The sequence below is a fragment of the Massilia sp. Leaf139 genome (genome assembly GCF_001424165.1).
Taxonomy (GTDB): Bacteria; Pseudomonadota; Gammaproteobacteria; order Burkholderiales; family Burkholderiaceae_D; genus Telluria.
In genome coordinates this window covers 57,672-283,223 of record NZ_LMOJ01000022.1, presented here as the reverse complement: position 1 = coordinate 283,223, position 225,552 = coordinate 57,672, and the positions used below count along the sequence as shown (strand labels likewise).

General features: G+C 65.7%; 213 protein-coding genes, 2 tRNA genes, 1 other RNA gene and 1 riboswitch (2 of these 217 running past the window's edge). Of the genes, 112 read left to right on the top strand and 104 right to left on the bottom strand.

All coding sequences use genetic code 11. The annotated features are described in order from the left end of the window. A protein-coding gene (rpoD, locus tag ASF77_RS12720; protein WP_200934170.1) for an RNA polymerase sigma factor RpoD crosses the window boundary here: on the bottom strand, window positions 1-854 show its 5' end (the start). 1,855 nt of this gene lie to the left of the window's left edge; the window shows 854 of its 2,709 coding nt (coding positions 1-854); the start codon lies at window positions 852-854; its stop codon lies off the left edge, out of view. 761 nt (window positions 855-1,615) lie between these two features. Between rpoD and ASF77_RS12715 the strand changes: the two genes are divergently transcribed. The 4 genes from ASF77_RS12715 (at window position 1,616) to ASF77_RS12700 (ending at window position 4,787) form a co-directional block, all read left to right on the top strand. Next, window positions 1,616-2,044, top strand: a complete 429-nt coding sequence (locus ASF77_RS12715; protein ID WP_056340393.1) for a ProQ/FINO family protein — start codon at window positions 1,616-1,618, stop codon at window positions 2,042-2,044. 2 nt (window positions 2,045-2,046) lie between these two features. Continuing rightward, entirely contained in the window at window positions 2,047-2,685 is a 639-nt protein-coding gene (locus ASF77_RS12710; RefSeq protein ID WP_229445417.1) for a 3'-5' exonuclease, read from the top strand. A 123-nt stretch (window positions 2,686-2,808) separates the two neighbouring features. Continuing rightward, window positions 2,809-3,522 carry a c-type cytochrome gene (locus ASF77_RS12705; protein WP_056339657.1) on the top strand — a complete coding sequence of 238 codons (714 nt, stop codon included), beginning with the start codon at window positions 2,809-2,811 and terminating at the stop codon, window positions 3,520-3,522. Then, entirely contained in the window at window positions 3,519-4,787 is a 1,269-nt protein-coding gene (locus ASF77_RS12700) for a cytochrome c (RefSeq protein WP_056339654.1), read from the top strand. Before ASF77_RS12705 ends, ASF77_RS12700 begins: the two co-directional genes overlap by 4 nt. A gap of 15 nt (window positions 4,788-4,802) precedes the next feature. On the opposite strand, the gene ASF77_RS12695 is transcribed toward ASF77_RS12700, so the two are convergent. The 5 genes from ASF77_RS12695 to ASF77_RS12675 all read right to left on the bottom strand — a co-directional run bounded on the left by ASF77_RS12695 (window position 4,803) and on the right by ASF77_RS12675 (window position 8,315). Beyond that, window positions 4,803-5,342 carry a hypothetical protein gene (locus tag ASF77_RS12695; RefSeq protein WP_056339651.1) on the bottom strand — a complete coding sequence of 180 codons (540 nt, stop codon included), beginning with the start codon at window positions 5,340-5,342 and terminating at the stop codon, window positions 4,803-4,805. Window positions 5,343-5,380: 38 nt separating this feature from the next. Further along, complete coding sequence (locus tag ASF77_RS12690; protein WP_056339649.1) at window positions 5,381-5,893, bottom strand: hypothetical protein; 513 nt, start codon at window positions 5,891-5,893, stop codon at window positions 5,381-5,383. A 124-nt stretch (window positions 5,894-6,017) separates the two neighbouring features. After that, window positions 6,018-6,545 (bottom strand): hypothetical protein, encoded by a 528-nt coding sequence (locus ASF77_RS12685; protein WP_056339646.1) that lies wholly within the window; start codon window positions 6,543-6,545, stop codon window positions 6,018-6,020. Window positions 6,546-6,622: 77 nt separating this feature from the next. Continuing rightward, window positions 6,623-7,744, bottom strand: coding sequence for a type IV pilus twitching motility protein PilT (locus ASF77_RS12680; protein WP_056339644.1), 1,122 nt, complete (start codon window positions 7,742-7,744; stop codon window positions 6,623-6,625). 97 nt (window positions 7,745-7,841) lie between these two features. Then, on the bottom strand, window positions 7,842-8,315 hold the full coding sequence (locus ASF77_RS12675) for a DMT family transporter (protein WP_056339641.1): 474 nt from the start codon (window positions 8,313-8,315) through the stop codon (window positions 7,842-7,844). Between the two features lie 124 nt (window positions 8,316-8,439). On the opposite strand from ASF77_RS12675, the gene ASF77_RS12670 reads away from it, so the two are divergent. Together ASF77_RS12670 and ASF77_RS12665 are read left to right on the top strand one after the other, a co-directional pair. Beyond that, a complete protein-coding gene (locus ASF77_RS12670; protein ID WP_056339638.1) occupies window positions 8,440-9,009 on the top strand; it encodes an RNA 2'-phosphotransferase in 570 nt (189 codons plus the stop codon). A 116-nt stretch (window positions 9,010-9,125) separates the two neighbouring features. Beyond that, window positions 9,126-9,908: a head GIN domain-containing protein gene (locus ASF77_RS12665; protein WP_056340388.1), complete on the top strand. Its 783-nt coding sequence runs from the start codon at window positions 9,126-9,128 to the stop codon at window positions 9,906-9,908. A 161-nt stretch (window positions 9,909-10,069) separates the two neighbouring features. Here the strand turns inward: ASF77_RS12665 and ASF77_RS12660 are convergent, their stop codons facing one another. The 3 genes from ASF77_RS12660 to purU are packed head-to-tail and all read right to left on the bottom strand — an operon-like array spanning window position 10,070 to window position 11,995. Beyond that, window positions 10,070-10,528, bottom strand: coding sequence for a copper chaperone PCu(A)C (locus ASF77_RS12660; protein WP_056339635.1), 459 nt, complete (start codon window positions 10,526-10,528; stop codon window positions 10,070-10,072). A 27-nt stretch (window positions 10,529-10,555) separates the two neighbouring features. Continuing rightward, window positions 10,556-11,098, bottom strand: coding sequence for a YaeQ family protein (locus ASF77_RS12655; RefSeq protein WP_056339624.1), 543 nt, complete (start codon window positions 11,096-11,098; stop codon window positions 10,556-10,558). 27 nt (window positions 11,099-11,125) lie between these two features. Continuing rightward, on the bottom strand, window positions 11,126-11,995 hold the full coding sequence (gene purU, locus ASF77_RS12650) for a formyltetrahydrofolate deformylase (protein WP_056339621.1): 870 nt from the start codon (window positions 11,993-11,995) through the stop codon (window positions 11,126-11,128). Window positions 11,996-12,152: 157 nt separating this feature from the next. On the opposite strand from purU, the gene ASF77_RS12645 reads away from it, so the two are divergent. The 5 genes from ASF77_RS12645 to ASF77_RS12625 all read left to right on the top strand — a co-directional run bounded on the left by ASF77_RS12645 (window position 12,153) and on the right by ASF77_RS12625 (window position 15,366). Beyond that, window positions 12,153-13,178, top strand: coding sequence for an NADP-dependent oxidoreductase (locus ASF77_RS12645; protein WP_056339618.1), 1,026 nt, complete (start codon window positions 12,153-12,155; stop codon window positions 13,176-13,178). A gap of 101 nt (window positions 13,179-13,279) precedes the next feature. Next, complete coding sequence (locus tag ASF77_RS12640; RefSeq protein WP_056339615.1) at window positions 13,280-13,690, top strand: phasin family protein; 411 nt, start codon at window positions 13,280-13,282, stop codon at window positions 13,688-13,690. A gap of 20 nt (window positions 13,691-13,710) precedes the next feature. Continuing rightward, window positions 13,711-14,271 (top strand): hemerythrin domain-containing protein, encoded by a 561-nt coding sequence (locus ASF77_RS12635; protein ID WP_056339612.1) that lies wholly within the window; start codon window positions 13,711-13,713, stop codon window positions 14,269-14,271. A 128-nt stretch (window positions 14,272-14,399) separates the two neighbouring features. Next, window positions 14,400-14,759 carry a KGG domain-containing protein gene (locus ASF77_RS12630; RefSeq protein WP_082493742.1) on the top strand — a complete coding sequence of 120 codons (360 nt, stop codon included), beginning with the start codon at window positions 14,400-14,402 and terminating at the stop codon, window positions 14,757-14,759. A gap of 91 nt (window positions 14,760-14,850) precedes the next feature. After that, a complete protein-coding gene (locus tag ASF77_RS12625) occupies window positions 14,851-15,366 on the top strand; it encodes a YgjP-like metallopeptidase domain-containing protein (RefSeq protein ID WP_056339609.1) in 516 nt (171 codons plus the stop codon). Window positions 15,367-15,384: 18 nt separating this feature from the next. On the opposite strand, the gene ASF77_RS23665 is transcribed toward ASF77_RS12625, so the two are convergent. Next, window positions 15,385-15,507, bottom strand: coding sequence for a PEP-CTERM sorting domain-containing protein (locus ASF77_RS23665; protein ID WP_082493741.1), 123 nt, complete (start codon window positions 15,505-15,507; stop codon window positions 15,385-15,387). Window positions 15,508-15,599: 92 nt separating this feature from the next. On the opposite strand from ASF77_RS23665, the gene ASF77_RS24295 reads away from it, so the two are divergent. From ASF77_RS24295 to ASF77_RS12590, 8 genes are all read left to right on the top strand, one after another. Next, window positions 15,600-16,247 carry a hypothetical protein gene (locus tag ASF77_RS24295; RefSeq protein WP_156648872.1) on the top strand — a complete coding sequence of 216 codons (648 nt, stop codon included), beginning with the start codon at window positions 15,600-15,602 and terminating at the stop codon, window positions 16,245-16,247. 24 nt (window positions 16,248-16,271) lie between these two features. Next, window positions 16,272-16,613 (top strand): helix-turn-helix transcriptional regulator, encoded by a 342-nt coding sequence (locus ASF77_RS12620; RefSeq protein ID WP_056339605.1) that lies wholly within the window; start codon window positions 16,272-16,274, stop codon window positions 16,611-16,613. Between the two features lie 13 nt (window positions 16,614-16,626). Further along, window positions 16,627-17,106, top strand: coding sequence for an arsenate reductase ArsC (locus ASF77_RS12615; RefSeq protein WP_056339602.1), 480 nt, complete (start codon window positions 16,627-16,629; stop codon window positions 17,104-17,106). Window positions 17,107-17,128: 22 nt separating this feature from the next. After that, the gene (locus tag ASF77_RS12610) at window positions 17,129-18,409 is read left to right on the top strand and encodes an arsenic transporter (RefSeq protein ID WP_056339598.1); all 1,281 of its coding nucleotides are present in this window, start codon (window positions 17,129-17,131) and stop codon (window positions 18,407-18,409) included. Between the two features lie 11 nt (window positions 18,410-18,420). Continuing rightward, window positions 18,421-19,146, top strand: coding sequence for an arsenical resistance protein ArsH (gene arsH, locus ASF77_RS12605; RefSeq protein WP_056339595.1), 726 nt, complete (start codon window positions 18,421-18,423; stop codon window positions 19,144-19,146). 241 nt (window positions 19,147-19,387) lie between these two features. Next, on the top strand, window positions 19,388-20,638 hold the full coding sequence (locus ASF77_RS12600; protein ID WP_056339592.1) for a hypothetical protein: 1,251 nt from the start codon (window positions 19,388-19,390) through the stop codon (window positions 20,636-20,638). Window positions 20,639-20,647: 9 nt separating this feature from the next. Continuing rightward, on the top strand, window positions 20,648-21,079 hold the full coding sequence (locus tag ASF77_RS12595; RefSeq protein ID WP_056339589.1) for a hypothetical protein: 432 nt from the start codon (window positions 20,648-20,650) through the stop codon (window positions 21,077-21,079). A gap of 10 nt (window positions 21,080-21,089) precedes the next feature. After that, a complete protein-coding gene (locus ASF77_RS12590) occupies window positions 21,090-23,804 on the top strand; it encodes an EAL domain-containing protein (protein WP_156648871.1) in 2,715 nt (904 codons plus the stop codon). 101 nt (window positions 23,805-23,905) lie between these two features. Here the strand turns inward: ASF77_RS12590 and ASF77_RS12585 are convergent, their stop codons facing one another. The 6 genes from ASF77_RS12585 to ASF77_RS12560 form a co-directional block, all read right to left on the bottom strand. Continuing rightward, a complete protein-coding gene (locus ASF77_RS12585; RefSeq protein ID WP_056339585.1) occupies window positions 23,906-24,451 on the bottom strand; it encodes a TIGR00730 family Rossman fold protein in 546 nt (181 codons plus the stop codon). A gap of 22 nt (window positions 24,452-24,473) precedes the next feature. After that, complete coding sequence (locus tag ASF77_RS12580; RefSeq protein WP_056339579.1) at window positions 24,474-25,163, bottom strand: TetR/AcrR family transcriptional regulator; 690 nt, start codon at window positions 25,161-25,163, stop codon at window positions 24,474-24,476. Between the two features lie 89 nt (window positions 25,164-25,252). Beyond that, window positions 25,253-25,753 (bottom strand): phasin family protein, encoded by a 501-nt coding sequence (locus ASF77_RS12575; protein ID WP_056339570.1) that lies wholly within the window; start codon window positions 25,751-25,753, stop codon window positions 25,253-25,255. A 52-nt stretch (window positions 25,754-25,805) separates the two neighbouring features. Continuing rightward, window positions 25,806-27,143: an alpha/beta fold hydrolase gene (locus tag ASF77_RS12570; protein ID WP_229445447.1), complete on the bottom strand. Its 1,338-nt coding sequence runs from the start codon at window positions 27,141-27,143 to the stop codon at window positions 25,806-25,808. Window positions 27,144-27,148: 5 nt separating this feature from the next. Beyond that, window positions 27,149-28,801, bottom strand: coding sequence for a GMC family oxidoreductase (locus tag ASF77_RS12565; RefSeq protein WP_056339566.1), 1,653 nt, complete (start codon window positions 28,799-28,801; stop codon window positions 27,149-27,151). Window positions 28,802-28,803: 2 nt separating this feature from the next. Beyond that, window positions 28,804-29,325, bottom strand: a complete 522-nt coding sequence (locus tag ASF77_RS12560; protein ID WP_056339564.1) for a hypothetical protein — start codon at window positions 29,323-29,325, stop codon at window positions 28,804-28,806. A 277-nt stretch (window positions 29,326-29,602) separates the two neighbouring features. On the opposite strand from ASF77_RS12560, the gene ASF77_RS12555 reads away from it, so the two are divergent. Both ASF77_RS12555 and ASF77_RS12550 read left to right on the top strand, forming a co-directional pair. Beyond that, on the top strand, window positions 29,603-30,070 hold the full coding sequence (locus ASF77_RS12555; RefSeq protein WP_056339561.1) for a hypothetical protein: 468 nt from the start codon (window positions 29,603-29,605) through the stop codon (window positions 30,068-30,070). Further along, entirely contained in the window at window positions 30,070-30,975 is a 906-nt protein-coding gene (locus ASF77_RS12550) for a DUF2145 domain-containing protein (protein ID WP_056339557.1), read from the top strand. The genes ASF77_RS12555 and ASF77_RS12550 overlap by 1 nt, the downstream gene beginning before the upstream one ends. Window positions 30,976-31,119: 144 nt before the next feature. On the opposite strand, the gene ASF77_RS12545 is transcribed toward ASF77_RS12550, so the two are convergent. Continuing rightward, window positions 31,120-31,893 (bottom strand): RNA methyltransferase, encoded by a 774-nt coding sequence (locus ASF77_RS12545; RefSeq protein ID WP_056339554.1) that lies wholly within the window; start codon window positions 31,891-31,893, stop codon window positions 31,120-31,122. Between the two features lie 187 nt (window positions 31,894-32,080). On the opposite strand from ASF77_RS12545, the gene ASF77_RS12540 reads away from it, so the two are divergent. From ASF77_RS12540 to ASF77_RS12510, 7 genes are all read left to right on the top strand, one after another. Beyond that, window positions 32,081-32,860 (top strand): inositol monophosphatase family protein, encoded by a 780-nt coding sequence (locus tag ASF77_RS12540; protein ID WP_056340384.1) that lies wholly within the window; start codon window positions 32,081-32,083, stop codon window positions 32,858-32,860. A 197-nt stretch (window positions 32,861-33,057) separates the two neighbouring features. After that, window positions 33,058-34,464 carry a DEAD/DEAH box helicase gene (locus tag ASF77_RS12535; protein ID WP_056339551.1) on the top strand — a complete coding sequence of 469 codons (1,407 nt, stop codon included), beginning with the start codon at window positions 33,058-33,060 and terminating at the stop codon, window positions 34,462-34,464. A gap of 134 nt (window positions 34,465-34,598) precedes the next feature. Continuing rightward, window positions 34,599-35,399 carry a hydroxypyruvate isomerase gene (gene hyi / locus ASF77_RS12530; protein WP_056339548.1) on the top strand — a complete coding sequence of 267 codons (801 nt, stop codon included), beginning with the start codon at window positions 34,599-34,601 and terminating at the stop codon, window positions 35,397-35,399. Window positions 35,400-35,452: 53 nt separating this feature from the next. Next, window positions 35,453-35,818, top strand: coding sequence for a VOC family protein (locus ASF77_RS12525; RefSeq protein ID WP_056339545.1), 366 nt, complete (start codon window positions 35,453-35,455; stop codon window positions 35,816-35,818). A gap of 98 nt (window positions 35,819-35,916) precedes the next feature. Then, window positions 35,917-36,777, top strand: coding sequence for a hypothetical protein (locus ASF77_RS12520; RefSeq protein ID WP_056339543.1), 861 nt, complete (start codon window positions 35,917-35,919; stop codon window positions 36,775-36,777). Window positions 36,778-36,793: 16 nt separating this feature from the next. After that, window positions 36,794-37,390 (top strand): hypothetical protein, encoded by a 597-nt coding sequence (locus ASF77_RS12515; RefSeq protein ID WP_229445415.1) that lies wholly within the window; start codon window positions 36,794-36,796, stop codon window positions 37,388-37,390. Between the two features lie 160 nt (window positions 37,391-37,550). Further along, entirely contained in the window at window positions 37,551-37,913 is a 363-nt protein-coding gene (locus ASF77_RS12510; protein ID WP_056339541.1) for a TraR/DksA family transcriptional regulator, read from the top strand. A 16-nt stretch (window positions 37,914-37,929) separates the two neighbouring features. Here ASF77_RS12510 and phbB read toward each other — a convergent pair whose 3' ends face one another. From phbB to ASF77_RS12485, 5 genes are all read right to left on the bottom strand, one after another. After that, window positions 37,930-38,676 (bottom strand): acetoacetyl-CoA reductase, encoded by a 747-nt coding sequence (phbB, locus tag ASF77_RS12505; protein ID WP_056339539.1) that lies wholly within the window; start codon window positions 38,674-38,676, stop codon window positions 37,930-37,932. 270 nt (window positions 38,677-38,946) lie between these two features. Continuing rightward, complete coding sequence (locus tag ASF77_RS12500) at window positions 38,947-39,501, bottom strand: glycine zipper domain-containing protein (RefSeq protein WP_056340379.1); 555 nt, start codon at window positions 39,499-39,501, stop codon at window positions 38,947-38,949. Window positions 39,502-39,577: 76 nt separating this feature from the next. After that, complete coding sequence (locus tag ASF77_RS12495) at window positions 39,578-40,447, bottom strand: zinc-dependent peptidase (protein ID WP_056339536.1); 870 nt, start codon at window positions 40,445-40,447, stop codon at window positions 39,578-39,580. Between the two features lie 28 nt (window positions 40,448-40,475). Beyond that, window positions 40,476-41,225: a glutathione peroxidase gene (locus ASF77_RS12490; RefSeq protein WP_056339533.1), complete on the bottom strand. Its 750-nt coding sequence runs from the start codon at window positions 41,223-41,225 to the stop codon at window positions 40,476-40,478. 245 nt (window positions 41,226-41,470) lie between these two features. Further along, the gene (locus ASF77_RS12485; protein WP_056339530.1) at window positions 41,471-42,076 is read right to left on the bottom strand and encodes a winged helix-turn-helix domain-containing protein; all 606 of its coding nucleotides are present in this window, start codon (window positions 42,074-42,076) and stop codon (window positions 41,471-41,473) included. Window positions 42,077-42,545: 469 nt separating this feature from the next. On the opposite strand from ASF77_RS12485, the gene ASF77_RS12480 reads away from it, so the two are divergent. Both ASF77_RS12480 and ASF77_RS12475 read left to right on the top strand, forming a co-directional pair. Beyond that, on the top strand, window positions 42,546-43,574 hold the full coding sequence (locus tag ASF77_RS12480) for an OmpA family protein (RefSeq protein WP_082493740.1): 1,029 nt from the start codon (window positions 42,546-42,548) through the stop codon (window positions 43,572-43,574). Window positions 43,575-43,732: 158 nt separating this feature from the next. Then, a complete protein-coding gene (locus ASF77_RS12475) occupies window positions 43,733-44,647 on the top strand; it encodes a YihY/virulence factor BrkB family protein (protein WP_056339525.1) in 915 nt (304 codons plus the stop codon). Between the two features lie 126 nt (window positions 44,648-44,773). Here ASF77_RS12475 and ASF77_RS12470 read toward each other — a convergent pair whose 3' ends face one another. From ASF77_RS12470 to ASF77_RS12460, 3 genes are read right to left on the bottom strand one after another with little or no spacing between them, the layout of a single operon-like run. Then, window positions 44,774-46,033 (bottom strand): AI-2E family transporter, encoded by a 1,260-nt coding sequence (locus ASF77_RS12470; protein ID WP_082493739.1) that lies wholly within the window; start codon window positions 46,031-46,033, stop codon window positions 44,774-44,776. Between the two features lie 46 nt (window positions 46,034-46,079). Then, window positions 46,080-46,394 carry a BON domain-containing protein gene (locus ASF77_RS12465; protein WP_056339522.1) on the bottom strand — a complete coding sequence of 105 codons (315 nt, stop codon included), beginning with the start codon at window positions 46,392-46,394 and terminating at the stop codon, window positions 46,080-46,082. Window positions 46,395-46,454: 60 nt separating this feature from the next. After that, the gene (locus ASF77_RS12460; protein ID WP_229445413.1) at window positions 46,455-47,081 is read right to left on the bottom strand and encodes a hypothetical protein; all 627 of its coding nucleotides are present in this window, start codon (window positions 47,079-47,081) and stop codon (window positions 46,455-46,457) included. A gap of 187 nt (window positions 47,082-47,268) precedes the next feature. Here ASF77_RS12460 and ASF77_RS12455 point away from each other — a divergent pair, with 187 nt between their 5' ends. Together ASF77_RS12455 and ASF77_RS12450 are read left to right on the top strand one after the other, a co-directional pair. After that, the gene (locus tag ASF77_RS12455) at window positions 47,269-47,730 is read left to right on the top strand and encodes a glycine zipper 2TM domain-containing protein (protein WP_056339514.1); all 462 of its coding nucleotides are present in this window, start codon (window positions 47,269-47,271) and stop codon (window positions 47,728-47,730) included. 164 nt (window positions 47,731-47,894) lie between these two features. Further along, window positions 47,895-48,287 carry a hypothetical protein gene (locus ASF77_RS12450; protein ID WP_056339511.1) on the top strand — a complete coding sequence of 131 codons (393 nt, stop codon included), beginning with the start codon at window positions 47,895-47,897 and terminating at the stop codon, window positions 48,285-48,287. Between the two features lie 287 nt (window positions 48,288-48,574). Here the strand turns inward: ASF77_RS12450 and ASF77_RS12445 are convergent, their stop codons facing one another. The 6 genes from ASF77_RS12445 to ASF77_RS12420 form a co-directional block, all read right to left on the bottom strand. Further along, window positions 48,575-48,976: a hypothetical protein gene (locus tag ASF77_RS12445; RefSeq protein ID WP_056339508.1), complete on the bottom strand. Its 402-nt coding sequence runs from the start codon at window positions 48,974-48,976 to the stop codon at window positions 48,575-48,577. Window positions 48,977-49,068: 92 nt separating this feature from the next. Then, entirely contained in the window at window positions 49,069-49,455 is a 387-nt protein-coding gene (locus ASF77_RS12440) for a phage holin family protein (RefSeq protein ID WP_056339505.1), read from the bottom strand. Window positions 49,456-49,475: 20 nt separating this feature from the next. Then, window positions 49,476-49,808 carry a YqjD family protein gene (locus ASF77_RS12435; RefSeq protein ID WP_056339502.1) on the bottom strand — a complete coding sequence of 111 codons (333 nt, stop codon included), beginning with the start codon at window positions 49,806-49,808 and terminating at the stop codon, window positions 49,476-49,478. A gap of 44 nt (window positions 49,809-49,852) precedes the next feature. Then, the gene (locus ASF77_RS12430) at window positions 49,853-50,392 is read right to left on the bottom strand and encodes a bacterioferritin (RefSeq protein ID WP_056339500.1); all 540 of its coding nucleotides are present in this window, start codon (window positions 50,390-50,392) and stop codon (window positions 49,853-49,855) included. A 34-nt stretch (window positions 50,393-50,426) separates the two neighbouring features. After that, window positions 50,427-51,350 (bottom strand): OmpA family protein, encoded by a 924-nt coding sequence (locus ASF77_RS12425; protein WP_056339497.1) that lies wholly within the window; start codon window positions 51,348-51,350, stop codon window positions 50,427-50,429. Between the two features lie 80 nt (window positions 51,351-51,430). After that, window positions 51,431-51,817, bottom strand: a complete 387-nt coding sequence (locus ASF77_RS12420; protein ID WP_056339495.1) for a DUF4398 domain-containing protein — start codon at window positions 51,815-51,817, stop codon at window positions 51,431-51,433. Window positions 51,818-52,039: 222 nt separating this feature from the next. On the opposite strand from ASF77_RS12420, the gene ASF77_RS12415 reads away from it, so the two are divergent. From ASF77_RS12415 to ASF77_RS12405, 3 genes are all read left to right on the top strand, one after another. Beyond that, window positions 52,040-54,103, top strand: a complete 2,064-nt coding sequence (locus ASF77_RS12415; RefSeq protein ID WP_056339492.1) for an AsmA family protein — start codon at window positions 52,040-52,042, stop codon at window positions 54,101-54,103. Window positions 54,104-54,217: 114 nt separating this feature from the next. Beyond that, window positions 54,218-54,532 carry a BON domain-containing protein gene (locus tag ASF77_RS12410; protein ID WP_056339490.1) on the top strand — a complete coding sequence of 105 codons (315 nt, stop codon included), beginning with the start codon at window positions 54,218-54,220 and terminating at the stop codon, window positions 54,530-54,532. A gap of 25 nt (window positions 54,533-54,557) precedes the next feature. Then, on the top strand, window positions 54,558-54,779 hold the full coding sequence (locus tag ASF77_RS12405) for a glycine zipper 2TM domain-containing protein (RefSeq protein ID WP_056339488.1): 222 nt from the start codon (window positions 54,558-54,560) through the stop codon (window positions 54,777-54,779). A 411-nt stretch (window positions 54,780-55,190) separates the two neighbouring features. Here ASF77_RS12405 and ASF77_RS12400 read toward each other — a convergent pair whose 3' ends face one another. Beyond that, on the bottom strand, window positions 55,191-55,922 hold the full coding sequence (locus tag ASF77_RS12400; protein ID WP_056339486.1) for a Crp/Fnr family transcriptional regulator: 732 nt from the start codon (window positions 55,920-55,922) through the stop codon (window positions 55,191-55,193). A 230-nt stretch (window positions 55,923-56,152) separates the two neighbouring features. Here ASF77_RS12400 and ASF77_RS12395 point away from each other — a divergent pair, with 230 nt between their 5' ends. The 9 genes from ASF77_RS12395 to cls all read left to right on the top strand — a co-directional run bounded on the left by ASF77_RS12395 (window position 56,153) and on the right by cls (window position 63,460). Beyond that, window positions 56,153-56,923, top strand: coding sequence for a glycine zipper 2TM domain-containing protein (locus ASF77_RS12395; RefSeq protein ID WP_056339484.1), 771 nt, complete (start codon window positions 56,153-56,155; stop codon window positions 56,921-56,923). Window positions 56,924-57,120: 197 nt separating this feature from the next. Then, window positions 57,121-57,363 (top strand): hypothetical protein, encoded by a 243-nt coding sequence (locus ASF77_RS12390; protein WP_056339482.1) that lies wholly within the window; start codon window positions 57,121-57,123, stop codon window positions 57,361-57,363. A 90-nt stretch (window positions 57,364-57,453) separates the two neighbouring features. Continuing rightward, the gene (locus ASF77_RS24290; RefSeq protein WP_136223041.1) at window positions 57,454-57,600 is read left to right on the top strand and encodes a lmo0937 family membrane protein; all 147 of its coding nucleotides are present in this window, start codon (window positions 57,454-57,456) and stop codon (window positions 57,598-57,600) included. A 166-nt stretch (window positions 57,601-57,766) separates the two neighbouring features. Continuing rightward, window positions 57,767-58,435, top strand: coding sequence for an OmpA family protein (locus ASF77_RS12385; RefSeq protein WP_082493738.1), 669 nt, complete (start codon window positions 57,767-57,769; stop codon window positions 58,433-58,435). Window positions 58,436-58,608: 173 nt separating this feature from the next. After that, window positions 58,609-58,860 carry a hypothetical protein gene (locus ASF77_RS25280; protein WP_373961875.1) on the top strand — a complete coding sequence of 84 codons (252 nt, stop codon included), beginning with the start codon at window positions 58,609-58,611 and terminating at the stop codon, window positions 58,858-58,860. Next, entirely contained in the window at window positions 58,857-59,204 is a 348-nt protein-coding gene (locus ASF77_RS25275; protein WP_373961873.1) for a hypothetical protein, read from the top strand. Before ASF77_RS25280 ends, ASF77_RS25275 begins: the two co-directional genes overlap by 4 nt. 99 nt (window positions 59,205-59,303) lie before the next feature. After that, on the top strand, window positions 59,304-59,753 hold the full coding sequence (locus ASF77_RS12375) for a hypothetical protein (protein ID WP_056339480.1): 450 nt from the start codon (window positions 59,304-59,306) through the stop codon (window positions 59,751-59,753). Window positions 59,754-59,932: 179 nt separating this feature from the next. Further along, window positions 59,933-62,071: a site-specific recombinase gene (locus tag ASF77_RS12370; RefSeq protein ID WP_056339478.1), complete on the top strand. Its 2,139-nt coding sequence runs from the start codon at window positions 59,933-59,935 to the stop codon at window positions 62,069-62,071. Continuing rightward, the gene (cls, locus tag ASF77_RS12365) at window positions 62,072-63,460 is read left to right on the top strand and encodes a cardiolipin synthase (RefSeq protein WP_056339477.1); all 1,389 of its coding nucleotides are present in this window, start codon (window positions 62,072-62,074) and stop codon (window positions 63,458-63,460) included. A 41-nt stretch (window positions 63,461-63,501) separates the two neighbouring features. On the opposite strand, the gene ASF77_RS12360 is transcribed toward cls, so the two are convergent. After that, window positions 63,502-64,338, bottom strand: coding sequence for a metallophosphoesterase (locus tag ASF77_RS12360; protein ID WP_056339475.1), 837 nt, complete (start codon window positions 64,336-64,338; stop codon window positions 63,502-63,504). A 15-nt stretch (window positions 64,339-64,353) separates the two neighbouring features. After that, entirely contained in the window at window positions 64,354-65,082 is a 729-nt protein-coding gene (locus ASF77_RS12355; protein WP_307180998.1) for a phosphatase PAP2 family protein, read from the bottom strand. 147 nt (window positions 65,083-65,229) lie between these two features. Here ASF77_RS12355 and ASF77_RS12350 point away from each other — a divergent pair, with 147 nt between their 5' ends. From ASF77_RS12350 to ASF77_RS12340, 3 genes are all read left to right on the top strand, one after another. Next, window positions 65,230-65,442, top strand: a complete 213-nt coding sequence (locus tag ASF77_RS12350; protein WP_056339471.1) for a hypothetical protein — start codon at window positions 65,230-65,232, stop codon at window positions 65,440-65,442. Window positions 65,443-65,594: 152 nt separating this feature from the next. Further along, window positions 65,595-66,614, top strand: coding sequence for a sulfate ABC transporter substrate-binding protein (locus ASF77_RS12345; RefSeq protein ID WP_056339469.1), 1,020 nt, complete (start codon window positions 65,595-65,597; stop codon window positions 66,612-66,614). A 123-nt stretch (window positions 66,615-66,737) separates the two neighbouring features. Further along, entirely contained in the window at window positions 66,738-67,784 is a 1,047-nt protein-coding gene (locus ASF77_RS12340; RefSeq protein WP_056339467.1) for an SDR family oxidoreductase, read from the top strand. Window positions 67,785-67,892: 108 nt separating this feature from the next. On the opposite strand, the gene ASF77_RS12335 is transcribed toward ASF77_RS12340, so the two are convergent. From ASF77_RS12335 to ASF77_RS12325, 3 genes are all read right to left on the bottom strand, one after another. Next, a complete protein-coding gene (locus tag ASF77_RS12335) occupies window positions 67,893-68,330 on the bottom strand; it encodes a hypothetical protein (protein ID WP_056339465.1) in 438 nt (145 codons plus the stop codon). A 100-nt stretch (window positions 68,331-68,430) separates the two neighbouring features. Further along, window positions 68,431-69,474: a porin gene (locus ASF77_RS12330; protein ID WP_082493737.1), complete on the bottom strand. Its 1,044-nt coding sequence runs from the start codon at window positions 69,472-69,474 to the stop codon at window positions 68,431-68,433. Window positions 69,475-69,602: 128 nt separating this feature from the next. Continuing rightward, the gene (locus ASF77_RS12325; RefSeq protein WP_056339463.1) at window positions 69,603-71,312 is read right to left on the bottom strand and encodes a sensor domain-containing diguanylate cyclase; all 1,710 of its coding nucleotides are present in this window, start codon (window positions 71,310-71,312) and stop codon (window positions 69,603-69,605) included. Between the two features lie 240 nt (window positions 71,313-71,552). Between ASF77_RS12325 and ASF77_RS12320 the strand changes: the two genes are divergently transcribed. Further along, entirely contained in the window at window positions 71,553-73,277 is a 1,725-nt protein-coding gene (locus tag ASF77_RS12320; RefSeq protein WP_056339462.1) for a methyltransferase domain-containing protein, read from the top strand. Here the strand turns inward: ASF77_RS12320 and ASF77_RS12315 are convergent. Then, the gene (locus tag ASF77_RS12315; RefSeq protein ID WP_056339460.1) at window positions 73,274-73,909 is read right to left on the bottom strand and encodes a hypothetical protein; all 636 of its coding nucleotides are present in this window, start codon (window positions 73,907-73,909) and stop codon (window positions 73,274-73,276) included. The genes ASF77_RS12320 and ASF77_RS12315 overlap by 4 nt on opposite strands. Before the next feature lie 122 nt (window positions 73,910-74,031). Here ASF77_RS12315 and ASF77_RS12310 point away from each other — a divergent pair. Next, window positions 74,032-74,121 (top strand) — tRNA-Ser (locus tag ASF77_RS12310). A gap of 180 nt (window positions 74,122-74,301) precedes the next feature. On the opposite strand, the gene ASF77_RS12305 is transcribed toward ASF77_RS12310, so the two are convergent. Continuing rightward, a complete protein-coding gene (locus ASF77_RS12305) occupies window positions 74,302-76,362 on the bottom strand; it encodes a bifunctional diguanylate cyclase/phosphodiesterase (protein WP_056339458.1) in 2,061 nt (686 codons plus the stop codon). Next, on the bottom strand, window positions 76,355-77,521 hold the full coding sequence (locus ASF77_RS12300; protein WP_056339456.1) for an HDOD domain-containing protein: 1,167 nt from the start codon (window positions 77,519-77,521) through the stop codon (window positions 76,355-76,357). The genes ASF77_RS12305 and ASF77_RS12300 overlap by 8 nt, the downstream gene beginning before the upstream one ends. A 255-nt stretch (window positions 77,522-77,776) precedes the next feature. Here ASF77_RS12300 and ASF77_RS12295 point away from each other — a divergent pair, with 255 nt between their 5' ends. The 4 genes from ASF77_RS12295 (at window position 77,777) to ASF77_RS12280 (ending at window position 85,344) form a co-directional block, all read left to right on the top strand. Continuing rightward, window positions 77,777-79,843, top strand: coding sequence for a carbon starvation CstA family protein (locus tag ASF77_RS12295; protein ID WP_056339454.1), 2,067 nt, complete (start codon window positions 77,777-77,779; stop codon window positions 79,841-79,843). After that, window positions 79,843-80,040 (top strand): YbdD/YjiX family protein, encoded by a 198-nt coding sequence (locus tag ASF77_RS12290; protein ID WP_056339452.1) that lies wholly within the window; start codon window positions 79,843-79,845, stop codon window positions 80,038-80,040. The genes ASF77_RS12295 and ASF77_RS12290 overlap by 1 nt, the downstream gene beginning before the upstream one ends. Before the next feature lie 299 nt (window positions 80,041-80,339). After that, complete coding sequence (locus ASF77_RS12285; RefSeq protein WP_056340368.1) at window positions 80,340-83,165, top strand: hybrid sensor histidine kinase/response regulator; 2,826 nt, start codon at window positions 80,340-80,342, stop codon at window positions 83,163-83,165. A gap of 10 nt (window positions 83,166-83,175) precedes the next feature. Then, window positions 83,176-85,344 carry a bifunctional diguanylate cyclase/phosphodiesterase gene (locus ASF77_RS12280; protein WP_056339450.1) on the top strand — a complete coding sequence of 723 codons (2,169 nt, stop codon included), beginning with the start codon at window positions 83,176-83,178 and terminating at the stop codon, window positions 85,342-85,344. Window positions 85,345-85,351: 7 nt separating this feature from the next. Here the strand turns inward: ASF77_RS12280 and ASF77_RS12275 are convergent, their stop codons facing one another. Further along, window positions 85,352-87,769 carry a penicillin acylase family protein gene (locus ASF77_RS12275; protein ID WP_056339448.1) on the bottom strand — a complete coding sequence of 806 codons (2,418 nt, stop codon included), beginning with the start codon at window positions 87,767-87,769 and terminating at the stop codon, window positions 85,352-85,354. Window positions 87,770-87,950: 181 nt separating this feature from the next. On the opposite strand from ASF77_RS12275, the gene ASF77_RS12270 reads away from it, so the two are divergent. Beyond that, a complete protein-coding gene (locus ASF77_RS12270) occupies window positions 87,951-88,229 on the top strand; it encodes a hypothetical protein (protein ID WP_056339446.1) in 279 nt (92 codons plus the stop codon). A 228-nt stretch (window positions 88,230-88,457) separates the two neighbouring features. Here ASF77_RS12270 and ASF77_RS12265 read toward each other — a convergent pair whose 3' ends face one another. From ASF77_RS12265 to ubiD, 9 genes are all read right to left on the bottom strand, one after another. Further along, the gene (locus tag ASF77_RS12265) at window positions 88,458-89,285 is read right to left on the bottom strand and encodes a DUF2334 domain-containing protein (RefSeq protein WP_229445411.1); all 828 of its coding nucleotides are present in this window, start codon (window positions 89,283-89,285) and stop codon (window positions 88,458-88,460) included. Next, window positions 89,272-90,408, bottom strand: coding sequence for a glycosyltransferase family 1 protein (locus tag ASF77_RS12260; protein ID WP_056339442.1), 1,137 nt, complete (start codon window positions 90,406-90,408; stop codon window positions 89,272-89,274). Before ASF77_RS12260 ends, ASF77_RS12265 begins: the two co-directional genes overlap by 14 nt. 219 nt (window positions 90,409-90,627) lie before the next feature. Beyond that, complete coding sequence (gene recR / locus ASF77_RS12255) at window positions 90,628-91,218, bottom strand: recombination mediator RecR (protein WP_056339441.1); 591 nt, start codon at window positions 91,216-91,218, stop codon at window positions 90,628-90,630. A 2-nt stretch (window positions 91,219-91,220) separates the two neighbouring features. Next, window positions 91,221-91,511, bottom strand: coding sequence for a YciI family protein (locus ASF77_RS12250; RefSeq protein WP_056339439.1), 291 nt, complete (start codon window positions 91,509-91,511; stop codon window positions 91,221-91,223). A gap of 13 nt (window positions 91,512-91,524) precedes the next feature. Next, the gene (locus ASF77_RS12245) at window positions 91,525-91,854 is read right to left on the bottom strand and encodes a YbaB/EbfC family nucleoid-associated protein (protein ID WP_056339437.1); all 330 of its coding nucleotides are present in this window, start codon (window positions 91,852-91,854) and stop codon (window positions 91,525-91,527) included. Window positions 91,855-91,886: 32 nt separating this feature from the next. After that, complete coding sequence (locus ASF77_RS12240; RefSeq protein ID WP_056339435.1) at window positions 91,887-94,061, bottom strand: DNA polymerase III subunit gamma/tau; 2,175 nt, start codon at window positions 94,059-94,061, stop codon at window positions 91,887-91,889. A gap of 100 nt (window positions 94,062-94,161) precedes the next feature. Beyond that, window positions 94,162-95,628, bottom strand: coding sequence for a methyl-accepting chemotaxis protein (locus ASF77_RS12235; RefSeq protein ID WP_156648870.1), 1,467 nt, complete (start codon window positions 95,626-95,628; stop codon window positions 94,162-94,164). Between the two features lie 228 nt (window positions 95,629-95,856). Then, window positions 95,857-95,955: signal recognition particle sRNA small type (gene ffs, locus ASF77_RS23660), an RNA gene on the bottom strand. An 83-nt stretch (window positions 95,956-96,038) separates the two neighbouring features. Continuing rightward, a complete protein-coding gene (gene ubiD, locus ASF77_RS12230; RefSeq protein WP_056340361.1) occupies window positions 96,039-97,523 on the bottom strand; it encodes a 4-hydroxy-3-polyprenylbenzoate decarboxylase in 1,485 nt (494 codons plus the stop codon). Between the two features lie 580 nt (window positions 97,524-98,103). Between ubiD and ASF77_RS12225 the strand changes: the two genes are divergently transcribed. Next, window positions 98,104-98,925: a transglycosylase SLT domain-containing protein gene (locus ASF77_RS12225; RefSeq protein ID WP_229445409.1), complete on the top strand. Its 822-nt coding sequence runs from the start codon at window positions 98,104-98,106 to the stop codon at window positions 98,923-98,925. A 219-nt stretch (window positions 98,926-99,144) separates the two neighbouring features. Here the strand turns inward: ASF77_RS12225 and nusB are convergent, their stop codons facing one another. The 3 genes from nusB to ribBA form a co-directional block, all read right to left on the bottom strand. Beyond that, complete coding sequence (gene nusB / locus ASF77_RS12220; protein WP_056339430.1) at window positions 99,145-99,615, bottom strand: transcription antitermination factor NusB; 471 nt, start codon at window positions 99,613-99,615, stop codon at window positions 99,145-99,147. Window positions 99,616-99,638: 23 nt separating this feature from the next. Further along, complete coding sequence (gene ribH, locus ASF77_RS12215; protein WP_056339428.1) at window positions 99,639-100,124, bottom strand: 6,7-dimethyl-8-ribityllumazine synthase; 486 nt, start codon at window positions 100,122-100,124, stop codon at window positions 99,639-99,641. A 168-nt stretch (window positions 100,125-100,292) separates the two neighbouring features. Further along, window positions 100,293-101,405, bottom strand: coding sequence for a bifunctional 3,4-dihydroxy-2-butanone-4-phosphate synthase/GTP cyclohydrolase II (gene ribBA, locus ASF77_RS12210; RefSeq protein WP_056339425.1), 1,113 nt, complete (start codon window positions 101,403-101,405; stop codon window positions 100,293-100,295). Between the two features lie 363 nt (window positions 101,406-101,768). Here ribBA and ASF77_RS12205 point away from each other — a divergent pair, with 363 nt between their 5' ends. Both ASF77_RS12205 and ASF77_RS12200 read left to right on the top strand, forming a co-directional pair. Next, window positions 101,769-104,501, top strand: coding sequence for an EAL domain-containing protein (locus ASF77_RS12205; RefSeq protein ID WP_056339424.1), 2,733 nt, complete (start codon window positions 101,769-101,771; stop codon window positions 104,499-104,501). A 162-nt stretch (window positions 104,502-104,663) separates the two neighbouring features. Further along, the gene (locus ASF77_RS12200; RefSeq protein WP_056339422.1) at window positions 104,664-107,570 is read left to right on the top strand and encodes a pitrilysin family protein; all 2,907 of its coding nucleotides are present in this window, start codon (window positions 104,664-104,666) and stop codon (window positions 107,568-107,570) included. 57 nt (window positions 107,571-107,627) lie between these two features. Here ASF77_RS12200 and ASF77_RS24650 read toward each other — a convergent pair whose 3' ends face one another. After that, window positions 107,628-108,851 carry a S9 family peptidase gene (locus ASF77_RS24650; RefSeq protein WP_200934168.1) on the bottom strand — a complete coding sequence of 408 codons (1,224 nt, stop codon included), beginning with the start codon at window positions 108,849-108,851 and terminating at the stop codon, window positions 107,628-107,630. A 126-nt stretch (window positions 108,852-108,977) separates the two neighbouring features. Next, a complete protein-coding gene (locus ASF77_RS24645; RefSeq protein WP_200934167.1) occupies window positions 108,978-109,571 on the bottom strand; it encodes a PD40 domain-containing protein in 594 nt (197 codons plus the stop codon). A gap of 198 nt (window positions 109,572-109,769) precedes the next feature. Between ASF77_RS24645 and ASF77_RS12190 the strand changes: the two genes are divergently transcribed. Beyond that, window positions 109,770-110,588 carry a nuclease-related domain-containing protein gene (locus tag ASF77_RS12190; protein WP_056339420.1) on the top strand — a complete coding sequence of 273 codons (819 nt, stop codon included), beginning with the start codon at window positions 109,770-109,772 and terminating at the stop codon, window positions 110,586-110,588. Here ASF77_RS12190 and ASF77_RS12185 read toward each other — a convergent pair. The 9 genes from ASF77_RS12185 to glyA form a co-directional block, all read right to left on the bottom strand. After that, window positions 110,552-111,181 carry a riboflavin synthase gene (locus tag ASF77_RS12185; RefSeq protein ID WP_056339418.1) on the bottom strand — a complete coding sequence of 210 codons (630 nt, stop codon included), beginning with the start codon at window positions 111,179-111,181 and terminating at the stop codon, window positions 110,552-110,554. The two genes, ASF77_RS12190 and ASF77_RS12185, sit on opposite strands and share 37 nt — an antisense overlap. 5 nt (window positions 111,182-111,186) lie before the next feature. After that, window positions 111,187-112,305 carry a bifunctional diaminohydroxyphosphoribosylaminopyrimidine deaminase/5-amino-6-(5-phosphoribosylamino)uracil reductase RibD gene (gene ribD / locus ASF77_RS12180; protein WP_056339416.1) on the bottom strand — a complete coding sequence of 373 codons (1,119 nt, stop codon included), beginning with the start codon at window positions 112,303-112,305 and terminating at the stop codon, window positions 111,187-111,189. A gap of 29 nt (window positions 112,306-112,334) precedes the next feature. Continuing rightward, the gene (locus ASF77_RS12175; protein WP_056339414.1) at window positions 112,335-112,904 is read right to left on the bottom strand and encodes a GspH/FimT family pseudopilin; all 570 of its coding nucleotides are present in this window, start codon (window positions 112,902-112,904) and stop codon (window positions 112,335-112,337) included. Then, a complete protein-coding gene (locus ASF77_RS12170; RefSeq protein ID WP_056339413.1) occupies window positions 112,901-113,341 on the bottom strand; it encodes a type IV pilin protein in 441 nt (146 codons plus the stop codon). Before ASF77_RS12170 ends, ASF77_RS12175 begins: the two co-directional genes overlap by 4 nt. A 32-nt stretch (window positions 113,342-113,373) precedes the next feature. Next, window positions 113,374-113,997, bottom strand: coding sequence for a PilX N-terminal domain-containing pilus assembly protein (locus ASF77_RS12165; protein WP_056339411.1), 624 nt, complete (start codon window positions 113,995-113,997; stop codon window positions 113,374-113,376). 6 nt (window positions 113,998-114,003) lie between these two features. Next, entirely contained in the window at window positions 114,004-114,921 is a 918-nt protein-coding gene (locus tag ASF77_RS12160; protein WP_056339409.1) for a PilW family protein, read from the bottom strand. Continuing rightward, window positions 114,918-115,457 (bottom strand): type IV pilus modification protein PilV, encoded by a 540-nt coding sequence (pilV, locus tag ASF77_RS12155; RefSeq protein WP_229445405.1) that lies wholly within the window; start codon window positions 115,455-115,457, stop codon window positions 114,918-114,920. The genes ASF77_RS12160 and pilV overlap by 4 nt, the downstream gene beginning before the upstream one ends. A gap of 115 nt (window positions 115,458-115,572) precedes the next feature. Then, complete coding sequence (gene nrdR / locus ASF77_RS12150) at window positions 115,573-116,031, bottom strand: transcriptional regulator NrdR (RefSeq protein WP_056339405.1); 459 nt, start codon at window positions 116,029-116,031, stop codon at window positions 115,573-115,575. Window positions 116,032-116,140: 109 nt separating this feature from the next. Beyond that, on the bottom strand, window positions 116,141-117,388 hold the full coding sequence (glyA, locus tag ASF77_RS12145) for a serine hydroxymethyltransferase (RefSeq protein WP_056339404.1): 1,248 nt from the start codon (window positions 117,386-117,388) through the stop codon (window positions 116,141-116,143). A gap of 97 nt (window positions 117,389-117,485) precedes the next feature. Beyond that, window positions 117,486-117,591, bottom strand: a riboswitch (ZMP/ZTP riboswitch). 140 nt (window positions 117,592-117,731) lie between these two features. On the opposite strand from glyA, the gene ASF77_RS12140 reads away from it, so the two are divergent. The 9 genes from ASF77_RS12140 (at window position 117,732) to ASF77_RS12100 (ending at window position 124,276) form a co-directional block, all read left to right on the top strand. Further along, entirely contained in the window at window positions 117,732-118,478 is a 747-nt protein-coding gene (locus ASF77_RS12140; protein WP_056339402.1) for an SDR family oxidoreductase, read from the top strand. A 356-nt stretch (window positions 118,479-118,834) separates the two neighbouring features. After that, a complete protein-coding gene (gene ybgC, locus ASF77_RS12135; RefSeq protein ID WP_056339401.1) occupies window positions 118,835-119,239 on the top strand; it encodes a tol-pal system-associated acyl-CoA thioesterase in 405 nt (134 codons plus the stop codon). 35 nt (window positions 119,240-119,274) lie between these two features. Next, on the top strand, window positions 119,275-119,958 hold the full coding sequence (gene tolQ / locus ASF77_RS12130) for a protein TolQ (protein WP_056339399.1): 684 nt from the start codon (window positions 119,275-119,277) through the stop codon (window positions 119,956-119,958). 15 nt (window positions 119,959-119,973) lie between these two features. Then, window positions 119,974-120,405, top strand: a complete 432-nt coding sequence (locus ASF77_RS12125) for a biopolymer transporter ExbD (RefSeq protein WP_056339397.1) — start codon at window positions 119,974-119,976, stop codon at window positions 120,403-120,405. Window positions 120,406-120,423: 18 nt separating this feature from the next. Beyond that, entirely contained in the window at window positions 120,424-121,404 is a 981-nt protein-coding gene (gene tolA / locus ASF77_RS12120; RefSeq protein ID WP_056339395.1) for a cell envelope integrity protein TolA, read from the top strand. A gap of 34 nt (window positions 121,405-121,438) precedes the next feature. Then, a complete protein-coding gene (gene tolB, locus ASF77_RS12115; RefSeq protein WP_056339393.1) occupies window positions 121,439-122,704 on the top strand; it encodes a Tol-Pal system beta propeller repeat protein TolB in 1,266 nt (421 codons plus the stop codon). Between the two features lie 50 nt (window positions 122,705-122,754). After that, entirely contained in the window at window positions 122,755-123,276 is a 522-nt protein-coding gene (gene pal / locus ASF77_RS12110; RefSeq protein WP_056339390.1) for a peptidoglycan-associated lipoprotein Pal, read from the top strand. A gap of 95 nt (window positions 123,277-123,371) precedes the next feature. Beyond that, window positions 123,372-124,127, top strand: a complete 756-nt coding sequence (gene ybgF, locus ASF77_RS12105) for a tol-pal system protein YbgF (protein ID WP_056339388.1) — start codon at window positions 123,372-123,374, stop codon at window positions 124,125-124,127. Window positions 124,128-124,200: 73 nt separating this feature from the next. Beyond that, window positions 124,201-124,276, top strand: a tRNA-Lys gene (locus ASF77_RS12100). Window positions 124,277-124,335: 59 nt separating this feature from the next. Here the strand turns inward: ASF77_RS12100 and ASF77_RS24285 are convergent. From ASF77_RS24285 to ASF77_RS12095, 4 genes are all read right to left on the bottom strand, one after another. Then, window positions 124,336-124,494 carry a hypothetical protein gene (locus ASF77_RS24285; RefSeq protein ID WP_156648869.1) on the bottom strand — a complete coding sequence of 53 codons (159 nt, stop codon included), beginning with the start codon at window positions 124,492-124,494 and terminating at the stop codon, window positions 124,336-124,338. A 388-nt stretch (window positions 124,495-124,882) separates the two neighbouring features. Continuing rightward, the gene (locus ASF77_RS25270) at window positions 124,883-125,179 is read right to left on the bottom strand and encodes a type II CAAX prenyl endopeptidase Rce1 family protein (RefSeq protein ID WP_082493736.1); all 297 of its coding nucleotides are present in this window, start codon (window positions 125,177-125,179) and stop codon (window positions 124,883-124,885) included. Window positions 125,180-125,193: 14 nt separating this feature from the next. Next, on the bottom strand, window positions 125,194-125,619 hold the full coding sequence (locus tag ASF77_RS24280; RefSeq protein ID WP_156648868.1) for a hypothetical protein: 426 nt from the start codon (window positions 125,617-125,619) through the stop codon (window positions 125,194-125,196). Between the two features lie 107 nt (window positions 125,620-125,726). Then, on the bottom strand, window positions 125,727-125,906 hold the full coding sequence (locus tag ASF77_RS12095) for a hypothetical protein (protein ID WP_056339386.1): 180 nt from the start codon (window positions 125,904-125,906) through the stop codon (window positions 125,727-125,729). Window positions 125,907-126,564: 658 nt separating this feature from the next. On the opposite strand from ASF77_RS12095, the gene ASF77_RS12090 reads away from it, so the two are divergent. Continuing rightward, window positions 126,565-126,921 carry a hypothetical protein gene (locus ASF77_RS12090; RefSeq protein WP_056339384.1) on the top strand — a complete coding sequence of 119 codons (357 nt, stop codon included), beginning with the start codon at window positions 126,565-126,567 and terminating at the stop codon, window positions 126,919-126,921. Between the two features lie 10 nt (window positions 126,922-126,931). On the opposite strand, the gene ASF77_RS12085 is transcribed toward ASF77_RS12090, so the two are convergent. Beyond that, entirely contained in the window at window positions 126,932-128,659 is a 1,728-nt protein-coding gene (locus ASF77_RS12085) for a methyl-accepting chemotaxis protein (RefSeq protein ID WP_056339382.1), read from the bottom strand. Between the two features lie 264 nt (window positions 128,660-128,923). Here ASF77_RS12085 and ASF77_RS12080 point away from each other — a divergent pair, with 264 nt between their 5' ends. The 5 genes from ASF77_RS12080 (at window position 128,924) to ASF77_RS12060 (ending at window position 133,868) form a co-directional block, all read left to right on the top strand. Beyond that, window positions 128,924-130,324, top strand: a complete 1,401-nt coding sequence (locus ASF77_RS12080) for an L-cystine transporter (protein ID WP_056339380.1) — start codon at window positions 128,924-128,926, stop codon at window positions 130,322-130,324. Window positions 130,325-130,434: 110 nt separating this feature from the next. Beyond that, window positions 130,435-131,199, top strand: a complete 765-nt coding sequence (locus tag ASF77_RS12075; protein WP_056339377.1) for a histidine phosphatase family protein — start codon at window positions 130,435-130,437, stop codon at window positions 131,197-131,199. A gap of 10 nt (window positions 131,200-131,209) precedes the next feature. Beyond that, on the top strand, window positions 131,210-132,154 hold the full coding sequence (locus tag ASF77_RS12070) for an NAD(P)H-hydrate dehydratase (protein WP_056339375.1): 945 nt from the start codon (window positions 131,210-131,212) through the stop codon (window positions 132,152-132,154). A 362-nt stretch (window positions 132,155-132,516) separates the two neighbouring features. Then, window positions 132,517-132,984: a hypothetical protein gene (locus ASF77_RS12065; protein WP_056339372.1), complete on the top strand. Its 468-nt coding sequence runs from the start codon at window positions 132,517-132,519 to the stop codon at window positions 132,982-132,984. A gap of 401 nt (window positions 132,985-133,385) precedes the next feature. Then, a complete protein-coding gene (locus ASF77_RS12060) occupies window positions 133,386-133,868 on the top strand; it encodes a hypothetical protein (RefSeq protein ID WP_056339370.1) in 483 nt (160 codons plus the stop codon). Between the two features lie 82 nt (window positions 133,869-133,950). Here the strand turns inward: ASF77_RS12060 and ASF77_RS12055 are convergent, their stop codons facing one another. The 3 genes from ASF77_RS12055 to ASF77_RS12045 form a co-directional block, all read right to left on the bottom strand. Beyond that, window positions 133,951-137,205 (bottom strand): efflux RND transporter permease subunit, encoded by a 3,255-nt coding sequence (locus ASF77_RS12055; RefSeq protein WP_082493735.1) that lies wholly within the window; start codon window positions 137,203-137,205, stop codon window positions 133,951-133,953. Window positions 137,206-137,208: 3 nt separating this feature from the next. Continuing rightward, a complete protein-coding gene (locus ASF77_RS12050) occupies window positions 137,209-138,357 on the bottom strand; it encodes an efflux RND transporter periplasmic adaptor subunit (protein WP_056339368.1) in 1,149 nt (382 codons plus the stop codon). A 262-nt stretch (window positions 138,358-138,619) separates the two neighbouring features. Next, a complete protein-coding gene (locus tag ASF77_RS12045; RefSeq protein WP_056339367.1) occupies window positions 138,620-139,039 on the bottom strand; it encodes a divergent PAP2 family protein in 420 nt (139 codons plus the stop codon). A gap of 285 nt (window positions 139,040-139,324) precedes the next feature. Here ASF77_RS12045 and ASF77_RS12040 point away from each other — a divergent pair, with 285 nt between their 5' ends. Next, window positions 139,325-140,383: a DUF475 domain-containing protein gene (locus tag ASF77_RS12040; RefSeq protein WP_056339365.1), complete on the top strand. Its 1,059-nt coding sequence runs from the start codon at window positions 139,325-139,327 to the stop codon at window positions 140,381-140,383. 153 nt (window positions 140,384-140,536) lie between these two features. Beyond that, window positions 140,537-140,956, top strand: a complete 420-nt coding sequence (locus tag ASF77_RS12035; RefSeq protein WP_056339363.1) for a hypothetical protein — start codon at window positions 140,537-140,539, stop codon at window positions 140,954-140,956. Window positions 140,957-141,069: 113 nt separating this feature from the next. Here the strand turns inward: ASF77_RS12035 and ASF77_RS12030 are convergent, their stop codons facing one another. Together ASF77_RS12030 and ASF77_RS12025 are read right to left on the bottom strand one after the other, a co-directional pair. Continuing rightward, a complete protein-coding gene (locus tag ASF77_RS12030; protein ID WP_056339361.1) occupies window positions 141,070-143,391 on the bottom strand; it encodes a hypothetical protein in 2,322 nt (773 codons plus the stop codon). Window positions 143,392-143,569: 178 nt separating this feature from the next. Further along, a complete protein-coding gene (locus tag ASF77_RS12025; protein WP_056339359.1) occupies window positions 143,570-144,580 on the bottom strand; it encodes a serine/threonine protein kinase in 1,011 nt (336 codons plus the stop codon). A 104-nt stretch (window positions 144,581-144,684) separates the two neighbouring features. Between ASF77_RS12025 and ASF77_RS12020 the strand changes: the two genes are divergently transcribed. Together ASF77_RS12020 and ASF77_RS12015 are read left to right on the top strand one after the other, a co-directional pair. Continuing rightward, window positions 144,685-145,377: a UPF0149 family protein gene (locus tag ASF77_RS12020; RefSeq protein ID WP_056339357.1), complete on the top strand. Its 693-nt coding sequence runs from the start codon at window positions 144,685-144,687 to the stop codon at window positions 145,375-145,377. Between the two features lie 186 nt (window positions 145,378-145,563). Next, a complete protein-coding gene (locus tag ASF77_RS12015) occupies window positions 145,564-146,736 on the top strand; it encodes an esterase family protein (protein WP_056339355.1) in 1,173 nt (390 codons plus the stop codon). 11 nt (window positions 146,737-146,747) lie between these two features. On the opposite strand, the gene ASF77_RS12010 is transcribed toward ASF77_RS12015, so the two are convergent. Together ASF77_RS12010 and ASF77_RS12005 are read right to left on the bottom strand one after the other, a co-directional pair. Then, entirely contained in the window at window positions 146,748-147,005 is a 258-nt protein-coding gene (locus ASF77_RS12010; protein WP_056339353.1) for a hypothetical protein, read from the bottom strand. Between the two features lie 55 nt (window positions 147,006-147,060). Beyond that, complete coding sequence (locus ASF77_RS12005; RefSeq protein WP_056339351.1) at window positions 147,061-148,686, bottom strand: methyl-accepting chemotaxis protein; 1,626 nt, start codon at window positions 148,684-148,686, stop codon at window positions 147,061-147,063. Window positions 148,687-149,050: 364 nt separating this feature from the next. On the opposite strand from ASF77_RS12005, the gene ASF77_RS24915 reads away from it, so the two are divergent. Next, entirely contained in the window at window positions 149,051-149,848 is a 798-nt protein-coding gene (locus ASF77_RS24915) for a PEP-CTERM sorting domain-containing protein (protein WP_056339349.1), read from the top strand. 61 nt (window positions 149,849-149,909) lie between these two features. Continuing rightward, window positions 149,910-150,557: a PEP-CTERM sorting domain-containing protein gene (locus ASF77_RS11995; protein WP_056339347.1), complete on the top strand. Its 648-nt coding sequence runs from the start codon at window positions 149,910-149,912 to the stop codon at window positions 150,555-150,557. 57 nt (window positions 150,558-150,614) lie between these two features. Here the strand turns inward: ASF77_RS11995 and ASF77_RS11990 are convergent, their stop codons facing one another. Both ASF77_RS11990 and ASF77_RS11985 read right to left on the bottom strand, forming a co-directional pair. Further along, complete coding sequence (locus tag ASF77_RS11990) at window positions 150,615-152,465, bottom strand: ABC transporter ATP-binding protein/permease (protein ID WP_082493734.1); 1,851 nt, start codon at window positions 152,463-152,465, stop codon at window positions 150,615-150,617. Window positions 152,466-152,561: 96 nt separating this feature from the next. Continuing rightward, window positions 152,562-153,689, bottom strand: coding sequence for an HPP family protein (locus tag ASF77_RS11985; protein WP_056339346.1), 1,128 nt, complete (start codon window positions 153,687-153,689; stop codon window positions 152,562-152,564). 217 nt (window positions 153,690-153,906) lie between these two features. Here ASF77_RS11985 and ASF77_RS11980 point away from each other — a divergent pair, with 217 nt between their 5' ends. Together ASF77_RS11980 and ASF77_RS11975 are read left to right on the top strand one after the other, a co-directional pair. Continuing rightward, the gene (locus tag ASF77_RS11980) at window positions 153,907-154,935 is read left to right on the top strand and encodes an alpha/beta hydrolase (protein WP_200934166.1); all 1,029 of its coding nucleotides are present in this window, start codon (window positions 153,907-153,909) and stop codon (window positions 154,933-154,935) included. 135 nt (window positions 154,936-155,070) lie between these two features. Further along, the gene (locus ASF77_RS11975; RefSeq protein ID WP_056339344.1) at window positions 155,071-156,012 is read left to right on the top strand and encodes an MBL fold metallo-hydrolase; all 942 of its coding nucleotides are present in this window, start codon (window positions 155,071-155,073) and stop codon (window positions 156,010-156,012) included. Between the two features lie 12 nt (window positions 156,013-156,024). Here the strand turns inward: ASF77_RS11975 and ASF77_RS11970 are convergent, their stop codons facing one another. Next, window positions 156,025-158,508 carry an ATP-binding protein gene (locus ASF77_RS11970; protein WP_056340349.1) on the bottom strand — a complete coding sequence of 828 codons (2,484 nt, stop codon included), beginning with the start codon at window positions 158,506-158,508 and terminating at the stop codon, window positions 156,025-156,027. A 99-nt stretch (window positions 158,509-158,607) separates the two neighbouring features. Further along, window positions 158,608-159,138: an oligoribonuclease gene (gene orn / locus ASF77_RS11965; RefSeq protein ID WP_056339343.1), complete on the bottom strand. Its 531-nt coding sequence runs from the start codon at window positions 159,136-159,138 to the stop codon at window positions 158,608-158,610. A gap of 113 nt (window positions 159,139-159,251) precedes the next feature. On the opposite strand from orn, the gene ASF77_RS11960 reads away from it, so the two are divergent. From ASF77_RS11960 to ASF77_RS11930, 7 genes are all read left to right on the top strand, one after another. Then, entirely contained in the window at window positions 159,252-160,514 is a 1,263-nt protein-coding gene (locus ASF77_RS11960; RefSeq protein WP_056339340.1) for a M48 family metallopeptidase, read from the top strand. Then, window positions 160,511-160,843: a 4a-hydroxytetrahydrobiopterin dehydratase gene (locus tag ASF77_RS11955; protein WP_056339338.1), complete on the top strand. Its 333-nt coding sequence runs from the start codon at window positions 160,511-160,513 to the stop codon at window positions 160,841-160,843. The genes ASF77_RS11960 and ASF77_RS11955 overlap by 4 nt, the downstream gene beginning before the upstream one ends. Beyond that, window positions 160,840-161,748: a ribosome small subunit-dependent GTPase A gene (gene rsgA, locus ASF77_RS11950; RefSeq protein ID WP_056339336.1), complete on the top strand. Its 909-nt coding sequence runs from the start codon at window positions 160,840-160,842 to the stop codon at window positions 161,746-161,748. The genes ASF77_RS11955 and rsgA overlap by 4 nt, the downstream gene beginning before the upstream one ends. A 122-nt stretch (window positions 161,749-161,870) precedes the next feature. Beyond that, window positions 161,871-162,800, top strand: a complete 930-nt coding sequence (argF, locus tag ASF77_RS11945) for an ornithine carbamoyltransferase (protein WP_056339334.1) — start codon at window positions 161,871-161,873, stop codon at window positions 162,798-162,800. A 10-nt stretch (window positions 162,801-162,810) separates the two neighbouring features. Beyond that, the gene (locus ASF77_RS11940; protein ID WP_056339333.1) at window positions 162,811-163,209 is read left to right on the top strand and encodes a VOC family protein; all 399 of its coding nucleotides are present in this window, start codon (window positions 162,811-162,813) and stop codon (window positions 163,207-163,209) included. Window positions 163,210-163,346: 137 nt separating this feature from the next. Further along, window positions 163,347-164,579: an argininosuccinate synthase gene (locus ASF77_RS11935; RefSeq protein ID WP_056339331.1), complete on the top strand. Its 1,233-nt coding sequence runs from the start codon at window positions 163,347-163,349 to the stop codon at window positions 164,577-164,579. A gap of 223 nt (window positions 164,580-164,802) precedes the next feature. Then, window positions 164,803-165,051, top strand: a complete 249-nt coding sequence (locus tag ASF77_RS11930) for a hypothetical protein (protein WP_056339329.1) — start codon at window positions 164,803-164,805, stop codon at window positions 165,049-165,051. Between the two features lie 10 nt (window positions 165,052-165,061). Here ASF77_RS11930 and ASF77_RS11925 read toward each other — a convergent pair whose 3' ends face one another. After that, window positions 165,062-165,787, bottom strand: a complete 726-nt coding sequence (locus tag ASF77_RS11925; protein WP_056339327.1) for an SDR family oxidoreductase — start codon at window positions 165,785-165,787, stop codon at window positions 165,062-165,064. 149 nt (window positions 165,788-165,936) lie between these two features. On the opposite strand from ASF77_RS11925, the gene ASF77_RS11920 reads away from it, so the two are divergent. Next, window positions 165,937-166,926 carry a diguanylate cyclase domain-containing protein gene (locus ASF77_RS11920; protein ID WP_056339326.1) on the top strand — a complete coding sequence of 330 codons (990 nt, stop codon included), beginning with the start codon at window positions 165,937-165,939 and terminating at the stop codon, window positions 166,924-166,926. Window positions 166,927-166,984: 58 nt separating this feature from the next. On the opposite strand, the gene murB is transcribed toward ASF77_RS11920, so the two are convergent. Beyond that, a complete protein-coding gene (gene murB / locus ASF77_RS11915) occupies window positions 166,985-168,013 on the bottom strand; it encodes a UDP-N-acetylmuramate dehydrogenase (protein WP_056339324.1) in 1,029 nt (342 codons plus the stop codon). 150 nt (window positions 168,014-168,163) lie between these two features. Here murB and ASF77_RS11910 point away from each other — a divergent pair, with 150 nt between their 5' ends. The 3 genes from ASF77_RS11910 (at window position 168,164) to ASF77_RS11900 (ending at window position 172,620) form a co-directional block, all read left to right on the top strand. Beyond that, on the top strand, window positions 168,164-168,649 hold the full coding sequence (locus ASF77_RS11910) for a YajQ family cyclic di-GMP-binding protein (RefSeq protein ID WP_056339322.1): 486 nt from the start codon (window positions 168,164-168,166) through the stop codon (window positions 168,647-168,649). Window positions 168,650-168,816: 167 nt separating this feature from the next. Next, window positions 168,817-170,082, top strand: a complete 1,266-nt coding sequence (locus tag ASF77_RS11905) for a nitronate monooxygenase (protein WP_056339320.1) — start codon at window positions 168,817-168,819, stop codon at window positions 170,080-170,082. Window positions 170,083-170,214: 132 nt separating this feature from the next. Beyond that, complete coding sequence (locus tag ASF77_RS11900; RefSeq protein WP_056339318.1) at window positions 170,215-172,620, top strand: EAL domain-containing protein; 2,406 nt, start codon at window positions 170,215-170,217, stop codon at window positions 172,618-172,620. 175 nt (window positions 172,621-172,795) lie between these two features. Here the strand turns inward: ASF77_RS11900 and ASF77_RS11895 are convergent, their stop codons facing one another. Further along, on the bottom strand, window positions 172,796-173,734 hold the full coding sequence (locus ASF77_RS11895) for a hypothetical protein (RefSeq protein ID WP_056339316.1): 939 nt from the start codon (window positions 173,732-173,734) through the stop codon (window positions 172,796-172,798). Window positions 173,735-174,055: 321 nt separating this feature from the next. Between ASF77_RS11895 and ASF77_RS11890 the strand changes: the two genes are divergently transcribed. The 4 genes from ASF77_RS11890 to ASF77_RS11875 all read left to right on the top strand — a co-directional run bounded on the left by ASF77_RS11890 (window position 174,056) and on the right by ASF77_RS11875 (window position 178,660). After that, window positions 174,056-175,300: a sensor histidine kinase gene (locus tag ASF77_RS11890; protein WP_056339314.1), complete on the top strand. Its 1,245-nt coding sequence runs from the start codon at window positions 174,056-174,058 to the stop codon at window positions 175,298-175,300. Between the two features lie 87 nt (window positions 175,301-175,387). Further along, a complete protein-coding gene (locus tag ASF77_RS11885; RefSeq protein WP_056339313.1) occupies window positions 175,388-176,149 on the top strand; it encodes a LytTR family DNA-binding domain-containing protein in 762 nt (253 codons plus the stop codon). Between the two features lie 196 nt (window positions 176,150-176,345). Continuing rightward, a complete protein-coding gene (locus ASF77_RS11880) occupies window positions 176,346-177,503 on the top strand; it encodes a PAS domain-containing sensor histidine kinase (protein WP_056339311.1) in 1,158 nt (385 codons plus the stop codon). Window positions 177,504-177,643: 140 nt separating this feature from the next. Continuing rightward, entirely contained in the window at window positions 177,644-178,660 is a 1,017-nt protein-coding gene (locus tag ASF77_RS11875) for a porin (protein ID WP_056339309.1), read from the top strand. 215 nt (window positions 178,661-178,875) lie between these two features. Here the strand turns inward: ASF77_RS11875 and ASF77_RS11870 are convergent, their stop codons facing one another. Continuing rightward, a complete protein-coding gene (locus ASF77_RS11870; protein ID WP_056339307.1) occupies window positions 178,876-179,526 on the bottom strand; it encodes a class I SAM-dependent methyltransferase in 651 nt (216 codons plus the stop codon). 24 nt (window positions 179,527-179,550) lie between these two features. Further along, window positions 179,551-180,489, bottom strand: coding sequence for a CysB family HTH-type transcriptional regulator (locus tag ASF77_RS11865; RefSeq protein WP_056339304.1), 939 nt, complete (start codon window positions 180,487-180,489; stop codon window positions 179,551-179,553). 168 nt (window positions 180,490-180,657) lie between these two features. On the opposite strand from ASF77_RS11865, the gene ASF77_RS11860 reads away from it, so the two are divergent. From ASF77_RS11860 to cobA, 6 genes are read left to right on the top strand one after another with little or no spacing between them, the layout of a single operon-like run. After that, on the top strand, window positions 180,658-182,343 hold the full coding sequence (locus tag ASF77_RS11860) for a nitrite/sulfite reductase (protein ID WP_056339303.1): 1,686 nt from the start codon (window positions 180,658-180,660) through the stop codon (window positions 182,341-182,343). Further along, entirely contained in the window at window positions 182,336-182,893 is a 558-nt protein-coding gene (locus ASF77_RS11855) for a DUF934 domain-containing protein (RefSeq protein ID WP_056339302.1), read from the top strand. Before ASF77_RS11860 ends, ASF77_RS11855 begins: the two co-directional genes overlap by 8 nt. A 31-nt stretch (window positions 182,894-182,924) precedes the next feature. Then, window positions 182,925-183,641: a phosphoadenylyl-sulfate reductase gene (locus tag ASF77_RS11850; protein ID WP_056339300.1), complete on the top strand. Its 717-nt coding sequence runs from the start codon at window positions 182,925-182,927 to the stop codon at window positions 183,639-183,641. Window positions 183,642-183,664: 23 nt separating this feature from the next. Beyond that, on the top strand, window positions 183,665-184,603 hold the full coding sequence (cysD, locus tag ASF77_RS11845; RefSeq protein WP_056340346.1) for a sulfate adenylyltransferase subunit CysD: 939 nt from the start codon (window positions 183,665-183,667) through the stop codon (window positions 184,601-184,603). After that, complete coding sequence (locus ASF77_RS11840; RefSeq protein ID WP_056339297.1) at window positions 184,603-185,934, top strand: sulfate adenylyltransferase subunit 1; 1,332 nt, start codon at window positions 184,603-184,605, stop codon at window positions 185,932-185,934. The genes cysD and ASF77_RS11840 overlap by 1 nt, the downstream gene beginning before the upstream one ends. Window positions 185,935-185,959: 25 nt before the next feature. Continuing rightward, entirely contained in the window at window positions 185,960-186,739 is a 780-nt protein-coding gene (gene cobA / locus ASF77_RS11835; protein ID WP_056339293.1) for a uroporphyrinogen-III C-methyltransferase, read from the top strand. A gap of 17 nt (window positions 186,740-186,756) precedes the next feature. Here cobA and ASF77_RS11830 read toward each other — a convergent pair whose 3' ends face one another. After that, a complete protein-coding gene (locus tag ASF77_RS11830; protein WP_156648867.1) occupies window positions 186,757-187,197 on the bottom strand; it encodes a hypothetical protein in 441 nt (146 codons plus the stop codon). Window positions 187,198-187,565: 368 nt separating this feature from the next. Between ASF77_RS11830 and yghU the strand changes: the two genes are divergently transcribed. Beyond that, window positions 187,566-188,408 carry a glutathione-dependent disulfide-bond oxidoreductase gene (gene yghU, locus ASF77_RS11825; RefSeq protein WP_056339288.1) on the top strand — a complete coding sequence of 281 codons (843 nt, stop codon included), beginning with the start codon at window positions 187,566-187,568 and terminating at the stop codon, window positions 188,406-188,408. Between the two features lie 237 nt (window positions 188,409-188,645). Here yghU and ASF77_RS11820 read toward each other — a convergent pair whose 3' ends face one another. The 3 genes from ASF77_RS11820 to lptF are packed head-to-tail and all read right to left on the bottom strand — an operon-like array spanning window position 188,646 to window position 191,381. After that, entirely contained in the window at window positions 188,646-189,023 is a 378-nt protein-coding gene (locus ASF77_RS11820) for a sirohydrochlorin chelatase (protein ID WP_056339286.1), read from the bottom strand. Next, on the bottom strand, window positions 189,023-190,216 hold the full coding sequence (gene lptG, locus ASF77_RS11815) for an LPS export ABC transporter permease LptG (protein ID WP_056339284.1): 1,194 nt from the start codon (window positions 190,214-190,216) through the stop codon (window positions 189,023-189,025). The genes ASF77_RS11820 and lptG overlap by 1 nt, the downstream gene beginning before the upstream one ends. Window positions 190,217-190,226: 10 nt before the next feature. Then, window positions 190,227-191,381 (bottom strand): LPS export ABC transporter permease LptF, encoded by a 1,155-nt coding sequence (gene lptF, locus ASF77_RS11810; RefSeq protein WP_056339281.1) that lies wholly within the window; start codon window positions 191,379-191,381, stop codon window positions 190,227-190,229. Between the two features lie 68 nt (window positions 191,382-191,449). Here lptF and ASF77_RS11805 point away from each other — a divergent pair, with 68 nt between their 5' ends. Next, window positions 191,450-192,946 (top strand): leucyl aminopeptidase, encoded by a 1,497-nt coding sequence (locus ASF77_RS11805; RefSeq protein ID WP_056339279.1) that lies wholly within the window; start codon window positions 191,450-191,452, stop codon window positions 192,944-192,946. Between the two features lie 270 nt (window positions 192,947-193,216). Here the strand turns inward: ASF77_RS11805 and ASF77_RS11800 are convergent, their stop codons facing one another. Next, the gene (locus ASF77_RS11800; protein ID WP_056340342.1) at window positions 193,217-193,405 is read right to left on the bottom strand and encodes a DUF1653 domain-containing protein; all 189 of its coding nucleotides are present in this window, start codon (window positions 193,403-193,405) and stop codon (window positions 193,217-193,219) included. A gap of 13 nt (window positions 193,406-193,418) precedes the next feature. After that, window positions 193,419-193,763, bottom strand: a complete 345-nt coding sequence (locus ASF77_RS11795; protein WP_056339277.1) for a hypothetical protein — start codon at window positions 193,761-193,763, stop codon at window positions 193,419-193,421. Between the two features lie 461 nt (window positions 193,764-194,224). Here ASF77_RS11795 and xth point away from each other — a divergent pair, with 461 nt between their 5' ends. Beyond that, on the top strand, window positions 194,225-194,989 hold the full coding sequence (gene xth / locus ASF77_RS11790; RefSeq protein WP_056340339.1) for an exodeoxyribonuclease III: 765 nt from the start codon (window positions 194,225-194,227) through the stop codon (window positions 194,987-194,989). A gap of 112 nt (window positions 194,990-195,101) precedes the next feature. Here the strand turns inward: xth and ASF77_RS11785 are convergent, their stop codons facing one another. The 5 genes from ASF77_RS11785 to prpB form a co-directional block, all read right to left on the bottom strand. After that, the gene (locus ASF77_RS11785) at window positions 195,102-198,005 is read right to left on the bottom strand and encodes an EAL domain-containing protein (RefSeq protein WP_156648866.1); all 2,904 of its coding nucleotides are present in this window, start codon (window positions 198,003-198,005) and stop codon (window positions 195,102-195,104) included. Between the two features lie 149 nt (window positions 198,006-198,154). Then, window positions 198,155-199,345: a 2-methylaconitate cis-trans isomerase PrpF gene (gene prpF, locus ASF77_RS11780; RefSeq protein WP_056339273.1), complete on the bottom strand. Its 1,191-nt coding sequence runs from the start codon at window positions 199,343-199,345 to the stop codon at window positions 198,155-198,157. Window positions 199,346-199,435: 90 nt separating this feature from the next. Then, complete coding sequence (gene acnD / locus ASF77_RS11775) at window positions 199,436-202,036, bottom strand: Fe/S-dependent 2-methylisocitrate dehydratase AcnD (RefSeq protein WP_056339271.1); 2,601 nt, start codon at window positions 202,034-202,036, stop codon at window positions 199,436-199,438. A 27-nt stretch (window positions 202,037-202,063) separates the two neighbouring features. Next, a complete protein-coding gene (gene prpC / locus ASF77_RS11770; protein WP_056339269.1) occupies window positions 202,064-203,215 on the bottom strand; it encodes a 2-methylcitrate synthase in 1,152 nt (383 codons plus the stop codon). Between the two features lie 37 nt (window positions 203,216-203,252). Then, window positions 203,253-204,140 (bottom strand): methylisocitrate lyase, encoded by an 888-nt coding sequence (prpB, locus tag ASF77_RS11765; RefSeq protein ID WP_056339268.1) that lies wholly within the window; start codon window positions 204,138-204,140, stop codon window positions 203,253-203,255. 200 nt (window positions 204,141-204,340) lie between these two features. Between prpB and prpR the strand changes: the two genes are divergently transcribed. Beyond that, window positions 204,341-205,966, top strand: a complete 1,626-nt coding sequence (gene prpR / locus ASF77_RS11760) for a propionate catabolism operon regulatory protein PrpR (protein WP_056339265.1) — start codon at window positions 204,341-204,343, stop codon at window positions 205,964-205,966. A 95-nt stretch (window positions 205,967-206,061) separates the two neighbouring features. Here prpR and ASF77_RS11755 read toward each other — a convergent pair whose 3' ends face one another. Then, entirely contained in the window at window positions 206,062-206,772 is a 711-nt protein-coding gene (locus ASF77_RS11755) for a DUF1566 domain-containing protein (protein ID WP_056339263.1), read from the bottom strand. A 393-nt stretch (window positions 206,773-207,165) separates the two neighbouring features. On the opposite strand from ASF77_RS11755, the gene ASF77_RS11750 reads away from it, so the two are divergent. After that, a complete protein-coding gene (locus ASF77_RS11750; RefSeq protein WP_056339261.1) occupies window positions 207,166-208,542 on the top strand; it encodes a cystathionine beta-synthase in 1,377 nt (458 codons plus the stop codon). Beyond that, window positions 208,539-209,717: a PLP-dependent aspartate aminotransferase family protein gene (locus ASF77_RS11745; protein ID WP_056339258.1), complete on the top strand. Its 1,179-nt coding sequence runs from the start codon at window positions 208,539-208,541 to the stop codon at window positions 209,715-209,717. The genes ASF77_RS11750 and ASF77_RS11745 overlap by 4 nt, the downstream gene beginning before the upstream one ends. Before the next feature lie 7 nt (window positions 209,718-209,724). Here the strand turns inward: ASF77_RS11745 and ASF77_RS11740 are convergent, their stop codons facing one another. The 4 genes from ASF77_RS11740 to clpS form a co-directional block, all read right to left on the bottom strand. Then, on the bottom strand, window positions 209,725-211,305 hold the full coding sequence (locus ASF77_RS11740) for a methyl-accepting chemotaxis protein (protein WP_056340335.1): 1,581 nt from the start codon (window positions 211,303-211,305) through the stop codon (window positions 209,725-209,727). 172 nt (window positions 211,306-211,477) lie between these two features. Beyond that, window positions 211,478-214,834, bottom strand: coding sequence for a S41 family peptidase (locus ASF77_RS11735; protein WP_056339256.1), 3,357 nt, complete (start codon window positions 214,832-214,834; stop codon window positions 211,478-211,480). Between the two features lie 144 nt (window positions 214,835-214,978). Continuing rightward, window positions 214,979-217,279 carry an ATP-dependent Clp protease ATP-binding subunit ClpA gene (gene clpA, locus ASF77_RS11730; protein WP_056339254.1) on the bottom strand — a complete coding sequence of 767 codons (2,301 nt, stop codon included), beginning with the start codon at window positions 217,277-217,279 and terminating at the stop codon, window positions 214,979-214,981. Further along, window positions 217,276-217,578, bottom strand: coding sequence for an ATP-dependent Clp protease adapter ClpS (gene clpS, locus ASF77_RS11725; RefSeq protein ID WP_056339252.1), 303 nt, complete (start codon window positions 217,576-217,578; stop codon window positions 217,276-217,278). The genes clpA and clpS overlap by 4 nt, the downstream gene beginning before the upstream one ends. Before the next feature lie 384 nt (window positions 217,579-217,962). Between clpS and ASF77_RS11720 the strand changes: the two genes are divergently transcribed. Beyond that, on the top strand, window positions 217,963-218,166 hold the full coding sequence (locus tag ASF77_RS11720; protein ID WP_020653506.1) for a cold-shock protein: 204 nt from the start codon (window positions 217,963-217,965) through the stop codon (window positions 218,164-218,166). Window positions 218,167-218,341: 175 nt separating this feature from the next. Here ASF77_RS11720 and icd read toward each other — a convergent pair whose 3' ends face one another. Then, window positions 218,342-219,598 carry an NADP-dependent isocitrate dehydrogenase gene (gene icd / locus ASF77_RS11715; RefSeq protein ID WP_056339250.1) on the bottom strand — a complete coding sequence of 419 codons (1,257 nt, stop codon included), beginning with the start codon at window positions 219,596-219,598 and terminating at the stop codon, window positions 218,342-218,344. A gap of 202 nt (window positions 219,599-219,800) precedes the next feature. Here icd and ASF77_RS11710 point away from each other — a divergent pair, with 202 nt between their 5' ends. After that, window positions 219,801-220,361: a pseudouridine synthase gene (locus tag ASF77_RS11710; protein ID WP_056339248.1), complete on the top strand. Its 561-nt coding sequence runs from the start codon at window positions 219,801-219,803 to the stop codon at window positions 220,359-220,361. A 171-nt stretch (window positions 220,362-220,532) separates the two neighbouring features. On the opposite strand, the gene ASF77_RS11705 is transcribed toward ASF77_RS11710, so the two are convergent. Beyond that, window positions 220,533-222,767: an NADP-dependent isocitrate dehydrogenase gene (locus ASF77_RS11705; protein ID WP_056339246.1), complete on the bottom strand. Its 2,235-nt coding sequence runs from the start codon at window positions 222,765-222,767 to the stop codon at window positions 220,533-220,535. 392 nt (window positions 222,768-223,159) lie between these two features. Between ASF77_RS11705 and ASF77_RS11700 the strand changes: the two genes are divergently transcribed. Next, window positions 223,160-223,954, top strand: a complete 795-nt coding sequence (locus ASF77_RS11700) for a DUF2243 domain-containing protein (RefSeq protein WP_056339245.1) — start codon at window positions 223,160-223,162, stop codon at window positions 223,952-223,954. A gap of 306 nt (window positions 223,955-224,260) precedes the next feature. On the opposite strand, the gene rpsT is transcribed toward ASF77_RS11700, so the two are convergent. Beyond that, on the bottom strand, window positions 224,261-224,527 hold the full coding sequence (rpsT, locus tag ASF77_RS11695) for a 30S ribosomal protein S20 (protein ID WP_056339242.1): 267 nt from the start codon (window positions 224,525-224,527) through the stop codon (window positions 224,261-224,263). A gap of 220 nt (window positions 224,528-224,747) precedes the next feature. On the opposite strand from rpsT, the gene murJ reads away from it, so the two are divergent. Then, window positions 224,748-225,552, top strand: partial view of a murein biosynthesis integral membrane protein MurJ gene (murJ, locus tag ASF77_RS11690; RefSeq protein WP_056339240.1) — the 5' portion only. Its footprint extends 746 nt past the window's final position; the window shows 805 of its 1,551 coding nt (coding positions 1-805); it begins with the start codon at window positions 224,748-224,750; its stop codon lies beyond the right edge, outside the window.

Here is a 225,552-nt window from a genome sequence, read left to right as displayed (position 1 = left end):
CGGCGCTTTTCCAGTTCCGCTTCCGAGAAGCCCTGTTCGGTGCCCAGCGACGGCATGCCCTTGGCCTTGCGCTCGCGCGCCTTGGAGACGGCCTTCAGTTCGGCGCGCTCGACGGCGTTCAGCGCCGCCACTTCGTCGTTCTCGGGCGTGAATTCGCTCGGCTTGCGGCCGCGGCGGCCCGGCACTTTCACTTGCGGCAGCAGGTAGCCGGTGGTGTCGATCGCGGCCAGCGCGGCCGCGTCGGTGGTCTTGCTGACGGCGCTGCCGGCGGTCTGGATCACGGTCGAAGGGTTGACGACAGGCTCGACGCGGCGGGCGACGCGGGTCTTGGCAGCCTTCGGTGCATCCTGCGGTTCTTCGGCATCGGCGGCGGCGGCTGGCACAGCGGCGGCGGCGACCGGCACGGCGGTTTCGGCGTTGTCGGCCGACTTCAGGGCGGCAAGCTTCGAACCGCGCTTGCGCACGATGACGGGCGCGGGCGCAGGGGCGCTCGGCGCGGCTTGCACATAGTCGGGTTCAGCTTCAGCTTCGGCGGCCACCGGTGCGGCGGCGGCTTCGACCGGCTCGGCCGCGGCGACGTCGGCGACAGCGGCTTGCACCGGTTCGGCGGCGACGGTCTCAGGCGCTTGCGGCGCTTCGGCAGGGGCCAGTGCGGCGCCGGCTGCGAGGATCTCGTCGGCCTGGGCCTTCAGGGTCGCCAGGCGCGAGCGGGTCTTGACCACCGTCACCTTGGCCGCCGCTTCCGTTTCGAGGAAGTAGGAGGTCGCGGTTTTAGGCACCGCCAGCTGCGCCGCGGCATTCTTGGCCGGCGCTTTCTTCGCTGTCAGTGTCAGGGTCTTGGCGGTGTTCTTCATAAAGCAACTCTCCTGTCGAGGCGGGTGCGCGCCTGCGAGGTCAATGGTCACCATGGCCTGGTTCGGCCCTGGTTAAAGGATCGGGAAGGGCCCTAGCTAAGGGCGGACAAGCCGCAAATCAAGCGCCTCGCCTGCAGCCGCATGCGGCCAGGCCGGATGCGCGGTGAACAGGAATACGAGAGGCAGTGGTTGGAATCGCGGTGTGCATGTCAAAACGAAAAAAAGCCCGTCGGCTGGTAACGGGCTTGCATCTATCTCGGTCGGATTGAAGAGACGGGACAGGCAACATTATGCCTTAAGGCAAGAATTGGTGATAATTGATATATCGGATAAGCGATATAAGCAAACCACATATTGTTGTTTTTCAGTCCACGAACAAGCCTCAAGTCCGTCTGCGCCGACGCAAGCCGTGCGCAAGGCAAGAGGCGGATCATACACGATTTCGCGATATCGAGCGCCCGCGTGCACGCCGCGGCACGCTTCCTGTTCGGCATCACATTCAGTCATCCTCTTCTGCCCAGCAGAAGTCACACGATTGGCAGCGCACTAGTGCGGGCCAGCATGCTATCCTTCGGATTCCTGTTATTACCATGAAGTCAATGAATACCATCAGTTCCGCCGCCGAGTCCGTCGACGCCACCACCCCTTCCCCAGCCAAGACCCCGAACACGGAGGCACCCAGCCAGCAGACCGCGCAGGAAAGCAGCGCATCGGAGACCTCGGCCACCGACAGCAATGCCGCCGCACAAAGCGACGCAGCCGTGTCGGCTGCGCCAGCCGCCCCGGGCGCCGCCGCTCCGTCGGCCCGCGCCCTGCTCAAGCAGCTGCAGCAGCAATTCCCGGCCTTCCGCGATTGCCTGCCTCTGGCGATCGGCATCGACAAGCAGCTGCTCGCGCGCGTCCCGAACCTGGATCGCAAGACCATGCGCGCCGCGCTCGGCATCCACACCGGCTCGATGCGCTACCTGCGCTCGATGGAAAAAGCCACCGTGCGCTACGACCTCGACGGCGTGGCCGGCGCGGAAGTGACCGACACCCACCGCCTGCACGCCAAGGAACAGCTGCAGCAGCGTTTCAAGAAGGAAGCCGATCGCAAGAAGGCCGAGAAAGCCGCCGCCGCCGAAGCCGAAGCGGCGCGCCTGCGCCAGGAAAAGCTGCAGCAGCTCGCCTCGAAGTTCTCGCGCGGCTGAATGTGAGCGGCTCTGAAGTGCACGGCCATCACGTGCGCGGCCCCATCGGCGACAAGCCCGACGAAGAAGAACTGCCGCCCTATGCCGGCATCGAACTGGGCGACGTCGTCCTCGTGAAGTCCGACGCCGAGGCGGCCGCCGCCCTGGCCGCCCTCACGTGCGCCGACGTCGTCGGTTTCGACACCGAATCGAAGCCGACCTTCGCCAAGGGCGAGGCATCGACCGGCCCGCACCTGGTGCAGCTGGCCACCGACAGCACCGCCTACCTGTTCCAGATCGGCGCGCGGCCCGATCCGGGCAGCGTGGACGTGCTGCGCGCTGTGCTGGAAGCGCCCGCCATCCTGAAGGTGGGCTTCGGCCTGGGCGACGACCTGCGCCGCCTGCGCAGCAAGCTCGGCATCGAGACGCAGAACGTGGTCGACCTGTCGACCACCCTGCGCCGCCGCGGCGAACGCAATACGCTGGGCGCGAAGACCGCCGTCGCACGCTTCTTCGGCCAGCGTCTGCAAAAGTCGAAACGCATCACCACCACCAACTGGGCGCTGCCGCGCCTGTCGGAACAGCAGATCCGGTATGCGGCGGACGATGCGCATGTGGCCTTGAAGCTGTACCGCCACTGGCGCGCGAATCCACCGGCGTAATAGAGCAACTAATAGCGCGGTCAATGGAGCCCTCAGGGCAAGGCGCAGCGTCGAAAACGCTGCCATGAGGGCTCCATTGGCCGCGCTGGGTTATCATTCTGGCATTGATGACCTGGACGCCGTATGCCGCTCTCTGCCTCGCTACGTTTTTCAGCACTACTCCTGGGCGCCCTGCCCGCCTTCGCCGGCGCGCAAAGAGCCGCGGTCGTGCCCGACACGCTCGAGCAGCGCATCGCCGCCTGCATCGCCTGCCATGCGCCCAAGGATAGCGGGGGCACCAGCATCAACGGCGTCTACTTCCCGCGCATCGCCGGCAAGCCGGGCGGCTACCTGTACAACCAGCTCGTGAACTTTCGCGACGGGCGCCGCCAGTATCCGATGATGACCTGGATGGTGACCCACCTGCCCGATCCCTACCTGCGCGAAATCGCCGACTATTTCTCCAACCAGCATCCAGCCGTGCCGGCGCCTGCCGCGCCCACCGCCTCCGCCGCCGTGCTCGCGCGCGGCGAGCAGCTGGTGCGACGCGGCGACGCGGCCCTGAAGGTTCCGGCCTGTATCGCCTGCCACGGCGAGGGGCTGGCCGGCGTGGCGCCCGGCATTCCGGGCCTGCTGAACCTGCCGCGCGACTACGTCAACGCCCAGTTCGGCGCCTGGCGCAACAAGGTGCGCCGCGCCCACGCGCCCGACTGCATGGCGACCATCGCCGAGCGCCTGGGGCCGGGCGACGTGGCCTCGCTCTCGGCCTGGCTGGCCGCGCAGCCGACGCCGCCGGGCGCGCGGCCAGCCGCGCGCCTGGGCGCACCGCTGCCGATGCCCTGCGGGAGCGCGCCATGAAGCGGCGTTTGCTCTTCGCTCTGGCCGTGCTGCTGGCCGGCGCGGCTGCCGCCATCGCGCTGGCCTGGCCGCGCGAGGAATACATCGCCTCGCGCTCCCCGGCCGACCATGCGGCCACCGAGGCCAACCTCGCGCGCGGCGCCTACCTGGCCCGCGCCGGCGATTGCATGGCCTGCCACACCGCGCGCGGCGGCGTGCCGTATGCCGGCGGCCGCGCGCTCGACACGCCCTTCGGCCGCCTGGTCGCGCCCAACATCACGCCCGAACCGACGACCGGCATCGGCAACTGGAGCGCCGACGATTTCTGGCGCGCCCTCCACAACGGCAAGTCGAAGGACGGCCGCCTGCTGTATCCGGCCTTCCCTTACACGAACTATACGAAGGTGACGCGCCCGGATGCGGACGCGCTGTTCGCCTACTTGCGCAGCCTGCCCCCGGTGCGCCAGCAGAACGCGCCGCACGCGCTGCGCTTCCCCTACAACCAGCAGCTCACGCTGGCCGGCTGGCGCCTGTTCTACTTCAAACCCGGCGTGCAGCAGCTCGACGCGTCGCGCGACGCCCGCTGGAACCGCGGCGCCTACCTGGTCGAAGGACTCGGCCACTGCGCCGCCTGCCACAGCACGCGCAACCGTTTCGGCGCCGCCGACAGCACGCTTGGCGGCGGCCTGATTCCGACGCTCGGCTGGTACGCGCCCTCGCTCACTTCAAGCGGCGAAGCGGGACTCGGCAAATGGAGCGAAGCGCACATCGTGCAGCTGCTCGGCAGCGGCGTGGCGCCGGGCGCCAGCGTGACCGGGCCGATGGCCGAAGTGGTGCTGCAAAGCTTGCAGTACCTGACGCCCGACGACCTGGGCGCGATGGCCGCGTATCTGAAATCCCTGCCGGCGGCGTCCGCGTCGCCGCCCCCGGCCGCACCGCCACCGCCGGCGCAGACCATGCGCGAGGGAGAGAAACTGTACGGCCGGCACTGCGCCGCCTGCCATGGCGAAAAAGGCGAAGGCAAGGGGCCGTATCCGGCACTGGGCGGCAACCGCGCCCTCACCCTGGCCGAGCCCGTCAACGCGATCCGTGTCGTGCTCAACGGCGGCTTCGCGCCCGGCACCCAGGGCAACCCGCGCCCCTACGGCATGCCTCCTTTCGGCCACGTGTTGGGCGACGCCGAGACGGCCACCCTGGTGACCTACCTGCGCGCCAGCTGGGGCAATGCGGCGGGGCCGGTGTCGGCGCCGGAAGTCAACCGCTACCGCAGCGTGCCGCTGGACTAGACGCCCTGGCGGGCCTCAGCGCTGTTCCTTGTTGATCTGCTGGAGCAGCTTGAAGGCCTCACGCTCGATCGCCGGTTCCGCGGCCGCGAGCTCCTTGCTTGCCAGGACATAGGCGGCGCGCTTGCGCTCTTTCGTCTCTTCCGGCGCGACAGACGGACGCGCGCCCGGCATCATCACCTGCGCGCCGCTGTTGTACTTCCTGTGGATGAGCTTCTTGCCGTAGGGCGTGCCGTAGAAGCGCGTCATCTCGGCCGCGGTGTCGGGGGACACGACGCCTGCCAGCGGCGGCGCCAGGCGCCGCGCCACTTCCGCGGGCGAAGTCTTGTCGAGCTTGGCGAACACGGCCTTGCGCTGCGCCTCGCTCGGATAGCGGCTGCGCGCGGCGACGCCGCGCAGGACGTTTTCGACCTGCATGGCCCCCAGCAGATCCTGCACGGCCTTCACGTGGGCGGGGCTGGCGGCGCCGGCCTGCGGCGCGGGCGCGGCGGTGGCGGCGAATGCGGAGGCGCTTGCGGCAAGCGACAGGCCGAGTACGGCGTGGACGAACGACTTCATGTGATTCCTTTTCAACGGGATGGAGTAGACGACGTCAGCTAGCGCGCAGCAGCGCGCAGATGCCGCGCCTCTTCTCGTCCGCTCAGCGGCTGGACGTCGTCGGGGATGTGGTTGGTGCGCAGGATCTGTCCCGCGCGTGCGTAGACGAGGTAGACCTCGCCCACGCCGTTCTCTTTCGGCAGGCTGTTGCGGAATGCGCGCGGGCCGCAGCCGACATACACGAGGTTGTCGAGCGTGAGCGCGAGCGGCTGGCCTTTGGCGTACCGGCCTTTGATGTCGTCGACGAAGTCGAAGTCGGACTGGTAGGTTTTCTTGACCAGGTGCTGGTTCGGGCCCTGCTTGACCGTTTCCCGCTCGAGCGTCAGCTGCGTCAGTTTGCCGATGAAAACCAGGTCGGCTTCCTCGTGCAGCGCGAGGGCTTCCGCCTTGCTGGTGTCGATGCGGGCTTGCTGCCTGCGCGCTCCCTCTTCCGGCGTCACGATCGCGCAGGCCATGCCGGGGGCCGCATGGAAGGCGCACAGCAGGAACAGGCCGGCGCACGACCGTGTCAATCCACTCTTCATCATCGATCCACCTGGCATGAACGAAATTTGCATGATGCCAGATAGCTTGGCAGGAAAATGCGCGGATTGTCACGGCGGCATAATCAACGCCGCCGCACGCAGCCCCGCTGCATCAGGTATGCGGCCGGTGGTTGGTGAAATGCGTGTCCGTCTTGCCGCAGGCGACGGCGCGCAGCGGCGCGGCGGCACTGTCCGCAGCGCCCTCGACCGCATACACCACGACCGTCGGAAAGCGCATCGAGCCCATGATCGTCGGCACCGGCAAGTAGCCGGGCCTGAGCTTGAATTCCCCTTCGGCCTTGCCGAGAAAGCCGCCGGCCAGGCTGACCGGCTGCTTATCGAACGACCAGATGTCGCTGCGGCCCGAGGGCCCTTCGTACTTGCCATCGATCCTGGGCGCCTGCGCCAGCGCTTCCGGCTCGCATCCCGCGGACTCGAAGAAACGGATCTGGTAGACGGCATCGCTCTTTGGGCTCTTCAGCGACACCTTCATGTTGTACACCGGGTCGCTGTCCTGGTACCCGATCACGGCAGTGCCCTGCACCTGGCTCTCGCCGATGGGCAGCAGGGTCGCCCGGGTCGTGTTCTGGTAGCCGCGCTGGTAGCCGCAGCCGCCCAGCAGTGCAAACAGTGCAAGCACGGCGAGGCAACTTGCGGAGGTCAGTGTCGTACGTGATCGCATGGCGTTACCTCTCTTGTCTCAATCCGAACCCGTCTTCAGACCAGGTCGGCGAACCCGACGCGGTCGGTGGTCGCGGCGCGTGCATCCTCGACGCCGATCTTGTGGCTCGAGAGCAGGCGTTCGAGCGAGGCGTTCATCGTATGGCAGCCCGGATCGCGCCCGCTGTTCATGTATTCGCGCAGGGCGCCGAGGTCGCCTTCTTCGATCAGGCGCGCCACGGCCGGGCTCGGGGTCAGGCATTCGGTGGCCAGGTGGTAGCGGTTGCCCTCGATCGAGGGCAGCAGCGCCTGGCACAGCACGCCGCGCAGGGCGTGGGCCAGGGCCTGGGCTTGGGCGTCGGAGTTGCCGAGCAGGCGCAGCATCTTCTGCAGGCCCATCTCGGTCGAGCGCGCATGCAGGGTCGCGAGCACCAGCGGGCCAGATTCGGCCAGGGCCAGCGCCTCCTGCGCCGTCTGGGCGTCGCGGATCTCGCCGATGACGATCACGTCCGGCCGCTCGCGCAGCGCGTCGAGGGCGCCGAGGTAGTAGCTTTCGACGTCGCCGTCGATGCCCACTTCGCGCTGGGTGATGATGCATTTGCGCTGCGGGATCAGGGTTTCGACCGGGTCTTCGATGGTGATGATGTGGCCCGAGCGGCGCTTGTTGATCTCGTCGAGCATCGAGGCGATCGTGGTCGACTTGCCCTGGCAGGTGTCGCCGATGATGAGCACCAGGCCACTGGTCGCGCGCGCGAATTCCTGGGCATCTTGGTCGAGCCCCAGTTCGGCCAGCGGCATCGGCTCCTTCGGGAAGCGGCGGATCACGCAGCCCAGGCGCTTCTTGCCCTGGAAGGTGAAGCAGTTGGCGCGGATGCGCGCCGTGTGCAGGTCGATCGAGCGGTCGAAGGCGCGGTCGGCGATGCGCTCGGCCCAGTTCGGCTCGATGACTTCGAAGAATTCTTCCAGTTCCTCGCGCGTGATTGGCGAGTCGGTGACCGCCACCAGGCCCTTCGGCTGGCGCAGCATCAGCGGGCTGTTCTGGTGGATGATGATGTCGGAAAACACCAGGCGCGAGTTCAGCAGGTGCAGGATCTGCTCGACCAGGGTGCCGAAGACCGGGTGGTCTTCGTTTTCGACATACGACAGCGTGGGGATTTGCGAGGACTGGTGGAATTCCATCGGGCGGTATTCTTTGATAATCGAAGTGTCGTTCAGACAATGTCGATCATTATAGAACCATGCCCGCTAGAAATTGCAGCTACTGTATAGAAATTATTTAGCGTCCCAATGCCGCAACAATCCGGTCGCCGAACAGGGTCAGCGCCACGCCGGCGATCACCACCAGGGCGCCGGCCATGCGGATCGGCGACACGTTGCGCACGGCCATCTGCACCAAGCCGAAATGGTCGATCGCCATCGACATGATGAGCTGCCCGGCAATGACCAGCACCACCAGGTTCAGCAGGCCGATGCGCGGCGCCAGGAACACGGTGCCGAACACGAAGGCAGCGCCGAGCATGCCGCCGGTCAGCTTCCACAGCGGCTGGCTGGAGAGCAGCGCCAGCGATTCGCCCACGCCGCCGCGGGCGAAGGCGGCGATGCCGAGCACCACCGTGCCGACCGAAAACGAGATCAGGGCCGCGACCACCGAGTTCGCGTGCAGGGCATGGGCGAGCTGGCTGTTGACGGCCGCCTGCACCGAAATGAAGATGCCGACACAAAAGGCCAGCGCGAATAAGACCGCGTTCATGCTTACTTCCTTACCGGTGAAGCCGGAAACAAAAAGGGCAAGATTGTAGTGGAAGTGGAGCGCGGCTGCATGGCGCGCACCTCCCGCGGGCGCGGCCGCCCCCGCTTCCCGGCTATCATGCGGCATGAACAAACGCATCGTCGAGACCAGCAAGTTCCTCAGCTTCGTGCTGCGGCACCAGCCGCAGGCCATCGGCATCGATCTCGACCGCGAAGGCTGGACGGACATCGCCGCGCTGCTCGTAGCCGCGAACGAGGATGGACGCCGCCTCGACCGGGCCCTGATCGACGAAGTGGTGCAGACCAACGACAAGGGCCGCTTCGCCATCTCCGGCGACGGCCTGCGCATCCGCGCGCTGCAGGGCCACTCGAGCGCCGGCGTGCAGCTGACGCACCGCGCCCTGGCGCCGCCCCCCGTCCTGTACCACGGCACCGCGACGCGCTTCGTGGCGGCCATCGAACGCCAGGGCCTGCGTGCCGGGTCGCGCCACCATGTCCACCTGTCGCAGGAGCAGGCCACGGCGGCCAGCGTCGGCGCGCGCTACGGCATGCCGGTCGTGCTGCGCATCGATGCGGCGGCCATGGCGGCGGACGGATTCGTCTTTTACCTGGCCGACAACGGCGTCTGGCTGACGGAGGCCGTCCCGCCGCGCTACCTCTCCCGCAGCACAGGCGCAGGTGTCGGCGCAACTTAGGATCGTCGTGCAAGCGTGCAGTCTGGTTGCGCTTCCGCGCAGCCTGTCGCATTCCGGGTGCGGCACGACAGACGCGCCGCTACATTCTCACCATCGACAACCGTGAGGACAAGATCATGAACAAGACGCTCTCCACCATCGCCCGCCGCACCCTGCTCGCCGCCTGCATCGCCGCCAGCCTGGCCGCCACCGTCCAGGTGGCCGCCGCGCCCTGGAACTGGGGCGGCGAACAGGTGCAGGGCAGCGGGCGCATCGTCAAGCAGGTGCGCCAGGTCAGCAATTTCAACGGCCTGTCGCTGGGACTGCCGGGCCAGGTCGAACTGCGCATCGGGAACAGCGAAGGCCTCACCATCGAAGCCGACGACAACCTGCTGCCGCTGGTCGAAACCGTGGTCGAAGGCGGCATCCTGAAGATCCGTCCGGCCAAGCGCAACCTGAACCTGCAGGCCTCGTCGAAATCGATCCGGATCGTGGTGACCGCGCGTTCGATCGAGCGCCTGGCCCTGGGCGGCTCGGGCAGCATCGACGCCGATGCCCTGCGCGCGCGCAAGCTCGACATCGACCTGGGCGGTTCGGGCTCGATCAAGCTGAAGGGCGTGGAAAGCGACACGCTGGCCGTGTCGGTCGGCGGCAGCGGCGACCTGCAGGCCGCGCACGGCAACGTCGGCAAGCTGGCGGTCTCGATCGGCGGCTCCGGCGACGTCGACCTGGGGCGGGTGCAGACGAACAGCGCCAGCGTGACGATCGCCGGCTCGGGCGAGGCGACGGTCTGGCCGCGCAGCGAACTGAGCGCCACGATCGCCGGCTCGGGCGACGTCAATTATTACGGCGACCCGCAGATCAGCAAGTCGACGATAGGCTCGGGCGGTGTGCGGCGCATGGGGGCATCACCGCAATAATCGGGCTATCCGCGTGGACGGAGAATCCGTCCACCCTACGTTCGATGCCGGGGTGGTTCAACCGCCGGCGCCATGCAGTAGGGTGGACGGGTCTCCCGTCAACGCGTTCGGCTTGCGGATACCTTGCAACGCGTGGACGGAGAATCCGTCCACCCTACGGCTCAGTGACCGTGGCCAGCCTTCGGCGCCACATAGGTCAGCGGCTTCACCTGCACCTCCACCGTCACGCTGCTGCTCTTCTTCGCCGCATCCTCGACCACCAGCGTGACCGGCACGGTCTCGCCTTCCTTCAGCTGGCGCTTCAGGTCGAACAGCATCACGTGGTAGCCGCCCGAGGCCAGGTGCACCGGCTTGCCGGCCGGGAGGTCGATGGCGTCGACATGGCGCATGCGCATGGTGTTGTTCTCCATCGCCATCTCGTGCAGCTCGGCGCGGCCGGCAGCCGGGGTGCTGACGCCGACCAGGCGCGCGGCCTGGGCCGACTGCACCCGCATGAAGGCGCCGGAGGCTTTCTGGTTCGGCACGGTGGCGCGCACCCAGGGTTCGGTGATGGTCACCTGGGCCAGGGCCGAGGTGGAGAACAGGCCGGCGGCCAGCAGGGCAAACAGCGTACGGGTCATGGTGGACTCAAATGAAAAGTGAGGGGTTCAGGCCGCGGCCTTGATGATCTCGCGCTCGACCAGCACCGTATCGATGCTGTCGGTCAGCCACAATTGGCCGTCCTGGATCGTGCATTGCAGCTGCATCGAGCGCTTGGCCAGCTTTTCCAGCGCAACGCTGGTCTCGGCCGGGATGTTGATGACGGTGAGATTGCGGGTACGGTCGAGCTTGTTGGCAATGCCCTTCCACCAGATGTGGCTGGTCGCACTGTAGCTGTACACGTAGACGTGTTCGGCGCGGCCGCAGGCTTTCAAAAGGCGCTTCTCGTCCGGCTGGCCGACCTCGATCCAGGTGTCGATCGCGCCGGTCAGGTCCTTCTGCCACAGGTCGGGCTCGTCGGTGTCGAACAGGCCCTTGGTAAAGGCCAGCGATTCGCTTGCGTGCAGGGCGAAGGCGAGCACGCGGATCATCACGCGCTCGTCGGTTTCCGACGGATGGCGGGCGATGGTCAGCCCGTGCTCCGCGTAATAGTTGCGGTCCATATCGGCAATCTGGAGGTCTGCCTTGTAGATCGTTGCTTTGAGAGCCATTGCTGCTTCTTTATTCCGTGACTGTGATTATTTGAAGACCACCGTGCGGTGGCCGTTCTGCAAAATGCGGTGTTCCACGAACCATTTCACGGCGCGCGCCAGCACCACGCACTCGACGTCGCGGCCGATCGCGGTCAGCTCCTCGATCGTCATCGCGTGGTCGACCCGCTCGACGTCCTGCTCGATGATCGGGCCTTCGTCGAGTTCGCCCGTGACGAAGTGGGAGGTGGCGCCGATCAGCTTCACGCCGCGCGTATGGGCCTGCGCATACGGACGCGCGCCCTTGAAGCTCGGCAGGAACGAGTGGTGGATGTTGATCGCCCTGCCCTTCAAGGCTTCGCACAGTCCCGGCGACAGGATCTGCATGTAGCGCGCCAGTACCACCAGGTCGATGCGGTGCATGTCGAGCAGCTCGATGATGCGCGCTTCCTGCGCCAGCTTGGCCTCTTCCGGCGCGCCGGTCGCCAGCGGCAGGTGGTGAAACGGGATATTGTAACTTGCCGCGAGCTGGTAGAACTCCATGTGGTTCGAGACGATCGCCGGAATCTCGACCGGCAGCAGCCCGCTGCGGTAGCGGAACAGCAGGTCGTTCAGGCAGTGGCCGATCTTCGAGACCATGATCAGCACGCGCGGCTTGGCGTGGGCGTCGTGCAGCTGGCCGCGCATGCCGTTGGCTTCGCACAGGGCGGCAAAGGCGCCGCGCAGGTCGGCGTCGAGTACATTCGCGTCTTCGAGCGCGAAGTGCACGCGCATGAAGAAGAGCTGCGATTCCGGATCGCCGAACTGGGCCGAATCGATGATGTTGCAGCCGTGCTCGGCCAGGAAGCCGGCCACACGCAGCACGATGCCGCGCTGGTCATGGCAGGACAGGGTCAGGATGTATTCCGGATGCGTCATGGTAGGCGGTCTGGTCGACGAGGTTGATTGAAGGGGGCTCTGGCATTGTCGCACGGCTTGCCAAAACAGCCATGCAAAAAAGCGAAGCCAAAAAAACGCACGACCGTTTGTTTTTAGGTATAGTTGACGGTTCAACCAACACCACGGAGACACTCCCATGACGCAAGCCACCAACGACCAATTCCTCTTGGCCGCACGCCCCGTCGGCCTGCCCAAGGACAGCGACTGGCAGCGCGCCACCCCGCCCCTGGCCGAGCTTGCCGAGGACGAAGTGCGCGTCAAGATCCTCTACATCTCGCTCGATCCGGCCATGCGCGGCTGGATGAACGACGCCCGTTCCTACGTGCGTCCGGTGGCGATCGGCGAGGTCATGCGCGCGGGCGGCGTCGGTGTCGTCACCGAGTCGAAGTCGCCCAAGTTCGCCGTCGGCGACCACGTGATGGGCGTGACCGGCGTGCAGCGCTACTGGACCGGGCCGGCGGACGACAAGGGCGCCATGCTGGCCAAGGTCGACCCGAACATGGCGCCGCTGCCGGCCTGGCTCAACGCCCTCGGCATGCCCGGCATGACGGCCTATTTCGGCCTGCTGGAAGTGGGCCAGCCGAAGGCCGGCGAGACGGTCGTGGTGTCGGGCGCGGCCGGCGCGGTCGGCATGACGGTCGGCCAGGTCGCCAAGCACCTGGGCTGCCGCGTGGTCGGCATCGCCGGCGGCGCGGACAAGTGCCGCTTCGTGGTCGAGGAACTCGGTTTCGACGCCTGCATCGACTACAAGGCCGGCCCCGTGCATGCCGGCCTCAAGCAGCACTGCCCGCAGGGCGTGGACGTTTACTTCGACAACGTCGGCGGCGAGATCCTGGACGCCGTGCTTACCCGCATCAACATGAAGGCGCGCATCATCATCTGCGGCGCGATCTCGCAGTACAACGCGACCGAAGCGGTCAAGGGCCCGGCCAACTACCTGGCCCTGCTGGTGAACCGCGCGCGCATGGAAGGCATGCTCGTCACCGACTACGCCGCCCGCTATCCGGAAGGCGTGGCCACCATTGCGCGCTGGATGAAGGAAGGCAGCTTCAAGAACCGCGAACACATCGTCGAGGGCTTCGACACCTTCCCGTCCACGCTGAACATGCTGTTCAAGGGCGAGAACCTCGGCAAGCTGGTGCTGAAGGTGGCCGACGCCTGATTTTTTTGGAGTCCGCTTGCGCCAGTCGTTGGCGTGGGCGGTTTCGGTGAACTCCAGCGATCCTGCGGCGTCTACAGAGACATCTTTTCGCCGAGGATCCCATGCCCGCATTTTCTTCATCCCTCCCCGACCTGCGCACCCAGCTGGCGACGCAGGTCGACTTCCTCGACCAGGTCTCGCGCCACACGGTCGACACCCTCAAACAGCTCAGCGAGCTGAACGTACACATGGCGCGCGACCTGCTCGACGACGGCATCCGCCTCGGCCGCGCGCTGGCCGGCTGCAAGGATCCGCTCCAGATGGGCTCGACCGCAATGCGCGAGATCCCCACCGTGGCCGAGCACTGGCGCCATTGGCACAACGCCCTGCTGGGCGTACTCACCGCGAGTGGCGCCGCCCTCGCCCACGACGCCAACGACGGCAGCTGGCAGGCCGCGCGCAGTGCCGGCCGCACCGTCGACGCCGCGCGCGCCGGCGCCGATGACATGGGCGCCGCCCACAACCCCACCTGACCATTCACCGAGGAGGAGCCATGGCATCGACCGGCAAGAACGAGGATGGGCCGGCGGACGCGCTCGCACTGCTGCGCACCGACCACGAACAGGTGCGCCTGCTGTTCGCCCAGTACGAGGGCCTGCGCGGGCTCGAGGACGCGGAGGAGATGATGGCCGAACTGGTCGACGACCTCTGCGACGCGCTCGTCATCCACACGATGATCGAGGAAGAACTGTTTTACCCGGCGCTGCGCGCGGCAACCGGCGACGACGAGCTGTTCGACGACGCCGAGCTCGAACACGCGGGCGCGCGCGAACTGGTCAGCCAGCTCGAAGTCATGTACCCGGGCGACGAGCATTTCGACGCCACCCTCGCCGTGCTGGCCGAGGAGATGGCGCACCACATGGCGCAGGAAGAAGGCGAGGTGTTCGAGCTGGCGCGCGCCTGCGGCCTCGACCTGGCTGCGCTCGGACAGCGCCTGGCGCTGCGCCGCGCCCAGCTCGACGAGGATCTGAGCGCGCCGCCCGCCTTCGATGCGGCCATCGACACGGCGGCGCCGCACGAGGGCCGGCGCACGCCGCCGCGCGCGCCCGATTGAGACGATTGAGACGGAGGCAGGCACGAGAGCGGAACTAACACAGGAGCGGGGTCTCTAACCGGACGAGCGCGGCAATGTGCGTTCACCACTTCATTTCCACTTCACTGCAGGGCAACCAGGAGAGCGACATGGCGACAAGCAAGGAGAGCGGCAAGAGCGCGGGCAGCTCGGGCGGCAACGCGCAAAAGAGCGGTGGTGGCAGCGGCAACGGTCCGGCCAAGCGCGGTTTCGCCGCGATGGATCAGAACCAGCAGCGCGAGATCGCCAGCAAGGGCGGCCAGGCGGCCCACCAGAAAGGCACGGCGCACGAATTCGACTCCGAGGAAGCGCGCCGCGCGGGGCAGAAAGGCGGGGAGGCGGTCAGCCGCAACCGTGCACACATGGCCGACATCGGCCGCAAGGGCGGCGAGAGCCGGCAATCGGCCAGCCGGGCGGCGAACGCCGCCAACAAAGCCGGCGGCAACCGCCAGGGCGGCAAGGAAGGCTGACCTGGCGGAACCTGAACGTGGCGCGCAGGCGCCACGTTCAGGTAGAACCGACCGCTGCAGCCGCGCCACCCTTGTGGTACATTCCCGCCCCATGTCCGAACTCCGCTACCTCACTGCCTATTCCGACGGGTTGCGCCAGCAAGCCGGCAGCCTGCTGCAGGAAGGCCGCCTCGGCACCCTGCTGCGATCGCGCTATCCCGATGCGCACGGCCTGCGCACCGACCGCGCCCTGTACGACTACGTGCAGGAGCTGAAGGCTGACTACCTGCGCAACGCCGAGCCGGTCGCCAAGGTCGCCTACGACAGCAAGATCCACGTGGTGCAGCACGCCCTCGGCCTGCACACGGCCATTTCGCGCGTCCAGGGCAGCAAGCTCAAGGCCAAGCACGAGATCCGCATCGCCAGCGTCTTCCGCGACGCGCCGCTGGAATTCCTGCGCATGATCGCCGTGCACGAACTGGCCCACCTGAAGGAAAAGCAGCACGACAAGGCCTTCTATAAACTGTGCTGCTGGATGGAGCCGCAGTACCACCAGTTCGAGCTCGATCTGCGCCTCTACCTCACGCACATGGAGAAGACGGGCGAGCGGCTCTGGTCGGACGCCTGAGCCGCCGGGAAGCTCCGCTCAAGCCTTGCGGCGGCGTCCCGCCACTGCGAGGCCCGCCAGGCCGAGGCCGAACAAGGCGATCGACACCGGTTCCGGAACGGCGGCGATATTGTCCTTGTAGAGCAGGTAATTGATAGCCACTGCTCATAATCGCGGACGCCGCCGGCAGCAGCGAATTCGACCAGTCCACTGCCGCCCATGCTGTTCAGGTAGGCGTAGTAATCCCAGCTGGTTTGATACGACTTGCCCAGCTTGGTGTCTGCCCAACCGGGGATGGTGCCACAGAGCTTGCCGTAAGTAACCGCCCCGTCGCACGCTGTCGAGCTGACGCCCAGGGACGCGGCGATGAACTGATCCGACACCTTGGCGGTGGCAAGCGACCAGCCGGCCCAGGCGCCGTTCGGGGCGATCACGGCCAGGGTCTGCGCGTAGCTCAGGTTGAAAGCATCGAAACGGCTGTAGCCGCGGTTGAGTTTGGTATCGATGGTGATGCCGGTTTGGCTATCGGTGCTCAGGTTGCCGACCGTGATGACAGCGGCGCTGGAAGGGATGGCGCAGAACAGGGTGGCGCCACAGGCTGCGGCAGCGATCAGGTGTTGAAAGGTTGGGATATGAGTCCTAGGAAATGGAAATTTACTAAGAGCAATTTCCGTGCCAGATGTGAAACTCTTTTAGGATTATTTGTCAATTCAATGAGTTGGCGTAAGACGACCCTGCCTCAGCATGCTTTTCCTTTCCTAACTGTAAGTTTTTTCGACAGATGTCTTGGTAGAGTCGGCCTTGCCTGCGCCATCACGAACCCAGAAAGTGCACAGAAATCCATTCTGCTCCAGTTATATTTCGATATTTCTGGAAATGTCGAAAACATTGCGCTAACATGACCACATCATCGAAGCGGAGACGCAATGAACACCACCACAGCATTGACAGCCCTCGCCGCCCTGGCGCAGGAAAGCCGGCTGGCCGTCTTCCGCCTGCTGGTGCAAGCAGGCCCCGAGGGCATGGCGGCCAGCCGCATCGCCGCAGGGCTCGACATCGCGCCCTCCTCGCTTTCCTTCCACCTGAAAGAGCTGACCCATGCCGGCCTGCTGGCGGCCAGGCAGGAGGGACGCTTCGTGATTTATTCCGCCAACGTGGACGCGATGAACGGCCTGATCGGCTACCTGACCGAGAACTGCTGCGGCGGCGCTCCCTGCGGCGTCGATGCAAGCGGCACCTGCGCGCCGTCCGTCCAATGCTCCAACTGACTTTTAACATCTCATGAACATCCTGTTTCTCTGCACAGGCAACTCCTGCCGCTCCGTCCTCAGCGAAGGCACCTTTAACCACCTCGCGCCGGAAGGGATGAAGGCGATCAGTGCCGGCAGCCAGCCGACGGGCTGGCTGCATCCGCGCGCCGTCGCGCTCCTGCACCGCAAGGGGATCTCTACCGCGGGTTATTACAGCAAATCGTGGGACGCTTTGCCGGTCACGCCGGACATCGTCGTCACGGTCTGCAGCAGCGCCGCCGGCGAAACCTGCCCGGCCTATCTCGGCCCGGTGCTGCGTACTCACTGGGGGCTGGAAGATCCGAGCCACGTCGCCCGCACCGACGAGGAAATCGAGGCCGCCTTCGAGCGCACCTACGCGATCATCCTGGCCCGCATGCGAGCCTTCCTGGCGCTGCCGCTGGCCGAACTGAAAGCGGACAAGGCCAGGTTCAAGGCCGAGCTCGACCGCATCGGCACCCTGCTGCCGTGATCACAAGTCTTCAAAGATCGCCGTGCTGATTGCCCTGCTCATTTTCGTCCTCACCCTGGTCTTCGTCATCTGGCAGCCGCGCGGCCTCGGCATCGGCTGGAGCGCCTCCGCGGGCGCTGTCGTCGCCCTGCTCACCGGCGTCGTCCAGGTTTCCGACATCCCCGTGGTCTGGAACATCGTCTGGAATGCGACGGGCGCCTTTGTCGCCGTCATCATCATCAGCCTGCTGCTCGACAAGGCGGGCTTCTTCGAATGGGCGGCGCTGCACGTGGCGCGCTGGGGCAAAGGCAACGGTCGCTGCCTCTTTATCCTGCTGGTGCTGCTGGGCGCGGCCGTCGCCGCCCTGTTCGCCAACGACGGCGCCGCGCTGATCCTGACGCCCATCGTGATCGCCATGCTGGCCGCGCTACGCTTTTCTCCGCAAGCCACGCTCGCCTTTGTCATGGCGGCGGGCTTCATCGCCGATACCGCCAGCCTGCCGCTGGTCGTCTCGAACCTGGTGAACATCGTCTCGGCCGACTACTTCGACATCGGCTTCACGCGCTACGCCGCCGTCATGGTGCCGGTCAACCTGGTGTCGGTGGCCGCGACGCTGGCCGCGCTGGTCTGGTTCTTCCGGGAGGACATTCCGGCGAATTACGACCTGGCGCAGTTGAAGCGCCCCGAAGAGGCCATCCACGACCGCGCCACCTTCGTCACCGGCTGGTGGGTGCTGGCGCTGCTGCTGGCCGGCTTCTTCTGGCTCGACGACATCGGGGTGCCGATCAGCGCGGTGGCCGCCGTCGGTGCGGCGCTGCTGCTGGCCGTGGCCGCACGCGGGCACCGCATCTCGACGCGCGAGGTGCTGCGCGGCGCGCCCTGGCAGGTGGTCGTGTTCTCGCTGGGGATGTACCTGGTGGTGTACGGCCTGCAGAACGCCGGCCTGACCGGCTACCTGACGAACGTGCTGGATACGTGCGCGCAATACGGCGTGTGGGGCGCGGCGCTCGGCACCGGCTTCGTCACCGCCATCCTGTCCTCGATCATGAACAACATGCCGACCGTGCTGGTGGGGGCGCTGGCGATCGACGCCACCGCCACCACCGGCGTGGTGCGCGAGGCGATGGTGTTTGCGAACGTCATCGGCGCCGACCTCGGCCCGAAGATCACGCCCATCGGCAGCCTCGCCACCCTGCTCTGGCTGCACGTGCTCGATGCGAAGAACATCCATATCGCGTGGGGCTATTATTTCCGCGTCGGGATCGTGCTGACGCTGCCGATCTTGTTCGTTACCTTGTGCGCGCTGGCCCTGCGCCTGAGCTGAGAAAGGAAGACATGACCATCCCGCATCGCATCCCGACCTTGCCCAACCTGCAGCCCGAACTGCTGGACATCCCGAGCGCCGCCAAACTCGAACCGGTAGGCGACATGAGCCACCCGCCGCGCATCCTGCTGCTCTACGGCTCGCTGCGCGAACGTTCGTTCAGCCGCTTCCTCATCTTCGAGGCGGCGCGCATCCTCGAGCACTTCGGCGCCGAGGTGCGCATTTTCGATCCGATGGAACTGCCGATGGTCGGCAGCGTGCCGGACACGCATCCGAAGGTCGCCGAGCTGCGCGAGCTGTGCCTGTGGTCGGAGGGGCAGGTCTGGTGCAGTCCCGAGCGCCATGGCGCGGTGACGGCGGTGATGAAGAACCAGATCGACTGGATCCCGCTCGAGATGGGCGCGATCCGCCCGAGCCAGGGACGCACCCTGGCCGTGATGCAGGTGTGCGGCGGCTCGCAGTCCTTCAATGTGGTCAACACGCTGCGCCTCCTGGGGCGCTGGATGCGCATGTTCACGATCCCGAACCAGTCCTCGGTGCCGATGGCCTACAAGGAGTTCGACGAGGAGGGGCGCATGAAGCCGTCGGCCTATTACGACCGGGTCGTCGACGTGATGGAGGAACTCGTGAAATTCACCCTGCTCGTGCGCGGACGCACCGATTACCTCACCGACCGCTACAGCGAACGCAGCGAGCGTGCGCGCCAGGCAATCAACCGCCAATTGAAGCAAATCTGAACATGCCCCGGCCCCGACCGGAGAACCCGTGCTACTGATGCAAGTTTCGTTGCCCACTCACAACGGTCAGGCTGCTTCGTTTCGTTTCCATACGTAAATATATCGACGCGGCCGGGGTCGCTCCGCTACAGTTCGAATCATCGCGTGCGCCATGCATGCAGCCGGCCCCGCGGGCTGGCGAACCAGACTATCCCGCAGTGCCGCCGCTACCGTGCACGTCGAACCCGAACGAAAGCGATCCATGTTTTTCCCATCCACTGCCGCCCTTTCCTGTTCCGCCTGCGCGGGCGCCGTCCTGTTCGCCCTGAGCGGCAGCGCCTGCGCCGAGACGGTTTCGCCGGGCTGGAAATTCTCCGGCTTCGGCACCGTCGGCGTCGCCCATAGCGACGAGTCCCAGGCCGACTTCGTCGCCTCGATCATGAAAGGCGGCGGCGCCGGCCGTACCGGACACTGGAGCCGCCACGTCGACACCAAGCTCGGCGGCCAGGCCGACCTGCAGTTCGATGCGCGCTGGTCGGCCGTGGTGCAGGTGGTGACCGAGCAGCGCCTCGATTACAGCTACCAGCCGCGCATCGAATGGGCCAACGTCAAATACCAGGTGACCCCGGAACTGGCGCTGCGCCTCGGGCGGATCGCCCTGCCGATGTTCATCGCCGCCGACTACCGCAAGGTGGGCTATGCCTATCCGTGGATCCGCACGCCGATCGAGGTGTATGGCGTCCTGCCGCTCAGCAGCAGCGACGGCGCGGATCTCAGCTGGCAGTGGAACGGCGAATCGATGCACAGCACCACCCAGGTGCTGTTCGGCCGCACCGACATGGCGCTCTACGATGGCGCGCGCCTGCGCGGGCGCGACATCGCCGGGTTCTCGCACACGGTCGAACAAGGCGCCTTCAGCGCGCGTGCCTCGGTCATCACCACGCGCCTGTCGGTCAGCCTGTTCCCGGAACTGTTCGACGCCCTCGAGGCCTTCGGCCCCCTGGGCCGCGGCATGGCGGCGCGCCTGCGCGTCGAGGACAAGCGCGCCTCGGCCATGAGCATCGGCCTGAACTACGATCCGGGCCAGTGGTTCGTGATGGGCGAAGCCGGCCGCAGCAAGGTCGACGGCTACCTCGGCAGCACGCGTTCGGCCTATGTCAGCGGCGGCTGGCGCCACGGCAACCTGACGCCGTATGCCGGTTACGCCCGCGTCTGGGGCACCCTGCCCGAGGGCCCGCACGCGCTGCCCCTGGGCAGCCTGCCGCCGGCCTACGCCGCCATCGGCTACGCCGCCAACGCGGGCCTGGAAGGGATGATGCGCGCGGTACCCTCGCAGTCCACGCTCAGCGTCGGCCTGCGCTGGGACGTGGTGCCGAACGTCGCCGTCAAGCTCCAGCACGAGCGCGTCACCACGCGTAGCGGCTCGCGCGGCATGTTCATCAATTCGGCGCCCGACTACCGGTCGGGACGCACGGCGCCGGTGACGAGCGCCGCCCTCGACTTCGTCTTCTAGGGGGGCAGTATGAGACTTCGTCATGCGAAGCTGCTCGCAGCAGCCCTCCTCGCCTTGTCCGGCGCCGTCGCGCAGGCCGGCGAACTGGTGGTGATCGTTTCCGCGCGCAGCCCGGTCGAGGCCCTGCGTCCCGATCAGGTCGCCGCGATCTTCCTCGGCCAGTCGCCGCGCTTTCCGAACGGCGCCATCGCCAGCGCGCTCGACCAGCCGATCGGCACGCCCGAACGCGACCAGTTCTACCTGCGCGTGGCCGGCAAGTCCCCGGCCCTGCTGAAGGCGCACTGGTCGAAGATGGTGTTCACCGGCCGCGGCCAGCCGCCGCGCGAGCTGGCCGGCAACGCCGCCGTGCGCAAGGCCGTGGCCGAGGATCCGACCCTGGTCGGCTATATCGAGCGCGAGGCGCTCGATCCGAGCGTGCGCGCCGTCCTGCTGGTGCATTGAAAGGCCGTCCATGTTTTCACGCTCTCCCTCCCCCCGCATGCAGGCCCGGCGTTCGGCGCTGGCGCGCTGGCTCGGGCGCGGCCTCGACACCCATATCTCGTTGCCGCTGTTCGCGATCCTGCTGGTGATCGGCATGTGGATCCTGACCCTGCGCGTGATCGACGCCGACCGCGCTGCCGCCCACGACGCCGTCCATGCGGCGACGCTGGAGCGGGTCGAAACCTACGAAGCGCAGATGGCGCGCAGCCTGAACGGGATCGACCAGACCCTCAAGGTGCTCAAGTATGCCGTCGAACTGAACGGCGCGGAAGGCGCCCTGCCGGTGCTGCGCGCGCAAGGCTTGCTGCCGCCGGGACTGGTCTTCGTCGTCGCCATCGCCGACCGCAACGGCCGCGTCGTCGCCAGCAATCCCGAGGACAGCGCGCACGACGTTTCCGGCACCGCCTACTTCCTCTATCACCGCAATAACGACGTCGACCTGCCGTTCGTGGGCGCGACCGTCGGCGACCCCGCCAAGGCCGAACCGCACATCCACTTCACGCGCCGCATCAACGACAAGGCCGGGCGCTTCGCCGGCGTGGCCATCGTCGAAGCCGATCCGTCCTATTTCACCAGCGCCTACGAACGCTCGCGCGACGGCGAGCAGGGCATGCTCGGCCTGGCCGGCGTCGACGGCCTGATGCGCGCGCTGCGCGTGGGCGAGAACGTGAGCTGGGGCCAGCGCATCGAACTGGGCAGCGCCGGCGGCGGTGTCAGCCTGCACAAGGGGCCGGACGGCGTGGCGCGCTACACCAGCGTGCAGCGCCTGCACGGCTTCCCGCTGGCGATCGTGGTCGGCCTGTCGCGCGAGGAGCAGTTCGCGCCCTTCGAGGCCAAGCGCCAGACCTACCTGCTGGCCGCGAGCAGCGCCACCGCCCTGCTGTTCCTGGTGGTGGCCGTGGTCGCGGGCTGGGCCTGGCAGCTGGCGCGCGCACGGCGCCGCGCGCGCCGCGCCCAGGAAACCTATGCCGCCGCCTCCGAAGGCAGCCTGGACGCCTTCTTCGTGCTGCGCAGCGTGCGCGGCCCCGGCGACGCCGTGGTCGACTTCATCGTCGAGGCGACCAACTCGCGCGCCGAAAGCTTCATCGGCCTGCCGCGCGAGCAGATGCAGGGCATGCTCCTGTGCGACATGTTCCCCCACTACCGCAGCAACGGCATCTTCGACGACCTGGCGCTCGTGGCCCAGGACGGCAAGCCGCGCGAAGGCGAATGGCAGGGCTCCGAACGCGATGCGGCCGGACGCTGGCTGCACCGCCAGGTGGTCGCCGTCGAGGACGGCGTGGTCGTCATCGTGCGCGACATCACCGAGCGCAAGCAGGTCGAGGAACGCATCTTCCACATGGCGCACCACGACGAGCTGACCGGCCTGCCGAACCGCAACCTGATGCACGACCGGATCGAACAGGCCATCCACAACGCGGCGCGCCACGGCAACGCGGTCGCCCTCGCCTTCGTCGATCTCGACGGTTTCAAGCTGATCAACGACGGCCTGGGCCACAAGGCCGGCGACGAACTGCTCAAGGCGGTCAGCAAGCGCATGGGCGCCTGCCTGCGCCGCAGCGACACGCTGGCGCGCTTCGGCGGCGACGAATTCGTGATCCTGCTGCCCGACCAGGGCCACGAGCCGGGCGCGCTGGCGCCGCTGCTGGAAAAGATCCGCGTCGCCGTGACCGAACCGGTGCAGGTAGCCGGCCAGGCGGTGCAAGTCAGCTGCAGCATGGGCGTGGTGATGTACCCGCGCGACGGCCACGACGCCAGCGCCCTCCTGATGAACGCCGATGCCGCGATGTACCGCGCCAAGGACCTGGGCAGCAACAACTTCCAGTTCTACGCGCGCGAAATGAATGCCAGCGTCGAGGAAAAGCTGGTGCTGCTCGACGGCCTGCGCCATGCCGTCCAGGCCACCCATGAGGGGGCCGCCGACAACGGCTTCCGCCTGCTGTACCAGCCGAAGGTCGACTTGCGCACGGGCCGCGTGTTCGGCGTGGAGGCGCTGATCCGCTGGCAGCATCCGGAACAGGGAATGGTGCCGCCGCAGCGCTTCATCGGCCTGGCCGAAGAGAGCGGCCTGATCGTCGAGATCGGCGACTGGGTGGTGCGCGAAGCCTGCCGCCAGGCGCGCGCCTGGGTCGACGCCGGCCTGCCGCCGGTGACCATGTCGGTCAACGTCTCGGCGCGCCAGTTCGAGGAAGCCCGCCTGGTCGAACGCGTGGCCGCCGCCCTGCGCGACACGCGCCTGGCGCCGGAACTGCTGGAACTGGAAGTGACCGAAAGCCTGATCATGCGCGACCTGCACAAATCGGTCGCCAAGATGCGCGAGCTGGAGGCGATGGGCGTGTCGCTGTCGATCGACGACTTCGGCACCGGTTATTCGAGCCTGTCCTCGCTGAAGACCTTCCCGATCAGCCGCCTGAAGATCGACAAGAGTTTTGTCAGCGAACTGGCCGACAACCCGGACGACCAGGCGATTGCCATGGCCGTGATCTCGCTCGGCCACAAGCTGAACCTGCGCGTGATCGCCGAAGGCGTCGAGACCGAGCAGCAGCGCGCCTTCCTGCGCGAGAACGAGTGCGACGAGATGCAGGGGTATTTGTTCAGCAAGCCGGTAGGGGCGGACGATATCGTCGACATGCTGGAAGCGTATGCACTGGAGCTGGAGCGGCCGCGGCGTTTGGCGCTGGCGTAAATAAACATCGCGAATCTCCGCTCACTGCGACGTAGGGTGGGCGGGGGAAAACAGTCCTGTGGACTGTTTTCCCGCCCACCCCTACGGGTCTGCGCAGTCGATTACAGCTGCGCTGCACGCAGGCGCTTGACCAGCGCCTCCGCATCCGCATCCACGTGCATCAATTCGGCATGACCGGGCCGCACGAACCCCTCCTCCACCTGGTGCCTTGCGAATCCCACCAGCCCATCGTAGAAACCGCCGGCATTCAACAGCCCGATCGGCTTGGCGTGAATCCCCAGCTGCGCCCAGGTCACCATCTCGAACAGCTCTTCCAGCGTGCCGAAGCCGCCCGGCATGGCGATGAAGCCTTCCGACAGCTCGGCCATCATGGCTTTGCGTTCGTGCATGTCCTTTACCACGAACAGGCGCGTCAGGCCGGCATGGCCGACTTCGCGCTCGACCAGGGCGCGCGGGATGACGCCGGTGGCTTCGCCGCCGAGGCGCAGGACTTCGTCCGCGATCACGCCCATCAGGCCGACCTTGCCGCCGCCGTAGACGAGGGCGATGTTGTGTTCGACCAGTACGCGCGCGAGGCTGCGCGCGGCGTCGGCATACAGGGGCTTGGCGCCGTTGGAGGCGCCGCAGTAGACAGCGATGGATTTCATCGGTATTCCAGAATGGGTGCGCTCAGGCGCTCGGATCGCGGCCCTCGTCGGGCAGCTTTTTAAGGTATTCCTCGGACAGCTTCTCGAACAGCAGCCGCGTATCCCCGCGCAGATACGGCCCGAGCATCGACAGCACCTGGTAGCAGCCGCGCGCGAGCGCGTCGGCAATGGCCTGCTGCTCGCTGTACTTGCGCGGGTTGCGCACGTATTCGTAGGAGAGCCAGTAGGTGGCGACGACCACCATGTTGGTCGCCATTGCGCCGATCTGCTGGTCGGAAGCTTCCAGCGACTGCTCGCTGCGCAGGTCTTCGCAGAGCTGGCGCGCGACCTTGATCTTGTGGGCGAGGATGGCCTTGAAGTGCAGTTCGAGCTTGCGGTTGCGCGACAGCAGGTCGTTGAGGTCGCGGTAGAAAAAGCGGTAGCGCCAGATCAGCTCGAACATCAGGTGCAGGTAAAGCCAGACGTCTTCCATGTTCGAGCGCCGTCCCGCCGGCACCGTCAGGATGCGCTCGATCTCGGCCTCGAACTGCACGAAGATCGAATTGACGATGTCGTCCTTGTTACGGAAATGGTAGTACAGGTTGCCGGGCGAGATGTTCATCTCCTCGGCAATGACGGTCGTCGTGATGTTCGGCTCGCCGAACTCGTTGAACAGCCTGAGCGAGAGCTCGAGGATGCGTTCACGGGTGCGGCGCGGAGCTTTCTGTAGCATGGATGGCGGCGTAGGTGGTGTCTGCCGCAAGCATATCACCGAACCGGATGCCGGCGGCAGCGCTTTGGCACGGTCGTGCGAATTTCGGTTCAGCCGGCGTTGCCTTTGCCGGCGCTGCGCTTTGCCGTCGGGCGCTTGGCGGGCGGCTTGACCGGGGCGGCTTTCCTTGCCGCCGGCTTGGCGGCCTTCCTCTGCAGGTGCTCGCCCGCCAGCTCGGCCAGCATGCGCTCCAGTTCGTCGATGCGGTGGTTCAGCGCCTCCATCTCGCTGCGCGCGGGCACGCCGATGGTGGCCAGCGCGCGCGCCACGCGTTCCTCGAACACCTGCTCCAGCTTGCCCCAGGTGCCGGAGGCGCGGCGGCTGGAGCGTTCGGCCTTGCGCGCCACGGTGTCGGTTGCATCCTCGACCGAGCGCGCGCGCTTTTGCAGTTCGCTGCCGTCGCGCACGAGACGGGTGAATTCACGGCCGCCCGCCTGCTGGGCCTTGGCAAAGGCGCCCAGGCCGGCTTGCCAGATCTGCTGGGCCGAGCTGCGCACCGCACGCGACAGCGCTTCTTCTTCCTGCTCGAGTTCTTCGATATTCTTGGTCATGGCTTCCTCTGCTGTTCAGGCCATTGTAGGTCTGCACGATAGAAGCCGCATTCTAAACGGCGCGGGCGCGTCCTGCGAAGGCCTCGTGCAGCAGCGCCAGCAGGGCGTCGGCGCGCCAGGGCTTGGCGAGATAGGCGTCGGCGTCGCCCCGTTCGAGCGCCGCGCGCAGTGCCGCGTCGTCGCCGGCGGCCGACAGCAGGATGCGCACGCTGTCCGGATGCAGGCGACGCGCCTGCGCCAGCAGATCGGCCCCGGACATGCCCGGCATCAGGTGGTCGCTGAGGATGACGGCGACGGACTCGCGCTCCAGCACGGCCTGCGCCTCGGCGCCGGAGGCCGCGCTCAGCACGCGCCAGCCCTGCCCTGCCACCGTGTCGCGCAGCAGCTCGAGCATGAAGGCGTCGTCGTCGACCAGCAGCAGCGCCGGCGGCGCTGCGCTGGCCGGCGCCAATGCGCCCAGCTCCTCCATCACCGTATCGAGCACGCCCGCGTTGCAGCCCAGCGCCACATGGCCGACGCCGCCCAAAGCGATGTTGCGCGCGCCTTCCAGCACGCTCGAGGTCTGCGGCGAGACGATGTTGTCATGGTGGCTGAAGATCGAGGTGATCAGCGCGCGCCGCTCTGCATCTTCGCTCGCAGCCAGCTCGCACAGCCAGCCGCAGGCCGCGCCGTGCACGCGCCGCATCTGCGCCGCGTTCGCGCCGAGCCCGAATTGCGCCAGGCCGGTGCCATGGTGCGGCGAGCCGAGCGTGATGACGCGCGCCACGCGGCCGCTGCCGTGGGCACGCATCCAGGCGCGCGCCACCAGGCCGCCCATGCTGTGGGCGACGATGGCGATGCGCGGCGCGCCGGTAGCGGCGCACAAGTCCTCGACGGCGCGCTGGAAGGCCGGCACATAGCCGTCGATCGGGCCGCCCACCGGCTCCAGGTCGATGCTGGCGTAGCTGATGAAGTTACGCTCCAGGCGCGGGATCAGGTAGCGCCAGTAGCCGCTGTTGCAGCCGTAGCCGTGCACCAGCAGCACCGGCACGCCCTGCGCGTCCGGCTCGATGTGGCGGCAGGCATGGGTGCGCGGCATGAACCAGGAGGTGGTGAGCATGCTGCTCCTGAACTCCTCGGCCAGCAGGCGCAGGCGCTGGCGGGGGCTCAGGCGAAATTCGCCCGGCGTCGGGCTGGCGAAGCAGGCGGCGAGGACGAAGTTGTTCATGTTGATGACGAGGCGCACCAGCACCACGCAGGCCAGGCCGAGCGCCAGCGCCGCCCAGGGCGGCAGGCCGCCCCAGCGCCAGGAGGCAAAGGCAATGGCGGCCACGCTGGCCAGCTGCAGGGCCAGGATCCAGCGCAGCATGCGCCTGGCACTCATGCGCGCGCCCGTGCTCATGTCATGCATTCTCTTCACGCATTCGCCACGACCTTCGGCGCCGGCTTGCCGGTCAGGCTGGTGGCGAGATTGCTCGCCAGGCGCGCCGTGATGCCGTAGATGGACAGCTGCGGATTGGCGCCGATCGAAGTCGGGAACAGCGAGCCGTCGTGCACCGACAGGTTCGACAAACCCCGGTAGCGGCCGTCGGGCGCCGTCACGCCGCGCGCCTCGTCGTCCGCCATCGTGCAGCCGCCCATCACGTGGGCCGAGGCCACGCGCGTCATGTGCAGGCGCTGCGGCAGCGCGGCGATCTCGCGTTTCGCCTCTTGCCACGAAGTGTAGCGGCGCGCCGTCTCGTGCGCTGGCTGCACGGCCGTGGCGCCGGCCGCGAACTGGATCTCGGCCATGGTGAGCAGGGCGCGGCGCGCGCCGTCCCAGAGAAAATCGTTGAGAGGATAGTCGAGCACGCCCGCGCCGTCCTTCAGCTGCACGGCGCCGCCCGCGGATTGCTCGTGGAAGCCGTCGCGCAGCAGCGCCAGCATCCCCTGCATGTGCGGGAACTGGCGCATCAGTTCCGCATGGCCGGCGCCGAAGCCGTTCAGGGTGGTCGCCAGCAGTACCGGGTGCAGCGGCGGCGCTTCCAGCTTGTAGCCGAGGGCGCCGTCAATCGGCTGCGTACCCAGGAAGTGATCCGAATACACCGTCTGCGGCGCGCCGGCCCAGGCATTGACGCGCTGCGGGAAGAGGCCGGCCGAAATCAGGGTCGGATGCAGGAAGGTGCGCTTGCCGAGCAATCCGTTCGGGTCGGGTGCGCCGGAACGCAGCAGCAGCGCCGGCGAGTTGATCGCCCCGCCCGCCACCACGAAGTGTTTGGCGCGCAGGCGCAGCACGCGGCCGCTGGCGGCCACGCCGTCCTGCGTCAGCGCGCTGCACAGCAGCTCGTCGGCGCGCTCGCCGCGCAGCACGAAGCGCTCGGCGCGGGCGCGCGTGACCAGGATCGCGCCATGGTCGAGGGCCGACGGGATCGTCGTCACCAGCATCGACTGCTTGGCATTGGTCGGACAGCCCATGCCGCAATAGCCCAGGTTCCAGCAGCCCTTCACGTTGCGGCGGATGAAGCCGGAGGCAATGCCGAGCTTGTCCAGCCCGCGCTTCAGCAGATCGTTGTTCTCGTTGGGCGGGGCCTGCCAGTCGCCCACGTGCAGGCGCGCCTCCATCATGGCGAACCAGGGCGCCAGCGCCGCGCCGTCGTAGTCGCGCAGGCCGAAGCGCTCGCGCCAGTGGTTCAGGGTGGCCTCGGGCGTGCGGAAGCTCGAGGTCCAGTTGACGGTGGTGGAGCCGCCGACGGTGCGGCCCTGCAGGATCTTGACGCCCTTGTCGAGCGTCTGGCGCGCGGCCGATTCCTGGTACAGCGCGGGGTAGGCGTCGGCCTCTCGCATCTTGAAATCCGAGGACGAGCGCAGTGCGCCCTCTTCCACGATCAAGACCTTCAAGCCCGCCAGCGCCAGGATCTCGGCCGTGACGCCGCCGCCGGCGCCGCTGCCGACGATGACGACGTCGGCTTCCAGCGTGCGGTCGGCATCGAACGCGGCTGCGTCGACGATGCGCCAGCCGCGCGCGCGGCCGGCCTGGATCGGGTCGGGGATGATGCCCTTGGGCGTCAGGGGAATGGTGGTGTCGGTCATGATCAGGACAGTTCCTTCATCGGGCCGGGATAACCGATCGCGCTCCACGACGCCGGCTGCGCATACCAGGCGCCGAGCGTGAGGTCGTGCAGCGCGCCGTAGGCGCTGCGCAGCAGGGCGAAGCGGTGCAGGCGCCAGTCCTGGAGAAACGCCGCGACCTCGTTCGGATCGGCCTGCGTCCAGCCCTTGGTGACGCCCGTGAGCAGGCGCCGCGCCGGCGCCAGGGCGAGCAGGCCGAACAGATCCTGCACTTCCTTTTGCACGGCGAGCGGCAGGTTCGAGATGGCGGCATGCACGCCCTCGATCGTGGCGGCGAGCGCCGTTCGCCGTTCGTCCGGCTGCGTCGGCAATGCGCCCGCCAGCATGGCCGGCACGATGGCCGCCAGCGCGGATCGCGCTTCGCCGTCGAGCACGAAACGTTGCGGCGCCGGCGTATGGACGGCGCGGTAGATGCCGCCGCCCGCGGCCAGCACGAAGGCGCCGAGCAGGCCGGCTTTCAGGAAGGATCTGCGCTTGGTCTCCATCGGGAATCCTTGTTGTTATAGAACGTAGTGTACGACAGGCCGCCGCGGCTGGAATTAGAGGAAATCGTCGAGAAGCGCGTCATTGGCGCGGCGGCCCGCTTGCCCATGCAAATATCCTTTGCACGGGGGCGCAAACATGCAAATTTTGTTTGCATCCCGCGACGCGCACTTTCGCACGGCAGGCGACAAGCCTTCTCAGCACGGCGCAGGGCTTGTACCATAGGCGCGTTCAGCTCCGCAGTAGCTCCGCATTCAGCCTATTTTTCGAAAGCCTCTCATGATCATCGCCTCCTTCTCCCGCGCCGCCATCCTGGCCGCCGCCATCGCCGCCTGCGCCATGCCCGTCCAGGCCGCCAGCACCGCCGCTTCGTCGGCGTCCAGCGCGGGCTCGGCCTCGTCGGGCAGCGTGTCCGATTCGATCGGCGCGTCCAGCAACAGCTCGGGCGGCGACAAGCGCGTGGCCGCCGGCCAGTACCGCGTGATCGACATCGCCGCCGCGCCGGGTAAGCCGGACACGGTGCGCATGACCCTGCACGCGGCCGCCGCCGGCGCAACGGGCGAATTCACGCTCGACGTGCCGAACCGCGCCCTGGCGCAGCGCTCGGTCGGCAAGGGCGAACTGGTGCAGGTGAACGCGCGCGAATACGGCTACGAATTCGCCCACGCCGACAGCAAGCAGGCCTTCTTCCTGGCGCTGGAAGACAACTGGTACCGCGAACTGGGCTCGCGCAAAGTCGCGATCTGATGATGCGCGGCCTGCGCCTCGTCCTGGGCGCGCTCGCCCTGTGCGCGAGCGGCGGCGCCTGGGCCGGCTTGCCGGTGTTCTGCGAACGTTCCCAGGAGATCACGGCCGCCGACCAGGATCGCGTGCTGCGCTTCGCCGGCGTCGTCAGGCGCGAGCTCGAAGCTTCGGGCGGCAAGGTCGCGCTGGTCTCGCGCGCGGGCCTCGACCTGAGCCGTTTCGGCCTGCTGTATTCGCATGCCGCCGTGGCCCTGAAGGACAATCCCGCCAGTCCCTGGGCCGTGCGCCAGCTGTATTACGCCTGCGACGAATCGCGTCCGCGCCTGTTCGACCAGGGCGTCGCCGGTTTCGCGCTCGGCGCCGAGACGCCCGCCAGCGGCCACATGTCCCTCGTCTTCCTGCCCGAGGAAGACGGCGCGCTGCTGGAACGGGCGGCGCTCGACAAGCCCCTCGCCCTGTCGCTGCTGGCCGGCCGGTACAGCGCCAACGCCTATGCCTTCGGCACGCGCTACCAGAACTGCAATCAGTGGGTGGCCGAGCTGCTGGCCGGCGCCTGGGGCGGCATCGACCGTTCGAACGCGCCGCGCGCGCAGGCGCAAGCGTGGCTGCGCGCGCAGGGCTATGCGGCCGGCCCTGTACAAGTGCCCTCGCACGCGCTGATGTTCGCCGGCCAGTTCCTGCCGCTGGTGCATGTGAACGACCATCCGGTCGAGGACATCCACGCGTTGAAGCTGCAGGTGAGCGTGCCGGAATCAATCGAAGCCTTCGTGCACCGGCGCGCGCCGGCTGCGCGGCGGGTGCAGGTGTGCCACGACAAGGAGCGGATCGTCGTGCGCCGGGGCTGGGAGCCGCTGGGGGCTGAATGCCGTGCGGCGCCGGGTGACGAAGTGATTGCGTTTGGGTCTTGATGCCGAAGCAGCCAGTCTTTGTTTAACTATCAGGGATACCATGCAAGCTTGTAACTGACGGTGCTCAGTCTTGCTGACGGGTCGCGACTGATTGACCGCGTGGACGGGAGAACCCGTTCACCCTACAGCGAGCGAATCGACCGCTCAGCGCTTCAGGATCTGTCTTGCAATCCCGCGCAGGATATTCACCTCTTCCGTCTCCAGCTGCGCGCGCGCGAACAGCCGCTTCAGGCGCGGCATCAGCTTCTTCGGATTGTCGGCGTTGAGAAAGCCGATCGACACCAGCGCCTCTTCCAGGTGGGCATACATGCCTTCGATCTGGGTTACGCTGGCGGCGTCGCCGTGGAAGCCGACCGGGGTTTCCGGCACCGCGTCGCCGATGGCGGCCATCCGGCATTCGTAGGCCAGCACCTGGGCCGCCTGCGACAGGTTCAAGGACGAATAAGCCGGATTGGCCGGGATGTTGATCAGCACATTGCACTTCTCGACGATCTCGTTCGGCAAGCCGACGCGTTCGTTGCCGAGGATGAGCGCGGCCTTGACCTCGGCCTGGCTGGCGGCCGGGTTGGCAACATACTCGGCAAAAGCACGCGGCGTCCACACCGGCGGCGAGAATTCGCGCAGCCGCGCCGAGACGGCGGCGGCGAAATTGCAGCCCTCCAGGGCCTCGGCCACGCTGCCGACGATGCGCGCGTTCTGCAGGACGTCGATGGCGCCGCTGGCGAAGGCGACCGCTTCCGGGTCGTTCAAGGGCTCAAGGCAGCGCGGGGACACGAGCACGAGTTCGGTGAAACCCATGGTCTTCATGGCACGGGCGACCGAGCCGACATTGCCGGCGCGGCTGGTCTCGACGAGGACGAATCGTAGCCCGTTCGGCAGGCGGGTGAAAAGAGTCGTGTCGGATTCTGGCTGGTTCATTTAAAATAGCGCTATCGCGCGGCGACGAGCAATTGAAATTTCGGCATCAAGGGCCGGGATTCTACCGAATTCGACGCCGCCACGCTCTTTAATTCGGCTTCAAGCCGTCAACTTATACTCGACCGTCCATGGTGCATCATGCCCCGTGGGCGTCAGCGTTTTTTTCAGGGAAAAGCACATGCATCCAATGCTCAACACGGCCATCAAGGCCGCACGCCGCGCCGCCACCGTCATCAACCGCGCGTCTTTCGACCTCGACCGCATCGTGGTCTCTGAAAAACAACACAACGATTTCGTCACCGACGTCGACCAGGCATCGGAACAGGCCATCGTCGAAACGCTGCTGAAAGCCTACCCCGACCACGCCATCCTCGGCGAAGAATCGGGCCCGTCGCGTAACTTGAACGACGACAGCGAGTATGTCTGGATTATCGACCCGCTCGACGGCACCACCAACTTCATGCATGGCTACCCGAACTTCTGCATCTCCATCGCGCTGCAGCACAAGGGCGTGATCACCCAGGCCGTCGTCTACGACCCGGTGCGTAACGACCTGTTCACTGCTTCCAAGGGCGCCGGTTCCTACCTGAACGACAAGCGTATCCGCGTCAAGAACCACGACCGCATCGGCAAGGCCCTGATCGCCTCCGGCCACGGCCCGGATCCGCGCGCGCTGGCCGAATACCTGCGCATGTACGAAGTCGTCGCCTCGCGTTGCCACGGCGTGCGCAGCAGCGGTTCGGCCGCGCTGGAATTGGCGAACGTGGCCGCCGGCCGCGTCGACGCCTATTTCGAAAAGGGCTTGAAGATCTGGGATATCGCTGCAGGTTCGCTCCTGGTGACGGAAGCGGGCGGCATCGTCGGCGAGTTCAACGGCGAGTCGCAATACCTGAACAAGGGCGACATCATCGCCGCCGGCCCGAAGGTGTTCGCACAGATGATCCCGCTGATGGTGCCTTTCGCGTAAAATAGCGGTCTAGCTTGCCGCCGTGACCGCAGTGCGCACGGTGGCAACCCTCATCAGTATTTCCACTGCGCAACAAAATCACTATAATGCTCCGGCTCGTCGGATGAGCACGCCTTGCGCGTGATCCGGCGCCGCGCACCCTTTCCGATCCTGGCGCCGCTTGCGCCGGCGGCGGAATCAACCTCACCAGAGAATCTATGTCATTTGCTACCCTCGGCCTGTCCGACGCCATCGTTCGTGCAGTCGCTGAACAAGGCTACACCACGCCAACGCCCATTCAAGCCCAAGCCATCCCGGCCGTGCTCGGCGGCGGCGACCTGCTGGCCGGCGCCCAGACCGGCACCGGCAAGACCGCCGGCTTTACCCTGCCGCTGCTGCAGCGCCTGTCGTCGGACGCGGTCGGCGCCGCACAGAAAAGCAAGACTTCGCCACGTGCGATCCGCGCCCTGATCCTGGCCCCGACCCGCGAGCTGGCGGCCCAGGTCGAGGAAAGCGTGCGCCTGTACGGCAAGTACACCAACCTGAACTCGGCCGTGATCTTCGGCGGCGTCGGCATCAACCCGCAGATCAAGCTCCTGAAGCACGGCGTCGACGTGCTCGTCGCCACGCCGGGCCGCCTGCTCGACCACGCCGGCCAGCGCACCGTCGACCTGTCGAAGGTCGAGATCCTGATCCTGGACGAAGCCGACCGCATGCTCGACATGGGCTTCATCCATGACATCAAGAAAGTGCTGGCCCTGCTGCCGCCGAAGCGCCAGAACCTGCTGTTCTCGGCCACCTTCTCGGACGAGATCAAGGCCCTGGCCGACAAACTGCTGAACAACCCGGCGTCGATCGAAGTCGCGCGCCGCAACTCGACCGTCGAAGTCATCGCCCAGAAGATCCACCCGGTCGACCGCGACAAGAAGCATCCGATGCTGTCGCACCTGATCAAGGAAAACGACTGGAGCCAGGTGCTGGTGTTCACCCGCACCAAGCACGGCGCGAACAAGCTGGTCGAGCAGCTCGGCAAGGACGGCATCGGTGCGATGGCGATCCACGGCAACAAGAGCCAGACCGCCCGTACCAAGGCCTTGTCCGAGTTCAAGGACGGCAGCCTGCAGGTGCTGGTCGCGACCGACATCGCCGCACGCGGCATCGACATCGACCAGCTGCCGCACGTGGTCAACTACGACCTGCCGAACGTGCCGGAAGACTACGTGCACCGCATCGGCCGTACCGGCCGTGCCGGCGCCACCGGCGAAGCCGTATCGCTGGTCTGCGTCGACGAGCACCAGATGCTGAAAGACATCGAGAAGCTGATCAAGCAGACCCTGCCGCGTCACGTGATTCCGGGCTTCGAGCCGGATCTGAACGCCAAGGCCCAGCCGATCCAGCTGCGCAGCGGCGCGCCTGGGCACGGCAACCGTGGCGGCCGTCCAGGCGGCAACGGCGGCGGCCGCGGCCAGGGCCAGCCGCGCGCGGCGGCGCCGGCGGGCGGTTCGCGTCCGGCCGGTAGCGGCGGCGGCCGTCCGGCATCGAGCGGTGGCGGCAACCGCGGCGGCAACGCCGGCGGTGCGCCCCGTTCGGCATCCGCGCCGCGCACGGGTGGCCGTGGGCGCTAAGCCTTAGTCGCTTGTCACATCGAAACAGCCCGGCATGTCCGGGCTGTTTTTTTTCGCCCTCGCACGATTGGCGGGCGGCTGCGCCATCGGCGCCGCAGTGCTACGATAGCGGTCTGACAACATTCGAGACTGCCATGCCCAAATTCGCCGCCAACCTGAGCACGATGTTCACCGAGCTCAGCTTTCTCGACCGCTTCGCCGCGGCGCGCGAAGCCGGGTTCGACGCCGTCGAATTCCAGTTCCCCTATGCCTGCGAACCGGAGTGGATCGCCGGGCGCCTGGCGCGCTATGGCCTCGAACTCGTGCTGCACAATTTCCCGGCCGGCGACTGGCCCGGCGGCGACCGTGGCATGGCTTGCGACCCGCGCCGCATCGCCGAGTTTCAGGACAGCGTCGAGCTGGCCCTCGATTACGCCGACGAACTGGGCGTCAAGCAACTGCATTGCATGGCGGGCATCCTGCCGCCGAACGTGCCGCACGCGCGCGCCCACGCCACCTATGTCGCCAACCTGCGCTTCGCCGCCGCGGCGCTGAAGGAACGCGGCCTGGCCCTGCTGATCGAGCCGATCAACGACCGCGACGTGCCCGGCTATTTCCTGACCGGCTCGCGCCAGGCAGCGGGCATCATCCGCGAATGCGCCGTCGACAACCTGTTCCTGCAGTTCGACGTCTACCACGCCCAGCGCATGGAAGGCGACCTGGCCAATACCATCCGCGAGCTGCTGCCCCTGATCCGCCACATCCAGATCGCCGACGTGCCGGGCCGCCACGAACCGGGAACCGGTGAAATCAATTTCCCTTACCTGTTCCGCGTGCTCGACGAGCTCGGCTACGACGGCTGGATCGGTTGCGAATACACGCCGGCGGCCGGGACGGTCGAGGGTCTCGGCTGGCGCGGCAATCCGCTGGTTTCCCCGGCGCCGATCCACGGCTAGACAAGCCCGATCTGCTGCGGCACTATTGCTTCTTTATAAACGAGGAGAACCGCATGATCCAGGGACTGCGCACCGTCATTTATCCGGTCACCGACCTCCAGGAGGCAACCGGCTGGTACCGCCAGGTGCTGGAAAAGGCGCCCTATTTCGACCAGCCCTTCTATGTCGGCTTCGAGGTCGGCGGTTTCGAACTCGGCCTGATTCCCGATGGCATACCGGGTGCGGCGGGCGCCACCGCCTATTGGGGCACCCAGGATGCGGCCGCCGAGCTGGCGCGGCTGGAGGCGCTCGGCGCCACGGTCGATTCGCCGCTGGCGGACGTCGGCGACGGCATTCGCGTCGCCACCGTGCGTGATCCCTACGGCAACCTGTTCGGTATCATCGAAAATCCCCATTTCGACCATAGCAAGGTCGGCTGATCCAGCGCAGTAATTGATCCAATGCAACGCCGCTGCGCGCGGCGTTTGCCAAAATGGGGTCTTTCCGTCCGGCACTTTTGCCCGTTCGAGAGGATCCGATGACCCCATTTCGTCTTAGCCTCGCCGCCTGCCTACTGGCGCTCAACGTCGTGCTGGGAGGCTGTGCCTCCACCGGCGGCCCGGTCAGCCTGGTCGAAGTGCGCGAATTCGCCGAAGCCTCGGCCAAGCTCGGCGGCTATGGCGAACTTTCGCGCCGCTACCGCGACACCTATGAGCGCGAACAACCCTATCTGCCCGCGTCCGCGGACAAATTGGCGCGCGAAAACGACGCCAAGCGGCGCGCCGTCTACGAGGATTTCGTCAGCGTGCAAAAGGCGCTGGTGCTTTACATGCAAACGCTGAGCCTGCTGGCCGGCGACACCCGCTACGACCTCACGGAACGGATCGACGACCTGGGCAACGGCCTGAAAGCGAATGCCGAGTCAGGCCTGCAGCAGCGCCACGTCGCCGCCTACACGGGCCTGACGCGTCTGCTGACGCGGGTGATCGCCTCGGGCTACCAGAACCGCAGCGTCGAGACCATGGTGCGCGACAGCGACGCCGACGTCCAGATCCTGCTAGAGGCGATGATTTCGCTCACCCGCCTCTACTACAAGACCAACGAGAATGAAAAGAAGACCGTGCTCGGCATTTTCGATGTCGAGCTGCCTTTTACCAAGGGTAATAACGAACGCATGCTCGTCACCCTGGCCAAGGTGCACTACCTGAACAAGGCGAGCGAATACAAACTGATCGACCGCCGCTACGACCTGGCCTTGCAGGGACTGACCAAGGTGGCGCTCGGGCACCAGAAGCTGCGCGAAAACCTGCACAAGCTGACGCAGGAGGACGTCAAGCGCATGCTCGGCAATTATGGACGCGACCTGCGGATGATCCGCGAAGGCCTCGCGGGCGAATGATCTTCAGGGAGGCAGCATGGCGAGCGACAAGAAACCAGCAGGCGACGCAACCGACATGGCGATCGACGCCTTCGCCGGCGCGGTAGCCGGCAGCGTTACCGGGGGCGCGGCAAAGGCCGCAACGGTCAATGAGACGGTCGCCCGCACGGCGCCGGCCGGCAACGGCGGCCTGGCCAGCGTGGCCCAGATCGTCGAACTGGCCGACCAGTTGTCCGCCTGCGCCGACGGGCTGCACGAACGCATCATGCGCGACATCCGCGCCTACGACGGCGGGGTCGTCCCGGCCCATGTGCAGGCCGCCGCGCGCGCCCTGCTCGAAGACGAGCTGCTGCTGCGCCAGCGCGCCAACGGCCTGTATGCAGACGCCGCCACCTATGTCGTCAAGTCGCTTGGCAAGTCGCAGCAGGGCGTGGTGGCGCTGACCACGGCGGCGGCCGAAAAGATCCGCAAGATCGCCCTGATCGGCGACGTGACGGGCCTGGTGGCGGGCCTGCTGCACCTGGCAGGCGCGGCGGCGACCGGACAGGCGGCCTCGGTCATCACGGCGCTCGACAAGATCCACACGCAAATCAAGGCGATCGACACCCACCGCGCGCCCGCCAAGCCGGCCTGACCTCCCCCCAAAGCGCACGCGTGCGCCCATGTTCATGGGCCGCGCATCGCGCTACACTGCGCCTACAGGTTCATGTGGGAGCGCGCAATGAACGCCATCTTCCGGCTTCGGCCATCCGCGCGGCATTGTGCCGCGCATTCCTAGACGTCCGGGTGCGTCCATGGCAGCCCTCGACGCCGGCCAGCTGGCCCAGTTGCGCGCCGCGCTCGCCGCTCAGCTGGCGGCGCTCAGCCGCACCGAGGATCCCGATGCGGCGAACGGCGCGCACGACCTGCCGGTCTCCGAGGTCGAAACCTCCCCTGCCGACAAGGCCACCGTACGCCTGCTGAACGACCTCGCCCTCGAGGCCGCCGGCCACCACGCGGCGCGCATGCAGGTGCTGCGCCAGGCGCTGGCGAAGTTCGAGGACGGCAGCTATGGCTCCTGCGAGGAATGCGGCGGCGACATCGGTTTTTCGCGCCTGCAGGCGCGGCCCGAGGCGCGCCTGTGCATCGGCTGCCAGACGCGCATGGAGAAGCGTTGAATGTCGGGCCGGATCGTCAGCGCATGTGGTGGCCGCCATTGATCGCGATGTCGGCACCGGTGATGAAGGCGGCGGCGTCCGACACCAGGTAAGCCACCAATGCGGCCACCTCTTCCGGTTCGCCCAGCCGGCCCAAGGGAATCTGCGGCAGGATCTTGTTCTGCATGATTTCCTGCGGCATTGCCTCGACCATTTTGGTACGCAGGTAGCCGGGCGAGACAGTGTTCACGGTCACGCCGTGGCGCGCCGTTTCCAGCGCCAGCGCCTTGGTGAAGCCGTGCATGCCGGCCTTGGCGGCCGCGTAATTCGTCTGGCCGTAGGCGCCGCCGTTGGCGTTGACCGAAGAGATATTGATGACGCGGCCCCAGCGCTGCGCCGTCATTGGGCCGACGGCCTGGCGGCTCATGTGGAACACGCTGTCGAGGTTGGTGCGCAGCACGTCGTGCCAGTCTTCCAGCGTCATCTTGCGCAGGCTGGCGTCGCGTGTGATGCCGGCATTATTCACCAGGACGTCGATGCGGCCGAGTTCGTCGAGCAGGCCGGCCATCATGGCTGCGCAGGCACGGTCGTCGGTGACGTCGAGACGCCAGGCACGGAAGCGGTAGCCCTCGTCGCGCTGGGCGGCGAGCCAGCCTTCGGGCGAGGGATTCGACGGCGAATAGGTGAGCGCCACCGTGCAGCCCGCATCCGCGAGCTGCCGGCACAGTGCCGTGCCGAGTCCGCCCATTCCGCCCGTTACCAGCGCAACCTTGTTCTTTTCCATGTTTTCCCCTTGTCATGAACGGCCGTGTGGCCGAAAGCGACAAGTCTAGGAGGCAGGTCAATTTCGCCTTTGACATGGATCAAGTTTAAAAGAATGGAGTTGGCTTGTTTTTGTTGAAAGGCCTGTTCGTAACGGAGCCTTGAGAAACCGTGGCGAACGGAAGGAGTTTTGTCCAAGCCGCCAAGGCGGTAATGCTCGCTGTACGAACGTACAGCGAGCATCGCAGGGCAAAAATACGACGCGCAGTAGGTTTATCGAGGCTCCAACCGCTTAATGGATGATATCGGGCGGCTGCGAGGCGTCGAAATCGGCCCAATCGCCGTTGGCGATATTCCCGCGCGCACGTTCGATCTGAACGGCGCCCAGGCGGCGGAACACGTCCACGGCGCGGGACTCGTCGCCGGCCTCGTCGAACGCGACGGCCACCAGCATGCCGGCCTTGCGCTGCTCGACCGGTGCGCGGCCGCCCTCTTCGCCCTCGCCCGCCTCCTTCATCTTGCTGAAGCTGAACAGCGAACCCACGTGCGCCCCGACCAGGCCGCCGACGATCGGGCCCGCCGGGCCGGTCACCGGTGCGGTGGCGGCGCCGACGATGGCGCCGACCGCGCCGCCCGTCAGGTGGCCCTGCACCACGCCGGCCGGCGTTTCCTTGGCGCCCGGCGAGAGCTGGTTGTCGCCGCCGATCGGCGTGATGTCGTGCTGGCCGGCCTGGCTCAGGTAGAAAGTGCTGAGGCGTTCGCGGCTGAAGCCGGCCTGGGCCAGCGCCTGGGAGGCGGCGTCGGCTTCGTCCTGGGTTTGAAAATGCCCTGCGATGATGATGGACATGAAGGTCTCCTGCATTGTTGGTTACCCAAAGCATGCTCCTGCTGGGCTGCATCCTCTGTACGCAAACGCACGCAGCCTATTGCCACTGGCCATAGGAGACGCCGACGAATTCCGGCTCCGGCGCCGGCGCCGCCTGCCAGGCGCGCGGATCGACCCGGTAATACTTCAGGAATTCCTCGTACAGCGCCGGATGGCGCGCGGCCAGGCGATGCGGCTGCTCGAAATAGGCCTCGGTGGCCACCGCGAAGAACTCGGCCGGATTGGTCGCGCCATAATGGTCGAGCACGCCCTCGTGACCGAACCAGGCGTCGTGGCGCAGGGCGGCGAAGTCGCGCGAGAGCACTTCCGACCAGCTGCGGTAGCGCTCCTGGCTGCCCAGGTAGGGCGCGCCGTTGGTGCTGCCCGATTCGCTGTCGAGCTGGTGCGCGAATTCATGCAATACGACGTTATGCGAAGGCGCATCGGTCATGCCGGCGCGGCGCACATGATCCCAGGACAGGATCACGCGGCCGTCGCCCCAGGATTCGCCCAGCAGATCCTGGCGCTCCTCGGTGACCACGCCCGCCTCGTCCACCTGGCGCCGCGGCACCAGGAAGGCGCCGGGGTAGACCAGCACCGCGTTCAGGGTCGGATACACGGCGTCGCCGCGCGTGCCCATCAACAGCAGGCAGGCCTGGCCGGCGATCGTCATGCGCATCTCGTCGGTGATTTCCAGCCCCGCGCAGCCGACGAAGGTCTTCTCGTGCAGGAAGCGCCGCACCAGATGCTCGAGCCGGGCGCGCTGGGGCGGCTCCATCGCCCGGTACTGGGTCACGTTGCGTTCCAGGATCGCGAGCTCGGCGGCGGCCAGCGGACGCGCCAGGGCGCGGTGCAGACGCCAGCGTGGCACACCCCAGGCCAGCAGGCCCGCGGCCACCAGGCCTGAGACGGTCAACAATGCCTCCATCACACCGCTCCCGTATGAAGATGCCGGTTCACGCGCCCGCCAGGTGCGCGTCCAGCTCGTCGGCGCCGCCGATCAGGCGCCCGCCGATGAACACCTGGGGCCAGGTCATGCGCCCGCTGACCGCGCGCAGCACGCTGGTATTGATCTTCTGATCCTGCGAAATATCGGTATAGCGCAGACGGCGTTCCTTCAGCGCCGCCTTGGCGCGCGCGCAGAAAGGACAGCCCGGCCGCGAAAACATCACGATGGGCTCGGGCGCGCGCGCTTCCGGATTGATATGGCGCAGCATGGTGTCGGCGTCGGACACCTTGAACGGATCGTCGTCATCGTCGCCCTCGTCCTCGATGAAGACCTTTTCGATGATGCCGTCGCGCACCAGCATCGAATAGCGCCAGGAGCGCATGCCGAAGCCGAGCGAGCGCTTGTCGACCAGCATGCCCATGCCGCGCGCGAAGTCGCCATTGCCGTCCGGGACGAAGTGGATGTCGTCCGCTTCCTGGCCCTGCTTCCATTCGTTCATCACGAAGGCGTCGTTAACGGAAAAGCAGAGGATGTCGTCGATGCCGTTGTCGCGAAACACCGGCGCCAGTTCGTTGAAGCGTGGCAGGTGGGTCGAGGAGCAGGTGGGGGTGTAGGCGCCCGGCAGCGAGAACGCGACCACGGTCTTGCCCTTGAACAGCTCGTCGGTACTGAGGTCGCGCCACACGTTGTCGACGCGGGCCTTGAACGTGACTTGCGGGACGGCTTGGCCTTCGAGTGATTCGGCGGTTGGCAGCATGGGGACTCCTTGGCAGATTGATCGGATACGGCGGATGCGGCGGAGGATGGGGTAGTCGCGCCGTTTCGCCCGCAGGTGGGGCCTGTTGCCGGGTTTTCAATGTTGCCCCTTTCCTCAGGCGACGGGCGCAAGGGACGTAAACGACAAACGCCGCGCAATGCGCGGCGAATGCATGACGACAGCGATCGTCGATTACGGAAAAGCGCGTCGGGTCTCCACCGGCGCGCCTCTCCGTCAGAGGCTCATTACTTGCCGATCTGGCTAGGCGCCGGGCCGAACAGGGCGGCGACCAGCGGATCGCGGGTGACCGGGCTGCGATTCACGCGGATGGCGTAGTGGGTGTCGTCGGCCAGGATGTGGAAGTGGCGGCCGCTGCCGGCCATGCTCTGCTCGCGCAGGCCTGGACGTTCCTTGCGCGGGGCAACGCCTTCGCGCTTCGGCTGGCAGATGGCGGCGAGGAATGCCTTCACGCGCTCTTGATCAGGGCAGATCTGGTAGACGGCCTTGCCCAGGTAGGTGGCGGTGCCTTCGATGTAGCGTGCCAGTTCGATGACGCCGGCTTCGCGCAGGTCGCGGATGTACTTGCGGGCGCCCGATGGCGAAAACTTCAGGAACCAGGCGATTTCGTCGGCCAGCATCTCGTGGGTCGACAATTCGTTGATCAGCTTTTGCATGTTCTCGATCCGACGCTGCGTGGCAGAAGTCGACCGCACGCGCTCGATCGGCGCCAGCGAAATGGGCGCACGTTCGGTTGGCTGCGGCGGGACGCGTTCGATCAGCGCTGAATTGCTGGAAGTGTGCGTAGCGCCAATGTCGCTTTGCACCGCGTTGTGATGAGTCGTTGCATGCATGTTGGTGTACTCCAATAAAGAGAGAGACTGGGAGGTCCGGGTCGCTGTGTGTGGTCTGACACTCTGACAACACCTCGGGTTCCGCTTAACTGACCTCAAGATTGCCTGCGTCAGCACGGCCGGTCTGTGCGCCAGCCCACATTGGCAAAATTCCTCGAAGCATTTTGTTAAACATATCCTTGGGGTAAGTCATGATTCCGTTGCAAACTCGTCAGTTGTCGTTTAAATACAACGATTTTTAACAAACTTTATTTAAGAATAATTATGCCCAGAAATCTCTCCATTTCTCACCCCTTTATATAGTCGGCATAAAATTAGCTCCTTTATAACGTTGTAAATCCGTCACTCATCAGTATTAGTAGGTGCGCTAGCGCACCGACCCTCGGGAACCCGCCCTCGTATTCTTCACTCCAACATCACTGCAAAGCACGCGATGTCACCCTACCTTTTCAACTTATGGGAGTTTCCTGTGAACAATACGAAGAAGATCGCCCTGGCCGCCGCCATGTTCTGCGCCGCCGGCTCCACGCTGGCTCAAGAAATCAACCCGTCCTGGTACATTCAGCCAAGCGTCGTCGGCGTGAAGCCTGACGCGGACTTCGGCGTGGACGATCGCGATTGGGGCGGTGGTCTGAAATTCGGTAAGGCCGTCAATCAACACCTGGACATCCAGTTTGGCGCCACCCACGTGCGTACCGAAGAAGGTGCCGCCCGTTACCGTCAGACCGTCGTCGGTGCCGATGCGCTGCTGATGCTGTCGCGCTCGAAAGTCCGTCCATTCGTGCTGGTTGGCGCAGGTGTCGAGCGTGACAAGGTCGAAAACACGATCCGCCGCGTGAGCAAGAACTCCCCTTACCTGACCGCAGGCGTCGGCGTCCAGGCCAGCCTGACCCCGCAGCTGTCGCTGCAGGCGGACATCCGCTCGGTACGCGGCTTCCTGCGCCACGACGAGCTGTACGGCTTCAGCCGCAGCAACAACAAGTACGTCACCGTCGGCCTGAACTACGCGTTCAACCCGCCGCCAGTGGCAGCCGCGCCAGCACCGGCACCGGCACCGGTCGTCGAGGCACCGGCGCCTGCGCCGGCACCGGCACCGGTCGCGCCGCCACCGGCACGCTTCGAGAAGGTCACCCTGTCGGCGACCAAGATGTTCGAATTCGACAAGGCCACGCTGGTCATGCCGGCACCGCGCCTCGACGAGATCGCAGCAGCCCTGCAAGCCGACCCGAGCATCACCGACGTCGACATCACCGGCTACACCGACCGCCTGGGTTCGGACAAGTACAACCTGAAGCTGTCGCAGCGCCGCGCCGATGCTGTGCGTGAATACCTGGTCAGCAAGGGTGTCGACGGCGGCCGCCTGAAAGCCTACGGCAAGGGCGAAGCCAACCCGGTCGTGAACTGCACCGAGAAGAACCGCGCCGCTCTGATCCAGTGCCTGGAACCGAACCGCCGCGTCGAGGTCGAGCAGATCACGATCGAAAAGCGCGTCCAGTAATCTGGATCCGGTCACCGCTGCGCTTCGCAGCGCAGCGGTGTCTGGAACTCGAAGGGGTACTTCGCTCATGCTGAATGCCGCGTTGCTCGGGAAACTCCCGACGGCGCGATCGCATCGGAGGGGCCTGGTGCCCCTTTTTCTTTATCTGGAGGATCGGTATGGATAAAAAACAGTGGTTCCCGTATTCGCGCCAGATTGTCCACATCATGAAGTGCGCGGTCACGGAATGGCTGGCACACCGTGCCGCCAGCAAGGGCGCCGCCCTCGCCTTTTATACGCTGTTCTCGATGGCGCCGATCCTGGTGCTGGTCATCGCCGTCGCCGGCTTCTTCTACGGCGCGGAAGCAGCCCAAGGGCAATTGCTCAATGAACTGCGCGGCCTGGTCGGCAAGGAAGGGGCGGAGACGATCCAGGCCATTCTGGCGGGTGCCCAGGACAAGGAAAGCGGCCGCATCGCCACCATCATCGCCACCGTGCTGCTGCTGATCGGCGCCACCAGCGTGTTCGCCGAGCTGAAGGACAGTCTCGACGAGATCTGGGACGTGCCGGCGCCGAAAGATGCGGGCTGGTGGGACATCGTGCGCACGCGCGTGCTTTCCTTCGGCCTGATCCTGGTGCTGGGTTTCCTGCTGCTGGTGTCGCTGGTGATCAGCGCGGCAATGGCCGTGGTCGAGAACTATCTCGGCGGTATGTGGAAAGACTCGGCCGTGATCCTGGGCTGGGTGTCTTCGTGCATCGGTTTCCTGGTCATCGCGACGATGTTCGGCACGATCTACAAGCTGCTGCCGCGCATCAAGCTGTCCTGGCACGACGTGACCATCGGCGCCCTCGGCACCGCGGCCATGTTCACCCTGGGTAAATTCCTCATCGGCCTATACATCGGCAACAGCGGCGCCGCCAGCAGCTTCGGCGCGGCCGGATCGCTGATCGCCCTGCTGCTGTGGGTGTATTACTCGGCCCAGATCTTCTTCCTCGGCGCCGAGTTCGCCCGCCAGTATGCGCTGCAGCTGGGGAGCTTGCGGCACAAGCCGGGGCATGAGACGGGGGCGAAGAACGTCAAGCGGATGGCGTGATTCAGCGGGATGATGAAAAAGAAACGGCGCGGATTCGAAAGAGTCCGCGCCGTTTTTTACGTCGTCGATGTTAATCGGTAACGCGTGGGCATGCCCACGCGTTACCTGCCCTTGAACACCCGACGACTATTCTCCCAACAACTCCGCAATCACTTCCATCCCCTCTACCCGCTCCGCCACGGTCTTCAAAATGACGACCACCGGCACCCCCAGCAGCAAGCCCCACATGCCCCACAGCCAACCCCAGAACAGCAGGCTGACAAACACCGCGGCCGGGTTCATCTTGGCGATCTTGCCGGTCATCCAGGTCGTGACGACCATGCCGACCAGGGTGGCGATGCCCATCGAGGCGCCCGCCACCAGGATCACCATGCGCACCGATTCGAACTGGAGAAAGGCCACCAGGCCGGTGGCGACCGTGATCAGGAGCGGCCCGAAGTACGGCATGATGTGGGCGACGCCAGCGAAGATGGCCCAGGCGCCGGCGTTCTCGAGGCCAATCGCGCGCAGGGCGACCCACATCAGGAGCGCCAGCAGGATATTCGTTACCAGCAGCATGAACATGTAGTTCTGGATCGAGGTGTTGATGTCGTCCAGGATGTGCACGGTGACCTTCTTGCGCGTCAGCGAGGGCCCGGTCAGCTTGACCAGCTTGCGCTTGAAGGTATCCCCCGCCAGCAGGAGGAAGAAGACGAGGAAGAGCACCATCGTCGCCTGGGTAATGAAGGCGGCCAGGCCCACCGAGCCGGCCAGCAGCCAGTCGGTGATGCGGAAGGCCGGCGACGAGGGCTGCGACAGGGTCGGGCGGCGCTGGATCAGGCGCGCGTCCTTGTTCTGGCCGACGCTGGCCGTGGCCTTCTCGATCTCGGCGGCGGCCTTCTGCATCTGCTCGATGGTCGAGCCCTGCCCGCTGATGGCGCTGGTCATCAGCTTGGTGACCTTTTGGGTGAGCGTCGGCAGCTCGTCGATGATGTTGAAGAATTCGTCCTGCAGGCGCAGCATGGTGGCGCCGAGTCCGCCGATCAGGATGGCCGTGACCAGGGTGGCGCCGATGACGCGCTTGATGTGGATGCGCTCCAGCCAGCGCACGACGGGGCTGAGCGTGTAGGCGATGAAAATGCCGAGCAGAAGCGGCACGAAGAATTTTTGCGCCCATTGCAACGAGAACACGAAGGCGACGGTGGCCAGGATGCCCAGCGACAGGCCGCGCGCATTGACGTGGATGGGCAGGCGCAGCGCGCCTGATTGCAGGGTGATGTCGCCCGCGCCGGAGGCGAGCTCCGGCTGGGCGGCGCCGGTCAGGTCGTCGACGATGACCGGCTGTGCCTCCGGGGCGGCGGAATTGTTCGGCTCGGCGGAAGCAGAGCCAGGACTGGCGAGTTGCATGTGTTTGCCAAATGTAGGTTGCCGCACCGCCGCCCGGTGGCGGGGATTATTTCACGCGGATGTCGTTCTTCACCGAGGTTACACCTTTGATGCCGCGCGCGACTTCGACTGCGCGCTGCGCATCGCCCGGCTGGGCCACGAAGCCCGACAGCTGGACGTCGCCCTTGAAGGTCTCGACATTGATTTCCGTCGCTTTTACGGTTGGATCGGCAGCGAAGGCGGCCTTCACCTTGGCGGTGATGACGCTGTCGTCGACGTATTCGCCGGCGCTTTCGCGCTGAGGGCCCGAAGCGCAGCCGACCATGGTGAAGGCGAGTGCGCCGGTGAACACGGCGGTGGCGAGACGTTGGGTGATTTTCATGATGTATCCCTTTCTATCGATGGTCAAAGTCAATGTGCTCGAATGAGCGAGTCCGGTACGTTACTTGCCGTACGCGGTTTTTGCGGCGTCGACGCACTGGTCTTTCGCCGCGCCGGCAAACGCGTCGCACTTTTCGAGTGCGACCCGGTATTCCGCCGTCAGTTTGTCTTCACGCGCATTGCTGCGCGCTTCGATCATCTTGCGATCTGCCGTGGCATCGGCCCGGGCGGCGATCAGCGTCGCCTTGGCCTGCTTGATGCACACGTCGCGGTCGTTGCCCGTCACCGCGCCGCAGCGCGCCTTGTCGCGGTCGTAATTCGCGTCGGCGATGCGCATGCGCGCCTGGGTGTAGGCCTTCAGAGTATTCTTGTAGGCGGCGCCCGCCTCTTCCTCGACCCGCACGCGCTCGGCCTTGGCTTCGGCCACGCAGACCTCGCGCGGGTTGCCGGTGACGGTGTCGCAGCGCGCCCGCGCCGCCTTGTAATTGGCGGCGGCCATGTCGCGCGCCGTGTTATAGGCGGTCTTGGCGTCGGGCACGGTCGTGGCCTGCAGCACCGGCTGCGCGGCGGGCTGGGCCGCTGTAGGCGCGGTCGTTTGTACGGTCGTCTGTGCGCGGCTGTGAGCCGACCACAGCAGAGCCGCGCCGATGATGAGTAATGCGTGGACGTTTCTCAGTTTGGTTGTCATATTGTTGTTCTCCTTGTGACCTCCATGATGTTTTACGCCGATCGGGCATCCCTCTCTGTTCGCTGTCGAACACAACGGGTAATGTCGGATCGATAATATTAATCTGGCAACGAAGAGTGCGTCATCGCACAGACCCGCGGACATCGGGCTCGTATTCTTGACTCACACTTTTTGCCAGGAGAACAATATGAAAGCACCACGCACCCTCGCCGCCGCAGCAGTTGCCGCCGCCGCCCTGCTCTCGGGCTGCGCCAGCTCGCCGTCCTACAATACCAGCGGCTATAACGGTGGCTACAACAGCACTGCGTCGATGGGCTACGGCACCATCGAATCGATCCAGGTGACCCAGGCCGAAAACCGCACCAGCGGCGGCGGCGCCCTTGCCGGCGCCGTGGTGGGTGCACTGGTCGGCAATCAGGTCGGCAGCGGCAGCGGCCGTACCGCCGCTACGGTGGCCGGCGGCGTCGGTGGCGCCCTGGCAGGCAACGCCATCGAAAAGAACCGCAATGGCGGCACCGGCCAGGAGATGTACCAGGTCAACGTGCGCATGGATAACGGCGAATACCGCACCGTGGTGCAGGACAGCGTCTACGACCTGCGCGTGGGCAACCGCGTGCGCCTGGTCGACGGCCGCGTCTACCGTTACTGATCGCCGCTACCGGCCAGTGTGAGCGACGCAGCCGTGACAGGTTTGCGCAGTTCGTATCGGGCGCCATGCCGGGTGCGCCGCAGCACTGACCGCTGCGTTGTCGACATTGCCTGAAGCATCGACGGGCCGGCTTTGCCGGCCCGTTTCATTTCGTGGAGGTCATGATGAAGCACCAAGCCGCTATGAAGCACATCGCCGCCGCGCTGCTGGCCGCTGCCGCCGGGTTCGCCACGGCGCAGAGCACGGACGCCGCTGCGCCCGCCGCGCAGCAGAGCAACGACGCCATGGTCGCACCGGCCGCGGCCAGCAAGCAGGCGCGCGAAATCGCCCAGGGCGATCCGGCGCGCTGGCATCGCGAGGACGCGACCGCGACCGAGCGCTGGCGAACGCGCCAGAAGGAAATCGGCGCCGCGCTCGACGAGGCGAAGAACGCCTGCCGCCAGGGCCCGGCGGCCGAGCGCCAGGGCTGCCTGAAGGCGGCGCAAGACACCTGGAAGGAAGAGATGGCGACGGCGCGCGCCGAGGCCGGTGTGAAGGCGGGAACGCAGACACGCTAGCCCGCTATGTTCGCGGCCGCGGGGCCGCACCGCAAGCGGAGCGACAAAAAAAGACGGCGTCCAATCAATGATTGCGACGCCGCTCAAGCCCCACCATATTCGTGGCCTTCAGGTTCATTCCAGAACCTGGCGAAAACCGTTTCGTCTTGATGAAACCGCTTCCGTATAAACGCATTCGGTAGCGGCAACCAGTTCGATTGCGCTACCGGAAAACTGCCCGGATGGCAGCCTGGGCCGCCACGCCGGAACATGCGAGCCGGCGACGGCGCTGGCCGTCACCAGACCCTTCAGACTTCGCGCTGCGCGCGCCGCTTCTTCATGTACCAGCTTGCGACGCCCATCAGCACTGCGCCCGCCAGGGCCTGCTTGCCCATTCGGCGTTGACGCACGAAATTGAATGCGGTCATCGCGTACGGCAGCAGCACCGAGACACTCGTGCCCGTGGGTTTCAGCAGAGCATCAGCTCGTGCCCGCAATGCCCACGTCGCGTGGTCTAGTGCAGAATGTAGCATGACTTCGGGCCGCGCGCCGTGCTTTACCTGTGCCTTTGCGTAGGTGACGCCGGCACGGTAGAACTCGCCCTCGCGCAGCAGCTCGGCCTTTCGCTTGACAGGATCCGTGCTGTGCTTGTGGCCGGCCAAGCCTGTAGGCTCGTCCTTATGGTCTTTATGGTGATCGTGATGTTGCATGGTTTCTCCCCTGTGCGCGTGTGAAAAAAACTCATGGCTGCGTTGCATCGCCTTGCCCTGGCGCTTTTTTCGCACGCTCGATAAGTGGCCGCTCAGAGCAGCGCGTCGCGGTCGTTCCGGAGTTCCTTCATCGTTTCCGGGAAGGCGAGCTTGCCTTGCTTGAGCATGGCCACGCCCTTCATCACGAGTCCGACCGTGATCGCCAAAAACACCAGGAACATCACCAGCAGGATCTTCCAGCCCCAGCTGTCCCAGGCCAGCATCACGATAGTCGCGGTGCCGTAGGCCAGTGCGAACCACACGGCGAGAACGGCGCCGGCAAAGATTGCCAGCAGTTCGATCGCGTGGTTACGCACTTCCGACATCTCGAGTGCCGCCAACTCCACACGGGACACGACGAGGCCGAACAGGTTTTTTGCCAGGCCGGAGATGCCGCCCATGAGCCCAGGACCATGCACGACGGTTTCGGTCTTTTCCATGGCGTTCTCTCCGGTTGGAATTATTTACGACCCAGATAAATGCCGACCAGCAGGCCGACGCTCGCTGCGGCGGCCACGGTGCGCCATGGATTGTCTTTAACGTAGACATCCGCGGTCTCTGCCAGTTCCTTGCTCTTGATGACTGCTTGACCTTGATACTGGCTGGCCTTGCCCATTGCGCGATCGAGCAGTTCCATCCCGCGTGCACGCAGTTCCTCGGCCTTCTCGCCGGTCAGCGACGTAGCGGCGGAGAGCAGCGACTGGGCGTCCTTGACGAGCACCTTCATATCGGCGCTGGCATTGTCGAGGCTGGTATCGATCGAACGGCCGCTGCGGGTGGTGGTGTCTAGCATGGTGAACTCCTGTTGTCGTTTATGTGGTGGTTAGAAATAAATAGTCAGGGCACGAGGAAATCGTGCATGTCGTCGGCGTGCTCTTCCTCGACGGCGAGGATCTCGATCAGCATCTGCTTGGTGGTCGGATCCTTGTCGCCGATCGCCTGGATCATCTGGCGGTAGGACTCGATCGCGACGCGTTCGGCAATCAGGTCGGCGCGCACCATGGCCTGGGCATCAAGCGACTCGTCGTACTCGGCGTGCGAACGGGCCGTCAGCGTGGCCGGATTGAAGTTCGGCGAACCGTTCAGCTGCACGATGCGCTCGGCGATGCGGTCGGCGTGCTCCTGTTCCTGCTGGGCATGCTCGAGGAACTCGGCCTTCAGGGCGCCGTTGTTCGGGCCCTGCACCGTGTAGTAGTGACGCTTGTAGCGCAGGATGCAGAGCAGCTCGGTGGCGAGCGCATCGTTGAGCATGGCGATGACGGCTTCACGGTCGGCCGCATAGCCCGCGGTGACGGCGCCGTCGTCGAGGTTGGCCGCGGCACGGCGGATGGCCTCGATGTCGAAGCCGTGCGCCAGGGGCGTCTTGTTTGGTTCCATGATCGTTCCCCTTAGTTCTTTAGTCCTTGTCGGGTCAACGGCCGGCCGTACGCGGCGGAATCGGCGCATTGTCGTTCGACAGCACGATCTCGACGCGGCGGTTCAGCTGGCGGTTCGAGGCCGTGTCGTTGGCCGCGACCGGGAAAGCTTCGCCGTAGGCTTTCATCGCGATGCGTTCGCGCGCCACGCCCATGCTGCCGAGGGCGGTGGCGACGGCATTGGCACGGCGCTGCGAGAGATCCTGGTTATAGCTCGAGCTGCCGGTACTGTCGGTAAACCCTTCGACCAGCACAGTGCGCTCCGGGTTCTGCGCCATCACGTCGGCCAGCTTGCGCAGGGTCGACATTCCGTTCGGTGTCAGGTTCGCTTCGTTGGTGGCGAACAGCACGTCGCCAATGGTGACGACCATGCCGCGCTCGGTCTTGGTCGCGTGCAGCTCGACCAGCAGGGCTTCGAGCTTGGCGGCGCGCTCGGCGATCATGCGGGTCTGGTCTTGCGCCATGGCGGCCTGTTGCTGGGCGGTCGCGGCCTGCTGCTGCGCGGCTGCCGCGGCGGCCTGGGCTTCGGCGGCCTGGCGTTTCGCGCGTTCGGCTTCGGCGGTGCGCGCTTCCAGGCTGATCTCGGTGCGCTGGCGCTGGGCATCGGCGATGTTCGCTTCGGCGGCCTTGGCGCGCGCCACTTCCTGGGCGGTCGCGATCTTCTGCTTGGCCACATAGGCGAGGCGGTCGATGTCTTCCAGGCTTTCTTTCTTGGCGGCGGCGACGTTAGCGGCGTTGAGCGCGTCCGAAGCCTGCTTGAATTCGAGCGGCGCATAGCTGGCCACTTGCGGGTTGTTACTTGCGGCGACGAAATCGGCGCGCGCCTGATCCAGCGTCGGCGTGACGGTGGGCGTGGTGCTGCAGGCGGCCAGGAAAATGGCGCTGGCAAAAACTGCCGGTTTCAGGAAACGTGGCTTCATGTTCTTTCCCCTTCATGCGTGGCGCCTTCAGGCGCGTTGGCGTTCTTGTGGATGCGGATACCCTGCACTTACTGCGCTGATTACTGGGAATTCGCGCGGTCGACTTCCTGGCGCAGCACGCGCAGGTCTTCGTTCAGCGCGTTCGAAGCCGCCGTGGCCTTGGCCGAATTGGCCTTGCTCTGGGCCAGCTGGGCGTCCGCCTGGGCCTGCATCGCCAGTTCGCGCGCCAGCTTGTAATCCTTGGCGGCCAGCGCTTCGTTGGCGCGCATCATCTTGGCGCGCGCCGCCGTGATCTCGGCCGGGGCCAGGTCGGCCGCACCGGCCTGCACCGCGTTCTCGACGGCATTGCGCGACACCGCGACGTCGGCCGTGGCCGGGGCTTTCTGGCTGGCGCAGGCGGTCAGGGCCAGCAATGCCGCGGCAGCAGCGGCGCGGCCGAGCCCAGTCGTGAAGCGATTCATGTCCATGTCTTTCTCCTGTGGATGTAAGCAAGTTGTTAACGTTATAAGCCTGTTATCGGTCGAGTTCGGTTCGGTGCCGCACATAGAGGACATATCCCCGAAGTACAGCCCGCGGTGCACCCTGCGATACAGCTCTGCTCATCCGCCGCACCGTGCGACACCGCACATTGATGCCCACCTCCTTTGCGCTAAGCTGGCCGCAAGACCGATACCCACTGAAGGATCGTCATGCCTGACACGACCACACAACATAGCGCCGATCACAAGCACGGCGGCAAGAAGAAGAAAATACTGCTCGGCCTGCTGGCCACCCTGATCGCAATCCCGATCATCGCTATCATTTTTATCCTTACCTTCGACTGGAACAAGGCCAGGCCATGGCTCAACGCCAAGGTAAGCGAAGCCATCGAGCGTCCCTTCGCCATCCGCGGCAACCTCGCCGTCGAATGGGAAGTGCCCGCCAAGCGCATGCGTCCCGACCAGCGCCACCTGCGCGACTGGCTGCCCTGGCCGCACCTGATCGCCAACGACGTTCACGTGGGCAACCCGGCCACCATGAAGCAGATGGACATGGCGCGGGTGAAGCAGTTTTCGTTCTCGCTGAACCCGTTGGCCCTCCTGCACCGCACGATCGGCATCCCGGTGCTGCGCTTCGATTCGCCCTATGTCGAGCTACAGCGTACGGACAGCACCCACTACAACTGGGTCTATAAAAAGAAGGAGAAGGAATCGAAGTGGGAGCTCGACCTCGAGCGCGTGGTGCTGACCGACGGCGTGCTGCGCGTGGTCGACGCGGTTACCAAGGCCGACGTCACGGCGCAGATCCGCACGCTCGACAACGACAGCAAATACGGCGTCGGCTTCAAGGTCACGGGCAGCTACAACGGCGCCGAGGTCACCGGCGGCGGCAAGGTGGGACAAGTGCTGTCGCTGAAGGACCAGAACGTGCCCTACCCGATCCAGGCCGACATGCGCAGCGGCCCCAGCCGCATCGCCGTCGAAGGCACGGTCACCAGCCCGGCCAAGCTGAAAGCGGTCGACCTGAAGCTGGAACTGGCCGGACGCAGCATGGCGCGCCTGTACAACTTCACCGGCATCACGCTGCCGGAAACCCCGGCCTTCTCGACCTCGGGCCGCCTGCGCGGCGAACTCGACCGTGAATACGGACGCTGGACTTACGAGGACTTCAAGGGCAAGGTCGGCTCGAGCGACATCGGCGGCAAGCTGGTGTACGAAGGCGGCAAGCCGCGCGGCAAACTGTCGGGCAATGTCGCCACGAACAAGCTGGTGTTCTCCGACCTGGCGCCGCTGATCGGCGGCGACTCCAACGCGAGCAAGAAGGCGCGCGGCGTCGATGCCGTGCAGCCGGGCGGCAAGGTGCTGCCGGTCGAGGAATTCCGCACCGAGCGCTGGAAGGCGATCGACGCCGACGTGCGCTACACGGCCGGCCAGATCATTCGCGACAAGACCCTGCCGATCAGCAAGCTCTCGACCCACCTGATCATGAAGGACGGCGTCATCACGCTCGCCCCGCTCGACTTCGGCGTGGCCGGCGGCACGCTGCGCTCGACCATCCGCCTCGACGGCAGCGGCGCCAAGGGCAATACGATCGCGGCCACGGCCAAGGTCAGCGCGCGCCACATCCAGATCAAGCAGCTGTTCCCGACCATCGAGCAGATGCAGGCCACCGTCGGCCAGGTCAACGGCGACGCCCAGCTCTCGGCCACCGGCACCTCGGTCGCCGCCCTGCTCGGCTCGTCCAACGGCGAGGTCAAGGCGCTCGTCAGCGAAGGCACCATCAGCAAGATGCTGCTCGAGATGGCGGGCCTAAACGTCGGCAACATCATCGTCACCAAGCTCTTCGGTGACAAGCCGGTGCAGCTCAATTGCCTGGCGGCCGACTTCGACGTCAACAAGGGCGTGGCCCAGTCGCAGGTCTTCGTGGTCGATACCCAGGAAGCGATCATTCGCGTCGACGGCAGCGTCAGCCTGGCGAACGAACAGATGGATCTGACGATCCGTCCCGAGACCAAGGCGCTGCGCCTGTTCACGCTGCGCGCGCCGCTGTATGTGCGCGGCCCGTTCAGCAAGCCCGACGTTTCAGTCGACAAGGGCGTGCTGGCGCTGAAGGCGGGCGGCGCGGCCGTGCTCGCCACCGTCGCCGCGCCGGTCGCCGCCCTGATTCCGCTGATCAATACGGGGCCGGGCGAGGATAGCGCCTGCGGGCGCCTGGTGGCCCTGGCCAAGGAAAAGCCGACGGCGCCGCCGCCGGGCAAGGCCAAGACGCGCTGATGCAGTACTGATGAGCAAAAGCGTTTCTGTGTGTGTTGCCGAACAGACTCTGCCCTGTGCGCGCCGTACTCTGGAGCCATCGCTGAACCAGGATGACGGCATCAAGGAAACCGCATGACGCAATGGAAACCGGCCCTGGCCTTGCTGGCGGCCCTCATGTTCGGGGGAACGCTGGCAGGCTGTGGCGGCACCGGCAAGCTGGTGGCCAAGGAGACGGCGGTGGACGATTCCACCATCACCGCCGGCGTGAAACAGGCCATCGGCCGAAGCACGGAACTGACTGCGGCGGACATCGATGTCGCGACCCGCGAAGGCATTGTCCAGTTGAGCGGCTATGTCAGCTCGGCGGAAAACGTGGCAACCGCAGCGTCGGTTGCGCGCACAGTGAAAGGCGTGAAGTCGGTCAGGAATGACCTGCGCCTGAAATAAAGTGAACCCACCAAGGAGATACACCATGAAAAACATCAAACACCTGGCAGTGAGCGCTACCCTGGCAACCCTGGCCCTGGGCCTGACCGGTTGCTCCGGCATGTCGCAACAGGACAAGAACACCGCGATCGGCGCCGGCGCCGGTGCGGTGGTCGGTGGCGTCCTGACCGGCGGAAGCGCCGTGGGCACGGTCGGCGGCGCAGCCGTCGGCGGCGTCATCGGCAACCAGACCGGCAAGACCAACTAAGTTTTCACCCAGTAGTACCCAAGGCAAACACACGAAACGCCCCGCTTGCGTCCTGCGCAAGCGGGGCGTGACGTTTGTGGGATTCACTTTGCCGAAAGGACGCGGACTTCGATCTCGCTCGAAACGGCCGCGCACCGTAGAGCGTGTGAAAAAATTCGTCAGGGCAAGGCGCGTCGTCGAAGACAGTACAAAGGTACGGCGAGACGAGGCAACGCAGCCATGGCGATTTTTTCATACGCTCGTAGGGTGGGCATGCCACGCGTTCGGTTAGGTGCTCTTCCACAAAGAATTTTTCCGTCGCGACGGTAGTGCATCGGACTCGCGTGCCGCTCCCTGGTAGGCATCAGCACGTACGCGTGGGCATGCCCACCCTACGGTGCACCGCCGCCGTTGGCTAATCGAACGTCAACCTTACACGAATGCGCTCGACAGCGCCCCCGCCCCCGCATCCTTGACGATCTCGTAGCAGGTGCACGACGCCGCCGCCAGCCCGTCGGCGTCGAGGATCTCGATATTGCCGCGGCTGTAGATGATCAGCCCCTGCTGCTGCAGCGCGCTGGCGGCCTTGGTGACGCCGACGCGGCGTACGCCGAGGGCGTGGGCCAGGAACTCGTGGGTGAGGTGGAATTTGTCCGATTGCAGGCGGTCGCGCGTGATCAGGAGCGAACGCGCCAGGCGCGCTTCGAGCACGTGGAAGCGGCTGCAGACGGCGATCTGGATGGCCTGGGCCAGCAGGCTGTCGGTGTAGCGGTAGAGCACGCGCTGGAGGGCGGCGTTGCGCGCGAACTCGGCGCGGAAGGCAGCGCTTTCCATGCGGCTGGCGCTGCCCGGACGCTGCACCACGGCGCGCACCTGCGCCGTCTCGTGGCCGAGGGCGACGGTGGCGCCGAGCATGCCTTCGCGCCCCACCAGGCCGACCTCGAGCGTCATGCGCCCGCCGGCCACGCCCAGCAAGGAAATCAGGCAGTCGTGCGGAAAATAGATATACCGAATCGGATTGCCGGCCTCGCCCAGCACTTCGCCGGCCTCGACGTGAACCTGGTCGAGCATGGGCAGCACCTGGGCGAGCTCCTGCGGCGGGAGCGCGGCCAGCAGCAAGTTGGCGTTGTGCTCGGCGACGTCGGGAGAAGCAGCAAAGTTCATCGAACCCTCGCGGTGAATTAGGAAATCCGTTCCGTCCAGGCAGGCGCCGAAACCGGTCACGGATACATTTGAAAACAATTTCGATCAGGTTAAATGCTCTGATAGGGGGTGTATGTTCGGTGACGCACGGAATACCTTGTTGTTCCTGGGGACAATCTTCTTATCGGCTGGCGACTAGCCCGCCGCCGCGAAAGACACCTGCCTTTTGCGCAACCATTGGAGAACAAGCCATGAACAACACCCCCACTCCACCGGCCCGCGGCCAGCACCATCCTCTTCTCCTGCTCGCCGCGCTTGCCGTCGTGCTGTTCTGCCTGGTCGGCACCGCCGCCATCATGGGCTGGATTCCTTCTTCGATCGGCGGCAATTCCAATCGCCAGCTGAACCAGGCCGAGCGCGCCGCGCTGGCCTCGACCCTGCCGCCCGCTGGCCAGACCGTGCCGGCGCCGGCCGCACTGGCGCAGATGGCGCCGCAAGGCGCGGCCTACGCGCCGGCAGCGGCCACTCCGGTGACGCCGGCAGCGCCCGCCTACCCGTCCCAGCAGCTGGCCCAGGGTTATGCCCCGGCGCCGGCACCGGCCCAGGCCTACGAACCGGAACCCGAACCGACGCCGCGCACGACCGTGAAATCGAAGCCCGTTCAGGTCGCGGCGGCCGAGCCGAAATGGTGCGGCAACTGCGGTAACGTGGAGTCCGTGCGTGCGATTAAGCAGCGCGCCCAGGGCAGCGGCCTGGGCGCGGCCGGCGGCGCCATCGTCGGCGGCCTGCTGGGCAACCAGATCGGCGGCGGCAGCGGCCGCCAGATCGCGACGGTGGCCGGCGCGGTCGGCGGCGCCGTGGTCGGCAACCAGGTCGAAGGCAACATGAAAGCGACCACCAGCTATGAAATCCGCGTGCGCCTGGACGATGGCACCCTGCGCACCTTCCGCCAATCCAGCCAGCCGCAGTGGCGCAGCGGCGACCGCGTGCGCATCGTCAAGGGTCGCCTGCGCGCCGCTTGATCCCCGCCAAACCCGTTTCGAAAGAGGCCGGCCATCCGCAAGGATCGCCGGCCTTGATATTTTCCTCAGTGCAATGTGCGCCACCGCACGGAAATACTGCTGAGCTACCCCGAGAATGGCTGAGCGCCACAGAAGCGCTGGCACGCAGCGCGTGCCGCGGCCAGCGCCGCCCAATCCAACTTCATAAGGGGAGCACCATGAACAGCCTTGCATGGTTCGGCATCATCGTCTGGGGTCTCGTCGTCACCGGTTTCGGACTCGTCTCGGCCACGCCGCTGGTCGAGCAGGCCGGCGACGTGGCGGCGCACGACGCCTTCTTCCTCGTCTGCGGGGGCCTGCTCACCTGCCTGATCGGGATCGTCGGCCTGCTCGGTTTCATGGGCTGGATTCCGGGACTGCATAGCCCCGGGATGGGAAGCGAGCAAAAATCTCGCGCATAATGTACGCCACCGAACGGTTGGGTTGAGCCTGGAGCGCGATACTGGATTCACGGCGCCAACAACGGCGCAAACCCAGTGAGGAGACCCATCATGCTCTATACCATTGCCATTGTTCTGATCGTTTTGTGGCTGCTCGGCCTGGTCACCTCGTACACCATCGGCGGCTTCATCCACATCCTGCTCGTGGTTGCCGTCATCATGATCCTGGTGCGCTTGATCAGCGGTCGAGGCATATAGAACGCCGCATGCAGTACCATGTCAGTAGTATCCGACCGTGCGGCTTGAAAACCGCATGTCCGGATACGAACCCAGCACTACCCGAAGTAGGTTGACCAATCCGTTTCGCGGTCGTGCCCCCTGGGCGCGCCTACGAAACGGATTTCTTTTTTTTTAGGAGATCACCATGCAGAAGAACTTCATCAAATCCACCGCCGTCGCCACCATGCTCGCCCTGGGCGTCGCCGGCTGCGCCGACATGAGCGCTACCCAGCGCGGCACCGCAACCGGCGCCGGCGCCGGCGCGGCCCTCGGTGCGCTGATCGGCGGCACCACGGGCGGCGGCGGCTCGAACCGCGCCGCCAAGGGCGCCGTCCTCGGCGGCGCTGCCGGCGCCGTGATCGGCAACATCTGGTCGAAGCGCATGGAGCAGCAGAAGCAGGCCATGGAGCAAGCCACGCGCGGCACCGGCGTCGAAGTGACCCAGACAGCGGACAACCGCCTGAAGCTGCAGATCCCGAGCGACATCTCGTTCGACACCGGCCGCTCCGACATCAAGCCGAACTTCCAGCCGGTGCTCGAGCGTTTCGCCACCACCCTCAACGAGAATCCGGCAACCAACGTCGTCATCATCGGCCACACCGACGCCACCGGCAATCCGGGCATCAACCAGCCGCTGTCGGTCGACCGCGCAGCCCGCACCCGCGACTACCTGGCCGGCCGCGGCGTGAACCCGTCGCGCATCACGATCGAAGGCCGCGGCGAGCGCGAGCCGATCGCATCGAACACCGACAACAGCGGCCGCGCCCGCAACCGCCGCGTCGAGATCTACGTGGCCGAGCCAGGCCGCGGCTGATCCGCTCCATAAGCGCCGCTAATGGATCGGCCTCATGCATAAGCCTGGCTTATGCGGGCGATCCGGCGAGAAAGCCGTCCGCCCCGCGGGCGGCTTTTTTTCCTTCCGGCTCGGGTGTGGAAGGCGCGGCAGCCTTCGGTTATGCTCGACTTCCATCCCCAGCCGGAGCAGGCATGCAGAACGACGCCGTCCGACTCGTCGAAGAAAGCACCGCCTTCGACGGTTACTATCCCCTCAAGAAGGTCACCTATGCCCAGCGCCGCGCCGACGGCCGCGTGCAGCAGCAGACGCGCGAGGTCTACGACAGCGACAGCGGCGTCACCGCCCTGCTCTACGACCTCGAGCGGCGCACCTTGCTGCTCATGTACCAGTTCAGCGCCAGTTCCGCGTCGGCGCCCGCGTCGCCGGCCACGACGGCTACCTGATCGAGACCGCGGCGGGCGTGCTGGAAGGCGTCGATCCACTCGAGCGCATCCGCGCCGAGGTGCGCGAGGAAACCGGCTACGCGGTCGACCATCTGCGCCACGTGATGACCCTGTTCGCCAGCCCCGGCACGCTCACCGAACGCGTGCATTATTTCGTCGGCGAATACCGGCCGGCAGACCGCTGCGACGCCGGCGGCGGCAAGGAAGACGAGGGCGAGGACATCGAAGTGCTCGAACTCGGCTTCGACGATGCCTTCGACAGGCTGGCGCGTGGCGAAATCGTCGACGTCAAGACTGTCGTATTACTGCAATACCTGCAATTGCACATCATCAAAGGGGGCTGAGCGGGCGCGGGCGGCGCGCAGCGGATTGGAGCGGCGCAAGGTTGGCTGAGGGCGCGGGCAGGATAGTGTTGCTTCATTACGGCAACATCTTTTCTCCTCATGCCCGACACCCGCCCTGCCGCCCTGTTCGACGCACCCACCCTCTGGCGCCCCTCGGCGGTGGCGGCCTGGAGCCTGCTGTTCACGCCGGTTTTCGGTTCCTGGCTGCTGATGCACAACTGGCAGGTGCTGGGCCAGTTCGATGCCGCCCGCCGCGCCCGGCGCTGGCTGCTTGCCAGCCTGGCGGTGCTGGCGCTGCAACTGCTGGCCGGCGCGGTCAACGAGCGCGTCAACGGCACGACGCCGCTGGCGCAACTGCTGGGGCTGGCCTGGCTCGGGCTGTGGCTGCTGGCGGCGGCCGTGCCGCAGTGGCAGGTGGTGCGGCGCCGCTTTGGCCGCCGCTACGCGCGCCGCGGCTGGAACGGCGCGCTCGGCATGGCGGCCGTGTGCGGCTTCCTGTGCTGGAGCGCGGGGTTCATGCTGACGAGTTTGTTGCTGGCGTTTACCTGAGCTGTCGCCCGTCCAAACCACGTTCGAACGGCCTGCCGGGCTGATCTTGCCCTTGTTGAACGCGTGGACGGGGAACCCGTCCACCCTACGCTTTCCCTCCTTCCTCACTGTGTACGCTGCCGTACCATTCAGAGCGGCCCCAGCGCGTACACTGTCGGCTATAGGGAAACGGACATTGTATGCTTGACATTCTTGAACGCATCGACCCACGCAGCGACAGCATCGATCTGCTCGTCGACCTGGTCGATTGCATGCGGCCGCGGCGGCGCCATATCGGCCATGCGCGCGCGGCCGTGCGCACGCTCACGCAACTGCTGAGGGGGAACCCGGCGCAGGCCTGGGCGCTGCGCAGCTATATCGTCACGCTGCTGGAAAAGCGCCGCCATACGAGCCTGTACAGCGACATCGGCATCCTGTCGAACGATGGCTTCTTCACCGAATTGAAACGCCGCGTCGCCTGGCGCCTGCTGCCGCCGGCGCTCGACGACCTCTACCTGTCCGACGCGCTCGACCAGGTGCTGTACGCCGAGGAAGACCACCGCTGGATCCGTTCGGTGCCCGATGCCGACTGGCTGGCCCTGTTCGACGTCGTCGCCGATGCGCCGCCGCCCGAGGATGCCTCGCCCGACCGGGCGCGCCTGGTGACGACCATGGGCATGCTCGACGCCATCCGCACCCTCTCCTGCCGCGTCTGCGCGCTGGGGCTGGAGCCGCGCCTGGTGCACAGCTACAGCGAGATCGAGGACTTCGATTCGCCCTTCCTGATGCAGAACATCGAGGTCAACCAGTACCTCGACCAGTACGGCCGCTACCTGGAAGGCGGCCTGGCGCGCCCGGAAGACCCGCGCCATTTGCTGGTGATGCTCGACCAGTGCGAGGAGGTGGTGGCCAAGATCCGCCGCAATTCGCTTTCCTTCGGCACCAGCGTCGCGCTGACCTATGTGCTCGTCGCCATCACCCAGAGCATCGACCGCCTGCGCAAACTGCTGTTCCTGGTCGACGTCAGCGAGTCGGCCGTCGGTGTCGCGCCGCCCTCCCTGCCCTTCCTCCGGGAGACGAGCGAGGCCGCCGCGATCGTACCCTCGGAAAATCGCGCCCTCGTGACGATCCCCGGCCAGGAGGCAGCGCAGCCGCTGAGCGCCCAGCGCGCCGCCGCCCTGGCCCTGGCCCAGGAACTGGTCGAGGCCCACAACACCAAATACCGCGTGCTCGGCCTGTTCCGCGACAACATCCACCTGCTGGCGCGCAACGTGACGGAAAACGCCAGCCGCACCGGCGAGCACTACATCGCGGAGAGCCGCGCCCAGCTGCGCCACATGTTCAATGCCGCGGCCGGCGCCGGTTTCATCGTCGGCTTCATGGCGATGTTCAAGATCCTGCTGGGCTACCTGCGCGCCGCGCCCCTGGTCGAGGCTTTCCTGTTCAGCATGAACTATTCGCTCGGCTTCATGCTCGTCCACATGCTGCGCTGGACGATTGCGACGAAGCAGCCGGCCATGACGGCCCAGCGCATCGCCGCCGGCCTGCACACGCCCGACGGGCGCAGCATCGATTTCGACCGCATGGCCGAGCTGGTCAACAAGGTGTTCCGCACCCAGATCGTCGCCGTGCTCGGCAACGTCGTGGTCGCCTTCCCGACCGCGCTGGTGATCGCGGTTGCCTACCAGCAGATGATGGGCAAGCACCTGGTCTCGCCCGACAAGGCGCTGCACCTGCTGCACGACATCGATCCCATCCATACGCCGGCCCTGTTCTACGCGGCCGTCGCCGGGGTCTGGCTGTTCGTCGCCGGCCTGATTTCCGGCTACTACGACAACAAGGCGCTCTACACGCGCATGGGCCAGCGCGTGCGCCAGCTGCGCTGGCTCGGCACGCTGCTGGGCACGGAGCGGCGCGCCCGGCTCTCGCACTATGTCGAGAACAATCTCGGCGGGCTGATGGGCAACTTCTTCTTCGGCATCCTGCTCGGCACCACCGGCACCGTCGGCTACCTGGTCGGCCTGCCGCTGGACATCCGCCACGTCACCTTCTCGACCGCGAACTTCGCCACCGCCCTGGTCGGGCTCGACTACCGGATGAGCTTCGAGATGGTGGCGAACGCCGTGCTGGGCGTGGCGCTGATCGGCGCCGTCAACCTGCTGGTGAGCTTCAGCCTGGCGCTGTGGGTGGCGCTGCGCGCCCGCAACATCCAGTTCAAGCGCAGCATCCTGCTGCTGCGCGCACTCGGCCGGCGCTTCGCGTATGCGCCGATCGACTTCTTCATCGGGCCCAGGGATGCCGACATCATCGACATCCCCGAATTCCACAAGGGGAAATAAATGAACAAGCACCGCATCAAATGGTGGTTCGCCGCCCTCGCCCTGATCGGCGTGATGGCGTCCTGCCGCACCCTGCCCGAGGCCGACAAGCTGCCCGACACGCCGGTCAAGGCCAACCCGACGGTGGAAAACGCCAAGGGCACGCTCTCGAAAGCACAGACCGCGGCCCTGCTGCAGCGGCGCTGGGCGAACGCGACGGGCGACCTGAAGCAGCTGGCCGTGCTCGAGGAGCAGGCCACCGGCCTGCCGCTCATCGCCGGCAACCAGGTGCAGCTGCTGTTCGACGGCCCGGCAACGATGCGCGAGATGATGGCCGCGGCGCGCAACGCCACCAATTCCATCAACCTGGAAACCTATATCTTCGACCAGGATCCGATCGGCCTGCAGTTCGCCGAGCTGCTGATGGAGAAGCGGCGCCAGGGCGTGACGGTGAACGTCATGTACGACAGCGTCGGCACCCTCGGCACGCCGCAGGTGTTCTTCGACCGCATGCGCGAGGCCGGCATCAACATGGTCGCCTTCAATCCGGTGAACCCGGCCAAGGCCAAGGGCAACTGGTCGATCAACAACCGCGACCACCGCAAGCTGATGGTGGTCGACGGCCGCGTCGCCTTCACAGGCGGGATCAACATCAGCGCCGACTATGCCAACAGCTCGCTGTTCCGTTCGCGCAGTAAGCCCAGCAAGGTCGACAAGAACAAGGTCGGCTGGCGCGACACCCACGTCAAGATCGAGGGCCCGGCCGTAGCCACGCTGCAATGGGCTTTCGTGAATGCCTGGGTGCGCCAGGAAGGCGGCGAGCTGGCCCAGCGCGATTACTTCCCGCCCCTGAGCCCGGCCGGTGACAAGTTCGTACGCGTGCTGGCCACCGAGCCGGGCAGCCACTCGGAAATCTACAAATCGCTGATGGTGGCGATCAACGAAGCCAAGAAATCGGTGCACATCACCTCGGCCTATTTCGTGCCCGACCAGCAGGTCGTCGACGCCCTGATCGCCGCGGCCAAACGCGGGGTCGACGTCAAGCTGGTGCTGCCGGGCGTATCCGACCACGGCCTGGTGATGTACGCGGGCCAGGCCTTCTACGAACAGCTGCTGGCGGGCGGGGTCAAGATCTACCAGCTGCAGGTGGCCGTGCTGCACGCCAAGACGGCGGTGATCGACGGCGCCTGGTCGACCATCGGCTCGGCCAACATCGACCGCCGCAGCTTCATCCACAACTACGAGCTGAACATCGTCGTCATCGACCCGGCCTTCGGGCGCGACATGGAGAGCGCCTTCAACGAGGATCTGCGCGATTCGAAGGAAGTGACCTTGGAAGCGTGGCGCGACCGACCATGGGCGGATCGGGTGAAGGAGTGGGCGGCGCGCTTGACGGAATACTGGATTTGACCTTGTCGGGTGGGCAGTTTATGCCCACCCGACGAAATACCTTACAACCCCGCCGCCAGCATCCCCTCCGCCGCGGGCGCCCACACATTCCCGCTGCGCAAAAACTTCTCCGTCAGGATCACACGGAAGGTATTCGTCAGCGCATCCCACCCATAGCGGTCGACCTCGACCCGCTCGTGCTCCACGCGCAGCAGGTTGAAGGAATTGACCTCGCCCCGGCCCCGCGTCGAGGTCGCCGTGCCCGCCTGCACCACCAGCGCCGCATAGGCGTCGATCTGGTAGCGCGAGGCCGTGCTGGCCGCGTGGCTGACATGCATGTGCCCGGCCAGCAGCACGTCGACGCCGCATTCGGCGAAGACTTCCATCGCCATCGGCGCGCGGTTCACCAGATCCTGCTCCTCGAAGGTGGTCGGCAAGTCGAAAGGGTGGTGGGTGACGACGATGCGCGTGAGCCTGGGATCCAGGCCGCTGAGCTGCTCGCGGATCTTGGCCACCTGCTCCTTGTTGACGCGCCCGTCCTTGATCGTCAGCGAGCGCGCCGTGTTCACGCCGACCACCGCGATCTCGTCGTCGACATAGATCGGGTCGAGGTCGTCGGTGATGTAGCGCTTGTAGCGCGCCAGCGGCTTCACGAAGCGGCGGAACACGTTGTACAGGGAGATGTCGTGATTCCCCGGGACGACGATCTGCGGCCCCGGCAAGGTGTCGAGGAAGGCGCGCGCCTCCTCGAACTGCTCGGGCTTGGCGCGCTGGGTCAGGTCGCCGGAGATGACGACCACGCTGGGGGCGATCGAATGGATGAGCGCGCGCAAGGGCTCGAGCAGGGTCTGGTCGACACGCCCGAAGTGCAGGTCGGACAAGTGGATGAGTGTTCGCATCGGTTTCCTCGGTAATCAATAAGTGGCGTCGTTGGCCGGCCGTGTCCGTCCCCCCTGGCGCCGGCGCAGCGTGGCCACGCCGGTGACGCAGATCGCCAGCCAGGCGCAGCCTTCCATCATTCCCGCCAGCACGTCGGACAGGTAATGGGCACCCAGGTAGAGGCGCGAACCCGCCACCAGCAGCACCATAGCGCAGCAGGCCGCCACCACGGCGGCGCGCGCCCACCAGCCGTGCACGCGGCGCACCAGGTAGCAGGCCAGCACGCCGTAGAGCAAGGTGGCGGCGACCGTGTGGCCGCTGGGGAAACTGTAGGTCGTCAAGCTCAGGATCGGCTCGTCGAAATGCGGACGCGCGCGCTCGAAGGTGTGCTTCATCGCCACGTTCAACAGCATGCCGCCCGGCACTGCCGCCAGCAGGGTCAGCATCCAATGGCGCGCATCGCGCCGCACCAGCCACCAGCCGGCCAGCGCCGTCAGGCTCAGGACGCCGGGCGTGCTGTGCAAATGGGTCACGCCCAGCAGGAAGTTGCGCAGCAGGTCACTGCCGTGGGCGTGCGCATGCAGCCAGGCGGCCAGGCGCAGGTCGACTTCGGTAATCGGCGCGCCGTCGACCACCGCCCCGGCGATGCGCGCGAAGCCGGCCATGGCCAGCAGCAGCGCCAGCACGCCCAGGGTCAGGTGCAGGCCGAAGGCCTCCTGCGGTGAAAACCGCGCGGCGGCGAAGTGGTGCAAACGGGTAGTCAAGGACTTGTTCATGAAGCGGCGACGCAATGGCAAAAAAACTACAGTTAAAAAATTTTACTGGTGTTATGTACAGTACCTGTGGATTTATACAGTAGTTATGCTATTCTGTTTTCACTGACCAACATAATTCAAACAAGGGAAACGTCAATGACCACTCTGAACAACTCTTTCGGCCTGGAATACGCTCCTGCACCTTTTCTTATGCGCATCGGACGCCGTGAAATCCTGATCACCCGTGACTTCCGCAAACGCTTCTACCCGATCAACCCGATCATGGAATGCGATACCGGTGTCGAGCCTGGGCACATCGAAGTGCTGCTGTTCGGCCGCTGGCTGCTGATTCTCTCGAAGGCACACTAAGCAGTTGGTTCTTCGAACCTGCATGCATTGTCCGTTCGCACTGCTCATGTGCCAACACTGAAATTCGCATAACCATAGCTGAAATCATTCGTTTTCTTCCGATGACGCGGGATCTACTCTTTCGGTAGACCCAACTCATCCGGAAGAAACGTATGTTCAAGAAAATCGCTCACTCGCTGGCCGGCGCCGTACTGCTGCCTGCGCTGCTGGTTCAGCCTGCCGCATTCGCAGCCGACGTCACCCTGCTCAACGTCTCCTACGACCCGACGCGCGAGCTGTACCAGGACTTCGACGCCGCCTTTGCCAAGCACTGGAAGGCCAAGACCGGCGACAACGTCACCGTGCGCCAGTCGCATGGCGGCTCGGGCAAGCAGGCGCGCGCGGTGATCGACGGGCTGTCGGCCGACGTTGTCACACTGGCACTGGCCTACGACATCGATGCTATCAGTGAACGCGGCCTTATCGCGCACAACTGGCAGGAGCGCCTGAAGAACCGCAGCGCGCCGTACACCTCGACCATCGTCTTCCTGGTTCGTAAGGGCAATCCAAAAGGCATCAAGGACTGGGGCGACCTGGTGAAGCCGGGCGTCTCCGTCATTACCCCAAACCCGAAGACCTCGGGCGGCGCGCGTTGGAATCACCTTGCGGCCTGGGGCTACGCTCTGCGCCAGCCGGGCGGCAACGAAGCTTCGGCGCGCGACTTCATCAACAAGCTCTACAAGAACGTGCCCGTGCTCGACTCGGGCGCGCGCGGCGCCACCACTACCTTCGTCGAGCGCGGCATCGGTGACGTGCTGCTGGCCTGGGAAAACGAGGCGCTGCTGGCCCTGCGCGAATTGGGCCCGGGCAAGTTCGAGATCGTGGCGCCCTCGGTGAGCATCCTGGCCGAGCCGCCGGTGGCCGTGGTCGACAAGGTCGCCGACAAGCGCGGCACGCGTCCGGTGGCCCAGGCCTACCTGGAATACCTGTACAGCGACGAAGGCCAGGACATCATCGCCAAGAACTACTACCGTCCATCGGTCGAGAAGTTCTCGCGCAAGTATGCGGCGCAGTTCCCGAACATCAAGCTGTTCACGCTGGATCAGGTGGCCGGCAATTGGACGCAAGCCCAGAAAGCCCACTTCGCCGACGGCGGCGTCTTCGACCAGGTGTACCAGCCCGGCAAAAAATGACTTGAAATCCGCGACATGGCCACGACTGTGTTAATTCGATAAGTCGCGGCCTGCCTGCCCGCACGCCCGTACAGGCGTCGGGCAGTCAGTCCTTCCTGTACCAACCCGTGGAAAGGAAGCCTCATGTCAGCAAAACTTCGCAACATCAACGAACAGGTGATCGTCATCACCGGCGCCAGCAGCGGCATCGGACTGACCACCGCCCGCATGGCCGCCGACCAGGGCGCCAAGCTCGTCCTGGCGGCGCGCAATGGCGACGCCCTCGACCAGCTTGCCAGCGAGCTGCGCCGCCAGGGCTGCCAGGTGGCCACGGTCGCCGCCGACGTCGGCAACGTGGCCGATGTCGAGCGCATCGGCCAGACCGCGTTCGAACGCTACGGCCGCATCGATACCTGGGTCAATAATGCCGGCGTGGGCACCTTCGGGCGCCTCGAAGAGGTGTCGATGGAAGACCATCAGCGCCTGTTCCAGACCAATTTCTGGGGCGTGGTGAACGGCTCGCTGGAAGCGGTTCGGCGCATGAAGCAACGCGGCGGCGGCGCCCTCATCAATGTGGGCAGCGAAGTGTCGGATGCACCGGTGCCGTTGCAGGGCATGTATTCGGCCTCCAAGCATGCCGTCAAAGCCTTCACCGACTCGCTGCGCATGGAATTGCAGAAGGAAGACGCGCCGATTTCCGTCAGCCTGATCAAGCCGGCCGCGATCGACACCCTGTTCGCCGTGCACGCCAAGAATTACATGGACAAGGAAGCGGCCCTGCCGCCGCCGGTGTACGCGCCGGAAATCGTGGCCAAGGCGATCCTGCATTGCGCTTCGCATCCGAAGCGCGAAGTCTTCGTCGGCGGCGCCTCGAAGTTCATCTCGGCCAGCCGCGCCCGCATGCCGCGGCTGACCGACAGCTTCGTACGCACGACCATGTTCAGCCAGCAAAAGTCAAAGTTTGACAAGATGCCCGGCCGTCCCGATGCCCTGCACGCGCCCGATCCCACCCATACCCTGCGCGAGCGCCAGGGCATGACCGAACGCACTGTCAAGGAAACCTCGGCCTATACGAGCCTCGCCCTCAACAAGAAGCCGCTGCTGACCGCACTGCTGAGCGGCGGCGCCCTGTTTGCGGCCTGGAAGCTGAGCCAGCCCGGCATGGCACGCCGGCGCCTCGGTCGCGCTTGAGGCTGCGCCGAACGAAAAAGGCGCGCAAGCCGCGCGCCTTCTATCTCTCATGAAAGCCGCTCATGAAGCGGCTTTATTCATGCGCACCGCTCATGACGGCGCGCGCGCTTACTTGTCGTCGTCGCCGTCGATCGGCGGACGGCTGGCCAGGAAGTCGGTGTCGTCTTCCGTCAGCGGCAGGTCGGGAATCATCTCGATGCGGTCGGTGTCGATGTCGGCCCCATCCTTGACGACCGTATCGCGGCCGGCCGCGGCGCGCTCGCCGGTGCCGCCCATGTCGCTGTCGGCCGAGAAATTGGCGTCGCCGACGTCGGGGCCAGCCGTGTCGCCGGCATGGCTCGCTTCCAGGTCGGACGTCGTGCCTTCGTCCAGGTGCAGCACCTGGTCGTCGTCGAGGTTGGTCGAGAAGCCGGGGCCGCCGACCACGTCGCTGCCAGTATCGGAAATGTCGCTCGGGCCCAGCGCATCGATGCCATGGCCCTTGCCAAGGCTGCGATCCGGGCTTTCCGGGAAGTTGTCCGGATCAAGGGTGCTAGTACCAGTCATGATGCCTCCGTGAAGATGGTTTTCAAATGATTCAAAGATTGTGTCAGGCTACAGGCAATTGCCTGCACGCGTCGCAGCGCAGGCTGGGCGCCGCCGCGCGCTAGAAGGCGCGGCGCATGCCGATGTTGATCGCCGAATTGCCATCGCCGCGCCTGCTGCCGACCGTGTAGCCGGCGCCGTTGCGGTTCTGGATGCGCGAATAGGCCGCATAGAAATCGGTACGGCGCGAGACCGCATGGCTGGCGCCGAAGGCGACTTGCGTGGCGTCCTGGTTGGCCAGGTCGCGGTCGTCCTTGCAGATGTAGGAAGCGAGCAGAGTCGTGCCCTGGCCGAGCGGCACCGCCAGGCCGAACAGGCCGTCGCGGCTGTTGCTCGACGGCGTGCGCGCCAGGCCGGCGCCGTACGGGTTATCGGGGTTGAACAGGGGCGACCCGGCCCAGCCGCGGCTGAGACTGTAGGCGGCGTAGGCCGTGCCCCAGCCGAGGCGCAGGTTGGCCGCCAGGATCGAATTGCGCGCCACGGTGTCGTTGCTGGTCTTGCTGTTGAGCTGGACACGCACGGCGTTCAGGTTCTGGTGGGCCGCGCGCACCGTCAGCGGCCCCGCTTCGATGCCGACCGTCATGCCCCAGGCGCGTCCCGCCGGCGAGGTGTCGACCTTGTCCTTGAAGGCGTAGGAGGCGCCGGCCGAGATGCCGCGCCGCAGCGGCCCGTAGTACTGGACACTGTTGGCGACGCGCCGTCCGCCGATCAGGTTGCCCGCATTGCCGGCCATGCCGCCCTTGAACGGGTCGGCGACGTCGGTCAGCGCGAGGTATTGGAGGTTGTGCTGGCGCCCGATGGTGAGGGCGCCGAACTCGCCGGCCAGGCCGACGAAGGCCTGGCGATTGTGCTGGCGGTCGAGCTGCTCGTTACGGGCGGCGTCGGGGCGCAGCGGGTTCTCGATGCCGAAGACGGCATTCGCATGCGCTTCCGGCGCCGATCCGCTGCCGAGTTGGTTGGCGCATGGGCCACTGCATCCGCCCTGCCCCGTACCCCGGGCGTCGACGACGCTGTAAGCCTTCACCCCGGCCTTCACCCCGCCCTGCGCGCAGGCCAGTGCGGTGCTTCCTCCCAGTACTGCAAACGTAATCAACGACTTGAGCATCGGCGTATCCTCTCCACGCCTCTACATTACGCCTCTCAAGCGGCTTCATCTGTCGAATGTCGCACATACAGCTGACCGATTCAGCTTGTCTGCATGTAGGTAGATTCCGACGAATTATCAAAAATTGCTCATGCCGCCAGCGCCACCGTATTCTTGCCGCCCCGTTTGGCGGCATACATGGCGCCGTCGGCCCGCGCCAGCCAGGCGTCGAGATCGTGGGCGTCGCCCGGCCCGTGCAGGGCCACGCCGATGCTGGCGCCCACCGTCACCGTCGCGCGTTTGAGGCGGTAAGGACGGCGCAAGACGGCCAGCAGGCTGTCTGCCTTCTGGTAAGCGTCCTCAGCGTCGCCCAGGCCCTCGAGGACGACGACGAATTCGTCGCCGGCCAGGCGCGCGGCCAGGTCGGTCTTGCGCACGGCTTCGGCCAGGCGCGCACCGAACTGGCGCAGCAATTCGTCGCCCTCCTCGTGGCCATGGGTGTCGTTGACGCCCTTGAAGCCGTCCATGTCGAGGAACAGCAAGGCGCAGGGTTTATGTGCGCGCGCGGCGCGATGCATGGCGTCGGGCAGGGTCTGCATCAGGGCGCGCCGGTTGGGCAGGCCGGTCAGGCCATCGTGCAGCAGCAAGGCTTCCAGCTCGGCGGTGCGGGCGGCGACCGTGCTTTCCAGCTGCTGGTTCATCGTCTCAAGCGCGCTGCGGTGCGCCTCCTCGCTGCGCACCAGGTCGCGCATCGCTTGCGACAATACTTGCGCCTCGTGGAAGCCATGCACGACCGGGATATCATCGGGACGCCCGCCGGCGCGCGTCGCCTCGGCGGCCTGCTCGATCGCGCCGCTGAGCGCATCCATCGGCCGCGTCAGGCGCCGCGCCAGCAGCGCCGCGCAGCCGGCGAGCACGGCTGCCATCAACACGCTCAGCCAGATCATCCGCCGCTCGAGGTCGCGCGCCTCGGCCAGCGCCGCGTCCTCGGTATGGCGCACCAGCACGGCCCACTGCAGGGTGGCCGGGTCGCCGGCGGTGCCGGTGCGGCTGTAGCCGGTCAAATAGGCCTTGCCGTCGGCGCCCTGCTCGCGCAGCGACCCGGTCTGGCCCGCCAATGCCAGGCGCAGGCTCGGACTGTCGATCTTCGTCTCGACCAGGCCCGCAGGTCCGAGCAGGACGGTGCCGTCCGCCCGCACCACCAGCACCTCGGCGCCGTATTCGCGCAGGGCCGGCGTGAGCAGCTGGCGCGCGCGGTTGCGCGCCCATTGCCAGCTCATGTGCACCCCGACCACGCCGCGCACGGCGCCGTCCGTGCCGAGCAGCGGCGCCGACATGTCGATGAAGCGCCAGGGATCGGCCGCCTTCGGCAATAGTTTATTGAGCAGCAGCGCCGGATGGTAGTCGGTCGCATGCGCGCCCTTCAAGCCGGCTTGGAACCAGGGCCGCGCGTCGACCTGCGCTCCTTCGAGCATACCGCCAGTGGCCGCCCGCACCTTGCCGCCCGCGTCGGCCACGCCGATCCAGGCGTAGTCGGCCACCGCGCGCTGCACCGATTCGAGCACGCTGCGCGTGGCTGCCGGCTGTTCGTAGGTGCGCACCTGCGGCAGTTCCGACAGCAGCTTGACGGTCACGATGGCGCTGCCGGTGACCCGGTTGAGCGAATCGCGCATCTGCCAGGACAACTGCTGCAGCCGCAACTGCGCTTCCTTGCGCGCCTGCTCGTGGGCGAAATGGCTGACCAGCGCGAGGTGCAGCAGCACGGTAAAGGTGACGGCAATGCTGACTGTGAGCATGGTCAGGGTGGCCAGGCGCAGGGGACGCCGCGCTGCGACACGGGCGCGAACCGGGTTGTTCATGCGATGGATTCGTCAAAAGAATCGGCCATAATATCCATGCAGGAATATGTTTCCAATGTATTACTGCTCAAAATTCTCAATATTGTGATTTTTGGATAGAAGTTTGCCTTGATGTTGCGGTCAAAGCAACGGATGTTTTCTTGGGAAAAATAGAGCAAGACACATTGGTGCCATTGGTTCAAGCAAGATATTGAACAGTTTCGACATACAATTGTTCAAATTCCACGACAACCAACAGCGATGACGGTCATCCCGCACTATGAACAGCATGCGTCGCGCCTGGTCGCGCAGTACGAATCGCTGTCGTTCGACGAGGTGCATGCACCGCTGCTCGACCTGTTACCGGCGCCGGGCGCAACCGTGCTCGACATCGGCGCCGGCTCCGGACGCGACGCCGCCTGGTTTGCAGCGCATGGCTACGACGTGGTCGCCGTCGAACCGTCCGGCGCCATGCTCGCGCAGGCACGCGCGCTCCACCCTTCGCCGCGTATTCACTGGCTGTCCGACAGCCTGCCCGACTTGTCCATGGTCGGCCGCCTCGGCCTGCGTTTCGATCTGATCCTGCTGTCGGCGGTCTGGATGCACATTCCGCCGGACGAGCGCCAGCGTGCGCTGCGCAAGCTGGCGACCCTGCTCGCCCCCAAGGGCCGCATTGCGATCAGCCTGCGCCTCGCTGCGCCGGACGCCGAGCGCGAAATGCATGCGGTGTCGCTGCAGGAGCTGACAGGGCTGGCCCTGCAGTTCGGCCTGCGCGTGCTGCGCGCGACGGACAGCGAGGACAGGCTGGGACGTGGCGATGTGACGTGGACGAATGTGGTGCTGGGGCTGCCGGACGACGGACTCGGCGCCCTGCCGCTGCTGCGGCAGCTGATCCTGGAAGATCGAAAACAGTCGACCTACAAAATCGCCCTGCTGCGTGTGCTCGCCCGTATTGCCGACTGCGCCTCGGGCCTGGCGCGCTTCGAAGCCGATTCGGTCGCGGTGCCGCTCGGACTCGTATCGCTGTTCTGGATGCGGATGTACAAGCCCTTGATCGAAAACGGTTTGCCGCAGATGCCGCCGACAAGCCAGGGCACGGGGCCGGGCTTTGTGACGGACAGCTTCAACGCGCTGTATCCGATCGCTTCGGTGGAGCTTCGCGTCGGTTCCGTATTCGCAGGCGACACCGCAAAGCATCTTCACCGCAGCCTGTCCGAAATCTCGCAGCTGATCCGGGACATGCCGGTCAAGCATCTGTGCTGGCCGGCTAGCGACAAGCCCATCTTCGATGTGTGCCGGCGCCGCCAGGCAGTCACGCCGTCCCGGCTCCTGATCGACGACGCATTCCTGTGGAGCCTGGGCGACTTCCACGTCCCACTGGAGCTGTGGCAGGCGCTTACCCACTACAACGTATGGGTGGAGCCCGTGCTCGTGTCCGAGTGGGTACGGCTGATCGACAACTATGCCGGCGGCGGGCGGCCAGACGTGCGCATGCTGGCGCACACGTATCTCGCGTGGATCGATCCCGCGCGCGACACCGGCATCGCGCGCGCAGCCGTCGAACGTTTGCGCGCCGCGGGCAAAGCCGTCTACTGCGTCTGGTCGGGCGCGCGGCTGAAAGACGATTACGACGTCGACCACTGCTTCCCATTCGCGGCCTGGCCCTGCGGCGATGCATGGAACCTGATGCCGGCGGCGCGCCGCATCAACATCCAGAAATCGAACCGCCTGGTGACGCAGGCGGGACTGGAGCGTGCCAGCGAGCGCATCACCGACTGGTGGGCCGAAGCCTACCTCGGCGGGGGCGACGAGCACGGCCGCCAGTTCTTCCTGGAGGCCAGCCAGAGCTTGCCGGTGCTGGCAAGCAGCCCTGGCACCGCCGACGTCATTGACGCAATGAAGCTGCACCGCATCCGGCTGGGCAAGGATCAGGGCTTGCGGCCCTGGGAACCGCTCGCTGCCGGCGAGCGCGTGCTCGTCCTTTAACGCGGATAGACGAACCCGGTGCGGATATCCATCGGCACCAGCCTGCCGCCCTCGCGCACCATCAGCTTCTGCGGCGGCTCGTCGCCGGCGCGCACGCGTGCGATGACGGGCAAGCCCTCGCCCTGGCGCATCAGCGGGTCGCAGCGTTCGTAGACGTTGGGGCAGCCTGTCTCCTTGAGGAGCGCCTGCACGACGGGCACCTTCCACAGGTCAATGCCGGCGGAATTGAACTGGCAGACCAGGTAGCCATCCTTGCCGCCGTAGCTGTGCACCAGCAGGCCGGATAGGCCGTCCTTGTCGCCGTCTACCAGCTGGATCAAGGCCTGCGGATCGGCGTTCTCCAGCGCGCCGGCGCGGGCGGCGATCGCGGCCTGTACGCGGCGCTTGATCATGGCATGGTCGACCGGCTCGTCTTCGCGCAGCGTCCAGACGCGGGCGGCGATCTGGGACTTGGCGTTATAGGCGGCGCGCGCCAGGAACTTGCGCGCCGACGATTGCACGATGGCGGTGGCGCCAAGTTTGCTGCGCTCCTGCGGCTTGCCGTCGACTTTTTCGATGGCGGAGAGATAGATCCAGGGGTCGCCGGCGAGGAGGGCTTTTTCCTTGCCTTGTTTGAGGGTGATGATGAGCATTGCGGACTTTCGGTATGAAGCGCGCATCATATAGCAAAGCGCACGTATCAGCGGGCCGAAGCGCCCCGCCGCCCCGATTGCCTGCCCTGACGAGAATGATTTATGTATAATGCCGGGCGTTAGGAAGCGTGGCCGAGTGGTTGAAGGCAGCAGTCTTGAAAACTGCCGACGGGGGAACCCGTTCGTGAGTTCGAATCTCACCGCTTCCGCCAAGAAATAAAGAAAACCGCCCCAAGGCGGTTTTTTTATTTCTTGGCGGAAGCGAGGGAGGCGCCTGCGCGCCTCCCGTGTGAGATTCGAAGGGCCGGGCATACTTGCCCGGCCCTCTTCGAATCCTCATGCTGCTGCCCGCTACGCGGGCAGCGCGGCGGGCCGAGGGCCCGCCACAAGAATTACACCCCCACCAACAACCAATTCTCCCTCAACCCCTGCTCGAACCTCGCCGCCGGGACCGGCGCCGCATACAAATACCCCTGCACCTCATCGCACCCCGACTCGCGCAAGAAAGAAAGCTGCTCGAGCGTCTCGACCCCTTCCGCAATCACCCGGTGCCCCAACTGGCGCCCGATGCTGATGATGGTACTGGCGATGGCGCAATCGCTGGCATCGAGCGGGATACCCGTCGTGAACGAACGGTCGATCTTGAGGGTGTGGATCGGGAAGCGCTTCAGGTAGGACAGGCTCGAGTAGCCCGTGCCGAAGTCGTCCAGCGAGAGCGCCACGCCCAGGGCGTTGATGCGATCCATGATGCCGATCACGCGGTCGATGTCGTGCATCAGCGTGCTTTCGGTGATCTCCAGTTCGAGCCAGCAGGCGTCCAGTTCGTAGCGCGCCAGCGTGGCGGCGACGCGGGTCGGCAGCGACTCGGTGAATTCGCGCGCGGAGACGTTCACGGCCAGGCGGAAGGGCCGCAGACCGGCGCGCTGCCAGACGGAGGCCTGGGCGCAGGCCTGTTCCAGCACCCATTCGCCGACCTGCACGATCAGGCCCGTGGTTTCGGCCAGCGGGATGAAGTCGGCGGGGGGCACCAAGCCGCGTTCGGGATGCAGCCAGCGCACCAGGGCTTCGGCCCCGACCAGGCGGTCGCTGCCGATTTCGAATTTCGGCTGGTAGTACAGCAGCAGTTCGCCGTGGCCGAGCGCGTGGCGCAGGCCGGACTCGATACGCATGCGCTCGTGCATGCCCTGGTTCATGTCCATGCTGTAGAAGGCGACGCTGTGATCCGGATTCGCGTGGCCCTCTTTGGCGCGCGCCATCGCAATGTCGGCATTGCGCAGCAGCGCGTCGGCTTCGACGCCGTCCTGCGGGAAGACGCTGATGCCGACGCTGGCGCCCACGCGCAGGTCGTGGCCCTCGATCAGGAAAGGCGCGTCCAGGGCCGCCTGCAGTTTCTGGGCCACGGTGGTGGCTTCGAAGTGCTGCTTGACGTCGAACAGGCCGACCGCGAATTCGTCGCCGGCCAGGTGCGCGACCACGTCTTCCTCGCGCAGGGTGGCGCGAAAGCGCGCCGCGACCTGGCGCAGCAGCTCGTCGCCGATGCGCCGTCCCAGGGTGTCGTTCACGAGCTTGAAGCGGTTCAGGTCGATGAACAGCACGCAGCCGGTGGCCTCGTTGCGCTGCACGACCGTCAGGGCCTGGTCGACCAGGCGCGCGAACAGGGTGCGGTTCGGCAGGCCGGTCAGTTCGTTGTAATAGGCCAGGTGGTGCAGGCGTTCTTCGGCGAGTTTTCGCTCGGTGATGTCGGTGAGGTAGGCGATCAGGCCGACCGGGCGCTCCTCGAGGTCGCGCAACGGCGAGAGCGAGAGGCTGGCCCAGAACACCTCGCCGGATTTCTTCCTGCGCCGCACTTCCATCATCCGACCGCCGCCCTCAGCGAAACCGTCGGGCAGGTTCTCGTCCTCGTCGACGTAGAGGAACAGGATGCTCTGCCCCACCGCCTCCAGCGAGGAATAGCCGAACAGGCGCTCGGCGCCGCCGTTCCAGCTGGTGATGTAGCCCATCAGGTCGAGGGTCAGCACCGATTCGTGGATCTGGTCGAGGATCTGCGACTGCTGCGCCAGCTGCGCCTCGATGCCGGCATAGGCGTGGGTGGCGTGGCGGGCCAGCGAATGCACCTGCAGGAGCGTGCCGGTGAGCGTGGCGAGGCCGGCCAGGTTGCGCCGATCCTGTTCGTCGTAGTCGGCACGTCCGCCGAGCTCGTAGCAGCCATAGTAGGCGCCGTCGGTATGGATCTCCTGCACCAGCATGCCGGGCGGCGCCGTGCACGGTTCGGCGCCGTTCGGCGTCATCGGGTCGACGGGCATGAAGCGCCCCGCGGGACTGGCCAGCAGGGCGCGCGCGATGCGGCCCAGTTCCTCGGCCAGGGCCTCGCCGCGCAGGCGCATCACGGCCTGGCTCAGCGCGGCGCTGCAGGCCACGAAATCGTGGGTGGGCAATACCAGCGCGTCAGACATTGCGGCCCACCTGGATCGCCCAGTGATAGGCGTGCAGCTGGCTGTCCCACCAGGTGGCGGCATCGACCTGGGCGCGCGCCAGGGCCGGCGCATCGATGCCCTCTTCGGTCAGCCGCAGGCGCTGTCCAAGCACGCCTTCGCGCGCCAGCAGCGCCGCCGCCACGTGGGCCGGCAGGCGCAGGTCGGCCAGGATCTCGGCCATCGACATGCCGAGCAGGCGGTCGAGCAGGGAAAAGGCGCCGGTCATGAAGGCAAGGTCTTGCGCGTCGCGGTCGCCGCCCTCGCGCTTGCACAGCCTTTCCAGCTGGGCGGCGCGCAGGGCGGCCAGCGGCAGCAGCGGATTCGGCAAGCCGTCGGCGCCGCTGCGCGCGTACAGCAGCAGTTGCAGCCAGCGCTGCAGCTGGCGCCGTCCGAGGACGGCGATCGCCTGGGCATAGCCGGTGATGGACGTGTTCACCGCAAAGGCCGCCGAGTTGACGAGCTTGAGCAGGTGGAAGGAGAGCGCCGGATCCTGGCGCAGCAGCTGTTCGAGTTCGCGCGAATCGGCGTCGGTCGCGAGCAGCGCCAGCAGGCCGAGGATGCGGCGGCGCGAGGTGCAGTCCTGCTCCTTGCCGCCGGCCGCCGCGTCGAACGGATAATCGCCGCTGAACCAGGTGAAGCCGGCACGCGCGCATTCCTGCAGGCGCGCGGCGCCGTCGACCCCGTGCGCCAGATGGGGCCCGAAGGGCGCCAGCAGACTGCCGGCGGCAGGCGCGGCGTCATGGCAATCGAAGGACACCGAACGCACCTGGCCCGGACGGGCGACGCCTGGAGGCAGCGTGCCGTCGAGCAGCACGCGGTAGCCGGTGTCGTGCAGGGCCGCGAGCCGCTGCGCCGCGCCCTCCTGCGCCAGCGCGGCGGCGGCAAACGCCAGCACGACGCGGTTCGGCGGCAGCAGGGTGAGCAGATTGGGGGTGAGCTGCGCAGGCGATGCCAGCTGCAGCACGCAGTCGAGCGGGGCCACGGCCGCCAGCAGGTCGGGCGTGCCGAACAGCGCCGGGATCAGCTCCGCCACTCGCCCGCTGCCGACATCCATGCGGAGCGCCACCCACTCGTGGCGGCCATTGGCCACCGGGTGCATGCGCACCAGCGGAAGGGGGTGTGAGTCCAGCAAGGCCATCGGCGTCTTCCGAGTAGGTAGTCGAACAATATTAGTCGAGCAGATGACCAAAAGCAATGAAAATGTTTCTTTATGGATACATTTACTACGGGATAATACGTAGTCAAAAGATTATCACCGGCGGTTAGAATCATGCGCTTGCCTTTTCCATAATAGGGCAAGATACGGGTCGGATTCCTCATCCACCCCGCGCTGGCGGACTCGGCAGCACGGCGGATGCGCCGCACCTCTACAAGAAAAACCTTAGGAGCCACCATGAAAAGTCTCGGAAATCGACTCGGCTGGGCGGCGCTCTCACTTCTCGGCGCCGGTGCGCTCGCTTACGTTGCCTTGCGCCGCGGCGAGTCCATCAACGCCGTGTGGGTGGTGGCGGCGGCCGTCTGCGTCTACCTGATCGCCTACCGTTTCTACAGCCTGTACATCGCCACCAAGGTGATGGGACTCGACGCCACGCGCCAGACCCCAGCTTATAAATACAACGACGGCCTCGACTACGTGCCGACGAACCAGTACGTGCTCTTCGGCCACCACTTCGCGGCCATTGCCGGCGCCGGGCCGCTGGTCGGCCCCGTGCTTGCGGCCCAGATGGGCTACCTGCCGGGCATGATGTGGATCCTGGCGGGCGTCGTCTTCGCCGGCGCGGTGCAGGACTTCATCGTCCTGTTCATGTCGATGCGCCGCGACGGCCGCTCGCTGGGCGACCTGATCAAGTCCGAGATGGGCGAGATCCCGGGCGTCATCGCCCTCTTCGGTACCTTCATGATCATGGTCATCATCCTCGCGGTGCTGGCGCTGATCGTCGTGAAAGCCCTGACCGGCTCGCCCTGGGGCACCTTCACCGTGATGGCGACGATTCCGATCGCGCTCTTCATGGGCGTCTATTCGCGCTACGTGCGCGTCGGCCGCATCGGCGAAATCTCCTTCATCGGCTTCATCCTGCTGATGCTGGCGATCGTCGGCGGCCAGTGGGTGCACGATTCGCCCACCCTCGGCCCGATGTTCACCTTCACCGGCACCGAACTGACCTGGATGCTGATCGGCTACGGCTTCGTCGCCTCCGTCATTCCCGTTTGGCTGCTGCTGGCGCCGCGCGACTACCTGTCGACCTTCCTCAAGATCGGCACCATCGTGGCCCTGGCGATCGGCATCCTGCTGGTCGCCCCGCACATGCAGATGCCGGCCGTGACGCGCTTCGTCGACGGCTCCGGCCCGGTCTGGTCGGGTAACCTCTTCCCCTTCCTGTTCATTACCATCGCCTGCGGCGCCGTCTCCGGCTTCCACGCCCTGATCTCCTCGGGCACCACGCCCAAGATGATCGAGAACGAGACCCACGCCCGCTTCATCGGCTATGGCGCGATGCTGATGGAATCGTTCGTCGCCATCATGGCCCTGGTGGCCGCGTCGACCATCGACCCAGGCATTTATTTCGCGATGAACGCGCCGGCGGCACTGCTTGGCACCACGGCCGAAAGCGCGGCGGCGGCCGTCTCGAGCTGGGGCTTCGTCATCACCCCGGATGCCCTGACCCAGATGGCCAAGGACGTCGGCGAGCACACCATCATCTCGCGCGCCGGCGGCGCCCCGACCCTGGCGGTGGGCATGGCCAACATCCTGTCGAACGTCGTCGGCGGCCAGGCGATGATGGCCTTCTGGTACCACTTCGCGATCCTGTTCGAGGCGCTCTTCATCCTGACCGCGGTCGACGCCGGCACCCGCGCGGGCCGCTTCATGCTGCAGGATCTGCTGGGCACCTTCTCGCCGGCCCTGAAGCGCACCGAGTCGCTGCCGGCCAACCTGCTGGCCACGGGCCTGTGCGTCGCGGCCTGGGGTTATTTCCTGTACCAGGGCGTGGTCGATCCGCTGGGCGGCATCAACACCCTGTGGCCGCTGTTCGGCATTGCCAACCAGATGCTGGCCGGGATCGCGCTGATGCTGGGCACCGTCGTGCTGTTCAAGATGAAGCGCGGCAAATACGCCTGGGTGACGGTCGTGCCGACCATCTGGCTGCTGATCTGCACCTTGAGCGCCGGCTGGCAGAAGATCTTCCACGAAAACGTCAAGATCGGCTTCGTGGCCCACGCCCAGAAGTTCCAGGCCGCGCTCGACCAGGGCCAGGTGCTGGCACCGGCCAAGTCGCTCGACCAGATGCGCCGCATCATCTTCAACGATTACGTGGACGCGGCGCTGGCCGGCTTCTTCATGGTCGTCGTCCTTGCGGTGCTCTACTATGGCATCCGCACGGTGATGAATGCGCGTAACAACAGCAGCCCGACGGTGAAAGAATCGCCGTTCGTCGCCGCGCCTTCGCCACAGGTGCAGTGATGTTCTCCACCCTCGCCCAGGCCGGCCGCTATCTCGGGCAAAGCATGCGCCTGATGGTCGGCCTGCCTGAGTACGACACCTACCTGGCGCACATGGAGCGCGAGCATCCCGGCAAGCCGGCGATGACTTACGAGGAGTTCTTCCGCGAGCGCCAGGAAGCGCGTTATGGGTCGGGACGCAGTGGCGGTTGTTGCTGACTCTTCGAGTCAGCAACAACCGCCACGGGAGCGTGGGCACTCGTGCCCACGTAACCGGTGAACATCGTTAGCAGCAACCCCCGCATAAAATTAGCGCATTTCATCACGCGCATGGAAGGAGTGGACGGCAGCGCCGTCCATCCTACGGCACCCTTCCCTCCCGCTTTGCGGCAACGCAAAGCCACCCCTCCCCCTCCCACGTAATATTTTTTCCTGCAGGAATTTGCATTTCTGCAAGGAGGGCATGCGCACAGCTGGCGCAGGCCCGTATCGCCGTGCCGCTCCTGCAGATCGCCTCCATGTCGAACTTCGCGCGTTCCAGCCTGTACCGAAAATTGACGACGATGTCGCTGCTCTCGACCGGCACCGCGCTGCTATGCGTGTTCGTCGCCTTTGCAGTGGCTTCGGTGGTGAACAAGCGCGAGAACGAGGGACGCCAGCTTTCCTCCCTGGCCGGCGTCGTCGCCACCAGCAGCGCCGACGCACTGATCTTCAACGACCACACGATGGCGCTCACCCTGCTGGTTTCGCTGGAGGCGAAGCAGGAGATATCGCGCGCCGCCCTGTACGACCGCAAGGGCAAACTGTTCGCTACGTACGGCTCGCCGGCAAATACCAGCGAGGAGCCGCCAAAACAGCTCGATGGCGTCGACGCCGCCGCGCTCGCGGCAGCCAACCAGGCGGGCGGCAAGTTCGGTGCGCCGCGCCTGCGCCTGTACCGGCCGGTCATGGGCGGCACGGCACAGGTGGGCGTGCTGGTGATCGAGGCGGACTTGCTGCCGATGTGGCGCGATATCGTGCACAGCGTCGGCGTGCTCGGCGGCGCGATGTGCGTCTCGCTGCTGGTGTCGATGGTGCTGGCGCGCCGCTTCACGCGCAGCATCGCCGATCCCGTCACGAAGCTGATCGCGGCGGCGCAGCAGGTGTCGGAGAGCCAGGACTACACCCTGCGCGTGCAGCACACGCGGCGCGACGAACTCGGCACCCTGATCGACAGCTTCAACGACATGCTGGCCCAGATCGAGGGCCGCGGCGCGGCGCTGGCCACCCACCGCGACGAACTCGAACGCCAGGTCTCGGTGCGCACCGAACAGCTCGAGCGCGCCAAGAACGCCGCCGAAGCGGCGAGCCGGGCGAAAAGCGCTTTTCTGGCCACCATGAGCCACGAGATCCGCACGCCCATGAACGGCGTGCTGGGCATGACCGAGATGCTGCTCGGGACGGCGCTCAGCGAGGCCCAGCGCAACTACACGCGCCTGGTCAAGCGCTCGGGCGAACACCTGCTGGTGATCATCAACGACATCCTCGATTTCTCGAAGATCGAGGCCGGCAAGCTCACCATCGAGTACATCAACTTCAACCTCTGGGATCTGCTGGAGGACATCCACACGGTGTACACGCCGCAGGCGCAGAACAAGGGCATCGCCCTCGACTTCGACATCGCCAACGACATCCCGGTCGCGATCTGCGGCGATCCGAACCGGCTGCGCCAGATCATGGCCAACCTGCTCGGCAATGCGATCAAGTTCACCGAACAGGGCCGCATCGAGGCGCGCGTGCGCGTGGCCAGCGAAGACAGCCAGGCCGTCATGCTGCGCTTCGAAGTGATCGATACCGGCATCGGCATCTCGCGCGAGGCGCGCGGACGCCTGTTCGAAGCCTTCTCCCAGGCCGATGACTCGACCACCCGCAAGTTCGGCGGCACGGGCCTGGGCCTGGCGATCTCCAAGCAGCTGGTCGAACTGATGGGCGGCGCGATCGGCGTTGACAACGGCGCGGGCAAGGGCGTGAACAAGGGCTCGGTGTTCTGGTTCACGGTCAGCTTCGACAAGCGCCGCGTCGATCCGGACGCGCCCGGCGGCCAGCAGCACACGCTCGACGGCATGCGCGTGCTGGTAGTCGACGAGGACGAGACCACGCGCATCGCCCTGGCGCGCCACCTGGCGGCCTGGAACCTGTCCTGCGAAGGCGCATCCGGCGTCCGCGCCGCGCTCGACATGCTGGCGGCCGAGGCCCGCGCCGGCCAGCCCTTCGATGCCGCCATCCTCGACATGGAGCTGACCCAGTCGAGCGGCCTGCTGCTGGCCGCGACCATCAAGGCCGATCCGCTCACGCGTCCGACGCGCCTGATCCTGCTCAGCCCCGAGCGCCTGGCGGCCGATCCGGTGCAGCGGCGCGAGGCCGGCGTCGCCTACCAGCTGATCGAGCCGGCGCGCGCGGCCGACCTGTTCGCCTGCCTCGGCACCCGCCCGCGCGGCCTCACCGCGCCCGCGCCGCAGTTCCTGCCGCCGCCGCAGGCGCCGCGCGGCGAAGGCACGGCGCGCATCCGGCGCGTGCTGCTGGCCGAGGACAATCCGGTGAACGTGGAAGTGGCGAAAGCCATGCTCGAGAGCCTGGGCCTGCAGGCGCAGGTGGCACGCAATGGCCAGGAAGCCTTGGAGGCGGTGCGCACCCAGAGTTTCGAGGCGGTGCTGATGGACTGCCAGATGCCGGTGATGGACGGCTTCGCCGCCACCGCCGCCATCCGCCGCGAAGAGCAAGGCGCCGGCCGCCCGCGCACCCTGCCGATCATCGCGATCACCGCGAATGCGCTCCAGGGCGACCGCGAAGCCTGCCTGGCCGCCGGCATGGACGACTACCTCTCCAAACCCTTCACCCAGGCCGAACTGGCCGGCGTGATCGGACGCTGGATCGGCCTGGCGCTGGCGGCCACCATCCACCACGACGACGCCGCCCCGGTTCTGCCAGCGGAGGCGCGCGAAGTGATCCAGCGTCACGTCATCAACGCCAAGGCCCTGGACAACATCCGCGCGCTCAGCCAGCAGGGTGGCGACGCGCTGGTGCAGAAGGTAGTCGCTGCCTACGTCGGTGACGCTCCGCAGCACCTGCGTACCCTGCGCCAGGCCGTCGGCGGGCGCGACGCCGATACCGTCCGGCGCGTCGCGCACAGCCTGAAGTCGGCCAGCGCCAACGTCGGCGCCGAGACGCTGGCGCGCCTGTGCAAGGATCTCGAACAAATGGGCCGCAACGCCAGCGTCACGGGCGCGGCCACCCTGCTCACCGACATGGAAGACGAATTCCAGGCGGTGCGGCAGTCATTGAACGCCATGCTAGAGAACCAGTGAAGGAATCACGATGTCAGCCTCCCCTTCCCCACAACGCGGTGTCGTGCTTGTTGCCGACGACGATCCGGTGATGCGTCTCCTGATGCTCGAGATGCTGCAGCAGGTCGGCCTGGACGGCATCGAGGCCGAGGACGGGCGCCTGGCGCTGCAGCTCGCGCGCGAGCGCCGGCCCGACCTGATCCTGATGGACGTCGAAATGCCGCACCTGGACGGCTTCGCCGCCTGCCGCGCGATCCGCCGCGGCGACGGGCCGGGCGCTTCTGTGCCGATCGTGATGGTCACCGGCGGTGACGACATCGAAGCCGTCACCAGCGCCTACGAGGCCGGCGCCACCGACTTCGTCTCCAAGCCGATCAACTGGCCGATCCTCGGCCACCGCGTGCTGTATGTGCTGCGCGCGAGCGACGCCATCGCGCGCCTGCGCATCGCCGACGCCCAGAACCGCGCCGTACTGGCCGCGATTCCGGACACCTTCTTCCGCATGAACCGCGACGGCTTCTATCTCGACTACGAGCCGGGCCGGGGCTTTCCGAGCCGCGAGCGCGACGGCGCCGTGCCCTTCACCAGCGAGCGCTGCGTCGGCCGCCACATCACCGAGGTGCTGCCGCGCGAGATCGCGGCGCGCGTGATGGAGCAGTTGAGCGAGGTGTTGCGCACCCAGCAGATCCGCTCGCTCGAATACGAACTGCTGCGCTTCGGCGCGGCCCAGCATTTCGAGGCGCGCCTGGTGGCGACTAGCCCCTCCGAGGTGCTGGGCCTGGTGCGCGACATCAGCGAACGCAAGCGCAGCGAAGAGCAGATCCGGCGCCTGGCCTATTGCGACAGCCTGACCGGCATCCCGAACCGCCAGGCATTCCTGGAGACCCTGGAGCGCGAGCTGCAGCGCTCGAAAGTCGGCAACAAGAAGTTCGCCGTGCTGTTCATGGATCTCGACGCCTTCAAACGCATCAACGACACGCTCGGGCACAACGTCGGCGACCACCTGCTGAAGATCGTCTCGGAGCGCCTGCGCGAGACGATCCGCCCCAGCGACCTGGTGTCGCGCAGCGAAGCCCTGCCCGACGAAGCGGGAACGATCGAACCGGCAACCTCCGCCACCAACCTGGCGCGCCTGGGCGGCGACGAATTCACGATACTGATCCCAGACCTGGAGCGCGTGGAGCATGCGCTCAACGTCGCCCACCGCGTGAAGGAGGCGATGCGCCGCCCCTTCCTCATCGACGGCAACGAGATTTTTGTTACCGCCAGCATCGGCATCTCGCTGTTCCCGGAAGACGGCGATGATTGTAATTCCCTGCTCAAGTTCGCCGACACAGCGATGTATCACGCCAAGAACTGCGGCAAGAACAACGCCAAGCTGTACAGTTCCTCGCTGACGATGCAGATCATGAGCCATGTGAAGCTCGAAGTCGGCCTGAGAAAAGCCCTGCAGAACGACGAACTCTACCTGCTCTACCAGCCGCAGCTCGACGTGCGCTCGCTCGAAATCGTCGGCGTCGAGGCGCTGGTACGCTGGCGCCATCCGGAGCGCGGCATCATCTCGCCGACCGAATTCATTCCGCTGGCCGAGGAGACGGGCCTGATCGTGCCGATCGGCGAATGGGTTTTGCGCACCGCCTGCGACCAGGCGCGCGCCTGGCAGCGCGCCCTGCACCGCTCGGTGCGCATGGCGGTGAACCTCTCGGCCAAGCAGTTCAAGGACGAGAACCTGTCGCAGATCGTGCTCTCCGCGCTCGACGAGACGGGACTCGATCCGAAACTGCTGGAACTGGAGCTGACCGAAGGCACGCTGATGGACGACGCCAAGGCGACCCTGGCCACGCTGGAGCAGCTGCGCCGCATCGGCGTCCATCTCTCGATCGACGACTTCGGCACCGGCTACTCGTCGATGAACTATCTAAAACGTTTCGATGTGCGCGCCCTGAAAATCGACCGCAGCTTCATTTGCGGCCTGCCGCAGGACTCGGAAAACGCGGCGATCACGCGCGCCATCATCGCGATGGCACATGGCCTCAAGATGGCGGTGGTGGCCGAAGGAGTCGAGACCGACGAGCAGCTGATCCTGCTCGAACAGTATGGCTGCGACCTGGTGCAAGGCTACTTCCTCGGCCATCCGTCGAGCGCCGACGTGATCACGGACATGCTGGGCCGGCTGCCCATGATGCTGCCGGCGCCTTGAGCGCCCCTCAACGCGCCGGCGCCAGCGTCAGTGTGTGACGCGCCGGCCCCGGCAGCAGCGGCACCGGCCGCCCCTGCACCCAGTCGGCATGCCCTCGTAGAAAATACGGGGAGAGCGGATGGCCGCTCTGCCCGCCCGGCATGTTGTACAGCCCCGCCTCCTCGCGCCCTGGCGACACCGTCAAGCGTTGCGACTGTCCGAACTTCGGCCCGGCCACGCGCGGCATGTGGGCGTCGCCCGCGAGCTGGTCGGGCGGCACGCCGAGCAAACCTCCCAGCGCCGGAACCGCCAGTGCGATCGGATGGGCGATCGCCGCCGTGTTGCGCGCGCCCCAGGTCGCCTTCTCGAGCGGTACACCCTCGCGCTCGAAGGCCGCGATGACGCGGTCGACCGCCGCCAGCTGCACCGCGCGCCAGTCGCGCTGGCCCGCGGGCAGCCAGCCGGCCGGCTGCGCGTCGAGCAGGCGCGCCAGCACCGCCGGCCAGCGCGGGTTGGCGGCCGCCACCGTCGCCTTCGGATCGAGCGCCGCCAGCTGCGCATTGGCGCCGGCGAAGAGGTTGTCGTGCAGCGCCCACATGAAGTTGCGCGCCAGGCGGTAGCCGACCGAGTCGACGTCCGCGCGGCCATTCCAGCTGGTCGCCAGCAGCTGGCGGAAGGCCGCGCGGCGCGGCTGGCCCTGCAGGGCATCCTTGTCGAGCACGGCCAGCGCACGCTCGCGCCAGCCGGCGATGAACAGTGCGCGGTCGTCCAGCGCGGCGGCAAAGGCAAGCGCTTCGTCGGTGCGCGGCCCCAGCAGGCGCAGGCGGTCGCGCAGCTGGCTGCTGCGCGCACCGAGGTCGGCGCCGCCGTCGCCGATCAGCGCGCTGCCCGGGCCCAGCAACTGGCGGCTGTTGGCGGTCGAGAGCTGGCCGCCGGGCGGATTGACCACGCGCGGATACTGTTCGGGCGGGAGCAGGCCCTTCCAGGTCGGAGTCCCGCCTGGCGCCAATGGGAAACTCGTCGCGGCGTCCGCGCGCAGCCGCTGCGGCAGGCGGCCGGCGATCGTCCAGCCGATATTGCCGGTGGCGTCGCCGGCGACGAAATTCTGGGCCGGAATGCCGTCGGTGGCGGCGATCGACAGGGCAGCGTCCAGCGTCGCGGCGTCCTCCAGGCGCAGGTGGTTCAGGTTCAGGGCGCCGGGTTCGTGCGCGACCCAGTGCAGCGCGTAGGATTTGCCGCCGACGGCGCGGATCGGCCCGAAAGCCGTTTCCCGTACGAGGAGGCGCTCGGCCGCGCCGCCCTTGACCGCGATGAGCTCCTCATGCGCGACCGGCCGTTCCCAGCCGTCCGGCGTACGCACCTGGCCTCGATGCGCGTCATCGATGCCCAGTTCGACCAGATCCAGGTAGTCGCCATAGCTGTTGGTGAAGCCCCAGGCGACCTTGCCATTGCTGCCGGCGATGATCAGCGGCGGCGCGCCCGGCAGCGTCACCCCGACCAGCCGCCTTTCCATCCCCTGCCCGTCCGGGTAGAGCAGCGCCAGCCGGTACCAGATGTTCGGCAGCTGCAGACCCAGGTGCATGTCGTCGGCGACGATCGCGGCGCCGCTCGCGCTGCGGCTGCCGGCGATCGCATAGTTGTTACTGCCGACCATGTCGCCGCGTTCAAGGAGGTCGAGCGCGGCCAGCGTTGTCTGCGGCATCGGCTGGGCAGGCGTGCTGCCCCACCAGGCGGGCGCGGTCGGCGGCAACGGGACATCGGCCAGCGTGGCGGCATCGTCCAGCGGCGCATCCCAGCGCGTCGCCTGCGGCAGCAGGAAGGCGAGCTGGGCATCGTCGCTGTGGGCGCGCAGCCAGCCGCGCGCCAGTTCGCGCGGCTCCAGGTTGCCCTGCAAATCGATGAACATCGACCACACCGCCAGCAGCGAATCCTCGGCGCGCCAGGGACGCGGCGTGGTGCCGGTCAGCAGGTATTCGAAGGGACGCGCACCCAGCGCATTCACGCCGTCGTTGACGCCGGCGACATAGCGGTCGACGAAGGCGCGGTCGGCCGGCGGCAGCGATGCCAGCGCCTTTGCGGCGCGCGGGCGGAACCGGTGCAGGCGCCGCGCCCGGTCGAGCGGCAGCGCGCGCGGGCCGAACAGCTCGGCCAGCTCGCCGGCCGCCGTGCGGCGCAGCAGATCCATCTGGAAGTAGCGCTCCTGGGCATGCACGAAACCGGTGGCATAGGCGAGATCGAGCCGGTTGGCGCCGCGGATCAGCGGCACGCCGGCGTCGTCGCGCGCGACCGTGACGGGCGCCGCCAGCAGCGGCGCGACGCGCTCGCCCTCGCGCTGCGCCAGGCTGGCACGCAGCAGCAGCCATGCGGCCAGGATCGCCAGCAACAGGCATCCCAGCAGGATCAGGACGACCCGTCCGATCCAGGTTTTCCAGCGGCGTGACCGCATCGCATCCCCTTTGTTGTCGTTTTGCGGATGATCTTGCCAGAAAACCCATCCTCGAGAAAGCCGCGGCTGCGCGTTCTCCGCCGCAGGATGGCTGAGGGGTGTCCGATTGGACGGTTCGAGCAGTGTTCTGCATCTTGCGCTAAGCTCGAAACCAGTGAAATCCACTGCAAAGGAGCTCGCAATGCGTACCACCATCGTACTGGCGGCAGCACTGCTGCTGAGCGCCTGCGCCACTCCGCAAGAACGCGCGGCGCGCAAGCAGGCGGAAATGACGGAGATGATCGCCGTCTACGGCCCGGCCTGCGACCGTCTTGGCTACACCCAGCAATCCGACCAATGGCGTAACTGCATCATCAGCCTGAGCACGAAGGACGAGGTGCAACGCTATGGCACACACGCCGGCTATGGCCCCTGGGGGCCACGGTATTGGGGCGGCGGGTTTTGGGGGCGGGGCTGGTAGGCGTCTACCCGCTGCAGCGGGATGTGGACGCGTGGGCAGGAGAACCGCCCGGTGAAGCCGTGGTCGAGGCCATTGGCCTCGACCACCCCTACGAGCCTGTGAAAAAATCGTCATGGCTGCGTTGCACCTCCTCGCCGTACCCTCGTACTGTCTTCGTCGGCGCGCCTTGCCCTGACAATTTTTTCACAGGCTCTAAGGCCTGTTTGGGCACCTGGCTGACTGAAATGCTCACGCGGTTGTACCTGGCAGCGCTAGCAGCCTGCGCGCGCACTCGGCCTTGGTGACGGCTTCGCGCGTCGCCAGCATGCGCTCGACCAGGCGCTGGGCGTGGGCGATCAGGTGCGGGTGGCGCACGTCGGGCGGGTGCAGGGAGAGGCGCATCAGCGGCGCGCGCGCCATGCAGAGCGCGGCGGCGCTGGCGGCGAGCGGCGACAGCGCCCGTCCGGTACGATTGCGCGCCGTGTAGACCAGCGAGGGCGCGAACACCGAGCGACCCTGGCGCAGCAGGTGGAAGCGCGCGAAGGTGGTGGTGTAGGAAAACGCGAATTCGGGCAGTACCCGCCAGGAATCCTCGCCCAGCAGCCAGGCCGGCGGCACGAAGCCCGACACCGGCCAGTCGCGCTGGCGGAACCATTCGAGGCCGAGCGCGATGCGTTCGCGCGCCTCGGCGGCGGCCAGCGCCGCGAACTCGCCTTCGCTGCGGGTATAGACGCCGCGCAGGAAGCGCTGGCCCAGGCTGGCCGCCTGGTCGCCGGTGTCGAGATGGGTGTAGCCGTGCAGCGCCAGTTCGTCGCCGCGCGCCAGCGCCGAGTCCAGCCCGGCGCGCATCGCCCGCTCGGCATGCTCGTCGCTCGCGCGCCCGTGGTAGCGCGGCACCACCAGCCAGGTCAGGCGAATGTCTGCGTCGCGGCGCATTGCCCGCGCCAGGCGCGCGCATTCTTCCCAGGTGGCGGGGGCGACGTCGTGGATCGACACGCACAGCATGGGCGGCTCGGCCAGCAGCGCGCGCGCGTCGATCGATGACGCTCCGGTCGGTGAGGCGTCAGTCGGTAACACAGATGCTCCTCGCCCCCGGTTCGTCCAGCCCGCGCGTGCCGAGCACGCCCTGGTAGCGCCGCATTACCTGCGGCAGGATTTCGTTCCAGTCGTAATACTCGGCCGCCTTGCGCCGCGCATTGGCTCCGAGCGCCGCCAGGTCGCGTTCGTAGATGGCCTCGATCGCGCCTGCCAGGCTGTCGACGCAGTTCGGCTGCGCGAGGATGCCGGTGTCGTCGTCGACCAGCTCGGCCACGCCGCCGCCGGAGGTGGCGACGGTTGGCAGGCCGCAAGCCATGGCTTCCAGCACGATCAGGCCGAAGGTCTCGCAGTCCCCCGGATGCACCAGCACGTCGCAGCTGGCCAGCAGGCGCGCCAGGTGGCGCTGGTTACGCTTGAAGGGCAGATAGGTGATCTGCGGATAGTGCGGCAGGTCGAGCCCGCCGCCCACCATCAGCAAGTGATAGGGCCGGCCGAGTTTGCGCACGGCCTCGATCAGCAGCGGCAGTTTTTTCTCGTGGGTGAAGCGGCCGGCGTACACCAGCAGCCGCGCACTCTCGGGCAAGCGCAGGTGGGCGCGCAGGGTCTCGACCCGGCGCGACGGGTGAAAGATGCTGCTGTCGATACCCAGCGGCTGGTGGCGCGCGCCATGCACGCCCATGGCATGCAGCTGTTCGACCATGGTGCGGCTGGGCGCGAGCACGAGGTCGAACTGGCGGTACAGGTGGGACAGGTATTTGCAGGCGACCCCTTCCGCCGTCTGGCCGAAGCGCGGGCGCACCAGGCGCGGCAGGTCGGAGTGATAAAAGGCGATCGCCGGCACGCCGAGCCGGCGGCGCAGGCGCAGCGCCGCCCAGGCGCTATGGCCGGCATCGCCCGCTTCGATCAGGTCGGGCGCGGCTTGGCGCAGGAGGCGCGCGGGCGCGCGTACCGAGGTCGGCATGCGAAAACCATTGATGCCCGGCAGCGCCACGGCCGGCACGCGCACCAGCGCCGGCGCCGCGCCGCCGCTGTCGACGTTCGGGCTGAGGATGGTGTGCTGGACGCGCCCCTGCCGCGCCAGCCAGCGCGCCTTGGCATTGAGGTAGGTGCTTACGCCATTGCCTTCGGCGGCGTAAAACATCGTGATGTCGACGAGGTGCATGCTTCCGGATCCGCTTAGAGTAGGCCCACGATAGCAGCGGACTTCCTGTGCCGATTGCGCGCACGCAAACGGCTACCGCCGCATACCGAGGTACTGCGAGCCTGAGAAGGCCTTCATGGCAAGGCGCACCGTCGCAGACAGTACGCATGTACGGCAGGACGGTGCAACGCAGCCGTGGAGGCCTTATCAGGCGCTCGCTACGGGGGTGTTGTCGGAAGATTATGCACTGCGCCGGTCAAGCATGGCGCGCGCTATCGTGCCGGCATCGACATACTCGAGCTCGCCGCCCACGGGCACGCCGCGCGCAAGGCGGCTGACCTTCAGGCCGCGCGCCTTGAGCATCTCGCTGATGTAGTGGGCGGTGGCTTCGCCCTCGTTGGTGAAATTGGTCGCGAGCACGACCTCGCCCACGACGCCGTCGGCCGCGCGCCCGACCAGCTTGTCGAGGTGCAGATCCTTGGGGCCGATGCCGTCCAGCGGCGACAGGCGTCCCATCAGCACGAAGTACAGGCCCTTATAGGTCAGGGTCTGCTCGATCATGATCTGGTCGGCAGGGGTTTCGACGATGCACAGCAGCGTGCGGTCGCGCGCTTCGTCGGCGCACATCTCGCACACCTCGGTGTCGGCGAAGGTATTGCACATGGCGCAGTGGTGCACCGAATCGACCGCCTGGTAGAGCGCGCGCGACAGCATTGCGGCGCCCTCGCGGTCGTGCTGTAGCAGGTGAAAGGCCATGCGCTGCGCGGACTTGGGGCCGATGCCCGGCAGGCGGCGCAAGGCCTCGGTCAGGAAGTCGAGCGATTTGGACACGATTACACCCCGCGCCAGGCGTCGAAGGCCTCGGCCGTCATGGTCGGAGTGAACTCGGTGATCTCGTAGCGCGCCAGGTCGGCCAGCGCGAACGGGTCTTCGGCCAGTATCCGCTCCAGCGCCCCGCGGCTGGGCGCGCGCGCGAGGATGATGCCGCCGTCGCGCGGCACCTTGGCGCCGGACATCAGGAAGATGCCGGCCGCGTACTGCGTCGCCAGCCAGTCGCGGTGGGCGGCCAGGCGGGCGTCGATCCTCGCGAGCGGCGCGGTATAGCTGAGCGAAACGATAAACATGGATCCCGTCGGATCAGAACGGCATCTTGAAGCCGGGCGGCAGGCCAGGCATGCCGGCGGTCAGGCCGCTCATCTTTTCGGCGGCGGTCGCCTCGGCCTTGCGCACGGCGTCGTTGAAGGCGGCGGCGACCAGGTCTTCCAGCATGTCCTTGTCGTCGGCCAGCAGCGACGGGTCGATCTGCACGCGCTTGACGTCGTTCTTGCAGGTCATCGTGACTTTCACCAGGCCGGCGCCCGACTGGCCTTCGACTTCGATGAGGGCCAGCTGCTCTTGCGCCTTCTTCATGTTGTCCTGCATGGCCTGCGCCTGTTTCATCAAGCCTGCGAGCTGGTTTTTCATCATGGTGCGGTTCTCCAGTAATTAAAAGGGTAGGTTCAGACCGGCGGGCGCACCGAGCCGGGGACGACGAAGGCGCCCAGCACCCGTTCCATCTCCTGCACGAACGGGTCGCCGGCGACGATGGCTTCGGCCAGGCGCTGGCGTTCTTCGCGCGCGGCCTTGGCTTCCGCGCTGGCGGTGTACCAGACCGGGCCGATTTCGGTTTCGACGGTGATGCGCTTGCCGGCAAAAATGTCCTGCAAGGCGGCCTGCAGTTTTTCGCTGTTGCCGCTGGCGCGCAGGGTATCGACCGGCACGCGGAGGCGAAACACGGCCGAATGGCTGTCGGCATGGCAGTCGATCAGTTCGGTCTGCAGGGCCAGCTGCTGCGACACGCCGCGCAGCGGCAGGCTCGCGGCCAGCGCCGGCCAGTTGCCGTCCCAGTCGAGGCTCGGGATCGGCGTGACGACATATTCGTGCGGCGGCGCTGCCGGCGCGCGGGCGGCGGGCGGCGCGCTCACCGGCGCGGCGACCGTTTCGGCCGCGGCCTCGTTGGCGACCGCGGTGTCGTCGGAAAATTCGGTGACCCAGGACGGCGGTTCGTCATCAGCGGCAGCCGGGTTGCCGGCACGCGCCTGCGGCTGCTGGCGCGCCTCGGCCTGCGCACCCGGACGATCCCAGGGCGGCGCGGCGCCCGGACGCGCGCCTTGCGCCGGCGCGCCCATCGCAGCCGAGGGCGCCGGCGGCGGCCCCGGCATGCGGGCTTGCGGATTGGCGGGGCCAGGCTGGCCGCCGCTTGTGCCGACATTCGGGCCGACATTGATCGGACGCTCCGGTGCAGCTGGCGCGGCCGCTGGCGGCGCATCGCCCCCCGGACGCTTGGCCGGGGCGCGCTGGCCCGATGCGGCGCGGGCCGCTTCCAGCGCGGCGTTGATCGCGGCGCGGGCTGAGTTCATGGCCGGCGCGGGATTGCTGGCTGCAGGCGCAGGTGCGGCCGGACGCGGGGGTGCTGCGGCCGGTGCCGCTGCCGGCGCCGCCTGGGACTGGCTGGCGGCCGCGGCACGTGCCGCCGGCGGCGCGGCGCGCGGCGCACTGGCGGCGGCCGGCGCGGCGATGCGTTCAGCCCCGCCCTGCCCCGGCCGGAAGGCCAGCATGCGCAGCAGGGTCATGGTGAAGCCGGCGTATTCGTCCGGCGCCAGGCCGATCTCGTTCCGGCCGTGCACGGCGATCTGGTAGAACAGCTGCACTTCCTGCGGATCGAAGGCTTCGGCCAGGCGCAGGATGTCGCTGAGCTCAGGCAGATCCTGGGGCACGGCGTTCGGCACCGATTGGGCCAGCGCGATCCGGTGCAGCAAGGTGCCCAGATCCTGGAGCGCGCCGTTGTACGACAGGCTGCGGCTGGCCATCTCGTCGGCCACGGCCAGCAGATCGGCGCCGTTCTCCTGCTCCAGCGCGTCGAGCAGGCGCACGAGATAGGACTGGTCGAGCGCCCCCAGCATGCCCTGCACCGCGTCCAGCGTGACGGCGCCGGCCGCGTAGGCGATGGCCTGGTCGGTCAGCGAGAGCGCATCGCGCATCGAGCCGTGCGCGCCTTGCGCAAGCAGGCGCAGCGCGGGCTGCTCGAAGGTAACACCTTCCTGGCCCAGGATGTTTTCCAGGTGGCCGACGATGTGACCCGGCGGCATCTGCTTCAGGTTGAACTGCAGGCAGCGCGACAGCACCGTCACCGGAATCTTTTGCGGGTCGGTGGTGGCAAGGATGAACTTGACGTGCTCGGGCGGTTCTTCGAGCGTTTTCAGCATCGAATTGAACGCGTGGTTGGTCAGCATGTGCACCTCGTCGATCATGTAGACCTTGAAGCGCGCATTGCTTGGTGCGTAGACGGCCTGCTCGAGCAGCTGCGCCATCTCGTCGACGCCGCGGTTGGAGGCGGCGTCCATCTCTATATAGTCGACGAAGCGGCCGGCGTCGATGGCGCGGCAGGCTTCGCATTGCCCGCAAGGCTGGGCCGTGATGCCGCCCTGCCCGTCCGGCCCGGTACAGTTGAGCGACTTGGCCAGGATGCGCGAGAGCGTCGTCTTGCCGACGCCGCGGGTACCCGTGAACAGATAGGCGTGGTGCAGGCGGCCCGTACCGAGCGCGTGGGTGAGCGCGCGCACGACGTGCTCCTGGCCGACCAGCGTTTCGAAGTTCTTGGGGCGGTATTTGCGGGCGAGGACTTGATAGGACATAGGCAGGATTTTACCGCAGTTGGGCGCCGCCGCCCACTTTCCCGGATGAGGACGGAGATGCCGGGCTGGCATCTCCGCGAACTGCCTGCGAACTGGCTAATTAAGCGGCGCTCAGCAGTGCCGGGCGCTTCGCTTTGGCATCGGCTGCGTTGTCCAGATGGAAGACGGCGACGACCTCGGCCAGGTGCTCGGCCTCGTCCTTCAGGGCGCCGGCCGCCGCCGCGGCTTCGCGCACCATGCCCGCGCTGTTGCGGGTGTCGTCGTCCATCGCCTGGACGGCGTCGCCGATCGCCGCGATTCCCTGGGCCTGGTCGCGGCTGGCGCTGCTGATTTCGGCGATGATGCTGGAGACCTTGTGCACGCTGTCGACGACCTCGTCCATCGTGCGCCCGGCCTGCTGGGCCAATGCGCTGCCGGCGCTGACCTGCCCCACCGACTCTTCGATCAGCGCCTTGATTTCGCGCGCGGCGCCGGCCGAACGCTGGGCCAGGTTGCGCACCTCGCTGGCGACGACGGCGAAGCCGCGCCCCTGCTCGCCCGCCCGCGCCGCCTCGACCGCGGCATTGAGCGCCAGGATATTGGTCTGGAAGGCGATCCCGTCGATGACGGAAATGATGTCGCCGATGCGGCGCGAGGAAGCGTCGATCGCCTCCATGCGTTCGACCACCTGGCTCACGACCTGGCCGCCGCGTGTGGCGACGCCCGAGGCCGATCCTGCCAGCGCGTCGGCCTGGCGCGCGTGCTGGGCATTGCGCTGCACAGTGGCAGTCAACTCAGACATCGAAGCGACGGTGGCGCGGATCGCCGCGGCCTGGCGCTCGGTTCGCTGCGACAGCTCGGCATTGCCCTGCGCGATCTGGTGCGAAGCGGCACTGGTGGTGTGTACACTGTGCTGGACGCTGGCCATGGTTCGCTGCAGCAGCTTGACCACGTCCTGCAGGGCGCGCCCGCTGTCGCTGCGTGCAGGCACCTGCGTGCGCAGGTCGATCGCGCCGTTGCCTGCCTGCAGCGCGGCGACGCTGACACGCAGTTCCGCCGATTGCACCGCGTCCTGCTGCAACACCTTGGCCAGGTAGCACAGCACGATGGTCTCGGCGACGACATATCCTGCATGCACCAGCACGATGCCGATACCCGGCTCGGCCAGGCATCGTACGCCGTAACCCAGTTCCTGCAAATAATTGAAGGACAGGTGATGGACGGCCGTCAGGCCAGCCGCCGCCACGATCACCGCCCAGTCCCGGTAGCACAGCAGGAAGGCGAGCGTCACGAACAAGCCGAAGTGCAGTTCGTCGCGCCCGCCGCCTTGGTGGATGTGCAAGGCGCACATGACGATCATGGCCAAAGCCACGGCCATGCGCGTCACGCGCGCGCCGCCGGCAACGAACATCAGGAAAGTCGGAATGGCGGCGGCCGGAATGCCGACCCCCAGCGCCCATGCCAGCGTGTCGTGCATGCCCGACAGCGCCAGGGCGACGCCGAACATCGCCCACAGGATGGCGACCATCAGGCGGTCGGCCAAGCGAGAGTGTTCGCGTAGTGCTGTTTCCACGTCCTGGTTGCGCATTCCTGCTCCCTTATTTATCGAAATTATCGAAAGGGATGGAGCGTACAGGAAAAAAGGTTTCCGTGCAGCACTGTTTGGCAGAATAGCGACAGAGAACGTCTGAAAACTATTTGAATTGATTGCCCAACAATTGTTTGCGAAAGAAACAAAATGTTTGACCGACGTCTGTGCACGGCAGGAAGACAAATGGAATTACATGGAGACGGAACTGAAGGGAAGCGAAACGAAGGAGGCGAGCCTGATCTGCGGCACTTGCGGTGAACGGCTTTGGCTGCTTCGTTCCCGACCTGACCAGGTAAACCATGCCACAATGCGCAGGGGCCCGCCAGACCGCATTATAACCGACGCCACGGTCTTGTGGCGTCGTTTTTATTCTGAAGAGAAAGGCCGCCGTCACGGCCCCCTCTTCCCTACAAGCCCAGCTCCTGCCAGATCGCATCGACCCGCGTCTTGACCTCGGGCGCCATCACGATCGGCGTGCCCCACTCGCGGTTCGTCTCGCCCGGCCATTTATTGGTGGCGTCGATGCCCATCTTGCTGCCCAGCCCGCTGATCGGCGAAGCGAAATCGAGGTAGTCGATCGGGGTATTATCCACCAGCACCGTGTCGCGGGTCGGATCGACCCGGGTCGTGATCGCCCAGATCACCTCTTTCCAGTCGCGCACGTCGACATCCTCGTCGACGACGACGATGAACTTGGTGTACATGAACTGGCGCAGGAAGCTCCACACCCCGAACATGACGCGCTTGGCGTGTCCCGCGTACTGCTTCTTCATCTGCACCACGGCCATGCGGTAGCTGCAGCCTTCCGGCGGCAGGTAGAAATCGGTGATCTCGCTGAACTGCTTCTGCAGCAGCGGGATGAACACCTCGTTGAGCGCCACGCCCAGCACGGCCGGCTCGTCGGGCGGCTTGCCGGTATAGGTCGAGTGATAGATCGGGTCGCGCCGCATGGTGATGCGGTCGATCGTGAACACCGGGAAGCTGTCCTGCTCGTTGTAATAGCCGGTATGGTCGCCGTACGGGCCTTCCAGCGCATGCTCGAAGCCGGATGGATGATTCGCATCCGGGTAGATATGGCCTTCCAGCACAATCTCAGCGGAGGCCGGCACCCGCAGCTCGCTGCCGATGGCCTTGGTCAGCGTCGTGCGCTGGCCGCGCAGCAGGCCCGCGAACTGGTATTCCGACAGGCTGTCCGGCACCGGCGTGACCGCGCCTAGGATGGTGGCAGGATCGGCGCCGAGGGCCACGGCCACCGGGTACGGCTGGCCCGGATTGGCGATGGCGTGCTCGCGGAAGTCGAGCGCGCCGCCGCGGTGCGCCAGCCAGCGCATGATGACCTTATTCCTCGATAACACCTGCTGGCGATAGATGCCCAGGTTCTGGCGCTTCTTGTTCGGCCCCTTGGTGATGACCAGGCCCCAGGTAATCAGGGGCGCGATGTCGCCCGGCCAGCAATGCTGGATCGGCAGGCGCGCCAGGTCCACGTCATTGCCTTCCCAGACGATTTCCTGGCAGGGCGCGCCCTTCACTTCCTTCGGCGCCATGTCCCATACAGCTTTCACGAGCGAACCCAGGCCCATGATGTCCTTGAAGCCGCGCGGCGGCTCTGGCTCCTTCAGGCGCGCCAGCACGTGGCCGATGCGGCGCAGCTCGCTCACATCGTCCGCGCCCATGCCCAGCGCGACGCGCTGCGGCGTGCCGAACAGGTTGGCCAGCACCGGGATCGTGTGCCCGGTCGGCTTTTCGAACAGCAGGGCCGGCCCGCCGGCACGCAGCACGCGATCCGCCACTTCGGTCATTTCGAGATGGGGCGATACCGGGGTAGTTACACGCCGTAGATCGCCATTTAGTTGCAGTTGGGACATAAAATCCCGAAGATCTGAATATTTCATCAAGTTTTGCTTGTTTTTCGATTGCTTGCGGTTAATCAAGTTGCGCCGCCAAGTATTTGATTTGGCAAGGTATTGCTGAGCTAACTGGCAAAAAGTCAGATCTAAAAGTAATAAAGCGCAGTCGTGCTAGTATTGACTTGGTATAAACGACCTCCTACAATCGCACCTACTTGATGAGACGGCCATTTTTGAAAGCAGATTGTAGCCGCTCTCATAACTTCACGGGGTCGGGGCCCCAACGACATTTGTAAGGAGTGTTTCCACCAGGCGTCTGCCTGAACCCCCGAGACAGTTGTTGAGCCACTGAGCCGTACCCGCCTTGGGCATCGGCCAGCTGAAGCAAAGCAATGACGGCGTTTTGGTCTTCCGCACTGGAAGCCCTGACGATTTTTCTGATGCACGGCATTGGTAACCTCCGTAGCGCCCAGAGCGCCACGACGGGATCCTTTTCGCCGCGACAAAGGGGACTTCGATGATCAATCGTTTGTTCGGTACGAGCGCAAGGCTCGTCCAATCCATGGCCAGCCAGCCAGTCACGTTTTCACAAGTGAGCAAAACGGTACGTGGTCTGTTGACCACAATGCAACACACTCTGACCGTGTTCGGTCTCTCGGCAGTGGCGGTACTGGCCCTGCTCTACACGAACCCGGATGCAGCAAAAAAAGTTTCCGAACTGCTGTATCCCGATACCGTCGCCGCTGCACCTGCTCCAGCCGTCGCCGCCACCGCCAACCCGGCGCCGATCCATGCCGTCGCGCTCGATACCGCGCAAGAACACCATGCCGACGTCAAACACCTCGGCAACACGAAGCAGCAGCAGAACGTCACTTCCTGGCTGGCCAAGCGCTACCGCGTGGCCGGCGACGCAGCCAACATGCTCGTCTCGACGGCCTACATGACGGCCCACGAGATCAAGCTCGACCCGCTGCTGATCTTGGCCGTCATGGCGATCGAATCGGGCCTGAACCCGTTCGCGGAAAGCCCGATGGGCGCCAAGGGCCTGATGCAGGTGATGGCCAAGGTGCATCACGACAAGTTCGAGGAAGTGGGCGGCACCCAGGCCGCCCTGAACCCGGTCGCCAACATCCGTGTCGGCGCCCAGATCCTGAAGGATTACGTGAAGCGTACCGGTTCAGTCGAAGGCGGTCTGAAGACCTATGTCGGCGCGGCCGACATGGACGACGATTCGGGCTATGGCGCCAAGGTGCTGGCCGAATACCACCGCCTGAAGCAGGTTGCCGGCGGCAAGAAAGTCCCGACCACTACGCCGGCAGCGCCCGCGCAGATGGTCGTCAAGGCAGCGCCGGCCGACAAGCCCGCTGCGGCGCCCGCCCCGGCCGCGCCGAAGGCCGAGCCGGCACCCGCCGCCGAGCCGCACGCGGAAGCGCTGGCGACGCTGTAAGCCACACAGGTCGTTCACTCCTCATGGCCACCGCTTGCGGTGGCTTTTTTTACGTCTTGCATGCGTTCGCATGCCACGGCTCGCGGTCTGGTGGACACGATATGCCGGCGCACGAGCACGTACGCGTGGGCATGCCCACCCTACAACGCAGCGACAAAAAAGCCACCGCGCCTTTCGGCAACGGTGGCTTTTTTGCCGCCCTACTATATATAGAGAGAATCAGCGCCGTGCGTCGGCCCCGACCTCTTCCGGACGCAGCTTCGAGGCCAGCTTGTCGAGCACGCCGTTGACGTACTTGTGGCCGTCGATGCCGCCGAAGGACTTGGTCAGCTCGACCGCTTCGTTGATGATGACGCGGTACGGGATTTCCGGGTGGTTCTTCAGTTCGAAGGCGCCCAGCAGCAGCACGCCGTGTTCGATCGGCGACAGGTCGGCGACGTTACGGTCGATCAGCGGGGCGATCGATTCGCGCAGCTCGACCGAGGTCGTGATGGTGCCGTTCAGCAGCGACGAGAAATACTCGCCGTCGGCCTTGTCGAAGCCGTGGGCGGCGCGGATGTTGTTGGCCACCTGGGTCGAAGGCTCGTTGTTCAGCAGCCATTGATACAGGCCCTGGAGCGCGAACTCGCGCGCGCGGTGGCGCGGGGTGCGGTTCTTGCTCGGGTTGGCGTGGGTGGTCTTGTCGTTCATGTTCGTCCTTGCTTTCTCTTCCCTTACTCTTCTTCTTCCTCGGGGTGCAGCTCTTCCAGCGCCAGCAGCAGGTTGGCCATCTCGACGGCCACCTTGGCGGCGTCGGCGCCCTTCTCTGCCATGCGCACTTCGGCCTGCTCGTCGGTCTCCGTCGTCAGTACCGCATTCGCGATCGGGATACCGTAGTCCAGGCCGATACGGGTGATGCCGGCGCCGGATTCGTTCGAGACCAGCTCGAAGTGATAGGTTTCGCCGCGGATGACGGCGCCGAGCGCGATCAGCGCGTCGAACTGCTGGGTTTCGGCCATCTTCTGCAGGGCCAGCGGGATTTCCAGGGCGCCCGGCACGGTCACATGCAGGATGTCCTCGTCGGCCACGCCCAGGTGCTTCAGCTCGGCCAGGCAGGACGACAGCAGGCCATGCCCGACATCGGCATTGAAGCGCGCCTGCACGATCCCGATGCGCAGATCCTCGCCCGTCATGTTGCTCTCATAAGTTCCTACCGTCATGGCTGCCCTCTTTCGTATTTGTCTTTAAATGATTATGAATCCTACAGTGTCTCAAAGCCTCGAAAAACCGTAGCGAGCGGAAGAAATTTTGGTCGAGAAGCGCAGCTGTACGAATGTACAGCGAGCATCACAGGCCAAAAGTTCGACGCGCAATAGGTTTTTCGAGGCTTAGGCCACAGGATTCGCGATGTAGCCGGTGACTTCCAAATCAAAGCCGGTCATCGACGGCATCTTGCGCGGATTGGCCAGCAGCTTCATCTTGCCCACGCCGAGATCCTTCAGGATCTGGGCGCCGATGCCGTAGGTGCGCAAGTCCATCGTGGCCGCGCGGCCGCTCGGGCGCGCGCCCGGTGCGTCCAGCGAGGAGAACTGGGCGAACAGCTGCTCGGCCGTCTCGCCGCAGTTGAGCAGGACGACGACGCCCGACTCGCTCTTCTTGATCGCGTCCATGGCCGAGGCCATCGTCCACGAGTGGGTGGTGGCGCGGTGTTCCAGCACGTCCAGGATCGACACCGGCTGGTGCACGCGCACCAGGGTCTCTGCATCGCGCTGCAGCTCGCCGTGCACCATCGCCAGGTGGGCGCAGCCGCTCGGCTTGTCGCGGTAGGCGACCAGGCGGAATTCGCCGTGCGCCGTGTTCAGGGTGCGCTCGGCAACGCGCTCGACTAGGCTCTCGTTCTCGCTGCGGTAGTGGATCAGGTCGGCGATGGTGCCGATCTTGAGGTTGTGTTCTTTCGCGAACTCGATCAAGTCGGGCAGGCGCGCCATGGTGCCGTCTTCCTTGATGATCTCGCAGATCACCGAGGCCGGGGTCAGGCCGCCCATTTCCGTCAGGTCGCAGCCCGCTTCGGTATGGCCCGCGCGCATCAGGACGCCGCCCTTGACCGCGCGCAGCGGGAAAATGTGGCCCGGCTGCACCAGGTCGTCCGGCTTGGCGTTTTTCGCCACGGCGACCTGGATCGTGCGGGCGCGGTCGGCCGCCGAGATGCCGGTGGTGACGCCTTCGGCCGCTTCGATCGAGACCGTGAAATTGGTGCCGAAGGAGGTGCCGTTCCGGCTCGTCATCATCGGCAGCGCCAGCTTGTCGCAGATCTCTTCCGACAGCGTCAGGCAGACCAGGCCGCGCGCATGGCGGATCATGAAATTGATCGCCTCGGGCGTGACGAAGTCGGCCGCCAGAACCAGGTCGCCCTCGTTTTCGCGGTCTTCTTCGTCGACCAAAATGACCATGCGGCCGGCGCGAAGTTCGGCAACGATTTCCTGGGTGCTGGAGATAGACATGCGGATTTCCTTGAATCGGTACTTGAATCGGTGACGCGTCGTGCGTAATCCGCTATTTTAAAGGATTTACCGAGTTTTAACCGAGTCGATGCGGGGAACTCGGCAGGAAAGGCGGCTAAACAAGTTGTATTTGAACACATCAAACGTTGCAACAAGGCAACAGAATGCATTTGTTCAAAAACAATTGTTAATTATTATGTTTTACTATGCAACTTTGTGGTGTTTGCGACATTGGCTGGATTATGATTAATCGCAGTCAGGTCTTCCCGCATCGGCGTGCTGCCGCCGGTGCATTCATGGAGTTGTCATGCTGGTACAGAAATTCGACCCTCAGTCCACCGCCGCAGCCCGGGAGACGCACTGATGGCCACCATCCTCATCGTCGATGACCGCCCGAGCAACCGCGCCTACCTGCTGGCCCTGCTCGGTTTCACCGAACACCGTTTGCTGGAAGCCGAAGACGGCGCCGCCGCCCTGCAGCTGGTGCGCGCCGAGCGGCCCGACCTGATCATCACCGACATACTGATGCCGACCATGGACGGCTACGAGTTCGTCCAGCGCCTGCGCGCCGACCGCGCCCTGGCCGCCACCCGCGTGATCTTCTATTCCGCCGTCTACGCCGAGCGCGAGACGGTGGCGATGGCGCGCAGCTGCGGCGTGCAGACCGTGCTCAGCAAACCGTCCGACCCGCAGGACATCATGGCCGCCGTCAATGCCGAGCTCGGGCTGTCGGCCGCCGCGCAAGGAGCGGCGCAGGAGGCCGCACGGGACGCACGCAGCACGTCCGGCGGCACGCCCGGCAGCGCGTCCGCGCCAGCCATCCCCGCTGCCGTTCCCACGCCGGCGCCCGGCGACAGCCGCGTCGGCAACCGCCTCGCCGCGCTCGAAGAGATGTGCCTGCACCTGGCCGGCGCGCGCCGCGTCGACGCCCTGGTCGACCTGTTCCTGAACGCGGCCCAGCGCATCCTCGACGCCGACCAGCTGGCCCTGTGCCTGTTCGATAACGACGAGCGCACGGTCTGCCACCTGGACGCGCGCGGGCTCGATCGTGCGCTGCTGCACCCATATGCCACCGGCACGCGCCTGCCGGGCGCCCTGCTGCAGTCGCGCCAGACCCTGCTGCTGGCCGAAGGCGACCCGCTGCTCGGCACCCTGCCGCCCGGCCTGCCGCGCTGCGGTTCCTTCCTCGGTCTCGCCGTGCGCGACCTGCGCCACCTGTACGGCTGGCTGTACTTCGTGCGCGCCCCAAGCGCCGCGCCTTTCGGGCCAGAGGAAGAACGCTGGGCCTCGGCCCTGGCGGCCCACCTGGCGGTCGCCTACGAAAACCTGAACCTGTACGACGTCGTGCAGCGCCACGCGGCCCAGCTGCAGCTGGAAGCGACCGCGCGCGCCGAAGCCGACGCCGCCTTGCGCGAGAGCGAGCACCGGCTGGAACTGGCGCGCCAGGTCTTCGACAGCACCCAGGAAAGCATCATGATGACGGACGCCTGCGCCAACATCGTCGCGGTGAATCCGGCCTTCGAGCGCATCACGGGCTTCCGCGAGGCCGACGTCATCGGCCTCAATCCACGCGTGCTGCGCTCGGGCCGCCATGAGGCGCCCTTCTACCGCGCGATGTGGGACAGCCTGGAAAGCAGCGGCCAGTGGCGCGGCGAGATCTGGAACCGCCGCAAGAACGGCGAGGTCTACCCCGAGCGTACCAGCATCAGCGCCGTGCGCGACGACGAAGGCAGACTGACCGCCTATGTCTCGGTCTCGACCGACATGTCGGCCCTGATCGCCGCCCACAACCAGCTCGACTTCCTGTCGAACCACGATGCGCTGACGCTGCTGCCGAACCGCTCGCTGTTCCACGACCGCCTGCAGCAATCGATTGCCGCGGCGCGGCGCGACGGCAGCCAGCTCGCGCTCCTGCTGGTGAACGTCGACCGCCTTTCGCGCATCAACGACAGCCTGGGCCACAACGCCGGCGACGACCTGCTGCGCGAAGTGGCGCGGCGCGCCGGCGCCATCGCCGGCGCCACCGACACGGTGGCGCGCCTGTCGGGCGACGAATTCGTCCTGCTCACCAATTGCGAGGACACCGAGGACATCATCTTCATGGCCCAGCGCCTGATCGAGGCCATCGCCCAGCCGCACGCGGTGGACGGGCACGACGTCGTCGTCACCGGCAGCATCGGCATCAGCGTCTTCCCGCGCGACGGCGACGCGCCCGGCGACCTGCTCAAAGCGGCCGACGCGGCGCTGGCGCACCAGAAGGATGCCGGCCGCAACGGCTTCCGCTTCTTCAAGGGCGAGATGAACGACCAGGCGATGCGCTGGCTGGCACTCGAAACGCGCCTGCGCCGCGCCATCGGCCAGGCCGAACTGGCCCTGCACTTCCAGCCGCAGGTGGCGCGTGCGGATGGCCAGGTGCTCGGCATGGAAGCACTGCTGCGCTGGCACAGCTCCGAACTGGGGCGCGTCTCGCCGGCGGACTTCATTCCGCTGGCCGAGGACACCGGCCTGATCCTGCCGATCGGCGACTGGGTGATCCGCCAGGCCTGCCTGCAGAACAAGGCCTGGCAGGACGCGGGACTGCCGCGCGTGCCGGTGGCGGTGAACGTCTCGGCGCACCAGTTCAAGGCCGGCACCGTGCCCGCCGTGGTGCGCGCGGCGCTGGTCGAATCGGGCCTGGAAGCGCGCTACCTGGAAATCGAGCTGACCGAAAGCGTCATGCTGGGCGACACCAGCGCGGCCGAAGCCCAGCTGGCCGAGCTGCGCGCGATGGGCGTCTCGCTTTCGCTGGACGATTTCGGCACCGGCTATTCGTCGCTCGGCTACCTGTCGCGCTTCTCGCTCGACAAGCTCAAGATCGACCAGGCCTTCGTGCGCAACATCACGACCGACCCGCGCAGCGCGGCCATCGCCCAGGCGACCATCGCGCTGGCCGAAGGCCTGTCGCTGCGGGTGGTGGCGGAAGGCGTCGAGACTCTGGATCAGCGCGACTTCCTCGGCCGCATCGGCTGCGAGGTGCTGCAGGGGTATCTCTATAGCCAGCCGCTGCCGGCGCGGGAGATGGAGGCGCTATTGTTGGCGGGACGTGTGACCGTTTAGTGGCCATCAAGAGCGCCTAACAGAGCGGTCAGGGCAAGGCGCAGCGCCGAAGACAGTACGAAAGTACGGCGAGGCGCTGCAACGCAGCCATGACCGTTTTGTTAGGCGCTCTCGAGGGTGGCCGGTACAATGGCCGCTCGATGTCTCTCAACGGAAGCCCCGATGTTCAGTCATTTCCTTCGCAACGCCTGTCTCGCCGTCGTTCTCCTCTCGCACTCCTTTGTCGCCGGCGCCGCGCCCAAGCCCGCGACGGCCAAGCCGGCCGCTCCCAGGATCGCTGCGCTGAAGCTGGACGCGCCGATCCCGGTCGGGCCGCAGGTCAAGGTCGGCAAACTGTCCAACGGCCTGACCTACTACATCCAGAAAAACACCCGCCCCGAACGCAAGCTCGAACTGCGGCTGGTGGTCAAGGCCGGCTCGATCCAGGAAGACGAGGATCAGCAGGGCCTCGCCCACTTCGTCGAGCACATGGCCTTCAACGGCTCGACGCATTTCAAGAAGCACGAGCTGGTCGGCTACCTGCAGTCGATCGGCGTGAAGTTCGGGGCCGACCTGAATGCCTATACCTCCTTCGACGAAACCGTCTACATCCTGCCGATTCCGCTGGATCGCCCGGAGAACCTCGGTAAGGCCTTCCAGGTGCTGGAAGACTGGGCGCACGGCCTGAGCTTCGACGACGCCGACATCGAGAAGGAGCGCGGCATCGTGCTCGAGGAACTACGGCTGGGCAAAGGCGCGGGCGACCGCATCGGCAAGAAGATCTGGCCGAAGATCTACAACGGCTCGCGCTATGCCGAGCGCCTGCCGATCGGCAAGGAGGAAGTGCTGCGCAACTTCAAGCCCGAAACCCTGCGCCGCTACTACCGCGACTGGTACCGGCCCGACCTGATGGCCGTAGTGGCGGTCGGCGACGTCGCCCCGGCAACGATCGAGAAGCTGGTGAAGTCGCATTTCGGGAAGCTGGCGAATCCGACGCCCCTGCGCCCGCGCGTGTATGCCGAGATTCCGGCCCGCGAGGAGACCGAAGCCGTCGTCGTCACCGACCCTGAAGCCGGCGGCAACAGCATCCTGGTGCGCTACCCGGTGCAGCCGGTACGCGAACCCGACACCGTGCGCGGCTACCGCGAACAGATGGTCGAGGGCCTGTTCGGCGGCATGCTGGGCGCACGCCTGCAGGAGCTGTCGCAGCTGGCCGATCCACCCTTCCTGGGCGGCGGCAGCGGCGTCGGCAAACTCACGCCCTTCTACAAATCCTTCAACGCCAGCGCCGTGATCGGGCCGGGCGGCGCACCGAAAGCCATCGAGGCCCTGGTGCGCGAGAACGAACGCGTGCGCCGCTACGGCTTCGGGCAAGCCGAACTCGAACGCGCGCGCAAGAACATGCTGCGCAGTTACGAGCGCCTGTACAACGAGCGCGAAAAGACCGAGTCGGGCGCCTATGTGGCCGAGTACATGCGCAACTTCCTGCAGCAGGAACCGATCCCCGGCATCGCCGCCGAATACCGTTACGCCACCGAGCTGCTGCCCGGCGTGACGCTCGACGAAATCAACGCCTATGCGCGCCGCACGATCCCGGCCGACTCCGGCAAGCTCGTGATCTACACCGGCATCGAGCGCGCCGACAGCCCGCCGCCGCAAGGAGACGCCCTGCTCGCCGCCCTGGCCGCGGCTGAAAAAGCCGAGGTCGCGCCCTACGAGGAAAAAACGCTGGGCGCACAGCTGATCGCCCAGCCCCCCAAACCAGGCAGCATCGTGCTTGAGACCACCGACAAGCAGCTTGGCCTGACCCATCTGACCTTCTCGAACGGCGTTAAGGCGATCCTGAAACCCACGGACTTCCGCAACGACCAGGTCGTGATGAGCGCCGCCCGCTATGGCGGCCAGAGCCTGTTCGGCGACGCCGACATCCTCAATGCGCGCTATGCCAACGCCATCGTCGCCAGCATGGGCCTGAAGGACTATTCACCGCTCGACCTGTCGAAAGTCCTGGCCGGGAAAGCCGCCGCCGTGACCATGGGCCTGGCCGGCTACAGCGAAGTGCTGGGCGCATCTTCCGGCGCGACCGACATCGAGACGATGCTGCAGCTGGTGTGGCTGCGTTTCGACGCCGTGCGGCGCGACGAAGACCTGTTCAAGTCCTTCATCGGCAAACAGGTGGAAGCGGCGCGCAACCGCCTGGCCCAGCCGGGCGCGCGCTTCGGCGACGCCGTCGTCGCCACCTTGTACGGCAACCACCCGCGCGCGCCACGCCCGCTGCGTCCCGAGGAATTCGAGGGGATCAGCCTCGACCGCAGCATCGCGATCTACCGCGAGCGCTTCTCGAGCGCCAAGGATCTCACCTTCGTCATCGTCGGCAGCTTCGACCCGGTCAAGCTCAAACCCCTGCTGGCGACCTATCTCGGCAGCCTGCCCACGCCCGACATCCCGACCGCCTGGTGCGACGTCGGCCTGCGGCCCGTAAAAGGCGTGGTCAAGCGCGCCGTCCACAGCGGCACCGAGCCGAAGAGCACGGTCTCGCTTACCTTCACCGGCGAGGCGCCGTTCTCGGAAGCCGAGCAGATGCGCCTGCAGGCGCTGGTCGAGGTGCTCAATATCCGCATCATCGAAGTGCTGCGCGAGGAACTCTCGCTGATCTACGGCGGCAGCGCAGGCGGCCAGCTGGGACGCATCCCCTACGGGAACTACACGCTGTCGGTGACGCTGCCCACCGGCCCCGAAAACGTCGACAAGGTGTTAAAAGCGACCTTCGACGAATTCGAGCGCCTCAAGCGCGAGGGCCCTACGGCTGCCGACCTGGCCAAAGTCAAGCAGAACTGGATCCAGAACCACCGCAAGGCCCTGCGCGAGAACGGCTACTGGCTGGGACGCATCCAGTCAGCCCTGCTCGACGGCACCGACCCGGCGGCGATCCTGACGCACGAGGAGCGCGTGAATGCGATGAGCGCCGCGCAGGTGCAGGAGGCGGCGCGGCGGTATCTGAACACGGAAAATTACGTGCAGGTGGTGCTGTATCCGGAGAAGAAGGCGCAAGCGGCTGTGAAGGAAGCGCCTGCGGCGTCGGCAAATTAGGACGTAGGGTGGGCGGGTCTCCCGCCCACCCTACGTTCCTCCGCTCACCGTAGCCGACTACTTCAAATACTTCTCGAACCATTCGATCGTCCGCCTGCGCTGATCGAGCTGATGCTCCGGCTTGCGAATCGCATGCCCTTCCCCATCGTAGATCACCAGCGTAGTCGGCACGCCCATGGCGCGCAGGCCGTGCCAGAACTCCATCGACTGCACCGCCGGCGTCTCGACGTCGCGTTCGCCCACGTACAGCAGGGTCGGCGTCTTTGCGTTCCTGATCGACTCGATCGGCGAGGCCGCACGGTACACTGCGGGGTCGTCGTACATGGTGGCGCCGAAGAAGGGCACCATCCATTGGTCGATGCCGTTCTGGCCGTAGTAGCTGATCCAGTTGGCGATGCCGGCACCGGCCACGGCCGCCTTGAAGCGCGTGCTGTGGGTGACGCCCCACATGGTCATGAAGCCGCCGTAGGAATGGCCCATCAGGCCGAGGCGCGCGCCGTCGACCGGCGCCTGCTGGACGACGGCATCGACGCCGGCCAGGATGTCGCGCCAGTCGCCGCCGCCGAAGTCGCGCCGGTTCGCGCGCGTGAAGGCCAGGCCCTGGCCATAGCTGCCGCGCGGGTTGGGCTGGAACACGTAGAAGCCGCGCGCCGTCAGTTCGCGCACGAGCGGGTTGCCGAAGTTACCCGGCGCGACATAGCGCGGCGTGGCGGCCGAGGCCGGCCCGCCGTGCACCAGCACGATCATCGGATGCTTCACGCCCGCCCGCGGATTGCGCGGCCCGATCAGCCAGCCCTGGCTGCGCATGCCCTCGTTCGTCCAGACCAGGCTGCGGCTCGCCACCTGCGGAGCAAAATCGGCATTCTCGCGCGAGATCGGCGCCAGCTTCGGCAGGTGGCCGGCGACGATGCGCGGCGCCTGCTCGTAGGTTTCGTGCACCGAGACGGCGGACGATCCGTCTGCGCTGAAAACGAAGCGGCCGTCGCCCGACCCCGTGGCCGTCACCGCCCCGCTCCACAGCGTGCGCGCCGTGCGTGCCTGCGGATCGAGCGCGACCACCGCCATCTCGCTGCCCTGCAGGCTGGAGGCCAGCAATTGCGTTCCCTTCCAGGCCAGGCCGTTGAAGGAGCCAGGATAATTCGGGGTCACGTCGAGCGGCTCGCCGCCGGCCAGCGGTACCGTGAACACATCGCCGCCGACTGAGCCGAAGTCGCTCATCAGGCCGCCGACGAAAGCGACCGTGCGGCCGTCCGGCGACACGTGCGGGAGGCTGATCTGCATCTTCGGTGCGGCGACAATGCGCAGCGCGCCGCTCCCGGCATCGATATGGCCGAGCGTGGCGACCCACCAGTTGTTGTCGCCATTGCCCTTGGCGCTGGTGGCGACGAAGCCGCGGCCGTCGGGCGTTCAGTTGTATTCGTAGACATAGGTGTCCGGCGGCGACACCAGGCGCGGTTCGCCGCCGGCCGCGGGCACGAGCGCAATGCGCTGGGCGTCCTCGTCGACGCCGATCTCGCCGACCTGGCGCGCGCCCGCTTCCACGGCGCCGGTCTGCTTCTTCGCCCCGACCGTGGCGAGCAAGGCAATGCGAGCGCCGTCGGGCGACCAGCGCGCCGTGTTCGCCACGCCCTTGATGGTGGCGGCGGCGCTCAGCTTGCCGGCGCGCGCCACCCACAGGGTCGCGGTGCCCGCGGCGCGGTCGGCGCCGATAAAGGCGAGCGACTTGCGGTCGGGCGACCAGCTGGGGAAATCGTAGGAGCAGGCGGCGCAGGGGTCGAATTCGGCCGTGATGCGGCCGCTGGCGGCGTCGCGTACGACGATGTGGCCGCGCCCGCGCTGGCCGGGAATGCCGGGGTCGTTCGACTCGACCGCGGCGACCGATTCGCCGCCGGCGCTGATCGCCACATGCCGGTATTCGCGCATCTGGGCGGCATGGCTCGTCGCCGCACCCAACAGCAAGGCCGCCAGCGCGGCGCGCGGCAACACGTTCTCTGCTCTCATCTCGTCTCCTGGTGATCGGCCGTTGCCGCTTGCGGGCAGGCTCCTGTTTGTTTTGCCGGGAGTCTACGCGCATTTGCTTGAGTCTGGTGCGCAACAAACTTCATGCATGCGGAATAAACTTGCTTGAACTTAAGAAATTCGAGAGCGGATTGTTGACGCAGAGCTAGAGTGGAAGTTCGACCTCAGCAGGAGTTGACGATGATCTACAAGGATAGCGACAACAAGATGCCCGTCGTCGCGATACTCCAGCGCATGCTGGCGCTGGCGGGCCCGGACAAGCGACCGCTGATCGAGCGCGAGCTGCGCATGATGCGCGCCGGGATCGCGGCCGAGCGCGACGCGGCCGGGCTGATCGACGGTTACCTGAAGGATTCCACGCGCACGGCCGTGGTGCACGACCTGCGTCTGGTGTCGGGCGGCGGCCAGGCGGCGCAGATCGACCACCTGCTGATCCACCGCTCGCGCCGCTTCTACCTGCTCGACACCAAGCACTTCCGGCACGGCCTGCGCATCACCGAGGATGGCGATTTCCTGCGCTGGAACCCGGTCACGGAAACGCTCGAGCCCATGGCTTCGCCGCTCGACGCGCTGGCGCGCCAGGTCTCGGTGCTGCGCGACGCGCTCGAAGCCTTCGGACTCGACGACGCGCCGGTCGACACCCTGGTGCTGTTGGCCCCGAACGCGCGCATCGAACGTCCGCGCCGCTTCGACAGCGCGCGCGTGATGAAGGCCGACCAGTTCATGGAAAAGCTGAGCGCCAGCGCCGACAATGCGCAAGCCTCGACGATCCAGGGCTACCTGAACCGGACAAGGATGTCCGATTCGATCAGCGACATCGCCCAGCGCCTGATCGCCCTGCACCGCCCTTCGACCGCGGACACCATGGCCCGCTTCGGCCTGCGCCCTGACTTGCGCCCCAGCCTGCCGCCGCCCGCGGCCGCCGCCAAAGCGCCGGCGCCTGCCGAAGGCGCGGGCGGCGATCAGGTCTTCGAGGCCGACAGCATGCGCTCGACGTAACGCGCGATCAGGTCGATCTCGAGGTTGACCTTGGAACCGGCGCGCAGGTGCTTGAGCGTGGTGACTTCGATCGTGTGCGGAATCAGGTTGATCGAGAAGCGGCAGACTTTTTCGCCCTCCACCACCAGATCCTCGACCCGGTTCACCGTCAGCGAGACGCCGTTGACGACGATCGAGCCTTTGTAGGCCAGGAACTTGGCCAGTTCGTGCGGCGCGTCGATGACGAGTTCGCGCGATTCGCCCACCGGTTCGAAGCTGTGCACCTTGCCCAGGCCGTCCACGTGGCCCGAGACCAGGTGGCCGCCCAGGCGTTCGGCCAGGGTCAGCGCCTTTTCCAGGTTGACTTCGCCCGGCGCATCGAGGCCGGCGGTCTTGTTCAGGCTTTCGCGCGAGACGTCCACCGAGAATGCCGAGTCGGTTTTCTCGACCACCGTCATGCAGGCGCCATTGATTGCGATCGAGTCGCCCAGCGCGACGTCCGCCAGCGGCAAGCCGCCGGCATCGATCCGCAGGCGCACGCCGGCGTCCAGGCCACCCGCCAGTGGGGCGACCGAATTGATGTTGCCGACGGCGGCGACGATTCCAGTAAACATGCTTCTTATTCCTCAGGTTGGGTATTGAATCTGGCCAGGATGCGCAGGTCGGCGCCGACCGGCATCACCGCATGAAAACGCAGGCAGATCTTGTCGTCCAGGCGCGCCAGGGGCGGCAAGGCGAACATGCCCTGCCCGGCGCCGATCAGGCTGGGCGCGAGATAGACCAGCAGCTCGTCGACGCAGCCTTCGCGCACCAGCGAGGCATTGAGCTTGCTGCCCGCCTCGACGTGCACTTCGTTGATCTCGCGCCGGCCCAGTTCCAGCATCAGGGCCGGCAGGTCGACCTTGCCGCCGGCATTGGGCAGCAGGATGATCTCGTGCCCGGCCGCGCGCAACAGGGCTTGCTTCTCCGGGTGCGGCACGGCGGCCACGATCCAGCACGGCTCGCCCTGCAGGATGCGCGCGGCTGGATCGATCTCGAGCCGGCTGTCGACGATCACGCGGCGCGGCTGGCGCGGCGCCGCAATGCCCATGTCCACGCCGCGTACCGTCAGCTGCGGATCGTCCGCCTTGACAGTGCCGATGCCGGTCAGGATCGCGCAGGCGCGCGCACGCCAGGCATGGCCGTCCTGGCGCGCCTCGGGCCCGGTGATCCACTGGCTGTCGCCATTCTCGAGCGCCGTCATGCCGTCCAGGCTGGCCGCCGTCTTCAGGCGCACCCAGGGGCGGCCACGGCGCATGCGCGAGAAAAAGCCGATGTTCAGTTCGTACGCCACGTCCGCCATCAGCCCGGAGGCCGTGGCGATGCCGGCCGCCTCCAGTTGCGCCATGCCGCGCCCGGCCACCAGCGGATTCGGGTCGCCCATCGCCGCGACCACGCGTCCGAGGCCGGCTTCGACCAGCGCCTTCGAGCAGGGCGGCGTGCGGCCGTAGTGACTGCAGGGTTCCAGCGTCACGTACGCGGTCGCCCCGCGCACGTCGTTACCGCGCGCGGCGGCGTCGCGCAGGGCCTGGATCTCGGCATGGGCCTGGCCGGCCGGCTGGGTGTGCCCGGCGCCGATGACGAGGCCATCGCGCACGATCACGCAGCCCACGCGCGGATTGGGCGCGGTGATATACATGCCCATCGCGGCCCACTCCAGGGCCAGGGCCATGGCTTCGTTATCGTTATTGATGTGCACAGTGTTCGTTCATTCCAAGTTTCGAACGGTTAACCGCCGGATGGTGCGTCGGCGCCGTCGCAATTGGCATCGCGCGCCGGATCGCAGGCGCGCGCCCGGCCCAGCATGTTGATCTTGATGCGGCGGATGCCGCCGCCATGAAACAGCGACAGCGTGCCCCAGCGCGCACTGGCGCTGCTGGTGCGGCTGCAGCTGCGCCCGGCGCCATTGTAGGCGATGTAATACGGCGCTGCAGGACTCGTGAAGGCGAAGGCGCTGCCTACGCCCTCGGGCAAGGCCTCGTGCACGGCGAGGATCTCGTCGCCTGGACTGAACTCGCCGTCGGCGTCGCGGTCGACGAAGACCGTCCAGCCCTGCGCCCAGTCGACCCCGGCCATGTCGCGCGGCGTCAGGATGACGCGCTCGTTGCGCGCGATCGCCTGGGCCCGCGCCAGGCTGATCGCGCCGAACAGGTCGTTGCTGGCGGTTCGCAGCTGTTGGGCGCGCAGCGCCGCGCCGAGCTCGGGCAAGGCCACGCCCAGCAGCAGCGCGGCCACGGCAGTAACGGTCAGCAGTTCGGACAGCGAGAAGCCACCGTTTCTTTTCGTGGCCAAGCTCATGGCCAACAGCGCGCCGACTGCCCGCTGGCGCCCTGCTCGCCCGTGCTGCGCAGGCTGAGCGTGCCGCACTCGTCGTCCCTGAATCGCGCATCCACCTTGGCCGTGCCGGGCCGCGCCCGCACCTGCACGCAGTCGCGCAGTTCGCTGCCGGGGCAGGCCTCGGCATCGAGTTCGTAGGCGCTGCCGGCGGCGTCGTTGCCCGACCACCAGGGCAGCTGCGCGACCGGTTCCATGCTCGAGAAGGCGACATAGGTGTGGTGCAGGGCATGATGCTGCTCCTGCCGCTGCAGGGCGAGGATCAGCGCCACCTTGCCCTCCATGCGCCGCGTCTTCGTGACATACCCGGCATAGCTGGGCCAGGCCAGGCTGGCCAGCACCGACATGATGAGCAGCACGACCATCGCTTCGATCAGGGTGAAACCGCGCATGCGCGCCATCGTTCTCTCCTTGTAACGAATCAAGATGCGGATCAGGACGCGGCGCGGTGCAGCTCGGGCCAGTTGGCGATCTCGCGCCAGCCCAGGCGCCGTCCCGGCTGGCCGCCGGCGGCGCGCCGGTAATGGCTCTGCAAGACGACCACCGTGCCCGGGTCGGCGCCGACTCCCAGCGCCGTGATGCGAAACAGCGGGTGGGATCCGGGCAGCAGCTCGATCAGGTAGCGCGGGGCCACGGCCGGCAGGGTGGCAACGCCGGTCGGCAGCGTCCGTCCAGTGAAGCGGCCGTATTCGACACCGGCCCGGCCGGCCAGGTCGGCCGCCTGCCAGGCCGGCGCCGCCTTGCCCGTGGCCGCCTTGCACAGGCCCGCGTACTCGGCCTGGCCGCGGCAGCGCTCGACGAAGACGGCGGCGTCGAGCGCCGCGAAGATGGCCGTGCGCGGCGACGTCGGCCCGGCGGCGCCGTCGATGTCGCGCTCGGCGTCCCGCAGCGCCGCCTCGGCCGCCGCATGGGCCATCTGGCGGTCGCGTTCGTAGCGCGCGGACTTGGCGCCGGCCAGCGCCCCGCGCGCGCTCGAGAGCGACATCATCAAGAGCGCCAGCATCAGGAACAGCATGGTGACGAGCGCCGCGCCGCGCTCGGATCGGATGCGCCGCATGGCCGTTCAAGGCTGGGCAGCGCCGACCGCGAACACGGCGGTGAACAGGCGGCGCGTCGGCGTAGCGCTGCGGCCGTCCAGCTCCGCGCGCGCCAGCTGCACGCCGGCATCCGTACTTCCCTGCTCGGAGCTGTAGGCCGCGCCGAACAGGGCATAGCTTGCCGGCTGCACGGGCGCCGCCGAGGGCCGCTCGCCATGCAGCAGCAAGGCCACCTGCACGCTGGTCACGCGCTTCCACCAGGTACGCTCGTCCAGCTGACCCGGCGGCAGGGCGGCGTCGAGCGCGTCGATGGCGCCGGCATGCACGTAGCGGTTCGGCACGCCGTCGGGCGGCGTGTCGCTGTCGATCCCGTACAGCATCTGGAAGCCGTCGACGCCGGCGACGACCGCGTCCGCGCTCCAGTTGGCGGCGCCCCGGTACTTGCAGCGCAGTTCGGCCAGGCCGTCGCCATTGCGCGCGACATAGAAAATGCTCCAGCCCTCCTCCGCCTCGCTGACCGCGAAGCCGGCGCAGTCGACCACGCTGCCGTCGCCGTCGGGCGCCGCACCGGCGCCGGGATAGCGCACGGCCAGCACGTCGCTGCCGTTGACGGCGGCAGTCTCCGGCTGGTTGATGCCGAATGTGGTCTTGACGAGCGAGCGGCTGTTCAGGCCAGCGAGCGGCGCCGGCCGGTTGTTGGCGGGCGCCGCGCCCTTCAGACTCTCCCAATCGATATAGCTGCCCTGCCGCACCGCGCGCCCGATCAGCGCCAACGCATAGCGCCCGCCGTCGTCGATGGCGGCCGCATCCTCGTGGGCGACATAGGCCCGGTTGGCGCCGATCATCAGCACGGCGCCGGCCAGCAGCACGCCGAGACTGATCGCCAGCGCGACCAGCAGTTCGGACAGGGTCAGGCCGTGCTGGTGCCATAGAGAGCGGCTCATCCCGCCACCACCAGCGTGACAATCGGCCCGTCCTGCGCGGGCGCGCCGGGCGTCCGCCAGCCCAGCTTGACGACCACCGGCGCATCGGCGCCGCCGCTGCAGGCCCACACGAAGGACTGGGTGCTTGCGCTCCAGCCGCCGGCATCGCGGCAGACGGCAATGCGCCCGCCGGGAAAGGCCGCGTGCACGATGCGCGCCGCCTCGTACAGATCGAAAGCGGCCATCTTGCCCGGATCGCAATCGGCCGTGCCGATGCATTGCGCAGGCGGCGGCGCCGGATCGCCGGCAGCGGCGTCGTACTGAAAACCGAGGTAGGGATTGGACGCGTCGGGCAGCGCCATCAGCGGGGCATTGACGCGCATGCGCGCACCGAGCGAGGCCGCCAGCTGCACCGCTTCGGATTCGAGTGCGGCCTGCTGGCGCAGGCGCGCGCTGGCAGCTTGCGTACTGGCGGCGCCGACCACGCCGAGGGCCAGTACGAACATGGCGACCAGGGTTTCGACGAGCGTGAAGCCGCCGGAGCGAGTCTGCTGCAAGGGATGCCTCCACAGTTCAGGCGCAGGAATGTGCGCGAGCTGCGAAGTTATCAGCGAGGGTGGGCGCTCCCCTGCGTTGGCTCAAGCGTGCGCAGGTAGAACAAACGCCTTTGATCTACTTGCGGGAGTGGCCCACTTCGGCGAGCGCCTGCTGGAACTCGGCCAGATCCTTGAAGTCTTTATAGACGGAGGCGAAGCGGATATACGCGATCTCGTCCAGGCGCTTGAGTTCCTGCATCACGAGTTCGCCGACATAGCCGGTATCGACTTCGCGGCGGCCGCTGGTGAGCAGCTTTTCGCCGATCGAGGCGACGGCGGCGTCGATCGCTTCGGCCGAGACCGGACGCTTGCGCAGGGCCAGCATCAGGCTGCCGCGCAGCTTGCTGCTGGCGAACTCGGTGCGGCTGCCGTTTTTCTTGACGATGATCGGCATCGACAGTTCGATGCGTTCGTAGGTGGTGAAGCGCTTGTCGCACTGCACGCAGCGGCGCCTGCGGCGGATGGCGTCGCCCTCCTCGGATACGCGGGTATCGAGGACTTGCGTGTCTTCATGCTGGCAGAACGGACATTTCATGGGCGCCGGTGGTGCTGAATATTACTTGGTGATGCGGTAATGCGAAGGAACGGCAGCCTTGCAAGGCGTGCCGTTCCTGAACTCTACTACGTTTGCAGCGAAATGACGATTACGCGGCGTACACCGGGTACTTGTCGGTCAGCACCTTCACTTCCGCCTTGACGCGCTCGATGGTGGCGGCGTCGTGCGGGTTGTCGAGCACGTCGGCGATCAGGTGGCCGACTTTCGTCGCGTCTGCCTCGGTGAAGCCGCGGGTCGTGAAGGCCGGGCTGCCCAGGCGGATGCCCGAGGTCACGAACGGCTTTTGCGGATCGTTCGGGATGCCGTTCTTATTGCAGGTCATGTGCGCCTGGCCGAGGATGGCTTCCGCTTCCTTGCCGGTCAGGCCTTTCGAACGCAGGTCGACCAGCATCACGTGGGCTTCGGTGCGGCCCGACACGATGCGCAGGCCGCGTGCGATCAGCGCCTCGGCCAGGGCCTTGGCGTTCTTCACGACCTGCTGCTGGTAAGCCTTGAACTCGGGCGACAGCGCTTCCTTGAAGGCGACGGCCTTGCCGGCGATGACGTGCATCAGCGGGCCGCCCTGGATGCCCGGGAAGATCGCCGAATTGATCTGCTTCTCGAACTCGGCCTTCATCAGGATGATGCCGCCGCGCGGGCCGCGCAGCGATTTGTGCGTGGTCGAGGTGACGAAGTCGGCGTAGGGCACCGGGTTCGGGTATTCGCCGGCGGCGATCAGGCCGGCATAGTGGGCCATGTCGACCATGAAGTAGGCGCCGACTTCCTTGGCGATCTTGCTGAAGCGCTCGAAATCGATCTTCAGGGCGAAGGCCGAGGCGCCGGCGATGATCATCTTCGGCTTGTGCTCGCGCGCCAGACGTTCCATCTGCTCGTAATCGATGTCTTCCTGCTCGGTCAGGCCGTAGGAAATGACGTTGAACCATTTACCGGACATGTTCAGCGCCATGCCGTGGGTCAGGTGGCCGCCCTCGGCCAACGACATGCCCATGATGGTGTCGCCAGGTTTGAGCATGGCGAAGAACACGCCCTGGTTGGCCTGCGAACCGGAGTTCGGCTGGACGTTGGCCGCTTCCGCGCCGAACAGTTCCTTGACGCGGTCGATCGCCAGCTGCTCGGCGACGTCGACGTATTCGCAGCCGCCGTAGTAGCGCTTGCCCGGATAGCCTTCGGCGTACTTGTTCGTGAGCTGGGAACCCTGGGCTTCCATCACGGCCGGCGACGTGTAGTTCTCGGACGCGATCAGCTCGATGTGATCCTGCTGACGGGTGTTTTCCTTCTGAATGGCGCCCCACAGTTCCGGGTCAACCTTGGCCAGCGTGTGATCTTTTGCAAACATGAACGAAACTCCAATCGATAAAGGAACCGGACAACGGCAGTGTTGGATCGGCAGGAGGCCCGGAAAGCAGCGACCCGCGATGCAATGCACGCGAATTGTCGGCTGCCCAGGCGAACGGCGGATGAAATCTCACGTTCCCCGGTGGGTGTCCACCTTTCCCGTCACGCGCTGCGTGACAGTTTTCGCCAGTTACGTGAGACATAAATGGACTCAGGATTGTATGTGAACTGTCCGCTGAGGGCAAGGAAGCCAATGCCTGGCTGACAAGGATGGCCAGGGACAGGCAACATGGTCATTTCGGCTACAATCCGAACACGCCACCGTCACTCGAGGATATTCCACCATGATCGTTTTCATCACCGGCGCCTCCGCCGGCTTCGGCGCCGAAATGGCGCGCACCTTCGTTCGCAACGGCCACCAGGTCGTGATGGCGGCGCGCCGCAAGGAGCGCCTGACGGCGCTGGCGGGCGAACTGGGCGAATCGGCCTTGCCGGTCGAAATGGACGTGACGGACAAGCAGTCGATCGAAGATGCGCTGGCCATGCTGCCGCAATCCTGGCGCCAGATCGACGTCCTGATCAATAACGCCGGCCTCGCGCTGGGCACGGCGCCGGCGCACGAGGCGCCGCTGGAGGACTGGGAGACCATGATCGCCACCAACTGCAAGGGCCTGGTGACGATGACGCGCGCCCTGCTCCCTAGCATGGTCGAGCGCGGCAGCGGCCTGGTGATCAACCTGGGTTCGGTCGCCGGTCACTACCCCTACCCCGGCGGCAACGTGTACGGCGCCACCAAGGCCTTCGTCGAGCAGTTCACCCTGAACCTGCGCGCCGACCTGGTCGGCACCGGCGTGCGCGCCACCAACCTGGCGCCGGGCCTGTGCGGCGGCACCGAATTCTCGAACGTGCGCTTCAAGGGCAATGACGAAGCCGCGGCCAAGGTCTACGAGGGCACGACACCGCTGACTGCGAAGGACATCGCCGAGACGGCCTACTGGATCGCGACGCTGCCGCCGCATATCAATGTCAACAGCATCGAGATGATGCCGACCTGCCAGGGGTTTGCGCCGTTCAACATCAAGCGGGTGTGAGCCGCAACCTCCGTGGGTAACCCGTAGGGTGGGCGGGGGTTTTGATCCAGGGGATCAAAACCGCCCACGCGTGATACGTACCGGCAAGATCGTCGAGCACGAAACCGGAGCCGACAGGTATCAGCGCGTGGGGGGGAGACCCGCCTACGCTACCCAAAGCGGGCGTGCGCCCCGCCTTCGATAATTGTGAGAAAGTGTTACAGTTGTTGTCCTGACAGCGTTGTCTCTCGTCTACTACGCGCGCTCCACGGATTTCAAACGAATGCACCGGCTGCGCTGCCCCGGTCGTGTGTTCTCTAGCGTACATATGCGCCGATGGCGTAAAATGTTTCCTATTATCATTTTTGGCAGATAAGATGCCTTCGCCTTTCACCTGGACAGTACGGGTTTATTACGAAGATACGGACGCGGGCGGTATCGTGTTCTACGCGAATTACCTGAAGTTCTTCGAACGGGCGCGCACCGAATGGCTGCGCGCCGCCGGCGTCGACCAGCAGGCGCTGATCGAGCGTGAAGGCGCCGGTTTCGTCGTGAAAAGCGCCAGCATCGATTACCACGCGCCGGCCCGCCTCGACGACGAAATCACCCTGACGCTCACGGTGGAGAAGCTGGGCCGTGCGTCGGTACAGTTCGCCCAGAAAGCCTATAAAGGCGATCAATTGCTGGTCGAAGCGAGCGTGAAAGTCGGCTGCGTCGACCTCGCCACCGTTCGTCCGCGCTCGCTACCCGGCGACGTGGCTGATAAAATGCGTGCCGCCTGATCCATTCAACAATATTGCTTATTTGCTGCTCACCGATGACACCATCCCACGACCTTTCCTTCCTGGCTCTTATCAGCAACGCGCACCTGATCGTGCAGCTCATCATGCTGCTGCTGCTCGTGCTGTCCGTGGTCAGCTGGTCGTACATCTTCCGCAAGCTGTTCGCCATTCGCGCGGCGCGCCGCCAGACCGAGCAGTTCGAACGCAGCTTCTGGGCCGGCGGCAACCTGCACACCCTGCACCAGTCGGCCTCGGCCCAGCGCGACCAGAGCGGCCCGCTGGCACGCATCTTCGAAGCCGGCATGGGCGAGTTCATCAAGGGCAAGCAGGCCTCGCGCGACGCGCTCGACATGGGCGCCGTACTCGACGGCTCGCGCCGCGCCATGCGCGCCGCCTTCCAGCGCGAACTCGACGGCCTCGACCTGCACCTGAACTTCCTGGCCTCGGTCGGTTCGGTCTCCCCCTACATCGGCCTGCTCGGCACCGTCTGGGGCATCATGAACGCCTTCCGCGGCCTGGCCAGCGTGCAGCAAGCCACGCTGGCCGTGGTCGCGCCCGGCATTGCCGAAGCGCTGATCGCAACCGCCATCGGCCTGTTCGCGGCGATCCCGGCGGTCGTCGCCTACAACCGCTTCACGCACGACATCGACCGCCTCGCGACCCGGTTCGAAAGCTTCGTCGAGGAATTCTCGAACATCCTGCAGCGCCAGTCGCGCTGATCGGGAGGATAGACCATGGCCTTTTCCAGCAGCATGCGCGGCGGCCGCCGCAGCAAACTGAAGTCCGAGATCAACGTCGTGCCCTACATCGACGTGATGCTGGTGCTGCTCATCATCTTCATGGCGGTGCCGGCCAATGTGACGCCGAACGTGGTCAACCTGCCGAGCGCGGAAAAATCCTCGCTGCCGCCGGATACCTATATCCACATCACCGTGAAGCCCGACGCCACGCTGGCGATCGGCGTGAGCGGCAAGGAAACGGTCGCCGCCGAGACGATGCCGGATCGCAAAGCCCTGCTGGCGCGCCTGCGCGAACTGCACGAGACGAATCCGGACTACCCGGTGATGATCGCGGGAGACCGCGACAGCAAGTATGCCGAAGTGATCGAACTGATTTCGGAATCGAAAAAATTGGGGATCAACCGCGTCGGTCTCGCTACTCAGTAAAAGCAAGCAATGTCCGCAATGAAGCCAGCCACCATCGGCGCCCCCTACACGGTGCCGCCCGACCCGAACCGCGTGCCCGCCATCGTGCTGGCGCTGGCGGTGCACGCCCTGCTGCTGGCCTTCCTCTACATCGGCATCAACTGGCAGAACGCGACCCCGCCCGCGGTGGAAGCCGAGGTCTGGGACATGAAGGTGGAATCGGCCGCCGCGCCGGCCCTGCCGCCGCCCACGCCGCCGGAAGTGCGCGAACCGGAACCGCAGCCGGAGCCGACCCCGACGCCACCGCCGCCGACGCCGAAAGCCGTCGAGCCGGAACCGGTGAAGCCGGCCACGCCCGACATCAATCTCGAACGCGAGAAGAAGCTGGCCGAGCAGAAGAAGCAGCGCGAGCTGCAGGAAAAGCGCGAACTGGCCGAGAAGAAGGAACGCGAAGAACTGAAGGCCAAGGAACTGGCCGAGAAAAAAGCGGCCGATAAAAAACTCGCCGAGAAAAAGGAGCAGGAAAAGAAAGAGCTCGAGAAGAAAGAAGCCGAGAAGAAGCTGGCCGCCGAAAAACTCGAAGCGGAGAAAAAGAAAGTCGCCGCCGAAAAGGCCGCCAAGGCCAAGGCCGAGAAAGCCGAGCAGGCCAAGCTCGACAAGATGCGCGAAGACGAACTCAAGCGCATGATGGGCGCCGCCGGCACCACGGGCAGCGCGCAGAAGTCGAGCGCGCCGAAGATCGACGCCGGCTATGTCGCCAAGCTGACCGCCCTCATCAAGAGCAACACGACCTTTGCCGGCAGCACCGACGTCCCCGGCAATCCGAAAGCCGTGTTCAAGGTCGAGCTGCTGCCGACCGGCGAGATCCTGTCGGTACGTCTGAGCAAGAGCAGCGGCGTGCCGCAGTTCGACGATGCGGTGGAACGCGGCATCAACAAATCGTCCCCGCTGCCAAAGAAGAAAGATGGTACGGTGGAACGCACAATCGTGGTCAATTTCTCCATGAAAGACCTGGACTGATCGTTACGAACAATCTTTGCCGAGAAAAGAACGCATGAAAAAACTTCATTATTTATTCTTCAGCGCCACCCTGTTGATCGGGTCGGCTGCCAACGCCCAGCTGCAAGTCGAGATCGCCGGCGTCGGCAGTAACCAGATTCCGGTGGCCGTCGCTGCCTTCGCCGACGAATCGATCGCGCCCGACCAGGTGTCGGCCATCGTGCGCGCCGACCTCGAGCGCAGCGGCGTCTTCAAGGTCATCAACGCAGGACAAGTGATCAGCGACAGCGCCCCGATCGACCCGAGCAGCTGGAAGGCGCGCGGCGCCGACGCCCTCGTGGTCGGCAGCGTGGCCAAGCAGCCGGACGGCCGCTTCGCCGTGCGCTACAAGCTCTACGACACCGTGAAAGGCAGCCAGCTCTCGCAGCTGGGCGGCGAAGTGCAGCCGAAGTACACGCGCCTGCAGGCGCACCGCATCGCCGACGACGTCTACGAAAAGCTGACCGGCGTGCGCGGCATCTTCTCGACCCGCATCGCCTACGTGAAGGAAAACCGCGCCGGCCGCAGCTACGCGCTGGCAGTGGCGGATGCCGACGGCGAGAACGAGATCGTCGCCGTGCACGGCAAGGAACCGATCATCTCGCCGTCCTGGTCGCCCGACGGCGGCCGCGTCGCCTATGTGTCCTTCGAAGACCGCAAGCCCGTCATCTACATGCAGGATCTGGTGACCGGCAAGCGCCGCGTCATCGCCAGCGAAAAAGGCAGCAACTCGGCGCCGTCGTGGTCGCCGGACGGCAGCAAGCTGGCGATCGCCCTGTCGAAGTCGGGCAGCTACCAGGTGTATGTCGTCAACGCCGACGGTTCCGGCCTGCGCCGCCTGTCGAACAGCAACGGCATCGACACCGAACCGCAATTCTCGGCCGACGGCCAGAGCATCTATTTCACCAGCGACCGCAGCGGCGGCCCGCAGATCTACAAGATGAGCGTCTCGGGCGGCAACGCCACCCGCGTTACCTTCAACGGCAATTACAACATCAGCCCGCGCGTCTCTCCGGACGGCAAAACCCTGGCCTGGATCTCCCAGCAGGGCGGCGGCTACTCTCTTTACGCGAAGGATCTGGCCAGCGGCCAGGAACTGCGCCTGGCCGATGGGGCCACCGAACCGAGTTTTTCGCCGAACGGCAAATACATCATGTATGCGAACAAGGGCGGCGGGCGTGCCTCGCTGGCCGTCGTATCGACCGATGGCCGCGTCAAGCAGCGCCTGACCACCAACGCGGGAAACATTCGGGAGCCCAGCTGGGGTCCCTTCATGAAGTAAAAAACTTAGTTTAGCAAGCCCATCACCAACCAAGACCAGGAGAGAAATCCATGCGCAACGTTAAGAGTGTGTCCTTCATCATCGCCACCGCTGCCCTGCTCGCAGCGTGCAAATCGCCAGCGCCAGTCGCCGCACCGGCCGTCGAAGAGCGTGCAGTGACCCCGCCGGCAGCCGCCGACACCCGCGACATCCGCCCAGTGGAAACCGCGACCGTCGATCCGCTGAACGATCCGAAAGGCGTGCTGGCCAACCGCAGCGTCTACTTCGACTTCGACAGCTATGTCGTGCGTGAAGACGGCAAGCCGGTCGTCTCGAACCACTCGAACTACCTGAACCAGAACAAGGCCCGCAAAGTCCTGATCCAGGGTAACACCGATGATCGCGGCGGCAGCGAATACAACCTGGCCCTGGGCCAGAAGCGCGCCGAAGCCGTCCGTCGCTCGATGGCGACCCTGGGCGTGGCCGAGAGCCAGATGGAAGCCGTGTCGCTGGGCGAAGAAAAGCCGAAGGCAACCGGTTCGGGCGAAGCTGCCTGGGCTGAAAACCGCCGCGCGGACATCGTCTACCAGTAATCCTTAAGCTTCAGTGAATTGACAGCGGGGGTGGGAGCAGTGCAGACTGCTACCGCCCCCGTTTTTCATCGTACTGAGTATAGAAAGAATACGACATGCTGAAACCGTTCCCGTCCCGCCTCGCCGCCCTGCTGCTGGCCTGTGTGCTGCCGCTGCAGGCGTCCGCCGGCATCCTGGACGACGATGAAGCGCGCCGCGCGATCATCGACCTGCGCGCGAAAGTCGACGCCATCACGCGCGACCTCACCACCCGCCTCGACGCCAAGGCCGACAAGACCGCGACCCTCGACATCCTGAACCAGCAGGAGCAGACCCTGGCCGAGATCGCCAAGCTGCGCGGCCAGATCGAAGTGCTTGCCAACGAGGTCAGCAAGGCCCAGAACAACCAGCGCACCCTGTACGCCGACCTCGACGCCCGCATCAAGAAGCTCGAGCCGCGCGCGGAAACCATCGACGGCGAGACGGCGCAGGTGCTGCCGTCGGAAAAGCAGGCCTACGACGGCGCGATGGAAGTCTTCAAGAGCGGCGACTACAAGCGGGCAGCCGCCGCCCTGCAGGACTTCGTCAAGCGCTATCCCGATTCGGCCTACGCCTCGAACGCCCAGTACTGGCTAGGCAATGCCTACTACGCCCAGCGCGACTACAAGAACGCGATCGCCGCACAGGAAGTCGTGACCACCACCTACGCCAGCAGCGCCAAGGCGCCGGACGCGATGCTCAACATCGCCACCAGCTATGCCGAGCTCAAGGACAAGGTCAAGGCCAAGAAGACCCTGCAGACGCTGGTGTCGAAGTTCCCCGATTCGCAAGCCGCGCAGTCCGCCAAGGATCGCCTGGCCGCGCTGAAATAAAGCTGCATAGCAACAAAAATGGGGCCGCACGTTTGACAGCACGACGGCAGCGCCCTATAATCTTGCTTCTTTCGGGTCGTTAGCTCAGCTGGTAGAGCAGCGGACTTTTAATCCGTTGGTCGCAGGTTCGAATCCCGCACGGCCTACCAAGTTTCATCAAGAACGCCAACCTTCGGGTTGGCGTTGTTGTTTTCGCTTCCGTTTTCCTTCAGGGGTGCATGAGCTGGCGTTCATGCTTGGCCCCGAGCGCCAGCATGAACAGGCGCGCGAAGGTCTGGCAGTTGTTCGACAGCAGCCGATAGTCGTAGCCGCACTGGCTGCGCGCCTTCAGGAATGCTTCCTTGATCTGCTTTCCCGTCGCCTGCAAGGGGTTCGGCTTGTACGAGCTGCTCGTCCGGAACGGGTTCCGTCGCCGTGTTGAGTTCGAACACCGTTTCGCCGTACGCTATTTTTTAGCAGTCCAAAGTTATGGACTTCGTCGAATGGCCTTCGACACAAATATGGCTGTGGTGGGGCGCAAGCGGAATATAACCGGCGCGACCATCGCTACTTATTGGTGATGGGGTACTTAGCGCTATCGTCATGTACGCCATGCAACTCGCCGGGGGCGGCAAGCACTACATCGCAGGCGGGATCGATGATTACCAAGCCTTGCGTCAAGCAGTCAAAATGAATTGATATTGGGAACCGTCACTCAACGATATCATTCAATATACTGTTGGATGCTTATGACAGCATCGTACGTCGCAGGTGTATTATCTCCCCCCGTAGAGGTAAGCGCTGATGCCTATCAGATTCACTGTCGCATGGCAAAGTACTGCGCTCATAATTCCGTTTCGCAATCGCAGATAGCTGAAAATTACAGCGAATATAAATTGCGGCAAGACCGCAAGCCAGAATAGGGCAGCTTCTATTCCTGAGAACTCGAAGTTGCGTAAATGAGCGCAAGCAAAAAAGAAAGCGTTTGCCCAAAATACGACTTTGAACCTTTCTCTGTGCAAACTACAAAGCTTTGGGTAATCGCTTCCGAAGAAAAGATTACGATGCAGCATAACGATTACCAAGCTTAATGAGAAAAAAATAAGAACGCAAAAAGCCCAACTGCTGATTCAATAAGGAAACCGAGCGTTACCAATGGTGCCAAAATAATTGAGTATAGTGGATTACGCAGTCCGGCTCGAAAAATAGCCTCTTCCACCAGAGGAGTAAGCAAAATAACTGTTATTAGAGTCGCCGAATCAGCGATCCTCGCGGGCCGTGTTTCTGCAATTTCTAAATATTCTTGCAGAGAATTGATGAGGTAGGCAAACGGTGATACAAATATTACAGTTATTATCGCAAGATAAAAGGCGCGAAGCACCCAATCCGGCTCGTCAATAGAATGCTCAGATAAAGTCGGCAGCCTGACAAACTGAAGCAGTTGCAATAGTTCTGATTTTGACCATCGGGCGACTGCACGAGTGTGTTGCTCAACACTAAAATCCGTTTCCATTTATCGCTTCCACGGGAATGGTCAACCTGTGCGAATCTAAAATGGCCAGTCCGAGCCTATGTGATTCTTTAAAGCACCCGGACATGGCCCTAAATATTCCCTAGCAATTACTCCCGACCCGCACGAGGGATAGGGGGAAAGTTACCACGACCCATATGCAAATTATCCATAAGCCAGTTAATTCCTTGCCCGATAGCCCAGCCGGTTTCGAACGATTTCATAGCGACTTTGACCATGCTCCGACCGCCGCTAACGTCTGCCATTTCTTCATAGGTCAACTCTTGCATGATAATCTCCTTAGTCTGCGTTGAAGAAAGCACTGAATTTTTTTGCTGACGCGTCCGCCAGGCAAACTCATCTTATACGGACTTCTCTTTTGCAAGCTGATCACGAGCAACTTTAGTTGCAAATCTCCCCTTCGGCAGAGATTGCTAAAACGTTGGGAGCGAATTTTTGTTTCTAACCGCTGTTCGTTGGGCGATGGCGCTTTGTTTTTAACAAACGTTACACAAAACAGCATCCGCCGGGTTGCACGAGAATGTTACATATAATTGATATGACGCTTAAATATATGATTTGACGCTGACGCTTTAGGCAGTTGTGAGCTAGTTGCTATTAGTCGGCCTAACCCAGTCAAGTAAGTATGAATAATAGATTCTTAGATTAATTAATCGCAGAAACAACGTTCACGTAAGCGCGTAGTCAATAGAATGCTGATCGAATGGCACGTGGAGCTAAATATATGGAGTCACTATGTTTGCTCCCTCTGTAAGGAGAATTCCGGGGATCTAGAGGTCGCTAGTGCGAGTTCGAAGCATTAACAAAGAACATGCGGGCATTGGCCACCAACCTTCAGTGCCAGCTACATCGGGAGCTTTCCGCTCCCGCTCAGGTGTCAAACCGCAGACAGGCCCTATCGCGCCACCTTCACCGAAGGAGACCGCCATGCGTACCCTGTCTTGTTTCTGCCTGCTCTCCGCCCTCGCCTGCGCCCAGCCCACTGTCGCCCAACCGATCGAGCGCCAGCCGGACGTCCAACTGAAAGCCGGCGTCGCCAGCGCCTACCGCCTCGAATCGGGGCGCAGCGTGCGCCTGACGCTGGTCGAGGACAAGCTGTACATCGATCTCGACAACCTGTACCGCCGGGAGCTGCGCGCCGTGGGGCCGAACCTGCTCGCCTCGCACGATGGGACGCTGACGGTCGAGTTCATGCCGGACGATCCGGTCGAACGCATCCGGATCCGGCATACCGGCTATCCTGCCGGCCGCGAGGTCGGCGAGGTGCGCTGGCTGGATCGCTGACGCGCCAGCTTCAGAACTCTTCCCAGCCGTCGCCGGCCGTGGCGGTGGCCTTGGTGTCGGCCTTGGCCTGCGCCGGACGCGGCTGGGTCGCCGCTGTGCGTGCCGCCGGTTTTGCCAGTTGCGCACGGATCGGCGTCTTGACAAGCGGCGTCTTCGCAAGCGGCGCCGGAGGCGCGGGTGCCGCCTCGAATGCTGCCGCACCCGCGATCCGGAACGCGCCCACCGTGCGCGCCAGCGAAGCCGCCTCGTGCTGCAGCGACTGTGCCGCGGCCGATGCCTGCTCGACCAGCGCGGCGTTCTGCTGGGTGGTCTGGTCCATCTGCACGACGGCCTCGTTGACCTGCTCGATGCCCGCGTTCTGCTCCTGGCTGGCGGCGCTGATCTCGGCCATGATGTCGGTCACGCGGCTGACGCTGTCGACGATCTCCTTCATCGTCGCGCCGGCCTGGTCGACCAGCATCGAGCCGTGCTGCACCTTGCCGACCGAGTCGTCGATCAGCAGCTTGATTTCCTTGGCCGCCGCGGCGCTGCGCTGGGCCAGGCTGCGCACCTCGCCCGCCACGACTGCGAAGCCGCGGCCCTGCTCGCCGGCGCGGGCCGCTTCGACGGCCGCGTTCAGCGCCAGGATATTGGTCTGGAAGGCGATGCCGTCGATGACGGCGATGATCTCGACGATCTTGATGGATGAGGTGTTGATGCCGCCCATGGTCTCGACCACCTGGGCCACGACCGCGCCGCCCTTGCCGGCGATCGCCGATGCCGAGCCGGCCAGCACGTTGGCCTGGCGCGCATTGTCGGCGTTCTGGCGCACGGTGGACGTGAGTTCTTCCATCGACGAGGCGGTTTCCTCCAGCGAGCCGGCCTGCTGCTCGGTGCGCGAGGACAGATCCAGGTTGCCGTCGGCAATTTCGGCCGAGGCGGTGGCGATGGTGTCGGTGCCGGCGCGCACGCGGGTCACGATCTCGACCAGCGCGTCGTTCATGTCGCGCAGGGCGGCCATCAGGCGGCCGGTCTCGTCCTTCGAGCGCACCTCGATCTTCTGGGTCAGGTCGCCCTGGGCCACGGCGCCGGCGATCTTGACCGCCTCTTCCAGCGGACGCACGATGGCGCGCACCAGCAGCCAGCCGAGTACGCCGGCGAAGGCCAGGCCCAGCACCAGGCCGGCCAGGCAGACGATGCGCACCAGCGCCACGACTTCCTGCGAGCGCTTGAAGTTGGCCGCGGCGACGTCGGTCTGGATCTTGATCAGGGCGGCGAGCTCCTTGCCCATCGGGATGGCCAGCTTGTGCATCGGGCCGTTCATGCGCGCAGTGGCGCGGTCGATGTCTTCTTCACGCAAGGCGGCGATGATGGGTTTCATGGCCAGCTCCTGGAAGCGCGCGCGAGAGGCCGCGAACTGCTGGCTCAGGCGCCGCTCGTCGTCGGCCATCTTGGTCGCCTGGTAGGCTTGCCAGGACTTGTCGGCGGCGCCCGTATTCGCCTCGACCTGCTCCAGGATGGGCGCGGGTGGCACCAGGGTCGTCACGGCCTTGGCCACCAGGATCTGGTTCAGCATGACGGCGCGTTCGACGTCGGCCAGCTGCGACAACGCCACCAGGCGGTCGTCGTACATGCTCCTCATGGCGTCGTTCGACTTTTCCAGGTTCAGGATGCCGACCGCAAACCCGGCAACGAGTTCGATGGCGAGAAAGCCGATCACGCAGATCAGGCGCGTCTTGATGCTGAGGTTCTTGAACATGGTGCGTCCCGTCAGGGAAGGTTGAAAGGGTTGGAGGCGCAGGGCCCGGTCGATCCGATTGTAGGAAGTTTTCTATCCCATAGGAAACACTATCGAGTAAGCGCGCTGCATTCGCTGTTTTCGTCGTCATCCCACAACGTAAACATGCCAGGCATTCAAGTACACGAATCGAATTGACAAGTCCGCCTTCCTGCGGTGCTGCCCGTTTGCCTATAAAATGCTGCGAGTTAATTTCTGCAACACCTAGCTTTCAAAAAGGCCGCCATGACCCTGCCCCTGATCCCGAACCTGCTGGTCGCCCTGTGCGTGTGCGCCCTCCTCTATCGCATGCAGGCGAGCCACGTGTCGTTCACCAAGCAGGTGTTCACGGGTCTTGGCCTGGGCGTGCTGCTGGGGGCGGCGCTGCAGGCGGTGTATGGCGCCGGCTCGCCGACGATCGCGGCCACCAACGCCTGGCTCGACGTGCTCGGCAGCGGTTATGTGAAGCTGCTGCAGATGATCGTGATTCCCCTGATCATGGTGTCGATTATCGGCGCCATCCTGAAACTGCGCGACGCCGCCTCGCTCGGCAAGATCAGCGCGCTGACCATCGGCATCCTGATCGCCACCACGGCGGTCGCCGCGATGATCGGCATCCTGATGGCCAAGCTGTTCGGCCTTACTGCCGTGGGCCTGACGGCGTCGGCGGCCGAGGTGGCGCGCGGCGAATACTTGCAGGGCTCGCTGGGCGCGGCCAAGGAGATCTCGCTGCCGTCGATGCTGCTCTCGTTCATTCCGGCGAACCCCTTCCTCGACATGACGGGCGCGCGCAAGACCTCGACGATCGCCGTCGTGTTCTTCGCCGTGTTCGTAGGCATCGCCGCCACCGGTATCGCCACCAAGAAGCCGAACGAGTTCGCTTCCTTCAGCCATTTCGTGCACGTGGCCCACACCATCGTGATGCGCATGGTGACCCTGGTGCTGCGCCTGACGCCCTACGGCGTGTTCGCCCTTATGGCCAAGGTCGTGGCCGGTTCGAGCCTGCAGGACATCCTGAACCTGCTCGGCTTCGTGCTGGCGTCCTACAGCGCCCTGATCCTGATGTTCGGCGTGCACCTGCTGCTGGTCGCCTTTGCCGGCCTGAATCCCGCGCGCTTCGTGAAGAAGATCTTCCCGGTGCTCGCCTTCGCCTTCACCTCGCGCACCAGCGCCGGCGCCATTCCCATGAGCGTGGCGACCCAGACCACGCGCCTGGGCACGCCCGAGGGCATTGCGAACTTCGCCGCCTCCTTCGGCGCGACCATCGGCCAGAACGGCTGCGCCGGCATCTATCCCGCCATGCTGGCGGTGATGATCGCTCCCACGGTCGGCATCGATCCGTGGACGGCGGGCTTCATCCTGCCGCTGCTGGCGATCGTCGTGTTCGGCTCGATCGGCGTGGCCGGGGTCGGCGGCGGCGCCACCTTCGCCGCCCTGATCGTGCTCTCGGCGCTGGATCTGCCGGTGGCGCTGGCGGGTCTCCTGATCTCGATCGAACCGCTGATCGACATGGGACGCACTGCGCTGAACGTGAGCGGGTCGATCACGGCCGGGACGCTGACCTCGCGCATCCTTGGCGCTACCGACATGGCGGTATTTAATAGCGACGTGGAAAGCAATCTGGACGGCGAAGAACAAACCGCATGATCTTGAACGCGGCCTGAAAAAAGTTAATAGTTTGCGCACGGAATCGTGCGCTGACCACTTGTCGAATCCGTCTATGATGATGTCATGTCAACATCAACGACGGACAGGTAATGGAACAGAAGTGGCCACAGGAACTCTGGCTGATCAGGCACGGGCAAAGCGCCGGCAATGTCGCACGTGACATCGCCGAAGCCGCTGCCGGGCACGAGATCGACATCGCCGAGCGCGACGTCGACGTGCCCCTGTCCGAGCTCGGCATCCGCCAGTCCGAGGCCCTCGCTTCCTGGTTCGCCGGCATGCCGCAGGACGAGCGCCCGAACGTCGTCCTGCATTCGCCCTATGTCCGCGCCGCCGAGACCGCCAAGATCCTGATCCGTCGCCTCGAGCGCGATTCGCTGCTGGCAGTGAATGCTGACGAGCGCCTGCGCGAAAAGGAGTTCGGCATCCTCGACCGCCTCACCACGCACGGCATCGCCCATAAATATCCCGACCTGTACGCCCAGCGCCAGCATGTCGGCAAGTTCTATTTCCGTCCGCCGGGCGGCGAGAGCTGGTGCGACGTCATCCTGCGCCTGCGCAGCGTGCTCGACACCCTCAGCCGCGACTGGTGCAACGAACGCGTCGTCATTGTCGCCCACCAGGTCATCGTCAACTGCTTCCGCTACCTGATCGAGCGCCTCGACGAAGCGAGCATCCTCGCCTTCGACCGCGCCGGCGACGTGCCGAACTGCTCGGTCACCTCCTATTCCTTCGATCCCATCCAGGGCAAGCATGGCCGCCTGGTGGTTCGCCTTGTCAATTTTGTCGCGCCGCTCGAAAACACCGGCACCCCGGTCACGGTCGGCAAAGACGTGCCCTCCGCCCCAAAGGCCTGAGACCAAGCTCATGAACGCCATCCACGCCGCTCCCGCCGTGCACGACGTCACCACGCAACTGTTGCGCGAATGGCCGTTGCCGATGCCGGCCGTCGAGGGCGACAAGGAAGTGCGCGGCCACGTGCTCGTGCTCGGCGGCTCGCGCGAAATGCCGGGCGCCGTGATTCTGGCCGCCACCGCCGCCCTGCGCGCCGGCGCCGGCAAGCTGACGGTCGCCACCGGGGCCAGCGTCGCACAGCTGGTGGCGCTGGCCATGCCCGAGGCGCGCGTGATCGGCCTGGCCGAAACCGAGGCCGGCGGCTTCCTGCCCGAAGCCATCGACCGCCTCGACCCGCTGGCCGACCGTGTCAATGCCGTCCTCATCGGGCCGGGCATGCAGGACGAAGCCGCCGCCGCGGCCCTGGTGCATGGCTTGCTCGAACGCCTGCAGGGAAGCGATACGAGCGTCGTGCTCGACGCCTGCGCGATGGGCACGCTGCTGCACGCGCCGCCGGGCTGGGCGCCGGGCGAAGCCTTCCGCTTCGCGCAGCCCGTCATCGTCACGCCGCACTGCGGCGAGATGGCGCACCTGACCGGCATCGAAAAAACCGACATCGTTGCCGGGCCCGACGCCCGCGCCCTGACCTCGGCCGCCGCGTGGAATGCCGTCGTCGCTCTCAAGGGCGCGCGTACCGTGATCGCCTCGCCCCAGGGCGAGCTGTGGCAGCACGAAGGCGGCAACGTCGGCCTGGCCATTTCCGGCTCGGGCGACACACTGGCCGGCATCATCACCGGCCTGGCCGCGCGCGGCGCCACGCTCGAACAGGCAGCCTGCTGGGGCGTGGCCCTGCACGCGCGCGCCGGCGAACGCCTGGCCGAACGCATGGGCGTGCTCGGCTACCTGGCGCGCGAGATCCCGAACGAGATCCCGGCGCTGCTCGAATCGATTGCCGGCCGCGAGGCGGAAGATCAATAGAAGCCTTGAAAAAAAGGCATCTGCACCAACCATCCGGCTAACGCCGGGGGGCCGGCCGGATGGGAAACCATTTTGCCGGCATCAACATCCGCAAGCCGTACTGCGGAATAGAGCAAGAAGGTCACAATTCGACGAACTGGCGGTAGTGACGGCAGTCTAATTTTTACAGTCGAATTCGTGCACTGAACGGGGCCGCGTGTTGCGTCGGTTCCCTGATGGTTTTGCTAATGAACACGAACGGGAACCTCGGCGTGCCTGGGTTGTCAAGAAGGTTCATGGTAAAGCCGAACTGGCGCCATGTTTCTCCACCGCCTCACCTGGAGCGCATGGCACAAGATAGACGTGAACGAGGAGTATAAATAATGAACGCAATCACCAAAGCACCAAAAATCCTGCTGACCGCAGCCCTGCTGGCTTCGATGCTGGGCGCATGCAAGAAGAACGATACGGCTGGCACCGCTGGCGACACCTCGGCAACCTCGCCGAGCTCGACGTCGGGCACGAGCGGCACCACCGGCACCACGGGTGATACTGGCACGGGCGCAACCGGCACGGGCACCACCGGTACCGGCGCAATGGGCACCACGGGCGACACCACCGGCACCGGCGCGACCGGCACCGGCGCCACGGGCACCGGCACGGGTGCTACCGGCACCACGGGCGACACCACCGGTACCGGCGCAACCGGCACCACCGGCACGGGCGCTACCGGCACCACCGGCACCACCGGCACCACCGGCACCACCGGCGCTGGTGGCACCACCGGCAACACCGACTCGACCGGCACCGGCAGCAGCACCACCGGCACCACTGGCACCACCGGCCGCTAATCAGCCGTCTGCCCACAAACCGGAGCCCCACAACGCGGGCTCCGCGTTTGCGTTTGGCCGGCAGCTTCCACGCCGGTGTTCATTTTCAGCTGACGACCAGCCTGGCCCGTCCGTTTGCGTTTCGTCCTCGTCTTCGCTGTTCCTCGCCCTGCCCTGTTCGTCGTTTACCCTGCCACGGCACCCACTTCCGCCACCCGCTTTTCACCACGCCCTCTTCACCACCTCTTTTCGCCACGCCCGCTTGCGCCTGCCGACCTGCCCTCCCATGCGGCCGGCTGTTTCGCTCTGTCAAACAGCGCACAGTCAGTTGCGGCGCGCGATGACAAAATAAAGCCCAGCCTCACGCACCGTGCGCCCGCCCCAGGCCGCAACGGCACAGCCATCGAACAAGGAGTTTCACCATGAAGAGCACCAACACACTGCCGGGCGTCGTCCTGACCGCCGCCTTCCTCGCCGCCATGCTGGGCGCATGCACCAAGAAGGATTCCGGCGTCGGCGGCAGCGGCGACGCCGCCCATGTGGCGGAACGCAGCACGGGAGAAGGCGCTGGCTCGTCCGCCGGCGTCAGCGGCGCCACCGGTAACTCGGGCAACGCCGGCCTGTCCTCGACCGAGTACAACACCAACGTGACGCCGCGTACCGTCGGCGAAGCCGAGAGCACGAAGAAGGACAGCCTCGGCGCCTCGGGCGGCGCCAGCGGCGTCGACGGCGTGCGTCCGGTCGACAGCAGCGGCAATACCACCGGCGGCGCCAATCCAGGCGGCGCCCCGATGCAGAGCGCACCTGCCGCCGGCACCAAGTCCACCGGCCATACCGGCAACACCACCGGCACCGGGCCGGGTTCGACCAGGCCGGGCGCCGGCGGCGAAGGCAGCATCCACTAAGCAAGCTGCAAGCGCGGCCGACGCACAAAAAAAAGCCCGCTCGCGCGGGCTTTTTCGTTTTCGGACACGGGTGTCCGGATGATCAAACGCCTTCGGTCACCTTCACCGCCGGCGCCTTGGCCAGCGGCACCGTCCCGCTCCCGCCCTGGCGGCGGCTGCGGCCGGTCACGAAGCGGAAACCGCGCACGACCAGGCGGTACACCAGGCGCACGAAGACCAGGGTCAGGATCGCTTCCACGAAGGTCATCACGAAGGCCGGCAGTGCGGAGTAGCGTGCGGCGCGGCGATGGAACTTGGCGGCCATGCGGTCGCGGGCGATCTCGATGCTGTCGTAGAAGGTCGGCACCACCAGCAGGGTCAGCAGGGTCGAGGTGATCGTGCCGCCGATGATCGCCACGGCCAGCGGCTGGTAGAACTTGCCGTCCGGGCCCAGGGCCAGGGCCACCGGCAGCATGCCGGCGATCAGCGCGAAGGTCGTCATCAGGATCGGACGCAGACGCATGCGGCCGGCCTTCATCAGCGCGTCCTCGCGGTCGTAGCCCTCCGCCTCCAGGGCGCGCGCCGCGTCGAGCAGCAGGATCGCGTTCTTGGCGACCAGGCCCATCAGCATGATGATGCCGATAAAGCTCATCAGGTTGAGGGTGCCGCCGGTGATCAGAAGCGCCAGCACGACGCCGATCAGGGACAGCGGCAGCGACATCATCACGCCCAGCGGCGCGGTGAAGGAACCGAATTGCATCACCAGGATCAGGTACATCAGGCCGATGCCGGACAGCAGCGCGATCGTCATCTCGCCGAACAGTTCCTGCTGATCCTTGCCGGCGCCGCCGAGGTCGAGTCCGTAGCCCGGCGGGAAGTCGAAGCTCTTGGCCAGGGCCATCGCGTCTTTCGTCACCTCGCCGCTGGAGCGGCCCTGGGCGTTCGCCGACACGGTGATCACGCGCTTGCCGTTCTTGTGCATGATTTCCGAGGGCCCCTTACCCATGCTGATGCGGGCGATCTGTTCGAGCGGCACCATGGTGTTGGTGCCGGCGATCAGGATCGGCAGGCGCTCGATGTTCTCGATGTTGACGCGGTCTTCCGGATGCAGGCGCACCGCGACGTCGCGCGTTTCGCCGGTCGGGTCGACCCAGTCGCCCACCTCGATGCCGGCGAAGGCGACGCGCAGCGCGGTGGCGGCGTCGCCGACCGACACGCCCATCGAGCTCGCCAGGCCGCGGTCGAGCTCGATCTGCAGCTCGTTCTTCGGATCCTGCTGCGACAGCGTGACGTCGACCGCGCCCGGCACCTGGCGCAGTTTCTCCATGTAGGCCGAGGTCAGCTCCATGAGCTTTCTCGAGTCGGCACCGGTGAATTCGATCTGCACCGGCTTGCCGCCGCCGTTCAGGTCGTCGAGCACCGTGTATTCGGCGCCGACCAGGCTGGCGACCTTGCTGCGCAATTCGGTCGCGATCTGCGCGGCGCTGCGGTCGCGGGTGTTCTTCTTGCCGATCTCGACGTAGATCGAACCGCCGTTCGGGCGGGCGAAAACGTCGGTGTCGCGCACTTCCTTGATCGTGCGCGCCAGCGTGGCCGCCTGTTCCATCTTCAGGCGGGCGTACTGCAGGCTCGACGAGGCCGGCGTGCGCACCTCGATCATGATCTTGTTGCCGTCGCCCTTGGGCAGGAAGCTGGTGCCGCCGAACATCGACTGCAGCGCGATGGCGCCGGCGAAGCTGGCCAGGGCAATGACGCCCATCCAGCGGCGGTGGTGCAGCGCCCAGGCGATGACGTTGCCGTAACGGTCGGCCAGGCGGTCGAACCAATCGTTGAAGCGGCCGAGCACGCGGGTGATGCCCTTCTTCGGCGCATGGTGATGGCCCGGCGGGTCGCCCCAGTAGGCCGAGAGCATCGGGTCGAGCGTGAAGGAAATGAACAGCGACACCAGCACCGAGCAGGTCACGGTCAGCGCGAACGGACGGAACCATTCGCCCGAAATGCCCGGCATGAAGGCGACCGGAATGAACACGGCCATGATCGAGAAGGTGGTCGCGGCCACCGCCATGCCGATCTCGGAGGTGCCGACCAGGGCCGCCGTGCGGCGATCCTTGCCCATTTCCATGTGGCGCACGATGTTTTCGCGCACCACGATGGCATCGTCGATCAGCACGCCGATCGCCAGCGACAGCCCGAGCAGGGTCATGAAGTTCAGGGTGAAGCCGCACAGCCAGACCGCGATGAAGGCGGCCAGCACCGAGGTCGGCAGCGACAGCGCGGTGATCAGGGTCGAGCGCCAGGAGTTGAGGAAGGCATATACCACGAACACGGTCAGCACGGCGCCGAACACGAGCGACTCGATCACGTTGTTCAGGCTGCTTTGCGCTTCCTTGCCGCCGTCGCGGGTGATGCCCACCACCGTGCCTTTCGGCAGTTCCTTGTTGATCTTCTCGACTTCCTCGCGCACCTTGTTGGCGATCGACACGGTCGAGGCGTCGCGGGCGCGGATGATCGAGATGCCGACGTTCGGATTGCCGTTGCGGATCGACGCGCTGTCGATGTCGGCGAAACCGTCCTGGATGTCGGCCACCTGGTTCAGGCGGACGATGGTGTCGCCGTTGCGCTTGACGACGATCTGCGAAAAGTCTTCCGGGCGCTCGATGCGGCCGATCAGGCGGATGCCCTTCTCGTCCATCTGGCCGCGCACCTTGCCGACCGGCGCATTGGTATTCTGGTTGCGCAGGGCATTCGCCACCTCGCTCACCGAGACATTGTATTCACGCAGCTTCTCGGCACGCAGCAGTACCGACAGTTCGCGCCGCAGGGCGCCGTTCACGTTCACCGTGGCGACCCCGTCGATGGCGCGGAAGCGGTCGGCCAGGTCGTCTTCGGCCAGACGCGACAGCTCCGCATGCGACTGACCATCGGACGACAGCGCCAAGTTCATGATCGGCTGCGCCGACGGGTCGACGCGGCGCAGGATCGGCTCGCGCATCTCGATCGGCAGCTTGTAGCGCACCGCCGCGATGGCGTTGCGCACGTCGTCCGAGGCCTCGACCATGTCGCGGCCGAAGTCGAAGATCAACACCAGCGTGGCGCTGCCTTCGTTCGCATAGGACTCGATTTCGTTCACGCCCTGGACGCTCTGCATCTGCTTTTCCAGGCGGTTCAGGATTTCGCGTTCGCTCGTTTCCGGCGAGGCGCCCGGATACGGGATGTTCACCACGATCACCGGTTGCTCGACGTCGGGATTCTGGTTGACGCGCAGCTTCGACAGGGCCAGCAGGCCCATGCACATCATGCCCAGGATCAGCACGATCGTCGCGACCGGCTTCTTGACTGAGAAATTGGAAAGGAACATGGCTTAGTTTCCTTTGGCCGGCGCAGCCGCGGCGACGGAAGCGGCGGCGACGCGTGGCGCGCCGCCCGTCAATTCCACCTTCTGGCCATCCTTCAGGTTCGAGCTCGGGTTGCGCAGCACTGTGTCGCCGGCGGCCAGGCCCGCCTTGATCTCGATGTTGCCGCTGCGCCCGTCGCGGCTGCCCACCTGCAGGTCGACGCGGTTCAGGGTGCCGCCCTTCACGCGCCAGCTGTAATTCTTGTCGCCGGCCTTGACGATGGCGCTTTCCGGCAGCATCAGCACGTTCGAGCTGGCGGCGTCGATGCGCCCTTCGGCGTACAGGCCCGCGACGCGCGGTTGTTCGCCGGTCAGGCCGACCAGCACTTCGACCTGGCGGGTGATGTCGTTCGCGGCCGGGTCGATGCGCTTGACGACGCCGCTGAATTCCTGGCTGCCGTAGCCATTGATGTGGAAGCGCACCGGCTGGCCGACCTTCACCGTGGCGATCTTGTCGGTCGAGACGCGGCCTTCGAAGCGCATGCTGGTCGGGTCGATGACCTTCACCAGTTCCTTGCCGATGGTGGCGGTGTCGCCGCTGGAGACCTTGCGGTCGCTGACGATGCCGTCGAACGGTGCGCGCACCTGGGTGCGTGCGATCTGCTGGCGCGCCAGCGCGGCGCGCGAACGGGCCGCCGACAGCTCGCTTTGGGCGCTGTTGCGGCGCACTTCGGCTTCGTCCTGGGCCGCGGCCGAGGTCATGCCCGAGGCGCGCAGGGTTTTCAGGCGTTCGAGCTGGCGGTTGGCCTGGTCGAGCGCCTGGCTGGCCGCGGTCACGCCGGCGTCGGCCGACAGCAGGCTGTCGCGGATCGCGGTCTCGTCGAGTTTCACGAGCAGGTCGCCGCGCTTGACGGGGTCGCCGTTCTCCTTGAGTACCTGCAGCACGACGGCGGACACCTCGGCGCGCAGGTCGGCGCGGCGTTCCGGCTGGATCGAACCGGTGATGACCGGGCCGGAGGCCAGCGCATCGCTCTGCACCGTCAGCAGATCCTGGGGCGCAACCAGCAGTTGGCTGGGCTTGTTGTCCTTGGCCTGGGCCTTCGGGTCTTTCGCCTCCTTGCCGCAGGCGGCCAGGGCGGACGCGATGGCGAGGACAAGTAAAGTGTTGCGCAGCATGAATTGGATCTCCCGTTCTGGACGCTGAAAATATAGTTATTGAATTCGAATAGACATCTTCAGCGCGCAGTATCTAGGAGGCGGCCCCACCCGTCAATTGACGATCCCGCGCGTTGTTATTTTGGTGGGATGAACTGCGAAATGCTGCGATGAGCTGCATATGCATGGGACGAAACCAAGGGATGGGAGCCCGGGGCAAGGCCCCGGGATGGGAGCCCGGGCACTGCCCGGGATTCCGGGAACCGCCAGGGATGGAACCCGATCACCCGCCGAACAGGTGATAAACCAAAAACCCCATGCCGATGCCTGTGACGATCCCGCCACAGATTTCGACCAGGGTATGCCCCATGCGCTCGCGCAGCGCGATGTGGCCGGTCGTTTCGATGGCCAGGCGGTTGATCGCCGCGGCCTGGCGGCCCACGTGCTGGCGCAGGCTGTTGGCGTCGATCATGACGATGAAGGCGAGCGTGACGGCCACGCCGAAGGCCGGATGATCCATGCCCTCGCGCAGCGCGATCAGGGTCGCCATGCTGGTCACGACCGAACTATGGTTGCTGGGAAAACCACCATTCCCAACCAGGTTGAAGGCCCAACGCCGCTGGCGCGCGCTGTTGATCAGGAACTTGATCGGGCCGACGACCAGCCAGGTCAGGAAGGGGGTGAGGAAGTAAGCGTAGTCCATGGAATCCTAGTCAAGGGAGATGCGAGGTAGGTGCGAGGGTCGATGCATATGTCGGGCGGGATTATCGCAGAAGCAATGCTAAGTTGGCATATTTGTCGAGGCAGCCAAAGCGGCACCCATCGCGGCATTCGTTGACGCGTTCATCGCAGCATCGTCAAGACGGAAATCAAGCGCAGTAGATGGCGGCCTGCGCTGCGCCACCCCGCTTAAGCTACGGTTAAGATTGTTGAAACTGTGGCATTTCAACCAACGAATCGTATTTCAATACTCGACAAGGATTTTCACATGCGGCATTTCAGGATATCCATCATCGTCACGGTCGTGCTGATGATTCTGGCCGGCTGGTGGGGCTATGAACGCGGCGGCATGGCGGGCCTGGCGAGCGCCCTCTGGATCACGGCGGTGCTGGGCGTGCTCGAAGTCTCGCTCTCCTTCGACAACGCGGTCGTCAACGCCTCGGTGCTGCGCCACTGGAACGAATTCTGGCGCAAGCTCTTCCTGACGGTCGGCATCCTGGTCGCCGTGTTCGGCATGCGCCTGCTGTTCCCGCTGGTGATCGTCTCGGTCGCCACCGGCCTGGGCCTGATCGACGTCTGGAACATGGCGATCGAGACGCCGGACGAATACTCGCGCCACCTGACCGAGCACCATGCCGAGGTCTCGGCCTTCGGCGGCGCCTTCCTTATGCTCGTGTTCCTGAACTTCCTGTTCGACGACCAGAAGGAACTGCACTGGCTCGGCTGGATCGAGGAAAAGGTCGGCAAGTACGGGTCGGAAGGCCTGGCCACCCTGCTCACCCTGCTGGCCGTGTTCTTCGCGATGACCCTGATGCCCGAGGCGCGCAAGCTGCCGGTGCTGATCGCCGGCGTGACCGGCGTGCTGATCTATATCGCCGTGAACTGGATCAGCAGCCTGCTGGAAGAAGAGGAAGAAGACCCGACCATCGGCAAGATGATTTCCCAGGGCAGCATCGGCGGCTTCCTCTACCTGGAAGTGCTGGACGCCTCGTTCTCCTTCGACGGCGTGATCGGCGCCTTTGCGATTACCAACGACGTCGTCATCATCATGCTGGGCCTGGCGATCGGCGCCATGTTCGTGCGGTCGATGACGGTGTTCCTGGTCTACAAGGGTACGCTGCAGGAATTCGTCTACCTCGAGCACGGCGCGCACTACGCGATCGGCATCCTGGCTTTGATCATGTTCGCCAACGTCCACTACCACATCCCCGAATGGTTCACGGGCCTGTCGGGCCTGGCCTTCATCGTGGTCTCGCTGTGGTCCTCGGTGCGGCACCGCAAGCGCGCCGAGCTGGAAGCGTCGCCCGACAAGGCGGAGATCGCCTGAACGGCAGCGCCCCGGCGCCGCGCTTAAGCTGGACTTAAAGCGCGGCGCCGGCGCGTCCTGCCATTTTGACAATCGGGGCGCGCGTGGCAGAATGACGCCACCGCGCCGCCGAGCGCCTTCTTCCACCCTTCATTCCACCATCACTTCGACACCATGCCGAAAGCCCTGCCCCAACGCGCCATCGCCATCCTGCTGTCCCTCGTCGCCGCGCTCGTCGTCATCGGCGGCATTTATACCTGGTTCACGTTGACCTGGTCGTACTCCGAGGGCACCCGCGCCGGCTACCTGCAGAAGTTCTCGAAAAAGGGCTGGCTGTGCAAGACCTGGGAAGGCGAAATCCTGCTCTCGAGCATGCCGGGCGCGATTCCCGAGCGCTTCGCCTTTACCGTGCGCGACGACAGCCTGGTGCAAAAGCTGCAGTCGACCATGGGCCAGCGCGTTGAGATCAGCTACGAGCAGCACAAGGGCGTGCCGACCAGCTGCTTCGGCGAAACCGAATATTTCGTGAACAGCGTGAATACGGGGCCGGTGTCGCCGGTGTCGCCAAGCGACGCGCCGAAAACGGCGCAATGATATGTAGGCCGAATCAGATGTAGGGTGGACGGGTACCCCGTCCACGCATGGAATCGGCGCAAAACGATAGAACGCGGATAGAACGCGTGGACGGGAGACCCGTCCACGCTACATCATTCCCCGCCGTTCTTCCGCTGGTTCATGATCACCTCGGCCAGCCTGGCCGCCGCCTGCTGCGCCGACGGCTGCTTCTTGAGCCGGCCCAGCACTTCGCGGGTGATGTTTTCCGATGCGGTGCGCTGGCGCGCCTCGGCCTGGCGCTCGTTCATGGCGTCCTCGGTCGCCGCCAGCTCCACCGCCTGTTCCGACAGGCGCTTCGTTTCCAGTTCCAGCAATTCGCGCCGGGCGTCGGCCATCTGCTGGGTAGTGGCGGCGGTGCGGCGCTGCATCTCGGCGTGGGCCTGGGCGTGTTCCAGCAGCGCGCGCTGGGCGTCGCGCTTTTCGAGCGCCGCCTGCGCCGCGGCGCCTTCCGCCAGTTCCTGCTCACGCGCCAGGCGCGCCGCTTCTTCCTCGGCTTCCATGCGCACGCGCGCGGCCAGCGCCGCTTCCTGTTCGGAAGCCAGGCGCGCCGCCGCGGCGGCGTTCGCGCGCGTGTCGGATTCCAGCTGTTCCTGCTGCGCCGCCAGCTGCTGCTCGGCCAGCGCCAGCGCCTCGCGCCCGGCCGCGACGGCCTGGCGTTCCGCCTCCAGCGCCGCTTCGGTAGCCGCCAGGCGCGACTGTTCCAGCGCCGCGCGTTCAGCCTGCAGGCGCGCCAGTTCGGCTGCGGCATCGGCCTCGGCTTGCGCCGCCGCGGCCGCCGTTTCTTCCTGCGCGGCTTCCTCGAATACCTTGGCCGCTTCGATGCGCTGGGCTTCCAGCGCCGCCTGCCGGGCGTGCAGGACGCGCTCTTCGGCCTCGCCCTGCTCGCGCAGCAGCGTCGCCTGGGCCGCCTCGGCTGCGGCGCGCGCGCCGGCGGCTTCGGTCAAGGCGCGTTCGGCCTGCAGGCGTTCCTGCGCGTGAATAAGCGCGGCGTTCTCCGCCTCCACGCGGGTGCGCTCGGCGGCGGCCAGCGCTTCGGCTTCCTGCGCGCGGCGTTCGGCCAGCTCAGCGGCCTGCTGTTCCTGCTCCAGGGCTTCGGCGGCCAGCGCCAGTTCCGCCTCCTGGGCGGCATTGGTGCGGGCGCGGGCGTCGGCCGCCGCTTGCGCCTGGGCCACGCGCTCCTCGGCCAGCGCGCGCGCGCGCTCCTGTTCGCGGGCCTCGACTTCGGCCGCCAGCGCGGCCGCGCGGTCGGCCTCGGCGCGCCGGCGGGCGTGTTCCGCCGCCGCCGCTTCGGCCCCCACGCGCGCCTCGACTTCCAGGCCCGCCTCGTGTTCGGCTTCGGCGCGCGCCAGGGCCAGTTCGCGCAGCTTGCGGTCGGCCTCGATGCGCGCTTCGGTGGCGGCCGCGATGCGCGCCTCGGCTTCCCGCCGCGCTTCGGCGGTGGCCGCCGCGGTCTGTTCGAGACGCTCGCGGTGGATGGCGGCGTCGCGCAATTCCTTTTCCAGCTGCAGGCGCGCGCGCAGGGTGTCGGCGGCGACGCGGGTGGAATCGGCCTGGGACTGGGCGATCGATTCGCGCTCGTGTTCGACATGGGCCAGCGCACGCGCTTCTTCCAGGGCGCGCGCTTCGGCGGTGGCGCGGGCAAAGGCCGAGGCCAGCGCGACCTGGTCGGCGCGCTCGCGCTGCAGGGCCAGTTCCAGCGCCTCGGCTTCGACCTGCGCGAGTTTTTCGGCGGTCTGGCGCGCGGCCTTTTCGGCGCGCTCGCGTTCGCGCGCCAGCACGGCCACACGGGCGTCGGCGCTGGCGCTGTGCAGCACTTCCTCGCGCGCGGCCTGCACGGCGGCGACGCGTTCGGCCGCCTGGCGGCGTGCTTCCTCGGTTTGCAGCAATAAATCTTCGGCGGCGCGCGCGGCTTCCTGCGCCATCGCCGCTTCGGCTTCCATCTGCTCGGCGGCGCGGCGGCGCGCTTCGTCGGCCGCGCGCGCACGCGCTTCGACCGCCAGGCGCCCTTCGGTATCGGCCTGGACGCGCGCGCGTAGCTCGGCGGTCTCGATGCGCATCGCTTCCAGGCGCTCGCTCGATGCCTGGGCGGCGGCGCGCAGGGTTTCCAGGCGGTCGCGATTGAGTTCGATGACTTCTTCCGAAGCCTGGGCATTGGCCAGGGCCGCGGCGGCGGCGGCGCCGTCGAGGGCGGCGCGCTCCTCGGCCAGCGAACGCGCGCGCGCCTCGGCGTGGGCGCGCGTCTCGGCGGCCACGTTCGCCTTGGCCTCGGCTTCCACACGCGCGATGGCTTCCTTGATCGCCATCTTCTCGACCGCGCCACGGTCGGCCGGCGCAGCCGCCGATGCGGCCGGCGCCGCTTTTGAAGCAGGCAGGTCGATGGTGAAGTAGGTATCGTCGTGTGGTACTGGTTCCATGGTCGTTCTCGGGTTGGTGCAGGCGCTAGGCGGATGCTAAGTTCGCTGACTCATTATCAACGAAACCCGACAATCATGGCACGCCGAACTGCGCGATGAAATCCGCGCAATTCGAGGCTTAAGGATGAGCTCAAATTCAGCTGAGCTCAAATTCGGATGAGCTCAACTGTGGATGAACTCACACCGGCCACAGGGGCGGCTCGTCCATCAGGGCGATCTGCTCGCGCAGCTCGAGAATCCGATCCTGCCAGTAGCGCTGCGTGTTAAACCAGGGAAAGGCCGCCGGAAAGGCCGGATCGTCCCAGCGCATCGCCAGCCAGCCCGCATAATGGATCAGGCGCAGGGTGCGCAGCGCCTCGACCAGGTACAACTGGCGCGGATCGAAATCGCAGAAGTCCTCGTAGCCGGCCAGCACGTCGCCCATCTGGCGCACCATCTCGTGGCGCTCGCCCGAGAGCAGCATCCACAGATCCTGGATGGCCGGGCCCATGCGGCTGTCGTCGAAGTCGACGAAATGGGGGCCGTCGCCCGTCCACAGCACGTTGCCGCCGTGGCAGTCGCCGTGCAGGCGCAAGGAGGGCAAGGCGCCCGCGCGTTCGTAGCAGCGGGCGACGCCCGCCAGGGCCTGCTCGACCACGCTGGCCCAGGTCGCGCGCAGCTCGTGCGGGACGAAATCGTGCCGGCGCAGGTAGTCGAAGGGTTCGCGCCCGAAGGTCTGCGGATTGAGTTCGGGCCGCAGCGCATACGGTTTGACGGCACCGACGGCATGGATGCGGCCGATGAAGCGGCCCATCCATTCGAGGGTATCGGGGTCGCCCAGTTCCGGCGCGCGCCCGCCGCGGCGCGGGAAGACGGCAAAGCGGAAGCCGTCGAAGCTGTGCAGGGTGCTGCCGCCGATCTCCAGCGCCGGCACCACCGGGATCTCGTGCGCGACGAGCTCGGCGACGAAGGCGTGTTCTTCCAGGATGGCGGCGTCGCTCCAGCGCTCGGGCCGGTAGAACTTGACGACCACCGGCTCGCCTTCGTCGCGCCCGACCTGGTAGACCCGGTTCTCGTAGCTGTTCAGGGCCAGCAGGCGGCCGTCGCCGTACACGCCTACACTGTCGACGGCGTCGAGCACGTGCTGCGGATCGAGCCGCGAGAACGGGTGCGCCGCGGTTTTTTCGGAAGAAATAGACTCGTTATGCATAACACCATTGTACGGCGCGACGCGTTATTTCGTACGCTTCACACCGTCCAGGCGTTAAACTGGCGGACTTCACGAATCGAACGCCCCATTTTTAAGAGCACACCATGCAACTCGAACAGCCCCTCAGCGAAAAAGAATTCGACGAACTCGACCAGTTCCTCCTCTCCGAGCGCAGCCCGGAAGACGCGATGACGATGGACACCCTGCACGGCTACCTGACCGCGATCGCGATCGGCCCGGAAACCATCATGCCGGCCGAATGGCTGCCGCGTGTGTGGGGCCAGGACGGCACCGCCGCGCCCACCTGGAAAAACGCCAAGGAAGAAGAACGCATCCTCAACCTGATCATGCGCTTCATGAACGAAGTGCTGATCACCTTCGAGGTCGCGCCAAAGGAGTTCGAGCCGCTCTACTGCGAGCACGAGCACAATGGCCAGACCCTGATCGACGCCGAGGCCTGGTGCTGGGGCTTCTGGGAAGGGATGGAACTGCGTCCGGGCTCGTGGGAGCCGATCTGGGAGTCCGATGTCGCCGAACTGATGCGTCCCCTCTACCTGCTGGGCGCCGACGAGATCGAGGAAGAAGAGCTGCCGCTGGTCGAAGACCCCGTCAAGGCACACCAGCTGGCCCTCGAGATCGAGGCCAACCTGCCGGCCATCTACCGCTACTGGCTGCCGCTGCGCAAGGCCGCGGTGGAGACCGTGCGCCACGAGACCCCGAAGGTCGGACGCAACGACGACTGCCCTTGCGGCAGCGGCAAGAAGTTCAAGAAGTGCTGCGGCGCAGAGCAGGCCTGAGCACTGCCGACCTGAGCACGGTCACATAAGGGGGGCGCGTCCTCGCCACCGCCCCCTCCCGGCATATTTTCCTTGCGGCCCCGCGCTGCGATCCATGCTTGGTCGAACGCCGCAGTGTCATGCAAACGTAGACAAACATGTCTACTCCAGGTATGGTCGGCAGCATCGCCATTCAAGGAAACCTCGATGCGCCACGCCGCACGCACCTGGAGTCTGGGACTGTTCATGTCGGCCATGCTGGCCGCGCCCGCCCTGGCCGATTCGCGCAGCTTCCTGCCCTGCACCGGCCCGCGCGATCCCCTGCCCTGCCTGCTCGAAGGCGCCGAGCCGGATCGCTCCCGGCTCCCCGCAGCCGGCCCGGCGGCCTGGGTCAGCGGCGATCGTCTGGTGATTTCCTGGGTGGGCGAGGCCGACGAGGTGCGGGTGGTCGGAAACATCCAGTTCCCGGGGCCGCTGCCGCAGGTGGCGCCGGGTCTGTTCCAGGCCGTACTGCAGTACCCGCAAGCGCAGCGCACGCGCATCCAGCTGCGCTTTGCCGTGACGCGCAGCGGCGACACCGAAGTCACGAAGACGCCGACCGAACTGGCCGGCCTTGAAGCGTTCGCGCTCCTGCGCGATGGCGACATCGCGCCGCGGATGCAGGATTTCGGCGCCGGCCTGCCGCGGGCGCGGGTCTGGCTGCCGCCCGGCTACCGGGCCGGCGTGCGCTACCCCATCCTCTATCTCGCCGACGGCGGCATGATGATTCCCGGCGCCTGGCTGACCGAGCCGATCCGCCGGGGGGAACTGGCGCCGCTGATCGTGGTCGGGGTGGAGTACGCAGCGGCGGGCCAGGAAGAGCGCGACACCCGCAGCCTCACCTACCTTGGCGCGCCCGGCGGCGGGCCGGCGCCCGCCTTCCTGGCGCACGAGCGCTTCCTGCTCGATACCGTCATCCCGATGGTCGAGAAGACGTATGGTGCGCCGCCCGAACGGCGGCTGCGGGCGATCGGCGGCGCTTCGAATGGCGGCGTGTGGACGGCATCGATGGCCCTGCGCAATCCCGGCTTGTTCGGCACCGCCTTCGTGATGTCGCCCGGCGTGCGCCCGTACCAGCATGGCGCAGCGCGCTCCTCAGTGCGCTTTTACGTGTCCGCGGGCGACCTGGAACCGGCGTTCCGCTGGGCCGCGGGCTGCCTGGCCGGCGACATCGTCGCGCGCGGCGGCGTCGCCAGCTTCGCCACCTACCCGTCCGGCCACGACTTCTGGATGTGGGGACGCGTCCTGCTCACCAACGCGCGCGACTGGCTGGCGCCACGACAAATGCCGGCCGTTCCCGCGGCGCTGCCGGCAGCGAACTGCGCGACGCCGCGCCGCTGACTCCCTGCCGCTTAGCCGGCGCTCTGCAGGCCCTTCGCCGATTCGATGGCGTCGATCACGCAGCGATACAAGCCATGCAGGGAGGCCAGCTCGTCGTCGCTCATGAAGCCGATCAGGAACTGCTTCTGGATCGTGCGCCTGATCTTGCCCGGCTTGCCCACCAGGTCGTTGTAGCGCTCGACGAGACGGGCACGGCGCATGGCGTCCTGCGGCGCCGCAGGCGCGAATGCGGGCGGGATAGGCGGCATCTCGAAATATTTGTCGGACATGATGATGGTGCTGGACGGTCGCTCGGGATCGATTGCTGCTGGCGCGCGGTAGAAATCAGCCCAGTGCCAGCTGCCGCACGGGCGCGGCCAGCGTCTGCGCCACATCGCCGGGCAATGGACGGACATGGCCGTCCGCGCTGTCGAGTTTGAACGTACTGACCAGGCGCGCCAGCGCGGCCGCCTGCTCCTCCAGCGCGCCCGCGGCGGCGGCCGCTTCTTCCACCAGCGCGGCGTTCTGCTGAGTGACGTCGTCCATCTGCGTGATCGCGGCATTGACCTGCTCGATTCCCAGGGTCTGCTCGGCGCTCGCGCTGGCGATCTCGGACATGATGCCGGTGACGCGCGCGATGCCCTGGACGATTTCCTGCATGGTGGAGCCGGCCTCCTCGACGAGCTGGCCGCCGGTTTCCACCTGGCTGACCGAGTCGGTGATCAGGCTGCGGATCTCCTTGGCCGCGGCTGCGGAGCGCTGCGCCAGATTCCGCACTTCCGACGCAACGACGGCAAAGCCACGGCCCTGCTCGCCCGCGCGGGCCGCCTCGACCGCGGCATTGAGCGCCAGGATGTTGGTCTGGAAGGCGATCCCGTCGATCACGCCGATGATGTCGGCGATCCGCTGCGACGCGGCGTTGATCGACGCCATCGTGCCGACCACCCGGGAGACGACCTCGCCACCGCGCGTTGCGATGTGCGAGGCGTTCTGCGCCAGCATATTTGCCTCGCGTGCATTGTCGGCGTTCTGGCGCACCGTACTGGTCAGCTCTTCCATCGAGGACGCGGTTTCTTCCAGCGAACTGGCCTGCTGTTCGGTACGGGCCGACAGATCGAGGTTGCCGGCGGCGATCTGCTGGGACGCGGTCACGATGGTATCGGTGCCGGCGCGCACTTCGGACACGGTTTTCAGCAGGCTTTCGTTCATGCTTTTCAGCGCGGACAGCAGCACGCCGACTTCATCCTTCGACGCCACCTGGATCTCAGTACTCAGGTCGCCGGACGCGACCTTCTGGGCCAGCCCAACGGCCCGGGCCAGCGGACGGGTAATGCTGCGGGTGAGCAGCACACCCAGTCCCACGCCGCAAGCCAGCGCGAACAGCCCGAGCCCCAGAAGGAAAGTGCGCGAACCTGCGTGCACCGCGTCGATGCGTGCATTCGCCGCCTGGAACAGACTGTCCTGGTATGCGACGACCTGGTCGACCGAGGCAAGGTATTTTTTCAGTTCGGGCAGCAGTGTCGCGGCGACGGCTGCCTTGAACGCATCGTCCGCGCCGCCTTCCGCCTTGCGCTTGAACAGGTCGTTGCGCACCGTGCTGTACACCTTGCGCTGCGCCGCAACGGCACGCAGGTTCGCCTTGCCCTGTTCACTCGAGACCAGGCCTTCGAGTTCTTCCTGCAGCTTGCTGACCTGGGCGCTAACTGCTTTCATTTCGCCGTCGAGAACCTGCTCTTGCGCCGGGTCGGTGCTGTTCGCCTTTGCCAGGGTGCGCACGCTGTTCGTTGCGATGCCCTCGCGCCAGGCGGCGGCAAGCTTGGCCTTGTGATTGGCTTCCACCATCGCCGTCTTCGCCTCGGCAATGCGGTCGAGCTGGCTCAGGGCGCCGAACAACACGACGCCGAGCAGGACGAGGAGGATGGCGAAGGCGCTGGTGAGACGCGTACCGATCTTGAAATTCGAAAGCTTCATGGTGTGGTCAACCGTTCTGAATAAGCAGGGGCTATATGCAGACCAGAACCGGACACACATAGCAGACGCTTTTGAGAGTAACGCTAATACATTGCGCTTCCTCAACTAAATCGATAAAAACGATCAAATCATAGTGAAGCTTGTAAGAAAAAGTGGCTGTGCTGCAACGGTTTGATATCAAGGAAATATGCTTTCCCAGGATGCCGACGCGTTTCCCCACGAGGTCAAACTTGTCGAAAAAATTTACACTAAGAATATTTAAATTCCCCTATGCATTGCTAAGTTACTGATTGATAACAAAATTTACATGTTGGCATAAAACGTGCTTATACGAAACTGTCATTAACCAAACAATAATTTCCACATGAAATTCACCAACATTCTCGCCGCCTTCGCCTTAGTTGCTTCGGGCACTGCCAACGCCACCATCGTCACCGCCCAAGACGACTTCAATACTGCCGCCAGCGGCTGGAAGGACGGTTGGACGATCTTCATGCCGACCGACGGCAAAGCTGCTCCCGCGTCGATCGCCAACGGCGCCCTGGTCTTCACCGGCAATCATAACAACGCGGCAGTGCGCACGCTGGCGCAAACGATGGTGTCGGACATCTTCGTCAGCTTTACCGTGCAGTACGACGGCGCCTCGCTCGAAGGCAACGACTTTCTTGGCTTATGGTTCGGCAACAGCAAGAGCACGGCTTCCCTGGCCGACACGGATCACACCAAGGGCCCAAGCATCGGTCTGAAGGCCAACTGCGGTGACACCAACGTCAACACAAGCTGCACCACCGACCTGTTCGTACGCACCAGCGGCAGCGCTGGCCCCTTCCTGCCGGGCAGCAACCTCCAGAAAGGCCGTAGCTACGAAGTGTCCGGTCACCTGTACAAGTCCAACGACAAGGCCGGCAGCAGCTATGACCGCTTCGAAGCCTGGTTCAAGGACATGGAAACCAAACAAGTCTCTTCCGTGTTCAAGACCACGGGTGCGACCGGCCTGAGCGCCGTCGATACCCTGGGCTTCCGTTCGGCGAACATCGATAAGAACCTGGTCGTCTCGATCGACTCCCTGCGCGTCTCGGAAGTGCCGGAGCCGGGCAGCCTGGCACTGATGGGCCTGGCGCTGGCCGGATTCGCCGCCGCGCGCCGCCGCCAGCGCGGCTGACCAGCTTCGCAGCAACAAGCCTGGCAGCGGCCAGGCTTGCACATAACAGGGAGTCCCGAACATGAGCAAGATCATCAAGGCGATGCTGGGCGTCTGCCTGGCCGCTGCCGGCGGTGCCGCATCGGCCGTGCCCTTCTACGTCACCCACGCGTCGCTCGACCCGCAGTCGGGTTATGGCGATGAGTTCTGCGAGAGCACCCTGATTTGCGGGCCGTCGAAGCTGGATGTGGAATTCTCGACCAGCAACTTCAGTGCCAAGGCATTCAGCCTGGCGAAGGTGGGCGACAAGTACAGCTTTACCGTCGGCCGCGTCAAGTTCCAGGAAGACGATGCCTGGGGCCTGTTCACGACCTACGGCATCACCGGCAAGGAGCTCGACAATCTCGGCGTGTCGCTCGACCTGCGCTTCGCCATGCCGGGTGCCGCCGTGAACACGGTCAAGGCGACCGGCACTGCCTACCTCGGCAAGATCGGCGATAGCGCAGTGGACTACAAGCTGAGCTGGGATCCGCTGACCTACGGCTTCGGCCAGGGCGGCAGCTACACCATCTCGCTCAACACCCTGTCCTTCACCGACACCAGCTCGTCCTGGCGCGACCTGACGGCAACCGTGACGCTGAAGACGAACGAAGTACCGGAACCGGGCAGCCTGGCCTTGCTGGGCCTGGGCATGCTGGGAGTCGGCGTCATGCGCCGCAAGGCGAAGTAAGACCGCCGCCCTGGCGGCATCGAGGCCCGCGGTGCTTCGGCCCGCGGGCTTTGTCGTTTACGCTGCCACCACGGCCAGCGCGGGCGGCACAGGCTGTGCATCGGCCGCGCCGCGCGTCGCTGCGGAAGGCGCGTCGAAGTCGTAGCCGCCGGCCTCGTGGATCTCCCAGGCGCCATCGCCCAGCAGGTGCAGCACGTGAGTGTGGTGGCGCAGCACGGCGGCGCGGTGCGCGATGCTGATCAGGGTGGTGCCGCCGGCGCGCAGGCGCGCGTAGAGCGAGGCTTCGTTGGCGCTGTCGAGCGCACTGGTCGCTTCGTCGAGGATGACGACGCCGGGCCGGTGCACCAGCACGCGGCCGAAGGCGAGGCGCTGCTGTTCGCCGACCGACAGCAGCTTTTCCCAGTCCTGCACGGCGTCCAGCCCGCCCACGCGCTCGGCCAGGCGCGGCAGGTGCACCTGTTCCAGGATCTCTAGCAGCTCCTCGTCGCCGAGACTCGAAGTCGCGCTCGGGTAGATCAGCTGGCTGCGCAGGGTGCCCGGCTGCAGGTAGGGCTGTTGCGGCAGGAAGAAGCATTCGTCCAGGGGCGGATGCTGGATCGTGCCGCTGCCCCGGTCCCACAATCCCGCGATCGCACGCAGCAGCGAGCTCTTGCCGCAGCCGCTGTCGCCGGTGATCAGGAGCGCGTCGCCCGGCCGCAGCACCAGGTTCAGCTCCTTGATCAGCACGCGTTCGGACTGCGGCGGATGCAGGGTCAGCCCTTCCAGCGCGAGGTGGGCGCCGGGACGCAGGGCGATGCGCGCCGGGTTCTCGTTCGCATCGGGATCGGACGCCAGGTCGGGCAGCACCAGCCGCGACAAGGTCTGCAGGCGGTCGATGCCGGCCACGAAGCGGCTCAGGCTCTCGAAGTTATCGACGATCACGCCCACGGCGCCGAGCACGGCGGTGAACGCCCCGGCCGCCTGGATCGCGCGCCCCACTTCCAACTGGCCCGAGAGCACGCCGTCGGCCAGGATCACGCCCGGCAGCACCAGGGTCAGCTGGCTGAAGGCGCGCTGGAACAGGTTCAGCGAGCGCTGCTTCCTGATCAGCCGCGCGAAATTCTGGAACACCTCCTCGAACTTGCTGTCGATATGGGCGCGTTCCTGCGCCTCGCCGCGGTAGAAGGCGATCGATTCGGCGTTTTCGCGCAGGCGCATCAGGCTGAAGCGGAAATCCGCCTCGCGCCGCAGCTGCCAGAAATTCAGCCGGATCAGCGGCGTGCCGAACACGTACAGCGCGATCACGGTGCCGACGACGGCATATGCGACCAGCACGCCCACCAGCAGGTGGGAGATCGACCACAGCACGGCGCTGAAGGCGACCAGCTGCATGAGCGAACCGAGAAAAATCAGCAGGAAGTGGATCGAGCGGCCGGTGAAGGTGTTAACGTCCTCGCTGATGCGCTGGTCGGGGTTGTCGATCCCGCTGTCGGCGCCGAGCGCATAGTATTTGCGCCCCTTCAGGTAGCCGTCCAGGAAGCGCCCCGTCAGCCAGCGCCGCCACTGGTTGGCGAAAAGGTCGCGCATGTAGTAATAGAAGGCGTACACCGGCACCGCGAAAGCCAGCACGTACAGGCAGGCCCGCACCGATGTCCAGAAGCGGTCGCGGTCCTTGCCCGCCAGCGCCGAGGTCATCTCGCCGGCCTGGTCGTTGAGCATGACGGCCAGCTTGGTCTCGACCAGCATCAGCACGATCAGGAGCAGCAGCAGCGACCACGCTTTCTTCTTCTGGTCGCCCAGCCAGTAGGGTTTGGCCACGTGAAGGAACTGCTTCCAGGCGGCGAGGGACAAGGGGGCGGCCCGGGGTTTCTCTTCGGGTTCCGCCGGATTGTCATTCGGTGCTGCGTCGGTGGTGGCGGAGGTCGGCATGGTGGTTCCTGAGTGCTTTGTTACCTCCCAGAATATGACCGTGCACGTGTTCGTTCAGTGCGGAAACATACATAGCGCCGCCGTTCGCAACAGCGGCTAGGCTGCGCTCTCCAGGCGCTCCTCGCACAGCGCCGCCAGCAGATCCGACTGGCTCACCAGGCCGACCATGGCGCCCTCGGCGTCGATGATCGCCACCTGGTGATAGCCCTTCTCGCTCAGCAGCGGCACCAGCCGCGCCAGCGGCGCGTCGGTCGCCAGGGCGACCACGCGCTGCTGCATCGCGTCCTGCACGCGCGGCCCGGCGCCCGGCACCAGCGCGCGCAGGCGCGCACCCCAGCCGACCTGGCGCAGGATGTCTTCCTGGGCCAGCACACCGCGCAGGCGGCGCGTTTCGTCCAGCACCGGCAGCGACTGCAGGCGATGGCGCAGCAGCAATTCGCGCGCATGGGCGAGCGAGTCGCGCGGCGCGACGAACACGATCCGGGTCGACATCAGTTCGCCGCAGGTGCGCTCCTTGAAATGGCGGTGCAGCGCCAGCTGGCGCGCGTCGTCGACAATCGCCAGCAAGTCGTCGCGGCTCACGTCCAGCACTTCGCCGTAGCGGCTCAGTGCCGCTTCCAGGTCGTCCTCGGTGATGCCCAGGCGCGCGGCCGGCGTCGGGTCGCCGGTGCCGTGCACGTTGCGGTCGGCCGCGTGCTGGGCATGCGGATAGCGGCGCCCGGTCAGGTTGTTGTAAAGGATGGCGGCGAGGACGATCAGGGTCGAGTTCAGCGCCACCGGGCTGAGGGCGAACAGCCAGCCGGCCTGCTGCACCGCCTGCCCGCCCAGCACGGCGGTGAGCGCGACGGCGCCGCCCGGCGGATGCAGGCAGCGCAGCGCGAACATGGCGGCGATCGCCAGGCAGCCGGCCAGGGGCGCGGCCAGCAGCGCGTCGGGAATAAAACTCGCGCAGGCCACGCCGATCAGGGCCGAGACCGTATTCCCGCCCACCACCGACCAGGGCTGGGCCAGGGGGCTGGCCGGCACGCAAAACAGCAGCACGGCCGAAGCGCCCATCGGCGCGATCAGCCAGGAGGCCAGGCCGGGCGCCAGCACGTGGGTGAGCAGCGCCGTGACGAACAGGCCGACACAGGCGCCGATGGCCGCGCGGACACGTTCGGGAAGGCGGGCGGGGAAAGGCTCGGGCAGGAAGCCGTGCAGCCATTGGCGGAATGTTGCGCGCATAACACTTTGTGAAGCAAAGAGTGCAATTACACCACAAGCATGTTTCGCCTGCAGGACGCCAGCCTGGCGCTGCCGACACACGCCGTCTCACATCGTCAAATTCGGCAAATGCGCGTTCGCGCACGGACGACCGGCCTTCCTTCTGCGAGCCTGTACGGGCGATCACGGGTGGCGCACCGCGCCGCGTGATGTCAAATTCGATAAAAAGGAGTTCCCGATGAAAAAAGCCCTGCCCCTCACGCTGCTTGCCGGCGCCGCCCTCCTCCTCGCCGCCGGCGCGCGCGCACAGCCGCCCAAGGCCGAACCGCACATGCAGAAGGTGCTCGATGCCCACGCGGCCTTGAACCCGAAGCCGATCGAGACCCTGACGCCGGAAGAAGCACGCAAGCAGCCCACGCCGGCCGACGCCGTCAAGAAAGTCCTCACCGATATGAAGCGATCCACCGCGCCGGAGCCGGGCGTGACGGTCAAGACGATGACGGTCGGCAGCGGCGACGCCAGCTTCCCGGTGCACATCTATACCCCCGAAGGGAAGGGCCCTTTCCCGGTGATGGTGTATTACCACGGCGGCGGCTTCGTGATCGCCGACACGAAAGTCTATGACGCCAGCCCGCGCGCGCTGGCGAAGATGGCGAACGCGATCATGGTGTCGGTCGACTACCGGCGCGCCCCGGAACACCCCTTCCCCGCCGCGCCGAACGATGCCTTCGCCGCCTACCAGTGGACGATCGAGCATGCGCGCGAATTCAACGGCGACCCGATGCGCGTCGCGGTCGGCGGCGAGAGCGCGGGCGGCAACCTGGCGACCGTGGTGTCGATGATGGCGCGCGACAAGAACGTCGCCCTGCCCGTGCACCAGCTGCTGGTGTATCCGGTGGTGAACGACGACATGAACACGCCTTCGTACCGCAAGAATGCCGAGGCCAAGCCGCTCAACAAGGCCATGATGGGCTGGTTCTTCAAGCACTACGGAGGCGACCCGAAGAATCCCTATGCGCTGCCGATGAAGGCCGCGTCCCTGAAAGGCCTGCCGCCGGCGACCATCGTCGCGGCCGAGATCGATCCGCTGCTGTCCGAAGGCAAGGCCTATGCGGATCGGCTGAAGAAGGATGGCGTCGCCGTGGAGTACAGGGAGTACAAGGGCGTGGCGCACGAGTTCTTCGGTATGGGCGCGGTGGTGCCGAAGGCGAAGGAAGCGGAGCAGTTCGCGGCCGACGCCTTGAAGAAGGCGTTCGCGGCGAAATAAGCAGGAGCGGCCGCATGGCGCCGCCGCCCTGCGGCCGGCCGCACAAGGGTGGAGCCGGAACCCCACGGCCGGCTCGGCCTTGATGTACGATATCCAACCCTGCCATTTCGACCACAACATCTTCACGGAGACCCCATGAAACGCACCGCCCTGTCCCTGCTCCTGGCCGCCTTTGCCGCCGCCCCGTCGTTTGCCGCCGCGCCGATGGCGAAAACGCCGGCGCCCGGCTATTTCCGCATGATGCTGGGCGACTTCGAGGTGACGCCGCTGTCGGACGGCACGGTCGACCTGCCGGTCGACAAGCTGCTGACGCAAAAGGCCGACAAGACGAACGCAGCGCTGGCCAAGGCGCACCTGAAGGCGCCGCTGGAAACCTCGGACAATGCCTTCCTGATCAACACCGGCAGCAAGCTGATCCTGATCGACACCGGCGCCGGCGTGCTGTTCGGGCCGACGCTGGGCAAGCTCCTGGCCAACATGAAGGCGGCCGGCTACAGCGCGGAACAGGTCGACGAGGTCTACCTGACCCACATGCACAGCGACCACCTGGGCGGCCTGCTGGTGCAGTCGAAGATGGCCTTCCCGAACGCGACCGTGCGTGCGGCGAAAAAGGAAGCCGACCACTGGCTGAGCCAGGCGAACATGGACAAGGCGCCGGAAGACGGCAAGGGCACGTTCAAGAACGCGATGGCCGCGCTCGACCCGTATGTGAAAGCCGGCAAGTTCAAAACTTTCGAGGGCGACGTCGAGGTCTCGCCCGGCATCCGCGCCCAGGGCGGGCACGGCCACACGCCGGGCCACACCACCTTCGTGGTGGAGAGCCGCGGCCAGAAGATGGTCGCGATCGGCGACCTGATCCACGTGGGCGCGGTGCAGTTCGAGGATCCGGCGGTGACGATCGGCTTCGACGGCGACCAGAAGGCGGCCGCCGCCGCCCGTAAAAAGCTGTTCGACGCGGCTGCCAAGGATGGCGCGCTGATCGGCGGCGCCCATCTGCAGTTCCCGGGCCTGGGCTACCTGCGCACCGAGGGCAAGGGCTACCGCTGGATCCCGGTCAACTACACCCAGATGCGCTAAGGTGGCGAGGCGTCAGGCGCGGCGCCGTTCGGATGCGCCGCCGCGGCGCACCTGCGCCAGCAGGGCATCAAGCGCCTCGATCTCGACCGGCTTGACCAGGTGATGGTTGAAGCCGGCCGCGAGCGCCGTGCGCCGATCCTGCTCCTGGCCGTAGCCGGAGACGGCGATCAGTATGCAATGCGCCGTTTCCGGCTGGGCGCGCAGGCGCCGCGCCAGTTCGTTGCCGTCGATGTCGGGCAGGCCGATGTCGAGCAGGCAGGCGTCCAGCCGGGCGCCGCGCGCCAGCTCCAGCGCGCGCAGCGATTCGTGTTCGATGAAGACTTCGTGGCCGGCCGTTTCCAGCAGCAGCGCCAGCGTCGTGGCGGCGTCGACGTTGTCGTCGACCACCAGCAGGCGCAGGCCGTCGGCGGGCCGCGCTTCCCCGATCGGCTGCGCGGCGCCAGGTGCGAGCACCGACGCCAGCGGCAGCGTCACGGTGAAGGTCGAGCCCAGCCCCAGCCCCGGACTGGCGCAAGTGACGGTGCCGCCATGGAGCTCGACCAGGTTGCGCACCAGCGCCAGGCCCAGGCCGAGGCCGCCCTGGGAACGATCCGAGCTGCGCTTGGCCTGGGTGAACAGGTCGAAGGCGCGTTCGGTCAGTTCGCGTTCCATGCCGATGCCCTCGTCGCGCACCACCAGCACCAGCTTGCCGTCCACGGCCTGGGCGCCAACCTCGATCGCGCGGTCCTCGGGCGTGTACTTGACGGCATTGCCGAGCAAATTCGACATCACCTGCACCAGGCGCGCGCGGTCGCCCTCGACCACCAGCGGCACGCTCGGGTAGTGCAGCGCCAGGCGCTGGCGCCGCGCCGCCAGTTGCGGGCGTACCTGCTCGATGGCTTCGTCGACGATGCCGCGCACGTCGAGCGGCACGCGTTCGAGTTCGATCAGGCCGCGCGTCACGCGCGAGACGTCGAGCAGGTCGTCGACCAGGCGCGTCATGTGGCGCACCTGGCGCCCGATGATGGCGCTGCTCTGGCGCACCCGGGTTTCGTTGAGCGAACCCATGTCGAGCAGCATGGCCGCCGCGCTGATCGGCGCCAGGGGATTACGCAGCTCGTGGGCCAGCATCGCCAGGAACTCGTCCTTGCGCTGGTCGGCTTCCCTGAGCTTTTCCTCGGCGCGCTTGCGGTCGGTGATCTCGCGGAAAAAGATGGCGACGCCGCCGTCCTGGGTCGGATAGGCGCGGATCTCGTTCCAGCCCTCGCGCCCGTCGATCGGGTTCAGGGGATGCTCGACGGTGCCGGCGACGCGCTCGTTCATGGCCCGGTGCAGCATCGCGCCGGCCTCCGTGCCCTCGACCTCGGGAAACAGTTCCCAGTGACTGCGGCCGATGACCTGGTCGGCCGTCAACCTGCAGATGCGCAGGCCTTCGGCATTCATCTCCAGCATCGTCCAGTTGCGGTCGGCCAGGCCGAAGCCTTCGCCGATGGTGTCGAAGATGTAGCGGCTACGGTCGCGCTCGGCGCGCAGCTCGGCCTGGGCGCGCGCCGTCTCCAGCGCGCCCCAGGTGCGCTCGGCCGTTTCGCGCGTGAAGCGCACGTCGGCATCGAGCCAGTGATACGGCGCGGCGCGGTTCAGGCTGAGGAAACCGGCCAGGCGCCCGCCGCGCATCAGGGGCACGGTTAGCACCGCGGCCGCCCCTTCTGCACGGAAGATCGTGCGGCAGTCGACGAAGCGCGGATCGCTGTCGATATCGCCGGCGACCAGCGTTTCGCCCGCGCGCGTGAGCGCGGCGATGGTCGGGCCGAAGCCATCGAGCGGATACACCTGGCGCGACAATTCCTGGGCGCCGCCGGCGTTCCACTGGTGGCGCACGGTAAAGGCACGGCCGGCGTCGTCCACCTCGGCATAGGTCACGCGGCTCAGGCCCAGTTCTTCAGCCAGCAGGGCGCTGGCCGTGGCCAGCACCTCGTCGGGAGAGCCGAGTGGACGCAGGGCATTGGACAATCTGAGTTCGATCGCGGCGCGGCGCTCGGACTGCACCCGGCTGGTGGTCTCGATGACGGTGCAGTACATGCCGGCCACCGCGCCCGTCCCGTCGTGCAGCGGCGAATACGAGAAGGTGAAATAGCCCTGCTCCGGAAAACCCTGGCGCACGACCGTCAGCGGCAGGTCTTCGTGGAAGGCCGACTTGTTCGACAGCGCCTGGTCGATGATCGGCACCAGCTCGCTCCAGATTTCGGCCCAGATTTCCCGGAAGGGCTGGGCCAGCGCGGCCGGATGCTTGGCGCCGAGAATGACGGCGTAGGCGTCGTTGTAGAAGAAGCGTAGATCCGGCCCCCAGGCCACGAACATCGGAAAGGACGAATTGAGCGCCATGCGCACGGCGGTCGCCAGCTCGGCCGGCCAGGTGTCGGGATGGCCCAGCGGACAGCTGCGCCAGTCATGCGCCGCGAACAAGGCGCGAACACCGCGCAGGGGTTGGGAGGGGTCGGTGGGGAGGAATCCAGGCATGTGCGGATTGTCCCACAGTTCATCGGCGTTCCCGAGCACGAATTGCTCGGGAACACTGCCGATTGTCGTTTTTACAGCGTGTGCATCACAGCTTGCGGGTTAAAGCTTGATGAAGTGCTCGCGGTAGTATTTGAGCTCTTCGACCGACTCGATGATGTCCGCCAGCGCCGTGTGCTTCTGATGCTTCTTGAAGCCCGAGGCCAGTTCCGGCTTCCAGCGGCGGCACAATTCTTTCAGGGTCGACACATCCAGATTACGGTAGTGGAAGAAGGCTTCCAGCTTCGGCATGCCGCGCGCCATGAAGCGGCGATCCTGGCAGATCGTGTTGCCGCACATCGGCGACTTGTTCGCCGGAACGAAATTCTTGAGGAAGGCGATCAGGGCGACTTCGGCATCGGCTTCGGTCACGGTCGAGGCGCGCACGCGGTCGATCAGGCCGGACTTGCCATGGGTGCCCTTGTTCCAGTTGTCCATCTTGTCCAGGGTTTCGTCGGACTGGTGGATGGCGAACACGGGGCCTTCGGCCAGCACGTTCAGGTGCATGTCGGTGACGACGACGGCGATTTCGATGATACGGTCGGTATCCGGATCGAGGCCGGTCATTTCCATGTCGACCCAGACCAGGTTCATCTCGTTGGGACGCTGGGCGGTGGATGCTGGGCTAGCCGGGACTGCGGAATCGGTTGGGTGTGACATAATTCTCTCTTTGCCTAATCAATCCTGCATTTTCTCACAGGCACGGAATGTCTTCACTCGCGTTTTCGGTTTTGTTCGTCGTCTTCTTCCTGCTCACGCTGGGCTTGCGCTTCTGGCTGGCCAACCGCCAGATCCGCCACGTACTGCGCCGCCGCGACGCCGTGCCCACCGAGTTCGCGTCCAAGGTGTCGCTCGAGACCCACCAGAAGGCAGCCGACTACACGGTGGCGAAAACCCGCTTCGGCATTGCAGCCCTGCTCTGGAGCGGCCTCGTCCTGGTCGGCTTCACCCTGCTCGGCGGCCTGCAGGCCATCTCGAACGCGCTGCTGCACCTCGCCGGCCCGGGAATGCTACATCAGATCGCGCTGATCGCCGCGTTCGCAATCGTCTCAGGCCTGCTCGACCTGCCCTTCGAGTACTACCGCCAGTTCGTGCTGGAAGAGCGCTTCGGCTTCAACAAGATGAGCGTCAAGCTGTGGATGGCCGACATGGTGAAAGGAACGCTGGTCGGCGCCGCCATCGGCCTGCCGCTGCTGTGGGTGGTGCTGACCCTGATGGCCTCGGCCGGTTCGCTATGGTGGTTCTGGACCTGGCTGGTGTGGAGCGGTTTCCAGCTCCTGATGATGGTGCTCTACCCGAGCGTCATCGCGCCGCTCTTCAACAAGTTCACGCCGCTGTCCGACGAAAGCCTCAAGTCGCGCATCGAAGGCCTGATGGCCCGTGTAGGCTTCGCATCCAAAGGCCTGTTCGTGATGGACGGCAGCCGCCGCAGCGCGCACGGCAACGCGTATTTTTCCGGCTTCGGCGCGGCCAAGCGCATCGTCTTTTTCGACACCCTGATCGAGCGCCTGGCGCCGCACGAGATCGAAGCGGTGCTGGCCCACGAACTCGGCCACTTCAAGCTGCGCCACATCGTCAAGCGCATCGTCGTCATGTTCGCGCTGTCGCTGGCCTTCCTCGCGCTGCTGGGCTACCTGAAGGAACAAAGCTGGTTCTACACCGGCCTGGGCGTCATGCCCATGCTGGGGGCGCCGAACGACGCCATGGCCCTGCTGCTGTTCATGCTGGTGCTGCCGATCTTTACCTTCGTCCTCGGGCCGCTCAGCGCCATCAGCTCGCGCAAGCACGAGTTCGAGGCCGATGCCTTCGCGGCAAAGCACAGCGATGCGAGCCACCTGGTCTCGGCCCTGGTCAAGATGTACGAGGACAATGCCTCGACGCTGACGCCCGATCCGCTGCACTCGGCCTTCTACGATTCGCACCCGCCGGCCTCGGTGCGCATCGCCCACCTGAACGGAGCGGCGGCGTGAGCCTGCTCGACCAGCACTGCACCCACGGCGCGCCGGCCCTGGACGCGCCCGAGCTGGCCACCCTGCTCGCCCAGCTGCCGCAGTGGCGGCTCGACGGCAATCGCATCGTGCGCAACTACGAATTTACGAACTACCACGAGACCATCGCCTTCGTGACCGCGCTGGCGGCGATGATCCACCTCGAGGATCACCATCCGGAAATGCTGGTGCGCTACCGCCACTGCAGCGTCGCCTGGACGACGCACTCGGCCGGCAACGTGGTCTCCATGAACGACATCCTCTGCGCTGCGAAAGCCGACGCACTCTACGACGAACGGACACGCGCATGAACGCAAAAACGAGCCTGACCGGCACCATCATCGCGGCGCACGGGCGCCACTACCTGGCCGACGTGAACGGCGAAAAATTCCAGTGCGTCACGCGCGGCAAGAAGACGAACGTCGCCGTCGGCGATGTGGTGCACCTGAAGCAGACCTCGAACGACCAGGCCGTGATCGAAGAGATCGCCGAGCGCCAGACCCTGCTCTACCGCTCGGATCAATACAAATCGAAGCTGCTGGCGGCGAACATCTCGCGCCTGTTCATCGTGATCGCCACCGAGCCCGGCTTCGCCGACGACCTCGTCTCGCGCTCGCTGGTGGCGGCGGAAGCGGCCGGCATCGAGGCTCACCTCATCCTCAACAAGACCGACGTCGAAGAGCTGCTGCCGCGCGCGCGCGAACGGGCCGGCGTCTATGCGGCGCTCGGCTATCCGGTGCACGAGGTCTCGGCGCGCGCCAATCCGGAGCATGCACTGGAAGTACTGCGCCCGCTCCTGGCGGGCCAGTCCTCGATCTTCATCGGCCAGTCGGGCATGGGCAAGTCCTCGCTCATCAACTTGCTAATTCCGGATGCCGACATCGCCGTGCGCGAAATCTCCGCTGCGCTCGACACCGGCAAGCACACCACGACCTTCACGCGCCTGTACTGGCTGCAAGGAGAGGGTGAAGGCGCTGCGATCATCGATTCGCCGGGCTTCCAGGAATTCGGCCTGTACCACCTGTCCGAGGGCATGCTGGAGCGCGCCTTCGTCGAATTCAAGCCCTATCTCGGCGGCTGCAAGTACTACAACTGCCGCCACCTGGCCGAGCCGCAGTGCGCGGTGCTGACGGCCCTCGCCGAAGGCAAGATCGCCAAGCACCGCCACGAGCTGTACGGCCAGCTGCTGCACGAGTCGGCGCAGACGCTGTATTGATGGGGTCGATAACCCGGCACGCGTTATGAATACGGTGCATAACGCGGCCGTCCGGTAGCGCTTTCCCTAGCGTCAAGCGAAACCCCTTATAATCAAGTGGATAACGTCCACCTCGAGTCACTATGCCAGGCACCAACCCGATCAAGCACTTCCTGCAATTCTCCGATTTCTCGCTCGACGAATTCGAATACGTGATCGAGCGCGCCCGGGTCATCAAGCGCAAGTTCAAAGCCTACGAGGTCTACCACCCGCTGGTCGACCGTACCCTGGTGATGGTCTTCGAGAAGAGCTCGACGCGCACGCGCCTGTCGTTCGAAGCCGGCATGCACCAGCTGGGCGGCGCGGCGATCTACCTGAACACGCGCGACAGCCAGCTCGGGCGCGGCGAACCGGTCGAGGATGCGGGCCAGGTGATGAGCCGCATGTGCGACATCATCATGGTGCGCACCTTCGGCCAGGACATCATCGAGCGCTTCGCGGCACACTCGCGCGTCCCGGTCATCAACGGTCTCACCAACGAACACCACCCGTGCCAGGTGCTGGCCGACATCTTCACCTTTTACGAGCACCGCGGCCCGATCGCCGGCAAGACGGTGGCCTGGATCGGCGACGCCAACAACATGCTGTATTCCTGGCTGCAGGCGGCCGAAGTGTTCGGCTTCCACCTGAACATCTCGACGCCGCAGGGCTACGAGCTCGACCCGGCCCTGGTCTCGACCACGCGCTATACGCGTTTCGAAAACCCGTCGGATGCCTGCGAAGGCGCGCACCTGGTCAGCACCGACGTCTGGACGAGCATGGGCTTTGAAAAGGAAAACGCCCAGCGCCTGCAGGACTTCGACGGTTTCATCGTCGATGCCGCCAAGATGGCGCGCGCCACTCCCGATGCGATCTTCATGCATTGCCTGCCCGCGCACCGCGGCGAGGAAGTCGCGGCCGAAGTCATCGACGGCCCGCAATCGGTGGTCTGGGACGAGGCGGAAAACCGCCTGCACGTGCAGAAGGCCCTGATCGAATACCTGCTGCTCGGCCGCATCGAGGATGCGCAGTGAAAGGCGAATCATGATCGACCATACCGGCGTCATCGTTGCCGACGTGGCCCGCAGCCGCAGCTTCTATGCGGCCGCGCTGGCGCCGATCGGCTATGCCGTGCTGGCCGAGATTCCGGCCGCCGTCACCGGCAGCACCGACGTGATCGGCTTCGGCGAGGCGCCGAAGCCGGACTTCTGGATTTCCGGCGCCACCGCCGCGCGCCCGGTGAACCACCCGCCGCTGCACGTGGCTTTCCGCGTGGGCGACCGTGCCCAGGTCGACGCCTTCTACCATGCGGCCATCGCTGCCGGCGGCCGCGACAACGGCGCGCCGGGCCCGCGCCCGCATTACCACCCGAACTACTATGGCGCTTTCGTGCTCGACCCGGACGGGCACAATATCGAAGCCGTGTGCCACGAAGCAGCCTAGACCGGGCAACACCCGGCGCGTGAAACCTTTTATATCGATTAACCCACCACCAACCCTTTGTTTGATCGTCGGCGCCTTGTTGTCAGAGCGCGTCGGCTGACCACTTCAATCCCACCTCCCTCCACACTGGAACCTCCATGAGCGACATCAAAAAAGTAGTTCTCGCCTACTCCGGCGGCCTCGACACCTCCGTCATCCTGAAATGGCTGCAAGACAATTACGGCTGCGAGATCGTCACCTTCACCGCCGACCTCGGCCAGGGCGAAGAACTCGAGCCGGCCCGCGCCAAGGCCATCAAGTTCGGCATCAAGCCGGAAAACATCTACATCGACGACGTGCGCGAGGAATTCACGCGCGACTTCGTGTTCCCGATGTTCCGCGCGAACACCGTCTACGAAGGCGAATACCTGCTCGGCACCTCGATCGCGCGTCCGCTGATCGCCAAGCGCCTGATCGAGATCGCCAACGAGACGGGCGCCGACGCCGTCTCGCACGGCGCCACCGGCAAGGGCAACGACCAGGTGCGCTTCGAACTGGGCGCCTATGCCCTGAAACCGGACGTCAAGATCATCGCGCCGTGGCGCGAATGGGATCTGCTGTCGCGCGAGAAGCTGCTGAAGTACGCGGAAGACGCCGGCATCGCGGTCGACATGAAGCACAAGAACGGCGGTGCGCCCTACTCGATGGACGCCAACCTGCTGCACATCTCCTTCGAAGGCCGCCACCTGGAGAACCCGAGCGCGGAAGCCGAGGAATCGATGTGGCGCTGGACGGTGAGCCCGGAAGCGGCCCCGAACGAAGCGGAATACGTCGACATCGAATACGAGCGCGGCGACATCGTCGCCCTCAACGGCAAGCGCATGAGCCCGGCCGAAGTGCTGACCGAACTGAACCGTCTGGGCGGCAAGCACGGCATCGGCCGCCTCGATCTGGTGGAAAACCGCTACGTCGGCATGAAGTCGCGCGGCTGCTACGAAACCCCGGGCGGCACCATCATGCTGCGCGCCCACCGCGCGATCGAATCGATCACGCTGGATCGCGAAGTGGCGCACCTGAAGGACGACCTGATGCCGCGCTACGCTTCGCTGATCTATAACGGCTACTGGTGGGCGCCGGAACGCGTCGCGCTGCAGACCCTGATCGACCACACCCAGCAGACGGTGAACGGCTGGGTGCGCGTGAAGCTCTACAAGGGCAATGTGATCGTGGTGTCGCGCGACTCGAAGACCGATTCGCTGTTCGACATGAACATCGCGACCTTCGACGAGGACGGCGGCGCCTACAACCAGGCCGACGCCGGCGGCTTCATCAAGCTGAACGCGCTGCGCATGCGCATCGCGGCCAAGGCACGGGCAAAACGCGGCCAATAAGCTGGTCGGAGCATCGCCAAAGCCGCCTGCGGGCGGCTTTTTCGTTGGCACGCAGCGTCGTCCGGCAAGGAAACCCGGCATTAATTGTTGCAGCCATCAATTGTATTTACTAAACTGGCACGAACTTACCCAAGCTGCATCACAAGGCAAGGGTATGCGTAAGTTCGCGCGGATGTCCCGTTGGGCCAGCCGCCGCGTGGCTGCATAGCGACGAGGAGACAGCGTGAACGACTCTTTTGCAGGCGGCGTGCGGGAACGGCGTAGCGATCCCGTGCTCGGCGCGCTGGTCGACGTGGCCATCGCCTACCGAGACAACCTCGGCGTCGGGGTCGCCGCCGCCTTCATGCGCGAAACGCGGGTGCCGGACGCGGTGGCGCAGCGCGTGCTCGACCGTACGGCTTACCAGCGCACCCAGGTACCGCGGCGGCGCCTGCCGCGGCCCGAGGGTTCGCCGTCCGGCGGCTTCTCATGATGCCCAGCCTTCAGACGCTGCGCAGATCCGCCACCGGTTCGCTTCCGAAATCCTCGGCCAGCAGATAGTCGACCAGCTTGCGCGCGCATTCGGCCGGCGCGGCCAGCGCCCCTTCCTGCTTGAGCTGCACGAAGCGCTCCTTCATCGGGAAATGCGATTCCGGCGTGGCGCGGATCTCGGCCTGCATCCCGGTGTCGATCACGCCGGGCGCCAGGCTGCAGCAGCGCACACCGCAGTTGCCATCCTGGTCGCCATCCTGCAGCACCGCTTCGGCATGGCGATCCAGCGCGGCCTTGGTGGCGCAGTAGACGCTCCAGCCGGGATAGGCATTCCTTCCCGCCCCGCTCGACACGTGCAGGATGCGGCGCTCGCCGCGGCTGGCCTGCACCACGCTTGCCGCCAGCACCAGCGGCGCGGCCACGTTCAGCGTGACGGCGCGCAGCGCGGCCAGTGGATCCTGTTCCTGCAGCGGGCCGACCGGGCTGACGACGCCGGCATTGTTCACCAGCAGGGTCGCACCCTCATCGCGCAGCCAGTCGGCCAGCGTGGGGCCTGACACGAACGCCGCAAGAGCGGCGCTGTCGGACAGGTCGACCTCGACCTCGGTGAGCAGTGCCGACGGCGCGGCGGCGCTGCGGCCGCGCGCCAGGCCCAGCACGGGCACGCCCCGTTCGATCAGTTCGGCGGCGATGGCGGCGCCCAGTCCCTTGGTGTGGCCGGTGACGATGGCTTTCATGTTCTTGTTCTCCTGAGTTGAACGTCGAGCATAGCGCAAGGCGGGCGCTGCTGCAGACCGTTGTAACTCAACACTGAATGTATGCAAAATGCAACAAATTGCGGATTGCTGGGGTAGAATGAAGCGCCCTCTTCTATTGCACCAATCCGATGCCCTTTGCCACCGCCTTTGCGTCTTCGAACAGTCCTTGCCGCGTCCTGCTGGTCGGCGCGCCGCCCTTTGCCGGCGCCTTGCGCGGAATGCTGGCGGACGAGGCCGGCATCGAGCTGGTGCTGCTCGACGCCGCCCAGGCCCTGGAGCAGGCGCCGCCGCTGCGCCCGACGGTGCTGGTGCGCGCCCTCGGCGGCCGCGAGGACTGCAGCGAATTCCTCCGCGCCTGCCGCGCCAGTCCGGCGCTGGCCCATCTGCCGCTGCTGGTGCTGGCGCCGCATGCCGAGGGCGCCGGGCGCGAGGCGGCCTTTGACGCCGGCGCCAGCGATTATCTCGGCGAACTACCGACCCGCACCGAATTGCTGGCGCGCCTGCGCTACCACGCGTTCGCCAGCGGAATACTGCTCGAACGCGAGGACGCCCTGCGCCGCCTGAACGAGACCCAGGCGCTGCTGGCGTGCGCCCACGGCGAACTCGACCGCATGGCCGGGATGGACAGCCTGACCGGCATCCCGAACCGGCACCGCTTCGACCAGGTGGCGCTGGGCGAATGGCAGCGCGCACGGCGCAACGGCCTGCCGCTCTCGCTGCTGGTGTGCGACGTCGACAGCTTCGGCTATTTCAATCACCGCCTCGGACGCGAGGCTGGCGACCTGTGCCTGCGCAGGATGGCGGGCGTGCTGACCGGGCAATTGAAACGCCCGTCGGATCTGGCCGCGCGCTACGACGGCAAGCAGTTCGCGATCCTGCTGCCGGACACGGGCCTCGACGGCGCCGTGCAGGTGGCCGAATCCTGCCGCACGGCGCTCGAGCGCCTGGCCCTGTCGCATCCGGCGCCGGAGCGGCGCATCGTGACGATGTCGGTCGGCGTGGCCTCGACGGTGCCGTCGGAAGACAGCGTCTTCGACGCCGTGCTGGCGCGTGCCGGCGAAGCGGTGCAGGCGGCGAAGTCGCGCGGGCGTAACCGGGTGGCGGCGTTCCGGGCCTGACGGAGGCCCTTGCCGCCGTTCCGATGCCCGCGCCTGCGTGGGCATGCCCACCCTACTTTTATACGAACACCGGTTCCGGCTCCAGCTCGACCCCGAAGCGCTCGCGCACGTCCTGCTGGATCGCGCGCGCCAGCGCCTGCAACTCGGCGCCGGTCGCGCCGCCATTATTCACCAACACCAGCGCCTGCTTCGGGTAGACGCCGGCCGCGCCCATATTCTTCCCTTTCCAGCCGCACTGGTCGATCAGCCAGCCGGCGGCCAGCTTTTCGCTGCCGTCCGGCTGCGCGTGGTGCACCAGTTGCGGGAAGCGCGCCAGCAGCGCGCGGCATTGCTCGCCCGGCACCACCGGATTCTTGAAGAAGCTGCCCGCATTGCCGATCTCGCGCGGATCGGGCAGCTTGCGGCGCCGGATCGCGATTACGGTGTCGCTCACCTGGCGCGGCGTCGGGGCGGCGATGCCGGCGGCCAAGACCGCCTGCGCCAGCTCGGCGTAGCGCAGGTTCGGCTGCCAGGCGCGCGGCAGGGCGAAGGTGACGTCGAGCACGACCAGATTGGCGCCGTCCGCGTGCTTGAAGACGCTGTCGCGGTAGCCGAAGCGGCACTCAGGCGCGGCCATGGTGCGCACGGCGCCGTTCGCCAGGTCGAACACGCTCAAGGAATGGAACACATCCTTGATCTCCAGCCCGTAGGCCCCGATGTTCTGGATCGGCGCCGCGCCCACGGTGCCGGGAATCAGGGACAGGTTTTCCAGTCCGCCCAGGCCCTGCCCCAGCGTGTAGTCGACGAAGTCATGCCAGTTTTCGCCGGCGCCGGCGCGCACCAGGACATTGCCGCCCTCTTCGCCGACAATTGCGCGCCCCCCGATGGCCATGTGCAGCACCAGGGCCTCGACGTCGCGCGTGAGCAGGACGTTGCTGCCGCCGCCGAGCACAAAGCGCGGCACGCCAGCGAGCCTGGCATCGGTTCCCAGTGCGGCCAGGTCTGCCGCGCCGGTGACGCGCAGGTAGTGGCAAGCGCGCGCGGCGAGGCCGAAGGTGTTGAAGGCTTGCAGGGAAACGTCGTGTTCGATCGTGAGCGCGTTGGACATGGATTTCGGGTAATGGGCAGGACAGAAACCGGACGATTATAGAGCTAATTCGGAGGCAAGCCCGGCGCCGGCGGCGAAAACGGTCGTTCTATTCCAGCTTGTCCGTTAAAATACTGCCACTTATAAATGTGCAAGCCAAAGGAAACCGCCATGCCATCGTTTGACGTGGTCTGCGAAGCAGACATGGTCGAAGTGAAGAACGCCGTCGAGCAATCGAACAAGGAAATCACCACCCGCTTCGACTTCAAGGGCAGCTCGGCCAAGGTCGAGCAAAAGGAAAAGGAACTGACCCTGTTCGCCGATTCCGATTTCCAGCTGAGCCAGGTGAAGGATGTGCTGGTCAACAAAATGACCAAGCGTAAGGTCGACGTGCGCTTCCTCGACGAGGAAAAGATCGAGAAGATCGGCGGCGACAAGGTCAAGCAGCTGATCAAGGTGCGCAACGGCATCGAGACCGAGGACGCCAAGAAGATCACCAAGGCGATCAAGGAAAGCAAGATGAAGGTGCAGGCCAGCATCCAGGGCGAAACCGTGCGCGTCACCGGCGCCAAGCGCGACGACCTGCAGGCGGCGATGGCCCTGCTGCGCAAGGACATCCAGGATCTGCCGCTGGCGTTCAACAACTTCCGCGATTAGCAGACACGGGGTGCCCAGCCTGGGCGATGCCCTGGTTCGCCCTCCCTGCATATCGCCGCACGCCTCGCGCTACCCACTTTTTGCTTCGGGTAGAATTGAGGCTGGACAAACTCGCTCGCATGGCCCGGCCTCTTGAGCAAGAGCAACTAGGTAGTCTAAGGATAGCAATGAAACGTGTTGATGATTTCCGCCTGCGTCTGGGCAACAAGGAATACGTGCCCATCATGATCGGCGGAATGGGCGTGGACATTTCGACCTCCGAGCTCGCGCTGGAAGCGGCGCGCCTGGGCGGCATCGGCCACATCTCGGACGCGATGGTGCAGGACGTCTCGGATCGCAAGTTCGACACCACCTTCGTCAAGGACAAGACCAAGCTCTACAAGTTCAACATCAACAACATGGACAAGGCCGTGGTGCAGTTCGACCTCGAGCGCCTGGCCGAAGCGACCCGCCTGCACGTGGGCGCGACCATGGCGGCGAAAAAGGGCGACGGCCTGATTTTCGTGAACTGCATGGAAAAGCTGACCATGAACGCGCCCAAGGAAACCCTGCGCACGCGCCTGTCCTCGGCGCTGGACGCGGGCATCGACGGCATCACCATGTCGGCCGGCCTGCACCTCGGTTCCTTCGAGCTGATCAAGGATCACCCGCGCTTCCGTGAAGCCAAGCTCGGCATCATCGTGTCCTCGGTGCGCGCTCTGCAGCTGTTCCTGCGCAAGGTATCGAAGCTGAACCGTCCGCCCGATTTCATCATCGTCGAGGGCCCGCTGGCCGGCGGCCACCTGGGCTTCGGCTTCGATTGGAAGAACTACGACCTGCACACGATCATCGACGAGATCCTCGCCTACATGCGCGCGGAAAACATCGACATCCCGTTGATCGCAGCCGGCGGCGTGTTCACCGGTTCGGACGCGGTGGCCTTCCTGGAAAAAGGCGTGGGCGGCGTGCAGGTGGCGACCCGCTTCACCGTGACCCACGAATGCGGCATGCCTGACAGCGTCAAGCAGGAATACTTCCGCGCCAGCGAGGAAGACATCATCGTCAACGGCATCTCGCCGACCGGCTACCCGATGCGCATGCTCAAGAGCACGCCGGCGATCGGTTCCGGCATCCGTCCCGGCTGCGAATCCTACGGCTACCTGCTGGACGCCACCGGCAACTGCGCCTACATCAATTCGTACAACCGCGAAGTGCTGGCCAACCCGGACGTCAAGAACCCGCCGGTGATGGACAAGACCTGCCTGTGCACGCACATGCGCAACTACAATTGCTGGACTTGCGGCCACTACACCTATCGCCTGAAGGACACGACGCACAAGCTGGCCAATGGCGATTACCAGATCCTGAGCGCCGAGCACGTGTTCAAGGATTACCAGTTCAGCGTCGACAACCAGGTCGCCCTGCCGGAAAAGCAGGAAAGCGCGGCGGCCTGACTCCCGCCCCGTTCGCAAAAAGCCACGCTCAGCCGTGGCTTTTTGTTTTGGAACAACCGCGACAAGAGTTCGGGAACGGGTGTAGATTGGACGAGTCCAACTGAGGATGCCACCCAAAGAAAGGCGCCCAGCATGACCATGCCCGTCCCGACCGCGACTGCCGCCTTCCTCCTCGATGCGGGCGGCATCGTCATGAGCTGGAACAACGCCTGCGAAAAGCTGCTCGGCTTCCCGGCCGGCGAGATCATCGGGCATGCGCTTGGCACCCTGCTGGTCGGCACGGCGCCCGAGGATCGCGGCGAGCGCTGGCGCGGCCTGACCGAGGATCGCGGCCACACCAATCGGGTGCTTCTGCGCCACGCCGACGGCAGCACGGTAAAGGCGGAACTGTCGCTCACGCCGCAGACGGGTGCGGACGGCACGACGCATTTCTGGGTCGCCGCCATCGACAACGTCCATACCGACGCCACGCCGGACTCGGTGCTGGTGGGCCGCACGCCGCTGGCGGCCATCGTCGACTTCCTGCCCGGCACGATCTACGCGATCAACCGCGACGGCCGTTTCGTGCTCTGGAACCGTAACCACGAACGCATCACCGGACTGGCGCCCGAGGAAATAGTGGCCACCACCCCGCTCGAACTGTTCGACCTGCAGACACGGCCCTTGATCGCCGAGAGCATCCGCCGCGTGTTCGAGCAAGGCGAGGAAGTCACGGTCGAGGCCGACGTCATCGGGCGCAGCGGCCGCGAGACGCCGATGCTGCTGTGCGGCGCCCGCGTCGCCTGCAACGGCAACCAGTACCTGTTCGGCATGGGGATCGACATCAGCAAGCGGCGCCGCCAGGAAAGCATGTTGCGCCTGCGCGAACGCGCCCTGCACGCGGCCAGCAACGGCATCGTCATCACCGGCATCGACGGGCGCGACTGCCCGATCGAATACGTGAATCCGGCCTTCGAGCGCATCACCGGCTACAGCGCTGACGAGGTCGTCGGACGCGACTCGCGCTTCATGGCCGCGCCTGGCATGGATGTAAACGAGCGCCAGCAAATCCACGAGGCCATCCTCGCCCACCGGCCAGTCAACGTGGTGTTTCGCAACATGCGCAAGAACGGCGACCTGTTCTGGAACGACCTTTCCATCACGCCCGTGCAGGACGAGCATGGGCAGACCACCCATTTCATCGGCGTCATCATGGACGTCACCGCCAGCAAGCAGCGCACCGCCCACCTCGAGCACGAGGTCAACCACGACCCGCTGACCGGCCTGGCCAACCGCAACCTGCTCTGGGATCGGCTCGAGCAGGCGCTGCACATGGCGCAGCGCCAGAAGTCGCTGGTCGGCATCCTGCTGATCGACCTGAACAACTTCAAGAGCATCAACGACACCCATGGGCACGAGGCCGGCGACGTGGTGCTGAAGGTGGTCGCGCGGCGCCTGCTGGCCTCGGTGCGCGACTGTGATACGGTGGCGCGCCTGTCGGGCGACGAGTTCGTGCTGGTGCTGGTCAACCAGCCCTCGCTGCGCTACACGCTGCGCATGATCGAGCGCCTGCGCCAGGGGCTCACCCAGCCGGTGTCCTTCATGCACAAGGAAATCGAAGTCGGCGCCAGCCTCGGCGTCGCCGTCTATCCGCACGACGGCCTCACCTCGGTCGACCTGGTGCGCTCGGCCGACGTCGCCATGTACCACGCCAAGGCGACGGGCCGCAACGAAATCTATTTCTTCTCGAACGACATGAAGTCGACCACCGAAGCGCGCCAGCGACTCGACGCCAGCATGTCGCATGCGATCGAGCGGGGAGAATTGTTCATGCTCTACCAGCCCTGCATCGATGCGCGCAGCGGCAAGGTCACCAGTTTCGAAGCCCTGCTGCGCTGGCGCCATCCGGAGCACGGCGTACTGCTGCCCTCGGGCTTCCTGGCCGAGGCCGAGGAAAACGGCCGCATCGTCGAGTTCGGCGCCTGGGTGCTCGACCAGGCCTGCGCCTTCCTGCGCGACCTGAAAAACCTGGGCATCACCGACGTGCCGGTGACGGTCAACGTCTCGGCGCGCGAATACGGCCAGCACGATTTCGTCGCCAACATCGCCACGCGCCTGGTGGCCTACGGCCTGACGCCGGGCAGCCTGCAGATCGAGCTGCGCGAGGAAACCGTGAACCGCAACCCGGGCCAGGTGCGCGACCTGGCCACGCAATTGCATCAGCTCGGCCTGACCCTGTCGATTGACGAATTCGGCCAGGGCATGACCGACCTCGCCTTCCTGCGCGAGCTGGCTGTCGGCCAGCTGAAGCTGTCGAAGGACGCCGTGCACGCGATCGCCGCCGACGAACCCGAGGGCGACGGCAGCACCATGGCGCGCACCCTGATCGATATCGGGCACAACCTCAAGATGCCGGTCATTGGCGAAGCCGTGGAGACGCGGGCGCAGCGGGAGTTTCTGACCGCGCATGGGTGCGAGGCGCTGCAGGGGGTGCTGCTCAGCGAGCCGATGACGCTGGAGGCGGCGCGGGAGCTGGTGCGGGATAGGGTATCGGCGTAGGCCTGTCGCCTGGGGCGCTAGCGGTGTGCGTGCTTTGTACGCGGGCATGCCCGCCCTACGGGACGCGTCGGCCAACCAACATTCGCTGACGCATGCGTAGGGTGGCATGCCCACGTTAAATTCAGAACATGGTTAGCAGGACAGGCAACAGCCCCACCTTGCTCGCACGCCGCTTTTATCCCTCGGTCGTAATCCGTTGAATCAAGGCCCCCAGCACATCCTCCGCCATCGCATTGTCCACCTGGCAGGTACCCGCATTCTCATGCCCGCCGCCGCCGTATTCCAGCATCAGCGCGCCGATGTTCGTTTTCGATGTCCGGTTCAGGATCGACTTCCCGGTCGCAAACACCGTGTTCTGGTTCTTCAAGCCCCACAGCACGTGGATCGAGATATTGGTCTCGGGGAAGAGCGCATAGATGATGAAGCGGTTACCGGCGTAGATCGTGGCTTCCTCGCGCAGGTCGAGGACGACCAGGTTGCGGTGCACGCGGGCGCAGCGGCGGATCTGTTCCTTGCACAGGTTACTGTGCTCGAAATACAGCTTCGTGCGTTCCTGCACGTCCGGCAGCGCCATGATGGCGTCGATCGAATGGTGGCGGCAGGCGTCGATGAGTTCCATCATCAGCTGGTAGTTCGAAATGCGGAAATCGCGGAAACGTCCCAGGCCGGTGCGCGCGTCCATCAGGAAATTCAGCAGGTTCCAGCCCGCGGGTTCCAGCACTTCCTCGCGCGAGAAACGGGCGCTGTCGCCCTTGTCGACGGCCGCCATCATGTCGCGCCAGGCCACCGGGAACACCTTTTCGCCGCCGTAGTAGTCCCACACCACGCGCGCCGCCGAGGGCGCCTCGGGCTGGATCACGTGATTTTCGCGCATGCCGCTGTTGCGGATGGTTTCCGACAAGTGGTGATCAAAAGCGAGGTGGGCGCCCGCCACGTAGGGCAGATTGGTCGTGATGTCGCGGTTCGTGATGGCGATTTTCCCGTCCTGCATGTCCTTCGGGTGGACGAACAGGATGTCGTCGATCAGATCCAGGTGCTTGAGCAGTACGGCGCACACCAGTCCATCGAAATCGCTGCGGGTAACGAGGCGGAACTGTTTGGGAACGGCAGACATCGGCGGATCCTTTCGTCGAGAAAAGCGTGGGGATGTTTTTTATCATACCGCGCAAAGTTTCCCGCCGTCAGTGTCGTTTGCGAGGTTTTTGTGGCAACCCTTGGGCGGGCACAAGCGCTTCCAGCGGGGGCTTTTGCAGTCCACGCCCCGCATCGTGCAGGCTGTCGCAAAGCGGGGGCGCCAAGCCCGGCGCCGGGGTAAAGTTGCAACATTCCAACAGACCGGATGCCGTCGGATGCCATTTGGACAAGACAATCCGGCACCCGGCAGCGGGGACGCGGTACACTCGCTGCGCCTACGAATCGAATGACAAGACACGACATGCAAGCGCGCAGCTCCACCCACCATTATTTTTCCGGCCTCCTGTCGTCGCTCTACCGCGCCTTCGACGCCGTCGCTACCTGGGTGACCCAGCTGTCGTGGTGGAAGTTCTTCCTGTTCGCGGCGCTGACCCTGATCGCCGGCGCCATCCTCCAGGAGGAACTGTTTTCCGACGGCGAAGTCGAGATCGCCGCCGCCGAGCGCGCCGCGCGCCGCGACCAGACCAGCATCGTGATCGACGACAGCGGCATCCGCTTCAATCCGCGCAACAAGCCGAAACCTGGCAGTCCGGAATCCCCGGCCACCCCGCCCCATCCTCCCTTGCCGCCCGAAGCGCCGCCTGCCACCGCTCCGGATCTGGCCTTGCCCAAGGGCGCCAATCCGGGCAGCGACGCCGTCCACATCGAATTGCCGCCGCAGATCGCCGAGGAATTGTCGGTAGCGATCGAAGGCGCGGTCGACGATGCGGCCGAAGCGAAAGTGTCGCGTTATCACAAGCAGGCCTCGACCTGGTTCAACAGCTTCGTCTGGCTGCTGGTACTGGCGCTGTTCGGCACCAAGGCCCTGATGGGCGGCAAGAAGCGCGCCGAGCAGCAGACCCAGAGCGCGAACGCCGCCGCCGAACGCGAGTCGATGCAGCGCCAGCTGTCGGAAGCGAAGATGCAGATGATGCAGGCCCAGGTCGAGCCGCACTTCCTGTTCAACACGCTGGCCTCGGTCGAGCACCTGATCGAGACCAATCCGCCGCGCGCCTCGGCCATGCAGCGCAGCCTGATCCTCTACCTGCGCGCCGTGCTGCCGCAGATGCGCGACAACACCCTGGTGACCAATCTCGGGCGCGAGGTCGACATGGTGACGGCCTACCTCGACCTGCTCAAGATGCGCATGGAAGAGCGCCTGACGGTCGACATGCACATCCCCGAGAACCTGCGCAGCGCGGCCTTCCCGCCGATGATGCTGCAGTCGATGGTCGAGAATGCGATCAAGCACGGCCTCGAATGCAAGCCCGAGGGCGGCACCCTGAAAATCGTCGCCGACGTCGCCGACGACAAGCTGCGCGTCACCGTCACCGACGACGGCGTCGGTTTCGGCGTGGTGCCCAGCACCGGCACGGGCCTGGGCCTGCCGACCATCCGCGAGCGCCTGCGCCTGCTGCATGGCGACGGCGGCCAGCTGCACATTGCCGCCAACAGCCCGAGCGGCGTGATCGCGATGGTCGAAGTGCCTTACCGGGTGTCGCGCTGATGCCGCAGCGGGCGCCATTTCCGGCCTTGCCCCCGCGGCCGTTTCATTGAATAATTGTCACTTCCTATTTCCGCCAGGACTACCGCCATGCCGACCGCGATTATTGCCGACGACGAAAGACTGATGCGTGACCAGCTGCGCATGCGCCTGGAACAGGTGTGGCCGGAATTGCAGATCGTGGGCGAGGCCAAGAATGGCGAGGAAGCGGTCGAGCTGGTCGGCGAGCACAAGCCGGACTTCACTTTCCTCGACATCCGCATGCCCGGTAAAACCGGCATCGAAGCGGCGCGCGACATCGGCGAGCGCAGCCAGATCGTGTTCGTCACCGCCTACGACCAGTACGCGGTCGAGGCCTTCGAACGCGGCGCCGTCGATTACGTGCTGAAGCCTTCCGAACCCGAGCGCCTGAAGGTGACGGTCGAGCGCCTGAAGGCGCGCCTGGGCAAGCCGGGCGCCGTGGTCAACGACAGCGTCACCGCGATGCTGTCGCAACTGGCCGAGAAGATCGCCGCGCCCAAGCCGAAGCACCTGCAATGGATCCAGGCCAGCATCGGCCAGGATCTGCGCATGATTCCGGTCGAGGAGATCCTGTTCTTCCGCTCCGACGAAAAATACACCTGCGTGCAGACGGCGAGCTTCGAAGCACTGATCAGGAAGCCCGTGCGCGACCTGGCCGACGAACTCGACCCGGCCCTGTTCTGGCAGATCCACCGCGCGACACTGGTGAACGTGAACGCCATCGAAGGCGTCACGCGCGACATCCGCGGGCGCCACCTGGTGCTGGTCAAAGGCCGGCCGGAGAAGCTGGAAGTGAGCCGGAGTTTCTTGCATCTGTTTAAGCAGATGTAAGACTGATTGGGGCGCCGTGGAAACACGACACCTCCTCAAACCGTTGACAGCTGTGTAACGTAGGGTGGGCTCTCGAGCCCACCCTACAAAACTGGATCCCCGGCCCTGCTTGTGCCTGCTCAACCGTAGTCCCCCCTGCCCGCCGTATCGTAGCGTTTGGTTCGCGACGCGAACCCTAGCGCAGGCATACATCCACATGAAACCACAGCGCAGTAGGCGCCCGCGCGGGCGTGGTCTGGCGATGCTCGCGCTCGGCTTCCTCGGCGGGCGCCTGCTGGGCGGCGCCAACGGCAACGGCGCGGCCGACGCGCCGGCCCACCATAGCCGGCGCATCGTCCACACCGCGGGCGAGGCGATCATCGCGGCCGACGAGGGGAGCCGCATCGTGCTGGCCAATCCGGCCGCGGCGCGCATGTTCGGCGTGACGGCGCAGGAGATGGAAGGCAGTCCGCTGTCGCGCTTCATCCAGGCGCCGCATGGGGCCGATGCCGGGCCGCTCGACTACTTCCAGGCCGACGGCCGCGCCGGCCGCCGCGGCACCGACTACGCCGGCACCGGGCTGCGCGCCGGCGGCGAACGCTTCGCCATCGAAGGTTCGATCGTCGACACCGCCCAGGATGGCCGCACGGTCTACACCATCATCCTGCGCGACGTCTCGGAACGCCAGCGCGTGCAGAGCAAGCTGGCGCGCTCGCACGACCAGCTGCGCCAACTGTCCTCGGCGCTGCAGACCATCCGCGAGGAAGAACGCACCCACATCGCGCGCGAACTGCACGACGACCTCGGCCAGCTGCTGGCCTCGCTGCGCATGGATCTGAGCCTCCTGACCGAAGCCTGCGGCAACACGCCGGAAGCCATGCGCCTCATCGATGGCATGGACGGCAACCTGCTCACTGCGATCAACTCGCTGCGCCGCATCGCCACCAACCTGCGCCCGCGCGCCCTCGACGAAGGCGGCCTGTATTTCGCCCTGCGGGGCCTGCGCGACGATTTCGTCGAGCGCCACGGCATCGCCTGCGTGCTGCTGGCCGACGAAGCCGAGCTGCGCCTGGACGACCAGGCCAGCACGGCGATCTTCCGCATCGTCCAGGAAGCGCTGACCAACATCGCACGGCACGCCCACGCCAGCCAAGTGACGATGAACCTGTATCGCCTCAACGGCGAACTCCTGATCACGATCCGCGACGACGGCCGCGGCATCCGCGAGGAAGACCTGGAAAAGGCCGAGTCGCTGGGCCTGGTCGGCATGCGCGAGCGGGTCTGGGCGCTGCAAGGCGAGATCACCATCGGCACCGACGACACGCCCGGCACCCGCATCGACATCGTCCTGCCGGTGCGGGAGCATACCGTTTAGCCTATTCCCTGCGCTCGTTCGCCGATGAGCGCATGTCGATCTGTCATCAAGCGGACATATTGCCCCGATAAGATGCGCTGGATCCTGAGTTCGCAGCCATACGCGGACGCAATCCTTCGTCACCCTTATTGGAGATCTTCATGCAATACAAAGCCCTGGCCGCTGCGCTGATCACGACCCTTCCGCTGTTCGCCCACGCGCAGACCAACGTCACCGTCTATGGCATCATGGACGCGGCCGTCGCCGTCGAGGACACCGACGCACCGGGCGAGAAGCGCCGCACCGTCATCAACTCGGGCAACCAGTCGAGCAGCCGCCTGGGCTTCCGCGGTACCGAAGACCTGGGCAACGGCCTGAAAGCGATCTTCAACATCGAAGCCGGCGTCGCCCTCGACACCGGCGCCGCCGACTCGGCACTGTTCGGCCGCCGCTCGGTGGTCGGCCTGCAAGGCAACTTCGGCCAGATCACCGTCGGCCGCGAATACAGCCCGATCGCCTCGGTCGCCGCCGCCACCGACGTCTTCGGCCAGGGCTTCTACGGCAGCAACCTGTCGGCCTTCACCACCAACCGCCTGACCCGCCGTCTGTCGAACTCGGTCAACTTCAAGAGCAATCCGATGTCGGGCTTCAGCGTGCTGGCCGCCTACTCGGCCGGCGAGCGCACGACCGGCGGCCCGGACGGCAACCTGCTGGGCGTGGCGCTGGAATTCGCCAACGGCCCGTTCTACCTCGGCGCCGGCTACCACGTGTTCGAACGCGTGGCGCTGGACGACGACAAGGAAATCGCCTTCGGCGCCGGCTACAAGATCGGCGCCTTCGACCTGAAGGCCAACTACCTGTCCGCCGACCAGGCCGGCGCGAATAACGAATTCGAGCAGATCAACGTGGGCGCCGCCTACACCATGGGCTCGAACAAGTTCTTCGTCAACCTGCAGCGCAACGAAATCGAAAGCGGCGCGCGTGGCAACGCCTGGGCCGTGGCCTACACCTACGCGCTCTCGAAGCGCACCAACGTGTACACCAGCTACGGTTCGGTGCGCAACAACGAGCGCGCCGTGTTCGGCCTGAACTCGTCGTCGACCAACGTGACCCCGCCGGCGACCGCGCTGGGCGCCGATCCGACCGCGTTCACGGTGGGTGTGCGTCACTCGTTCTGATTGGTGTGATGTAAGAGGAAAAACGCGCGCCTCGGCGCGCGTTTTTTATATGAGACCCGATGTCTCGTAGGGGTAATTGAGGCCAATGGCCTCAATTACGGGTTCACCGGGCGCCCCGTGCCCACGCGTAAACGGTGCGCATTGTTTGACGTGACGAATGCGTGGCGACAATGGTCGTCATTCCCGTGTGGGCACGGGGCGCCCACCCTACATGATCATTTGAGGCGGCAGGTCAGGATCCAGAAAAACTCCACCCGCTCGATCTTGATCTCCTTGCCCACATTCCCCAGCCGCTTGCGCAAGGCGCTGTCCGACTGATAACTCTTCGGCAGCTCGAAACGCTCGCCGTCCGGCGTTGTGAGGATCTCGTAGGTCGTCCCGTCCGCATCCGTACGCGCGATCGTCTCGCTGAAGCCTTCGACGAAGGAATCGTCCAGGATCACCAGCAGCACGTCCTTGCCCAGGCGCTTCTTCAGCGTCGCCAGCAGCTGTTCCTGCTCCTTCTTGTTCAGGTGGGCCCACAGGAAACTCACCAGCACGGCGGAGAACTTGCCGATGTCCTCGGGCAGGCCGAGGGCGTCAGCGACGCGGAAGCGAACCTTGTCCTCCGCCATCGGACGCGCACGCGCGATGTCGACCAGGGAAGCGTTGATGTCCACCGCCAGCACCGACAGTGCCGACTCGGCCACGACTTCCGTCCAGAAACCGGTGCCGCAGCCCAATTCCAGCACCGTGTGCCCGGCCAGCAGGTTGCCGAGGTGGATGCTCATGTCGTCGATGTCTTCATCCATGTCCGGCTCGAGGTACTTGTCCTCGAGCGCCTCGCCCAGCAGGGCGTAATATTTTGCTACTTGTTGATTGCTCATGCTTTTCTCGTAAAGCGCATTGCTTCAAAGTTCGTAATTCTCACCGCCGCGCATCGCCGCCTCGACCATCTTGCGGGTCAGGCTCGGCGCCAGCAGTTCGATGAAGGTATAAATATAACTGCGCAGGTAGGCGCCCTGCTTCACCGCCACGCGCGACACGTTCATGCCGAACAAGTGGCCGACGGGAATCGTCCGCAGGTTGCGGTCGCGTTCGGTGTCGAAGGCCATGCCGGCGATGATGCCCACGCCCATGCCCAGCTCGACATAGGTCTTGATGACGTCGGCGTCGATCGCTTCCAGCAGCACGTCCGGCTTCAGCTCGCGCAGGGTGAAGGCATGGTCGATCTTGCTGCGCCCGGCAAAGGCGGCGTCGTAAGTGATCAGCGGGTAGCTGGCGATCTCTTCCAGCGAGACCGCCTTCGAGCGCAGCAGCTCGTGTTCCGGCGGCACCACCACCACGTGTTCCCATTGGTAGCAGGGCAAGGTCACCAGCCCGTCCATCGCCGCGATGGCTTCGGTGGCGATTGCCAGGTCGGCCTGGCCGGTCTTGACCATGTCGGCGATCTGCTTCGGGTTGCCTTGCAAAAGAGACAAGCGCACCTTGGGGAACTTCTGCATGAAGGCCTGCACCACCTTCGGCAGCATGTAGCGCGCCTGGGTGTGGGTGGTGGCAATGGTGAAACTGCCGCTGTCGTGGGCCGCGTATTCCTTGCCGATGCGTTTCAGGCTTTCGATCTCCTGCATGATCAGCTCGACCGATTCCAGCACCAGCCGGCCCGGCTCGGTCAGCCCGCGGATGCGCTTGCCGTGGCGGGTGAAGATGTCGACGCCGAGCTCTTCTTCCAGCTCGATGATGGCCTTCGACACCCCTGGCTGCGAGGTGAACAGGGCCTTGGCGGCGTCGGTCAGGTTGTAGTTCTGGCGCACGGCTTCGCGGACGAAGCGCAATTGATGAAGGTTCATTCCTATTATTGAAAAAGTTGTGGAAACGCCAGTCGGTATTTTATGCGATTGCTTATGCCCCTACCGTATATAAGCAAATAAATTGTCAGTCGTTTGGAATAAAGCTGTCTGCCCTTACCATTCGTTCTAGCTTACCGGGCTCATAACCCGACCTTCCAGGATACCTTTATGTACCGCTACGACCAATACGACCATCTCATCGTCCGCGAGCGCATTGCGCAGTACCGCGACCAGGTTGCCCGCCGCCTGAACGACGAGCTGACCGAAGAAGAGTTCCTGCCGCTGCGCCTGCAAAACGGCCTGTACATGCAGCGTCATGCCTATATGCTGCGCATCGCCGTGCCCTATGGCCTGCTGTCGACCGCCCAGATGCGCATGTTCGCCCACATCGCGCGCAAGTACGACCGCGGCTATGGCCACTTCACGACGCGCCAGAACATCCAGTTCAACTGGATCGAGCTGGAACAGACCCCGGACATCCTGACCGACCTGGCCTCGGTGGAAATGCACGCCATCCAGACCTCGGGCAATTGCATCCGCAATATTACGACCGACGAGTTCGCCGGCGTGGCGGCCGACGAGATCATGGATCCGCGCCCCTTCGCCGAGATCCTGCGCCAGTGGAGCACCTTCCACCCCGAATTCATCGCCCTGCCCCGCAAGTTCAAGGTGGCGATCAACGGCGCCGTCGAAGACCGCGCAGCGATCGCCATCCACGACATCGGCCTGACGCTCACCCATAACGAGGCGGGCGAAGTCGGCTTCAAGTTCATGGCCGGCGGCGGCATGGGCCGTACTCCGATCCTGGGCAGCGTGATCCGCGAATTCCTGCCGTGGCAGCACCTGCTGACCTATACCGAAGCCGTAATGCGCGTGTACAACTCGTACGGCCGCCGCGACAACAAGTACAAGGCCCGCATCAAGATCCTGCTCAAGGCCCTGGGCGTGGAGGAATTCACGCGTCTGGTCGAGGAAGAATGGCAAGACCTGAAGGATGGCCCGGAAACCCTGACCCAGGAAGAATACGACCGCGTGGCCGCCTATTTCGAAGCGCCGGCCTACGCCACCCTGGACGACAGCAACCCGCTGCTGGCCCATCCGGACAACAAGGCCTTCGCCAACTGGCTCAACCGCAACGTCAAGCCCCATAAAGTGCCGGGCTATGCCTCGGTCGTGCTGTCGCTGAAGAAGACCGGCGTGCCGCCGGGCGACGCCACCGCCGAGCAGATCGACTTCGTGGCCGACCTGGCCGACAAGTTCAGCTTCGGCGAATTGCGCGTGACCCACGAGCAGAACCTGGTGCTGGCCGACGTCAAGCAGTCGGATCTGTTCGAGGTCTGGACGCTGGCCAAGGCCAAGGGCCTGGCGACGCCGAACATCGGCCTCCTGACCGACATCATTTCCTGCCCTGGCGGCGATTTCTGCTCGCTGGCGAATGCGAAATCGATCCCGATCGCGGCGGCCATTGCCGAGCGCTTCGACAACCTCGACTTCCAGCACGACATCGGCGACATCGAACTGAACATCTCGGGCTGCATCAACGCCTGCGGCCACCACCACGTCGGTTCGATCGGCGTGCTCGGCGTCGACAAGGACGGCAGCGAGTGGTACCAGGTCTCGATCGGCGGCGCCCAGGGCAACAACTCGGCCATCGGCAAGATCATCGGCCCCTCGTTCTCGGGCGGTCAGATGCCGGAAGTGATCGACCGCCTGCTGCAGGTGTATGTGAACCACCGCTTCGAAGGCGAACGCTTCGTCGAGACCGCCCAGCGCCTGGGCATCGCACCATTCAAAGAACACGTGTACGCCACGCCGATTTCCAAAGGCGAACTGGTTGGGGAAGACCATGCTTGAAGCACATAAAGAAATCATCCGCGGCCGCGAAGTCGTTCCAGATGACTGGAGCGTGCTGCGCCTGGCCGAGGGCGATGCGGCGGAATCCGTCGTCGTCCCCGCAGGCAAGGTCATCGTGCCGCTGACGGTCTGGCTGGCGCAGAAGGACACCCTGGCGCAGCGCGCCGAGCTGGGTGTGTGGATCGCCGCCGACGAGCGTTTCGAAGCGCTCAAGGGCGAGTCCGACCGCTTCGCCGTGATCGCCGTCGACTTCCCGAAATTTTCCGATGGCCGCGGCTATTCGATCGCCTTCAACGTGCGCAAGCGCCTCGGCTACACGGGCGAACTGCGGGCGATCGGCGACGTGCTGCGCGACCAGCTGTTCTCGATGTCGCGCGTCGGCTTCAATGCCTACGCCACGCGCAAGGACCGCTCGATCCATGACGCCCTGAAGGGTCTCACGGTGTTTTCCGAGACTTACCAGGCTTCGGTCGACCAGCCGCTGCCACTGTTCCGCCGCAAGGAACGCGACGTGCCGCCAGAGCACACCGACGTCGGCGCCGGCATCTGAGAACGCACTGGAACCCGCACTGGAAACATCTATGAGCGACCTCGCCATCCGCGTCCGCGAAACCGAAGCCATCCTGGCGCGCATCGTCCGCGATTTCACGCCGGCCGTGTTCGCCTCCAGCCTGGCCGCCGAGGACATGGTGCTGACCGACCTGATCCTGCGTGCCAAGCTGCCGATCGGCATCTTCTCGCTGGAGACGGGCCGCCTGCACCGGGAGACCCTGGCCGTGCTGGACGCCGTCAAGGCGCATTACGGCTACGACATCGCACTGTTCCGCCCGCAGACCGAGGCGGTCGACGCCTACGTCGCCCAGAATGGCCTGAACGCCTTCTACGACAGCGTCGAGATGCGCCGCGAGTGCTGCCGCATCCGCAAGGTCGAACCGCTGGGACGCGCCCTGCTCGGCAACCAGGCCTGGATCACCGGCCAGCGCCGCGCGCAGTCAAGCACGCGTTCCGACCTGCGCGTGGAGGAAGACGATCCGGCCCATTTCATAACCAAGTTCAATCCGCTGGCCGACTGGTCCGAGGAGAACGTCTGGGAATACCTCCGCGCCAACGGGGTGCCCTACAACGCCCTGCACGACCGCGGCTACCCGTCGATCGGCTGCGAACCCTGCACCCGCGCGATCCAGCCGGGCGAGGACGTGCGCGCCGGCCGCTGGTGGTGGGAAAACCCCGAATCGAAGGAATGCGGCCTGCACGTCGTCGACGGCAAACTTATCCGCATCAAATCCGTGGCAGCTTGAGCCACCAAGAATACAAGGCAAACATGACGAACCTCTCTGACAACGCCGGCATCCTCGCCACCGTCAACGCGCGCCACCTGGACGCGCTCGAATCGGAAGCGATCCACATCCTGCGCGAAGTGGCGGCGGAATGTACGAACCCGGCCCTGCTGTTCTCGGGCGGCAAGGATTCGGTTGTGCTGCTGCGCCTGGCCGAAAAGGCCTTCCGCCCGGGCAAATTCCCCTTCCCGCTTGTGCACATCGATACCGGCCACAATTTCGACGAGGTGATTGCCTTCCGCGACGCGCGCGTCGCGGAACTGGGCGAGCGCCTGATCGTCGGCTCGGTCGAGGAATCGATCCGGAAGGGCACGGTGCGCCTGCGTAACCCGGCCACCGATTCGCGCAACGCGGCCCAGGCCGTGACGCTGCTGGAGACGATCGCCGAACACGGCTTCGACGCCTGCATCGGCGGCGCCCGCCGCGACGAGGAAAAGGCGCGCGCCAAGGAACGCATCTTCTCCTTCCGCGACGAATTCGGCCAATGGGATCCGAAAGCCCAGCGTCCGGAACTCTGGGATCTGTACAACACCCGCGTCCACCCGGGCGAAAATATGCGCGTGTTCCCGATTTCGAACTGGACGGAACTCGATGTGTGGCAGTACATCGCCCGCGAAAAGCTGGCCCTGCCGTCGATCTATTTTGCGCACCAGCGCGAAGTCATTCCGCGCAACGGCCTGCTGGTACCGCTCACCCCGCTGACGCCGGCCAAGGAAGGCGAGACTGTCGAAACCCAGACCGTGCGCTTCCGCACCGTCGGCGACATCAGCTGCACCTGCCCGGTGTCATCGAGCGCGAGCACCGTCGAAACGATCATCGCCGAGACCGCCGTGACGCAAGTCACCGAACGCGGCGCGACCCGGATGGACGACCAGACCTCCGAAGCCTCGATGGAAAAACGCAAGAAGCAAGGATATTTCTGATGAACGCACGCATGGAATCCGGTATGGAAAATCTGACCCAACACAGCCTGCTGCGCTTCATCACCGCCGGCTCCGTCGACGACGGCAAGAGCACCTTGATCGGCCGCTTGCTGTTCGACAGCAAGGGCATCTTCGCCGACCAGCTGGCCGCCGTCTCGCGCTCGAAGCACAAGCGCACCGTGGGCGACACGATCGACCTGTCGCTGCTGACCGACGGCCTGGAAGCGGAACGCGAGCAAGGCATCACGATCGACGTGGCCTACCGTTATTTCGCCACGCCGAAGCGCAAGTTCATCATCGCCGACACGCCGGGCCACGAGCAGTACACCCGCAACATGGTCACCGGCGCCTCGACCGCGGACGCCGTGATCATCCTGGTCGACGTGTCGAAGGTCAAACTCCGCGAAGACGGCGGTGTGGATCTTCTTATCCAGACCAAGCGCCACTCGACCATCGCCAAGCTGCTGCAGATCGAGCACGTGATCGTGGCCGTCAACAAGATGGACTTGATCGGCTACGACCAGGCTGTCTACGAGCGCATCGTCGCCGCCTACGGCGAATTCGCCAACTCGCTGGGCCTGAAGGACGTCAGCGCGATCCCGCTGTCGGCGCTGGCCGGCGACAACGTGGTCGAGCGCAGCGAGAACATGGACTGGTACACCGGCCCGACCCTGATCGAGCTGCTCGAATCCCTTTCGGTCTACGACGAGGCCCATGATGCCCCCTTCCGCTTCCCGGTGCAGCTGGTGGCCCGCCACAACGGCCACGAAGCGAACGACTTCCGCGGCTACATGGGCCGGATCGAGTCCGGCAAGGTCAGCGTCGGCGACAAGCTGGTCGTGCAGCCCTCGAACCAGTCGGCCACCGTCAAGGAGATCCTGACCTTCGACGGCAGCTTGCCGAGCGCCAGCGCCGGCCAGTCGGTCACGCTGCTGCTGGACGAATATCTGGACATCTCGCGCGGCGACACCCTGGTCGGCGCACAAGCGCCTGCGACCCTGCTCAAGCAGGTGGTGGCCGACGTCTGCTGGATGTCGGACGAGCCGCTCGACGCGCGCCGCAAGTACTGGATCAAGCACGGCACGCGCCAGACGGCGGCCAAGGTGACGAAGGTCGAGTCCATCCTGGACATCAACACCCAGCAGCGCAAGACTGTCGACAGCGCTGCTGAAGGCTTGAAGCTGAACGACATCGCGCGCATCAATCTCAACGTGCAGCAGCCGCTGGCGGCCGATGCCTACAGCGACATCCGTGCCACAGGCGCCTTCATCCTGATCGACGAAGTCACGCACCAGACCGTTGCCGCGGGTATGATTCGCCTGGGCGAGTAAATCGGCAACGAGACGGGAGCGGCGCATGGCCTTGCTGGAAAACGAGGTGCTTCGACAATCCGGCAAGGTCTACCTGGTGGGCGCCGGCCCCGGCGCCGCCGACCTGATCACCGTGCGCGGCGCGCGCCTGCTGGCGCAGGCCGACGTGGTGCTCTACGACGCCCTGGTCACGCCGGAGATGCTGGAACTCTGTGCCCAGGCCGAGCTGATCTCGGTCGGCAAGCGCTCGGGCCAGCGCTCGACGGCGCAGGAGGCGATCAACGCCCTGCTGGTCGACTGCGCCTTCAAGTTCAAGACGGTCGTGCGCCTGAAGGGCGGCGACCCGATGCTGTTCGGGCGCGCCGACGAGGAGCTGCGCGCGCTCGAGGCCCACGGCATCGCGGTCGAGATCGTCCCCGGCATCACCACCGCGGTGGCCGCAGCCGCCGCCACCAAGCAGCCGCTCACCAAGCGCGGCGTCGCCCGCAGCGTCGCTTTCTTCACCTCCAGCACCGGCCCCGACCAGCCGGAACATCCGGCCCTGCCCCACACCGACACCATGGTGCAGTACATGGGCGGGCGCGAAGCAGCCGCGACGGCGGAGCGCCTGCTGGCCCAGGGGCGCCCGGCCGACACGCCGGTGGTAGTGGTGGAAAACTGCAGCCGACCCGACGAACGGATCGAACGCTTGCCGCTGTCGGATCTGGCGCGCGGGCTGGAGGCCGCGCACGGGCCGGTGCTGGTGATGATCGGCGAGGCGCTGCGCCTGCGCGAACATCAGCCGGGGCTGGCAGCGGGTGCGGAGCGGGCAGGACGCGGGTTCTAGTCCGGACGGCGCCCGGGTTACGTCTGGACGGCGTCGTATTCGTCGATCAGGCGCAGCAGCTGGTCGGCGGCGGCGTGGGTGTCGGCGTTGACCCGGTTCAGGCGCGCGATGGCGGCTTCCAGGCGCTTGCCGGCCTGTCCCCGGCATTCTCGGCTGTGCCAGCGCGCCAGGTCGCGCCGCATGGTACTCAATTCTTCCTTCAGTTCGTCCAGCATGCGCCGCAGGCTGCGGTCGGCGTCGACCAGGCCGGGCACGCTGCCGGCATGCAGGCGCTGCGACAGGCGCGTGATCTTGACGCCCATCGCCGCCACCCGGCGCGCGGTGGCGTCGATGTGGCGCGCGCAGCGGGTCTGGGCGAACAGGCCGCCCGGCAGGCGCACGCCACCCCAACGGCCGCCCGTCTTCGTGCGCGGGCGCAGGAGTCGTGCAAGCAGCTGTGTGAAGAAGGATGGGAGCATGGGGAGCGCTGGTTGGATGGCTGACTAGCGGAAATGCCCGAGCAGTGTGGGCGGCTTCCTAGTCACTGTCAAACCGGGCGGCGGCACGCAGCCATGATGTGCAGCAAGGCTTTTGCAATCGGCGTCGCAACTTGTTTGGACAATAACGAAAATCGGCGCCTGCCGACGCAAATCGCCGGAGTCGGGTAAGCTCGTCGTTCAGGAATGACAAGCCGCGCGGCGCTGCCGCAGCGAGCATTCTTCGAGCGCCTAACAAAAGCTTCAGAGCAAGGCGCGGCGTCGAAGACAGTACGCCTGTACGGCGAGACGCTGCAACGCAGCTATGGAGCTTTTGTTAGGCGCTCTCTTAAACGAACGAGGAGAAATCGATGCCCGAACAATCGAACTACGTGCCCGCGAAAGTCTGGACGCCGCCGGCGTCGAATGGCGGCATGTTTGCCAACATCAACCGGCCGGTCGCCGGCCCTACCCACGAGGCCGAACTCCCCGTCGGCAAGCATCCGCTGCAGCTGTATTCGCTGGCCACGCCGAACGGGCAGAAGGTCACGATCCTGCTGGAGGAGCTGCTGGCCGCGGGCCACGCCGGCGCCGAGTACGATGCCTGGCTGATCAAGATCAACGAGGGCGCGCAGTTCTCGAGCGGCTTCGTCGAGGTGAACCCGAACTCGAAGATCCCGGCCCTGATGGACCGCAGCGGGCCCGAACCCCTGCGCGTCTTCGAGTCCGGCGCGATCCTGCTGTACCTGGCTGAGAAATTCGGCGCCTTCCTGCCCACCGAGCTGCGCGCGCGCACCGAGACCCTGAACTGGCTGTTCTGGCAGATGGGTTCGGCGCCGATGCTTGGCGGCGGCTTCGGCCACTTCTACGCCTATGCGCCGGAAAAACTCGAATACCCGATCGACCGCTACGCGATGGAAGTCAAGCGCCAGCTCGACGTGCTGGATCGCCAGCTGGCCGACAATCGCTATGTGGCCGGGGGCGAGTACACGATCGCCGACATGGCGATCTGGCCCTGGTACGGAGCGCTGGTGCAGGGCGAGATCTACGAGGCGGGCGAGTTCCTGTCGGTGCATGAGTACACGCACGTGCGCCGCTGGGCCGACGAGATCGCGGCGCGTCCCGCCGTGATCCGCGGCCGCCGCGTCAACCGCGTGCGCGGCAAGCCGGAGGAGCAGCTGGCGGAGCGGCACGACGCGTCGGATCTGGATTGATACCGTAGGGCGGGCTCTCCGCAGTGAAGCCGTAGGTAAGGCCATTGGCCTTACCTACCCCACGCGTTACGTACGGTTGATTTGGCGCGGATTATGGGAATGCCGGAGCGTGTCAGTCTTAATGACGACGCGAATTGCAAACGTTCGTAACGCGTGGGCACAGGTGCCCAGTGAACCCGTCATAGAGGCCATTGGCCTCCATGACCCCATACGGTGCACCACCATCTCGATCAGGTTTTACCCTAGCGACCGGACACAATAGTCCGTCATCGCCGCCAGCACCTGCGGATCTTCCCCCACCGCACCGACGACCGTCAGCTTCAAGCCCGGATGCGCCGCCCGCAGCCCCTCGGCCAGCAGCGGCAAGTCGCGCAGCAAATGCCCGCCCTGCCCCAGGAACACCGGCACGATCGTCACCTCGCCCACGCCTTCCGCCACCAGCTGCGCCACCGTCTCCGGCAAGCGCGGCTCCATCAATTCGAGAAAGGCGAGGCGCACCATGCAATCGGGCAGGCGCGCCGCCGACAGCTCGCGCAGGCGCTCGAAAGGCGCCGCCCAGGATGCGGCACGCGCGCCGTGGGCGAACAGTACCAGGGCCTTGTTCGGCGGCGCCATCAGTGCCGCTCCACCCAGCGCAGCGCGCCGATCGCCAGCAGCAGGAACAGCAGGCTGGGCGCCACCGCCGTCAGGAAGGCGGGCCAGGTCGAAAGCAGGCCCACGTGCGAGAACAAGGCATTGAGCAGCAGGAAACCGATGCCGATCATGATGCCGATGAAAATCTTGAGGCTCACGCCGCCGCTGCGCGTGTGCAGGTAGGCGAAGGGCAAGGCCAGCGCCATCAGCACGAAGATCGCCAACGGGTCGATGATTTTCTTCCAGAACGCGATCTGGAAGCGCTCGCTCTCCTGGCGGTTCTCGGCCAGGTGGCGCGAATAGACCGCCAGTTCGTTGGCCGACATGCGCTCCGGGTCGCGCCGCGAGACTTGCAGGATCTTCGGCGTGATCTCGGAGACCAGGTCGAGGCTGGCCAGCTTGCGGGTGGCGACGGCGCTGGTCTCCTGGCCGTAGGTGCTCTGGATGGTCTGGCCCTGCGGCACGGGCGCGCCCGGCTCGGGCAGCGTGCGGCTGTTGGTAAACAGGGTTTCGCTGACGTCCTGCAGGCGCCAGGTGCCGTTGCCGCTGAAGGTGGCGCTCTTGGCCGTGATCAGGGCGCGCATGCGCATCGTGTTGTCGAACTCGTAGAGGCGCACGTCGAGCAGCGAGCCGTCCGGGCGGATGGTGCGCGCATTGAAGAAGCGCGAACCGTTGATCGGGCCGCGCGCGCCGTTCGTGCCGGCGGCGTGCAGGTTGTCCTTGGTCCACATCCCCGAGCGGAATTCCGAGGCCAGCGTGCTGCCGCGCGCCGACATGCGCACCTTCTCCGCCAGCGGCGCCGTGCGCGGCGTGATCAGCTCGCCGAAGATGAAGGTGACGACGACGAACAGCACGCCGACTTTCGCCAGCATCCAGCCCGCCATGCGCGTCGTCATCGAGGACGCGCGCATGATCGTGAATTCGGAGGTCTGCGCGAACTGCGACATGGCGTAGATCGTGCCGATCAGGGCGGCGACCGGCATCACTTCGTAGACGTGGCCGGGCACCATCAGGGCCACGTACAGCAGCGCGTGCTGGAAGCTGTAGTCGCCCTTGCCCACTTGGGGCAGCTCGCGCGTCAGATCCATGAACGAGATCAGGCCGAGGAAGGCGATCAGCACGAAGACGACCGCCTGCGTGATGTTCACCGCAAAATAACGTTGTAGTACCTTCATGACCGGACTTTCATCGCAACTCCACCGTTGCCGGCACGGGCGCCTTCTTCAGGAGGCGGCGGCGCTTCCAGGCATTGATCAACACCAGTGGGTGGTAATGGTGGTTCACGTTCAGGCGCCATGCGAACAGGGCGACGACGATCAGTCCGACGATCAGGTGCAGCGGCCACCAGGCAAGCGCGAAATCGATGCGCTCGCGCTTGACGCTGGCCTCGACCATCTTCACCAGGTTGTTATAGGTGAAGAAGATCAGCAGGGCGAGGATCAGGTTGGCCGAACTGCCGGCGCGCGGATTGACGAAGCCGAGCGGAATGGCGAGCAGGATCAGCACGAAGCAGACGATCGGCGCCGAGATCCGCGAGAGCAGTTCAGAGCGCGTGTACTGGTTCTTCACGGCCAGCAGGGTGGCCGTCGATTGCGCGTCGAGCGGCACGTCGGTGCCGAGCACGGGCACGCTGGTCGCCACGCGCATGCTGTAGCGCTCGAACTCCATCGACTGGAAATCGGCCTGGCCCGGCATGCCCTGGTAGCGGCGGCCGTTCTTCAGCACCAGGTACTGGCCGCCCTTGCCGTCGGCCTCGATCACGCCTTCGCGCGCGACCACGACGGAGCTGCCGCCATCGGCCTGGTTGGTGCTGACGAAGACGTTCTTCACCACGGTCGATCCGTTGGCGCTGCCTTCGACGAAGAAGACGCGGTCGGCGGACGAGGACTCGCGGAACTGGCCGGGCGCCACGCGCTTGAGGTCCTCGCGCTTTTCGAAGCGCTGGATGAATTCCGCGCTCTTCATCTTGGCCCAGGGCGCGACCACCAGCGACACCGCGCCCACCAGCAGCACCAGCGGAATGCCGAAGGTGAGCACCGGGCGGATCCATGCCAGCAGCGACTGGCCCGAAGCGAACCAGACCACCATTTCGGAATCGCGGTAGCTGCGCGTGACGGCCACCAGCACAGAAATAAAGCTGGTGAGGATCAGGACAGTTGGCAGATAATTCAATGATTGAAACGCAATCAATGCGACGACGTCGCCGGATGCGACTCGCCCGCCCGCGGCCCTGCCGAGGATGGCAATGAGGGTCCAGGTGACGCACACCGTGAACAATACCGTGAAGGTTGCCCCGGCCGCGCTGGCCAGTTCACGATGCAGAGCGCGTTGGAAAATCATTCGATAGTTATAATTGCAGGTTGAGCAGTGGTTTGACCAGATGCGCACAAAACGAAACGGAGAATCAAATGGACTTTAGCATAAAAGCATTCGACACCAAGAACACCCTGTCCGCGGCCAAGACCGGTTGTATCGCAGTGGCGGTGTTCGAAAACAAAAAACTGTCGCAGGCCGCGAAAGCCCTCGATCAAACCGGTGAAATCACTGCGGCACTGAAGTCGGGCGACATCACCGGCAAGGCCGGTTCGACCCTGCTGCTGCGCGGCGTGGCCGGTGTGGCCGCACAGCGCGTGCTGCTGGTCGGGATGGGCGCCGACGAGGCGGTGGGCGAGAAGAACTTCATGACCGCGATCGGCGCGACGCTCAAAACCTTCGCGTCGCTGGGCGCGGCGGACGCCATTATCGCATTTCCAATGACGGAAGTGAAAGAGCGCGATCCGAGCTGGGCCACGCGCGCCATCGTCGTCGCCGCCACCGAGAGCGAATTCCGCACCGACGCGCAAAAGAGCAAGAAGGATCCGGTGCCGGCCGGCGTGCGCAAGGTCGCCATCGCCCTGCCGCTGGCCGACAGCGCCGCCAAGGCCGTCCTGGCGCAATCGATCGCGATCGCCAACGGCATGAGCCTGACCAAGGAACTGGGCAACCTGTCGCCGAACATCTGCACCCCGACCTACCTCGCCACCGTCGCCCGCAAACTGGCCGACGACCACGGCTTCGAGATCGAAGTCCTCGAACGCAAGCAGCTCGAAGCGCTCAAGATGGGTTCCTTCCTGTCGGTTGCCAAGGGCAGCGACGAGGCGCCGAAGTTCATCGTGTTGAAGCACATGGGCGGCGGCAAGAAGGACGCGCCTGTCGTCCTGGTCGGCAAGGGCATCACCTTCGACACCGGCGGCATCTCGATCAAGCCGGGCCCCGGCATGGACGAAATGAAGTACGACATGTGCGGCGCCGGCTCGGTGCTGGGCACCTTCCGCGCCATCGGCGAGATGGGCCTGAAGCTGAACGTGATCGGCATCGTCGCCGCCTGCGAGAACATGCCATCGGGCCGCGCGTCGAAGCCGGGCGACATCGTCACCGCGATGAACGGCCTCACCATCGAGATCCTCAACACCGACGCCGAAGGCCGCCTGATCCTGTGCGACGCCCTCACCTACGCCGAGCGCTTCAAGCCGGCCGCCGTGGTCGACATCGCCACGCTGACGGGCGCCTGCATCGTCTCGCTGGGCCACCACAACAGCGGCCTGTTCACCCGCCACGACGCCGCCCACGACGCCCTGGCCGAGGAACTGCTGGACGCCGGCAAGCAGACCGGCGACGGCGCCTGGCGCCTGCCGATCGGCGAGATCTACAACGAGCAGCTGAAGTCGAACTTCGCGGATCTGGCCAACATCGGCACGCCGGGCGGCGCCTCGATCACGGCGGCCTGCTTCCTTGAGAACTTCACCCGCAACTACACCTGGGCCCACCTCGACATCGCCGGAACGGCATGGAAGAGCGGCGCGGCGAAAGGCGCGACCGGCCGTCCGGTGCCACTGCTGACGACCTTCCTCATGAACCGCGTTTGAAACGCTAAGTTGAAATGAGAACGGGCCGCGTGATGCGGCCCGTTTTTTTTGCGCGACAGTTTGGCTGGATAAATGCCCTACCGTAGGGCGGGCATGCCCGCATCCAGCGCCGATATAGTGGCGCAAACCACCATACCCGGTCATGCATGCGTCATGGGGGGAATGAAGATGCGACACGCACCCGCCCGTAACGCGGGCATGCCCGCCCTACGCTGAAATATTATTTCAATGGCAGCGTATCAATGAAATTTTATTTCACACAGGCAGCGCTCAGGAAACCGGCGCGAAGCGCGGCACCAGCAACCCGTCGACCTCGATCAGCTCGAAGAAGACCGATTTCGGCCGCGCCCAGACCGAACCGTCGTGGGCGCGGTAGATGATCATGGGCGTGAGATCGGACTCGAGCGTGGCCTCGCAAACCAGCTCGTAGAGACCGCCCTTGTAATGCCGGTACTGGATCAAGCCGGCACCCTCAAGCCTGCTCGGCCGTGGCCTTCTGCTTCTTCTTGAGGCCCTGGATGACCTTCAGCACGCCTTCGATGCCGGCGCTGTCGTCGAGGTCGCTGAACGCGTCGAGCACCTCGTTGAGCACGCGGTTGCGCACGGCGGCTTCGTCCGGCTGGACGGCCTTGGCGCCGTCGAACTTCGACGGGGCGGCGTCGGCGGCGTCAGCGGCCTTGGCGCCATGCGCCAGTGCGGCTTGCCAGATGACCCAGCGGCGCTGGGTTTCGTAGACGAGGTATTCCTCGGGCTTGTCTTCACGGCGACGAACGATGTGGCCATCGCGCTGGGCCCATGCTTCAAATGCACTGCGCATCTCTGTCCTTTTCATATGGGTACGGATACTCGCTATCGAAACAGCAATATTTCACCATAGTACCATTTCATTTCCAAAAGCTTTGCACGAATGAATCTCAATCGTGCGCTGCCATGGTTGCGGTCGGCAACTGCCGTCCAATTGGAATACTACAGCGCGAGTTATGCAAAAACAACTGAATATTCCTTATGAGTAACTATAAGGATTGTGACATCTTATACCGCAGTTGTTACATATTGCTAGAACTAATTATCTTCAATAGGGTCGCCTGTGCGTAATTACAATGGATTTTAAACCACAAAATTGTTGTCATGGCACTTGGCTTGTAATTTACACAAACAAAATACAACGCTCCGGGCTGCTGCGGCGGGAAGGAAAAGTTGCGGGAATTGCTTTCAGCAAGGATACTGCGCGCACTTGCGGTGGAAGACCGCCGCTTTTCATTTTATAAACGCGCCGACATGAAAATAGCAACCTGGAACGTCAATTCGCTGAAAGTACGCCTCCCCCACTTGCTGCGCTGGCTGGAAGCGAATCCGGTTGACGTGCTCTGCCTTCAAGAGACCAAGCTCACCGACGATAAGTTCCCTCTTTCGGAAATTAACGCAGCCGGTTATCAGGTCGCCTATACCGGCCAGAAAACCTATAACGGCGTCGCCATCCTGTCGCGTTTTCCGATCCTGGACGTGGTGAAGAACAATCCCCGTTTCGAAGACGAGCAGCAGCGCATCATCGCCGCCACCATCGAAGGCGTGCGTTTCGTCTGCGCATATATCCCGAACGGCCAGGCGGTCGATTCCGATAAATACGTCTACAAGCTGGCCTGGCTGAAAGCCCTGCACGAATGGCTGGGCGAGGAAATGCGCGCGCATCCGCAACTGGCCCTGCTGGGCGATTACAACATCGCGCCCGAAGACCGCGACGTCCACGACCCGGTCGAATGGGCGGGCCAGATCCACTGCTCCGAGCGCGAACGCGCGGCCATGGCGGCCCTGGTCGACCTCGGGCTGACCGATTCCTTCCGCCTGTTCGAGCAGCCGGAAAAGCAGTACAGCTGGTGGGATTACCGGATGCTGGGTTTCCGCCGCAACCGCGGGCTGCGGATCGATCACATCCTGCTGTCGAGCGCGTTGGCCAAGCGCTGCACGGCCTGCGTCATCGACCGCGAGCCAAGGAAGTGGGAGCAGCCGTCGGATCACACGCCGGTGATTGCCACCATCGAATGATGTAGGGGTGATCGAGGCCAATGGCCTCGATCACGGTTTCATCGGGCGCCCCGTGCCCACCATGTGCAAGCGTCACATCGGCGCATCGTTCGGTGGGCACGGGGCGCCCACCCTACGCAGCCAGCAGCGCCCTCGCCGCACCGGCATCCAGCGCCCGCGCGAACAGCCAGCCCTGCACATACTGGCAGCCGTAATCGCGCAGCAGCGCCAGCTGCTCCTCGTTCTCCACGCCCTCGGCCACCACCTGCAGTTGCAGGCTGTTCGCCAGCGCCATCACGGCCGCGACGATGGCGCGATCCTCGCTGCCCGCTTCCAGCTCGCGGATGAAGGCGCGGTCGATCTTGATCTTCCGAACCGGGAAGCGCTTCAGGTAGGCCAGGCTCGAATACCCGGTGCCGAAGTCGTCGATCGACAGGCGCATGCCCATGCGGTTGATCTGGTCGAGGATCTCGAGCGTCTGCTCGCCGTGCTGCATCAGCGCGGTCTCGGTGATCTCGAACTCGACCAGGGCCGGGTCGATCCCGGTCTCGTCGACGATGCGCTTGATCGAGGCCACCAGCGCGCGGTGCATGAACTGGCGCGCCGACAGGTTGATCGCAAGCGGCACCGGCGCCAGGCCGGCGCGCTGCCATTCCATGCTCTGTTCGCAGGCGCGCCGGATCACCCATTCGCCGACCGGCACGATCATGCCGTTTTCTTCCAGCGTCGGGATGAAATCGTCGGGCAGCACGAGGCCGCCGTTTTCCGCGTGCTCCGGCCGGCGCCAGCGCAGCAGCACTTCCAGCGCGTGCACGCGCCCGCTCTCCATGTCCATGATCGGCTGGTAGAAGGGCTCGAATTCGCCGTTGGCGAGCGCCTGGCGCAGATTCGATTCGAGGGCGAAGTGGCGGGCCGTCTCGCCGTTCATGCGCTCGGTGAAGAACTGGTAGTTGTTGCGTCCCGCCGCCTTGGCCTGGTACATGGCCGCGTCCGCGTGGCGCATCAGCAGATCGACGTCGCCGCCGTCGTCCGGATAGACGCAGATGCCGATCGAGGGCGAGATGTGCAGGCTGTGGCCCTCGAAACGCACCGGCGCGCCCAGCACCTCGATGATCTTGTCGCCAATGGCGCCGCACTCCTCAAGCGTGCCCACGCCCGGCACCAGCACCACGAACTCGTCGCCGCCCAGGCGCGCCACGGTGTCGCTGGCGCGCACGGCCTGGCACAGGCGGCTCGCCACTTCCTTCAGCAGGAAGTCGCCGGTCGCGTGGCCGAGCGAATCGTTGATGGTCTTGAAGCGATCCAGGTCGAGGAACATCACCGCCAGGCGCGTGCCGGCGCGCTGCGCGGCCAGGATCGCCTGCTGCAGGCGGTCGGCCAGCAGCGCGCGGTTGGGCAGGCCGGTCAGGCTGTCGTGGTAGGCCATGTGGTGCACGCGCGCCTCGGCCTGGCGCCGCTCGACGATCTCGTCCTGCAGCAGCGCATTCGCGCCGGCCAGTTCGGCCGTGCGCGCGGCCACGCGCAATTCGAGTTCGTCGCGCGCGCGGCGCACGGCGTCGCCCGCCTCGTGCTGCGCCGTGACGTCGTCGACCAGCCACAGGCTGCGACCGCCCGGATCGTTCTGGTCGAAGGGGCGGCCCGACAGGCGGCCCCAGAAGGTCGTGCCGTCGCTGCGCGCCAGCAGGCGCTCGCTGACCGAGACGCGCCCGGCCGCGAAATCGCGCGCCGTGTCCAGGCGCGCCGCCTGCCAGCCGTCCGCATCCGGATACAGCGAGCGGATCGACATGCCCGTCATGCTGCCCGGCCCGCGGCCGAAGAGTTCCTCCATCTTGCGGTTGCCGTGCAGGGTGTGGCCGTTCTCGACGACGGCGATGCCGAGCACCGCGGTATCGAAGATCGCCTGGTTTTCCTGCAGCGCCTCGCGCAGCTGCTGCTCGTCGCGGCGCTGGCGCGTTCTGTCCTCGGCGATCCAGACGAAGCCCTGCGTCAGGTCGTCCGGATTGACCGGGTAGCCGATCACCTTGGCCCAGATCGGCGTGCCGTCCTTTTTCACGAGCCGCACTTCGGCCTCGTAGGTGCGCCCGGCGGCGAACAGCGCATAGGCCGGGCCGGCGATGCGCGCAAAGGCGTCGGGGTCGGGATGCAGGCGCTGCACCGGCAGGCCCTCGCATTCGCCGGGGCCGTAGCCGAACAGTTCGAGAAAGCCGGCATTGCAGCGGCGGATGCGCTGTTCGCGCGTGAACATGATCGCCAGCGAGGCGTTGTTCATCAGCGCCTGCAATTCGCGCCGTGCCTGGCGCGTTTCGCTGACGTCCTCGATGATCCAGATGGTGCCGGCTTCGCGCCGCCCGGGCACCACGGCGCCGGCGCGCACGCGCGCCCAGAAGGCCGAGCCGTCGCGGCGCCGGAAGCGGCAGTCGTTCTTCTCGTAGATCAGGCCTTGCGCCAGCGCGGCGAAGGCTTCGTCGCGGAAGGCGTGGTAGTCCTCCTGCGAGGCGAACATCTCGCCGGCGTCGCGGTCGGCCAGTTCCTCGACGCTGTAGCCGATCATCTGCGCCAGGCGCGGATTGCACTCCTTGAGCAGGCCCGGCTTGGTGAAGACGATGCCGACCGGCGCATGGTCGAGGATCGCCCGCTGCTCGCGCATGGTGGTGCGCAGCGCGGCCTGGCTGCGTTCCCAGGCACTGAGATCGGTGAACAGGAAGAGCGCGCCGGGTGCGCCTTGTTCGAGCGGCAGCGGCTTGGCGCGCACTTCGACGGCGACTTCCTCGCCCTTCACGCTGAGCGCGCTGCGCCAGCGCTGCTCGCCTTCGACGGCAGCCGCCAGCGCGGCGCCGGCCTGCTGCGCCGCCTCGCCCGCGAACAGGTCGAGCAGCGGACGTCCCTGCGGCGATTCGCCGGCAAGGGCTGCCATCTCGGCGTTGGCCGCGACGACGATGCCGGCCGCGTCGCAAGCGCAGGCCGGCGCCGGCATCAGGGCCAGCGTCAGGCGCAACGCGTCCGCCACGCTTGCGGGTTTGCTCGAAATTCTGTCCATGCCCTTCCCATCCCTTCAGGCGGCCTCTCGAACGGGCCGTTTAATGTTGCATGGATGATAAACCAGCGCGCGGGGAATCTCTACAGCGACAATACAAAAAGCCCGGCGGCTGCACGGGGCAGCGGCCGGGCCGGCGCGCAGGCGCAGGCTCAGAAGGCGTCGCCCGGCACCCGCACCCAGCCTTCCATCAGCACGCGCGCGCTGCGGCTCATCACGGCCTTGGTGACGCTCCACTGCCCGTTGGCCTCGGTCGCCGCGGCGCCGACGCGCAGGGTGCCGGACGGGTGGCCGAAGCGCACCACCTCCAGCTTGCCGCCGCCGGCCGCCAGGTTGACCAGGGTGCCCGGAATGGCGGCCGCCGTGCCGATGGCCACGGCCGCCGTGCCCATCATCGCGTGGTGGAGTTTGCCCATCGAGAGTGCGCGCACGAGCAGGTCGATATCGCCCGCTGCGACCTGCTTGCCGCTCGACGCCGAGTAATCGCGCGCGGGCGCAACAAAAGCCACCTTCGGCGTGTGCTGGCGCGCGGCCGCCTCGCCTGTATCCTTGATCAGGCCCATGCGCACGGCGCCGTGGGCACGGATGGTTTCGAACATGGCCAGCGCGCGCGGGTCGCCATTGATCGCGTCCTGCAGTTCGGTGCCGGTATAGCCGATGTCTTCGGCGTTGACGAAGATGGTCGGGATGCCGGCGTTGATCATGGTCGCCTTGAGCGTGCCGAGGCCGGGCACGTCGAGGTCGTCGACCAGGTTCCCGGTCGGGAACATCGCCCCTCCACCGCCCTCCTCCTCGGCCGCCGGATCCATGAATTCGAGCTGCACTTCGGCCGCCGGGAAGGTCACGCCGTCGAGTTCGAAGTCGCCGGTTTCCTGCACCATGCCGTCGACGATGGGCACGTGGGCATTGATCGTCTTGCCGATGTTGGCCTGCCAGATGCGCACCAGCGCCATGCCGTTCTCGGGAATGCGCTCGCGCTCGACCAGGCCGGCGTGGATCGCGAAGGAGCCGACGGCCGAAGACAGGTTGCCGCAGTTGCCGCTCCAGTCGACGAAAGGCTTGTCGATCGAGACCTGGCCGAACAGGTAGTCGACGTCGTGCTCCGCGCGGGTGCTCTTGGCGACGATCACGGCCTTGCTGGTGCTGGAGGTGGCGCCGCCCATGCCGTCGATCTGCTTGCCGTAGGGGTCGGGGCTGCCGATCACGCGCATGAGCAGCTTGTCGCGGGCCATGCCGGGGACACGGGCCGCTTCGGGCAAGTCGTCGAGGCGGAAGAAGACGCCTTTCGAGGTGCCGCCACGCATGTAGGTGGCGGGGATTTTGATTTGGGGTTGGTGTGGCATTTTTATGATTCCAATTGATAGCGCAGATCGGAGAGACCTAGGGTGGGCGGCAGAGCCGCCCACCCTACGGGTCTGCGCCTGCGTCTCGACTCAGGCGGCGACCTTGGACGACGCCAGGAAGTCCTGCGCGAAACGCTGCAGCACGCCGCCAGCCTCGTAGATCGACACCTCTTCGGCCGTATCGAGGCGGCAGGTCACCGGCACCTCGATGCGCTCGCCGCTGCGGCGGTTGATCACCAGGCGCAAGGTCGCGCGCGGAGTGCGCTCGCCGAGCACGTCATAGGTCTCGGTGCCGTCCAGGCCCAGGGTCAGGCGGTTCACGCCCGGCATGAATTCCAGCGGCAGCACGCCCATGCCGACCAGGTTCGTGCGGTGGATGCGCTCGAAGCCTTCGGCCACGATCGCTTCCACGCCTGCCAGGCGCACGCCCTTGGCCGCCCAATCGCGCGAGGAACCCTGGCCGTAGTCGGCGCCGGCAATCACGATCAGCGGCTGCTTGCGCTCCATGTAGGTCTCGATCGCTTCCCACATGCGCGTCACCTGCCCTTCGGGTTCGATGCGCGCCAGCGAACCAGCGCGGACACTACCGTCCGGATTGCGCACCATCTCGTTCTTCAGGGTCGGATTCGCGAAGGTCGCGCGCTGCGCCGTGAGGTGGTCGCCGCGGTGGGTCGCATACGAGTTGAAGTCCTCTTCCGGCAGGCCCATCTTGAAGAGGTATTCGCCGGCAGCGCTGTCCATCATGATCGCGTTCGAGGGCGACAGGTGGTCGGTCGTGATGTTGTCACCGAGGACAGCCAGCGCGCGCATGCCGCTCAGGCTACGCTCGCCTGCGAGCGCGCCTTCCCAGTAGGGCGGACGGCGGATATAGGTGCTCATTTCGCGCCAGTCGTACAGCGGGCTGACCTGCTCGCCGTCGTCGGCCACGCGCGCGAACATCGGCGTGTACACCTTGCGGAACTGCTCGGGCTTCACGCTCTGCTCGATGACGGCGTCGATCTCCTCGTCGCTCGGCCAGATGTCGGCCAGCTTCACCGGATTGCCTTGCGCGTCCGTACCCAGCACGTCCTTCTCGATGTCGAAGCGGATCGTGCCGGCAATCGCATACGCGATGACCAGCGGCGGCGAGGCCAGGAAGGCCTGCTTCGCATACGGGTGGATGCGGCCGTCGAAGTTGCGGTTGCCCGACAGGACGGCGGTCGCGTACAGGTCGCGCGCGATGATCTCCTGCTGGATGACGGGGTCGAGCGCGCCGCTCATGCCGTTGCAGGTGGTGCAGGCAAAGGCGACGACGCCGAAGCCCAGCTTTTCCATTTCCGGCAGCAGGCCCGCTTCTTCCAGGTACAGCGAGACCGCTTTCGAGCCTGGCGCCAGCGAGGACTTGACCCAGGGCTTGCGCTGCAGGCCCAGCTTGTTGGCATTGCGTGCGATGAGGCCCGCCGCGATCATGTTGCGCGGATTGTTGGTGTTGGTGCAGCTGGTGATGGCGGCGATGATGACGGCGCCGTCCGGCATCTTGCCTGGTTCGTTTTCCACCACGCCTGAAATCCCGCGCGCGGCCAGTTCCGATGTCGGCACGCGCTTGTGCGGATTTGACGGGCCGGCGATGTTGCGCACCACGGTGGACAAATCGAAGCGCAGCACGCGCTCGTAGTCCACGTTCGTGAGCGTATCGGCCCACAGGCCCGTTTCCTTCGCATAGTCCTCGACCAGCTTGACCTGCTCGTCTTCGCGGCCGGTGAGGCGCAGGTACTTGATGGTCTGCTCGTCGATGTAGAACATCGCGGCCGTGGCGCCGAATTCCGGCGCCATGTTCGAGATCGTGGCGCGGTCGCCCAGGGTCAGGTTCGAGGCGCCTGCGCCGAAGAACTCGAGGTAGGTCGAGACGACTTTCGAGGCGCGCAGGAACTCGGTCAGCGCCAGCACCACGTCGGTGGCGGTGATACCGGGCTGCGGCTTGCCGGTCAGCTCGACGCCGACGATGTCCGGCAGGCGCATGTAGGAGGCGCGCCCCAGCATGACGCTCTCGGCTTCCAGGCCGCCCACGCCGATGGCGATCACGCCGAGCGCGTTGACCATCGGGGTGTGCGAGTCGGTGCCGACCAGGGTATCCGGGAAGGCGACGCCGTCCTTCACCTGCACCACGGGCGACATGCGCTCGAGGTTAATCTGGTGCAGGATGCCGTTCCCGGGCGGGATCACGTCGACGTTCTGGAAGGCCTTTTTCGTCCACTCGATGAAGTGAAAGCGGTCTTCGTTGCGGCGATCCTCGATGGCGCGGTTCTTGGCGAAGGCGTCCGGGTCGAAGCCGCCGCATTCGACGGCCAGCGAGTGGTCGACCACGAGCTGGGTCGGCACCACCGGGTTCACCAGGGCCGGGTTGCCGCCCTCTTGCGCGATGGCGTCGCGCAGGCCGGCCAGGTCGACCAGGGCGGTCTGGCCCAGGATGTCGTGGCAGACCACGCGCGCCGGGAACCAGGGAAAGTCGAGGTCGCGCTTGCGCTCGATGAGCTGCTTGAGCGAGGGCACCAGGGCCATCGGCTCGCAGCGGCGCACCAGGTTCTCGGCCAGCACGCGCGAGGTGTACGGGAGCCCATCCCAGGCGCCGGCCTGAATGTCTTCGACGGCTTGGCGCGCATCGAAGTAATGCAGGTTGGTGCCGTGCAGGGGTTTGCGGTATGCGTTGTTCATTTCAGGCTTCTATATTGACTTACCGATTCAGGTACGGTCGGCGATCGGCACGAACTGCAGGTCTTCAGGGCCGACATAGTTCGCGCTCGGACGGATGATCTTGTTGTCGATGCGCTGCTCGATGATGTGCGCGGCCCAGCCGGAGGTGCGCGAGATGACGAACAGCGGCGTGAACATGGCGGTCGGCACGCCCATCATGTGGTACGACACGGCCGAGAACCAGTCCAGGTTCGGGAACATCTTCTTGACTTCCCACATGACCGATTCGAGGCGCTCGGCGATGTCGAACATCTTCATCGAGCCGGCGCTCTGCGACAGCGAGCGCGCCACTTCCTTGATGACGACGTTGCGCGGATCCGAGATGGTGTAGACCGGGTGGCCGAAGCCGATCACAACTTCCTTGTTGGCCACGCGGTTGCGGATGTCGGCTTCGGCTTCGTCGGCGTTTTCGTAGCGCTTCTGGATGTCGAGCGCGACTTCGTTGGCGCCGCCGTGCTTCGGGCCGCGCAGCGCGCCGATGGCGCCGGTGATGGCCGAGTGCATGTCGGAACCGGTGCCGGCGATGACGCGCGCGGTGAAGGTCGAGGCATTGAATTCGTGTTCCGCGTACAGGATCAGCGAGGTGTGCATCGCGCGCACCCACTCTTGCGGCGGCGTGGTGCCGTGCAGCAGGTGCAGGAAGTGGCCACCGATCGAATCGTCGTCGGTCTCGGTTTCGATGCGCTTGCCGTTATGGCTGTAGTGGTGCCAGTACAGCAGCATCGAGCCGAAGGAAGCCATGAGGCGGTCGGCGATGTCGCGCGCGCCGGCGATATTGTGGTCGTCCTTTTCCGGCAGCGCGCAGCCCAGCGCCGAGACGCCGGTACGCATCACGTCCATCGGGTGGCTGCCGGCCGGCAGCGCTTCCAGCGCGAGCTTGACCGCTTGCGGCAGGCCGCGCAGCATCTTCAGTTTGGCCTTGTAGCCTTTCAGTTCGGCGGCGGTCGGCAGCTTGCCGTGCACCAGCAGATAGGCGATTTCTTCGAATTCGCAGGAGGTGGCGACGTCGAGGATGTCGTAGCCGCGGTAGTGCAGGTCGTTGCCCGACTTGCCCACCGAGCACAGGGCCGTGTTACCGGCGGCGACACCCGAGAGGGCGACGGATTTTTTTGGCTTGAATGCTGGGGCTTGTTCAGTCATGGTGGTCTCCTGTGCGATGTCTTGAATTCGGTATCGGTTATTTGGTTTTTTGTGCGGCGAACAGCGCGTCGAGCTTCTGCTCGAAGTCGTGGTAGCCGATGCGTTCGTACAGTTCGGCGCGGGTCTGCATGGTGTCGACCACGGCCTGCTGGCTGCCGTCGCGGCGAATCGCAGTGTAGACGTTTTCGGCCGCCTTGTTCATGGCGCGGAAGGCCGACAGCGGATACAGCACGATGCCGACGTCGGCCGTCTTCAGTTCCTCGACCGTGAACAGCGGGGTCGAGCCGAATTCGGTGATGTTGGCCAGGATCGGCACGCCGACGGCTTTCGCGAAGCGCGAGTACATGGCCAGGTCGGTCATCGCTTCCGGGAACACCATGTCGGCGCCGGCTTCGACGCAGGCCACCGCCCGCTCGATCGCCGCGTCGATGCCTTCGACAGCCAGCGCATCGGTACGCGCCATGATCACGAAGTTCTCGTCGGTGCGGGCGTCCACTGCCGCCTTGATGCGGTCGACCATCTCCCCTTTCGAGACGATTTCCTTGCCCGGACGGTGGCCGCAGCGCTTGGCGCCGACCTGGTCTTCGATGTGCATCGCGGCGGCGCCGAACTTGATCATCGATTTGACGGTGCGGGCGACATTGAAAGCCGAGGAACCGAAGCCGGTATCGACGTCGACCAGCAGCGGCAGGTCGCATACGTCGGTGATGCGGCGCACGTCGGTCAGCACATCGTCCAGGTTCGAGATGCCGAGATCGGGCAGGCCGAGCGAGCCGGCCGCGACGCCGCCGCCAGACAGGTAAATGGCCTTGAAGCCGGCGCGCTTGGCCAGCAGCGCGTGGTTGGCATTGATGGCGCCGACAACTTGCAGCGGGGATTCTTCTTGGACGGCTTTGCGGAAAGCGGCGCCTGCGGATTGGATCATGGGGTCTCCTGGGTGAATCGAGGGATGAATGCAGGCTATATTGCAAGGAGCGTGCCAGTTCTCGTCAGAGCGTTGGACAGGGTCGATTCGACATCGTTTCAAGCACTTAGCACTGCAGCTGCTCATCCTTGAGACGGCACAATGTTGCGTCTTTCGTTTCAGATGAAACAGATGAAACACCATTGAAGTAGAATTGCAACATGCGTCCCTTTTCCCCTCCCCCGCAAGACCTCGACAAGCCCGTGATCTGGACGGTGTCCGTCTCGCGCCTGTCCGACCTGTTCCGCGACATTACGCTCGAGTACGACCACCTGGCCAGTATCGAACCGATCGACCTTGGCTTCGACGAGGCGGCGCGCCATATTCGGGAGCGCATGGCGACCGAGCGCTGCGACGTGGTGATCGCCGCCGGTTCCAACGGCGCCTATCTGAAGGGGCGCGTCTCGGCGCCGGTGATCGTGGCCAAGGCCAGCGGCTACGACGTGATGGGAGCGCTGGCACGGGCGCGCAAGGTGTCCAGCCGCATCGGCCTCATCAGCTACCAGCAGCCCTTGCCGGAACTGGCGGAGTTCAGCGCCGCCTTCGGTTTGAGCGTCGCCCAGCGCAGCTACGTGACGCGCGAGGATGCGCGCGCGGCGATGGACGAGATGAAGGCAACCGGCATCGAAGTCATCGTCGGCGCCGGCATGATCACCGACCTGGCCGAGGAAGCCGGCTTGACGGGCATCTTCCTGTATTCGGCGGCCTCGATCCGCCAGGCCTTCGACGACGCGCTGGAGCTGGCGCGCCTGACCCAGCTGGAAGCGAACCGCATCCGGCGCGGGCCGGCCAACGAGTCGCGGCGCGCGCGGCGCGGCCTGAACGATCTGCGCGGCGACTCCGACGCGATGGAACGCCTGCGCCAGACCGTGGTGCTGTATGCGCGCTCGCCGGCGACGGTGCTGATCAATGGCGAGACCGGCAGCGGCAAGGAACTCGTCGCCCAGGCCATCCACCGCGAAGGCCCGCGCAGTCTGGGCGCGAACCGGCCCTTCGTCGCGGTGAATTGCGGCGCGATCGCCGAGTCGCTGCTCGAATCGGAACTCTTCGGCCACGAGGAAGGCGCCTTCACGGGCGCGCGCCGCGGCGGCCACGCCGGCCTGTTCGAGGCGGCCAACCGCGGCACCCTGTTCCTGGACGAGATCGGCGAGATGCCGCTGGCCTTGCAGACCCGCTTGCTGCGGGTGCTGGAAGAACGCGAAGTGATGCGGGTGGGCGGCACGCGCCCGGTGCCGATCGACGTACGCGTGATCAGCGCCACTCACTGCGACCTGGAAAGCCGGGTGCGCGAAGGCCGCTTCCGCGCCGACCTGTTCTACCGGCTAGCCGTGCTGCGCCTGGCGCTGCCGCCGCTGCGCGCGCGTCCGCTCGATATCGTGCCACTGGCCGAATGGTCGCTCAAGCAGGCGCTGGCCGCGCTCGGGGCGAAGCCGCATCCGAACCTGCATGCCGAGATCCAGGCCTGCGCACCGCTGCTGCTGGGCCATGGCTGGCCGGGAAATGTGCGCGAGCTGCGCAACCTGATGGAACGCCTGGCGCTGTTCCTGGCGGCCGAACCGCTGCAGGCGCTGACGCCGAATTTTCTGCTGGGGATTGCGCCGGAGCTGGAGGGAGACCGTAGCGCAGTTGCGCCGCCGGCGACACAGGTGGAGATGCCGGCGGCGCAGCCTGCCGGCGAAAGCATCGCCGCCGTGCTGGCCCGTTTCGGCGGCCAGCGCGACGCCGCCGCGCGACACCTCGGCATCAGCCGCACCACGCTGTGGCGGCGGCTGAAAGCCGGCACCTAATTAAGAGCGCCTAACAACACTTCCATAGCTGCGTTGCAGCTCCTTGCCGTACAGGCGTACTGTCTTCGTCGCTGCGCCTTGCTCTGAAAGCGTTGTCAGGCGCTCTGAGTGTTGCTGCGCACGCAGGTCACGTAGGCCTTGTTCTCTTTCGGGTAGGCGTTCGACGCGCCGCTCGTCAGGTTGACGGCGAAGTGGCTGTCGGCCGTGCCGCCGGCCGTGGCCGTCCAGGCGTCGCCGTTGGCCCAGCCTTTACCCGCCAGCATGCCCGAGCTGACCAGCGCCGCCAGCTCGAACTGGCTCGGCAGCTTCCAGCCGTTCATGTTCTGGATCTTGGTGTTCGTGCAGTAGCTATTTGCCTCGGCCCAGGTCAATGCGCCCATGGCCGGCATCCAGGTCACCCCTTCGCGCACCACGTACGATTCGGTGGCGGCCGGAATCACGCACTGGCCGCCCTGGTTGACCTGCGGCAGCACACACTCGCGCTTCGCCACCGTCAGCACCGCGCTCGTCGAAGTCGGGTTGTAGCTGCCCAGCTCGCCCTGGCGCGCCGTGATGGTGGCGACGCCGGCCGCGACGACCGTCACGGTGTCGCCGGCGATGGTCGCGACCCTGTCGTCGCTGCTCTGGTAACTGAAGGCGGCCGGGCTCTTCGAGGTCGGCGCGGTCAGCTTGAACGGCGGGTCGCCTTCGGTCTTGTTGATCGCGGGGAAGGGGCCGAGCGGGACGCCGTCGTCGCTGCCGCCGCAGGCGGACAGGAGGAGCAGCAGGCAGCTGGCACCAAGGGCAAGAAGTCGTTTCGTGGTCATGGATGTGGGCCGGAAAAAGTAGTGCTTCAGTATAACAGTTGCACTCGGAGCAATTGACTAAATTTTATGTCGCCAGCGCGCGGATAGAGCGCAAAGGAGCGCGCCAAGACTACCGCCCGGGCCCGCGCGCGCGACTGAGGAAGCGCACAGGAGCGCATATGAATTCGCGTTTATCTTCGTTCCGGGAACCCCGATTCGGGTGCTAAGGTGGCGCCCCGATGACGGCAAGAAAGCGCCATCACGGTTCGTACCAGTCAACACATGGCGCCGCGAAGCGCCGTACCATCGTCGTTTACAGAGCCCGTGCTCTGAGGCCGGGTGCTCATCTGCGCCCGCTTATCCGCGTTCCCGGCGCCCACAAGGCGCCTTCCTGGAGGCATCATGCAACGCCCAATGCAACATGCGTCTCAAGCGGCAATCTTCTCTTTAATCGGCAACACCCCGCTCGTGCAAGTCACCCGCATGGACACCGGCCCATGCCAGCTGTTCCTCAAGCTGGAATCGCAGAACCCCGGCGGCTCGATCAAGGATCGAATCGGCCGCGCCATGATCGAGCAGGCCGAACGCGACGGCAGCCTGCAACCCGGCGGCACCGTGGTCGAGGCCACCGCCGGGAATACCGGCCTCGGCCTGGCCCTGGTCGCCCGCATCAAGGGCTATCGCGTGGTGCTGGTCGTGCCCGACAAGATGGCCGCCGAAAAAATCCTGCACCTTAAGGCGCTGGGCGCCGAGATCCACCTCACCCGTTCCGACGTCGGCAAGGGCCATCCCGAGTACTACCAGGATGTCGCCGCGCGCCTGGCGCGCGAGATTCCCGGCGCCTGGTTCGCCGACCAGTTCAACAACCCCGCCAACCCGCGCGCCCACGAGACCACGACCGGCCCGGAACTGTGGGAACAGTCCAGCCACGAGCTCGATGCGATCGTCGTCGGCGTCGGCTCCTCCGGCACCCTCACCGGCCTGTCGGCCTATTTCGCGCGCGTCCAGCCCGATCTCGAATTCGTCTTGGCCGACCCGAAGGGCTCGATCCTGGCCGACTACATCAACACCGGGCACCTGGCGAAAGAAGCCGGCTCCTGGGCGGTGGAAGGCATCGGCGAAGACTTCATTCCCGGCATCGCCGACCTGTCGCGCGTGAAAAGCGCGTATACGGTCACCGACGAGGAAAGTTTCGGCACCGCGCGCGCTCTCTTGCAGCACGAAGGCATCCTGGCCGGCTCGTCGACCGGCACCCTGCTCGCCGCCGCCCTGAAATACTGCCGCGCGCAGACCAGCCCGAAGCGCGTCGCCACCTTTGTCTGCGACACCGGCACGCGCTACCTCACCAAGGTCTACAGCGACGGCTGGATGGTCGACCAGGGCCTGCTGCAGCGGCCGAAAACGGGCGACCTGCGCGACCTGATCGGACGCCGCTTCGACGCCGGCGAGGTCGTCACCGTCGCCCCCGGCGACACCCTGCTCACCGCCTTCAACCGCATGCGTTCGAGCGACCTGGCCCAGCTGCCGGTCGTCGAGCGCAACCGCCTGGTCGGCATCATCGACGAATCCGACCTGCTGCTGCATGTAACGCAAGAGGCGGCGCGCTTCCAGACACCCGTTTCCAGCACCATGACGGCGCAGCTGCAAACCCTGCCGCCCACGGCCAGCATGGCCCAGCTGCGCGACATCCTCGACCGCGGCCTGACCGCCGTGATCGCCGACGGCGAGCGCTTCTATGGCCTGATCACCCGCTTCGACCTTCTCAACCATCTGCGCAGGACTTTATCGTGACCGACTCCAACTACAAGCTGCACCTGGCCACCCGCGTCATCCACGGCGGCCAGGCGCCCGAACCCGCCACCGGCGCCGTCATGCCGCCCGTGTTCCTGACCTCGACCTTTGCCCAGGAAAGCCCGGGCGTGCACAAGGGCCTCGACTACGGCCGCTCGCACAATCCGACACGCTGGGCACTCGAGCGCTGCGTGGCCGACATCGAAAGCGGCAGCGCCGCCTTTGCCTTCGCCTCGGGCCTGGCGGCGATTTCGGCGGTGCTGGAATTGCTGCCGGCCGGTTCGCACATCGTCGCCGGCGACGACATGTACGGCGGCACCTACCGCCTGTTCGAACGCGTGCGCCGCCACAGCGCCGGCCACCGCTTCACCTATGTGAACCTGGCCGATCCGGATGCGCTGGCGGCTGCGATCACGGCGGACACACGCCTGGTCTGGGTCGAGACGCCGACCAACCCGATGCTCAAACTGGCCGACCTGGCGGCCATCGCTACGCTCTGCCGCGCGCGCGGCATCGTCTCCGTCTGCGACAACACCTTCGCCAGCCCGATCAACCAGCGTCCCCTGGAGCTGGGCATCGACATCGTCGTCCACTCGACCACCAAGTACATGAACGGCCATTCGGACGTGATCGGCGGCGTGGCGGTGGTCGGCAATGCGCCGCGGCACGCCGAGCTGCGCGAACGGCTCGGCTTCATCCAGAACGCGGTCGGCGCCATCCAGGGGCCCTTCGACAGCTTCCTGGTGCTCCGCGGGATCAAGACGCTGGCGCTGCGCGTCGAGCGCAGCAATGCCAACGCGCTGGCGCTGGCGCAGTGGCTGGAACGCGAGCCGAAGGTCGGCAAGGTGTTTTATCCGGGGCTGGAGACGCATCCCCAGCATGCGCTGGCGCGGCGCCAGATGAGCGGTTTCGGCGGGATCGTCTCGATCGAACTGGCCTCCGACCTGGCCGGTGCGCGGCGCTTCCTGGAGAGCTGCCGCGTGTTCACCCTGGCCGAAAGCCTGGGCGGCGTGGAGAGCCTGATCGAGCACCCGGCCCTGATGACGCATGCGACGATTCCGCCGGCGCAGCGCGCGGAGCTGGGGATCAGCGATACCCTGATCCGGCTCTCGGTCGGCGTCGAGCACCTGGAAGACCAGCGCGCCGACCTGCGGCGCGCGCTCGAAACGGTGTAGCGGGCATTCAGGCCAGCGCCGGTACGCGTGGAGCAGCACGCTGCTGGCGCAGCTGGAAGGTACCGACCAGCCGCGCCAGCGCCGCCGCCTGTTCGCGCATCGATTCGGCCGCGGCGGCCGCTTCCTCGACCATGGCGGCGTTCTGCTGGGTCGACAGGTCGATTTCGGCGAGCGCCCTGCCCACCTTGCCGACGCCGTCCGCCTGCAGCTCGCTGGCGCCATGGATCGCACCCAGCAGCGTGGCGACTTCCTGTACTTTGCCCAGCACGGCGCGCATGGTGTCGCCGGCGCCTTCGGCGATCCCGGTGCCGGCCTCGATCTCGCCCGCCGACGCGCCGATCAGCTGCTTGATCTGCTTGGCGGCGCCGGCCGAATGCTGGGCCAGGTTGCGCACTTCCGCCGCGACGACGGCAAAGCCCCTGCCTTCCGCACCGGCGCGCGCGGCTTCGACGGCAGCGTTCAGAGCCAGGATGTTGGTCTGGAAGGCGATGCTGTCAATCATGCCGGTGATATCGACGATCTTGTCGGCCGAGGCCTTGATGGCGCCCATGCGCGCCACCAGTTGCGCCACGGCCGCGGCCCCTTCTCCCGCCACCGTGGTGGCCGACTGCGCCAGCAGGTTGGCCTCGCGCGCGCTGTCGTTGTTGCTGGCGATCGCAGCGGTCAGCGCTTCCATGGCCTGGACGGTCTGGCGCAAGGCGCCGGCCTGGCGCTCGGTGCGCTGCGAGAGATCCTGGTTGCCGGCGGCGATTTCGCCCGATGCGGCATCGATGCCATGCGCGCCGCGCAGCACCTCGGTCACGGTGGCGGACACGCCGCCGGTCATGCCGTTCAGGGCGTCGAACAGGCGCCCGAGTTCATCGCCGCGGCGGTGCGCGATCAGCGGCCGCAGGTCGCCGCGGGCCACGTCCTCGGCCAGGCTGACGGCCTGCTGCAGCGGAACGACGACGCTGCGGGTGAGCAGCCAGCCGAGCGCGGCGCCGGCCGCCAGGGCAAGCGCGCCGAGCGCCAGCAGCAGCACGCGGCTGAACGCCGAGGTGCTGGCCGAGTCGTCCGCCAGCGCATGCGCCGCATCCGCCTGGTGCCGCAGCAGCTTCCCGAGGCTGGCGGTGTAGCGCAGGAATGCGGGTTCCAGCGCGCGCGTCACCAGCTCTTCCGCTTCCTGGGTACGGCCGATGTCCTTTGCCTTGAAGACCGACGCCGTCGCCATTGCGAACGCCGCCTTGTCTTCGCCCGCCGCGCGCAGCAGCGCCCCTTCTTCGACCGACGCGGGCAGCGCGCGGATACGGGTCTCGATCCGCGCCGCCTCGCGTTCGCCGTCCGCCAATTGCGCCTTGTACAGGTCGGCCAGTTCGAGACTGTCGCTGCGCGCGACCGACATCACGCGCAGGCCGTTCAGGCGCGCGACGCCGAGCAGGTCGGAGGCAAGCTGCTGCTTGGCCAGCTTGTCCTGCACCAGGTCGCGCGTGATGGTATCGAGCGCGTGCATGCGCCACAGGGCGACGCAGGTGATGAGGACGATGAGGAGGGAGACGAGGAAGAAGGAACCAAGGATCTTGGTGCCGGTCTGGGGCTTGGAGAGAGACATGCAGGTCATGGTGGGTGGCGATGACCGGCATTGTGATTGGGCAATATTACGGGTTCATGAATGGCAGGCGATGTGCACGCGACGAGAACGCGTGGGCTCTCCGAGCCCACCCTACATCACGCGGGATCACCGGGTGAAACCATGCGGCCTCACCCGATGCTGCCAACACCGCTTACCGCTTGATCGCCGGAATCGCCGCCGGCTTCCACGGCTTGACCGGCTGCTCCTTCATCTTCTTCTCCAGCAGCTCGAGCGCCACTTCCAGCTGGCGGTCGCGGCCGGCGAAGGTCTCGTGCGGCAGGTTGTCGACCTCGACGTCGGGGGTCACGCCCACGCCTTCGATCAGCCACTCGCCGTCGGCCCCGAACTGGCCGTTCTCGGCCACGCGCGCCATGCCGTTGTCGAGCAGGCCGTTGCCATCGCTGAGCCAGACGCCGGCGCCGGCCGTGCGCTTGCCGACCAGCGGGCCGAGCTTCAGCGCCTTGACGCCTGCCGCGAAGGTCTCGCCGTCCGAATAGGTCAGCTCGTCCATCAGCACCACCAGGTGGCCGCGGAAGGTATTCTGCATGTTCGAATACGGCTGCTTGCCGTTCGAGGCCCAGAAGGCCCAGGAGCGGCGCAGCAGCTTCTCGATGATCCAGCTGTCGATGTTGCCGCCGTTATTGCGGCGTACGTCGATCACCAGGCCTTCCTTGTTGATGTTGGCATAGAAGTCGCGCGCAAAGGCGTTGATGTCGCGCGCCACCATCGCGCGCAGGTGCAGGTAGCCGATCTTCCCTTTCGAGCTGGCCTCGACCTGCTGCGCCCTGCCCTGCTCCCAGTCGGCATAGCGCAGGCTGGCGTGGCGCGCCATCGTGGCCGGGGTGACGATCACCGCGCGCGCCTTGCCATTGGCGCCCTTCACGTTCAGCAGCACCTGCTTGCCGGCCGTGTCGAGCAGCAGGTCGGCGATGTCGCGCGCCTCCAGCAGCGACTTGCCGTTCACCGCCGTGATGATCTCGCCTTCCTTGACGTCGACGTCGGGCGCTGCCAGCGGCCCCGCTTCCGACGGCAGCTCCGGCTCGCTGCGATACACACGGTCGACGCGGTAGCCCTCAGGCGTGCGTGTCAGCACGGCGCCCAGGCTGGCCGGCGTGCCTTCGGCGGCCGCGCGGCGCACGTCGCCCGGACGGATCTGCGAGTGCAGCGCGCCGACCTCGCCCACCATCATGCCCAGCACGTCGTCCAGCTCAGCGCGGTCGGTCACGCGCTCGACCAGCGGCGCATAGCGGGTGCGCACGGCGTTCCAGTCGACGCCGCGCATCTTGGCGTCGTAGAGGAAGTCGCGGTGCATGCGCCAGGCGTCGTTGAACATCTGCTTCCATTCCAGGCGCGGGTTCGACGTCACCGCCCAGTCGTCGATCTTGACCTTCGCCTTGGAGAGATCGGCGGGCGCCTTGGCGCCGGCGTCGACGATCAGCATGTCGCCCGGCGTGCCCTTGGCGAAAGTGCGATAGTAGACGTGCTTGCGGTCGGTCGACAGGCCGAACTCGCGCACATTGGTCACGAACGTCTCCGGCTGCGGCGCGCTGCGCGTGATCGCCAGGGTTTTCAAGGTTCCCTTGGCGGCTTCGTCGTCGCCCGCTTCGAGCAGGTAGAGGCGCTTGTCGTCGACCGCCAGCGCGCGGTAGTTGCCGGGTGCGACCGGCACTTCGTAGAGGCGCTCGCGCAGGCCGCTGTAGGCGATCGGCGGCGTCGGCCCTTTCGGCTTCTCGGTGCCGGCGGCGGCGACCGCGGCGGCGGTGGCCGCGGCGACGGCGCCGTTCTTGTCGCCACTCGCGTCATCGGTCGCTTTGACGGCCGCCTTCGCCGCCGCTTCGGGCGACTTCTCTTCCGGCTTGGTCAGCTCGTCCTCGGGCTTGAAGGGGAAGCGTACATCGGCTTGCAGCGCCAGCGCATACACGCCGACGCGCTTGTCGAACACCGGGCCCATGTTACGGTCGCCCCAGGGTGAGGCGTTGCCGAGGTTGAAGTGGCGCGCCGAGAGGAAGTACAGCCATTTGCCGTCGGGAGAAAACGCCGGCGAGCTGGCCTCGTAGCGGTCGGTCGTCACAAAACTGGTCTTGCGCGTCGCAAGGTTGAACATGCCGATCTGGTCGCGCCGTTCCAGGCTGCCGACGCGCACGAAGGCCAGGTTGCGGCTGTCCGGCGACCACACCACCTGATCCGAGGGGTCGAGCCCTTCGAGACCCGCGTCGTCGATGACGACATTGGCCTTGGTGGCCAGGTCGAGCAGCCAGGTGCGGCCCTTCTTGTCGGTGTGGGCGAGCCATTTGCCGTCGGGCGACGGGTACAGGTTGCGGCGGTGGCTGGCGCCGTCCGTCGTCAGGCGCTCGCCGTGGCCGGAACCGTTGGCGGCGTAGCGCCAGATCTCGTTCTCGCCGCTGGTGTCGGCGATGGCATATACCCATTTATCGTCGTGGCTGAAGACGGCGGCGCGCGCGCGTGCGCCTTCGGGCACCGCGATCTCGACGCGGCGCTGGCTGCCGGTGCCGGCGATGGTGACGCGGCCGCGCGCGGTCAGCACGATGCGCTCGGCCTTGGCGGCCACCTCGATGCTGCTCAACGCCTCGAGCGGCGACTTCACGCGGCGCATGCGCTGCTGGTCGAAGTCGGACAGCAGGGTCGCCTTCAGGAGCGTGTCTGCGCCGCCCGCGAGGTCGAACACGCGCAGGTCGGCCCCGAGCTGGTAGGCGATACGGCCGTCGCCCAGCGAGGCCGTGCGCACGTCCCATTCCTTGTGCTGGGTAAGCTGGCGCCGGTCGCTGCCGTCGGGGTTCGATGACCAGAGGTTGTCGGCGCCGCCGGCGTCGCTGATGAAGTACAGGCGGCCCTTCCACCACATGGCGCGCCGGTTGTTGGCGTTGTCGCCCTTGAACACCGGTTCCGCCTCGCGCTTGGCATCGAGGTCGAAGCGCCACAGTTGCGCGTGCGCCCCGCCGCGGTAGGACTTGACGTTATCGTTGGTCATGGACAAGCCCATGCGCGTGAAGAACACGGTGCGGCCGCTGTCGTCGAGCACGGCGTCGTTGGCGTCGGCCAGCGGCAGCACGCGCCGCTTCAGGCTGGCCGGGTCGAGCGCCGCGACGACGCGGTGCTTGGCCGGCCCGGTCGAATTCTCGGTGCTGACCAGCACCTCGCCCTGCGCCGTCCAGCCGAGCACCGTGACGCCGCCGTTTTCGAAGGTGATCCGCTTCGGCAGGCCGCCCTCGAGCGGCATCACATACGCTTCCTGGGCGCCTTCGTAGGAGGCGGCGAAGGCGACGAACTTGCCGTCGTGCGAGATCGCCGCATGGGTCTCGGCGGACGGATGCGTGGTCAGGCGCGTGGCCTTGCCGCCGTTCGTCGTGGTGCGCCAGAGGTCGCCCTCGGCGGTGAAGACGACGGTATCGCCGCGCACCGCGGGGAAACGGAAGTAGGGATCGGCGGCGAGGGCCTGGCTGCCAATCAGGGCGAGCGAGAGCGCGAGGATGGTGCGGGAAACATTCATGGTCACGACGGCAGAGTTTGCTAGGGAGCATGAGTTTGCCATAGCGCGCTGCCGGGTTGGCGTCCATACATGCAAATAAAACGGCCGCGTAGCGTGGACGAAAAAAAACCGCGCACGAGGCGCGGTTTTTGGGGCTGACCGAATTTACTCGATCTCGACCGTCTCTGCCGGGGCCGGCGGCGGCAGTGCGTCGCCCTCCGGGAACTCGAGCATGACGTCGTCCTTCTCGTTCAGGTCGACCGTGACGCGTCCGCCGTTCACCAGGCGGCCGAACAGCAGCTCGTCGGCCAGGGCCTTGCGGATCATGTCCTGGATCAGGCGCGACATCGGACGGGCGCCCATCTGCGGATCGAAGCCCTTCGAGCCGAGGAACTTGCGCAGCTTCTCGGTGAAGATGGCTTCCACCTTCTTCTCGTGCAGCTGCTCTTCCAGCTGCATCAGGAACTTGTCCACGACGCGCAGGATGATTTCCTCGTCCAGCGCGCGGAAGCTGATGATCGCGTCCAGGCGGTTGCGGAACTCCGGCGTGAACATGCGCTTGATGTCGGCCATCTCGTCGCCCTGGGCACGCGCATCGACGAAGCCCACCGAGCGCTTGGTCAGGCTCTCGGCGCCCGCGTTCGTGGTCATGATGATGATCACGTTGCGGAAGTCGGCCTTGCGTCCGTTGTTGTCGGTCAGCGTACCGTGATCCATCACCTGCAGCAGGATATTGAAAATGTCCGGATGGGCCTTTTCGATCTCGTCCAGCAGCAGCACCGCGTGCGGCTTCTTGGTGATGGCTTCTGTCAGCAGACCGCCCTGGTCGAAGCCGACATAGCCCGGCGGCGCACCGATCAGGCGCGACACGGCGTGGCGCTCCATGTACTCCGACATGTCGAACCGGATCAGCTCGATGCCGAGGATGAAGGCGAGCTGCTTGGCCACCTCGGTCTTGCCGACGCCGGTCGGGCCGGAGAACAGGAAGGAGCCGATCGGCTTGTCCTGCTTGCCCAAGCCGGCCCGCGCCATCTTGATGGCCGAGGCCAGCGCATCGATCGCGGGATCCTGGCCGAAGACGACGTTGCGCAAGTCGCGGTCGATCGTCTGCAGCTTGCTGCGGTCGTCCTGGTTGACCGTCTGCGGTGGGATACGCGCGATCTTGGCGATGATTTCCTCGATCTCGGTCTTGCCGATGGTTTTCTTCTGCTTCGACTTCGGCAGGATGCGCTGGGCCGCGCCGGCTTCGTCGATGACGTCGATCGCCTTGTCAGGCAGGTGACGGTCGTTGATGAAGCGCGCCGCCAGTTCGGCCGCGGTCGAGAGTGCCGACGACGAATACTTCACGCCGTGGTGTTCTTCGAAGCGCGACTTCAGGCCACGCAGGATCTGCACGGTCTGCTCGACCGACGGCTCGTTCACGTCCACCTTCTGGAAGCGGCGGGACAGCGCATGATCCTTCTCGAACACGCCGCGGAATTCCGTGAACGTGGTCGCGCCGATGCACTTCAATTGGCCGTTGGCGAGCGCAGGTTTCAGCAGGTTCGATGCGTCGAGCGTGCCGCCCGATGCCGAACCGGCGCCGATGATCGTGTGGATCTCGTCGATGAACAGGATGCCGTTCGGCGTGTCCTTCAATTGCTTGAGGACGGCCTTCAGGCGCTGTTCGAAGTCGCCGCGGTACTTGGTGCCGGCCAGCAGCGCACCCATGTCGAGCGAGAACACGACGGCGTTCTGCAGGATCTCGGGCACGTCTTCCTGGACGATGCGCCATGCCAGGCCTTCCGCGATCGCGGTCTTGCCGACACCGGCTTCGCCGACCAGCAGCGGGTTGTTCTTGCGGCGGCGGCAGAGGATCTGGATCACGCGATCGACTTCCTCTTCGCGCCCGATCAACGGATCGATCTTGCCGTCGGCAGCGGCCTTGTTCAGGTTCTGGGTGAACTGGTCGAGCGGGCTCTCTTTCGTCGCGCCTTCGACCTGCGCTTCTTCCACGCCTTCGGACGCCTTCTGGCTGTCGATCTGCTGGTCCTTGCGCACGCCGTGCGAAATGAAATTGACCACGTCCAGACGCGTCACGCCCTGCTGGTGCAGGTAGTAGACGGCGTGCGAGTCCTTCTCGCCGAAGATCGCGACGAGCACGTTGGCGCCCGTGACTTCCTTCTTGCCGTTCGAAGCCGACTGCACGTGCATGATCGCACGCTGGATCACGCGCTGGAATCCGAGCGTCGGCTGGGTGTCGACCTCGCCCGTGCCCGGCACGGTCGGGGTGTTATCACCGATAAAATTGGTCAGGGTCTTGCGCAGGTCATCGATATTGACCGCGCATGCACGCAGGACTTCCGCGGCCGAGGGATTGTCGAGGAGCGCAAGCAGCAGGTGCTCCACGGTAATGAACTCGTGCCGTGCCTGTCGAGCTTCGACAAAGGCCATGTGTAGGGATACTTCAAGTTCCTGCGCAATCATACTTCCTCCATCACGCACTGCAGGGGATGCCCCGCCTTGCGCGCATGCGTTAAGACAAACTCCACTTTGGTACACGCTATATCTTTGGAAAACACGCCGCACACCCCTTTACCATGTCGGTGTACGGAAAGCATGATCTGCGTCGCCGTCTCGCGGTCCTTGTTGAAATACTCCTGAATGATTGCCACCACAAATTCCATCGGTGTGTAGTCATCATTCAGCAACGCCACCTGATACAGGGGCGGTGGTTTTACGACTTGCCGCTCCAGCAGCTGTTCGGTATCGTGCTTGGTTGCCATGGGCGTATTCTAAAGCGTTCCAGGATGATGCAATGCGTAAATATCATTCAATGCGGTCAGATCAATGCGATCGGATCACGCGGATCCCACCCCATCTACCGGCTCACTTCGACTCGCCTTCATCTTACTTGTTTTCCGTTGAAAGCGCAGATGGCGTTCCGATTGCGGAAATCAAGAGCTGGCTTCATAGGAGTATGCATATGGTATGAAAAAATTAACAACAGTCGCATCAAAGGGCTTGACTTCGAATTCTAGTCCATCAACAATGCAACTATTGACATGTACTTATGTACTTGTTGATAAGAAGTGAGCAGGCTGAGGAGGGGGCAAGAAGCTTCTTGCTTTTATGGCTCGTGTGATTTGTTTATATTTGAAAGTTCTTTTATGGCAACTGGTACTGTTAAGTGGTTCAATGATTCCAAAGGCTTTGGCTTCATCACTCCAGATGACGGCGGCGAGGATCTGTTCGCGCATTTCTCCGCAATCAACATGAACGGTTTTAAGACCCTCAAAGAAGGTCAGAAAGTCCAATTCGAAGTCACGCAAGGCCCTAAAGGCAAGCAAGCTTCCAACATCCAGGGCATGTAATACGGCCCTCGGAAGCGAGAAACCCCGCCATACGCGGGGTTTTTTTTCGTCCATGCAAAATGAATGGCGCCCTGCCCTGCCATGCATAAAAAAAGCCCGCCTCTTTCGAGACGGGCTCATGCATTCGCGCAGCCTCTTATTCCATCTGCTTAGTGCATCTGCCTAGTGCATCTGCTTATTGCATCTGCTCGATCATGACCTCGCCGAATCCCGAGCACGACACCTGGGTCGCGCCTTCCATCAGGCGCGCGAAATCGTAGGTCACGCGTTTCGAGGCGATCGCGCGTTCCATCGAGGCGATGATCAGGTCGGCCGCTTCGATCCAGCCCATGTGGCGCAGCATCATTTCCGCCGACAGGATGAGCGAGCCCGGATTCACGTAATCCTTGCCGGCGTACTTGGGCGCGGTGCCGTGGGTCGCTTCGAACATGGCGACCGAGTCCGACATGTTGGCGCCCGGCGCGATGCCGATGCCGCCCACCTGAGCCGCCAGCGCATCGGAGACATAGTCGCCGTTCAGGTTCAGGGTCGCGATCACGCTGTACTCGGCCGGACGCAGCAGGATCTGCTGCAGGAAGGCGTCGGCGATCGAATCCTTGACGATGATGTCGCGCCCCGTCTTCGAACTCTTGAACTTGCACCATGGGCCGCCGTCGATCAGCTCGGCGCCGAACTCGGTCTGCGCCAGCGCGTAGGCCCAGTCGCGGAAGCCGCCTTCGGTGTACTTCATGATGTTGCCCTTGTGGACGATCGTCACCGAAGGCTTGTCGTTGTCGATCGCATACTGGAGCGCCTTGCGCACCAGGCGCTCGGTGCCTTCGCGCGAGACAGGCTTGATGCCGATGCCCGAGCTTTCCGGGAAGCGGATCTTCTTGACGCCCATTTCCCTGGTCAGGAATTCGATGACCTTCTTGACGCCTTCCGAATCGGCCGCCCACTCGATGCCGGCGTAGATGTCTTCCGAGTTCTCGCGGAAGATGACCATGTCGGTCTTTTCCGGCTGCTTCAGCGGCGAGGGCACGCCCTTGAAATAGCGCACCGGGCGCAGGCAGACGTAGAGGTCGAGTTCCTGGCGCAGCGCGACGTTGAGCGAACGGATGCCGCCGCCCACGGGCGTCGTCAGGGGGCCCTTGATCGAGACCACGTAATCCTTGACCACGTCCAGGGTTTCGGGCGGCAGCCAGACGTCGGGGCCGTAGATGCTGGTCGACTTTTCGCCGGCGAAGATTTCCATCCAGCTGATCTTGCGCTGCCCGCCGTAGGCCTTGGCCACCGCGGCGTCGACCACCTTCAGCATGACGGGCGTGATGTCGAGGCCGGTGCCATCGCCTTCGATATAGGGAATGATCGGGTTGTCCGGCACGTTCAGCGAGAAATCGGCATTGACCGTGATTTTCTGGCCTTCGGCGGGTACGTTAATATGTTGGTACATGTGTTCTCCCAGGTGGTCGCGGCGAGTAGAGGAAGACAGGACGGGCGGCTGCATTACAATGGCGGCCTCATTGGCGACGTCTGCCACTCCTCTATAAGACATAAGATGGCGACTTGCATTATGCACCACTATTTTGCCAGATGCCATGCTCGGGCGGCCAGCGTTTCACCTGCCTTTCCCGGTTTTGCTCCAAACATTATTCATGCCGCTTATTCTCTTCAATAAACCCTTCCAGGTCTTGTGCCAGTTTTCGTCGCAGGACGACCGGGAAACGCTCGCCGATTACCTCAGCATTCCCGGCATCTACCCCGCCGGCCGCCTCGACGCCGACAGCGAAGGCCTGATGCTGCTGACCGACGACGGCGCCCTGCAGCACAAGATCGCGCACCCTGACCACAAGGAAGCGAAGATCTACCTGGTGCAGGTCGATGGCGTCCCCGACGCGGCCGCCCTGGCGCGCCTGCAGGCGCCGCTCGACCTGGGCGACTTCGTGACAAAACCCTGCCGCGCAGTGCGCATCGCCGAACCCGCATGGCTGTGGCCGCGCAACCCGCCGATCCGCACGCGCCAGGACAAGCCGACGAGCTGGATCGCGATTACGCTGGAAGAAGGAAAGAACCGGCAGGTGCGGCGGATGACGGCGGCGGTCGGCTTGCCGACGCTGCGGCTGGTGCGCAGCAGTATCGGGCCGTTCAGTTTGCAGACGCATCCCTTGATGCCGGGCGAGTTCGCCGAGGTGCCCGTGTCGGCGGTGAAGCGGTAGGGGTGGGCGATGCCAATGGCATCGCCCACGGTTTCACCGGGCGCCCCGTGCCCACCAAAACGTGGCGTCGCGTTGGCGCATCCATTTGGTGGGCACAGGGCGCCCACCCTACCAATAAAAAAACCCGCCGGGCCAAAGCCAGGCGGGTTTTTCTTTGCGAGCTAAGCTAAGTTACGCGCCCAGCGAAGCCAGCGCCGCGTTGAAGGTCGCGCTCGGACGCATCACGGCCTTCACCTTGGCGTCGTCCGCCTTGTAGTAGCCGCCGATATCGACCGGCTTGCCCTGCACTTCCAGCAGTTCCTGCACGATCTTCTGCTCGTTCTCGGCCAGGCTCCTGGCCAGCGGTGCAAAGTAAGCCGCCAGTTCGGCGTCTTCCGTCTGCGCGGCCAGTTCCTGGGCCCAGTACAGCGACAGGTAGAACTGGCTGCCGCGGTTGTCGAGCTCGCCGGTCTTCGGCGAAGGCGACTTGCGGTTGTCCAGCAGCTTGCCGGTCGCGGCATCCAGCGTTTTCGCCAGAACCTTGGCCTTGGCGCTGCCGGTCTTGATGCCGAGGTCTTCCAGCGACACGGCCAGGGCCAGGAACTCGCCCAGCGAATCCCAGCGCAGGTGGTTTTCTTCGGTCAGCTGCTGCACGTGCTTCGGCGCCGAACCGCCGGCGCCGGTTTCGTACATGCCGCCGCCGGCCATCAGCGGGACGATCGACAGCATCTTGGCCGAGGTGCCCAGTTCCAGGATCGGGAACAGGTCGGTCAGGTAGTCGCGCAGGATGTTGCCGGTCACCGAGATGGTGTCCAGGCCGCGCTTGACGCGCTCCAGCGTGTAGCGCATCGCACGTACCTGCGACATGATCTGGATGTCCAGGCCGGTCGTGTCGTGATCCTTCAGGTAGGTGCGCACCTTCTTGATCAGCTCGTTCTCGTGCGGACGGTACGGGTCGAGCCAGAACACGGCCGGCATGCCCGAGTTGCGCGCGCGCGTCACGGCCAGCTTGACCCAATCGCGGATCGGCGCGTCCTTCACCTGGCACATGCGCCAGATGTCGCCCTGCTCGACGTTCTGGCTCATCAGCACTTCGCCGGTGGCGAGGTCGGTGATGTTGGCCACGCCCGCTTCCGGAATCTCGAAGGTCTTGTCGTGCGAGCCGTACTCCTCGGCCTGCTGGGCCATCAGGCCGACGTTCGGGACGGTGCCCATGGTCTTCGGATCGAAGGCGCCATGCCATTTGCAGAAGTTGATGATCTCCTGGTAGATGCGGGCGAAGGTCGATTCCGGGATGACGGCCTTGACTTCCTTCAGGCGGCCATTGGCGTCGTACATCTTGCCGCCGGCGCGGATCATGGCAGGCATCGACGCGTCGACGATGACGTCGTTTGGCGAATGGAAGTTGGTGATGCCCTTGGTCGAGTCGACCATGGCCAGCGCCGGACGGTGCTCCTGGCAGGCATGCAGGTCGCGCTCGATCTCTTCGCGCTGCGAGGCCGGCAGGTTGGCGATCTTGCTGTACAGGTCGGCCATGCCGTTGTTGACGTTGATGCCGAGGCTGTCGAACAGGGCGCCGTGCTTCTCGAAGGCTTCCTTGTAGAACATGCGCACGCAGTGGCCGAAGACGATCGGGTGCGAGACCTTCATCATCGTCGCCTTGACGTGCAGCGAGAACAGGACGCCGGTTTCCTTGGCGTCGTCGATCTGCTGCTGGTAGAACTCCAGCAGGGCCTTGCGGCTCATGAACATCGAATCGATGATCTCGCCATCCTGCAGCGCGACCTTCGGCTTCAGGACGACCGTCTGGCCGCTCTTGGTGACCAGTTCCATCTTGACGTCGCGGGCGCCTTGCACCGTCATCGACTTTTCGCCATGGTAGAAGTCGCCATGGGTCATGTGCGAGACGTGGGTGCGCGAGGCCGGCGACCATGCGGCCATCGAATGCGGGTTCTTGCGTGCGTACTCTTTCACGGCGCGCGGTGCGCGGCGATCCGAGTTACCTTCGCGCAGCACCGGGTTCACGGCGGAACCGATGCACTTGTTGTAGCGCGCCTTGATGGCTTTTTCTTCCTCGGTCTTGGCATCGGCCGGGTAGTCAGGAAGGTTATAGCCCTTCTCCTGCAGTTCCTTGATGGCGGCGGTCAGCTGGCCGACCGAGGCGCTGATGTTCGGCAGCTTGATGATGTTCGCGTCCGGCTCGAGCGTCTTCTTGCCCAGTTCGGCCAGGGCGTCCGGCACGCGCTGTTCCGGCGTCAGGTTTTCCGGGAAGGCGGCCAGGATACGGGCGGCGACCGAGATGTCGCTCGAGACGACGTCGATGCCGGCGGCCTTGGTGAAGGTGCTGACGACAGGCAGGAAGGCGTGGGTCGCCAGCAGCGGCGCCTCGTCGGTCAGGGTATAGATGATGGTCGGATTACTGCTCATGCGCTTTTTCCTCGGTTCTCGCGAACGGTCGCGATGGTTCAACTCAATAAGTAACGCTGGTCTTCGTTCGCGAAGAACGCGACGTCCTACGCGCCTCGCCGCTCATGCTACTCCTCCTTCGGGCGAAGGGGAATCGGACACGAAGGCGGCCCGGCCAGCTGCGATATGCGCTGCATGCCGCACCGCCGGGAGACCTCTTCCTCCGCCCAAGTCTTCTATAAGACATAAGACGAGCGTTTCACATTATGCACCAGTATTTTACTGTGCGCCACAGCTTTAGCAAGCCGAAGGCCGTCGCGACGAGGCCATACGGCTGCGCGGCGCGGGCGGATGGGCGAACGCGCTAGGATGGCGGCACGGCCGCAGCGCCGATTTTTCCCAAGGGAGTTGCCATGACCGTCCGCCAGACCGATGCCACCTTCATCTCCGAATCGCGCTCGCTCGGCTGGGCCGGCTACCTGCTGGGATTCGGCCTGGGCGGCTTTTTCGACGGCATCCTGCTGCACCAGATCCTGCAATGGCATCACCTGCTCTCGCTCGTCACACGGCCACCCTTCCAGGACATCCGGGTGCAGATCATGGTTGACGGCTTCTTCCACCTGCTGATGTACGTGCTCGCCTTTGCCGGGCTGTGGAAACTGTGGAAGGGCCGCCACCACGTCGGCGGGGGCGGCGACCGCCTGCTGCTGGCCAATGCGGCGCTCGGCTTCGGCGCCTGGCACATCCTCGACGGCATCCTGTCGCACTGGGTGCTCGGCATCCACCGCATCCGGCTCGATAGCGACAACCTGCTGTTCTGGGATCTGCTGTGGTTCGTGGTCTTTGGCGTCGCTTTCGTCGTGCTCGGCCTGCGGCTGCGGCGCGGGAATGGCACTGCCGGCGGGCGCGGCGGCGCGGCGGCGCTGGTGCTGGCGGTGCTGATCGGCGGCCCGGTTGCCGCCCTGCCGCCGCCGGACGTCAGCACAACCATGGTGTTCTTCAAGCCGGGGACCGCGCCAAGCCAGGTGTTCGCCGGCATCGACGCGGTCGACGGGCGCATCCTGTGGTCGTCGCCAAAGGGGGACGTGTGGGCGCTGGATGTGAATGATCGCGGCAAGACCGCCCTGCTCTACCGGCACGGGGCCTGGATGGTGAGCAACTCGGCGCTGGCGGTGGGGTGTCTCGCCTGGACGTCGGCGCGGGGGTGATGTCGGAATTTATCGAACACATTCTCGTACGTAGCGGACGCGCACCGTAGGGTGGGCATGCCCACGCGTTCGCTGGTTGAATAAACGCGACGACGAGCTCGGCTGGCTACCTGAACCATACAAATGACGGTACGGCGCATATCGGCACGTACGCGGGCATGCCCGCCCTACGGTGCACTATCGCCATCGATTCCGATATCGGATAACAAACGATCCGAAAGCGGAAAAACCCGCCGGGGCTTGCGCCGGGCGGGTTCTTCTTCCACTGTACTGCCAGCGCGGCCGGGGCCGCGCGCCAACCGGTTGTTAGGCCGACAGGGCTTTCAGGGCAGCAGCCAGGCGGCTCTTGTGGCGAGCGGCCTTGTTCTTGTGGATGATTTTCTTGTCAGCGATGCTGTCGATGGTCGACACGGACGACTGGAAGATGCTGGTTGCAGCAGCTTTGTCGCCAGCCTGGATGGCTTTGCGGACGGCCTTGATGGCGGTGCGCAGGGTCGAACGCTGAGCGCTGTTGTGTGCGTTTTGCTTAACTGCTTGACGAGCGCGTTTGCGCGCTTGTGCGGTATTTGCCATGGAATTTCCTAAATCGGGGTCAAGTTGCGTTTGCAAACATTAGCGAGTCAAACTGGCCCATTCCAGTGCCTGCCAAACATATGTGTCTGCTAACAGAATTCAGTACAGCCCACGATTATAGCGAAACAACCCTCTTCTGGCAATTCATTCTTCATTTTCGACACCGTCAAGCGCGGAAGCACGCAGTGCACTGCGTATTGCCCAGCTATAATCTCGCCCCATGAATCTGCTCAAGACCCTCGCTGCCATTTCCAGCATGACCATGGTGTCCCGCGTGACCGGCCTGCTGCGCGAAAGCCTGTTCGCCGCCACCTTCGGCGCCTCCAACTTCACCGACGCCTTCAACATCGCCTTCCGCCTGCCGAACCTCTTGCGGCGCCTGTTCGCCGAAGGCGCGTTCTCGCAAGCCTTCGTGCCCATCCTCACCGAATACAAGACCAAATACGGCCAGGAGGCGACCAAGACCCTGGTCGACCACGTCGCCACGGTGCTGATCTGGGCCACGGTTCTGGTCAGCATCGCCGGCATCCTGGCCGCGCCCGTCCTCATCTACTGGATCGGCGGCGGCCTGCAGCGCGAACCGGCCGCCTTCGACGCCGCCGTCGTCATGACGCGCATGATGTTCCCGTATATCGCCTGCATGGCCTTCGTTGCCCTGTCCAGCGGCATCCTGAATACCTGGCGCCAGTTCAAGATCCCGGCGATCACCCCGGTGCTGCTGAACATCTCCTTCATCTTCGCCGCCGTCGTCATGGCCGACTGGTTCGCGCAGCCGATCTATGCGATGGCCGTCGGCGTCTGCATCGGCGGCGTACTGCAGGTGGCGCTCCAGCTTCCTTCGCTGCTCAAGCTCGGCATGCTGCCGCGCTTGTCGGTCAATCCCTTCACCGGCCTGCGCGACGCCGGCGTGATGCGCATGCTCGGCAAGATGGGGCCGGCCGTGTTCGCCGTCGCCGCCGCCCAGATCAGTCTCCTGATCAACACCACCATCGCCGCCAGCCTGGCCGCCGGCGCCGTCACCGCGC

Bases quoted from the DNA above. Each gene is read 5' to 3' on its own strand.
- ASF77_RS12705 (WP_056339657.1), top strand. From the start codon at position 2,809: ATGCCGCTCTCTGCCTCGCTACGTTTTTCAGCACTACTCCTGGGCGCC.
- ASF77_RS12700 (WP_056339654.1), top strand. From the start codon at position 3,519: ATGAAGCGGCGTTTGCTCTTCGCTCTGGCCGTGCTGCTGGCCGGCGCG.
- ASF77_RS12695 (WP_056339651.1), bottom strand. From the start codon at position 5,342: ATGAAGTCGTTCGTCCACGCCGTACTCGGCCTGTCGCTTGCCGCAAGC.
- ASF77_RS12680 (WP_056339644.1), bottom strand. From the start codon at position 7,744: ATGGAATTCCACCAGTCCTCGCAAATCCCCACGCTGTCGTATGTCGAA.
- ASF77_RS12675 (WP_056339641.1), bottom strand. From the start codon at position 8,315: ATGAACGCGGTCTTATTCGCGCTGGCCTTTTGTGTCGGCATCTTCATT.
- ASF77_RS12670 (WP_056339638.1), top strand. From the start codon at position 8,440: ATGAACAAACGCATCGTCGAGACCAGCAAGTTCCTCAGCTTCGTGCTG.
- ASF77_RS12665 (WP_056340388.1), top strand. From the start codon at position 9,126: ATGAACAAGACGCTCTCCACCATCGCCCGCCGCACCCTGCTCGCCGCC.
- ASF77_RS12660 (WP_056339635.1), bottom strand. From the start codon at position 10,528: ATGACCCGTACGCTGTTTGCCCTGCTGGCCGCCGGCCTGTTCTCCACC.
- ASF77_RS12655 (WP_056339624.1), bottom strand. From the start codon at position 11,098: ATGGCTCTCAAAGCAACGATCTACAAGGCAGACCTCCAGATTGCCGAT.
- purU (WP_056339621.1), bottom strand. From the start codon at position 11,995: ATGACGCATCCGGAATACATCCTGACCCTGTCCTGCCATGACCAGCGC.
- ASF77_RS12645 (WP_056339618.1), top strand. From the start codon at position 12,153: ATGACGCAAGCCACCAACGACCAATTCCTCTTGGCCGCACGCCCCGTC.
- ASF77_RS12640 (WP_056339615.1), top strand. From the start codon at position 13,280: ATGCCCGCATTTTCTTCATCCCTCCCCGACCTGCGCACCCAGCTGGCG.
- ASF77_RS12635 (WP_056339612.1), top strand. From the start codon at position 13,711: ATGGCATCGACCGGCAAGAACGAGGATGGGCCGGCGGACGCGCTCGCA.
- ASF77_RS12630 (WP_082493742.1), top strand. From the start codon at position 14,400: ATGGCGACAAGCAAGGAGAGCGGCAAGAGCGCGGGCAGCTCGGGCGGC.
- ASF77_RS12625 (WP_056339609.1), top strand. From the start codon at position 14,851: ATGTCCGAACTCCGCTACCTCACTGCCTATTCCGACGGGTTGCGCCAG.
- ASF77_RS12620 (WP_056339605.1), top strand. From the start codon at position 16,272: ATGAACACCACCACAGCATTGACAGCCCTCGCCGCCCTGGCGCAGGAA.
- ASF77_RS12615 (WP_056339602.1), top strand. From the start codon at position 16,627: ATGAACATCCTGTTTCTCTGCACAGGCAACTCCTGCCGCTCCGTCCTC.
- arsH (WP_056339595.1), top strand. From the start codon at position 18,421: ATGACCATCCCGCATCGCATCCCGACCTTGCCCAACCTGCAGCCCGAA.
- ASF77_RS12600 (WP_056339592.1), top strand. From the start codon at position 19,388: ATGTTTTTCCCATCCACTGCCGCCCTTTCCTGTTCCGCCTGCGCGGGC.
- ASF77_RS12595 (WP_056339589.1), top strand. From the start codon at position 20,648: ATGAGACTTCGTCATGCGAAGCTGCTCGCAGCAGCCCTCCTCGCCTTG.
- ASF77_RS12590 (WP_156648871.1), top strand. From the start codon at position 21,090: ATGTTTTCACGCTCTCCCTCCCCCCGCATGCAGGCCCGGCGTTCGGCG.
- ASF77_RS12585 (WP_056339585.1), bottom strand. From the start codon at position 24,451: ATGAAATCCATCGCTGTCTACTGCGGCGCCTCCAACGGCGCCAAGCCC.
- ASF77_RS12580 (WP_056339579.1), bottom strand. From the start codon at position 25,163: ATGCTACAGAAAGCTCCGCGCCGCACCCGTGAACGCATCCTCGAGCTC.
- ASF77_RS12575 (WP_056339570.1), bottom strand. From the start codon at position 25,753: ATGACCAAGAATATCGAAGAACTCGAGCAGGAAGAAGAAGCGCTGTCG.
- ASF77_RS12570 (WP_229445447.1), bottom strand. From the start codon at position 27,143: ATGCATGACATGAGCACGGGCGCGCGCATGAGTGCCAGGCGCATGCTG.
- ASF77_RS12565 (WP_056339566.1), bottom strand. From the start codon at position 28,801: ATGACCGACACCACCATTCCCCTGACGCCCAAGGGCATCATCCCCGAC.
- ASF77_RS12560 (WP_056339564.1), bottom strand. From the start codon at position 29,325: ATGGAGACCAAGCGCAGATCCTTCCTGAAAGCCGGCCTGCTCGGCGCC.
- ASF77_RS12555 (WP_056339561.1), top strand. From the start codon at position 29,603: ATGATCATCGCCTCCTTCTCCCGCGCCGCCATCCTGGCCGCCGCCATC.
- ASF77_RS12550 (WP_056339557.1), top strand. From the start codon at position 30,070: ATGATGCGCGGCCTGCGCCTCGTCCTGGGCGCGCTCGCCCTGTGCGCG.
- ASF77_RS12545 (WP_056339554.1), bottom strand. From the start codon at position 31,893: ATGAACCAGCCAGAATCCGACACGACTCTTTTCACCCGCCTGCCGAAC.
- ASF77_RS12540 (WP_056340384.1), top strand. From the start codon at position 32,081: ATGCTCAACACGGCCATCAAGGCCGCACGCCGCGCCGCCACCGTCATC.
- ASF77_RS12535 (WP_056339551.1), top strand. From the start codon at position 33,058: ATGTCATTTGCTACCCTCGGCCTGTCCGACGCCATCGTTCGTGCAGTC.
- hyi (WP_056339548.1), top strand. From the start codon at position 34,599: ATGCCCAAATTCGCCGCCAACCTGAGCACGATGTTCACCGAGCTCAGC.
- ASF77_RS12525 (WP_056339545.1), top strand. From the start codon at position 35,453: ATGATCCAGGGACTGCGCACCGTCATTTATCCGGTCACCGACCTCCAG.
- ASF77_RS12520 (WP_056339543.1), top strand. From the start codon at position 35,917: ATGACCCCATTTCGTCTTAGCCTCGCCGCCTGCCTACTGGCGCTCAAC.
- ASF77_RS12515 (WP_229445415.1), top strand. From the start codon at position 36,794: ATGGCGAGCGACAAGAAACCAGCAGGCGACGCAACCGACATGGCGATC.
- ASF77_RS12510 (WP_056339541.1), top strand. From the start codon at position 37,551: ATGGCAGCCCTCGACGCCGGCCAGCTGGCCCAGTTGCGCGCCGCGCTC.
- phbB (WP_056339539.1), bottom strand. From the start codon at position 38,676: ATGGAAAAGAACAAGGTTGCGCTGGTAACGGGCGGAATGGGCGGACTC.
- ASF77_RS12500 (WP_056340379.1), bottom strand. From the start codon at position 39,501: ATGTCCATCATCATCGCAGGGCATTTTCAAACCCAGGACGAAGCCGAC.
- ASF77_RS12495 (WP_056339536.1), bottom strand. From the start codon at position 40,447: ATGGAGGCATTGTTGACCGTCTCAGGCCTGGTGGCCGCGGGCCTGCTG.
- ASF77_RS12490 (WP_056339533.1), bottom strand. From the start codon at position 41,225: ATGCTGCCAACCGCCGAATCACTCGAAGGCCAAGCCGTCCCGCAAGTC.
- ASF77_RS12485 (WP_056339530.1), bottom strand. From the start codon at position 42,076: ATGCATGCAACGACTCATCACAACGCGGTGCAAAGCGACATTGGCGCT.
- ASF77_RS12475 (WP_056339525.1), top strand. From the start codon at position 43,733: ATGGATAAAAAACAGTGGTTCCCGTATTCGCGCCAGATTGTCCACATC.
- ASF77_RS12470 (WP_082493739.1), bottom strand. From the start codon at position 46,033: ATGCAACTCGCCAGTCCTGGCTCTGCTTCCGCCGAGCCGAACAATTCC.
- ASF77_RS12465 (WP_056339522.1), bottom strand. From the start codon at position 46,394: ATGAAAATCACCCAACGTCTCGCCACCGCCGTGTTCACCGGCGCACTC.
- ASF77_RS12460 (WP_229445413.1), bottom strand. From the start codon at position 47,081: ATGACAACCAAACTGAGAAACGTCCACGCATTACTCATCATCGGCGCG.
- ASF77_RS12455 (WP_056339514.1), top strand. From the start codon at position 47,269: ATGAAAGCACCACGCACCCTCGCCGCCGCAGCAGTTGCCGCCGCCGCC.
- ASF77_RS12450 (WP_056339511.1), top strand. From the start codon at position 47,895: ATGAAGCACCAAGCCGCTATGAAGCACATCGCCGCCGCGCTGCTGGCC.
- ASF77_RS12445 (WP_056339508.1), bottom strand. From the start codon at position 48,976: ATGCAACATCACGATCACCATAAAGACCATAAGGACGAGCCTACAGGC.
- ASF77_RS12440 (WP_056339505.1), bottom strand. From the start codon at position 49,455: ATGGAAAAGACCGAAACCGTCGTGCATGGTCCTGGGCTCATGGGCGGC.
- ASF77_RS12435 (WP_056339502.1), bottom strand. From the start codon at position 49,808: ATGCTAGACACCACCACCCGCAGCGGCCGTTCGATCGATACCAGCCTC.
- ASF77_RS12430 (WP_056339500.1), bottom strand. From the start codon at position 50,392: ATGGAACCAAACAAGACGCCCCTGGCGCACGGCTTCGACATCGAGGCC.
- ASF77_RS12425 (WP_056339497.1), bottom strand. From the start codon at position 51,350: ATGAAGCCACGTTTCCTGAAACCGGCAGTTTTTGCCAGCGCCATTTTC.
- ASF77_RS12420 (WP_056339495.1), bottom strand. From the start codon at position 51,817: ATGGACATGAATCGCTTCACGACTGGGCTCGGCCGCGCCGCTGCTGCC.
- ASF77_RS12415 (WP_056339492.1), top strand. From the start codon at position 52,040: ATGCCTGACACGACCACACAACATAGCGCCGATCACAAGCACGGCGGC.
- ASF77_RS12410 (WP_056339490.1), top strand. From the start codon at position 54,218: ATGACGCAATGGAAACCGGCCCTGGCCTTGCTGGCGGCCCTCATGTTC.
- ASF77_RS12405 (WP_056339488.1), top strand. From the start codon at position 54,558: ATGAAAAACATCAAACACCTGGCAGTGAGCGCTACCCTGGCAACCCTG.
- ASF77_RS12400 (WP_056339486.1), bottom strand. From the start codon at position 55,922: ATGAACTTTGCTGCTTCTCCCGACGTCGCCGAGCACAACGCCAACTTG.
- ASF77_RS12395 (WP_056339484.1), top strand. From the start codon at position 56,153: ATGAACAACACCCCCACTCCACCGGCCCGCGGCCAGCACCATCCTCTT.
- ASF77_RS12390 (WP_056339482.1), top strand. From the start codon at position 57,121: ATGAACAGCCTTGCATGGTTCGGCATCATCGTCTGGGGTCTCGTCGTC.
- ASF77_RS24290 (WP_136223041.1), top strand. From the start codon at position 57,454: ATGCTCTATACCATTGCCATTGTTCTGATCGTTTTGTGGCTGCTCGGC.
- ASF77_RS12385 (WP_082493738.1), top strand. From the start codon at position 57,767: ATGCAGAAGAACTTCATCAAATCCACCGCCGTCGCCACCATGCTCGCC.
- ASF77_RS25280 (WP_373961875.1), top strand. From the start codon at position 58,609: ATGCAGAACGACGCCGTCCGACTCGTCGAAGAAAGCACCGCCTTCGAC.
- ASF77_RS12375 (WP_056339480.1), top strand. From the start codon at position 59,304: ATGCCCGACACCCGCCCTGCCGCCCTGTTCGACGCACCCACCCTCTGG.
- ASF77_RS12370 (WP_056339478.1), top strand. From the start codon at position 59,933: ATGCTTGACATTCTTGAACGCATCGACCCACGCAGCGACAGCATCGAT.
- cls (WP_056339477.1), top strand. From the start codon at position 62,072: ATGAACAAGCACCGCATCAAATGGTGGTTCGCCGCCCTCGCCCTGATC.
- ASF77_RS12360 (WP_056339475.1), bottom strand. From the start codon at position 64,338: ATGCGAACACTCATCCACTTGTCCGACCTGCACTTCGGGCGTGTCGAC.
- ASF77_RS12350 (WP_056339471.1), top strand. From the start codon at position 65,230: ATGACCACTCTGAACAACTCTTTCGGCCTGGAATACGCTCCTGCACCT.
- ASF77_RS12345 (WP_056339469.1), top strand. From the start codon at position 65,595: ATGTTCAAGAAAATCGCTCACTCGCTGGCCGGCGCCGTACTGCTGCCT.
- ASF77_RS12340 (WP_056339467.1), top strand. From the start codon at position 66,738: ATGTCAGCAAAACTTCGCAACATCAACGAACAGGTGATCGTCATCACC.
- ASF77_RS12335 (WP_056339465.1), bottom strand. From the start codon at position 68,330: ATGACTGGTACTAGCACCCTTGATCCGGACAACTTCCCGGAAAGCCCG.
- ASF77_RS12330 (WP_082493737.1), bottom strand. From the start codon at position 69,474: ATGCTCAAGTCGTTGATTACGTTTGCAGTACTGGGAGGAAGCACCGCA.
- ASF77_RS12325 (WP_056339463.1), bottom strand. From the start codon at position 71,312: ATGAACAACCCGGTTCGCGCCCGTGTCGCAGCGCGGCGTCCCCTGCGC.
- ASF77_RS12320 (WP_056339462.1), top strand. From the start codon at position 71,553: ATGACGGTCATCCCGCACTATGAACAGCATGCGTCGCGCCTGGTCGCG.
- ASF77_RS12315 (WP_056339460.1), bottom strand. From the start codon at position 73,909: ATGCTCATCATCACCCTCAAACAAGGCAAGGAAAAAGCCCTCCTCGCC.
- ASF77_RS12305 (WP_056339458.1), bottom strand. From the start codon at position 76,362: ATGTCTGACGCGCTGGTATTGCCCACCCACGATTTCGTGGCCTGCAGC.
- ASF77_RS12300 (WP_056339456.1), bottom strand. From the start codon at position 77,521: ATGGCCTTGCTGGACTCACACCCCCTTCCGCTGGTGCGCATGCACCCG.
- ASF77_RS12295 (WP_056339454.1), top strand. From the start codon at position 77,777: ATGAAAAGTCTCGGAAATCGACTCGGCTGGGCGGCGCTCTCACTTCTC.
- ASF77_RS12290 (WP_056339452.1), top strand. From the start codon at position 79,843: ATGTTCTCCACCCTCGCCCAGGCCGGCCGCTATCTCGGGCAAAGCATG.
- ASF77_RS12285 (WP_056340368.1), top strand. From the start codon at position 80,340: ATGTCGAACTTCGCGCGTTCCAGCCTGTACCGAAAATTGACGACGATG.
- ASF77_RS12280 (WP_056339450.1), top strand. From the start codon at position 83,176: ATGTCAGCCTCCCCTTCCCCACAACGCGGTGTCGTGCTTGTTGCCGAC.
- ASF77_RS12275 (WP_056339448.1), bottom strand. From the start codon at position 87,769: ATGCGGTCACGCCGCTGGAAAACCTGGATCGGACGGGTCGTCCTGATC.
- ASF77_RS12270 (WP_056339446.1), top strand. From the start codon at position 87,951: ATGCGTACCACCATCGTACTGGCGGCAGCACTGCTGCTGAGCGCCTGC.
- ASF77_RS12260 (WP_056339442.1), bottom strand. From the start codon at position 90,408: ATGCACCTCGTCGACATCACGATGTTTTACGCCGCCGAAGGCAATGGC.
- ASF77_RS12250 (WP_056339439.1), bottom strand. From the start codon at position 91,511: ATGTTTATCGTTTCGCTCAGCTATACCGCGCCGCTCGCGAGGATCGAC.
- ASF77_RS12245 (WP_056339437.1), bottom strand. From the start codon at position 91,854: ATGATGAAAAACCAGCTCGCAGGCTTGATGAAACAGGCGCAGGCCATG.
- ASF77_RS12240 (WP_056339435.1), bottom strand. From the start codon at position 94,061: ATGTCCTATCAAGTCCTCGCCCGCAAATACCGCCCCAAGAACTTCGAA.
- ASF77_RS12235 (WP_156648870.1), bottom strand. From the start codon at position 95,628: ATGCGCAACCAGGACGTGGAAACAGCACTACGCGAACACTCTCGCTTG.
- ubiD (WP_056340361.1), bottom strand. From the start codon at position 97,523: ATGAAATATTCAGATCTTCGGGATTTTATGTCCCAACTGCAACTAAAT.
- ASF77_RS12225 (WP_229445409.1), top strand. From the start codon at position 98,104: ATGCAACACACTCTGACCGTGTTCGGTCTCTCGGCAGTGGCGGTACTG.
- nusB (WP_056339430.1), bottom strand. From the start codon at position 99,615: ATGAACGACAAGACCACCCACGCCAACCCGAGCAAGAACCGCACCCCG.
- ribH (WP_056339428.1), bottom strand. From the start codon at position 100,124: ATGACGGTAGGAACTTATGAGAGCAACATGACGGGCGAGGATCTGCGC.
- ribBA (WP_056339425.1), bottom strand. From the start codon at position 101,405: ATGTCTATCTCCAGCACCCAGGAAATCGTTGCCGAACTTCGCGCCGGC.
- ASF77_RS12205 (WP_056339424.1), top strand. From the start codon at position 101,769: ATGGCCACCATCCTCATCGTCGATGACCGCCCGAGCAACCGCGCCTAC.
- ASF77_RS12200 (WP_056339422.1), top strand. From the start codon at position 104,664: ATGTTCAGTCATTTCCTTCGCAACGCCTGTCTCGCCGTCGTTCTCCTC.
- ASF77_RS24650 (WP_200934168.1), bottom strand. From the start codon at position 108,851: ATGCAGATCAGCCTCCCGCACGTGTCGCCGGACGGCCGCACGGTCGCT.
- ASF77_RS24645 (WP_200934167.1), bottom strand. From the start codon at position 109,571: ATGAGAGCAGAGAACGTGTTGCCGCGCGCCGCGCTGGCGGCCTTGCTG.
- ASF77_RS12190 (WP_056339420.1), top strand. From the start codon at position 109,770: ATGATCTACAAGGATAGCGACAACAAGATGCCCGTCGTCGCGATACTC.
- ASF77_RS12185 (WP_056339418.1), bottom strand. From the start codon at position 111,181: ATGTTTACTGGAATCGTCGCCGCCGTCGGCAACATCAATTCGGTCGCC.
- ASF77_RS12175 (WP_056339414.1), bottom strand. From the start codon at position 112,904: ATGAGCTTGGCCACGAAAAGAAACGGTGGCTTCTCGCTGTCCGAACTG.
- ASF77_RS12170 (WP_056339413.1), bottom strand. From the start codon at position 113,341: ATGGCGCGCATGCGCGGTTTCACCCTGATCGAAGCGATGGTCGTGCTG.
- ASF77_RS12165 (WP_056339411.1), bottom strand. From the start codon at position 113,997: ATGCGGCGCATCCGATCCGAGCGCGGCGCGGCGCTCGTCACCATGCTG.
- ASF77_RS12160 (WP_056339409.1), bottom strand. From the start codon at position 114,921: ATGAGCCGCTCTCTATGGCACCAGCACGGCCTGACCCTGTCCGAACTG.
- nrdR (WP_056339405.1), bottom strand. From the start codon at position 116,031: ATGAAATGTCCGTTCTGCCAGCATGAAGACACGCAAGTCCTCGATACC.
- glyA (WP_056339404.1), bottom strand. From the start codon at position 117,388: ATGTTTGCAAAAGATCACACGCTGGCCAAGGTTGACCCGGAACTGTGG.
- ASF77_RS12140 (WP_056339402.1), top strand. From the start codon at position 117,732: ATGATCGTTTTCATCACCGGCGCCTCCGCCGGCTTCGGCGCCGAAATG.
- ybgC (WP_056339401.1), top strand. From the start codon at position 118,835: ATGCCTTCGCCTTTCACCTGGACAGTACGGGTTTATTACGAAGATACG.
- tolQ (WP_056339399.1), top strand. From the start codon at position 119,275: ATGACACCATCCCACGACCTTTCCTTCCTGGCTCTTATCAGCAACGCG.
- ASF77_RS12125 (WP_056339397.1), top strand. From the start codon at position 119,974: ATGGCCTTTTCCAGCAGCATGCGCGGCGGCCGCCGCAGCAAACTGAAG.
- tolA (WP_056339395.1), top strand. From the start codon at position 120,424: ATGAAGCCAGCCACCATCGGCGCCCCCTACACGGTGCCGCCCGACCCG.
- tolB (WP_056339393.1), top strand. From the start codon at position 121,439: ATGAAAAAACTTCATTATTTATTCTTCAGCGCCACCCTGTTGATCGGG.
- pal (WP_056339390.1), top strand. From the start codon at position 122,755: ATGCGCAACGTTAAGAGTGTGTCCTTCATCATCGCCACCGCTGCCCTG.
- ybgF (WP_056339388.1), top strand. From the start codon at position 123,372: ATGCTGAAACCGTTCCCGTCCCGCCTCGCCGCCCTGCTGCTGGCCTGT.
- ASF77_RS25270 (WP_082493736.1), bottom strand. From the start codon at position 125,179: ATGCTGCATCGTAATCTTTTCTTCGGAAGCGATTACCCAAAGCTTTGT.
- ASF77_RS24280 (WP_156648868.1), bottom strand. From the start codon at position 125,619: ATGGAAACGGATTTTAGTGTTGAGCAACACACTCGTGCAGTCGCCCGA.
- ASF77_RS12095 (WP_056339386.1), bottom strand. From the start codon at position 125,906: ATGCAAGAGTTGACCTATGAAGAAATGGCAGACGTTAGCGGCGGTCGG.
- ASF77_RS12090 (WP_056339384.1), top strand. From the start codon at position 126,565: ATGCGTACCCTGTCTTGTTTCTGCCTGCTCTCCGCCCTCGCCTGCGCC.
- ASF77_RS12085 (WP_056339382.1), bottom strand. From the start codon at position 128,659: ATGTTCAAGAACCTCAGCATCAAGACGCGCCTGATCTGCGTGATCGGC.
- ASF77_RS12080 (WP_056339380.1), top strand. From the start codon at position 128,924: ATGACCCTGCCCCTGATCCCGAACCTGCTGGTCGCCCTGTGCGTGTGC.
- ASF77_RS12075 (WP_056339377.1), top strand. From the start codon at position 130,435: ATGGAACAGAAGTGGCCACAGGAACTCTGGCTGATCAGGCACGGGCAA.
- ASF77_RS12070 (WP_056339375.1), top strand. From the start codon at position 131,210: ATGAACGCCATCCACGCCGCTCCCGCCGTGCACGACGTCACCACGCAA.
- ASF77_RS12065 (WP_056339372.1), top strand. From the start codon at position 132,517: ATGAACGCAATCACCAAAGCACCAAAAATCCTGCTGACCGCAGCCCTG.
- ASF77_RS12060 (WP_056339370.1), top strand. From the start codon at position 133,386: ATGAAGAGCACCAACACACTGCCGGGCGTCGTCCTGACCGCCGCCTTC.
- ASF77_RS12055 (WP_082493735.1), bottom strand. From the start codon at position 137,205: ATGTTCCTTTCCAATTTCTCAGTCAAGAAGCCGGTCGCGACGATCGTG.
- ASF77_RS12050 (WP_056339368.1), bottom strand. From the start codon at position 138,357: ATGCTGCGCAACACTTTACTTGTCCTCGCCATCGCGTCCGCCCTGGCC.
- ASF77_RS12045 (WP_056339367.1), bottom strand. From the start codon at position 139,039: ATGGACTACGCTTACTTCCTCACCCCCTTCCTGACCTGGCTGGTCGTC.
- ASF77_RS12040 (WP_056339365.1), top strand. From the start codon at position 139,325: ATGCGGCATTTCAGGATATCCATCATCGTCACGGTCGTGCTGATGATT.
- ASF77_RS12035 (WP_056339363.1), top strand. From the start codon at position 140,537: ATGCCGAAAGCCCTGCCCCAACGCGCCATCGCCATCCTGCTGTCCCTC.
- ASF77_RS12030 (WP_056339361.1), bottom strand. From the start codon at position 143,391: ATGGAACCAGTACCACACGACGATACCTACTTCACCATCGACCTGCCT.
- ASF77_RS12025 (WP_056339359.1), bottom strand. From the start codon at position 144,580: ATGCATAACGAGTCTATTTCTTCCGAAAAAACCGCGGCGCACCCGTTC.
- ASF77_RS12020 (WP_056339357.1), top strand. From the start codon at position 144,685: ATGCAACTCGAACAGCCCCTCAGCGAAAAAGAATTCGACGAACTCGAC.
- ASF77_RS12015 (WP_056339355.1), top strand. From the start codon at position 145,564: ATGCGCCACGCCGCACGCACCTGGAGTCTGGGACTGTTCATGTCGGCC.
- ASF77_RS12010 (WP_056339353.1), bottom strand. From the start codon at position 147,005: ATGTCCGACAAATATTTCGAGATGCCGCCTATCCCGCCCGCATTCGCG.
- ASF77_RS12005 (WP_056339351.1), bottom strand. From the start codon at position 148,686: ATGAAGCTTTCGAATTTCAAGATCGGTACGCGTCTCACCAGCGCCTTC.
- ASF77_RS24915 (WP_056339349.1), top strand. From the start codon at position 149,051: ATGAAATTCACCAACATTCTCGCCGCCTTCGCCTTAGTTGCTTCGGGC.
- ASF77_RS11995 (WP_056339347.1), top strand. From the start codon at position 149,910: ATGAGCAAGATCATCAAGGCGATGCTGGGCGTCTGCCTGGCCGCTGCC.
- ASF77_RS11990 (WP_082493734.1), bottom strand. From the start codon at position 152,465: ATGCCGACCTCCGCCACCACCGACGCAGCACCGAATGACAATCCGGCG.
- ASF77_RS11985 (WP_056339346.1), bottom strand. From the start codon at position 153,689: ATGCGCGCAACATTCCGCCAATGGCTGCACGGCTTCCTGCCCGAGCCT.
- ASF77_RS11980 (WP_200934166.1), top strand. From the start codon at position 153,907: ATGAAAAAAGCCCTGCCCCTCACGCTGCTTGCCGGCGCCGCCCTCCTC.
- ASF77_RS11975 (WP_056339344.1), top strand. From the start codon at position 155,071: ATGAAACGCACCGCCCTGTCCCTGCTCCTGGCCGCCTTTGCCGCCGCC.
- ASF77_RS11970 (WP_056340349.1), bottom strand. From the start codon at position 158,508: ATGCCTGGATTCCTCCCCACCGACCCCTCCCAACCCCTGCGCGGTGTT.
- orn (WP_056339343.1), bottom strand. From the start codon at position 159,138: ATGAACCTGGTCTGGGTCGACATGGAAATGACCGGCCTCGATCCGGAT.
- ASF77_RS11960 (WP_056339340.1), top strand. From the start codon at position 159,252: ATGTCTTCACTCGCGTTTTCGGTTTTGTTCGTCGTCTTCTTCCTGCTC.
- rsgA (WP_056339336.1), top strand. From the start codon at position 160,840: ATGAACGCAAAAACGAGCCTGACCGGCACCATCATCGCGGCGCACGGG.
- argF (WP_056339334.1), top strand. From the start codon at position 161,871: ATGCCAGGCACCAACCCGATCAAGCACTTCCTGCAATTCTCCGATTTC.
- ASF77_RS11940 (WP_056339333.1), top strand. From the start codon at position 162,811: ATGATCGACCATACCGGCGTCATCGTTGCCGACGTGGCCCGCAGCCGC.
- ASF77_RS11935 (WP_056339331.1), top strand. From the start codon at position 163,347: ATGAGCGACATCAAAAAAGTAGTTCTCGCCTACTCCGGCGGCCTCGAC.
- ASF77_RS11925 (WP_056339327.1), bottom strand. From the start codon at position 165,787: ATGAAAGCCATCGTCACCGGCCACACCAAGGGACTGGGCGCCGCCATC.
- ASF77_RS11920 (WP_056339326.1), top strand. From the start codon at position 165,937: ATGCCCTTTGCCACCGCCTTTGCGTCTTCGAACAGTCCTTGCCGCGTC.
- murB (WP_056339324.1), bottom strand. From the start codon at position 168,013: ATGTCCAACGCGCTCACGATCGAACACGACGTTTCCCTGCAAGCCTTC.
- ASF77_RS11910 (WP_056339322.1), top strand. From the start codon at position 168,164: ATGCCATCGTTTGACGTGGTCTGCGAAGCAGACATGGTCGAAGTGAAG.
- ASF77_RS11905 (WP_056339320.1), top strand. From the start codon at position 168,817: ATGAAACGTGTTGATGATTTCCGCCTGCGTCTGGGCAACAAGGAATAC.
- ASF77_RS11900 (WP_056339318.1), top strand. From the start codon at position 170,215: ATGACCATGCCCGTCCCGACCGCGACTGCCGCCTTCCTCCTCGATGCG.
- ASF77_RS11895 (WP_056339316.1), bottom strand. From the start codon at position 173,734: ATGTCTGCCGTTCCCAAACAGTTCCGCCTCGTTACCCGCAGCGATTTC.
- ASF77_RS11890 (WP_056339314.1), top strand. From the start codon at position 174,056: ATGCAAGCGCGCAGCTCCACCCACCATTATTTTTCCGGCCTCCTGTCG.
- ASF77_RS11885 (WP_056339313.1), top strand. From the start codon at position 175,388: ATGCCGACCGCGATTATTGCCGACGACGAAAGACTGATGCGTGACCAG.
- ASF77_RS11880 (WP_056339311.1), top strand. From the start codon at position 176,346: ATGAAACCACAGCGCAGTAGGCGCCCGCGCGGGCGTGGTCTGGCGATG.
- ASF77_RS11875 (WP_056339309.1), top strand. From the start codon at position 177,644: ATGCAATACAAAGCCCTGGCCGCTGCGCTGATCACGACCCTTCCGCTG.
- ASF77_RS11870 (WP_056339307.1), bottom strand. From the start codon at position 179,526: ATGAGCAATCAACAAGTAGCAAAATATTACGCCCTGCTGGGCGAGGCG.
- ASF77_RS11865 (WP_056339304.1), bottom strand. From the start codon at position 180,489: ATGAACCTTCATCAATTGCGCTTCGTCCGCGAAGCCGTGCGCCAGAAC.
- ASF77_RS11860 (WP_056339303.1), top strand. From the start codon at position 180,658: ATGTACCGCTACGACCAATACGACCATCTCATCGTCCGCGAGCGCATT.
- ASF77_RS11855 (WP_056339302.1), top strand. From the start codon at position 182,336: ATGCTTGAAGCACATAAAGAAATCATCCGCGGCCGCGAAGTCGTTCCA.
- ASF77_RS11850 (WP_056339300.1), top strand. From the start codon at position 182,925: ATGAGCGACCTCGCCATCCGCGTCCGCGAAACCGAAGCCATCCTGGCG.
- cysD (WP_056340346.1), top strand. From the start codon at position 183,665: ATGACGAACCTCTCTGACAACGCCGGCATCCTCGCCACCGTCAACGCG.
- ASF77_RS11840 (WP_056339297.1), top strand. From the start codon at position 184,603: ATGAACGCACGCATGGAATCCGGTATGGAAAATCTGACCCAACACAGC.
- cobA (WP_056339293.1), top strand. From the start codon at position 185,960: ATGGCCTTGCTGGAAAACGAGGTGCTTCGACAATCCGGCAAGGTCTAC.
- ASF77_RS11830 (WP_156648867.1), bottom strand. From the start codon at position 187,197: ATGCTCCCATCCTTCTTCACACAGCTGCTTGCACGACTCCTGCGCCCG.
- yghU (WP_056339288.1), top strand. From the start codon at position 187,566: ATGCCCGAACAATCGAACTACGTGCCCGCGAAAGTCTGGACGCCGCCG.
- ASF77_RS11820 (WP_056339286.1), bottom strand. From the start codon at position 189,023: ATGGCGCCGCCGAACAAGGCCCTGGTACTGTTCGCCCACGGCGCGCGT.
- lptG (WP_056339284.1), bottom strand. From the start codon at position 190,216: ATGAAGGTACTACAACGTTATTTTGCGGTGAACATCACGCAGGCGGTC.
- lptF (WP_056339281.1), bottom strand. From the start codon at position 191,381: ATGATTTTCCAACGCGCTCTGCATCGTGAACTGGCCAGCGCGGCCGGG.
- ASF77_RS11805 (WP_056339279.1), top strand. From the start codon at position 191,450: ATGGACTTTAGCATAAAAGCATTCGACACCAAGAACACCCTGTCCGCG.
- ASF77_RS11795 (WP_056339277.1), bottom strand. From the start codon at position 193,763: ATGCGCAGTGCATTTGAAGCATGGGCCCAGCGCGATGGCCACATCGTT.
- xth (WP_056340339.1), top strand. From the start codon at position 194,225: ATGAAAATAGCAACCTGGAACGTCAATTCGCTGAAAGTACGCCTCCCC.
- ASF77_RS11785 (WP_156648866.1), bottom strand. From the start codon at position 198,005: ATGGACAGAATTTCGAGCAAACCCGCAAGCGTGGCGGACGCGTTGCGC.
- prpF (WP_056339273.1), bottom strand. From the start codon at position 199,345: ATGCCACACCAACCCCAAATCAAAATCCCCGCCACCTACATGCGTGGC.
- acnD (WP_056339271.1), bottom strand. From the start codon at position 202,036: ATGAACAACGCATACCGCAAACCCCTGCACGGCACCAACCTGCATTAC.
- prpC (WP_056339269.1), bottom strand. From the start codon at position 203,215: ATGACTGAACAAGCCCCAGCATTCAAGCCAAAAAAATCCGTCGCCCTC.
- prpB (WP_056339268.1), bottom strand. From the start codon at position 204,140: ATGATCCAATCCGCAGGCGCCGCTTTCCGCAAAGCCGTCCAAGAAGAA.
- prpR (WP_056339265.1), top strand. From the start codon at position 204,341: ATGCGTCCCTTTTCCCCTCCCCCGCAAGACCTCGACAAGCCCGTGATC.
- ASF77_RS11755 (WP_056339263.1), bottom strand. From the start codon at position 206,772: ATGACCACGAAACGACTTCTTGCCCTTGGTGCCAGCTGCCTGCTGCTC.
- ASF77_RS11750 (WP_056339261.1), top strand. From the start codon at position 207,166: ATGCAACATGCGTCTCAAGCGGCAATCTTCTCTTTAATCGGCAACACC.
- ASF77_RS11740 (WP_056340335.1), bottom strand. From the start codon at position 211,305: ATGTCTCTCTCCAAGCCCCAGACCGGCACCAAGATCCTTGGTTCCTTC.
- ASF77_RS11735 (WP_056339256.1), bottom strand. From the start codon at position 214,834: ATGAATGTTTCCCGCACCATCCTCGCGCTCTCGCTCGCCCTGATTGGC.
- clpA (WP_056339254.1), bottom strand. From the start codon at position 217,279: ATGATTGCGCAGGAACTTGAAGTATCCCTACACATGGCCTTTGTCGAA.
- clpS (WP_056339252.1), bottom strand. From the start codon at position 217,578: ATGGCAACCAAGCACGATACCGAACAGCTGCTGGAGCGGCAAGTCGTA.
- ASF77_RS11720 (WP_020653506.1), top strand. From the start codon at position 217,963: ATGGCAACTGGTACTGTTAAGTGGTTCAATGATTCCAAAGGCTTTGGC.
- icd (WP_056339250.1), bottom strand. From the start codon at position 219,598: ATGTACCAACATATTAACGTACCCGCCGAAGGCCAGAAAATCACGGTC.
- ASF77_RS11710 (WP_056339248.1), top strand. From the start codon at position 219,801: ATGCCGCTTATTCTCTTCAATAAACCCTTCCAGGTCTTGTGCCAGTTT.
- ASF77_RS11705 (WP_056339246.1), bottom strand. From the start codon at position 222,767: ATGAGCAGTAATCCGACCATCATCTATACCCTGACCGACGAGGCGCCG.
- ASF77_RS11700 (WP_056339245.1), top strand. From the start codon at position 223,160: ATGACCGTCCGCCAGACCGATGCCACCTTCATCTCCGAATCGCGCTCG.
- rpsT (WP_056339242.1), bottom strand. From the start codon at position 224,527: ATGGCAAATACCGCACAAGCGCGCAAACGCGCTCGTCAAGCAGTTAAG.